General features: G+C 69.3%; 227 protein-coding genes, 1 tRNA gene and 2 pseudogenes (2 of these 230 running past the window's edge). 97 read left to right on the top strand and 133 right to left on the bottom strand.

Annotation, left to right across the window (positions count from 1 at the left end):
- From ASF96_RS04495 to uxaC, 3 genes are all read right to left on the bottom strand, one after another.
- On the bottom strand, positions 1–218 hold the start of the coding sequence (locus tag ASF96_RS04495) for an ABC transporter substrate-binding protein (RefSeq protein WP_162239400.1). The gene continues 1,333 nt to the left of window position 1, outside the view; the window shows 218 of its 1,551 coding nt (coding positions 1–218); it begins with the start codon at positions 216–218; the stop codon falls past the left edge of the window.
- Between the two features lie 139 nt (positions 219–357).
- On the bottom strand, positions 358–1,710 hold the full coding sequence (locus ASF96_RS04490; RefSeq protein ID WP_235560526.1) for a mannitol dehydrogenase family protein: 1,353 nt from the start codon (positions 1,708–1,710) through the stop codon (positions 358–360).
- Complete coding sequence (gene uxaC, locus ASF96_RS04485; RefSeq protein WP_055936325.1) at positions 1,707–3,101, bottom strand: glucuronate isomerase; 1,395 nt, start codon at positions 3,099–3,101, stop codon at positions 1,707–1,709. The genes ASF96_RS04490 and uxaC overlap by 4 nt, the downstream gene beginning before the upstream one ends.
- 195 nt (positions 3,102–3,296) lie before the next feature.
- Here uxaC and manD point away from each other — a divergent pair, with 195 nt between their 5' ends.
- From manD to ASF96_RS04465, 4 genes are read left to right on the top strand one after another with little or no spacing between them, the layout of a single operon-like run.
- Positions 3,297–4,535, top strand: a complete 1,239-nt coding sequence (gene manD, locus ASF96_RS04480; protein WP_055936322.1) for a D-mannonate dehydratase ManD — start codon at positions 3,297–3,299, stop codon at positions 4,533–4,535.
- Positions 4,532–5,044 carry a gluconokinase gene (locus ASF96_RS04475; protein ID WP_235560525.1) on the top strand — a complete coding sequence of 171 codons (513 nt, stop codon included), beginning with the start codon at positions 4,532–4,534 and terminating at the stop codon, positions 5,042–5,044. The genes manD and ASF96_RS04475 overlap by 4 nt, the downstream gene beginning before the upstream one ends.
- Positions 5,045–5,084: 40 nt before the next feature.
- Positions 5,085–6,134 carry an SDR family NAD(P)-dependent oxidoreductase gene (locus ASF96_RS04470; RefSeq protein WP_442922472.1) on the top strand — a complete coding sequence of 350 codons (1,050 nt, stop codon included), beginning with the start codon at positions 5,085–5,087 and terminating at the stop codon, positions 6,132–6,134.
- The gene (locus tag ASF96_RS04465; RefSeq protein ID WP_200934067.1) at positions 6,131–7,714 is read left to right on the top strand and encodes a GH35 family beta-galactosidase; all 1,584 of its coding nucleotides are present in this window, start codon (positions 6,131–6,133) and stop codon (positions 7,712–7,714) included. Before ASF96_RS04470 ends, ASF96_RS04465 begins: the two co-directional genes overlap by 4 nt.
- Here ASF96_RS04465 and ASF96_RS04460 read toward each other — a convergent pair.
- Positions 7,698–8,309, bottom strand: coding sequence for a TetR/AcrR family transcriptional regulator (locus ASF96_RS04460; protein ID WP_055936314.1), 612 nt, complete (start codon positions 8,307–8,309; stop codon positions 7,698–7,700). The two genes, ASF96_RS04465 and ASF96_RS04460, sit on opposite strands and share 17 nt — an antisense overlap.
- A 161-nt stretch (positions 8,310–8,470) precedes the next feature.
- On the opposite strand from ASF96_RS04460, the gene ASF96_RS04455 reads away from it, so the two are divergent.
- The 6 genes from ASF96_RS04455 (at position 8,471) to ASF96_RS04430 (ending at position 18,133) form a co-directional block, all read left to right on the top strand.
- Positions 8,471–9,826, top strand: a complete 1,356-nt coding sequence (locus tag ASF96_RS04455; protein ID WP_055936311.1) for an MFS transporter — start codon at positions 8,471–8,473, stop codon at positions 9,824–9,826.
- Positions 9,823–12,555 (top strand): family 78 glycoside hydrolase catalytic domain, encoded by a 2,733-nt coding sequence (locus tag ASF96_RS04450; RefSeq protein ID WP_162239399.1) that lies wholly within the window; start codon positions 9,823–9,825, stop codon positions 12,553–12,555. Before ASF96_RS04455 ends, ASF96_RS04450 begins: the two co-directional genes overlap by 4 nt.
- Complete coding sequence (locus tag ASF96_RS04445) at positions 12,552–13,793, top strand: glycoside hydrolase family 1 protein (protein WP_055937678.1); 1,242 nt, start codon at positions 12,552–12,554, stop codon at positions 13,791–13,793. Before ASF96_RS04450 ends, ASF96_RS04445 begins: the two co-directional genes overlap by 4 nt.
- Positions 13,790–14,602 (top strand): SDR family NAD(P)-dependent oxidoreductase, encoded by an 813-nt coding sequence (locus ASF96_RS04440; protein ID WP_055936308.1) that lies wholly within the window; start codon positions 13,790–13,792, stop codon positions 14,600–14,602. The genes ASF96_RS04445 and ASF96_RS04440 overlap by 4 nt, the downstream gene beginning before the upstream one ends.
- A 12-nt stretch (positions 14,603–14,614) precedes the next feature.
- Positions 14,615–16,405, top strand: a complete 1,791-nt coding sequence (locus tag ASF96_RS04435; protein WP_055936305.1) for a family 43 glycosylhydrolase — start codon at positions 14,615–14,617, stop codon at positions 16,403–16,405.
- 168 nt (positions 16,406–16,573) lie between these two features.
- Complete coding sequence (locus ASF96_RS04430; protein WP_235560524.1) at positions 16,574–18,133, top strand: hypothetical protein; 1,560 nt, start codon at positions 16,574–16,576, stop codon at positions 18,131–18,133.
- Between the two features lie 713 nt (positions 18,134–18,846).
- Here the strand turns inward: ASF96_RS04430 and ASF96_RS04425 are convergent.
- Both ASF96_RS04425 and ASF96_RS04420 read right to left on the bottom strand, forming a co-directional pair.
- Positions 18,847–19,851 carry an SMP-30/gluconolactonase/LRE family protein gene (locus ASF96_RS04425; protein WP_055936302.1) on the bottom strand — a complete coding sequence of 335 codons (1,005 nt, stop codon included), beginning with the start codon at positions 19,849–19,851 and terminating at the stop codon, positions 18,847–18,849.
- The gene (locus ASF96_RS04420) at positions 19,848–21,662 is read right to left on the bottom strand and encodes a flavin-containing monooxygenase (protein ID WP_055936299.1); all 1,815 of its coding nucleotides are present in this window, start codon (positions 21,660–21,662) and stop codon (positions 19,848–19,850) included. Before ASF96_RS04420 ends, ASF96_RS04425 begins: the two co-directional genes overlap by 4 nt.
- 171 nt (positions 21,663–21,833) lie before the next feature.
- Between ASF96_RS04420 and ASF96_RS04415 the strand changes: the two genes are divergently transcribed.
- Complete coding sequence (locus ASF96_RS04415; RefSeq protein ID WP_055936296.1) at positions 21,834–22,280, top strand: MarR family winged helix-turn-helix transcriptional regulator; 447 nt, start codon at positions 21,834–21,836, stop codon at positions 22,278–22,280.
- Between the two features lie 40 nt (positions 22,281–22,320).
- Here the strand turns inward: ASF96_RS04415 and ASF96_RS04410 are convergent, their stop codons facing one another.
- Positions 22,321–23,790, bottom strand: coding sequence for an MFS transporter (locus ASF96_RS04410; RefSeq protein WP_055936293.1), 1,470 nt, complete (start codon positions 23,788–23,790; stop codon positions 22,321–22,323).
- Between the two features lie 81 nt (positions 23,791–23,871).
- Between ASF96_RS04410 and ASF96_RS04405 the strand changes: the two genes are divergently transcribed.
- The 3 genes and pseudogenes from ASF96_RS04405 (at position 23,872) to ASF96_RS04395 (ending at position 25,632) form a co-directional block, all read left to right on the top strand.
- A complete protein-coding gene (locus ASF96_RS04405) occupies positions 23,872–24,459 on the top strand; it encodes a TetR family transcriptional regulator (protein ID WP_082509278.1) in 588 nt (195 codons plus the stop codon).
- A 31-nt stretch (positions 24,460–24,490) separates the two neighbouring features.
- A pseudogene (locus ASF96_RS04400) lies at positions 24,491–24,920 on the top strand (MFS transporter); the annotation flags it as partial.
- Between the two features lie 79 nt (positions 24,921–24,999).
- A complete protein-coding gene (locus ASF96_RS04395) occupies positions 25,000–25,632 on the top strand; it encodes a LysE family translocator (RefSeq protein ID WP_055834121.1) in 633 nt (210 codons plus the stop codon).
- 81 nt (positions 25,633–25,713) lie between these two features.
- Here ASF96_RS04395 and ASF96_RS04390 read toward each other — a convergent pair whose 3' ends face one another.
- A complete protein-coding gene (locus ASF96_RS04390) occupies positions 25,714–27,201 on the bottom strand; it encodes an FAD-dependent oxidoreductase (RefSeq protein ID WP_055936285.1) in 1,488 nt (495 codons plus the stop codon).
- A gap of 189 nt (positions 27,202–27,390) precedes the next feature.
- Between ASF96_RS04390 and ASF96_RS04385 the strand changes: the two genes are divergently transcribed.
- From ASF96_RS04385 to ASF96_RS04365, 5 genes are all read left to right on the top strand, one after another.
- The gene (locus ASF96_RS04385; RefSeq protein ID WP_156458721.1) at positions 27,391–29,199 is read left to right on the top strand and encodes a S8 family serine peptidase; all 1,809 of its coding nucleotides are present in this window, start codon (positions 27,391–27,393) and stop codon (positions 29,197–29,199) included.
- 25 nt (positions 29,200–29,224) lie between these two features.
- Positions 29,225–29,893: a TetR/AcrR family transcriptional regulator gene (locus ASF96_RS04380; protein ID WP_055936279.1), complete on the top strand. Its 669-nt coding sequence runs from the start codon at positions 29,225–29,227 to the stop codon at positions 29,891–29,893.
- Positions 29,894–30,029: 136 nt separating this feature from the next.
- Positions 30,030–31,277 carry an acyl-CoA dehydrogenase family protein gene (locus tag ASF96_RS04375; protein WP_055936276.1) on the top strand — a complete coding sequence of 416 codons (1,248 nt, stop codon included), beginning with the start codon at positions 30,030–30,032 and terminating at the stop codon, positions 31,275–31,277.
- A 178-nt stretch (positions 31,278–31,455) separates the two neighbouring features.
- The gene (locus ASF96_RS04370; protein WP_055834105.1) at positions 31,456–32,634 is read left to right on the top strand and encodes an AI-2E family transporter; all 1,179 of its coding nucleotides are present in this window, start codon (positions 31,456–31,458) and stop codon (positions 32,632–32,634) included.
- A 3-nt stretch (positions 32,635–32,637) separates the two neighbouring features.
- Complete coding sequence (locus ASF96_RS04365) at positions 32,638–33,681, top strand: ATP-dependent DNA ligase (protein WP_055936273.1); 1,044 nt, start codon at positions 32,638–32,640, stop codon at positions 33,679–33,681.
- Between the two features lie 117 nt (positions 33,682–33,798).
- Here the strand turns inward: ASF96_RS04365 and ASF96_RS16750 are convergent, their stop codons facing one another.
- Positions 33,799–34,119 (bottom strand): hypothetical protein, encoded by a 321-nt coding sequence (locus tag ASF96_RS16750; RefSeq protein ID WP_156458720.1) that lies wholly within the window; start codon positions 34,117–34,119, stop codon positions 33,799–33,801.
- Between the two features lie 106 nt (positions 34,120–34,225).
- Between ASF96_RS16750 and ASF96_RS04360 the strand changes: the two genes are divergently transcribed.
- Positions 34,226–36,478: a S8 family serine peptidase gene (locus ASF96_RS04360; protein WP_055936270.1), complete on the top strand. Its 2,253-nt coding sequence runs from the start codon at positions 34,226–34,228 to the stop codon at positions 36,476–36,478.
- Between the two features lie 24 nt (positions 36,479–36,502).
- Here ASF96_RS04360 and ligD (ASF96_RS04355) read toward each other — a convergent pair whose 3' ends face one another.
- On the bottom strand, positions 36,503–37,534 hold the full coding sequence (ligD, locus tag ASF96_RS04355; RefSeq protein ID WP_055936267.1) for a non-homologous end-joining DNA ligase: 1,032 nt from the start codon (positions 37,532–37,534) through the stop codon (positions 36,503–36,505).
- Between the two features lie 111 nt (positions 37,535–37,645).
- Here ligD (ASF96_RS04355) and ASF96_RS04350 point away from each other — a divergent pair, with 111 nt between their 5' ends.
- On the top strand, positions 37,646–38,272 hold the full coding sequence (locus ASF96_RS04350) for a DUF1684 domain-containing protein (protein ID WP_055936264.1): 627 nt from the start codon (positions 37,646–37,648) through the stop codon (positions 38,270–38,272).
- A 170-nt stretch (positions 38,273–38,442) separates the two neighbouring features.
- On the opposite strand, the gene ASF96_RS04345 is transcribed toward ASF96_RS04350, so the two are convergent.
- From ASF96_RS04345 to ASF96_RS04335, 3 genes are all read right to left on the bottom strand, one after another.
- Positions 38,443–39,525, bottom strand: coding sequence for an SseB family protein (locus tag ASF96_RS04345; RefSeq protein WP_055834091.1), 1,083 nt, complete (start codon positions 39,523–39,525; stop codon positions 38,443–38,445).
- Between the two features lie 107 nt (positions 39,526–39,632).
- Positions 39,633–42,077, bottom strand: coding sequence for an ATP-dependent helicase (locus ASF96_RS04340; protein WP_055936261.1), 2,445 nt, complete (start codon positions 42,075–42,077; stop codon positions 39,633–39,635).
- A 93-nt stretch (positions 42,078–42,170) separates the two neighbouring features.
- Entirely contained in the window at positions 42,171–42,647 is a 477-nt protein-coding gene (locus ASF96_RS04335; RefSeq protein ID WP_055936257.1) for a general stress protein, read from the bottom strand.
- Positions 42,648–42,791: 144 nt separating this feature from the next.
- On the opposite strand from ASF96_RS04335, the gene ASF96_RS04330 reads away from it, so the two are divergent.
- Positions 42,792–43,187: a YccF domain-containing protein gene (locus tag ASF96_RS04330; protein ID WP_055936254.1), complete on the top strand. Its 396-nt coding sequence runs from the start codon at positions 42,792–42,794 to the stop codon at positions 43,185–43,187.
- A gap of 41 nt (positions 43,188–43,228) precedes the next feature.
- Here ASF96_RS04330 and ASF96_RS04325 read toward each other — a convergent pair whose 3' ends face one another.
- Both ASF96_RS04325 and ASF96_RS04320 read right to left on the bottom strand, forming a co-directional pair.
- Complete coding sequence (locus ASF96_RS04325; protein WP_055936251.1) at positions 43,229–44,167, bottom strand: hypothetical protein; 939 nt, start codon at positions 44,165–44,167, stop codon at positions 43,229–43,231.
- Between the two features lie 106 nt (positions 44,168–44,273).
- Positions 44,274–44,642: a VOC family protein gene (locus ASF96_RS04320; protein WP_055936249.1), complete on the bottom strand. Its 369-nt coding sequence runs from the start codon at positions 44,640–44,642 to the stop codon at positions 44,274–44,276.
- 54 nt (positions 44,643–44,696) lie between these two features.
- On the opposite strand from ASF96_RS04320, the gene ASF96_RS04315 reads away from it, so the two are divergent.
- The 8 genes from ASF96_RS04315 to ASF96_RS04285 all read left to right on the top strand — a co-directional run bounded on the left by ASF96_RS04315 (position 44,697) and on the right by ASF96_RS04285 (position 49,959).
- Positions 44,697–45,134, top strand: coding sequence for a MarR family winged helix-turn-helix transcriptional regulator (locus tag ASF96_RS04315; RefSeq protein ID WP_055936246.1), 438 nt, complete (start codon positions 44,697–44,699; stop codon positions 45,132–45,134).
- Between the two features lie 156 nt (positions 45,135–45,290).
- The gene (locus ASF96_RS04310; RefSeq protein ID WP_055936243.1) at positions 45,291–46,196 is read left to right on the top strand and encodes a DMT family transporter; all 906 of its coding nucleotides are present in this window, start codon (positions 45,291–45,293) and stop codon (positions 46,194–46,196) included.
- Entirely contained in the window at positions 46,177–46,905 is a 729-nt protein-coding gene (locus ASF96_RS04305) for a GntR family transcriptional regulator (RefSeq protein WP_082509277.1), read from the top strand. The genes ASF96_RS04310 and ASF96_RS04305 overlap by 20 nt, the downstream gene beginning before the upstream one ends.
- A gap of 92 nt (positions 46,906–46,997) precedes the next feature.
- Positions 46,998–47,073, top strand: a tRNA-Met gene (locus tag ASF96_RS16745).
- 481 nt (positions 47,074–47,554) lie between these two features.
- Positions 47,555–48,124, top strand: coding sequence for a hypothetical protein (locus ASF96_RS04300; protein WP_235560522.1), 570 nt, complete (start codon positions 47,555–47,557; stop codon positions 48,122–48,124).
- A gap of 30 nt (positions 48,125–48,154) precedes the next feature.
- On the top strand, positions 48,155–49,492 hold the full coding sequence (locus ASF96_RS04295; RefSeq protein WP_200934065.1) for a hypothetical protein: 1,338 nt from the start codon (positions 48,155–48,157) through the stop codon (positions 49,490–49,492).
- Complete coding sequence (locus ASF96_RS04290) at positions 49,489–49,719, top strand: hypothetical protein (RefSeq protein WP_055936237.1); 231 nt, start codon at positions 49,489–49,491, stop codon at positions 49,717–49,719. Before ASF96_RS04295 ends, ASF96_RS04290 begins: the two co-directional genes overlap by 4 nt.
- Positions 49,720–49,734: 15 nt before the next feature.
- Positions 49,735–49,959: an RNA-binding S4 domain-containing protein gene (locus ASF96_RS04285; RefSeq protein ID WP_055936234.1), complete on the top strand. Its 225-nt coding sequence runs from the start codon at positions 49,735–49,737 to the stop codon at positions 49,957–49,959.
- 284 nt (positions 49,960–50,243) lie between these two features.
- Here ASF96_RS04285 and ASF96_RS04280 read toward each other — a convergent pair whose 3' ends face one another.
- The 4 genes from ASF96_RS04280 to ykgO form a co-directional block, all read right to left on the bottom strand.
- The gene (locus ASF96_RS04280; protein ID WP_055936231.1) at positions 50,244–50,540 is read right to left on the bottom strand and encodes a hypothetical protein; all 297 of its coding nucleotides are present in this window, start codon (positions 50,538–50,540) and stop codon (positions 50,244–50,246) included.
- Complete coding sequence (locus ASF96_RS04275; RefSeq protein WP_055936228.1) at positions 50,537–50,854, bottom strand: ArsR/SmtB family transcription factor; 318 nt, start codon at positions 50,852–50,854, stop codon at positions 50,537–50,539. The genes ASF96_RS04280 and ASF96_RS04275 overlap by 4 nt, the downstream gene beginning before the upstream one ends.
- Before the next feature lie 75 nt (positions 50,855–50,929).
- Positions 50,930–51,118 (bottom strand): hypothetical protein, encoded by a 189-nt coding sequence (locus ASF96_RS04270; RefSeq protein WP_055936225.1) that lies wholly within the window; start codon positions 51,116–51,118, stop codon positions 50,930–50,932.
- A 20-nt stretch (positions 51,119–51,138) separates the two neighbouring features.
- Positions 51,139–51,261 carry a type B 50S ribosomal protein L36 gene (gene ykgO, locus ASF96_RS04265; RefSeq protein ID WP_055834032.1) on the bottom strand — a complete coding sequence of 41 codons (123 nt, stop codon included), beginning with the start codon at positions 51,259–51,261 and terminating at the stop codon, positions 51,139–51,141.
- An 80-nt stretch (positions 51,262–51,341) separates the two neighbouring features.
- Between ykgO and ASF96_RS04260 the strand changes: the two genes are divergently transcribed.
- Both ASF96_RS04260 and ASF96_RS04255 read left to right on the top strand, forming a co-directional pair.
- A complete protein-coding gene (locus tag ASF96_RS04260; protein ID WP_055937669.1) occupies positions 51,342–52,337 on the top strand; it encodes a GTP-binding protein in 996 nt (331 codons plus the stop codon).
- 54 nt (positions 52,338–52,391) lie between these two features.
- Positions 52,392–52,598 carry a hypothetical protein gene (locus tag ASF96_RS04255; RefSeq protein WP_055936222.1) on the top strand — a complete coding sequence of 69 codons (207 nt, stop codon included), beginning with the start codon at positions 52,392–52,394 and terminating at the stop codon, positions 52,596–52,598.
- 113 nt (positions 52,599–52,711) lie between these two features.
- On the opposite strand, the gene ASF96_RS04250 is transcribed toward ASF96_RS04255, so the two are convergent.
- The 4 genes from ASF96_RS04250 to ASF96_RS04235 form a co-directional block, all read right to left on the bottom strand.
- Positions 52,712–53,797 (bottom strand): ABC transporter permease, encoded by a 1,086-nt coding sequence (locus tag ASF96_RS04250; protein WP_055936219.1) that lies wholly within the window; start codon positions 53,795–53,797, stop codon positions 52,712–52,714.
- Complete coding sequence (locus ASF96_RS04245) at positions 53,794–54,819, bottom strand: ABC transporter ATP-binding protein (RefSeq protein WP_082509276.1); 1,026 nt, start codon at positions 54,817–54,819, stop codon at positions 53,794–53,796. The genes ASF96_RS04250 and ASF96_RS04245 overlap by 4 nt, the downstream gene beginning before the upstream one ends.
- Before the next feature lie 60 nt (positions 54,820–54,879).
- Complete coding sequence (locus ASF96_RS04240) at positions 54,880–55,809, bottom strand: NAD(P)/FAD-dependent oxidoreductase (RefSeq protein WP_055936216.1); 930 nt, start codon at positions 55,807–55,809, stop codon at positions 54,880–54,882.
- A 239-nt stretch (positions 55,810–56,048) separates the two neighbouring features.
- A complete protein-coding gene (locus ASF96_RS04235) occupies positions 56,049–57,029 on the bottom strand; it encodes a glycerophosphodiester phosphodiesterase family protein (RefSeq protein WP_055936212.1) in 981 nt (326 codons plus the stop codon).
- Between the two features lie 142 nt (positions 57,030–57,171).
- On the opposite strand from ASF96_RS04235, the gene ASF96_RS04230 reads away from it, so the two are divergent.
- Together ASF96_RS04230 and ligD (ASF96_RS04225) are read left to right on the top strand one after the other, a co-directional pair.
- Positions 57,172–58,041, top strand: a complete 870-nt coding sequence (locus ASF96_RS04230) for a Bax inhibitor-1/YccA family protein (RefSeq protein WP_055834018.1) — start codon at positions 57,172–57,174, stop codon at positions 58,039–58,041.
- Between the two features lie 190 nt (positions 58,042–58,231).
- Entirely contained in the window at positions 58,232–59,461 is a 1,230-nt protein-coding gene (gene ligD, locus ASF96_RS04225; RefSeq protein WP_055936209.1) for a non-homologous end-joining DNA ligase, read from the top strand.
- Here the strand turns inward: ligD (ASF96_RS04225) and ASF96_RS04220 are convergent.
- Positions 59,428–59,985 carry a TetR/AcrR family transcriptional regulator gene (locus ASF96_RS04220; protein WP_055936206.1) on the bottom strand — a complete coding sequence of 186 codons (558 nt, stop codon included), beginning with the start codon at positions 59,983–59,985 and terminating at the stop codon, positions 59,428–59,430. The genes ligD (ASF96_RS04225) and ASF96_RS04220 overlap by 34 nt on opposite strands.
- A gap of 68 nt (positions 59,986–60,053) precedes the next feature.
- Between ASF96_RS04220 and ASF96_RS04215 the strand changes: the two genes are divergently transcribed.
- Entirely contained in the window at positions 60,054–60,767 is a 714-nt protein-coding gene (locus tag ASF96_RS04215) for an MBL fold metallo-hydrolase (protein ID WP_055936202.1), read from the top strand.
- Between the two features lie 104 nt (positions 60,768–60,871).
- On the opposite strand, the gene ASF96_RS04210 is transcribed toward ASF96_RS04215, so the two are convergent.
- The 7 genes from ASF96_RS04210 to guaB all read right to left on the bottom strand — a co-directional run bounded on the left by ASF96_RS04210 (position 60,872) and on the right by guaB (position 68,690).
- Positions 60,872–62,239, bottom strand: a complete 1,368-nt coding sequence (locus ASF96_RS04210) for a glycosyltransferase (protein ID WP_055936199.1) — start codon at positions 62,237–62,239, stop codon at positions 60,872–60,874.
- 71 nt (positions 62,240–62,310) lie between these two features.
- Complete coding sequence (gene guaA / locus ASF96_RS04205) at positions 62,311–63,891, bottom strand: glutamine-hydrolyzing GMP synthase (protein ID WP_055936197.1); 1,581 nt, start codon at positions 63,889–63,891, stop codon at positions 62,311–62,313.
- Entirely contained in the window at positions 63,888–64,409 is a 522-nt protein-coding gene (locus ASF96_RS04200; protein WP_055834000.1) for a DUF3817 domain-containing protein, read from the bottom strand. Before ASF96_RS04200 ends, guaA begins: the two co-directional genes overlap by 4 nt.
- 10 nt (positions 64,410–64,419) lie before the next feature.
- A complete protein-coding gene (locus tag ASF96_RS04195; protein ID WP_055936194.1) occupies positions 64,420–65,289 on the bottom strand; it encodes an SURF1 family protein in 870 nt (289 codons plus the stop codon).
- Positions 65,290–65,301: 12 nt separating this feature from the next.
- Positions 65,302–66,417: a GuaB3 family IMP dehydrogenase-related protein gene (locus ASF96_RS04190; protein ID WP_055833994.1), complete on the bottom strand. Its 1,116-nt coding sequence runs from the start codon at positions 66,415–66,417 to the stop codon at positions 65,302–65,304.
- A 15-nt stretch (positions 66,418–66,432) separates the two neighbouring features.
- Complete coding sequence (locus ASF96_RS04185; protein WP_055835854.1) at positions 66,433–67,113, bottom strand: TMEM175 family protein; 681 nt, start codon at positions 67,111–67,113, stop codon at positions 66,433–66,435.
- Between the two features lie 74 nt (positions 67,114–67,187).
- Positions 67,188–68,690 (bottom strand): IMP dehydrogenase, encoded by a 1,503-nt coding sequence (gene guaB / locus ASF96_RS04180; RefSeq protein WP_055833991.1) that lies wholly within the window; start codon positions 68,688–68,690, stop codon positions 67,188–67,190.
- A gap of 300 nt (positions 68,691–68,990) precedes the next feature.
- Here guaB and ASF96_RS04175 point away from each other — a divergent pair, with 300 nt between their 5' ends.
- The 5 genes from ASF96_RS04175 (at position 68,991) to ASF96_RS04155 (ending at position 73,830) form a co-directional block, all read left to right on the top strand.
- Positions 68,991–70,289 (top strand): branched-chain amino acid ABC transporter permease, encoded by a 1,299-nt coding sequence (locus ASF96_RS04175; RefSeq protein ID WP_055936192.1) that lies wholly within the window; start codon positions 68,991–68,993, stop codon positions 70,287–70,289.
- 11 nt (positions 70,290–70,300) lie between these two features.
- Complete coding sequence (locus ASF96_RS04170; protein ID WP_055936190.1) at positions 70,301–71,281, top strand: branched-chain amino acid ABC transporter permease; 981 nt, start codon at positions 70,301–70,303, stop codon at positions 71,279–71,281.
- Positions 71,274–72,206, top strand: a complete 933-nt coding sequence (locus tag ASF96_RS04165) for an ABC transporter ATP-binding protein (RefSeq protein WP_055833982.1) — start codon at positions 71,274–71,276, stop codon at positions 72,204–72,206. Before ASF96_RS04170 ends, ASF96_RS04165 begins: the two co-directional genes overlap by 8 nt.
- The gene (locus ASF96_RS04160) at positions 72,206–72,988 is read left to right on the top strand and encodes an ABC transporter ATP-binding protein (RefSeq protein ID WP_055833979.1); all 783 of its coding nucleotides are present in this window, start codon (positions 72,206–72,208) and stop codon (positions 72,986–72,988) included. Before ASF96_RS04165 ends, ASF96_RS04160 begins: the two co-directional genes overlap by 1 nt.
- 104 nt (positions 72,989–73,092) lie before the next feature.
- Positions 73,093–73,830, top strand: a complete 738-nt coding sequence (locus ASF96_RS04155; protein WP_156458718.1) for a hypothetical protein — start codon at positions 73,093–73,095, stop codon at positions 73,828–73,830.
- A 168-nt stretch (positions 73,831–73,998) separates the two neighbouring features.
- On the opposite strand, the gene ASF96_RS04150 is transcribed toward ASF96_RS04155, so the two are convergent.
- The 3 genes from ASF96_RS04150 to groES form a co-directional block, all read right to left on the bottom strand.
- Complete coding sequence (locus ASF96_RS04150; RefSeq protein WP_055936183.1) at positions 73,999–75,282, bottom strand: ABC transporter substrate-binding protein; 1,284 nt, start codon at positions 75,280–75,282, stop codon at positions 73,999–74,001.
- Between the two features lie 205 nt (positions 75,283–75,487).
- Positions 75,488–76,429, bottom strand: coding sequence for an EamA family transporter RarD (gene rarD, locus ASF96_RS04145; protein ID WP_055936180.1), 942 nt, complete (start codon positions 76,427–76,429; stop codon positions 75,488–75,490).
- Between the two features lie 140 nt (positions 76,430–76,569).
- A complete protein-coding gene (gene groES, locus ASF96_RS04140; protein WP_039394204.1) occupies positions 76,570–76,866 on the bottom strand; it encodes a co-chaperone GroES in 297 nt (98 codons plus the stop codon).
- A 129-nt stretch (positions 76,867–76,995) separates the two neighbouring features.
- Here groES and ASF96_RS04135 point away from each other — a divergent pair, with 129 nt between their 5' ends.
- Positions 76,996–78,183: a class I SAM-dependent methyltransferase gene (locus tag ASF96_RS04135; protein ID WP_055936178.1), complete on the top strand. Its 1,188-nt coding sequence runs from the start codon at positions 76,996–76,998 to the stop codon at positions 78,181–78,183.
- Between the two features lie 9 nt (positions 78,184–78,192).
- On the opposite strand, the gene ASF96_RS04130 is transcribed toward ASF96_RS04135, so the two are convergent.
- Genes ASF96_RS04130 through tsaB form a run of 4 tightly spaced genes read right to left on the bottom strand, consistent with a single transcriptional unit; the run spans position 78,193 to position 80,961 of the window.
- Positions 78,193–78,639, bottom strand: coding sequence for a hypothetical protein (locus ASF96_RS04130; RefSeq protein WP_055936175.1), 447 nt, complete (start codon positions 78,637–78,639; stop codon positions 78,193–78,195).
- Positions 78,636–79,736 carry a tRNA (adenosine(37)-N6)-threonylcarbamoyltransferase complex transferase subunit TsaD gene (gene tsaD / locus ASF96_RS04125; RefSeq protein ID WP_055936172.1) on the bottom strand — a complete coding sequence of 367 codons (1,101 nt, stop codon included), beginning with the start codon at positions 79,734–79,736 and terminating at the stop codon, positions 78,636–78,638. Before tsaD ends, ASF96_RS04130 begins: the two co-directional genes overlap by 4 nt.
- Positions 79,736–80,329, bottom strand: coding sequence for a ribosomal protein S18-alanine N-acetyltransferase (gene rimI / locus ASF96_RS04120; protein ID WP_055936169.1), 594 nt, complete (start codon positions 80,327–80,329; stop codon positions 79,736–79,738). Before rimI ends, tsaD begins: the two co-directional genes overlap by 1 nt.
- Entirely contained in the window at positions 80,329–80,961 is a 633-nt protein-coding gene (gene tsaB, locus ASF96_RS04115) for a tRNA (adenosine(37)-N6)-threonylcarbamoyltransferase complex dimerization subunit type 1 TsaB (protein ID WP_055936166.1), read from the bottom strand. Before tsaB ends, rimI begins: the two co-directional genes overlap by 1 nt.
- A 65-nt stretch (positions 80,962–81,026) precedes the next feature.
- Between tsaB and ASF96_RS04110 the strand changes: the two genes are divergently transcribed.
- Positions 81,027–81,947: an alpha/beta fold hydrolase gene (locus ASF96_RS04110; RefSeq protein ID WP_055936163.1), complete on the top strand. Its 921-nt coding sequence runs from the start codon at positions 81,027–81,029 to the stop codon at positions 81,945–81,947.
- 36 nt (positions 81,948–81,983) lie between these two features.
- Here ASF96_RS04110 and ASF96_RS04105 read toward each other — a convergent pair whose 3' ends face one another.
- From ASF96_RS04105 to coaA, 14 genes and pseudogenes are all read right to left on the bottom strand, one after another.
- Positions 81,984–82,904, bottom strand: coding sequence for a sensor histidine kinase (locus ASF96_RS04105; RefSeq protein WP_055936160.1), 921 nt, complete (start codon positions 82,902–82,904; stop codon positions 81,984–81,986).
- On the bottom strand, positions 82,901–83,620 hold the full coding sequence (locus tag ASF96_RS04100; RefSeq protein ID WP_055936157.1) for a response regulator transcription factor: 720 nt from the start codon (positions 83,618–83,620) through the stop codon (positions 82,901–82,903). Before ASF96_RS04100 ends, ASF96_RS04105 begins: the two co-directional genes overlap by 4 nt.
- A complete protein-coding gene (locus tag ASF96_RS04095) occupies positions 83,617–83,895 on the bottom strand; it encodes a DUF4190 domain-containing protein (protein WP_055936153.1) in 279 nt (92 codons plus the stop codon). Before ASF96_RS04095 ends, ASF96_RS04100 begins: the two co-directional genes overlap by 4 nt.
- Entirely contained in the window at positions 83,892–84,422 is a 531-nt protein-coding gene (locus ASF96_RS04090) for a DUF3060 domain-containing protein (protein ID WP_055936150.1), read from the bottom strand. Before ASF96_RS04090 ends, ASF96_RS04095 begins: the two co-directional genes overlap by 4 nt.
- Positions 84,423–84,424: 2 nt before the next feature.
- The gene (locus ASF96_RS17340) at positions 84,425–85,657 is read right to left on the bottom strand and encodes an OmpA family protein (RefSeq protein ID WP_082509275.1); all 1,233 of its coding nucleotides are present in this window, start codon (positions 85,655–85,657) and stop codon (positions 84,425–84,427) included.
- Between the two features lie 80 nt (positions 85,658–85,737).
- Positions 85,738–86,241 (bottom strand): tRNA (adenosine(37)-N6)-threonylcarbamoyltransferase complex ATPase subunit type 1 TsaE, encoded by a 504-nt coding sequence (tsaE, locus tag ASF96_RS04080; RefSeq protein WP_055833937.1) that lies wholly within the window; start codon positions 86,239–86,241, stop codon positions 85,738–85,740.
- Positions 86,238–87,359, bottom strand: a complete 1,122-nt coding sequence (gene alr, locus ASF96_RS04075) for an alanine racemase (protein ID WP_055833933.1) — start codon at positions 87,357–87,359, stop codon at positions 86,238–86,240. The genes tsaE and alr overlap by 4 nt, the downstream gene beginning before the upstream one ends.
- A gap of 128 nt (positions 87,360–87,487) precedes the next feature.
- A pseudogene (locus tag ASF96_RS04070) lies at positions 87,488–87,835 on the bottom strand (holo-ACP synthase); the annotation flags it as partial.
- 239 nt (positions 87,836–88,074) lie between these two features.
- Positions 88,075–89,925 (bottom strand): glutamine--fructose-6-phosphate transaminase (isomerizing), encoded by a 1,851-nt coding sequence (gene glmS, locus ASF96_RS04065; protein WP_055936147.1) that lies wholly within the window; start codon positions 89,923–89,925, stop codon positions 88,075–88,077.
- A gap of 10 nt (positions 89,926–89,935) precedes the next feature.
- Entirely contained in the window at positions 89,936–90,949 is a 1,014-nt protein-coding gene (locus ASF96_RS04060) for an HTTM domain-containing protein (protein ID WP_162239398.1), read from the bottom strand.
- Between the two features lie 5 nt (positions 90,950–90,954).
- Positions 90,955–91,767, bottom strand: coding sequence for a DUF5819 family protein (locus tag ASF96_RS04055; RefSeq protein ID WP_156458717.1), 813 nt, complete (start codon positions 91,765–91,767; stop codon positions 90,955–90,957).
- On the bottom strand, positions 91,760–93,025 hold the full coding sequence (locus ASF96_RS17335) for a hypothetical protein (protein ID WP_235560521.1): 1,266 nt from the start codon (positions 93,023–93,025) through the stop codon (positions 91,760–91,762). The genes ASF96_RS04055 and ASF96_RS17335 overlap by 8 nt, the downstream gene beginning before the upstream one ends.
- A 1,368-nt stretch (positions 93,026–94,393) precedes the next feature.
- On the bottom strand, positions 94,394–97,989 hold a 3,596-nt coding region (locus ASF96_RS17610; protein ID WP_442922467.1), incomplete at its 3' end, for a choice-of-anchor G family protein.
- 272 nt (positions 97,990–98,261) lie between these two features.
- Positions 98,262–99,215 (bottom strand): type I pantothenate kinase, encoded by a 954-nt coding sequence (gene coaA, locus ASF96_RS04035; RefSeq protein WP_055833914.1) that lies wholly within the window; start codon positions 99,213–99,215, stop codon positions 98,262–98,264.
- Between the two features lie 74 nt (positions 99,216–99,289).
- Here coaA and ASF96_RS04030 point away from each other — a divergent pair, with 74 nt between their 5' ends.
- Positions 99,290–100,219 carry a Ppx/GppA phosphatase family protein gene (locus tag ASF96_RS04030; protein ID WP_055833911.1) on the top strand — a complete coding sequence of 310 codons (930 nt, stop codon included), beginning with the start codon at positions 99,290–99,292 and terminating at the stop codon, positions 100,217–100,219.
- 64 nt (positions 100,220–100,283) lie between these two features.
- Here ASF96_RS04030 and glmM read toward each other — a convergent pair whose 3' ends face one another.
- The 5 genes from glmM to ASF96_RS04005 all read right to left on the bottom strand — a co-directional run bounded on the left by glmM (position 100,284) and on the right by ASF96_RS04005 (position 104,568).
- Positions 100,284–101,639, bottom strand: a complete 1,356-nt coding sequence (gene glmM, locus ASF96_RS04025) for a phosphoglucosamine mutase (RefSeq protein ID WP_055936134.1) — start codon at positions 101,637–101,639, stop codon at positions 100,284–100,286.
- Positions 101,640–101,653: 14 nt separating this feature from the next.
- On the bottom strand, positions 101,654–102,124 hold the full coding sequence (gene rpsI, locus ASF96_RS04020) for a 30S ribosomal protein S9 (protein ID WP_055833907.1): 471 nt from the start codon (positions 102,122–102,124) through the stop codon (positions 101,654–101,656).
- A gap of 24 nt (positions 102,125–102,148) precedes the next feature.
- Positions 102,149–102,595, bottom strand: a complete 447-nt coding sequence (gene rplM, locus ASF96_RS04015; protein WP_055833904.1) for a 50S ribosomal protein L13 — start codon at positions 102,593–102,595, stop codon at positions 102,149–102,151.
- A 187-nt stretch (positions 102,596–102,782) separates the two neighbouring features.
- A complete protein-coding gene (locus ASF96_RS04010) occupies positions 102,783–103,541 on the bottom strand; it encodes a CPBP family glutamic-type intramembrane protease (RefSeq protein WP_055936131.1) in 759 nt (252 codons plus the stop codon).
- A 190-nt stretch (positions 103,542–103,731) separates the two neighbouring features.
- Positions 103,732–104,568 carry an alpha/beta fold hydrolase gene (locus ASF96_RS04005; protein WP_055835851.1) on the bottom strand — a complete coding sequence of 279 codons (837 nt, stop codon included), beginning with the start codon at positions 104,566–104,568 and terminating at the stop codon, positions 103,732–103,734.
- Between the two features lie 140 nt (positions 104,569–104,708).
- Here ASF96_RS04005 and ASF96_RS04000 point away from each other — a divergent pair, with 140 nt between their 5' ends.
- The 6 genes from ASF96_RS04000 to ASF96_RS03975 all read left to right on the top strand — a co-directional run bounded on the left by ASF96_RS04000 (position 104,709) and on the right by ASF96_RS03975 (position 109,672).
- Positions 104,709–105,209, top strand: coding sequence for a PepSY domain-containing protein (locus tag ASF96_RS04000; RefSeq protein WP_055936128.1), 501 nt, complete (start codon positions 104,709–104,711; stop codon positions 105,207–105,209).
- Positions 105,210–105,372: 163 nt separating this feature from the next.
- Positions 105,373–106,677 (top strand): hemolysin family protein, encoded by a 1,305-nt coding sequence (locus ASF96_RS03995; protein ID WP_055936125.1) that lies wholly within the window; start codon positions 105,373–105,375, stop codon positions 106,675–106,677.
- 100 nt (positions 106,678–106,777) lie between these two features.
- Entirely contained in the window at positions 106,778–107,257 is a 480-nt protein-coding gene (locus ASF96_RS03990; protein ID WP_055833893.1) for a MarR family winged helix-turn-helix transcriptional regulator, read from the top strand.
- 47 nt (positions 107,258–107,304) lie between these two features.
- Complete coding sequence (locus ASF96_RS03985; RefSeq protein ID WP_055833891.1) at positions 107,305–107,724, top strand: organic hydroperoxide resistance protein; 420 nt, start codon at positions 107,305–107,307, stop codon at positions 107,722–107,724.
- Positions 107,725–107,897: 173 nt separating this feature from the next.
- Entirely contained in the window at positions 107,898–108,545 is a 648-nt protein-coding gene (locus ASF96_RS03980; RefSeq protein WP_055833888.1) for a response regulator, read from the top strand.
- On the top strand, positions 108,542–109,672 hold the full coding sequence (locus tag ASF96_RS03975; protein WP_055936122.1) for a sensor histidine kinase: 1,131 nt from the start codon (positions 108,542–108,544) through the stop codon (positions 109,670–109,672). The genes ASF96_RS03980 and ASF96_RS03975 overlap by 4 nt, the downstream gene beginning before the upstream one ends.
- A gap of 7 nt (positions 109,673–109,679) precedes the next feature.
- On the opposite strand, the gene ASF96_RS03970 is transcribed toward ASF96_RS03975, so the two are convergent.
- Positions 109,680–110,765, bottom strand: a complete 1,086-nt coding sequence (locus tag ASF96_RS03970; RefSeq protein ID WP_055936119.1) for a PIG-L family deacetylase — start codon at positions 110,763–110,765, stop codon at positions 109,680–109,682.
- A gap of 238 nt (positions 110,766–111,003) precedes the next feature.
- Between ASF96_RS03970 and ASF96_RS03965 the strand changes: the two genes are divergently transcribed.
- The 3 genes from ASF96_RS03965 to ASF96_RS03955 all read left to right on the top strand — a co-directional run bounded on the left by ASF96_RS03965 (position 111,004) and on the right by ASF96_RS03955 (position 112,117).
- On the top strand, positions 111,004–111,285 hold the full coding sequence (locus tag ASF96_RS03965; RefSeq protein ID WP_156458716.1) for a hypothetical protein: 282 nt from the start codon (positions 111,004–111,006) through the stop codon (positions 111,283–111,285).
- A gap of 79 nt (positions 111,286–111,364) precedes the next feature.
- Positions 111,365–111,889 carry a YbhB/YbcL family Raf kinase inhibitor-like protein gene (locus ASF96_RS03960; RefSeq protein WP_055936116.1) on the top strand — a complete coding sequence of 175 codons (525 nt, stop codon included), beginning with the start codon at positions 111,365–111,367 and terminating at the stop codon, positions 111,887–111,889.
- Between the two features lie 9 nt (positions 111,890–111,898).
- On the top strand, positions 111,899–112,117 hold the full coding sequence (locus ASF96_RS03955) for a three-helix bundle dimerization domain-containing protein (RefSeq protein ID WP_055833876.1): 219 nt from the start codon (positions 111,899–111,901) through the stop codon (positions 112,115–112,117).
- An 11-nt stretch (positions 112,118–112,128) separates the two neighbouring features.
- Here the strand turns inward: ASF96_RS03955 and ASF96_RS03950 are convergent, their stop codons facing one another.
- Entirely contained in the window at positions 112,129–113,223 is a 1,095-nt protein-coding gene (locus ASF96_RS03950; protein WP_055936114.1) for a PIG-L family deacetylase, read from the bottom strand.
- 261 nt (positions 113,224–113,484) lie between these two features.
- On the opposite strand from ASF96_RS03950, the gene ASF96_RS03945 reads away from it, so the two are divergent.
- The 7 genes from ASF96_RS03945 (at position 113,485) to ASF96_RS17605 (ending at position 119,960) form a co-directional block, all read left to right on the top strand.
- The gene (locus ASF96_RS03945; RefSeq protein WP_082509271.1) at positions 113,485–115,023 is read left to right on the top strand and encodes a sugar transferase; all 1,539 of its coding nucleotides are present in this window, start codon (positions 113,485–113,487) and stop codon (positions 115,021–115,023) included.
- A gap of 77 nt (positions 115,024–115,100) precedes the next feature.
- On the top strand, positions 115,101–116,426 hold the full coding sequence (locus ASF96_RS03940; RefSeq protein WP_055833870.1) for a UDP-glucose dehydrogenase family protein: 1,326 nt from the start codon (positions 115,101–115,103) through the stop codon (positions 116,424–116,426).
- Between the two features lie 137 nt (positions 116,427–116,563).
- Positions 116,564–116,845, top strand: a complete 282-nt coding sequence (locus ASF96_RS03935; RefSeq protein ID WP_235560520.1) for a hypothetical protein — start codon at positions 116,564–116,566, stop codon at positions 116,843–116,845.
- A gap of 156 nt (positions 116,846–117,001) precedes the next feature.
- Positions 117,002–117,181 (top strand): hypothetical protein, encoded by a 180-nt coding sequence (locus ASF96_RS17120; protein WP_055936111.1) that lies wholly within the window; start codon positions 117,002–117,004, stop codon positions 117,179–117,181.
- 20 nt (positions 117,182–117,201) lie between these two features.
- Positions 117,202–119,208 carry an ABC1 kinase family protein gene (locus ASF96_RS03925; RefSeq protein WP_055936108.1) on the top strand — a complete coding sequence of 669 codons (2,007 nt, stop codon included), beginning with the start codon at positions 117,202–117,204 and terminating at the stop codon, positions 119,206–119,208.
- A 97-nt stretch (positions 119,209–119,305) separates the two neighbouring features.
- A complete protein-coding gene (locus tag ASF96_RS16735; protein ID WP_156458714.1) occupies positions 119,306–119,470 on the top strand; it encodes a hypothetical protein in 165 nt (54 codons plus the stop codon).
- Positions 119,471–119,525: 55 nt separating this feature from the next.
- A complete protein-coding gene (locus ASF96_RS17605; protein ID WP_055936106.1) occupies positions 119,526–119,960 on the top strand; it encodes a VanZ family protein in 435 nt (144 codons plus the stop codon).
- Between the two features lie 286 nt (positions 119,961–120,246).
- Here ASF96_RS17605 and ASF96_RS03915 read toward each other — a convergent pair whose 3' ends face one another.
- Positions 120,247–120,912 carry an arsenate reductase/protein-tyrosine-phosphatase family protein gene (locus ASF96_RS03915; protein WP_055936104.1) on the bottom strand — a complete coding sequence of 222 codons (666 nt, stop codon included), beginning with the start codon at positions 120,910–120,912 and terminating at the stop codon, positions 120,247–120,249.
- A 223-nt stretch (positions 120,913–121,135) separates the two neighbouring features.
- Between ASF96_RS03915 and ASF96_RS03910 the strand changes: the two genes are divergently transcribed.
- Both ASF96_RS03910 and tatC read left to right on the top strand, forming a co-directional pair.
- A complete protein-coding gene (locus ASF96_RS03910; protein WP_055833857.1) occupies positions 121,136–121,381 on the top strand; it encodes a twin-arginine translocase TatA/TatE family subunit in 246 nt (81 codons plus the stop codon).
- A gap of 41 nt (positions 121,382–121,422) precedes the next feature.
- Positions 121,423–122,154 carry a twin-arginine translocase subunit TatC gene (tatC, locus tag ASF96_RS03905; RefSeq protein ID WP_055936102.1) on the top strand — a complete coding sequence of 244 codons (732 nt, stop codon included), beginning with the start codon at positions 121,423–121,425 and terminating at the stop codon, positions 122,152–122,154.
- Here tatC and ASF96_RS16730 read toward each other — a convergent pair.
- Positions 122,143–122,319, bottom strand: a complete 177-nt coding sequence (locus tag ASF96_RS16730; protein WP_156458713.1) for a hypothetical protein — start codon at positions 122,317–122,319, stop codon at positions 122,143–122,145. The two genes, tatC and ASF96_RS16730, sit on opposite strands and share 12 nt — an antisense overlap.
- 271 nt (positions 122,320–122,590) lie before the next feature.
- Positions 122,591–122,866 (bottom strand): helix-turn-helix domain-containing protein, encoded by a 276-nt coding sequence (locus ASF96_RS03900; RefSeq protein WP_055833847.1) that lies wholly within the window; start codon positions 122,864–122,866, stop codon positions 122,591–122,593.
- A gap of 342 nt (positions 122,867–123,208) precedes the next feature.
- Between ASF96_RS03900 and ASF96_RS03895 the strand changes: the two genes are divergently transcribed.
- Positions 123,209–124,684, top strand: coding sequence for a sugar transferase (locus ASF96_RS03895; protein ID WP_055936100.1), 1,476 nt, complete (start codon positions 123,209–123,211; stop codon positions 124,682–124,684).
- A gap of 64 nt (positions 124,685–124,748) precedes the next feature.
- Here the strand turns inward: ASF96_RS03895 and ASF96_RS03890 are convergent, their stop codons facing one another.
- On the bottom strand, positions 124,749–126,371 hold the full coding sequence (locus tag ASF96_RS03890) for a polysaccharide biosynthesis tyrosine autokinase (RefSeq protein ID WP_055833842.1): 1,623 nt from the start codon (positions 126,369–126,371) through the stop codon (positions 124,749–124,751).
- Between the two features lie 343 nt (positions 126,372–126,714).
- Between ASF96_RS03890 and ASF96_RS03885 the strand changes: the two genes are divergently transcribed.
- Positions 126,715–129,189 (top strand): LuxR C-terminal-related transcriptional regulator, encoded by a 2,475-nt coding sequence (locus ASF96_RS03885; RefSeq protein WP_055936097.1) that lies wholly within the window; start codon positions 126,715–126,717, stop codon positions 129,187–129,189.
- Here the strand turns inward: ASF96_RS03885 and ASF96_RS16725 are convergent, their stop codons facing one another.
- Positions 129,190–129,375: a hypothetical protein gene (locus tag ASF96_RS16725; protein ID WP_156458711.1), complete on the bottom strand. Its 186-nt coding sequence runs from the start codon at positions 129,373–129,375 to the stop codon at positions 129,190–129,192.
- Between the two features lie 44 nt (positions 129,376–129,419).
- Positions 129,420–130,115, bottom strand: a complete 696-nt coding sequence (locus ASF96_RS03880; protein ID WP_055833836.1) for a DUF998 domain-containing protein — start codon at positions 130,113–130,115, stop codon at positions 129,420–129,422.
- Positions 130,116–130,686: 571 nt separating this feature from the next.
- Between ASF96_RS03880 and ASF96_RS03875 the strand changes: the two genes are divergently transcribed.
- Both ASF96_RS03875 and ASF96_RS03870 read left to right on the top strand, forming a co-directional pair.
- On the top strand, positions 130,687–132,030 hold the full coding sequence (locus ASF96_RS03875; protein ID WP_181015993.1) for a cell division initiation protein: 1,344 nt from the start codon (positions 130,687–130,689) through the stop codon (positions 132,028–132,030).
- 48 nt (positions 132,031–132,078) lie between these two features.
- Complete coding sequence (locus ASF96_RS03870) at positions 132,079–133,014, top strand: aldo/keto reductase (protein WP_055833833.1); 936 nt, start codon at positions 132,079–132,081, stop codon at positions 133,012–133,014.
- Between the two features lie 10 nt (positions 133,015–133,024).
- On the opposite strand, the gene ASF96_RS03865 is transcribed toward ASF96_RS03870, so the two are convergent.
- On the bottom strand, positions 133,025–133,615 hold the full coding sequence (locus ASF96_RS03865) for a hypothetical protein (protein ID WP_055936094.1): 591 nt from the start codon (positions 133,613–133,615) through the stop codon (positions 133,025–133,027).
- A 146-nt stretch (positions 133,616–133,761) separates the two neighbouring features.
- On the opposite strand from ASF96_RS03865, the gene ASF96_RS03860 reads away from it, so the two are divergent.
- On the top strand, positions 133,762–133,989 hold the full coding sequence (locus ASF96_RS03860; RefSeq protein WP_156458710.1) for a hypothetical protein: 228 nt from the start codon (positions 133,762–133,764) through the stop codon (positions 133,987–133,989).
- A 200-nt stretch (positions 133,990–134,189) separates the two neighbouring features.
- On the opposite strand, the gene ASF96_RS03855 is transcribed toward ASF96_RS03860, so the two are convergent.
- Positions 134,190–134,567 carry a DUF7882 family protein gene (locus tag ASF96_RS03855; protein WP_055833824.1) on the bottom strand — a complete coding sequence of 126 codons (378 nt, stop codon included), beginning with the start codon at positions 134,565–134,567 and terminating at the stop codon, positions 134,190–134,192.
- A gap of 81 nt (positions 134,568–134,648) precedes the next feature.
- On the opposite strand from ASF96_RS03855, the gene ASF96_RS03850 reads away from it, so the two are divergent.
- The 3 genes from ASF96_RS03850 to ASF96_RS03840 are packed head-to-tail and all read left to right on the top strand — an operon-like array spanning position 134,649 to position 137,929.
- On the top strand, positions 134,649–135,236 hold the full coding sequence (locus ASF96_RS03850; RefSeq protein ID WP_082509266.1) for a MarR family winged helix-turn-helix transcriptional regulator: 588 nt from the start codon (positions 134,649–134,651) through the stop codon (positions 135,234–135,236).
- Complete coding sequence (locus ASF96_RS03845) at positions 135,233–136,024, top strand: transglutaminase-like domain-containing protein (RefSeq protein WP_055936088.1); 792 nt, start codon at positions 135,233–135,235, stop codon at positions 136,022–136,024. Before ASF96_RS03850 ends, ASF96_RS03845 begins: the two co-directional genes overlap by 4 nt.
- Before the next feature lie 51 nt (positions 136,025–136,075).
- Complete coding sequence (locus tag ASF96_RS03840) at positions 136,076–137,929, top strand: DUF2207 domain-containing protein (protein ID WP_055936086.1); 1,854 nt, start codon at positions 136,076–136,078, stop codon at positions 137,927–137,929.
- A 51-nt stretch (positions 137,930–137,980) separates the two neighbouring features.
- Here ASF96_RS03840 and ASF96_RS03835 read toward each other — a convergent pair whose 3' ends face one another.
- Positions 137,981–138,664, bottom strand: coding sequence for an esterase/lipase family protein (locus ASF96_RS03835; protein WP_055936083.1), 684 nt, complete (start codon positions 138,662–138,664; stop codon positions 137,981–137,983).
- 123 nt (positions 138,665–138,787) lie between these two features.
- On the opposite strand from ASF96_RS03835, the gene ASF96_RS03830 reads away from it, so the two are divergent.
- Complete coding sequence (locus ASF96_RS03830; protein ID WP_055833812.1) at positions 138,788–139,036, top strand: hypothetical protein; 249 nt, start codon at positions 138,788–138,790, stop codon at positions 139,034–139,036.
- On the top strand, positions 139,033–140,472 hold the full coding sequence (locus ASF96_RS03825) for a glycosyltransferase (protein WP_055936081.1): 1,440 nt from the start codon (positions 139,033–139,035) through the stop codon (positions 140,470–140,472). The genes ASF96_RS03830 and ASF96_RS03825 overlap by 4 nt, the downstream gene beginning before the upstream one ends.
- 149 nt (positions 140,473–140,621) lie before the next feature.
- Here ASF96_RS03825 and ASF96_RS03820 read toward each other — a convergent pair whose 3' ends face one another.
- Positions 140,622–140,807, bottom strand: a complete 186-nt coding sequence (locus ASF96_RS03820) for a hypothetical protein (protein ID WP_055833809.1) — start codon at positions 140,805–140,807, stop codon at positions 140,622–140,624.
- Positions 140,808–140,897: 90 nt separating this feature from the next.
- Positions 140,898–143,555: an MMPL family transporter gene (locus ASF96_RS03815; RefSeq protein ID WP_055936078.1), complete on the bottom strand. Its 2,658-nt coding sequence runs from the start codon at positions 143,553–143,555 to the stop codon at positions 140,898–140,900.
- Positions 143,556–143,674: 119 nt separating this feature from the next.
- Here ASF96_RS03815 and ASF96_RS03810 point away from each other — a divergent pair, with 119 nt between their 5' ends.
- From ASF96_RS03810 to ASF96_RS03800, 3 genes are all read left to right on the top strand, one after another.
- The gene (locus tag ASF96_RS03810; protein WP_055833802.1) at positions 143,675–144,238 is read left to right on the top strand and encodes a TetR/AcrR family transcriptional regulator; all 564 of its coding nucleotides are present in this window, start codon (positions 143,675–143,677) and stop codon (positions 144,236–144,238) included.
- A gap of 230 nt (positions 144,239–144,468) precedes the next feature.
- Positions 144,469–145,491: a TerC family protein gene (locus tag ASF96_RS03805; RefSeq protein WP_055833798.1), complete on the top strand. Its 1,023-nt coding sequence runs from the start codon at positions 144,469–144,471 to the stop codon at positions 145,489–145,491.
- A 108-nt stretch (positions 145,492–145,599) separates the two neighbouring features.
- Positions 145,600–146,565 carry an LLM class F420-dependent oxidoreductase gene (locus ASF96_RS03800; RefSeq protein WP_055833795.1) on the top strand — a complete coding sequence of 322 codons (966 nt, stop codon included), beginning with the start codon at positions 145,600–145,602 and terminating at the stop codon, positions 146,563–146,565.
- Positions 146,566–146,611: 46 nt separating this feature from the next.
- Here ASF96_RS03800 and ASF96_RS16375 read toward each other — a convergent pair whose 3' ends face one another.
- From ASF96_RS16375 to ASF96_RS03775, 6 genes are all read right to left on the bottom strand, one after another.
- A complete protein-coding gene (locus ASF96_RS16375; RefSeq protein WP_162239395.1) occupies positions 146,612–147,514 on the bottom strand; it encodes a helix-turn-helix domain-containing protein in 903 nt (300 codons plus the stop codon).
- A 5-nt stretch (positions 147,515–147,519) separates the two neighbouring features.
- Positions 147,520–147,741, bottom strand: a complete 222-nt coding sequence (locus tag ASF96_RS16370; protein WP_082509264.1) for a hypothetical protein — start codon at positions 147,739–147,741, stop codon at positions 147,520–147,522.
- 248 nt (positions 147,742–147,989) lie between these two features.
- Positions 147,990–148,481, bottom strand: a complete 492-nt coding sequence (locus ASF96_RS03790; RefSeq protein ID WP_055936074.1) for an FBP domain-containing protein — start codon at positions 148,479–148,481, stop codon at positions 147,990–147,992.
- Between the two features lie 272 nt (positions 148,482–148,753).
- Positions 148,754–149,131, bottom strand: a complete 378-nt coding sequence (locus tag ASF96_RS03785; RefSeq protein WP_082509263.1) for a PPOX class F420-dependent oxidoreductase — start codon at positions 149,129–149,131, stop codon at positions 148,754–148,756.
- Between the two features lie 17 nt (positions 149,132–149,148).
- Positions 149,149–149,667: a 2'-5' RNA ligase family protein gene (locus ASF96_RS03780; protein ID WP_055936070.1), complete on the bottom strand. Its 519-nt coding sequence runs from the start codon at positions 149,665–149,667 to the stop codon at positions 149,149–149,151.
- A 7-nt stretch (positions 149,668–149,674) separates the two neighbouring features.
- Positions 149,675–150,052 (bottom strand): DoxX family protein, encoded by a 378-nt coding sequence (locus tag ASF96_RS03775; protein ID WP_055936067.1) that lies wholly within the window; start codon positions 150,050–150,052, stop codon positions 149,675–149,677.
- Positions 150,053–150,218: 166 nt separating this feature from the next.
- On the opposite strand from ASF96_RS03775, the gene ASF96_RS03770 reads away from it, so the two are divergent.
- Both ASF96_RS03770 and ASF96_RS03765 read left to right on the top strand, forming a co-directional pair.
- Positions 150,219–150,512, top strand: coding sequence for a hypothetical protein (locus tag ASF96_RS03770; protein WP_156458709.1), 294 nt, complete (start codon positions 150,219–150,221; stop codon positions 150,510–150,512).
- 317 nt (positions 150,513–150,829) lie between these two features.
- Positions 150,830–151,282: a MarR family winged helix-turn-helix transcriptional regulator gene (locus tag ASF96_RS03765; RefSeq protein ID WP_055833777.1), complete on the top strand. Its 453-nt coding sequence runs from the start codon at positions 150,830–150,832 to the stop codon at positions 151,280–151,282.
- 7 nt (positions 151,283–151,289) lie between these two features.
- On the opposite strand, the gene ASF96_RS03760 is transcribed toward ASF96_RS03765, so the two are convergent.
- On the bottom strand, positions 151,290–151,607 hold the full coding sequence (locus tag ASF96_RS03760; protein ID WP_055936064.1) for a DUF7882 family protein: 318 nt from the start codon (positions 151,605–151,607) through the stop codon (positions 151,290–151,292).
- 74 nt (positions 151,608–151,681) lie between these two features.
- On the opposite strand from ASF96_RS03760, the gene ASF96_RS03755 reads away from it, so the two are divergent.
- Complete coding sequence (locus ASF96_RS03755) at positions 151,682–152,707, top strand: glycoside hydrolase family 6 protein (RefSeq protein ID WP_235560518.1); 1,026 nt, start codon at positions 151,682–151,684, stop codon at positions 152,705–152,707.
- A 133-nt stretch (positions 152,708–152,840) separates the two neighbouring features.
- Positions 152,841–153,785: a response regulator transcription factor gene (locus ASF96_RS03750; RefSeq protein WP_181015995.1), complete on the top strand. Its 945-nt coding sequence runs from the start codon at positions 152,841–152,843 to the stop codon at positions 153,783–153,785.
- Positions 153,786–153,883: 98 nt separating this feature from the next.
- Here the strand turns inward: ASF96_RS03750 and ASF96_RS03745 are convergent, their stop codons facing one another.
- Positions 153,884–155,362 (bottom strand): glycosyltransferase family 2 protein, encoded by a 1,479-nt coding sequence (locus tag ASF96_RS03745; RefSeq protein ID WP_055833768.1) that lies wholly within the window; start codon positions 155,360–155,362, stop codon positions 153,884–153,886.
- A 145-nt stretch (positions 155,363–155,507) separates the two neighbouring features.
- Between ASF96_RS03745 and ASF96_RS03740 the strand changes: the two genes are divergently transcribed.
- Positions 155,508–156,566 carry a hypothetical protein gene (locus ASF96_RS03740; RefSeq protein ID WP_055936059.1) on the top strand — a complete coding sequence of 353 codons (1,059 nt, stop codon included), beginning with the start codon at positions 155,508–155,510 and terminating at the stop codon, positions 156,564–156,566.
- A 44-nt stretch (positions 156,567–156,610) separates the two neighbouring features.
- Here ASF96_RS03740 and ASF96_RS03735 read toward each other — a convergent pair whose 3' ends face one another.
- A complete protein-coding gene (locus ASF96_RS03735) occupies positions 156,611–157,411 on the bottom strand; it encodes a hypothetical protein (RefSeq protein ID WP_055936055.1) in 801 nt (266 codons plus the stop codon).
- Positions 157,412–157,588: 177 nt separating this feature from the next.
- Here ASF96_RS03735 and ASF96_RS03730 point away from each other — a divergent pair, with 177 nt between their 5' ends.
- Positions 157,589–159,256, top strand: coding sequence for a sensor histidine kinase (locus ASF96_RS03730; protein ID WP_156458707.1), 1,668 nt, complete (start codon positions 157,589–157,591; stop codon positions 159,254–159,256).
- Positions 159,253–160,371, top strand: coding sequence for a diguanylate cyclase (locus ASF96_RS03725; protein WP_055833757.1), 1,119 nt, complete (start codon positions 159,253–159,255; stop codon positions 160,369–160,371). Before ASF96_RS03730 ends, ASF96_RS03725 begins: the two co-directional genes overlap by 4 nt.
- Here the strand turns inward: ASF96_RS03725 and ASF96_RS03720 are convergent, their stop codons facing one another.
- Positions 160,372–161,010, bottom strand: a complete 639-nt coding sequence (locus ASF96_RS03720) for a hypothetical protein (protein ID WP_055833754.1) — start codon at positions 161,008–161,010, stop codon at positions 160,372–160,374. It abuts the gene before it with no gap.
- 88 nt (positions 161,011–161,098) lie between these two features.
- Here ASF96_RS03720 and ASF96_RS03715 point away from each other — a divergent pair, with 88 nt between their 5' ends.
- Together ASF96_RS03715 and ASF96_RS03710 are read left to right on the top strand one after the other, a co-directional pair.
- A complete protein-coding gene (locus ASF96_RS03715; RefSeq protein WP_055936049.1) occupies positions 161,099–162,871 on the top strand; it encodes a DUF4012 domain-containing protein in 1,773 nt (590 codons plus the stop codon).
- A 183-nt stretch (positions 162,872–163,054) separates the two neighbouring features.
- Complete coding sequence (locus tag ASF96_RS03710; RefSeq protein ID WP_156458706.1) at positions 163,055–163,609, top strand: hypothetical protein; 555 nt, start codon at positions 163,055–163,057, stop codon at positions 163,607–163,609.
- A gap of 46 nt (positions 163,610–163,655) precedes the next feature.
- Here ASF96_RS03710 and ASF96_RS03705 read toward each other — a convergent pair whose 3' ends face one another.
- The 33 genes from ASF96_RS03705 to ASF96_RS03545 form a co-directional block, all read right to left on the bottom strand.
- Positions 163,656–164,369, bottom strand: a complete 714-nt coding sequence (locus tag ASF96_RS03705; RefSeq protein WP_055835835.1) for an endonuclease/exonuclease/phosphatase family protein — start codon at positions 164,367–164,369, stop codon at positions 163,656–163,658.
- 81 nt (positions 164,370–164,450) lie between these two features.
- Entirely contained in the window at positions 164,451–165,296 is an 846-nt protein-coding gene (truA, locus tag ASF96_RS03700) for a tRNA pseudouridine(38-40) synthase TruA (RefSeq protein ID WP_055936042.1), read from the bottom strand.
- Positions 165,297–165,415: 119 nt separating this feature from the next.
- Positions 165,416–165,973 (bottom strand): 50S ribosomal protein L17, encoded by a 558-nt coding sequence (gene rplQ / locus ASF96_RS03695; RefSeq protein WP_055833743.1) that lies wholly within the window; start codon positions 165,971–165,973, stop codon positions 165,416–165,418.
- A gap of 42 nt (positions 165,974–166,015) precedes the next feature.
- Positions 166,016–167,005: a DNA-directed RNA polymerase subunit alpha gene (locus ASF96_RS03690; RefSeq protein WP_055833740.1), complete on the bottom strand. Its 990-nt coding sequence runs from the start codon at positions 167,003–167,005 to the stop codon at positions 166,016–166,018.
- 188 nt (positions 167,006–167,193) lie between these two features.
- Positions 167,194–167,592 (bottom strand): 30S ribosomal protein S11, encoded by a 399-nt coding sequence (gene rpsK / locus ASF96_RS03685; RefSeq protein ID WP_013583990.1) that lies wholly within the window; start codon positions 167,590–167,592, stop codon positions 167,194–167,196.
- Positions 167,593–167,626: 34 nt separating this feature from the next.
- Positions 167,627–168,001 (bottom strand): 30S ribosomal protein S13, encoded by a 375-nt coding sequence (rpsM, locus tag ASF96_RS03680; protein ID WP_055833737.1) that lies wholly within the window; start codon positions 167,999–168,001, stop codon positions 167,627–167,629.
- A gap of 145 nt (positions 168,002–168,146) precedes the next feature.
- The gene (gene rpmJ, locus ASF96_RS03675; protein WP_005050492.1) at positions 168,147–168,263 is read right to left on the bottom strand and encodes a 50S ribosomal protein L36; all 117 of its coding nucleotides are present in this window, start codon (positions 168,261–168,263) and stop codon (positions 168,147–168,149) included.
- Positions 168,264–168,322: 59 nt separating this feature from the next.
- Positions 168,323–168,544, bottom strand: coding sequence for a translation initiation factor IF-1 (gene infA, locus ASF96_RS03670; protein WP_013583992.1), 222 nt, complete (start codon positions 168,542–168,544; stop codon positions 168,323–168,325).
- Positions 168,545–168,684: 140 nt separating this feature from the next.
- Entirely contained in the window at positions 168,685–169,389 is a 705-nt protein-coding gene (locus ASF96_RS03665; RefSeq protein WP_156458705.1) for a DsbA family protein, read from the bottom strand.
- Positions 169,389–170,228, bottom strand: a complete 840-nt coding sequence (gene map, locus ASF96_RS03660) for a type I methionyl aminopeptidase (protein WP_082509262.1) — start codon at positions 170,226–170,228, stop codon at positions 169,389–169,391. Before map ends, ASF96_RS03665 begins: the two co-directional genes overlap by 1 nt.
- A 1-nt stretch (position 170,229) precedes the next feature.
- A complete protein-coding gene (locus ASF96_RS03655) occupies positions 170,230–170,823 on the bottom strand; it encodes an adenylate kinase (RefSeq protein ID WP_055936036.1) in 594 nt (197 codons plus the stop codon).
- Positions 170,820–172,142, bottom strand: coding sequence for a preprotein translocase subunit SecY (secY, locus tag ASF96_RS03650; protein WP_055833728.1), 1,323 nt, complete (start codon positions 172,140–172,142; stop codon positions 170,820–170,822). Before secY ends, ASF96_RS03655 begins: the two co-directional genes overlap by 4 nt.
- A gap of 108 nt (positions 172,143–172,250) precedes the next feature.
- A complete protein-coding gene (rplO, locus tag ASF96_RS03645; protein ID WP_070408570.1) occupies positions 172,251–172,784 on the bottom strand; it encodes a 50S ribosomal protein L15 in 534 nt (177 codons plus the stop codon).
- Positions 172,784–172,969: a 50S ribosomal protein L30 gene (rpmD, locus tag ASF96_RS03640; protein ID WP_013583998.1), complete on the bottom strand. Its 186-nt coding sequence runs from the start codon at positions 172,967–172,969 to the stop codon at positions 172,784–172,786. The genes rplO and rpmD overlap by 1 nt, the downstream gene beginning before the upstream one ends.
- Positions 172,969–173,649: a 30S ribosomal protein S5 gene (gene rpsE, locus ASF96_RS03635; protein WP_070408571.1), complete on the bottom strand. Its 681-nt coding sequence runs from the start codon at positions 173,647–173,649 to the stop codon at positions 172,969–172,971. Before rpsE ends, rpmD begins: the two co-directional genes overlap by 1 nt.
- Positions 173,646–174,005 carry a 50S ribosomal protein L18 gene (rplR, locus tag ASF96_RS03630; protein ID WP_055833725.1) on the bottom strand — a complete coding sequence of 120 codons (360 nt, stop codon included), beginning with the start codon at positions 174,003–174,005 and terminating at the stop codon, positions 173,646–173,648. The genes rpsE and rplR overlap by 4 nt, the downstream gene beginning before the upstream one ends.
- A 2-nt stretch (positions 174,006–174,007) precedes the next feature.
- Complete coding sequence (gene rplF / locus ASF96_RS03625) at positions 174,008–174,544, bottom strand: 50S ribosomal protein L6 (RefSeq protein WP_055833722.1); 537 nt, start codon at positions 174,542–174,544, stop codon at positions 174,008–174,010.
- 7 nt (positions 174,545–174,551) lie between these two features.
- The gene (rpsH, locus tag ASF96_RS03620) at positions 174,552–174,950 is read right to left on the bottom strand and encodes a 30S ribosomal protein S8 (protein WP_055833719.1); all 399 of its coding nucleotides are present in this window, start codon (positions 174,948–174,950) and stop codon (positions 174,552–174,554) included.
- 90 nt (positions 174,951–175,040) lie between these two features.
- The gene (gene rplE / locus ASF96_RS03615) at positions 175,041–175,631 is read right to left on the bottom strand and encodes a 50S ribosomal protein L5 (protein WP_055833716.1); all 591 of its coding nucleotides are present in this window, start codon (positions 175,629–175,631) and stop codon (positions 175,041–175,043) included.
- 2 nt (positions 175,632–175,633) lie between these two features.
- The gene (gene rplX / locus ASF96_RS03610; protein ID WP_055833711.1) at positions 175,634–175,993 is read right to left on the bottom strand and encodes a 50S ribosomal protein L24; all 360 of its coding nucleotides are present in this window, start codon (positions 175,991–175,993) and stop codon (positions 175,634–175,636) included.
- A 2-nt stretch (positions 175,994–175,995) separates the two neighbouring features.
- Positions 175,996–176,364, bottom strand: coding sequence for a 50S ribosomal protein L14 (gene rplN, locus ASF96_RS03605; RefSeq protein WP_055833708.1), 369 nt, complete (start codon positions 176,362–176,364; stop codon positions 175,996–175,998).
- 34 nt (positions 176,365–176,398) lie between these two features.
- Positions 176,399–176,731 (bottom strand): 30S ribosomal protein S17, encoded by a 333-nt coding sequence (gene rpsQ / locus ASF96_RS03600; protein WP_070408572.1) that lies wholly within the window; start codon positions 176,729–176,731, stop codon positions 176,399–176,401.
- Positions 176,731–177,042, bottom strand: coding sequence for a 50S ribosomal protein L29 (gene rpmC, locus ASF96_RS17325; RefSeq protein ID WP_013584007.1), 312 nt, complete (start codon positions 177,040–177,042; stop codon positions 176,731–176,733). Before rpmC ends, rpsQ begins: the two co-directional genes overlap by 1 nt.
- Entirely contained in the window at positions 177,042–177,461 is a 420-nt protein-coding gene (rplP, locus tag ASF96_RS03590) for a 50S ribosomal protein L16 (RefSeq protein ID WP_055833705.1), read from the bottom strand. Before rplP ends, rpmC begins: the two co-directional genes overlap by 1 nt.
- Positions 177,461–178,219, bottom strand: a complete 759-nt coding sequence (gene rpsC, locus ASF96_RS03585; protein WP_055833702.1) for a 30S ribosomal protein S3 — start codon at positions 178,217–178,219, stop codon at positions 177,461–177,463. Before rpsC ends, rplP begins: the two co-directional genes overlap by 1 nt.
- Positions 178,219–178,617 carry a 50S ribosomal protein L22 gene (gene rplV / locus ASF96_RS03580; RefSeq protein ID WP_055833699.1) on the bottom strand — a complete coding sequence of 133 codons (399 nt, stop codon included), beginning with the start codon at positions 178,615–178,617 and terminating at the stop codon, positions 178,219–178,221. The genes rpsC and rplV overlap by 1 nt, the downstream gene beginning before the upstream one ends.
- Before the next feature lie 25 nt (positions 178,618–178,642).
- A complete protein-coding gene (gene rpsS, locus ASF96_RS03575; protein ID WP_013584011.1) occupies positions 178,643–178,924 on the bottom strand; it encodes a 30S ribosomal protein S19 in 282 nt (93 codons plus the stop codon).
- 12 nt (positions 178,925–178,936) lie between these two features.
- Positions 178,937–179,776, bottom strand: coding sequence for a 50S ribosomal protein L2 (gene rplB / locus ASF96_RS03570; RefSeq protein WP_055833696.1), 840 nt, complete (start codon positions 179,774–179,776; stop codon positions 178,937–178,939).
- Positions 179,777–179,800: 24 nt separating this feature from the next.
- The gene (gene rplW / locus ASF96_RS03565; protein ID WP_055833695.1) at positions 179,801–180,100 is read right to left on the bottom strand and encodes a 50S ribosomal protein L23; all 300 of its coding nucleotides are present in this window, start codon (positions 180,098–180,100) and stop codon (positions 179,801–179,803) included.
- On the bottom strand, positions 180,097–180,759 hold the full coding sequence (gene rplD / locus ASF96_RS03560; protein ID WP_055833692.1) for a 50S ribosomal protein L4: 663 nt from the start codon (positions 180,757–180,759) through the stop codon (positions 180,097–180,099). The genes rplW and rplD overlap by 4 nt, the downstream gene beginning before the upstream one ends.
- A 2-nt stretch (positions 180,760–180,761) precedes the next feature.
- Positions 180,762–181,421 carry a 50S ribosomal protein L3 gene (gene rplC / locus ASF96_RS03555; protein ID WP_055833690.1) on the bottom strand — a complete coding sequence of 220 codons (660 nt, stop codon included), beginning with the start codon at positions 181,419–181,421 and terminating at the stop codon, positions 180,762–180,764.
- An 8-nt stretch (positions 181,422–181,429) separates the two neighbouring features.
- Positions 181,430–181,738, bottom strand: a complete 309-nt coding sequence (rpsJ, locus tag ASF96_RS03550) for a 30S ribosomal protein S10 (RefSeq protein WP_013584016.1) — start codon at positions 181,736–181,738, stop codon at positions 181,430–181,432.
- Between the two features lie 435 nt (positions 181,739–182,173).
- Positions 182,174–182,392, bottom strand: a complete 219-nt coding sequence (locus tag ASF96_RS03545) for a hypothetical protein (protein ID WP_055936033.1) — start codon at positions 182,390–182,392, stop codon at positions 182,174–182,176.
- 373 nt (positions 182,393–182,765) lie between these two features.
- Between ASF96_RS03545 and ASF96_RS16720 the strand changes: the two genes are divergently transcribed.
- The 3 genes from ASF96_RS16720 to ASF96_RS16365 all read left to right on the top strand — a co-directional run bounded on the left by ASF96_RS16720 (position 182,766) and on the right by ASF96_RS16365 (position 186,384).
- Positions 182,766–183,023, top strand: coding sequence for a DUF732 domain-containing protein (locus tag ASF96_RS16720; protein ID WP_162239394.1), 258 nt, complete (start codon positions 182,766–182,768; stop codon positions 183,021–183,023).
- A gap of 171 nt (positions 183,024–183,194) precedes the next feature.
- Positions 183,195–185,297, top strand: a complete 2,103-nt coding sequence (locus ASF96_RS03540; protein ID WP_156458703.1) for a hypothetical protein — start codon at positions 183,195–183,197, stop codon at positions 185,295–185,297.
- Between the two features lie 31 nt (positions 185,298–185,328).
- A complete protein-coding gene (locus ASF96_RS16365; RefSeq protein WP_156458702.1) occupies positions 185,329–186,384 on the top strand; it encodes a glycosyltransferase in 1,056 nt (351 codons plus the stop codon).
- On the opposite strand, the gene ASF96_RS03530 is transcribed toward ASF96_RS16365, so the two are convergent.
- The 5 genes from ASF96_RS03530 to ASF96_RS03515 all read right to left on the bottom strand — a co-directional run bounded on the left by ASF96_RS03530 (position 186,374) and on the right by ASF96_RS03515 (position 192,617).
- A complete protein-coding gene (locus ASF96_RS03530) occupies positions 186,374–187,426 on the bottom strand; it encodes a hypothetical protein (RefSeq protein WP_055936026.1) in 1,053 nt (350 codons plus the stop codon). The genes ASF96_RS16365 and ASF96_RS03530 overlap by 11 nt on opposite strands.
- Positions 187,423–188,328 carry a glycosyltransferase family 2 protein gene (locus ASF96_RS16360; protein ID WP_162239393.1) on the bottom strand — a complete coding sequence of 302 codons (906 nt, stop codon included), beginning with the start codon at positions 188,326–188,328 and terminating at the stop codon, positions 187,423–187,425. The genes ASF96_RS03530 and ASF96_RS16360 overlap by 4 nt, the downstream gene beginning before the upstream one ends.
- Positions 188,315–189,112: a glycosyltransferase gene (locus tag ASF96_RS03525; RefSeq protein WP_200934062.1), complete on the bottom strand. Its 798-nt coding sequence runs from the start codon at positions 189,110–189,112 to the stop codon at positions 188,315–188,317. Before ASF96_RS03525 ends, ASF96_RS16360 begins: the two co-directional genes overlap by 14 nt.
- A 314-nt stretch (positions 189,113–189,426) precedes the next feature.
- Positions 189,427–190,548, bottom strand: coding sequence for a glycosyltransferase (locus ASF96_RS03520; RefSeq protein WP_055936024.1), 1,122 nt, complete (start codon positions 190,546–190,548; stop codon positions 189,427–189,429).
- Positions 190,545–192,617: a glycosyltransferase gene (locus tag ASF96_RS03515; protein ID WP_162239392.1), complete on the bottom strand. Its 2,073-nt coding sequence runs from the start codon at positions 192,615–192,617 to the stop codon at positions 190,545–190,547. Before ASF96_RS03515 ends, ASF96_RS03520 begins: the two co-directional genes overlap by 4 nt.
- Before the next feature lie 308 nt (positions 192,618–192,925).
- Between ASF96_RS03515 and ASF96_RS03510 the strand changes: the two genes are divergently transcribed.
- The 3 genes from ASF96_RS03510 (at position 192,926) to ASF96_RS16715 (ending at position 197,836) form a co-directional block, all read left to right on the top strand.
- Complete coding sequence (locus ASF96_RS03510; protein WP_055936018.1) at positions 192,926–194,203, top strand: O-antigen ligase family protein; 1,278 nt, start codon at positions 192,926–192,928, stop codon at positions 194,201–194,203.
- A gap of 28 nt (positions 194,204–194,231) precedes the next feature.
- Positions 194,232–195,677: a lipopolysaccharide biosynthesis protein gene (locus ASF96_RS03505; RefSeq protein WP_055936014.1), complete on the top strand. Its 1,446-nt coding sequence runs from the start codon at positions 194,232–194,234 to the stop codon at positions 195,675–195,677.
- 500 nt (positions 195,678–196,177) lie between these two features.
- A complete protein-coding gene (locus ASF96_RS16715; protein ID WP_162239390.1) occupies positions 196,178–197,836 on the top strand; it encodes a hypothetical protein in 1,659 nt (552 codons plus the stop codon).
- A gap of 11 nt (positions 197,837–197,847) precedes the next feature.
- Here ASF96_RS16715 and ASF96_RS03495 read toward each other — a convergent pair whose 3' ends face one another.
- The 3 genes from ASF96_RS03495 to ASF96_RS03485 all read right to left on the bottom strand — a co-directional run bounded on the left by ASF96_RS03495 (position 197,848) and on the right by ASF96_RS03485 (position 202,156).
- Positions 197,848–198,789, bottom strand: a complete 942-nt coding sequence (locus tag ASF96_RS03495) for a nitroreductase family protein (protein WP_162239389.1) — start codon at positions 198,787–198,789, stop codon at positions 197,848–197,850.
- A 110-nt stretch (positions 198,790–198,899) separates the two neighbouring features.
- On the bottom strand, positions 198,900–200,720 hold the full coding sequence (locus ASF96_RS03490; protein ID WP_156458699.1) for a DUF4012 domain-containing protein: 1,821 nt from the start codon (positions 200,718–200,720) through the stop codon (positions 198,900–198,902).
- 56 nt (positions 200,721–200,776) lie between these two features.
- A complete protein-coding gene (locus ASF96_RS03485; RefSeq protein ID WP_156458698.1) occupies positions 200,777–202,156 on the bottom strand; it encodes a hypothetical protein in 1,380 nt (459 codons plus the stop codon).
- Positions 202,157–202,317: 161 nt separating this feature from the next.
- Between ASF96_RS03485 and ASF96_RS03480 the strand changes: the two genes are divergently transcribed.
- The gene (locus tag ASF96_RS03480) at positions 202,318–203,742 is read left to right on the top strand and encodes a polysaccharide biosynthesis tyrosine autokinase (RefSeq protein WP_055935998.1); all 1,425 of its coding nucleotides are present in this window, start codon (positions 202,318–202,320) and stop codon (positions 203,740–203,742) included.
- Positions 203,739–204,344, top strand: coding sequence for an arsenate reductase/protein-tyrosine-phosphatase family protein (locus ASF96_RS03475; RefSeq protein WP_055935995.1), 606 nt, complete (start codon positions 203,739–203,741; stop codon positions 204,342–204,344). The genes ASF96_RS03480 and ASF96_RS03475 overlap by 4 nt, the downstream gene beginning before the upstream one ends.
- A 39-nt stretch (positions 204,345–204,383) precedes the next feature.
- On the opposite strand, the gene ASF96_RS03470 is transcribed toward ASF96_RS03475, so the two are convergent.
- Genes ASF96_RS03470 through ASF96_RS03460 form a run of 3 tightly spaced genes read right to left on the bottom strand, consistent with a single transcriptional unit; the run spans position 204,384 to position 207,176 of the window.
- On the bottom strand, positions 204,384–205,922 hold the full coding sequence (locus ASF96_RS03470; RefSeq protein WP_055935992.1) for a hypothetical protein: 1,539 nt from the start codon (positions 205,920–205,922) through the stop codon (positions 204,384–204,386).
- Entirely contained in the window at positions 205,919–206,395 is a 477-nt protein-coding gene (locus ASF96_RS03465) for a VanZ family protein (RefSeq protein WP_055935989.1), read from the bottom strand. The genes ASF96_RS03470 and ASF96_RS03465 overlap by 4 nt, the downstream gene beginning before the upstream one ends.
- 1 nt (position 206,396) lies before the next feature.
- Positions 206,397–207,176: a glycosyltransferase family 2 protein gene (locus tag ASF96_RS03460; protein WP_055935987.1), complete on the bottom strand. Its 780-nt coding sequence runs from the start codon at positions 207,174–207,176 to the stop codon at positions 206,397–206,399.
- A gap of 62 nt (positions 207,177–207,238) precedes the next feature.
- Between ASF96_RS03460 and ASF96_RS03455 the strand changes: the two genes are divergently transcribed.
- Together ASF96_RS03455 and ASF96_RS03450 are read left to right on the top strand one after the other, a co-directional pair.
- Positions 207,239–207,721: a GtrA family protein gene (locus ASF96_RS03455; RefSeq protein WP_055935984.1), complete on the top strand. Its 483-nt coding sequence runs from the start codon at positions 207,239–207,241 to the stop codon at positions 207,719–207,721.
- Entirely contained in the window at positions 207,718–208,002 is a 285-nt protein-coding gene (locus tag ASF96_RS03450) for a hypothetical protein (protein ID WP_055935979.1), read from the top strand. The genes ASF96_RS03455 and ASF96_RS03450 overlap by 4 nt, the downstream gene beginning before the upstream one ends.
- 52 nt (positions 208,003–208,054) lie before the next feature.
- Here the strand turns inward: ASF96_RS03450 and ASF96_RS03445 are convergent, their stop codons facing one another.
- Positions 208,055–209,710 carry a DUF4012 domain-containing protein gene (locus ASF96_RS03445; RefSeq protein ID WP_162239388.1) on the bottom strand — a complete coding sequence of 552 codons (1,656 nt, stop codon included), beginning with the start codon at positions 209,708–209,710 and terminating at the stop codon, positions 208,055–208,057.
- 484 nt (positions 209,711–210,194) lie between these two features.
- Here ASF96_RS03445 and ASF96_RS17320 point away from each other — a divergent pair, with 484 nt between their 5' ends.
- The 4 genes from ASF96_RS17320 to ASF96_RS03425 are packed head-to-tail and all read left to right on the top strand — an operon-like array spanning position 210,195 to position 214,624.
- Positions 210,195–210,896, top strand: coding sequence for an acyltransferase (locus ASF96_RS17320; protein WP_055935974.1), 702 nt, complete (start codon positions 210,195–210,197; stop codon positions 210,894–210,896).
- A 17-nt stretch (positions 210,897–210,913) separates the two neighbouring features.
- Positions 210,914–211,987 carry a glycosyltransferase family 4 protein gene (locus ASF96_RS03435; protein ID WP_055935971.1) on the top strand — a complete coding sequence of 358 codons (1,074 nt, stop codon included), beginning with the start codon at positions 210,914–210,916 and terminating at the stop codon, positions 211,985–211,987.
- The gene (locus ASF96_RS03430; RefSeq protein WP_055935966.1) at positions 211,984–213,414 is read left to right on the top strand and encodes an O-antigen ligase family protein; all 1,431 of its coding nucleotides are present in this window, start codon (positions 211,984–211,986) and stop codon (positions 213,412–213,414) included. The genes ASF96_RS03435 and ASF96_RS03430 overlap by 4 nt, the downstream gene beginning before the upstream one ends.
- Positions 213,395–214,624 carry a hypothetical protein gene (locus tag ASF96_RS03425; protein ID WP_156458697.1) on the top strand — a complete coding sequence of 410 codons (1,230 nt, stop codon included), beginning with the start codon at positions 213,395–213,397 and terminating at the stop codon, positions 214,622–214,624. Before ASF96_RS03430 ends, ASF96_RS03425 begins: the two co-directional genes overlap by 20 nt.
- 4 nt (positions 214,625–214,628) lie before the next feature.
- On the opposite strand, the gene ASF96_RS03420 is transcribed toward ASF96_RS03425, so the two are convergent.
- The 8 genes from ASF96_RS03420 to ASF96_RS03385 all read right to left on the bottom strand — a co-directional run.
- Positions 214,629–215,459, bottom strand: a complete 831-nt coding sequence (locus tag ASF96_RS03420; RefSeq protein WP_055935959.1) for a hypothetical protein — start codon at positions 215,457–215,459, stop codon at positions 214,629–214,631.
- A 195-nt stretch (positions 215,460–215,654) separates the two neighbouring features.
- A complete protein-coding gene (gene tuf, locus ASF96_RS03415; RefSeq protein ID WP_055833601.1) occupies positions 215,655–216,848 on the bottom strand; it encodes an elongation factor Tu in 1,194 nt (397 codons plus the stop codon).
- Positions 216,849–217,009: 161 nt separating this feature from the next.
- Entirely contained in the window at positions 217,010–219,124 is a 2,115-nt protein-coding gene (gene fusA / locus ASF96_RS03410) for an elongation factor G (protein WP_055833598.1), read from the bottom strand.
- A 92-nt stretch (positions 219,125–219,216) separates the two neighbouring features.
- Entirely contained in the window at positions 219,217–219,687 is a 471-nt protein-coding gene (rpsG, locus tag ASF96_RS03405) for a 30S ribosomal protein S7 (protein WP_055833595.1), read from the bottom strand.
- Between the two features lie 5 nt (positions 219,688–219,692).
- On the bottom strand, positions 219,693–220,061 hold the full coding sequence (gene rpsL, locus ASF96_RS03400; protein ID WP_017201609.1) for a 30S ribosomal protein S12: 369 nt from the start codon (positions 220,059–220,061) through the stop codon (positions 219,693–219,695).
- Between the two features lie 354 nt (positions 220,062–220,415).
- Positions 220,416–221,543 carry a hypothetical protein gene (locus ASF96_RS03395; RefSeq protein WP_055935956.1) on the bottom strand — a complete coding sequence of 376 codons (1,128 nt, stop codon included), beginning with the start codon at positions 221,541–221,543 and terminating at the stop codon, positions 220,416–220,418.
- A complete protein-coding gene (locus ASF96_RS03390; RefSeq protein WP_055935953.1) occupies positions 221,540–223,285 on the bottom strand; it encodes a DUF5684 domain-containing protein in 1,746 nt (581 codons plus the stop codon). Before ASF96_RS03390 ends, ASF96_RS03395 begins: the two co-directional genes overlap by 4 nt.
- Positions 223,282–224,813 carry the 3' portion of a transglutaminaseTgpA domain-containing protein gene (locus ASF96_RS03385; protein ID WP_082509254.1) on the bottom strand. It continues 982 nt past the right edge of the window, so the window shows 1,532 of its 2,514 coding nt (coding positions 983–2,514); its start codon lies off the right edge, out of view; it ends in the stop codon at positions 223,282–223,284. The genes ASF96_RS03390 and ASF96_RS03385 overlap by 4 nt, the downstream gene beginning before the upstream one ends.

Here is a 224,813-nt window from a genome sequence, read left to right as displayed (position 1 = left end):
GAGCCCCAGACCAGCATCTGCTGACCGTCGACCAGCTGCGCCGGATCTAGGGAGTTCGGAGCCGAGACAGCGGCGACCTTGAGGTCGGGGGCAGCGGCGGCCTCGCCGCTGGCGGAGGGCGCGGCGTCGTCGCTCGTGCAGCCGGTAAGGACCAGGGCGCTTGCTGCGAGAAGCGCGAGGGCGGCGGCACCTCGGCGGCGGGGCAGTGGGATAGGCATGGTGTTCATACTCCTTTGGATGAGCGGGTAGGACACCGATTGCGCCAAGGCGGTGATCAGTGGCCGTTTGGCTAGTAAAGCAGGGGTGATACCATTTGACAATCGATTGCCAGATTGGTGGGGAAGTGTGGTCGATTCGTTACGCGGGGAAAGCCGAGGCGGCCTGCTCGACCCGCTCGAGGGCGTCGCCGTCGACGAGCGCGGACGAGGAGCCCTGGATGAGCGCTCGTGCTGAGAGGTCCGCCGGGCTGCCGCCGATGAGCCCGCGCCGCAGGGCGGCGAGGCACGCGCCGAGTGCGGTGATGCTCCCCTCGGCGCGGCCGCCGGCGGCGAGCACGAGTTCGGCGATCGGCACGATCCGCAGGCGGAGCTTGGTCTCGGCGTCCTGCCCGATCTGCTGCAGCCGGTGCTCGATCCGCGGGTTCGAGAAGCGCTTGAGGAGCGCCTCCCGATATTCCGGGATCCCGAGCTCGGCGGGGAGCAGGGTGGCCGCGTCGTCCCAGAGGGCGCTCACCGCGACGCGGCAGACCGGGTCCGCGACGGCCGCGGCGACGGTCTCGTGACCGCGCAGTCGCCCGAGGGCTGCGAGCAGGGTGTGCGCGCCGTTGAGGAGCCAGAGCTTGCGGGACTCCCAGGGGTCGAGGTCGTCGACGAAGCGTGCGCCGGCGCTTTCCCAGGCCGGCCGGCCGGCCGGGAAGCGGCCGCTGAGCACCCAGTCGCGGAACGGCTCGGCGACCACCGGGGCCTCGTCCCCGTAGCGGGCGCGGAGTACGGCCTCCTCCTCGGTGGAGATCCGCGGGGTGATGCGGTCGATCGAGGTGGAGACGAAGGAGGCGTTCATGGCGACCCAGGCGGCGAGCTCGGGAGCGATCCCCTCGACCCAGGCCGCGACGCCGCGGGCGAGGCGGTCGCCGTTGTCGGGGAGATTGTCGCAGGAGACGATGGCGATCGGCCCGCCCTCTGCTCGGCGCCGGGACTCGAGCCCGAGCAGCAGTCGGCCAAGGGCTGTTTCCGGTGCCGCGTCCTGCGGCTCCAGCCGGCCGGCTGCGACAGCGGCGAGCTCGTTGCGATCGCGCCGAACCAGCGGGTCGTCGATGTCTGGGCCGCCGTCCGCGCCGAGCCGGTAGCCGATCTCGGTGATGGTCAGTGTGACCACGGCTGTGTCGGTGGCGGAGAGATCGCGCAGCAGGCTCGGTAGGTCGTCTCCGGCGTGTGCGCGGACGACGCTGCTGACCACGTCGGCGCGGTCGCCGTCCTCCGCGCGCTCCACGAGCGTGTAGAGCCCGTCCTGGCGCATGAGGCGGTCGGCGAGGTCGCGGCTGCGGCCGGTGTAGGCGGCGATCCCCCAGTGGGCGCCGTCTTCGCTCGCCTGGGTGTACCAGGCGGTGTGCGAGCGGCTGAAGGCGCCGAGGCCGAGGTGGACGATGCGGACGGGCGGCGCGGGTTTCGCTCGGGTGAGGTGAGGTGCGCCGATGGTCGTGGTGGTGCTCACAGCTTGAAGACCCTTCTGGGCTGGTCCCCGACACCGTCGAGGATGGTGCGCTCGGCGGCGCGCGGGCTCAGGCGTCCCTCCGCGACCAGCCGCGCGAGGAAGGCCGCGTCGGCGCGTCGCGCGGTGTCGTGCCGGGCGGGGATGGAGAGGAACGCTCGGGTGTCGTCGATGAAGCCTGATCCGCGGGAGAAGCCGGCGGTCTCGGTGACCGCCGAGCGGAACCGGCCGATCGCGTCAGGCGCGTCGAGGAACCACCACGGGGCGCCAATGTAGACCGACGGGTAAAAGCCGGCCAGTGGGGCGATCTCGCGAGAGTAGACGGTCTCGTCGACTGCGAAGAGCACGAGGTGGAAGTCGCGCTCGAGGCCGAAGCGCTCGAGCAGCGGTCGCAGTCCCCGCACGTACTCGGTCGCGACGGGGAGGTCGTGCCCGGTGTCCGGGCCGAAGCGGCGCCGGGTCGCACTGCTGTGGTTGCGCAGCACGCCGGCGTGCACGGTCATCACCAAGCCGTCCTCGACGCTCATCCGGGCCATCTGAAGCAGCATGTGCGCACGGAAGAGCGCTCGCTCCTCCCGAGATGCGGCGCCGGCGAGGACGGTGGCGAACAGCACTTCTGCCTCGGCGGCGTCGAGGTCAGCGGTGAGCGGCTGCTCGACGCCGTGGTCGGCCGAGACGGCGCCGTGGGCGCGGAAGTGCGCGCGCCGCTCCTCGAGGGCGCCCAGGTAGCCGGCGAAGGTCGTCGGCTTGCCGGTGCTGCCCAGCAGCTTCTCGACGTCGTCGCGGAAGCACTCGGCGTCAGGGTCGAGGTAGCGGTCGGGCCGGAAGGTCGGCAGGACCCGGCCCGGGAGCGTCCCGACGAGTGCTGCATGCACGGCGAGGTCATCCAGCGGGTCGTCCGTTGTGGCAAGGACCTCGATGCCGAAGCGCTCGAAGAGCGCGCGGGGACGGAAGCCGGGCGCGGCCAGGCGCTCGCTGATCGCGTCGTAGAGGCCGTCCGCCGAGTCCACGTCGAGCTGACTGTCGACGCCGAGCACCTGCGACAGCTCCTCCTCAAGCCAGTAGCCGGAGGCGGTGCCCGCGAAGAGGTGCCAGTGCGCGCCGAGGATCCGCCAGACCTCCCGCGGGTCGGCTCGGTGCCCGCCGAGTCCGAGCGCGGCGTAGTCGACACCGGCCGCGTGCAGGAGACGGGTCACGTAGTGGTCCTTAGCGACCAGCAACGCCACCGGGTCCTCGAAGGCGAGGTCATCGCGGAGCAGCTCCACGGGCACGTGACCGTGCGGGGAGATGATCGGGGCCTGCGCGACGGCCTCGTAGAGGCTGCGGGCGATCTCGCGGGTTCGCGGATCGGCCGGGAGCAGCCGGTCGGGATCACGACGTTGTGGGGAGAGCATGCCGACAGTCTGTGGACGGGGTTACCAGTTGTCAACCGATTGCAGCATTTGTGCCATGTCGCGCCGTCGCTGACCAGTTTCTGATGATGGAACCGCTTGCCAAGTTGTGGATTGATCTGTTTCACTGGCCGTGCCCGCGCCGTCGCTGCACGCCTGCGACGTGTTCCCCGCGGGCCTGACCGGAGAGACCGCCGCATGCGCATCGACAGAGCCGACGTCATCGTCACCAGTCCCGACCGCAACTTCGTCACCTTGAAGCTGACCACCGATGACGGGCTGACCGGCCTGGGCGATGCGACGCTCAACGGCCGCGAGCTCGCTGTCGTCGCGTATCTGCGTGAGCACGTCGTGCCGCTTCTGATCGGGCGCGATGCGTCGACCATCGAGGACACCTGGCAGTTCCTCTACCGCTCCGCGTACTGGCGCCGCGGCCCGGTGACGATGGCCGCGATCGCCGCCGTTGACATGGCGCTCTGGGACATCAAGGGCAAGGCCGCCGGCATGCCGGTGTACCAGCTGCTCGGCGGCGCCTCGCGCACCGGGCTGATGGCCTACGGCCACGCCTCGGGCAAGACGAACAGCGAGCTGTTCGACAGCATCCGCTCGCATCAAGAGCAGGGCTACCGCTCGATCCGCGTGCAGACGGCGGTGCCGGGTCTGAAGTCGATCTACGGCATCGCCTCGAACATCACGGCCGAGGCGAACAAGGGCGTCCGCTACGACCACGAGCCCGCCCAGCGCGGCGGCCTGCCGGCCGAGGAGGACTGGGACACCCGCTCCTACCTCCGCCACCTGCCCACCGTGTTCGAGGCGGTGCGCAACGAGTTCGGCCCCGAGCTGCCGCTGCTGCACGACGGCCACCACCGGATGACGCCGATCCAGGCCGCGAAGCTCGGCAAGTTGCTCGAGCCCTACGACCTCTTCTGGCTCGAGGACTGCACGCCCGCGGAGAACCAGGAGGCGCTGCGCCTGGTCCGCCAGCACACCACCACACCGCTCGCCATCGGCGAGATCTTCAACACCGTGTGGGATTTCAAGGACCTCATCCGCGAGCAGCTCATCGACTACGTCCGCGGCGCCGTCACGCACATGGGCGGCATCACCGCGCTGAAGAAGACCCTCGAGTACGCGGCCCAGTACCAGATCAAATCCGGCATGCACGGACCCACCGACATCTCACCCGTCGGCATGGCCGCCGCGATGCACTTGGGCCTCGCGATCCACAACTTCGGCATCCAGGAGTACATGCAGCACGGCGAGAAGACGAACGCGACGTTCCGGCAGTCCTTCACCTGGACGGACGGATACCTGCACCCCGGGGACGAGCCCGGTCTCGGTGTCGAGCTCGACACCGACGAGGCGGGCAAGTACCCGTACGTGCAGGCCTACCTGCCCTACAACCGTCTCGCCGACGGCACGGTCCACGACTGGTGAGCGCCTCGGAGCACCGGATGTCGGTCGTGGTGATGGGTGTCTCCGGATGCGGGAAGAGCACCATCGGAGCGCTTCTCGCGGCCGAGCTGGGCGCGGTGTTCGTCGACGGCGACTCGCTGCATCCGCTGGAGAACGTTCAGAAGATGGCGGCGGGAACACCGCTCGACGACGCCGACCGAGGGCCGTGGCTCGTCGCGGTCGCGGAGCGGCTCGTCGACGGGGATGTCGTCGTCGCCTGTTCGGCACTGAAACGCGCGTACCGCGAGGCGATCCTTGCGACCGCGCCGGGAGCTGTGTTCGTCCACCTCGACGGCGCCCCGGAGGTCCTCGCCGCTCGGATGCGCGGTCGCAAGGACCACTTCATGCCCGCATCGCTCCTGGAGTCTCAACTCGCGACGCTGCAGCGCCTCGAGTCGGATGAACCGGGCTTCGCCGTCGACATCGACGCACCAGTGAACGTCGTCGTCGCAGACGCGCTGGCGCGACTATCAGCCCGGAACGCTGCGTGAGGCCCACCTCCCTCCTATCCGCCGTCGGCACCGTGCACGAGTGACCGTCGTCCCCTCGACCAGAGAAGAGAACACCGTGACCCAGACAGCCCCCGTCACCGCCGGCAGCACGATCGGCGAGTGGCTCGCCCACCCAAAGGGCGGGCCGCTCGTGCGCGCGCTGCTCGAGCAGAGCGGGACGCAGGAGGAGATGCTCGCCCCGCTGCGCGGACTCCCCCTGCAGCAGCTCGTCGCTGTCAGCAACGGGCAGATGCCGCAGTCGGTGATCGACGAGCTGGTGCTCGCCGCGAACGACGGAGTACTTCCCGCCGAGGCCGAGCCCTCCGGCTGGTCCGAGCGGGTGACGCCCGGACGCTTCACCGGCCGCACGGTCGTCGTGACCGGTGCCGCTTCCGGCATCGGCCGGGCGACCGCCTCCCGCATCGCCCGGGAGGGTGGCCGCGTCATCGCCGTCGACGTCTCGGCGCAGCGGCTCGACGAGCTCGTGGCGAGCCACCCCGGTCTCGGGGTCGTCGCGGTGCGCGCCGACATCACGGCGCAGGACGACGTCGACGCGATCGTCGCCGCGGCGGACGGCCGGATCGACGCCCTCGCGAACGTCGCCGGCATCAACGACGACTTCTCCCCCGCGCACGAGACCAGCGACGCCGTCTGGGACCGCGTCATCGGCATCAACCTGACCGGTCCGTTCAAGGTGCTCCGCGCGGTGCTGCCGACGATGCTCGCCGCCGGGACGGGCTCGGTCGTCAATGTCGCCAGCGAGGCGGCGCTGCGCGGAAACAGCTCCGGCAACGCTTACACCGTCTCCAAGCACGGTGTCCTCGGCCTGACCCGGTCGGCGGCCTTCATGTACGGTCCGCAGGGAATCCGGGTGAACGCCGTCGCTCCCGGCGGGGTCGCCACCGGCATCCCGATGCCACCGACGATGTCCGAGCAGGGCTCGGCCCGGCTGCAGCCGTTCCAGGCGATGATCCCGACGATCGCGACCGCCGAGCATCTCGCCGCGTCGATCTGCTTCCTGCTCTCGGACGACGGCGTGAACATCAATGGCGCCGTGCTCGCCTCCGACGGCGGATGGTCCGTCCAGTGAGCGCCGAGCGTCCCTTCCCTCGGATCGAACGCCGCGGCTCCGGCTCCCGGCTAATCGTCGACGGCGAGCCCTTCCTCGCCCTCGGCGGTGAGCTGCACAACTCCAGCCCCTCGAGCCCCGACTATCTCGCTCCCGTCTGGGACCGCCTGGCCACGGCCGGCGTGCGCTCCGTGATCGGCGCGGCGAGCTGGCAGCTCGTCGAGCCGAAGGAGGGGGAGTTCGACTTCCTCGCCGTCGACGACCAGATCATCCAGGCGCGAGCGCGCGGCATCCGCCTGATCCTGATCTGGTTCGGCTCGTACAAAAACGCCGAGTCCTCCTACGCGCCTAGCTGGGTGCGCCGCGACGAGGAGCGCTTTCCGCGGGCCGAGCGCGACGAGGAGAACCTGCTGACAGGCCGCTTCAGCCTCGACGGGCCGATCCTCAGCGTCTTCGGCGAGGAGCTGCTCCGCGCCGACGCCCGCGCCTTCACCGCACTGATGGCGCACCTACGCGAGGTCGACCCCGAGCACACCGTCATCGCCGTCCAGGTGCAGAACGAGGTCGGCCTGCTCGGCGACAGCCGCGACCGCAGCCCCCTCGCCGAAGCGGCCTGGCACGCTCCGGTACCCACAGCCCTGCTCGACGCACTCGCCGAGCGCGGCGACACCTTGCAGCCGTGGCTCCGCGAGCTCTGGCGCTCACACGGCGCGCGCTCCGCCGGCAGCTGGGCGGAGGTGTTCGGCGAGGGTCCGGAGGCGGACGAGGTCTTCATGGCCTGGGCGTTCAGCCACTTCGTGAACCACGTGGCGCGAGCGGGAGAGCGCGAGCACCCTTTGCCGCTCTTCACCAACGCGTGGCTCGGGCCTCAGCCGAACGCGGCACAGCCCGGTCAGTACCCCAGCGGCGGACCCGTGGCGAGGATGATCGACGTCTGGCAGATCGGAGCACCGACGCTCGCGCTCCTGGCACCGGACATCTACAGCGAGGACTTCGCCGGGGCGGTCGCCTCGTTCGACGTCGCCGACAACGCGATCCTCGTCCCGGAGGCGCGCCCCGAGCCGGGACTGGCGAGCGTGGCCGTCGGCGCGCACGGGGCACTCGGCTTCCACGTCTTCGGGGTCGAGGACGTCCTGGACCATGAGGAGCTCTTCCGTGAGTTCGAGGTCCTGCAGTCGCTGTCGTCTCTGATCGCCGACGCCCAGATCGACGACCGGATCCACGGCTTCCGGCTCGTGACCGGTGCGAGCGAGACGGTCGAGCTGGGCGGTTACTCCGCCACCGCCTCCGGCCCGATCGACACCCGCGGCATGTTCGGGGAGGGCACAGGCGACTCCGCCGCGGTCGTCACCGGGTACGGCGTCGTGATCCACCTCGGCGGGGACGAGTTCCTCGTCGCCGCCCGGGGTGCCTCCGTCCGCTTCTCCCGACCCGGCGAGCTCGTCGAGTGGGACACGCTGATAGAGGGAGCCTTCGTCGACGGGCAGTGGCGGCCCGGCCGCACGCTGAACGGTGACGAGCGCTACTTCATGTTCCCCACGCACGACGTCCGAGTTGTACGGATCGAGCTCCTGCGTCGTCCGATCAGGGCGAGGCGATGAGCCGTAGGAACACATCGAGCAGCGGCAGCGCTCGGCGCCCGGGATCGAGCAGCGACTGGATCCGCAGGCCGTCGATCATCGCCAGGACGAGCGTGATCTTCTCGTCCGCGGTGACCTCCTCGCCGTCCCCCGCCGCCGCCAGCCGGGTGGTGGAGAAGTAGCCGCGCACGCGGTCACGACGCTGCACGAAGAAGTCGTGCGCGGGGTGCCCGGGATCCGTCGCGGCGATCGTGATCGCGAGCCAGTTGCGCTGCTCCTCCGGATGCGCGAACTCCTCCGCGAAGACACTCGAGAGCACCTGCTCCGGCGAGTGCTCGGAGGCGAGGATCCGCTCGGCGAGAGCGATGTCATCGGCATCACGCTGCCGCAGAGCCTCCAACAGCAGCTCGTCCTTCGTGGCGAAATGGCGCAGCAGCGCGGCGTGAGTGAGGCCCGCGCGGGAAGCGATGTCGCGCAGCGAGGCCCGCTCGAAGCCGTGCTCGGCGAAGCTCGCGGACGCGGCGCGCACGATCTCCGCCTTCCGGGCCGGCGTCGACGCGTACGGGCCGCGCGGGCCACGGATCGTCGCGCCCGCATCGTCCGCATCGGTCGTCATGCGGTCCTCCTCCACTGCCTGGGATCCGCTCCCCTCGCGCTTGTCAATGCTAACCACACTGGTTACAGTACGAATGGTGACCACAGTGGTCACATTTCACGGGAGCACTGCCGCTCCACGCCCGCACCGCAGCGGGCACGCCACCTGATGAAGGAGTCCCGGTGACCACGCACGATCCCGATGTCCACGTCCCCGCCGGCGCCGGGATCTCTCCCGCCGCTCCGGCCGCCGAGCCCGGGGCGGTGCCGCCGATCGACGCGGCGAGCCCCGTTGTGGCCGAGGCGCAGAAGCCGGTCAGCCGCAGCTACATCCTCTGGCTGATGCTCGCCAGCTTCGGCGGCTCGATGGCGATGATGGTGCCGCTCTCCTACGGCATCGCGCTGCGCATCTCGGAGCTCGCGCCCGGGCAGGAGCAGCTGCTCGGCGTCATCACCGGCATCGCCCAGGTCGTCTACCTCCTGATCAGCCCGCTCGTCGGCCTGTGGAGCGACCGGACCCGCTCACGCTGGGGCCGCCGTACGCCGTTCCTCTTCCTCGGCGCGGGCCTCGGCCTCACCGGCCTGCTCCTGATGGGCTTCGCGCCCAACCTGCTCCTGGTCGGCTGCGGCTGGGTGCTCGGCATGGCCGGCTGGTCGATCTCCGGTGCCGCCGTGCAGACGCTGCAGGCGGACAAGCTCCCCGACTCGCAGCGCGGGAAGGTCTCGGCGCTGACCAACCTGATGAACCAGGTCGCTCCCATCCTCGGTATCGGCATCGCCTACGCCGTCTCCTCCAGCACGCTCCTCGTCTTCGCGATCCCCGGTCTGATCGGCGCGATCCTCATCGCCGTCTTCCCCTTCGTCAAGCCGGAGGGCAGCTCGAAGGCCCTGCCCGCCGGCGCCGCCGTCACGCTCGGCTCCGTGGTGCGCAGCTACGGCTTCGACGTCCGCCGCTACCCCGACTTCTCCTGGAACTGGCTCGGCCGCTTCATCTTCTTCATCGGCCTCTACTTCAACACCACCTTCGGCACCTTCTTCTACGCGCAGCGGCTCGACCTGCCCGTCCGCGAGGTCGCCGGAGTCGTCGCCAGCATCGGCATGCTCGGCGTCGTCGCCGCGACCGGCGGGGCGCTGCTCGGCGGCTTCCTCTCCGACCGGCTCAAGCGCCGCCGGCTCTTCGTCGCCATCTCGGCCGTCGTCTTCGTCGGCGGAGCCGTCACGGAGGCGTTCGCCTGGTCCCTGCCCCAGCTGATCATCGGCGCGGTGCTCATGCAGCTGGCGATCGCCATCTTCGCGACCGTCGATCAGGCGATCATCTTCGCGATCCTCCCCGACCGGAGCGAGGCCGGCCGCTACATGGCCGTCGTCGCCTTCGCCCAGAAGATCCCGAGCGCCGTCGCCCCGCTGATCGCGGCGGCGATCATCAGCATCGGCGCGATCGGCGCCGAGAAGAACTACACCCTGCTCTACCTGATCGGCGCGTCCTTCGCCCTGGTCGGCGGTCTAATGATCGTTTCGAAGGTCAAGGCCGTCCGATGAGCGCGCACGAGCTCGTCACGCCCGCAACCGCGCCCTTCGCCCTGACGGTCGACAGCGGCGGCGACCGCATCCCGACCACGGGCGGCTCCCCCCGGCTCTCCTGGAAGGCGCCCGTCGGCGGCGCCGCCGACCGCTACGAGATCGACGCGGTCGTCGACGACCGGCTGCTGCCCCTCGCCGAGGTTTCGTCATCGGCGTTCGTGGAGTGGCCGTGGGCCGCCCTGGCGAGCCGCAGCCGGGTGGAGTGGCGGGTCCGCGCGGCCCGGCCGGGCGCGACATGGTCACGCTGGGCAGCGTTCGAGGTGGGGCTGCTCGCTGAGGATTGGACCGCGTCTTGGATCTCCCCCGCCCCGCCCGCCACCGACGACGACGGCACCGCCGGCCGACGGCCCGCGCACCTGCTCTCCGTCGACGTCGAACTCGACCAGGAGGTCCGCAGCGCGCGTCTCTACTCGACCGCTCTGGGCCTCTACACGGCCACGATCAACGGCAGCCGCGTCGGTGCCGTGGAGCTCTCCCCCGGCTCCACCTCCTACGACCGCACGCTCTACGCGCAGGCGGCCGATGTGACCGACGCCCTCCGCGTGGGCGTGAACCGCGTCGAGGTCGAGCTCTCCGACGGCTGGTACCGCGGCGAGGTCGGCGCCTTCCGGGTCCCCGCCGAGTGGGGCACGACCCTCGGCTTCCGCGCCGAGCTGCATCTCGAGCTCGCCGACGGCAGCCACCGGGTGATCGGCACCGGCGACTCCTGGATCAGCGCGCTCTCCCGCATCACCGGCGCCGGCCTCATGGACGGGCAGACCCTCGACCTCACGGCGGCCGAGGCGCCCCCGCGACCTGTCCTGGTCGATGTCGTCGACGCCCCACCGATCGAGTGGTCGCCCGCTCCCCCGGTCCGGGTGATCGAGGTCCGCGAGCCCGTCGGCGCGTGGGAGATCCGCCCGGGGGTCTGGGTGCTCGACTTCGGGCAGAACGCCTCCGGCCGGCTCCGGCTCGAGGAGCTCGGCCCCGAGGGCACCCGCACCGTCATCGAGCTCGGCGAGCACTGCGGCCCCGACGGCGACCTCTCCACCGCCCATCTCGACTCCCACCGCCCCGGCGAGCCGGCCACGCTCTTCGTTCAGCGCGACGAGGTCGTCGCCGGCCCCACTCCCGCATCGTTCGAGCCGCGGCACACCGTGCACGGCTTCCAGTACGCCCGCATCACCCGCCACGGCGCGACGTTCGATCCGTCGACCGTCTCGATGCGAATCATGCAGACGGAACTCGAGCGCGCCGGCACCTTCGAGTGCAGCGACCCCGACCTCGTGCGCCTGCACGAGATCGCCGAGTGGAGCTTCCGTGGCAACGCCGTCGACGTGCCGACCGACTGCCCGACCCGGGAACGGCTCGCCTGGAGCGGCGACTACCAGGTGTTCATCTCGACGGCGACGCGCCTCTTCAACGTGCACGGCTTCACCCGCAAGTGGCTCCGCTCCGTCCGCGACGACCAGCTCGAGGACGGCCGGATCACCAACTTCTCCCCCGACGGCCGTCGCATCAAGCACCACGTCGACCAGCAGTTCGCGCAGATGACCGGCTCCGCCGGCTGGGGCGACGCGATCGTCGCTGTCCCCTGGGAGCTCTACCGCGACAGCGGCGACCGGCTGGTCCTCAAGGAGAACGTCGAGGCGATGACCCGCTGGGTCGAGTGGGCGCTGGAGCAGGCCCGTACGAAGCGCCACCACGTCCGGGTGCAGCGCTCCCCCGAGCCGGAGTGGTTCGAGGAGTTCCTCTGGGACGGCACCTTCCACTGGGGCGAGTGGATCGAGCCGCGCCAGCACGACGCCGACGGCCGGCCGATCGACCCGGTCCAGGCGGATCCGATGGCCTGGTTCACCGCCGACAAGGGCGAGGTGGGCACCGCCTACCTGCACCGCTCGACCGCCACCCTCGCCCGCATCACCGGTCTGCTCGGCCGCACCGCCGACGCCAATCGCTACGCCGCGCTGGCCGAGCACATCCGCGAGGCCTGGCAGGCGGCCTACCTCCGCGAGAACGGGATCACCTCCGTCGACTCGCAGGCCTCCTACGTCCGCGCGCTCTCCTTCGGACTCGTGCCCGAGCAGCTGCGGGCCGCGGCCGCCGATCGACTCGTCGAGCTCATCCATGCCGCCGACGACCATCTCGGCACCGGCTTCCTCTCCACCGGCGACCTGCTTCCGGTGCTGGCCGAGATGGGGCACACCGATACCGCCTACTCGCTCCTGCGCCGACGCACCGCGCCGTCGTGGCTGCACATGCTCGACCGCGGCGCCACCACGGTCTGGGAGGACTGGGAGGGGATCGACGACGCCGGCCAGGCCCACGAGTCGCTGAACCACTACAGCAAGGGCGCCGTCGTCCGCTTCCTGCACACCCACCTGCTCGGGCTGCGCCAGGACGAGGACTCGATCGGCTGGCGCTCCGTCATCATCGCGCCCGTCCCCGGACCCGATCTCGAGTGGGCCCGCGGCAGCCACGAGTCACCGCAGGGCACGCTCCGCGTCGAGTGGCGCCGCGAGGGCGACGAGCTCGTCGTCGACGTCGATCTGCCCGAGGGCACCACCGGACGACTGCTCTTCCCCGACGGATACGAGCTGCACGTGCGAGCAGGCGCCACGCGTGCGGCGCGGCCGCTGCCCGCCACTGCCCCGACGACCGACCACGACGCCGCCCTCGCGACGGCGCAGACCGAAGGACGATCATGACTGAATTCCCGAACGGCTTCCTCTGGGGCTCCGCCACCGCCGGCCACCAGATCGAGGGCAACAACACGAACAGCGACTGGTGGGCGCGCGAGCAGATGATGCCCGGCATGGAGCTCTCCGGCGACGCCTGCGACAGCTACCACCGCTACCACGAGGACATCTCCCTGCTCGCCGACGCCGGCCTCACCGCCTACCGTTTCAGCCTCGAGTGGTCGCGTATCGAGCCCGTGCGCGGGCACTTCTCCCGCGCAGAGCTCGCCCACTACCGCCGGATGATCGAGTTCTGCTTCGAGCGCGGAGTCACTCCGGTCGTCACCCTGCAGCACTTCACCACCCCGCAGTGGTTCGCCGAGAACGGCGGCTGGATCGCTGAGGACGCCTCAGAGCTGTTCGAGCGCTTCGTCACCGAGGCGACGACCATCCTCGACGGCGTCGAGTGGGTCGTGACCATGAACGAGCCGAACATGCAGGCCGCCATCATGACGGCGATGCGGCGCCTCAGCGAGGCGGGCAGCGGCGAGTGGCAGAGCCCGACCGTCGAGGCCGCCGACGACGGAGACGGAGAGAAGAAGTCCCACGGCGACTTCCTCACCTACGCCGATCCCGAGCTCGGCCGGATGTTCGCCCGGATCCACCACGCCGCCCGCGCCATTGTGCGCGAGCGCACCTCGGCGAAGGTCGGCTGGACCATCGCCGCCGGCGCACTGACCGCGGCCCCCGGCGGCGAGGAGAAGCTGCTCGAGATCCGCCTCGGCAAGGAGGACGTCTACTGGGAGGGCAGCCGCGGCGACGACTTCGTGGGCGTCCAGGCCTACTCCAGCCAGGAGGTGGACGCGCGCGGCCTCGTCCCGCACCCGCCGCACCCCGACAACACCCTCGTCGGCACCGCCTACCGCCCCGACGCGCTCGCCATGGCGGTACGCCATGCCTGGGAGGTGACGCAGGGCGTCCCCGTCCTCGTCACCGAGAACGGCATCGCGACCGCGGACGACACCCAGCGCATCCGCTACACCGATGAGGCGCTGCAGGGCCTCGCCCACACGATCGACGAGGGGATCGACGTGCGCGGCTACCTGCACTGGTCGCTCCTCGACAACTTCGAGTGGGGCCACTGGGAGCCGACCTTCGGCCTGATCGCCGTCGACCGCCAGACCTTCGTCCGCTCGCCCAAGCCGAGCCTCGCCTGGCTCGGCCGGGTCGCGGCCAAGAACGCGCTGGTCGCAGAGGTCGCCCGATGACCACCGCGTTCCTCGACGCGACAGCCGTCCCCGTCGCGCAGCTGCTCGACCTGACCGGCCGCCGCGCGGTCGTCACCGGCGGCGCTCAGGGTCTGGGGCGGGCCATCGCCGCCCGACTCGCCGAGGCTGGAGCCGATGTCGCGGTCGCCGACCTCGACCTGGGCCGGGCCGCGGCCACGGCAGCAGGACTGCCCGCCGGTTCGCGCACTCTCGGGGTCCGGATGGACGTGACCGACTCCGCTTCGGTCGCCGAGGCAGCCGCTCACGTCGAGGCGGAACTCGGCGGGATCGACATCTGGGTCAACAACGCCGGCATCTTCCCCGCGGTCCCGGTCGCACAGATGCCCGACGAGACCTGGGAGCAGGTCTTCGCCGTCAACACGCGCGGCGTCTTCCACGGCTCCCGCGAGGCCGCGCAGCGGATGGACGGCGGTGGGGTGATCGTCAACATTGTCTCGACCGCCGGTTTCCGCGGCACCGCGCCAGGACTCGCGGCCTACGTGGGGTCCAAGCACGCCGTCCGGGGCATGACCAAGCAGATGGCGCTCGAGTTCGCCCCGCTGGGGATCCGCGTGCTCGGCGTCGCGCCCACCTTCGTCCCCACCGAGGGCAATCTCGCCGCCGCCGCCGCAGGAGCCGCCGCTCTGGGCGATCGACCCGCTCCGGACATGCCGGTCATGACCAGCAGCCTCATCGGCCGGATCGGGACTCCGGACGACATCGCGCGCGTCGTCCTCTTCGCGGCGAGCGACCTCGCCTCGATCATGACGGGCAGCACCCTTCTGGCCGACGCCGGCCAGACGATCTGAGAAGGAGGAGAAGTGAGCACTTCGCGCACTTCCCGTCTGATCTGCAATCCCCTCGATCTCGAGTACCGGTACCAGGACGTTCGCTTCAGCGGATCCGTCGGCGGTATCGTGATCGGCGAGCCCCGTCGCAGCGTGCACCGGGAAGCTGCCGATCCCTCGATCGTGCGCTATCGAGGGCGCTACTACCTGTTCGCCTCGATGTCGCGGGGCTTCTGGCACTCCGTGGACCTCGCCCAGTGGACCTATCAAGCGACGGAGAAGCTCCCGCCCTACGACTACGCGCCGGATGTGCGCGTGGTCGATGACGCGCTGATCGTCTGCGCCTCGCGGAAGTCAGGGACCTCGCCGTTCTTCCGCAGCGTCTCACCCCTTGACGACGACTTCGAGGAGGTCGCCCCGGGGACCTTCGCCTTCTGGGATCCGAACATCTTCCAGGACGATGACGGCCGGGTCTATCTCTACTGGGGCTGCGGCAGTACTGAGCCGATCCGAGGGGTCGAGGTCGACGCGGACTTCACGCCGATCGGCGAACCCGTCGACCTCGTCGCCGCCGACGCTCGACGCCGCGGCTGGGAGCGCAACGGGGAGGACCATCGCATCCCGGAGCCGACCACCGAGCGCGAGCGTCGCGCGGCCGCATTCCTCAGCTCCGATCCTTACATCGAGGGAGCCTGGATGACCCGACGTGGGGAGACCTACTACCTGCAGTACGCGGCGCCAGGAACGCAGTACAACACCTATGCCGACGGCTATCTCACGTCGAACAGCCCGCTGGGGCCCTTCCTGCACTCAGAGGAGAGCCCGTTCTCGCTCAAGGCCGGCGGCTTCATCACGGGCGCCGGACACGGCAGCACCGTCCAGGACGAGTACGGCAACTGGTGGCATGCCGCCACCATGCGCATCAGCGTCAACGACATCTTCGAGCGGCGGATCGGGATCTTCCCGGCCGCCTTCGACGCGGACGGCGTCCTGCAGTGCGAGCAGGGTTTCGCCGACTACCCCATGACGGTGCCGGACGGCCCGTTGCCCCTCGCCTCGCACGCAGAGCCGGAGTGGATGCTCCTCTCCGGAGGTGCCACGGCACGGGCGTCTTCGAGTGCCGCCGGACATGAGCCGCTGCTCGCGACGACCGAGGACGTCCGGACGTGGTGGGTGTCGGACGGACCCGGTCGCGACGAGTGGCTCGAGGTCGACCTCGGCGAGCCGAAGGACGTCAGAGCGGTGCAGGTCAATCTCGCCGATCACCGGCTCGCCGATTTCGCGTCGGAGCTCACGGAGGGCCACGACCAGGGACACACCTGGCGGAGCATCTACGCCACTCATCAGGAGGCCGAGTACACGTTCGAGGCGTCGACGGACGGCCGAAGCTGGACGGTACTCCACGACGGAGTCGCGACCCCGCACGCGCTGATCCAGGTAGTGGAGCGCGAGCACCTGCGATACCTGCGCCTGCGCGCTCATCGACTCCCGTTCGACGGACCTCTCGCTGTCAGCGGAGTGCGCGTCTTCGGCGTGGGCTCGACCGAGGCGCCAGAGGTCGCGGCCGCCGACTGCCGGAGGATCGACCCGCTGACAGCAGAGGTCGAATGGACACCTGCTGAGCGCGCGCAGCGCTATGTCGTCCGCTACGGAACGCGACCAGAGCGTCTCACTCGCAGCCGCACCGTCCTGAACGGCACGAGCGTCGAGCTCGCAGGGCTGAATGCCGGCACCGACCTCTGGATCCGCGTTGACGCGGTCAACGAGGGGGGCGTGACGCAGGGAACGCTCGTCGGTCCGGCGGCGCATCTTCCCCAGTCGTAGCCCCGCAGGACGCGGTGTCCCCTTCCTCTGTCCGAGGAAGGGGACACCGTGCAGCGAGCCGGGGCGGCCCACTTCCCTCTTGCAACTCCCCGCGACGCTGGCGAGCCGTGAGCGCGTCTTCTGTACTCGGGATCGATTGCGGCGTCGACTTCGCGAGTGCAGTGCTTCGTGTTCTCGACGAAGAGACTCTCTTCCCATGCGCTTTCTCGACCACGTCATGCGCTCGGCCGGGACGAGACTGCTGCTCCGATAGACCTTCCACTCGCCGCCGACCGCATCGTCCACAGGAGCACTCCCATGAACCCTTCCCCTACCGCCGCCGCGCTCACCGAGCGAGCGTGGCCCCTCGAGGACGGCGACGAGGCCCTCTCCGCGCCCTTCATCGACGTCGACGAGTGGCGGGAGACACCAGTGCGCCACAGGTACGTCCGTGGCGGCTTCGCGGGAACCGACACCCTGTTCTCCTTCTACTTCCCAGAGCCGGAGACCTACGAGGGCCGATTCTTCCAGCACGTCACACCGGTGCCCCAGAGTGAGAACCTGGGCCCTGCCGATACCGGCGCCTACAACAAGATCGCTTTCTCGATCGACAGCGGCGCCTACTTCGTGGAGACCAATGGCGGCGGTCCGAGAGCTGCCGATCGGTCCTCCGGGTTGGACCCGCCCAACGGCGCGTACCGCGCGTCGGCCGCCGCCGCGCGTTTCTCCCGGAGCGTGGCCAGTGTCGTCTACCGTCGCGACCACCGACCCTTCGGCTATCTCTACGGCGGATCCGGCGGGGCTTACCGGACCCTCGGGTCGTCCGAGAGCACCCGGGGCGTCTGGGACGGATTCGCGCCTTACGTCCCCGGCAGCGATATGTCCATCCCGAACGTCTTCAGCGTCCGCATGCACGCGATGCGGATCCTCCGCGACGTCCTGCCCCAGATCGTCGAGGCTTACGACGTCGGCGGCGATCCAGCGACTCTCACGCTCACCACCGAGCAGTCGGCAGCGCTCGACGAAGTCACCAGAATGGGGTTTCCTCCCCGATCCTGCTTCGGGTGGAAGACGATGGGGATGCACGGGTTCAGCGTCCTCTACCCTGCCGTCATGGCCGCCGACCCCACGTTCGCGACCGACTTCTGGAGCGGCCAGGGATATCTCGGCGCCGATCCCCACTCCTCTGTCCATCGTGATCCCGTCACGCTCGACACCACGATCGCCGAGCTGCTCGAGGACGCCGGCGCCAGTGAACGCGATCGTGTCGCCGGCGGCGTCGACGAGTCCTTCTTGCAGCAGAACGGGAAGGTCGCGTCCACCGTCCGTCTCGACGACGCGCGGACGGGATGGATCCTCGGCGCGCAGCTCCTGGTGAGCTCGGGGGCCGCCGCTGGATCCGTGCTGCGCCTGTCCGGCGTGGACGGCGACCTCGCACACCTCGAACCGGGTCAAGACCACGTCGTGCACGCACTTCTTCCCGGCGACGCGGTCACGCTCGACAACTCGAGCTTCCTCGCCGCGCAGACCTACCATCGTCACCAGGTCCCGGGCCCCGAGTACACAGCATGGGATCAGTTCCGCGGCACGAAGGGCAGGCCGACCTTCCCGCAACGGCCGATGCTGCTGGGCCCTCTCTTCACGCGGGGCACCGCCGGGACCGTTCCGACCGGGGCCATCTCGGGGAAGATGATCATGGTTGCGTGTCTTCTCGATCGAGAGGCATACCCCTGGCAGGCGGACTGGTAGCGCGATCGTGTCCAGCAGCACCTCGGAGCAGAGACGGACGGCCGTTTCCGACTGTGGTATATCGACAACGCACTCCACGGCGATGACGACGAGCAGGAGTTTCCCGACAGGTCCGTCGCCTACGTCGGCGCCATCGAGGCAGCGCTGCAGCAGCTGTCCGCCTGGGTCGAGGACGGCGTCGAACCGGCACCGGACTCCCGCTACACCGTCCGCGACGCGCAGGTCCTCCTTCCCGACACTGCCCACGACCGCGGTGGTGTCCAGCCCGTCGCCACGCTCACCGTCAACGGAGAATCTGCAACGGCTGTCGCATCGGGCACTCCTGTCCGCATCCGCCTGGAGGTCCACGCTCCGACACCCGGCGTCGTCGTCGAGGTCCGTCCCGATTTCTCAGCATCCGGCGGACTCGGCGATCCCGCGGAGATCACTCCCGGCGCATTCGTCGCTCTCGATGCGGAAGAGAGCTTCGCGGCACCGGGAACCTACTACCTGTCGGCTCGAGTGTCCTCGCAGACCGCTGGCTTGCCCGCATCTGCGCACACCCGCGTTCAGAACATCGTCCGCGCCCGGGTGACCGTCACCTGAGACGAACGCCGTCGGTGACGGAGCTCTGGATCGAGTGCATGGAGATGGTCCCCCTCTGACGAAGGATCGGGAGGTCCGCGCTACCGAGGAGCGACGCGGACCTCGAGGGACGTCGTCTCGTCGTGTCCTCAGCCGCCGGTGGACTGGGGAATGCCGGCGGCCTGCGCCTCGAACGAGTACAGGAAGCCGCCGTCGGGACCGCTGACGGTGGCGTATGCCACAGACGTACCAGGCTGGATCGCGACATTCGTCGCGGAGCTCACGCCCTCACCGGTCATCGTCACCGTCTGCAGCAGGGCGCCCGAGGTGTCGTAAACAAGGATCTCCGGTCGGCTGTGCAGGCCCACGTAGAGGTTGCCGTCCGCGTCGACCGCGATCGAGTCGAGCTGGCCGATGCCGGGTGAGGCGTGGATCGCTGGGAACGCGGTCGCGACCTCGGCGCCGCCCTCGGCGAGGGTGAGTCGATCGATGCGGTTGCCGGTGTTCAGGCTGACCCACAGCTCGCCGTGATCGGGCGAGAAGGCGATGCCGTTGGGCGAGGGCAGCTCGCTCGCCAGCACGGTCGGCGCCCCGGTCGACGGGTCGACGCGGACGATACGGCCCGTCGCCTCCCAGTACGGATCCTGGGCACCGGCCGCGTCGGTGACGTAGAGAGCGCCGTCCTCGCCGAACGCGATGTCGTCCGGCTGCATCGGGATGCCGTCGATCGGGCCGGTGACGACGTCGCGCACGTCCTGGCCCTCGGCGGTCATGCTCCGGATCGATCCGCTGAGGAAGTCGGTGACGTAGAGCCGCCCGTCGTCAGAATGGAACTGCGCCGAGGTGAGCGCGGAGGAGTCGTCCGTCCAGACCTGCTCGACGCTCTCCTCGTCGAGGTCGATCCGAAGCACCTTGCCCGCACCGGGTGGGGCGGTGACGTCGACGACGTAGAGGCTGCCGTCGGGGCCGAACGTCGGGCCCTCGAGCAAGGTCATGCCGGTGGCCTCGTGCACTTCCGTGACCTGCAGCACCCGCTTGGCGGTGACGCCCGACGCAGTCGCGGTCGAGGGCACCGACGAGAGGTCGCCCGCCTCGGTGCAGCCAGCGAGCACTCCCGCGAGCAGCACGGGCACGGCGATCGCGCGCCGCTTCACCGCGAGGCTCCGACGCTCGCGCCGACGAGCATGTCGCCCATCCCGTCCTCGCGCCACTCGCGCAGCAGGCGGTGGAACGCGATCGGTCCGGGGCTGTAGGTGGCGCCGCCGATGGAACGGGTGCCCTCGCCGTTGTAGTAGCCGGGCGTGCACTCCGCCTGGAACGCGCGGGTGTCGGCGGCGGTCTCGTGGACGCTGCGCACCCACGCCTCCTCGGCCTCGGCGGACGGCTCGAGGTAGCGGGCGCCGACCTCGCGGCCGCGGGCAATGACGGCGGCGATGTGCTCGGCCTGCTCGAGCAGGATGTGGGCGAAGTTCACGGAGTTGGCGTTCTGGATGCCGCTGAGGTGGAAGAGGTTCGGGAAGCCGTGCGAGGAGAAGCCGTGCAGCGTCCGCGGGCCACGCGCCCACGCCTCCAGCAGTGTCCGCCCGCCACGGCCGACGACCGGCAGCGTGCCGGACATGACGCCGGAGATGCCGACCTCGAAGCCGGTGGCGAAGATCACGCAGTCGACCTCGTAGACGGTGTGGCCGACGACGACCTCGGTCTCGGTCATCCGGGTGATGCCGCCGGTGTCCGCCGTGTCCACGAGGCGCACGTTCGGGCGGTTGAAGGTGGGCAGGTAGGTGTCGCTGAAGCCGGGGCGCTTGCACATGTAGCGGTACCAGGGCTTGAGTGCCGCGGCGGTCGCGGGGTCCTCGACGACCTGGTCGACGCGGGCGCGGAGGCGGTCCATGGTGTCGAGGTCGGCCAGCTCGTCGCGAAGCTCGCGCTCCTCGAGCGGGAGCGACGTGTCGACGGCGCCCGAGAGGATCTGCCGCTGCAGCTCGACGGTCTTCGTCCATCCGTCCTGCACGAGTGACTCATCCACCGGCTCGCCGGCGAGGACGGCGAGGAAGTTCTCCATCCGCTCGCGCTGCCAACCCGGGCGCAGCGACGCGACCCACTCGGGGTCCGTCGGCCGATTGTCACGGACATCGACGGTCGAGGGCGTGCGCTGGAACACGATCAGCTCGCGCGCGTCCTCGCCGACGTGCGGGATCACCTGCAGGCCGGTCGCACCGGTGCCGACGACGGCGACGCGCTTGTCCGCGAGGCCGACAAGGCCGCCGCCGGGCGTGCCGCCGGTGTACCCGTAGTCCCAGCGGCTGGTGTGGAAGGTGTGGCCGCGAAAGGTCTCGATCCCCGGGATGCCCGGCAGCTTCGGCTGGGTCAGGGTGCCGGAGGAGGTCACGACAAAGCGGGCGCGGAAGGCGTCGCCGCGGTCGGTCTCGACGAGCCACTCCTCCGCGTCCTCGTCCCAGGCCAGCGCGGTGGCGCGGGTCTGGAAGAGCGTGTCGCGGTAGAGGTCGTAGTACTCCGCGATCGCGACCGCGTGCCGACGGATCTCCTCGCCCGGCGCATACCGTTCGGACGGGATCGTGCCGACCTCCTCCAGTAGCGGGAGGTAGACCGACGACTCGACATCGCAGCGCACCCCCGGGTAGCGGTTCCAGTACCAGGTGCCGCCCACGTCGCCCGCCTCGTCCATCAAGCGCAGCGACTCGACGCCCGCCTCGCGCAACCGCGACGCGGTGAGCAGCCCGCCGAAGCCAGCCCCGATCACGAGAGCCTCGACCCGGTCGGTCACCGGCTCGCGCTCTACGCGCTCGGTGTAGGGGTCTTTCGCGTAGTAGCCGAACTCCCCCACCACACGGCGGTACTGCGACGCGGCATCCGGCCGCGCGCGTCGGTCGCGCTCGGCGCGGTACCTCCGGCGTGCGGCATCGAGGCGGTGCTCGTCTGCGGTGGTGAGGATGCTGTCGGTCATGCGTGCTCGCTCTCGTCACGCGCATCGGCGCGATGACGGAGCCCGGGATGGGACGTCGGCGGGATTCCCCCGCGGGCGCCGACACGACTCCGGATCGGTTCTTGCTCGCCAAAAGGTTAGCCCAGAACTAAGTAATTGTCCTGGGGATACGCCGAGTCCTACGGTGGTCGTATGGACCCCCGCGCCCGCGCCCTCTCGGACATCGAGCGCCTGTCGATCGCGATCACCATCCGGTCGATCCCCCGCGTGCTGGCACCACTGCTGACCACCGACCTCACGATCCAGCAGCTGAAAGCCCTCTCGGTCATTGTTACGACCGAGGAAGGAGCGACGGGCGCGGGCCTCGCGCAGAGCTTCGCCGTCTCGATGCCGTCGATGTCGAAGCTCATCGACCGCCTCACCGCCAGCGGCCTGGTCCTCCGTGAAACCGACCGGGCCGACCAGCGCGTCCGCCGCATCCACGCCACCGATCTCGGCCGCGCCGTCGTCCGCGAGCTGATGGCCGCCCGCCCCGAACTCGGCGAAGACGTGCTCTCACGGCTCTCCCTTGACGAACTCCAGGCCCTCGAGACCGGACTGCGCGCCATCAGCCGCGAGTTGCGTACGACCCACGACTGACCGGGCGCACCGTCGTATCAGTGAGGTCTCAGCTCCAGGTTCAGCGAGCCGCGGTCACCTTCGGCGTCACCGCATCAGGCAGCGCCGGTTCTTCACCCACAACGGTCCGAGGGCTGGGAATGAACACGGCGATGGCTGCGCAGAGCACAGCAGCGGCGAGTCCGAAGAGCAAGGCGAGGGCAAAGCCCGACTCGGAGGGCACGGAACCGCCGGCTCTGCTGACGGCCGAGTTCGCGAGCACAGCGGCGACAGCGGCCGAGGCGATGCTCGTGCCGAGGGCACGCATCAGCGTGTTCAGCCCGTTCGCCGCGCCGCTCTCGGTCACCGGGACCGCGCGCATGATCAGGGTCGGCATGGCCGCGTAGCCCAGGCCGATCCCGATGCCGATCACGACATTGATCACGAGCACGAGCCAGACGGTCGGCTCGAGCACCACAGCGGCGAGGTAGGCGAGAGCGATGATGACGGCCCCAGCGACCAGAAGTGGCTTCGGTCCGACCCGCTTCTCCACCCGGCCGGCGACAGGCGACATCGCGAGCATCGCCAGACCCGAGGGCATCAGGATCAGGCTCGCCTCGAGCAGAGGTAGCCCGAGACCGCCTGTGCTCTCGGGGAGCTGGAGCAGCTGCGGGAACACGATGCTGGAGGAGAACAGGGCGAATCCCATCGCGACGGACGCGAGGTTCGTCATCAGAACGGGCCCGCGAGCGCTCACCCGCAGGTCGACCAGCGGATTACTGCGGCGCAGCTCGTACCAACCCCACACCAGCAGGGCCACGACTCCGATACCAGCGCTGATCAGAGTGGGAGCGCTCGTCCATCCCCACTCGTTGCCGCGGGACACGGCGAGGAGGAGGCCGACGAGGCCGATCGCGAGCCCGACAGCGCCACCGAGGTCGAACCTCCCATGCGCGTTCGAGACGCCTGCGGGAATGACGAGGACGAAGAGCGCGAGGGCGACCGCACCGATGGCGGCGGCGACCCAGAAGAGGACGTGCCAGTCGAAGTTCTCAGTGACGAGGGCGCTGATCGGTAGGCCGAGCGCTCCGCCGACCCCGAGGGTCGCGCTGACCAGGGCGATGGCCGAGCCCAGACGCTCCTTGGGTAGGACGTCGCGGAGGATCGAGATGCCCAGCGGGATCACGCCCATCCCGGTGCCCTGCAGACCTCGGCCGATGATCAGCGGCACGACCGTCGGCGAGAGCGCGCTGATCACGGATCCCGCGATCAGGAGGAAGAGCAGAACGATAGCGACGCGGCGCTTGCCGTACATGTCGCCGAGCTTCCCCGAGACGGGAGTGCAGATCGCCGACACCAAGAGCGTGACCGTGATCACCCATGCCGTGTCGTCTCGGCTCGCGTCGAGCAGTTGGGGAAGCTGCGCCTGAATCGGGATCAGGATCGTTTGCATGAACGACGCACCCATCCCCGCGAAGGCGAGGACGGCAATCACGAGATTTGGACGAGGCTCTCGTCCTGTGGCATGGGATCTGGCAGCGGTCGTAGACATCGGCTCTCCTGATTCAAACGGTCACTGAATTGATACCGCGTATCTACACTGATACCGCGTCTCACATCCTATGCTCGAACCATGGCTGCAGGGGTACGAGATCGAACGCGAGATCTCCTGCGTGCCCAGTTCGCTGCGACGGTTCTCAAGGTGTTCCTCGAGCGCGGCTACTCGAGCGTCACGGTCGAGGACGCAGCGAGGGAGGCGGGCATGTCCCGGGCGACCTTCTTCCGCTACTTCGGCAGCAAGGAAGACGTGGTCGTCGCCGCGGTCGAGAGCAACAGCATCGACTACGCGACGGCCCTCCGAGCCCTGCCCGCCGACGCTCGCCTGTCCAACTGGCAGCTGGTGCGGCTTGCAATCGAACCCGTCATCGTCGTCGCGGAGGAGGACCCCGACGGCTACCGAGCTCGACTGCGTCTCATCATGAGCGAGCCGGCACTAACCTCCCGGCTGCGAGAGCGTCGGGCTGAGAGTGCCGTCATCCTCGCGGACGCTCTCGGCGAGCGCGTTCCTGACGCCTTCGCCGCTCGGGTCCTTGCGCACGCCGCACTCGCGGCAGTCGACATCGCCTGGGAATACTGGGCAGTTAAGGACAGCGCTGACCTCCGCGCGCTCGTCGATGCAGCCCTCGGGCACCTCAGCTCAGCCGCCTACTCAGCTGACTGAGCCGGTCTGGCTAGGAATCAACCTCCGCATCGGCCTCGCCATCGCGGTGTCGAACGCCGCAACTCCGTTTGGCGTCCTGCTGCTCATCGCCGCCTTCGCCGGCTTCGGCGGCGGCAACTTCGCCAGCTAGATGTCGAACATCACGTTCTTCTATCCGGCCGCGCAGAAGGGGTACGCCCTCGGACTCAACGCCGCGGGCGGCAACCTCGGCGCCTCGGTCGCGCAGTTCGTCGTGCCGATCGTCATCACCATCGGCGCCGCGGCCACCCTCAACCTCCCCCTCGCGGGCCTCATCTGGGTGCCGCTCATCCTGGTGGCGATGGTCGGCGCGTACTTCCGCATGGACAACCTCAGCGCCGCCAAGGCCGACGTCGCGGCATCCTTCGCCGCTCTGAACGAGCCGCACCTGTGGATCCTCGCGACCCCTCTACATCGGCACCTTCGGCTCGTTCATCGGCTTCACGGTCCCTCGCGCACACGGAAAATCGCCCGGAGCGGCCGCGACGTCTGCCCGTAACGCGGCCGCACTACCCTTCACTCATGCCTCCGCTCGAGAACCTCGTGGCCTTCGTCGCCGCGTCGGTCGTGATCATCGTCATCCCCGGCCCGAGCGTGTTGTTCGTCATCGGCCGCTCGATCGCCCTGGGTCGTCGGGCGGGCGTGCTGAGCGTCGTCGGCAACGCCCTCGGCACGGTGCCCGCGGTGCTCGCGGTGTCGTTCGGGGTCGGAGCGATCGTGGCGTCGTCGGTGGTCGCCTTCACCGTGCTCAAGGTCGTCGGGGCGATCTACCTCGTGTGGCTCGGCATCCAGGCCATCCGTCATCGCCGCGACCACGTCGCCGGCGCGTCCCGCGCCCCCGCCTCGTCGTGGATGCTGCTACGCCAGGGCTTCGTCGTGGGGATCACGAACCCCAAGACCATCGCCTTCTTCGTCGCCGTGCTGCCGCAGTTCGTCGCCCCGCAGGCCGGCGCCGTGTGGCTGCAGCTGCTGCTGCTCGGCTTGGTCTTCCAGGTGCTCGCGCTCACGTGCGACAGCGCCTGGGCCCTGGCCGCCGGCACCGCGCGCGCGTGGTTCGCCCGCTCGCCGCAGCGCATTTCGACGCTCTCGGCGACGGGTGGCGTCATGATGATCGGCCTGGGCGGCGCCCTCGCGTTCACCGGCGCGAAGAGCTGAGGCGTCGCACTCCTCCTGCGTAGGCACCGGCGAGGCCGCCGTGTCTCGCGTGCAGCGCCGGTGTGCGCGGCGCGCGCGACCTCAGCCCACCGCACCCCGCACGTCGAGATCCGCCGACGCCGCACCCTCGAGCCGCGTGCCGTCCGGCGCGAAGCGCGAGCCGTCGACGGGGCTGTCCCACGACCGCTCCGCGTCGTTCCAGGTGAGCGGAACCGGGGCGACGACCGCGCGGGTACGCCCCTCGACGGTCGACACCGCCGCCGTGCGAAGGCCCTGGCGCGCCACGACACCGGCCCCTTCGGCGGGGCGCTTCGCCGGGGCGGAGACGGCCGAGGTCAGGGCCCCCGCCACTACGCCGACGCGCCGGCTCGCCTCGCCGATCCCCCGACCGAGGTCGGCGGGCACCGTCATGCGCGTGCCGATCGTGCGCATCCAGTGCGGCCGATCGGCGCGCGAGACACCGCGGATCTCGTCGCTCAATCGCATCGCGGCGGCGGGGGCGTTCGTGAGGCCCCACCCCGCGTAGCCGGTGGCGAAACGCAGGCGGCCGAGGCCGCGCGGCATCCCCCCGACGAACGGCACGAGGTTGTGCGACTGGTAGTCCTGGCCCGACCAGCGGGCGATCTCGGCCCCGACCGGCAGGGTGCGTCGGGCCCAGGCGGCCAGTTCTTCGGCGAGCGCGACCTCCGACCGCGCCGAGCCGACCGGATGCCGTGCCCCGGTGACGATGAGCGCCGGACGCCCGAGCGACGACGGTGCGGCCACGACGCTGCGCCCGTCGACGCCGACCTCGCTCCACATGCCGCCGGGGGCCGCGGCATCCCCCTCCAGCTCGAAGGCGATCGCCCATGAGCGCAGCGCCCGCGTCTTGAGGTCGTACAACCCGCGGCGGGTGATGGGGGTGCCGGTGGCGAGCACGACGGTGTCGCCGAGGAGCGGGCCGTGGGCGGTGTCGACGCGTCCGGCGGGGAGCGCGTGCACGTCGGTGACGCGCGCCCCGGTGTGCAGGGTCGCCCCGGCGTCGACGGCCGCGCGGGCCAGCGAATCGACGAGCTGCACGGGGTCGAGGGCGAGCTGGTCGTCGAGGGCGAGGGCGCGCACGGGAGTGCGCCCGCCGAGCTCGTCGGGCGCGTCCTCGCGCACGTCGAGGCCCGCCTCGCGCGCGGCGTCGCGGACGGCGTCGAGCGCGGTGTCGGTGGCGAGACCGCGGCCGAAGGTGAACGCCGTGCGCCGGTCGGCCGCAGCACCCACCCGCTCGGCGAGCCACTCCTGGCCCGCGCGGTTGGACTCGACGTAGGCGCGCACGAGGCTCGCGGGGTGGTGCTGGCGCAGGGTCGCGAGCGTCGTGCCCTGCAGCAGCGACGCCATTCCGACCGACGCCCCGGTCGCGCCCCCGCCCACGTCGCCGGAGTCCACCACGGCGACGTCGACGCCGGCCTCCGCGAGCAGCACGGCGGTGGAGAGGCCCGTGATCCCGGCGCCGACGACGATCACGTCGTGGTGCGTCCCGGGCTCGATCGAGGTCGTGTCGGCGGGCGTGCGGTCTCGGGTCCACAGCGGGGAGGTCATGGTCCCATCGAACTCTCGGTGACGGCCTCCGCGCAGCGGGTTGCCGACGCCGGTCCCGTCGTCTACGTGGGAGGGTCCACGAAGGCTGTGATCGCGCTGAGTGCGGCCCCTAGGATGAAGCTCGTCGGCTCCCTGAGCCACCGCCGAGCTGACCAGTCGACGGCGTCACCGACCCTGGGAGTCGTTCGCGTGCGGACCTCAGTGGGCTTCGCCCTCGCTTTCATCCTTGTCACCGCCGGTATCGCCCCGGCCGCGTGGGCGGCCCCGACCGATGCGACGGATTCCTGCCGGTCGATCCCGGTCGACGCCGACGCCCCGCTCAAGGCCGACCTCGCGCGGGAGCGCTTCGGCGTCGACGGCACGGGGGTCACCGTCGGCGTGCTCTCGGATTCGTTCGGCCTGACCTCCGCCGAGGGCGCCACCGTGGCCGACGACATCGCCCACGGTCTGCTGCCGGGCCCCGGCAACCCCTGCGGGCGCACCACCCCCGTCGACGTCGTCCACGAGACGACCGGGGGCAAGGACGAGGGACGCGCGATGCTGCAGCTCGTGCACGGCATCGCCCCGGGCGCGACGCTGATGTTCGCGGGAGTGGATGCCGATCGCGCGGCCTCCTTGCGCGAATCCATCGACCTGTTGGTCGCCGCGGGCGCCGACGTCATCGTCGACGACATCGGCATGGAAGACGACTCGATCTTCCAGCGCTCCCTCTCGGGCGAGGCGATCGTGCGCGCGACCGCGGCCGGCGTCGCCTACTTCACGGCCGCGGGCAACGGCAACAAGATCGCCGTCGCCCCACGGCCGGGTCAGTCGAAGGCGCCGGTCAACGGCTGGGAGACGACCGCGTACCGGCCGACCGCCTGCCCCGACGGGGTGACCACGGCGGTTCTCGCGCAGGGACGCACCGCTCCCCTCGACTGCCTCGACGTCGACCCCGCAGAGGGCACCGACACGACCCTGAACTACGTGATCGGGGTGAAGGACGAGGGCGAGGTGATCTTCCAGTGGGGTGAGCCGGCCGACCGCGTGAGCGGCCTCTTCGTGCCCGTCGTCACGATCGACGGGGAGCCTCTGTCGACCGCCCCCACACCGCTGCAGGACGCCACCCCCGGCTTCACCGTCGCCCTGCCCGCCCGCGACAAACCGTTCGAGATCGACATCACCGTCGCGCGCCTCGCGATCCCGGATGCCGCGACCTCACTGCCCCTGCCGCCGGTCTTCGTCTCGTTCGACCAGGGCGTGCAGGTCGGGTCCGCCGAGTACTGGCGCTCAAGCGGCGACGACACCGTGGGCCGCACGATCATGGGCCACAACGGCGATCCGGCGGCGATCTCGGTCGCCGCCGCTCCCGCCGCCACCCCGCTGCAGGTCGAGGACTTCAGCAGCATCGGACCGGTCACCTGGGCGTTCGGCTCGCGCGTCGCGGCCGATCCGTCGGCGGTGCTCGACCCTCGCCCGGTGGTGTCGGAACCCGATCTGCTCTCGGTCGACGGCGTTCGCACCTCGGTGCTCGGCGCCGACACCGACGACCCCGGGGTCAAGATCTTCTCGGGCACGTCGGCGGCCGCCCCCAACGCCGCCGCCGTCGCCGCACTGATCCGCTCCCTGGCCCCCGACACCGACCAGGAGCAGATCCGCGCCCTGCTCACCTCGACGGCGACCCGCGCTCCCTCCCCCTGGGATTCGGTCCCCGCCGAGAACATCGTGGGCGCCGGCCTGATCGACGCCGAAGCGGCCTTGGCCGCCCTGCCTCCCCGCCCCGGCCCGACGCCCGAGCCGACGCCGGAACCCACGCCGACGCCTTCGCCGACGGCGACGGCGGGCCCGAGCGCCTCACCCAGCGCGTCTCCGGCTCCGGCCGCCGCCCCCGACGGGGGTCGCCTCGCGTCGACGGGAATGGATGCCACCGCCCTCGCACCCCTCGCGATCGTCGCGGGGCTGGTCGTGATCGGCGGCGTGATCCTGCTGGTGGTACGGGCACGCGCGCGGCGGCGGTGAGCGGCGCCCCGGTTAGGCTTCCCGTGTGAGCGACACCCCTGCCCCCTCGAGCCGCACGGCGGTCGTGGCGGCCGCGATCGACCTGTTCGCCGCACACGGGTACGACCAGACGTCGGTGGAGCAGATCGCCCAGGCCGCCGGGGTCTCGCGCTCGACGTTCTTCCGCCAGTTCGGCGGCAAAGAAGACGTCGTCTTCGCCGACCACGAGGTGCTGATCGGCGAGACCCGCGCGTACCTCGCGCAGCCGCACGCCGACCCGTGGGCGGCCGTGTGCGACGCATCGATGCGCGTGTTCCGCCACTTCGCCGCCGACCCCGAGCTGGCCCGCCGGCGCTACGCGATCGTGCGCGAGATCCCGGGGCTGCGCGACCGCGAGATCGTCACCGTCTTCCGGTACGAACGCCTCTTCGACGAGTACCTGCGCGACGCCCTCCCGGGCCTCGATCCGCTGGATGCCGTCGGCTTCGCCGCCCTCGTCACCGCCGTGCACAACCACGTGCTGCGTCGACTCATGCGCGGCGCCCGGGTTCCGGCATCCACTCTGCGCCGCGCGCTCGACGACGTGCTGCGTCGGTACGGCGTGCATCCCGACGGGGAGGACCCGGCCGGCGACGACGTGATCGTCGCCGCGTTCCCCCGGCGTATGCCCACCGCCGAGATGTCGCGCCGCCTGCGCGCATCGCTCGAGGACTGAGCGCGGGCGACGCACCCACCTCGTTGAGTGTCCCGAACACGCCGCTCCTGCGCAGGGAGTGCGGCGTGTCTAGGACACTCAACGCTCTGCCCGCACACCATGACACCCAGTCCCAAGATGGGCGATACTGGGAACCATGACCATCGACGCCGATGCCGAGACCCCCACGCTCCCCGGTGAGCGGATCGCCCGCTACGACCTGCTCGGGCGCCGCGACACCGATTACTACGCCGTCTTCGCCGACATCCCCGAGGCCGACCGCGCCGCGTGGGAGCGCGCGAAGCAGTTCGCCGACGAGGTCGGCACGCGCATGCAGGGCGAATGGGATGCCGCGACCTACCCCATCGAGCTCGTCCGCCGCATGGGCGAACTCGAACTCTTCACCGACGGCATCGAGCACCCCGACCTTCCCGCGACCTCTCCCCTGGCCGCGGGCCTGGTGAACATGGAGATCTCGCGGCACGACGGGTCGCTGGCCACCGCCCTCGCCGTGCAGGGCGGACTCGCGCTGCGCACCCTGGCGCTCTTCGGTTCCCCGGCACAGCAGCAGCGCTGGCTGCAGCCCCTCGCCGACGGGTCGGTGCTGGGCGCCTTCGCGCTGACCGAGCCCGACCACGGGTCCGACTCCGTCTCGCTCGAGACCACCGCCACCCGCACGGCCGAGGGATGGTCGCTCCGCGGCACGAAGAAGTGGATCGGCAACGGCGCATCGGGCGGCATCACGTTCGTGTGGGCGCGGGTCGAGAACGAGGGCGGCGACGACCACGGGGCCGTGCGCTGCTTCCTCGTGGAGCAGGACACCCCGGGGTACACCGGCACGGTCATCACCGGAAAGGTGTCGCTGCGCGGCATCCATCAGGCCCACATCGCGCTCGAAGACGTCCGCCTGCCCGCGGATGCCGTGCTCCCGGGCACGCACACGTTCAAGGACGCATCGATCGTGCTCTTCGCGACCCGCTCGGGTGTCGCCTGGTCGGCGCTGGGTCACGCCACCGCCTGTTACGAGATCGCCCGGACGTATGCCACGGAGCGCATGCAGTTCGGCAAGCCCCTCGCGAAGTTCCAGATGGTGCAGGAACGCCTGGCGCAGATGCTCGACGAGGTCACCGCCATGCAGCTCTACTGCCGCCGCCTGGCCGACCTCGAAACCACCGGCGGCCTACGCCCCACGCAGGCGTCGCTGGCGAAGTACCACAACACCCGCGCCGCCCGTCGGGTGGCCTCGGTCGCCCGCGACCTGCTCGGCGGCAACGGCATCCTGCTCGAGAACGGCGTCATGCAGCACCTGGCCGACATCGAGGCGATCCACACGTACGAGGGCACCGAGAGCGTTCAAGCCCTCCTGCTCGGCCGCGACATCACCGGGATGAGCGCGTTCGTCTGACCCCGGATGCCACGCCCCGGCGCCCTCTTCGGCGCCGGGGCCGCGGTCACCGGCCTTCGACGACCGCCGGGGACCCGCAGAACGCCCCGGTTTTCCGGCATCCCGACGGCCCTATCCGGCACTACGACACCGCGCAACCCGCGCCTGCCATGTCGGAGGCCCCCGCTACCTTGTGAGCATGGGCCTGTTCTCTCGTCATCCCGCGCCACGCGACGCGATCACCTCCGTCGCTCAGGCGGTCCAGACGCCTCCGAAGAGCCTCTGGGCCGACGGGTTCGGGCGCCTCGCGGTCCGTGCGCTGCAGATCATCGTCGTGGTCATCCTGGTCGCCGGTCTCATCTGGGGCATCCAGCAGGTGACGCTCGTCATCATCCCGCTGATCCTCGCGCTCATCTTCGCCTCGGCATTCGGCCCGGTGACGATGTGGATGAGGCGCAAGGGAGTGCCGGCGGTCCTGGCGACCCTTCTCACGCTGCTCGCCGTCGTCGTCGTGTTGGGCGCCCTCGGCTGGCTGGTCGTCAACGCCGTCGTCGACCAGTGGCCGAAGCTCAGTTCGCAAGCCGTGCAGGGCTTCCAGCAGGCACAGGACTGGTACCACACGCTGCCCTTCGCGATCTCGCAGGACCAGGTCAACGGCCTCATCCAGGGCGTTCAGGACTTCGTCACCAGCTCGCAGTTCGGCAGCGGCGCCCTGGCGGGGGTCAGCGCCGTGGCGTCGTTCGTCACCGGCTTCGTGCTCATGGTCGTCATCCTGTTCTTCTTCCTCAAAGACGGCCCGCGCATGTGGGAGTTCGTCCTGCGCCCGTTCCGCGGCGACCACTACGACCGCGCCCGCCGCATCGGCGACAAGACGGTGACGGTGCTCGGGTCGTACATGCGCGGCACCGCCTCGGTCGCCGCCGTCGATGCGATCGGCATCTACATCGGTCTGCTCATCCTGCAGGTGCCGCTCGCGCTGCCCCTCGCCGTGCTCGTCTTCCTGCTCGCCTTCATCCCGATCGTCGGTGCGGTCACCGCCGGCATCCTGGCGGCCCTCGTCGCCCTCGTCACGAACGGCCCCATCGTGGCGCTGATCGTGGTCGGCGTCGTCGTGCTCGTCAACCAGCTCGAGGGCAACTTCCTGCAGCCGGTGCTCATGGGCCGCACCATGAAGCTGCACTCCTTCGTCGTGCTGGTGGTGCTGGCCGGCGGCACCGCGATCGGCGGCATCCTCGGCACCCTGCTGGCCGTGCCTCTCACCGCCGTGGTCTGGGGCATCGTCAGCGTCTGGAACGGCACCGACCGGCCCGCCGAGTGGGCGCGTCGCAAGAAGCGCAAGAACCCCGTGCCGCTCGCCGGGGGCGAGAGCGAAGGCTGAGCCATGGCCTACGACATCCCGGCACCGATGCTGGCGAAGTCCGTTCCCGCGGTGCCCGAGCACGCGAAGGTCGAGGGAGGGTTCAGCTACGAACCCAAGTGGGACGGATTTCGCGCGCTCGTGTCGTGGGACGGCACCGATGTCGAGATCGGCAGCCGCGGAGCGAAGCCCCTCACCCGCTACTTCCCCGAGCTGGTCGCGGCGTTCGCCGAGATCCTGCCCGAGCCCTGCCTCATCGACGGTGAGGTCGTCGTCGCGCGCGGGCAGCGCGGTGACCAGCGACTCGACTGGGAGGCCCTGTCGCAGCGCATCCACCCCGCCGCGTCGCGCGTGACGATGCTGTCGAACGAGACGCCGGCGATGTTCATCGCGTTCGACCTGCTCGCGCGCGGTGACCGCGACCTGCAAGCCGAGCCCTTCTCGGAACGCCGCGCCCAGCTCGAGAACCTGCTCGGCGCCGTGCCGCACCCCGTTCACGTCACCCGCACCACCGACGACCCCGACCTCGCGCGTCGGTGGCTCGCCGAGTTCGAGGGCGCCGGCCTCGACGGCGTGATAGCCAAACCCCTCGCCCAGCCGTACGCGCCGAACAAGCGCACGATGTTCAAGATCAAGCACGCCCGCACCGCCGACGTCGTGGCCCTCGGGTACCGCATCCACAAGTCGGGCGAGGGCGTCGGTTCGCTGCTCGTCGGCCTCTACGACGACGAGGGCACCCTGCACGGCGTCGGCGGGGTATCGGCGTGGACCGACGCCCGCCGCCGCGAACTCATCGACGAGCTCGCGCCGCTCGTCGAGCGCAACGCCGAAGGAGAAGCGGTCGTCGGAGAGACCGACCGTTCGCGCTTCTCGGCATCCAAAGACGTGTCGTTCGTGCGCCTGCGCCCCGAGCGCGTGCTGGAGGTGCGCTACGACCAGCTCGAGGGCATGCGCTTCCGCCACACCGTGCAGTTCGACCGGTGGCGCCCCGACCGCGACGCCCGCTCGTGCGCCTTCGCGCAGCTCGAGACGGTGACGTCGTACGACCTGGGCGACGTGCTGGACTGAGGGGTGGTCTTCCTGCCCTCGATGTCGAGCACGACGGAGCGTCGCCCCCGGGCTGCCCACCTCGGTCGTCCACTCGTTCCGCCCGCGCGAAGAGAGACCGACCGGTCGGGGCCGCAGCTATGCGAGTTCTCGTACGAAATCCTGAGTAAGCGTCGCCAGGAACGCATGGTGGTCGAGGCCGGGTGTCGGTGACACGTTCGGAGGCAGCGAACTGAGGAAATCGAGATGGCCGACACCGGGGTAGGTTCGCACGCTGATGGTGGCGGGGGCAGCGCGCAGGACATCCACGGTTGACGGAGGCGTCACCCTGTCTGCCGCTCCCGTCATGACGACGACCGGAACACGGAGTCGATCGAGCGCACCCGGCGCGCGGAACCAGCCGAGCGTGGGGGCTAACGCGATCACCCTCGAGACGCGAGGTTCGACGGCGATGATCACGACAGGAGCGTAGCTTCTGGCCGCGAAATCGGGGGCTGCTATTGTGAGCCCGGCTCTGCTCGGGGCCGCTGGCTCTTGGGGGATAAGCGTGCACCGTCTGGGCAGAATGACCGTTGTCAGCGCCGTGATCACTGGCTCGCTGGTCACCACCCTTCTCGCAGGTACCGCGGCATCGGCGGCACCGGGACCGGACGACGATGGGTCCGACACGCTCTCGGGACGCCTGCTGCAGGTCACTCAGCTCGACCTGTCGGACGACCCCGCAGAAGCATCGCGGCAGATCGACGAGCAGTCGGTAACCCTCGGCACCGTCGACGGCGGGCCGGCGAGTCTGCAGGTCTCCCCCGGCGGTATCGCCGTGACGATCTATTACACGACACCGCCCACGGACGGCGATCTCGCTGCCATCCGCGAGCTCGGCACCGTCGACGACGTGGCGGCGAAGTACCTCGTCGTCGACGCGACGATCCCGGCCGCAGCGCTGGCGACGGTCGCCGCCCTTCCGAACATCGCCTATGTCCTCGAGAACATCGCCCCGACGACATCGGGGGTGAGCCGCGACATCGTGGGCGCCCGAGCAGAAACGACCTCGGCCTCGCGTCCGACCGACTCCTGCCGCACCATCGAAGCCAACCTGGCCGAGCCCCTGAACGTTCCCTTCGCGCGCGAGCTTTACGGCGTCGACGGCACGGGGGTGAAGATCGGGATCATCTCGGACTCCTACGCGACACGGACAGACCCCCTGAGCACGCCGGAACAGGACATCGCCGCCGGGCTCCTTCCCGGTGACAGCAACCCGTGCGGTTACGCACAGCCGGTGCAGGTCGTCAAAGAGAGCCGTCAGGCCGGATCCGACGAGGGGCGTGCCATGGCCCAGCTCGTGCACAGCATCGCGCCGGGGTCGACCCTTCTGTTCGCCAGCGGATCCGGTGGGCAGGCGGGGTTCGTCGACGCCGTGGACGCGTTGACACACGCAGGCGCCGACGTCATCGTCGATGACCTCGGGTACTCGGGCGAACTGATGTTCCAAGACGGCCCGGCCTCGAACGCCCTCTCAGACGCCGTTGCCGACGGCATCCCCTTCTTCACCGCCGCCGGCAATGACACGTCGTTCGCCAGTGTGGGACCGAGTACCGGTCACGTCATCTCGTCGTGGGAGACACCTGAGTACCGTCCCACAGACTGCCCCCCGTCCGTGGCGGCCTACCTTCGCGACAATGAGATGACCGGGGACTGCCTCGACTTCAGCCCCTCCGAACAGGCAGACCCGACCGACACCCTGACGTACCCGAACCTGCATAACCAGGCGAACCCGTCGGCGACCATCATGCTGCAGTGGGCGCAGGCCATCAGGGCGTCCGACACCCAGTTGATGGCAGCCGTGCTCGATTCCGACGGGAAGATCCTTCGCATCACTCCGTCGCAGCCTCTCGGACTGCCCCTGCAGACGCTGGCTTTCGAACCCGATCAGGGCGACCTCCGCACCGGGGGCGAATACGACTTCGTCGTCGTTCGCAACACCACCGACGGCATCCCTGCATCTCTTCCGCGTGTGAAGGCCATCTTCACCGGAAGCTACCTTCGCGGCGCCGAGTACTTCGAGAACACGGGGGGAGACATCGTCGGCCCCTCCATCTACGGGCACGCGGGCACGCCGTCGGGCGTCAGCGTGGTCGCGGCCAACGCCGCCGACCCCTCCGTCATCGAGCCTTTCAGCGGCACCGGGCCGCTGACCCTGTACTTCGAGCCCTTCCCCAGCACGAAGGCCCTGCCGCAGCCGATCGCCGGGGCGCCCACCCTGACGGGCCTCGATGGTGTCTGGACCAACTTCTTCGGCACTCCGGTGCCGGACGAGCCGGGAACCTACTCCTTCACCGGTACCTCAGCGGCGGCTCCGTCCGCCGCGGCAGTCGCGGCCCTGGGGCTGCAGAAGAACCCCGACCTCACCCCCGCTCAGGTGACCGCGGCCCTCACCTCGACCTCTCGAGAAGTTCCGTTCATCTTTCCGGGTGTCGAGCGCAAAGACGTGACGGGATCCGGTCTCGTGGATGCCGCGGGGTTCCTTTCCGTGCTCCCCGCGCCGACTCCCACTCCCACCCCGGTTCCCCCGACGCCCGTCCCCCCGACACCGGTACCGACACCGACACCTGTACCGACACCCACCGACACGCCCCTCCCCCAGCCCACGTCGACGGCCGTTCCCGTGCCGAACGACGCCGGGGGAACACGCGAACTCGGACGCACCGGCACGTCGGCAGACGGCGCCCTCACCGGCGGCGTTCTCGGCGCGCTGCTCGTCGTCGGCGGGCTCGGGGTGGTTCTCCTGCGTCGGGGCCGCACGGGCCGTCCCCGTCTGTGACGCCCCTCGCGTCGGTCGGGTCGCTCAGCCGTCCGACGCGGGGTTCTTCGCACGAGACGGCTGCACGCGCGGCGGCTCCCCCGGCATCTTGGGGAACTCCGGCGGGAAGGGCAGTTCGCCGAGGCCGTCGTCGAGGTCGCGCTGCCACCACTCCAGCAGCGTGTCGATGCGCCCGGGCTTCTCGGCGAACCCGGCCCACGGATCGCCGACGGATGCCAACCGCTCGGGGATGCTGCGCACGGTGAACGCGAGCGGGTCGAGGCCGTCGAGCTCGTCCCACTCGACCGGTGTGGACACGGTGGCCGTCGGCAGAGCGCGGGGCGAGTAGGCGCCGGCCATCGTGCGATCGCGGTTCGCCTGGTTGAAGTCGACGAAGATGCGCTGGCCGCGCTCCTCTTTCCACCAGCTCGTGGTCACGGCATCCGGCATCCGTCGCTCGAGTTCCCGGGCCGCGGCGATGACCGCGTGTCGCACGTCGAGGAACTCGTGCGTGGGCTCGATCGGGCAGAACACGTGCAGACCCCGGTTGCCGCTCGTCTTGATCCACGCCTCGAGCCCCGCCTCGCGCAGCACCGTGCGCAGCTCGTGCGCGGCGACGACCGCTTCGGCGATCCCCGTCCCCGGCTGCGGGTCGAGGTCGATGCGCAGTTCGACGGGATGGTCGGCGTCGCTCGCGAGCGAGGCCCACGGATGGAACACGATCGTGTTCATCTGCGCCGCCCAGACGGCCGAGCCGATCTCACCGAGGAAGAGCTGCGGATGCCGCCGCCCGCTGTTGTAGGTCACCGTCACGGCCTCGACGAACGCCGGCGCCCCCTTGGGCGGGTTCTTCGAGAAGAACGCCTCGCCCCCGACGCCCTCGGGAAAGCGTTCGAGCGACACCGGCCGATGCCCGTTCGCCGCGATGAAGGGGTCGGCGACGGCGATGAGGTACTCGGCGAGTTCCCTCTTGGTGATGCCCACCTCGGGCCAGAGCACGCGATCGGGGTTCGAGATGCCGATCTCGCGGTCGCCCTCGGGACCCGGCACGGTCAGCGTGATGCGGGGGGATGCCATGCCCCGACGTTAGTGCGCCGGAGCCGTCGGCGTCTCCCCGGTTGCGCTGAGCGTGAGGGGCCCGTGTCCAGCCCGGGGTCCCGGCATCCGGCCTGCGTTTACGCTCGGACCATGACTTCCGCCGCCGCCCGTAAGGCCCTCGACATCGCCGACTGGCGCCGCCGCGTGTTCGCTCTGTACGACGCCGTGCGGCAAGCCGAAGATCCTGAAGAGGCGCACGAGCTCTGGCGCATCGAGCGCGACGCGCTGTTGGCCGATCACCCCGCCACTCCCCTGCTACCGGAGCAGCGCGAGGGCTTCGTCGGCCTGCCGATCGCCCCGTACGACGCCGCCTGGCGGTTCGAGGTTCCGCTGCGCGACGCCGATGAGGCGTCGTTCGTCGCCACGACCGGCACCGATGGCGAGGTCGAGTTCGAGCGCATCGGCCGCGTCGAGCTGCCCGACACCGGCTCTCTCGACGTGTGGCGGCTGACTTCGTACGCCGGAGGGCTGTTCATCCCCGTCCGCGACGGCTCCGCCGGGCGCCCGGGCGGCACATACGGCGGCGGTCGCTACCTGCTCGACACCGTCAAGGGCGCCGACCTCGGCCAAGGCTCCGCGCCCGACAGCCTCGTCATCGACTTCAACTTCGCGTACAACCCCTCGTGCGCCTACGACCCGATGTGGGCCTGTCCTCTGGCCCCAGCGGGCAACGTGCTCCCGGTCGCCGTGCCGGTGGGCGAGCTGTACGGGGTCTGAGCCGGGCCGGCGCGATCCCCGGTGGCCGCGCAGGGTCCCTCGGCCATCGCGGGACGGATGCCAGAGCCCGGCGCCGCTGAAGCAATAGGCGGTCCACTGCACCAGGGAACCCCGACAGCAACGACGACGGGCCGCCTCCGAAAAGGAAGCGGCCCGTCGTCGTTGAGAGATCAGGAGGTCGGCGCGGTGTCTTCCGCCGCCAGGGCGATCACGGGAGCGAGCTCGTCGCGCGTGAGGCGGATCCAGGGGCCGGCCGGGTCGATCAGCACGCCGGTGAGCTCCGCGTCGCCGGCGAGGGCCTTCGCCAACTGCAGCGGCTTGACCGGCAGGGGCTGGTCGCCGCGGCCGAGCGCGAGCAGCTCGAGCGGGTGCGTGAACACCTCGAGATAGCGCTCGCCACCGGCTGAACGCGACTCGGCGACACCGACGGGTCCGCCCTCTTCGGTCTGGGCGACGGCGATCCACATCGGCGCCTCGGCCACCATGGCGTCGACGATCGTGGATGCCGTGGTCTCATCGCGCGTCTCGCACAGGGCCGTCTTGATCCGCAGTTCAGGGTCGACCTCGGCGACCATGCGCTCGAGCAGCGCCTTGGGCAGCACGGCACGGTTGTCGCCCGAGGCCGGGTCGAGCACGATGCCGGCGTACGAGCCGCCGAGCACGTGCTGCAGCAGCGCCATCACGGGCTGACCCATCGCCGAGGTGTCGTGGTCGCCGTCGGCCTCGACGCTCGCGCGCAGGGCCATACCACCGCTGTAGGCGAGCACGAGCTGCTCGTCGCCGCGATTGGCGACGGCCAACGGAAGGTCTTTGCCCTCGGCGAGCAGGGCGCGCGCGTCACCCTTCACGCGCAGGAAGACGTGCCCCTGCAGGAGCTGACGGGCGACGTTGAGCAGCTGCGCGGGCTCGGGCTGGTCCTTGATCTCGGCGAGGGCGATCCCCAGCAGAGCGTTGTCGCGCAGACCCTGCACCGTCTCGGGAGCCTCGGGGGCTTCCATCGGTCCGGGCTGGCGGGCGGACGGCCGCGCCGAGAGAGGAGGCGCCGAGGGGTTTTCGGGACCGGCACCCACACCCCGGAACGACGACATCGAAATGCCGACCGTGGGGGCGGCGGGGGCCTGCTCGGCGGCGGGGGCGGCGTCGCTCGGACCGGCGGGATCGACGGGCTGCTCGCCCGGTTCGATGGTGCTGTCGGGCCGGTCGGCCGATGCGTCGTCGGAATCGGACTTGTTGCGGCGCGAGAAGAGGGCCATTGTTCCAGCCTATCCGGGCGGTCCCTGTCGCGGGCCCGGCCGGCCCGACCGCGACCTCGCCCCGTGGTGGTCTGAGATGGCGCGGCGTGGTCCGACGCCGCGCCGGTTCACGCCTTCGCGATCGGCGCGATCTTCACCAGCAGCTTCTTCGGTCCCACCGTGTCGAAGCGCACGTGCGCCACGCGCTTCGCACCCTCGCCGGTGACGGCGTCGACACGCCCCTCGCCGAAGTCGTCGTGACGGATGCGATCTCCCGCGGCCAGCACCAGGTCGCCGTTGTCGCGCACCTTCGCCGGAATGCGGTTGGGGAACTTGCTCGGGTCGGCCGGCGCACGCTTGGGCAGCGGTACGAGGTCGTCGCCGTAGCGGTTGCCGCCCGAGCCGCCCTGACCGGCCCATCGGCCGCCGCGGGCGTTGAGCGCGCGCGACTGCGAGCCACCTCGACCGTTGACGTCGCCCGGCGACTGACGCCAGTCGATGAGGTCGGCCGGGATCTCTTGCAGGAACCGGCTCGGCATGGCCACGGTGACCTCGCCGAACTGGGCGCGGGTCATCGCGAGCGAGACGTGCAGGCGCTTGCGGGCGCGGGTGATGCCGACGTAGAAGAGGCGGCGTTCCTCTTGCGGACCGCCCGGCTCGTTGGCCGAGATGCGGTGCGGCAACAGGTCTTCTTCGACACCGGTGAGGAACACCGCGTCGTACTCGAGGCCCTTCGCGGTGTGCAGGGTCATGAGCGAGACCGAGCCCGACGCGTCGTCGAGGTCATCGGCATCCGCCACCAGGGTGACCTCGGTGAGGAAATCGATGATCGTGCCCTCGGGGTTGTTGCGGGCGAACTCGCGCGTCACCGCGACGAGCTCGTCGAGGTTCTCGAGGCGCGCTTCGTCTTGCGGGTCGCGGCTGGCGCGCAGGGCGTCGAAGTAGCCGCTCTTGTTGAGGAGCAGCGTGAGTCCCTCGGTGACCGACGTGGAGGGGGCGAGCTCTCCCGATGCCGGCAGCATGATCGCCGTGGCCTCGGTGAGCACCGCATCGAGCTGGTCGATGGCCTTCTGCAGCTTGGGTCCGACGCCGATCTGCGCCGAGTTGGCCAGCGCATCGCGGAAGGTGATGCCGTGCTCGGCGGCATAGCGGGCGATCGCGGTCTCGGTGACATCTCCGATGCCGCGGCGCGGACGGTTGAGGATTCGGCGCACGGCCATGCCGTCGGCGGGGTTGGCGACGGCGACGAGGTACGCGAGGGCGTCCTTGATCTCGGCGCGCTCGTAGAACTTGGTGCCGCCCATGATCTTGTACGGCACGGCTGAGCGGATGAAGATCTCTTCCAGCGCACGCGACTGCGAGTTGGTGCGGTAGAACACCGCGACACCGGAGTAGTCGACGCCCTTCTTGTGCAGGGACTCGATCTCGTCGGCGACGAACTGCGCCTCGTCGTGCTGCGAGTACCCGGTGAAGCCGATGATGGGATCGCCCGCGCCGACGTCGGTCCAGAGTTTCTTCTCTTTGCGGTCGAAGTTGTTCGAGATGACCGCGTTGGCCGCCGACAGGATGTTCTGCGTCGAGCGATAGTTCTGCTCGAGCAACACCACCTTGGCGCCCGGGTAGTCGCGCTCGAACTCGCTGATGTTGCGGATGTCGGCGCCGCGGAAGGCGTAGATCGACTGATCGGAGTCACCGACGACGGTGAGGGACGCCGCATCTTCGCCGACGGGTTCGGCCTCGAAGATCATCATTCCGCCGCCGGCCGACATCGGCTCGGCGTCGGATCCCGGGGGCCGCGTCAGTTCGTGGATGAGGGCGTACTGCGCGTGGTTGGTGTCTTGGTACTCGTCGACCAGGATGTGCCGGAACCGCTTGCGGTACACGTCGGCGACCTGCGGGAAGGCGCGGAAGAGGTAGACCGTCTGCGCGATGAGGTCGTCGAAGTCGAAGGCGTTGGACCGCTGCAGTTCGCGCTGGTACGAGCCGAAGATCTCGACGAAGACGCGCTCGGCCGGGTCGCTCATGTTGGCCGAGCGGGCGTACGACTCGGCGTCGGCGAGCTCATTCTTGAGCTTCGAGATACGGCTCTGCGTACCCGCGGGAGTCAGACCGAACGAGTCGCCTTCGTGCTCTTTGACCAGTCGCTTGATGAGAGCGCGCGAGTCGCCCGAGTCGTAGATAGTGAAGGCCTTGGTGAAGCCGAACTGCTCGGCCTCGCGCCGCAGGATGCGCACGCAGGCCGAGTGGAACGTCGAGATCCACATGCCGTCGGACTTCTGCCCGATGAGCTGGTGCACGCGCTCGCGCATCTCGCCCGCAGCCTTGTTCGTGAACGTGATGGCGAGGATCTGGCTCGGATACGCCTCGCGCGTGCGCAGCAGCGAGGCGATGCGCCGGGTGAGCACGCTGGTCTTGCCCGATCCGGCGCCGGCGACGATGAGCAGCGCCTGACCCCGGTAGGTGACGGCATCGCGCTGGGGACCGTTGAGTCCCTCGAGCAGGTCGGCGTCGGGGCGGGCGTCCGACGGCGCGGACCCGCCGACGATGAGGGGCGTGGTGGAGGCGTCGGTCATGGCGGGTCAAGTCTAGGCGGGGCCTCCGACATCGGCCCTCCGCGCTGGCCGCGGGGCTCCCGCGATGTCGCGAGCCCCCGCCCCGGCGAAACGTTACGCCCGCGCCTCGCCCGCCGCCCCCGACGACAGCAGCGACTGCGCGCGCGAGTAGTGCTCGGCATCCACCGTCACGTCCCACCGCTCGGCCTCGAACCCCTGCACCGACGAGAAGTCGCGGCGGCCGCCGGTGAACGCGTGACCGGCGAAGCCGAACACCGCACCCCAGACGGCACCCAGGACGAGGCCCCAGACCAGCAGGCCGAGGAATCCTCCGGGGGTCAGCAGCCCCAGCAGCACGCCGATCATCAGGCCGAACCAGGCACCGGAGGCTGCGCCGAGACCCGCCGCGCGTCCGCGGGTCAGGCGGCCGGTCACCTGCTCGACGATGCGCACGCCGTGTCCGACGATCGCGGTGTGCTCGACGGGGAAGCCGGCGTCGGAGAGGCGGTCGACGGCCGCCTGCGCTCCGGTGTAGTCGCTGAAGCTCGAGAGCGTGCGGCGCTCGGGGGTGGCACGGGTGACGTCGGTCATGGGGGTTCCTCTCCCTCGGATGGGCCTCACGCTAGCCCTCCGCGTCTCGACAGGCGGGGCGCTTGCGCGTCGTCCTGCGCCTGGATAGGCCCGGGGCTGTCAAACCCCGGATGCCACACAGCCCGGCCGGTCATGATGGGGGGCATGCGCCTCATCCTCAACGTCCTCTGGCTTGTGCTCTCGGGCTTCTGGCTCTTCCTGGGCTACTTCGCCGCGGGGATCGTGCTGTGCATCTTCATCGTGACGATCCCGTGGGGCATCGCGGCGTTCCGGATCGGCCTGTACGCACTGTGGCCGTTCGGCCGCGAGATCGTGTCCAAGCCCACCGCCGGTGTGGGCTCGTTCCTGGGCAACGTCGTGTGGGTCATCCTCGCCGGGTGGTGGCTGGCGCTGGAGCACGTCGTCACCGGCCTGCTGCTCTGCGTCACGATCATCGGCATCCCGCTCGGGATCGCCAACTTCAAGCTCGTGCCGGTCTCGCTCATGCCCCTCGGCAAAGAGGTGCGCGAGCTCCGTCGCGGGGGTCCGTTCGACCGGTGATCCGGTCCTAGGGCGGCGCGCACGGCGCTCACCCCGGCGCGTCAGCGTGCGGTGCGCTCGTACACCCGTCGGGGAAGGGCGAGCAGGATGCCGACGAGCGTGACGATCGCCCCGATCACCGCGGTGGTGATGACGAGCTCGACCGGGAAGGCTCCGTCCCGTGCGCCGGCGAAGCGCGCGAGGTCCCAGGGAAGCACTCCGACCTGCTCGTTCCACGACCGCAGCGCAGCGCCCGCTCCCATGAACGCCACCGTGACCGCGGGGACCGCGCATCCCACGCCCATGCCGGCCAGGGCGATACCGGTCGCGCGACGGCGTCCGAGCTGGGGGCGGAGCGACCACCCGGCGGCGACGAACACCCAGGCGAGCAGGGCGAACGCCCCCGTCAGATAGAGCACCCGCACCGCGGGGATGGTCCACAACCCCGACCAGATGCCCTCGGAGCCCGACAGCGCCACCGCCGTCAGGGCGACGACGCAGCGCAGCACGAGCGCGCCGCCGACGGCCGCGATGATGGGCCACGGCGAGCGCTTGCCGAGCAGCAGCCGCACGACGATCGCGAAGACGAGCCAGCTGGCGATGGCCACGGCCGCGCCCCATAGGCCGTCGCGGGGCGTCTGCACGATGCGGGTCGCCACGAGCAGGCCGCCCGGAATGAGGATCATCAACCACCGGTCGAGCGGCAGCAGTCCGAGGCTGGACTCGCGGGCCCGCCAGGGTCGCGTCGACGCGATCCACGTCGCGCGCGCGGCGGCCGCGCCGGGGCGGCGCACCAGGCTGGTGCGGGCGGCGACCATGCCGATGACGACCCAGACGACCCCGAGCAGCAGCAGACCGCGGCCGAACCATTCGGTCGTCGCGTCCACGACGACGGGAGCGCGGGTGAAGGGATCGACCACGAACGACAGGATGAGGCCGAGCACGAGGAGTCCGCCGGCGGTGCTCAGCGCCAGAACGCCTCGCCCCGTCGTCGTCGCCATGCACCTACGTTAGCGGGCACACCCGCGCGCTCCGACCGCGAAGACCGGACCACCCGGGCCTCCCCTCGCGACCGCGGCGCGCGAGCGCGGCCGGGCGGACCGACGGTCAGGCCCGGTCGTGCAGAGTGACGTGGTATCCGTCGGGATCGGCGAAAGTGAACGTGCGGCCGAAGGGTCCGTCGATGGGGTCCATGACGATGCGGTGACCGTCGGCGACGAGTGCGTCGTGGATCTGCTGCACCTCGGTGGCGTGCAGCCAGACGGCCGCGCCGATCCCGGGCTGCGCCACACCGGTCAGGTCTGTCCCCGGCGCGAGGTCGCGCAGGGCGAAGGCGATCGGCGTCGTGGTGAAGACCACGGCGTGCGGGGGGCCTGCGGGTGAGCGCTCGAGTCCGAGGTACCGCGCGTAGAAGGCGTGCGAGGCGTCGAGATCGCGCACCTGGAGGGAAAGGAAGTCGGGGCCGGTGACGGGCATGGAATCTCCTCGTGTGTCAGTTATCTGACATCCACTGTATGTCAGAATACTGACATGACGCGAGAGCGCATCGATCTGGACACCTCGCTGGGGTACCTGCTCAAAGAGGCGGCGAGCGCGCTGCGCTCCGCGATGGAGGACGCCCTGCGCCCCCTCGGCATGACGATCACGCACTACTCCTGCCTCGAGCTCCTCGCCCAGCGTCCGGGGTTGTCGAACTCCGACCTCGCGCGCGGGGCATTCGTCACGCGGCAGTCGATGAACGTGCTGCTCCAGACACTGGAGCGCGACGGCATCGTCGAGCGCCCGGATGCCGCTCCCGTCGGCAAGGCGCTGCCCACGCGTCTCACCGCGCGCGGCCTCCGTTCGCTCGAGGCGGCGAGCGCTGCCGTGCGCTCGGTGGAACGTCGCATGCTCAGCGGAATGTCCGACGTCGAGCAGGAGACGGCCTTGCACGCCCTCCGTTCGATGGCGCACGCGCTGCGCGGTTGATCCCCGTCCAACTCGGGCGCCGCCTCGCACAACGGCGGGGCAGGTCGCCGACACGCCGGCACGGCCCGTTCGGGCTCGGCGCGTCCTCTTCGTTGTCCGCCGTTGCGCGCCGCGTCCGCCAGCACCCTGGGTCGCAGATTGTGTAACAATTCACCCATGTTGCCCGCCCTCGCCGTTCTCGCGGCGGCCCTGTGTTTCTCGACCACCGGCACGGCGCAGGCGTTGGCGGGCGTCGACGCCTCCCCCGTCGCGGTCGGTGCCGCGCGGATCGTCGTGGGCGGCGGCATCCTGGGTCTCGTCGCCCTTCTGCGTCGCGCGCCGACTCCCCCGCTGCGGGTGATGCGCGGATCCGTCAGCGGACTCGTCGCCCTCGCCGCAATCGGCGTGCTCGCCTACCAACCCCTCTTCTTCCTCGGCACGCGAGAGAACGGCGTGGCCATCGGCACGGTCGTCGCGCTGGGTTCCGCGCCGATCGCAACCGGAATCGTGGATGCCGTGCGCCTGCGTCGCGCCCCCTCGCCGCGCTGGATGCTCGCCACCGCCATCGCCCTCGCCGGTGTCGTGCTGGTGTCGGGAGTCACCGGCGGCTCGATCGCGCTCGCTCCGAGCGGCCTCCTCGCCTCGGCGGGCGCGGGAATGTCGTATGCCCTCTATACGGTGTGCGGCAAGGCGCTGATCGAGAGGGGGTGGGACTCCACCCGCGTTATGGGCACGGTCTTCGGCGTCGCCGCGGTGGCCAGCCTGCCGGTGCTGCTGCTAGCCGGGTCCTCTTGGCTGCTCACTCCCAACGGCCTCGCGCTCGCGCTCTGGCTCGGAGTGATCACGACGACGATCGCCTACCTGCTGTTCGGCTGGGGGCTCGCACGGCTGACCGCCGTCACGGTCTCGACCCTCACACTCGCCGAGCCCCTCGCGGCGACGCTGCTCGGGCTGTTCGTGCTGCACGAGCAGCTCACCCCGATGGGAGCCGTCGGCCTCGCGCTCATCGCCGTGGGCCTCGCCGTGGTGTCCGTTCCGTCACGTCGTCGCGAGGAGGTTCCGGATGCCACGGCCCGCGCGTGACGCCTCCGCCCGCGCCGCGGCTGGACACGGTGGTGCCGGGCGGGACACCCGCACCTCGGCGGCACCCGGCCGCGCCATCGCGGACTCCCCCGGCCCCCGCGCCGCCGACCTCGTCGCCGACGCCGTGCGCTCCGGCATCCTGTCGGGCCAGCTCGCCCCCGGAACCCCGCTGCGCGAAGAGGAGCTGAGCGCGACGCACGGCGTCTCGCGTCACACCGCTCGCACCGCACTCACCCGCTTGGCCGGCGAACGCCTCGTCACCGCCGAGCCCTACCGAGGCGTGCGGGTCTCGCTGCTCGACGACGACGCACTCATCGCGTTGCAGCAACTGCGCTGCGCCCTCGAGACCGAGGCGTTGCGGATCGTGCGGGATCGCGGCATCCATCCGTCCGACGTCGACGCGGCGCTCGATTCCCTCGCCGACGCCGAGGCCTCGGGTGACTGGCCGGCCACCCTCGACGCGCACGCCCGTGTGCACCTCGCCCTGGTCGATGCCGCGGGCAGCCCGCGAATCGCCGAGGAGTACAGGCGCCTCGACTCCGAGATGCACCTGCTGCTCACCCATGTGCGCCCGGCGTATGCGCCGGGGACACTGACGGCCGAGCATCGCGCCTACGTGCGGGCGGCGCTGGACGAGCCCGAGCGGGCCGTGCGCGCGCACCTCGCCCACTCGACGCGAGCGATCATCGACGGGCGGCGCGCGCGCTGACACGGGGTCGAGCGCCACACGGCGACATCTGTCGTCACTTCTCGCAACGCCCGCACCGCGCGTCCGCGGTCGGGGTTAGCGTGAGGGCACATCGCGGCGATCCGGGCGGTCCCGGGCCTCGGCTCATAACCGAAGGCGTGGCGGGTTCGACTCCCGCCGTCGCGTCCACTTCGCCCTCGATGCCCCTGCCGCATCGATCCGATCCGCCATCGTCGCCCCTACGTCTTCGTGCCCGCAGGATCCCCGGCGAGCGCGAGCACCCGCCGTCCGGCGGACTTTGTCGGCTCCTCCAGCTCGACGGCGAAGGTCCCATCGCTGCCGAATGCGAAGTACCCGACATCGCCTGGCCTCGACGCTCCCGACGGTGATCTGCAACCCCCTCCAGCACACGAGGACGTCTCCTGCGACCGTCCCAGCTCATGCCGGGGAATCTCCGTGTCGGCGGCGCCGAGACCGTCGCCGCGAACGCCGGCGCCTGAGGGACGGAAAGCCGCTAAGTTCGCACCATTGCACTGCCGCTCGAATCTGGGGGGATTCGCCGAATGACTACCATGCCCGCGCTTATGAAACTCTTAGCCGAGGGGGCGTCGTGAGGTTCCTTCGCCGCCCCGTCCCTCTGTGGTCCCACTTGGCTACCTTGGGCATCGTCGTGCTCGTGCTCGGCGGACTTGCGGTCGGCATCGCCGCGGGCTTGCTGACGCCGCCCTGGTTAGCGTCGGCGTTGGGATCGCGGAGCATCGTCCGCAACGAGCAGGTCGTGACCTTCATCACGAAGGAGGAGCAGACGGTGCTGCTCACTCTCGGCGTGGAGGGGATCTCTGAGGCCGAAGGTGTACCGCCCCAGGTCCTCAAGGATGTGCCGTTCTCGAAGAAGGTCCGGCTCGTGCAGTACAGCATGAAGGCCAAGCTCGGAGTCGACGCCGTGACCATCGACGCCACGGGCGACCATCAGTTCGTGGTGACGGTCCCGCCGTTCATCTGGATTGGCGAGACCGACCGAAAAATCGAGCGGGTGATTAGCGATGACGGGGTACTCAGCGCGTTCACCGAGCAGAAGACGGAGTCGGAGCAGCTTAATGGACTCGTCGATGACGAATTGAAAGCGAAGTACCTCGAGAACAACGGCGAAGCCCTCCAAAATCAAGCGGAGTTTCACTTCACCAAACTTGCCCGGAGCATCGACCCCGATGCGGAACTCTCGTTCGAGTTCGCTGGCTGACACACTCGATCTCTACGGAAGCGAAAGACCATGAATCCGGACGCGGAACCCACTGTCGAAGAAATCCCGCCTCGATCGAGCGACGAGAGCCCTGAGTCGTTCGGCGTCGGCGACGATCTCGAGTTGATCACCGATGGCGAGGGGCTGGTCGTCCTAGGGGATCCCGCGGCGGTCGCGGAGTTCACGTTGTCGGCGGGTGTGCCATCGATCTCGCTGGACTTCGACCGGCTGACGGCTCGGACCGGCAGCACCCTTCAGGCCGCGTCTGCGATTTCGGCCAACGCGGGTCGGTGGATGAAACTCACCGAAGAGTCCGCCCGTGCCGCCCACGGTGCGACGTTCGTTCAGCGCTCCGGTGGGGTGTTCGTACAGGCCACCACCCGCGGCGCGAACGGGCAATTCATCAAGAACCTCCAGTTCGTCGCGAAGCCTGGTGCACTGCTCACCAACCCCGCGGTCCTCTCCGGCGTGGGTGGCCTGATGGCCCAATACGCCATGCAGAAGCAGATGGAGGAGATCACTGACTACCTGGCGAAGATTGACGCCAAGGTCGACGACGTACTCCGTTCCCAGAAGGACGCCGTCCTTGCAGACATGATCGGCGTTGAGATGATGCTGGATGAGGCGATGGTCGTCCGCGCAGAGGTGGGGCGCGTGTCCGAGGTCACGTGGTCGAAGATCCAGGGCTCGGCCGCGACCGTCGCGCGCACTCAGGCTTACGCCTTGCGTCAGCTTCAGGGCCTCGCGGACAAGCTCGAACGCGAAGCGAAGATCAGCGAACTGGCCGATCTGTCGAAGTCCGCGCAGACCGAAGTAGGCGAATGGCTCGCGGTTCTCGCGCGATGCTTCCAGTTGCAGGAAGGAATGAGCATTCTTGAACTGGACCGAGTGCTCGACTCCTCTACAGAAGATCTCGACCGGCATCGAACCGCACTCCAAACTGCGCGCCAGCGCCGACGGGACCTCATCGGATCGACCACCGCCCACCTCGTGGCGCGAATGGATGCGGCGGCCAGTCGCGCCAACGCCAAGGTTCTGCTCAATCCCAAGTCGACCAAGGTCGTGGTCGGAGCACGCAACAGCGTCGCGTCGAGTGTCGGTGACCTCCACGCTGCTCTGGGTCTCACCAGCGATCGTGCGGCGTTGCAAGCGCGGCGCTGGTCCGCGGCTGCTGCTGACGTTCGCGATGACGTCCTCGACGCGGGTAAGGGCGGTCTCGAGAATTTGGGGCGTCTCGGAGGCGAAACGATTGAGAACGCCCGGTTGTCGACGGGCCGGCTCGCCGAGAAGATCGCTCATCGTCTGCAGCGGTCCGGAGACACGGTGCCCCCAGCTGAGCCCCGCACGGAGGAAGAGCCCAGGGCATGAACCCCCTCACCCAAGCCACGTGGGAGCGCGACGTGCTCGACACGTTCGCCGAGCTGCTCGACTGGCAGCCCGTGCGTAGAGGCGATCGCGCCCGGAAGCTTGACGACGCGCCGCCCGCCGCGGTGATGTCGGGGCCGAGCTCGGCGGCCAGGTCTCTCGGCACGCGGACCGCGCGAACGCGCACGTCGCGAACCTACACGAGCGACTTCGTCGCCTCGTCCGACTGAAATGGAGCAGACCAGATGACCTCCCCCACACCCCAGGACGTCCTCATCGGGACCGAGAGCATCCGCCTCGGCCCGTTCCTGAAGTTCGCGGGCATCCTCGACTCCGGCGGAGACGTGAAAGAGGCGATCATCGACGGCTACGTCCAGGTCAACGGCGAGGTCGACCGCCGACGCGGCCGGCAGTTGCAGGTCGGCGATGTCGTAACGTTCGAGGGTCATTCCTTCCGCGTCCAGGTCTGACCCGACCTCAAGGGGACCCGAGTGCAAACGGACGATTCTCGGCTTGGCTTCAGGCGCCGCTGAAGAAGTCTTCGTCCACCTTCACAAGGTCGAATGTCGAGGCCACCTGCACGCCCACTCGGTGACGCATCACGAGCGAGGTCAAACGGTCGCCTCCCTCTGCCCGCGGTGCCGCGTTTCCTACCCAAAGCGAGCGAAAAGCCCGCTCCCCCCGAAGGAGAAGCGGGCCCGGCAGGCGAGATCCCGCGCTCGTGACACGGGATGCCGCTCGGCTCAGCGGCGGATCAGTGCTCGTCGTAGTGGTCGGTGTGCAGCGAGTGGCGGTGACCGTCGTGCACGTAGTCGGCGTGGCCGTCGTGCTCGATCTTCTCGTGGCCGCAGTCGTCGCCGTGACGGTGCTCGTCGACGGTGTGCTCGGCCTTCGACTCGTGCTCGTCGTAGTGGTCGCCGTGCAGGGCGTGGTGGTGCGTGCCGTGCACGTAGTCGATGTGGTCGCCGTGCTCGATCTTCTGGTGGCCGCAGTCGTCGCCGTGGGCGTGCTCGTCGACGGAGTGCTCGGCGTGGGTTTCGGTGGTGCTCATTGTTCGTTCCCCTGGTCGTTCGGTTCCTGGACGTGGGCGATCGCATCGAGCACGACGTGCGCGACATGCTGGTCGGCGAGGGCGTATCGAATCTCTTTCCCCTCGCGCTCCGAGCTCACCAAGCCCGCCTGGCGCAAGGTCCGCAGGTGTTGCGACACCAACGGCTGCGACAGGCCCGCCTGCTCGGCGAGCACGCTGACCGTGAGCTGTTCGCGGCTCAGGAGCCACACGAGCGCGAGACGCGACTCGTTGCCCAGAACCTTGAACAGTTCCGCGGCTTCGTCGAGTCCCGCGATCTTGTCCACGGGATCCATTCGACCATACACATGCACGAATTGCAATGTGTTCAGGCTATTGGGAGCGATTCTCGTTCGCGTGCCGACGGCACGTCACGGCAGGTCGTCGCGGCCTCCGCTCGACCGACCCTCGCCGAACGCGGCCCGCATCCACGCCGTTTCGGCCGCCGCGCGAATGTCATCGTCGTCGCGTCGCCGTTGGGCGCGGCGCCCGATGCCGAGCCCCGCGCCCGCCACCGCGACACCGATGGCGATCCCCACAGCGAGCGCCCCGAGTTCCATGGGGCGATTCTACGAAGGCGTCACCCCTGACGCCCCTTGAAGCGCGGGTTCTGCTTGTTGATCACGAACACCCGACCGCGGCGGCGAACGACCTGCGCACCGGGCTGTTTCTTGAGTGACGCGAGCGAAGCGCGAACTTTCATGGGGATCCTCCTTGTTGATAACCGTTCTCACTAACACGGTAGGGTGTCGGGAGCCCCCTGACAAACGAGAGGTGGATGCCATGCCCCGCACGATCGCCATCCTCGGCGTCTGCGCACCGGAACGCCGGGCCTACGCCGAACGCACCGCTGTCGCGCTCGATCGCCCGCTGCACCTGCTGCGTTTCGCCGACCTCCGGTCCTCCCACGCCCTGCCTCACCCGCGGTCACGCCCGAGCACCGCGCACGCCGTCGTCGACCTGGGCACCGACGTCGACCTCATCCACGCGATCGCCTCGCGCGGCGGCGCCGAGGTCGAAGCGGTCTGCGTCGTCGACGCTCGGCACATGGTGGGCGATCTGCTCGACGAGGCGCCCCTCGTGGCATCCGCTCGTCCCGGCGACACCCGCGCCGACGTCGGTGCACGCGCGCGGCAGGCGGCCTTGGCCCTGGAGCTGGCGACACGCATCGTCTGGATCAACTGGGAGCAGGTGCCCACCGCGGCCCTCTCCGTGCAGATGGCCCTCGCTTCGCACCTGAATCCCACCGCCGTGGTGCGCCTGTCGCGCGATCCGCTCAGCGACCTGCACTCAAAAGCTCCCCGCGACGGCGAGATCCTCGAGCGAGCGGGCTGGGTGCACGCCCTCAACGCCGAGCACGACCCCTACATGCGCGACAACCGCGTCATGACGGTGCGCTACGAGCAGCTGCGGCCGTTCCATCCGGCCCGCCTGTCGGCCGCGCTCGACCGGCTCGACGACGGCGCCGCCGGACGCCTCGTGCGTTCCGCCGGATTCTGTCGCCTGGCCTCACGCCCCGGCATCCTGGCGCGGTGGGAGCACGTCGGCTCGGCGATGTGGCTCGAACCGATCGGTGCCGACGACGGCCTCATGGGCATGGGCCAAGAGATCGCCTTCACCGGCCTCGACCTCTCGGCGCCGAAGCTCGCGCACGTGCTCGACCGGGCCGCGCTCACCGACGACGAGCTCGCCAGCGGCCCCGCGGCCTGGGCGCTGTTCGACGACCCGCTGCCGGCCTGGCCCGCGGTGGAGTCGTCGATCCCCGATGCCACCGACTGAGGACGACCTGTCAAGCCGGTTCACCGTGGCGGCGGCGTGGGGCAACGTGGCGGCATGAGCACTCCTGAGATCCCCTCCCGCCACTCCGACGACGCCCACGCCGACTCCGCCGCCCCCACCGACGCCGTGACCGACGAGGTGCGCGAAGACGCCGCCGAGTCCGAGGAAAACGTCGAGCTCGACAACCACACGGGCGACGCGCTCGACGGCGACGCCCCGGCGGACGACCCCGGGTTCCCCGCCGCCGAGGGTCACGCCTGAACCCGCGGTGATCGGAGCGCCCGGCGAGCACCTGCCCGGGCGCTCCTCCTGCACCGACCGGTGATGCCCGTCCCGTCGACGGCAGCGGCTTCGGAGCGGGTTCCGCTTAGCCGTTACGCGATCCGCGTCCCCGGCGGCAGGCGCTTCGCCGGCGTCCGGGTGCGCGAGATTCCCCACCACAGCAGCCCACCGGCGACCACCGCCTGCAGCAGCAGCCCCACGAACCAGCTCGGCGCGGTGCCCGCAAGCTGCTCCTCGGTGGTCGGGTAGTCGTATGCGCTGCCCGCGGGGTCGGCGCAGGCGTCGTAGCGCGGCGCCGGGTCGGGCTCGATCTGCGCGAGGCGCACACCCGAGGCGATCTGCGAGAACAGGTCGGACGGGTAGCCGTCGCGATATGTCGGAGGCGTGGCATCCGCGAGGATCACGAAGGGGTTGGCCGCGAGCAGCCACCATACGCGGTCGAAGCGCGGGGTCTCGCCGTACGACCTCGACTCGACGCACTCGAGCTCGTCGTAGGTGGGGCACCCCGCCCCGGGACTCGGCGCGCCCGGGTCGCAGCCGGTGGGCACCGCGTTCCAGTCGACGTCGCGACTCACCGTCACCTGCGGCGTGCGCAGTGCGGCGCCGCCCAATCCGAAGGCGAGCAGCGTGCCGATGGTGAGCGCGGCGACCACCAGATACGTGCTGGCCACCGAGAAGATGGGTCGCGCGACCACCGCGCTGAAACCCACCCCGATCGCCGCGACGATGCCCACCTCGAGGATCAGGATGCCGAGCGAGCTCACGATCACGCCCGGATTCAGCGCCCCGGCGAACGTCGACACGATGAGGAAGGGCACGGCCACGACGAGGAAGGCGAGACCGGAGATCCAGGCGGCCAGGAACTTGCCGATCACGATCTCGGTTGTCGTGGCGAGCGTCACCTGCACGGGAGCAAGGGTCGCGCCGTCGCGGTCGCCGTTGACCGCGCTGCCGCTGAGCGTGGGCGACACCAACAGCACGAGCAGGAGCACGAGCATGATGACGAGCGAGAAGAACCACTCGTTGCCGCCGCTCCAGAGCGAGAACGCGGCGAGCGAGAGCACCATGACACCGAGCAGGATCGCGGCGAAGATCCCGAGCAGCACGTACCAGCCCACCGAGCGGACGCGCTGACGCAGCTCGATGCCGATGATCGTGCGCAGGCGGTGCGGGTTCATGCGCGGCTCCCCTCGTCGTCGCGGTCATCGGGCACGGCGGGCGCCGTCGGCCCCTGTGCGGGGGCACCCGGCGGAGGCGGAGGCGGCGCCGACTCGGACCGCAGGTCGAGGAAGGCGTGCTCGAGATCACCCACGGCGGGAGCGAACTCCACCACCGGCAGGCCCGCGCCGACGAGAGCGCGCAGCCCTGCGACGGCACCCGCGTCGTCGGCGAACGGCACGAGAGCATCGCGCCGGTCGAGACCAATCTCGTCGCCGGAGCGGCCGAGGGCCGCCGCGATATCTCCGCGCGCCGCCTCGACCGACCTCGAGGAGTCGGTCGCCAGTCGCACGCGCCACACCCGCACGCGCGTCGCCGCCGCCGCGATGCGGTCGCCCGCGACGGTGCGTCCGTCGACCAGGAACACGGCGTCGTCGACGACCTCTTCGAGCTCGGACAGCACGTGACTCGACATCAGGATCGTGCGTCCCTCGGCGGCCAGGCGTCGCAACAGCACGCGCAGCGCGATGCGCGCCTGCGGATCGAGGCCCGAGGCCGGCTCGTCGAGCAACAGCACGCGCGGGTCGTGCACGAGCGCGCGGGCCAGAGCGAGACGCTGCTTCTGTCCACGCGACAAGACGCGGGCAGGTGCCGCGGCGAGCGCGGTCAGGTCGACGAGCTCGAGAAGTTCGTCGGCGCGGGAACGCGCGGCGTCACGCGACAGGTCGTAGAGCTGCGCGGTCGCCACCAGCACCTCTCGCGCCGTCAGGCTCGGCCACGCGCCCAGGGAGTCCGGCATCCATCCGAGCACGCGTCGCACACCGGCCGGGTCGGCGACCGGGTCGATGCCGCCGATGCGCAGCTCACCGTCGTCGGGCCGCAGCAGAGACGCCAGCATGAGCATGAGCGTGGTCTTGCCCGAGCCGTTCGGTCCGACCAGTCCCGTGACGCGGCCCGCGGCGGCGGTGAACGTCACCTGCCGCACGGCCTGCACCGAACCGAACGACCGTCTCACTCCCGCGACTTCGATACCGGCGTCCATGGCCCCACCCTAGAGGGGGGCTCCGACGTGGCTCGTCTCGCGATTCGCGGATGCCAGGACTCAGGATGCCGCCAGCGCCCGGCCGAGAGCGTCGCCCGACGCCCACGCGGTGCGCACCGCCGCACTCTCTCCCCACGCATCACCGCAGGCCGAGAGCCCGGGCGAGCGGAAGAACGGCTCCCCGGTCGCCTCGACGGGTCGGGCGAAGGTCCAGCGGTGGGCGCGCGCGGCGACGGGATCGGCATCGATCCGCAGAAGTCGACGGGTCGCCGCGACGACGGACGCGATCGCCGCGTCGGGGTCGTCGAGGTGCCGTCGGGCGAGGTCGGCGGTGGTGTGCACCACGAGCACGGGAGCACCGTCGCCGCGACGATCGCCGTCGTCGGCGAGGAACGACACGTCGGCGTCGCCGTCGGCGAAGGCACCGTGCAGGTCGGCGTCCCACTGCCTGTCGTCCCACCGGAGCACCACGGCGATGACCGGCTCCCAGTCCTGAGCGCCACCCGGAGCCTCGCCCGTCAACCGCGCAGCCTGAGGCGCAGGCATCGCGAGCACCACCTCGCCGGCGTCGCGACCGTCGACGCGGTACGGCTCGACGCGCTCGACGACGTGCTCCGACACCACGTCGAGCCCCTCGGCCAGGTCGAGCGTCAGCGAACGCGAGCCCAGCGGAGCCGCCCATCTCATCGGACCGGGCTTGGGCGTCTGCCCGCCGTCGGCGTCGATGACGGCGAAGGTGTCGGTCCAGGGACGGGCGAGTCCCCGTTCCTCCCAGTCGGCGACGAGATGGCCGAAGCGCTCCGCCTCGCCCACGACGAAGTACGACGCGCCGAGGTCGACCGCGCGCCCGTCGATCGTGCGGCTCGCCAAGCGCCCACCCACGCGGCGCCCCCGATCGAGCACGCGCACCGACCTCCCGGCATCCTGCACCGCTCGCGCGCACGCGAGCCCGGAGATCCCGCCGCCGACGACCGTCACATCCACTGTCATGCGGTCATCCTCCCGCGCCACGCGGGGCCGAGGGGCGGGGTTGCGTTGGGACGCCCCCGGACTCGCGACCGCCGAGGGGCCGGCCCGAACTCCTGAGGCACCTCGGCACGGCCGACGAGCACCGCCGACGACGATGCCCGCCGACCGAGACCTCAGGAGTTTCGCCCACGCGTACGCGGGCGCACGCGCCGATCCCGCTCCGCAGGGCGCTCGGCCGCCATCCCGCACACGGGCGCAGCTCAGCTCCGGAAGAACTCGACCCCCAGGTCGGGATGATCCACGAACACCCCGTCGAGCCCCGCGTCGCGCAGCACCGACCATTCCGCGCGGTGGTCGCCGAACGCCGCGGCGCCGCCGGGCCGCCGATACGCGCGCAGCAGGAACATATTCTCGGGACGGCATGTCCAGGTGAAGACGCGCAGACCGCGTTCCTGCGCCTCGGCCACGAGCGGAGCCGGGCCGCGCGCGCGGCCCCAGCGGTCGGGGGCGAGGATGAGGCGCTTGTCGGGGCTGATGCCGTCGACGTCGGCGGCGAGCCCGTCGAGCCCCCGGGGGGTCAGCATCGCGGCGTACCCCGCGGCGTCGGCGCCGTCGCGTTCCCGCAGGTCCCACGGCGCGCCGTCGGCCTCGATCAGCTGCACCAGCGGAACGCGGATGCCGAGGTCACGCAGCCGCGTAAGCACCAGCGGCTCGAACGACTCGATGACGAGGGAGTCGACGGCATCCGTCCATCCCGCCGTGCGCAGCTCGTCGCGTACGAGCTCGGCCATGTCGAAGCCGAGGCGGGCGAACGCGGCCGCGTGCTTGATCTCGAGCACCACCCCGACTCCCCCCTCGCGGGCGAGGTCGAGCACGTCGCGCAGGCGCAGCACGGGCTCGGTGTCGTCGTGGGCCGCGCTGGCGGGACGGATCGCGGGGATGCGCTCCCGGCACCGGAGGGTCTGCAGCTCCGCCCAGGTGAAGTCCTCGGTGAACCACCCCTCGAGCCGCTCGCCGTCGATCGTCTTCGACGTGCGCCGGTCGGCGAACTCGCGACGCGTCGCGACATCGGTCGTGGCACTGATCTCGTTCTCGTGACGCACGACCAGCACGCCGTCTTTCGAGGGGACGACGTCGGGCTCGACGGCATCCACTCCCGCGGCGATCGCTCGCGCGTACGAGCTGCGGGAGTGCTCGGGGAGGTACCCGGGGGCGCCGCGATGGCCGATCACGAGGGGCATTCCGTCACGCTAACGACGCCGGGTGAACAACAGGTCCGCTCAAAGCAGAATCCCAGTCAGCACAAGGAATCCCGCGGCCCCCTCGGCTAGTGTTGTCTGACAGCACGGTGCTGTGATCACCATCTTTGGAGTGTGAGTTCCCGTGGCCCTCAACAACCCGGCATTCAGCAACCCGGCGTTCCAGGACCCTCGAGCCGGTGGCGCCCAGACGCGCTACAGCCCGCCCCCGGCCGTCGATCCCGCCGCAGACGCGTCGATCGAAGGGGCGTACGCCGCCCCCGCGGCGAGCGCAGCCCAGACCGGTCGCATGACCGTCGAAGACACCGTCTTCAAGACCCTGGCCCTCTTCGGCATCCTCGTCGTCACCGCCGTCGTCGGCTGGATCTGGACGATGAGCGGCGTCAGCGTCGCCAACCCCAACCCGAGCGTTGCTCCGATGATCATCGGCGGCCTGGGCGGCTTCGTGCTCGCCATGGTCGCGATCTTCAAGAAGAAGCCGTCGGTCCCCGTGTTCATCGCGTACGCGGCGTTCGAGGGTCTGTTCATCGGCGGAATCTCGGCGTTCTTCGAGTTCATGCTGCCCGGCATCGTCGTGCAGGCGACCCTCGCGACCCTCTCGGTCGTCGGCGTGACCCTCGCCCTCTTCGCCAGCGGCAAGATCCGCGCCTCGAAGCGTGCCACCAAGATCTTCATGATCGCGATGGTCGGCTACCTCGTCTTCAGCCTGCTGAACGTCGGCCTCATGCTCTTCGGCGTGCTGCCCGACGGAATGGCGTTCGGCCTGCGCAGCGCCACCATCGCCGGCATCCCGATCGGTCTGATCCTCGGTGTGCTCGTGGTCATCATGGCCGCGTACTCGCTGGTGCTCGACTTCGACCAGATCCAGCGCGGCGTCCGCAACGGCGCCCCGCGCGTCTACGCGTGGGTCGGCGCCTTCGGCATCATGGTCACCGTCGTGTGGCTGTACGTCGAGATCCTGCGCATGATCGCGATCATCCGCGGCAACAACTGACGCACCGATTCACGCGGAGGGCCGTCCCGTTCGGGGCGGCCCTTCGTCGTCGCCGCTCCTCTTTCCCGTTGAGTGTCCAGGACACGCCGCGCGACCAGGCCGACGTACGGCGTGTCCTGGACACTCAACGCCGGGGCGGAGCGCCCGCAAGGGGTGCCGCGGCTGAGCGTCCCGACGCTAGCGTCGCGTCATGAGCCCCGCGAAGACGCCCGCCGAGATCCTCGACATCGACGGACACGAGGTGCGCGTCACCAGTCCCGATCGCGTCGTGTTCGCCGAGCCCGGCATCACCAAGCTCGACCTCGTGCGGTACTACCTCGCCGTCGCCGAGGGGGCGCTCCGGGGCGCCGGTGGGCGACCGATGGTACTCAAGCGCTTCTCGAAGGGCCTCGACCAGGAGCCGTTCTTCCAGAAACGCGTGCCCGAGAACCACCCCGCCTTCATCGACACCGCGACCCTGCGCTACGCCTCGGGCACGTCAGCGGAAGAGACGGTGATCCGGGATGCCGCGGGGCTGGCGTGGGTCGTCAACCTCGGCTGCCTCGACCTCAACCCGCATCCCGTGCGAGCCGAAGACCTCGATCATCCCGACGAGCTGCGCGTGGACCTCGACCCGATGCCGGGGGTCGACTGGTCGCAGATCGTCGACGTGGCCTTCATCGTCCGCGACGTCCTGCAAGACCACGGCCTCGTCGGCTGGCCCAAGACCTCGGGGTCGCGCGGGCTGCACATCCTCGTGCGCCTCCGCCCCGAGTGGAACTTCGCCGACGTGCGTCTCGCGGCCGAGACCCTGGCCCGCGAGGTCGAGAATCGCGCGCCCGGGCTCGCCACCGCCCGCTGGTGGAAGGAGGAGCGGGGCGAGAGCGTCTTCGTGGACTTCAACCAGAACGCCAAGGACCGCACGGTCGCGTCGGCCTACTCCGTGCGCGCCCTCCCCGACGCGCGCGTCTCGACACCGCTGACCTGGGACGAGGTGCGAAGCCGCCGCCCCGACGAGTTCACCGTGCTCACCGTGCCCGAGCGCTTCGCGACACTCGGTGACCCGCACGCCGGGATCGACGACGCGGCGGGGTCTCTCGACGCGCTCCTCGCCCTCGCGAAAGAGCTCGGTCCGGCCGAGAAGCCCCCGCGCGGCGGCGACGGTTCGGGCCGGCGAGCGTCGACCATGCCGCTCATCGAGGTCGCGCGCACCAAGACCAAGCCCGAGGCGCTGGAGGCACTCGAGACGTGGAAGCAGCGGCATCCCGACGCCACCTCCGCCCTGCACCCGGCCGACGTGCTCGTCGACGGCATGCGCGGCTCGAGCTCGCTCTGGTACCGCGTGCGGGTGAACCTGCAGCACGTTCCGGATGCCGAGCGCCCGGCGCAGGAAGGCCTGATCGCCGACTACGACCCCTGGGCCGGCCGATCCCCGTCGTGAGCGTTCGAGAGCGAGGCGACGAGGTGGGCGCGACCGTAGTCGTACGCCTGATCGAGGTCGCCGCCGAGCCGGAAGGCCCCGCCGAGCTCCATGGTCACGAAGCCCGTGGCCCAGGCCGTCAGCAGTCGCGCGGCGTCGAGCGCGTGCTTCTCGCCCACCGCCGACGTGGTCGCCCGCAGCACCGGCGCGCTCGTGGCCGCGAGGCGGTCGGCATCCACCACCGTCGTGAAGAGCAGACGGAACGCCTCGGGACGATCGTGGCCGAAGCGACGGAACGCGATCAGCAGGGCGTTGAGGTCGTCGGATGCCGCCGTCAGCCGAGCGGTGAGCTCGTCGGCGGCCCGTTCCCCGACGCGCGCGAGCAGGGTCTCGCGGTCGCGCACCCTCTTGTAGAGCGAGGGCGCTTTCACCCCCACCGCCTGGGCGACGGCCTGCATCGTGACGGCGCTCGGCCCGCCCTCGTCGAGCAGTCGCGCTGCCGCATCGACGATCTCATCGAGGCTCGTTCTCTCCGGAGTCGGCATGATTCCTCCCATGGCTACGGATATAAGCTATCATGGCTAATGTTCGTAGCCATCCAGGAAGGCCCCTCATGAGACTCGCCCCGTCGCTCCACCGCATCGGCAACGACATCGTCGCCTCGTACCTCATCGTCACCCCCGAGGGCATCACCCTCGTCGACGCCGGACTCCCCGGCATGCACGCCGATCTGCTTCGAGAACTGGATGCCATCGGCCGCACCCCTGACGACATCCGCGGCGTCGTGCTCACCCACGGCGACAGCGACCACGTGGGCTTCGCCGAGCGCCTGCGCCGCGAGAACGGCGTCCCCGTCTTCGTGCACTCCGCCGACGCCGACCGCGCCCGAGGGGGCTCCAAGCCCAAAACAGCCATGGGCCCGATGCGTCTCGGCCCGCTGCTGAGCTTCGCCGCCTACGGGATCCGCAAGGGCGTGCGCCCTCAGTGGCTGACCGAGGTGAACGAGGTGTCCGACGGCGACGTGCTCGAGCTTCCGGGCAGCCCCCGCGTGGTCGGCATGCCGGGGCACTCCCCGGGGAGCATCGCCGTGCACTCCCCCGCCGTGCGCGCGGTGTTCGTCGGCGATGCGCTCACCACGCGCCACGTGCTCACCGGTCGCATGGGCGCCGCCCCCGCACCGTTCACCGACGACCCCGCCGAGGCGATGGCCTCCCTCGACCGCATCGCCGGACTGGATGCCGAATGGGTCCTGCCCGGGCACGGTCCCGCCTTCCACGGCTCACCGGCCGCCGCCGCCGCCGCCGTGAGGGCTGCCGCGCGCGGCTGAGCGGGGCCCGCGGGGTTCGCGCGCGATGGTGGCTCCGCCCCCGCCGGGGCTGAGGGTCCGAGCGAGGGACGCCGCCCCGCCGCAGCGCCCCGCCCCCGCCGGGCTCAGCGCCGCCGATCGCGCGACAGCGCCTCTGCGCACGCCGCGGCCAGCGTCTGCATCGCCCGCGCGGGACTCAGCGTCGTCGCCGCATCGAGGGCCTCGGTCGAGAGGCGTTCGCGGAGCGCGGCATCCGTCAGCACGCGCCGCAGCGCGTCGACGAGCGCGTCTTCGTCGCCGTCGGGCACCAGGATGCCGCCTCCCCCGGCCAGCATGTCGCGCGGGCCGTAGCGGATGTCGTAGGCGACCACCGGGGTGCCGTGCGCGAGGGCCTCGGCCAGCGCCAGCCCTTGGCCCTCGAAGGCCGAGGTCGTGAGGTACACCGCGGCCCGATCGAGCACCGCGCCGGGATCGGTGGTGAGCCCGGGGAGCGTCACGACCTGGTCGAGGCCGAGCTCGGCGACGAGGGCTTCGAGGTCGGCGCGCTGCGCCCCTTCTCCCCACAGTTCCAGACGCGCACCGGGCACCTCGGCCGAGACGCGCGCGAATGCGCGGATCGCGCGCCCGAGCCGCTTACCGGGCGCGAGGCGACCGAGCACGACCACCCGGCCCGCGTCGCGATCGGCCGAGGGGACGCTGACCTCAGGACCCATCACGGCGTGCGGGGCGACGAGGTCGTGGGACAACGGGCCGAAGCGGTCGCGCACGTCGCACCGCTGGTAGTCCGTCGGCCAGAGCACCGCGTCGAAGCGCGGGGCGACGCGGAACCATCGCGTCCACAGCGCGTTGAGGTCGGAGTCCTCCCGGTACGGCGGTTCGAGATGGATGGTGTGCACGGTGTGCACGATCCGCGCGCGGTCGTCGCCCCAGCCCACGATGAGCTCGCCGAGCTGACGCGACTCGCAGATGACGACGATGGGGCGGTCGTTCTCGGCGCGCAGGCCCGACGCGAGCGAGGTCAGCCACGCGCGGTACAGGGCGCCGAATCCGTCGATGACCCCGACGGGCTCGCCCGCGGCATCCCGGATCACGATGGGTGCGGTGGTGAGGTGCCAATCGGGGTCGGCGACCTGGGGCAGCTCGATGGCTCCCCCGGCGACGCTCCGGTACTCGAACGCCGGGTCGGCCTCACCCTGGCGTGCCGCCTGCCGCACCCACGCGGCCGCTCCTCCGTCGGGTGCCACGGCCTCGTCGAAGAGGTTCCGGAACATGCCCGATGCCGCCGCCACCCCGCGCTCGACGAAGGTCGCCCGATGCGCCGCGTGCGCGTCGGCCGTGCCGGGGTCGACCGTCAGCAGCAGCGGAGCTGCTCCCGCCTCGGCCATCTGCCCCGCGCGCGCGAGGGTGGAGATCGTGTACCCCCCGTCGAGATCGGGGATGAGCCGACTCGACAGGATGAGGTACCACGCGTCGGGGAAGTCACCGAAAGTCACGCCCCCATCCTCCCCCACGCGCCGCCGATTCCCCGGCCGGCACCGCAGCGGGGTCAGGAGTCAGCCTAAGCTCACTCCCACTCGATCGTCCCCGGCGGCTTCGACGTCACGTCGAGCACGACACGGTTGACGTCGCGCACCTCGTTGGTGATGCGGTTGCTGATCTTCGACAGCACGTCGTACGGCAGCCGCGTCCAGTCGGCGGTCATGGCGTCTTCGCTCGAGACGGGCCGCAGCACGATCGGGTGACCGTAGGTGCGACCGTCGCCCTGCACGCCGACCGAGCGCACGTCGGCGAGGAGCACGACGGGGCACTGCCAGATCTCGTCGTCGAGACCGGCCTTGGTCAGCTCGGCGCGGGCGATGGCGTCGGCCGCACGCAGGATCTCGAGACGGTCAGCGGTGACCTCGCCCACGATGCGGATGCCAAGACCGGGCCCCGGAAAGGGTTGACGGCCGACGATGGCCTCGGGAAGCCCGAGTTCGCGGCCGATCGCGCGCACCTCGTCTTTGAACAGGGTGCGCAGCGGCTCGACGAGCTCGAACTGCAGGTCTTCGGGAAGACCGCCGACGTTGTGGTGGCTCTTGATGTTGGCCGTGCCCGCACCGCCGCCCGACTCCACGACGTCGGGGTAGAGCGTTCCCTGCACGAGGAAGCGCACCTGCTCCCCCTCGGCCGCGGCTTCGGCGACGAGGTCGGCCTGCACCTTCTCGAACGCGCGGATGAACTCGCGGCCGATGATCTTGCGCTTCTGCTCGGGGTCGCTGACACCGGCGAGGGCGTCGAGGAACGTCTCGCGCGCGTCGACGGTGATGAGGCGGACGCCGGTCGAGGCGACGTAGTCGTTCTCGACCTGCTCGCGCTCACCCTGGCGGAGGAGTCCGTGGTCGACGAACACGGCGATGAGCTGGTCGCCGACGGCCTCGTGCACGAGGGCGGTCGAGACGGCCGAGTCGACGCCGCCGGAGAGGGCCGAGATGACGCGGCCGGTGCCGACCTGCTGGCGGATGCGCTCCACCTGCTCGGCGATGACGTTGCCGCTGTTCCAGTCCGCGGGGAGTCCCGCGGCCTTGTGCAGGAAGTTCTCGATCACGCGCTGTCCGTGGTCGGAGTGCTTGACCTCGGGGTGCCACTGCACGCCGTACATGCGACGGGCGTCGTTCGCGAAGGCCGCGACGGGGGTGTGCGCGGTGCGGGCGAGCACCTCGAAGCCCTCGGGTGCGCGCGAGACCTGGTCGCCGTGGCTCATCCAGACGTTCTGCTCGGCGGGCTGCCCCTCGAGCAGCGTGCCCTCGGTCACGACGGTGGCGTCGGTCGCGCCGTACTCCCGGAGCCCGGTGTTGGCGACCTCGCCGCCGAGGGCTTTCGCCATGACCTGGAAGCCGTAGCAGATACCCAGCGTCGGCACGTCGAGGTCGAAGACGTCCTCGTCGAGGCGGGGGGCGCCTTCTTCGTACACCGACGACGGGCCACCCGACAGGATGATGCCGACGGGATTCTTCGCGGCGATGTCGGCGGCGGTCGCGGTGTGCGGCACGATCTCGCTGTACACGCCCGCTTCGCGGACGCGACGGGCGATGAGCTGCGCGTACTGGGCGCCGAAGTCGACGACGAGGACGGGGCGCTGGGACGTTTCGGTCTGTTCGGTCACCGCTGGCCTTCCGGGGCAGAGACGGGAGCGGATGCCAGGGCGGCCTCGCGCTCGGCGAGATAGGCGCGCACGCCGTGGGCGGTGCGCACCTCGAGGATGAAGGAGAGGAACGGCACCACGCCACCGAGGGCGAGGAACACGAACCGACGGAACGGCCAGCGCATGAGGCTCCACACGCGGAAGCACGAGATCAGGTACACGACGTAGAACCAGCCGTGCGCGACGAGGATCGCGAGAGAGACGTTGACGCCGTCACCCGTGGAGAGGATGCTGCACTCGTTGGTCCAGGGCACGAAGAGCGAGAACCACTGGCAATCGGGGCCGGGGATGGCATCCGCGAACCACAGGAAGCCACCCGATCCGCCGAGGAACAGCTCCATGTGCAGGGGCGTGTACTTCAGGATCATCTCGGCGACCAGCAGCAGCAGGCCGATACCGGTGATGACCGAGCAGATCTGGTAGAACTTCAGGGCTCCGCGAATCGCCGGGAACGAGGCGAGCTTCGGGGCACGGGGCATGGATGCCAGTCTAGTCGCGGGTTGCCGAGGCCCCCGCCGTGAGCGCGTCGGCGTACTCGTCTTCGAGGTCTTCGACCTCTTTCTCCCACGCGTCACGTGCGAGGCGGTACCAGAGGTACAGCGCGAAGCCGGCGAAGATCGCCCACTCCGCCGCGTAGAAGATGTTCAGCCAGTTCACTCTCGAACCCTCGTCGGGCGCCGGTGACGAGATCGGCTCGAGGGGCCCGATGACGCTCTGCGAGGCGATGTACTGGCGGTACACCCGCAGGTCGTCGACGTCGTGCCACCGGCCGAGGAGCATCGCCGGGGACATGCGGGTGAGGGTCTGGGTGTCAGCCCCCCGGGGCGGAACGGACGGGCCTTCGTCGGAGATGAGACGACCCGTGACCTCGACGGTCGCGGTGGGGTCGGCGTCGACGGCGGCCTGGAGCTCCTCGACAGCGGCGTCGGCCTGCTCGCGCGAGGCGGTCCAGCCCGTGGCGACGGCGACCGACGTGGGCTCAGCGGTACCCGTGATGCGCAGCTGGCCCGTGACCCAGTACCCCTCGACGTCGTCGTTGAAACGAGACGACACGACGATGAAGTCGGATGCCACCCACTGGCCGCTCACCTCGACGCGCTGCCCGACCTGCGGCTCGGGCAGGTACGCGCCGGGCTGCACGACGTCGGCGAGCGGCTGGACGTTCTCGGTCAGGCCGGGCTCGGGCGGCGAGGTATCGATCGCGCGGCCCAGCTGCCACTGCCCCAGCCACGCGAGGGCACCGGCGACGACGAGCGAGAACGCCAGCAGCGCGATCCACCGGGGTCGCAGCATGACTTCCCGCAGGGTGGGCGGGAAGATCTGCGGCGGCTCCGGTCGGGTCGCGGGGGTGACGGTCACTCGGTCTCCGTATCAGTGCCCGTAGGGGGCGACGACGACCTCGACCCGCTGGAACTCCTTGAGGTCGGAGTACCCGGTGGTCGCCATCGACTTCTTCAGGGCTCCGATGAGGTTCGCGGTGCCGTCGGCGACGGGCGCCGGCCCGAAGAGCACCTGCTCGAGCGGTCCGACGCGGTCGACCGCAACGCGGTGGCCGCGCGGCAGCTTGGGGTGGTGCGCTTCGGGACCCCAGTGGAATCCGCGGCCCGGGGCGTCGGTGGCGCGGGCGAGCGCCACGCCGAGCATGACCGCATCGGCACCCATGGCGAGGGCCTTCACGATGTCGCCCGAGGTGCCCACGCCTCCGTCGGCGATGACGTGCACGTAGCGTCCGCCCGACTCGTCGAGGTAGTCGCGGCGGGCGCCGGCGACGTCGGCGACGGCGGTGGCCATCGGCGCGTGCAGGCCGAGCGTGGCGCGGGTGGTCGAGGCGGCACCGCCGCCGAAGCCGACGAGGACGCCCGCGGCGCCCGTGCGCATGAGGTGCAGCGCCGCCGTGTAGGTGGCCGCTCCGCCGACGATGACGGGGACGTCGAGGTCGTAGATGAACTTCTTGAGGTTCAGCGGCTCGACGCCGCTCGAGACGTGCTCGGCCGAGACCGTGGTGCCGCGGATGACGAACAGGTCGACGCCCGCGGCGACGACGGTCTCGTACAGGTCGTGCGTGCGCTGCGGGGTGAGGGCGCCGGCGACGGTGACCCCCGCGGCGCGCACCTCGGCGAGGCGGTCGCGCACCAGCTCGGGCTTGATGGGCTCGGCGTACAGCTGCTGCATGCGCCGGGTGGCGTCGGCATCGGCCAGCGTCGCGATCTCGGCCAGCAGGGGCTCGGGGTCGTCGTAGCGCGTCCAGAGGCCTTCGAGGTCGAGCACGCCGAGGCCGCCGAGACGACCGAGCTCGATGGCGGTGCGCGGGCTCACCACGGAGTCCATCGGCGCACCGAGCACGGGGATCTCGAACGGGAACGCGTCGATGGTCCACGCCGTCGAGACGTCTTCGGGGTTGCGCGTGCGCCGCGACGGCACGACGGCGATGTCGTCGAAGGTGTAGGCGCGGCGGGCGCGCTTGGCGCGGCCGAGGTCGATCTCCATGGTCACCCCTCCAGCCTACCCGCGCCCTTCGACATCGCCGCCGGGGTCGGGAGCGCGGGCGGCATCGGCGGGCGCGGCGAGGTCGTTGCCACCGCGGAGGATTCGCGTGAGGAGTCCGTCGAAGAGGAACACCAGGAACGCCATCGACCCGATCACCGGGCTCAGCGCCATCGCGACGAGACCCAGCACCACGGCGCTGAATCCCGCACGCCCCATGCGACGGGCGTCGTCGCGCGAGAGGTCGGGGATCGCACCGGACCGCGCCGCCCACACCCACTGGATCCAGCCGAGCAGGATCGCGAGGAAGAAGTTGACGGGCAGCAGCACGCGCCCCAGGAGCAGATCGTCGTAGGTGGTGTTGAGCGACGAGGTGAAAGGCACCAGGACCACGAGCAGCAGGCGGAAGCTGTTGATCCACATGCCGAGCGCGTCGATCCGCGCGATGTACTCGAACTGCCGCACGTGCGTCATCCACATGAGGCACAGGAGCAGAAAACTGATGACGAACGAGAAGACGGGGTGCGCGAGACCCACGAGACCGGCCGCGAGGTCGTCGTTCGTACGGATCGTCCCCAGCGACTGATCGGTGAGGCCCAGCACGAGCAGGGTCGCGGCGATCGCGAACACGCCATCGGTGAACGCCTCGGTCCGCCGCGCCGAGAGCGACGCCTCGGGGTGGCTCCTGCGTCGGATCATGCGCACAGCGTAGTCGCGGGAGCGGAACGACGAGGGGCCGGGCAGTCGCCTGCCCGGCCCCTCGTCAAGCCGCGTTACTTCTTGTAGTTCGGCGCCTCGACGACGATCTGCACGTCGTGCGGGTGCGATTCCTTCAGACCCGCCGACGTGATGCGCACGAAGCGTCCCTTGCTCTTGAGCTCCTCGACGGTGCGGGCGCCGACGTAGAACATCGACTGACGCAGGCCGCCGATGAGCTGGTACGCCACCGCGGCGACGGGGCCGCGGTAGGGGACCTGGCCCTCGATGCCCTCGGGGATGAGCTTGTCGTCGCTGGGCACGTCGGCCTGGAAGTAGCGGTCTTTCGAGTACGACGTCTTCTTGCCGCGGGTCTGCAGCGCACCGAGCGAGCCCATGCCGCGGTACTGCTTGAACTGCTTGCCGCCCTGGAAGACGATCTCGCCCGGCGACTCGTCGGTGCCGGCGAGGAGCGAACCGAGCATGACCGTGTCGGCACCGGCGACGAGCGCCTTGGCGATGTCACCCGAGTACTGCAGACCACCGTCGGCGATGACCGGCACGCCCGCGGGGATCGCGGCCTGTGCGGCCTCGTAGATCGCGGTGACCTGCGGCACGCCCACGCCGGCCACGACGCGGGTGGTGCAGATCGACCCCGGTCCGACGCCGACCTTCACGGCATCCACTCCCGCGTCGATGAGCGCCTGAGCACCCTCGCGCGTCGCGACGTTCCCGCCGATGACGTCGATGTGGGCGAACGACGCGTCGGCCTTGAGGCGCGTGACGATGTCGATGACGCCGGCCGACTGGCCGTTGGCGGTGTCGACGACGAGGACGTCGACACCGGCGTCGCGCAGCGCCTCGGCGCGCTGCCAGGCGTCGCCGAAGAAACCGATGGCGGCGCCGACGCGCAGCCGACCCTGGTCGTCCTTGGTGGCGAGGGGGTACTTCTCGCTCTTGTCGAAGTCCTTGATGGTGATGAGGCCGGCGAGCTTTCCGTCTTCGTCGACGAGGGGGAGCTTCTCGACCCGGTGCTTCGCGAAGGTCGCGATGACGTCGTTGGCGTGGATGCCGACGTGGCCCGTGATGAGCCCGTCTTTGGTCATCACGTCCTTCACCAGCGTCGTCTGACGCTCGAAGCCGGAGACGAAACGCATATCGCGGTTGGTGATGATGCCCACGAGCACGCCGTCGGGGTCGACCACGGGCAGACCCGAGATGCGGTACTGGGCGCACATCGCGTCGACCTCGGCCACCGTGGCATCCGGGGTCGTGGTGATGGGGTTCGAGACCATGCCCGACTCGCTGCGCTTGACCTGGTCGACGATCGACGACTGGTCCTCGATCGAGAGGTTGCGGTGCACGATGCCGATGCCGCCCTGCCGGGCGATCGCGATGGCCATGCGGGCCTCGGTGACGGTGTCCATCGCACTGGAGAGCAGAGGCGTCGCCACGGTGATGCGACGGGTGAGACGCGACGACGTATCGGCCTCGCTCGGGATGACGTCGGTGTGCCCGGGAAGGAGCAACACGTCGTCATAGGTCAGTCCGATGAAACCGAAGGGGTCGTGCTGCTCCATGGATCCTCCTGCGCGCGCGGCGCCTGTTCGAAAAAAGGACGACGTCGGCCGGGGCGCGCGAGGCGCTCCGCCCGTAATTCTAAGCGTCGGGACCCTGGGAATTGTTCCCGTGCAGGTGGCCGCGACGCGCAATCCTCATGACACGGTTCGCTAACGACGCGGTCGGCGAAACACCCTCGACACATTACGCTCGTAGCGTCGACCGTCGAAGCTGACGGACGACTTCGTCAGCGCTGCCGAACTGGAGACTCCGTGGGTCATTCCTCCCCCACCGCGACACGATCGCGATCCCTATCCCGCATGGCTGCCGTCGTCTCGCTCCTCGCGAGTGCGATAGCCGTCCTGAGCCTGCTCTTCGCGTCACCTGCGAGCGCAGCCGTCACCACCGCACCAACACCCGCCGCCACGACCGGAACGGGCGACGTCTCATCGCAGTACACGATCGGCGGCATCATCCGCGCCGAGGATGAACCGCTCGAGGGCGTCGAGATCTCGGTCGAGGGCTCCGGCTTCTCGGAGGTCGGTACGACCGGTGCCGACGGTCGCTGGTCGGTCGCGGTTCCCGGGCCCGGCAGCTACACCGCCGAGCTCCAGGTCGACACGCTGCCCGACGGTGTCGCACCCCGCGACCCCGACAACGTCACGCGTGACGTCACGGTGGGAACGACGAACACGGTCAACGTGCTCTTCCCCACCGGTGAGGGAACGGCGGCGAGCGGCTCGATCTGGGACACGTTGTTCTCGCGCTTCTTCTACGGCCTCAACTTCGGCCTGCTGCTCGCCCTGGCCGCCATCGGCATCTCGCTGATCTTCGGCACGACAGGCGTCAACAACTTCGCGCACGGCGAGATGCTCACCTTCGGCGCGATCATCTTCTACATGTTCACGGCCATGGGCTGGAACATCATCCTGGCGGTGCTGCTCACCGTGGCGCTCTCGGTCGCGCTGGGCTGGACACAGGATGCCGTCCTGTTCAAACCTCTGCGCAAACGAGGGGTGGGGCTGGTCCAAGTGCTGATCGTCACGATCGGTCTGTCGATCGTGCTGCGCTACCTGTACCTCTACTTCTTCGACGGCGGCACGCGCAACATCGACACCGGCATCACCGACAACGTCACGATCGGCCCGGTGACGGTCACGCTCACCTCGATCATCAGCATGGGCGTCAGCGTCGTCATGCTCGGCGCGGTGGCCTACTTCCTGACCCGCACCCGCATCGGCAAGGCCACCCGCGCCGTCAGCGACAACGCGTCGCTCGCCGCGGCGTCCGGCATCAACGTCGACCGCGTCATCCGCATCGTCTGGATGCTGGCCGGTGGCCTGACGGGCCTCTCGGGCGTCCTCTACGGCCTGTACCGCGGCGTCACCTGGGACATGGGCTTCGCGATCCTGCTGCTGCTGTTCGCCGCCGTCACCCTCGGCGGCCTGGGCAGTGCCTTCGGCGCCCTGGTCGGTTCGCTGATCATCGGCATCATCACGGAACTGTCCACCATCGTCATCCCACCCGACCTCCGGTACGCGGTGGCCCTGGTCGTGCTCATCGGCGTGCTGCTCTTCCGGCCGCAAGGTGTGCTCGGTCGTAAAGAGCGGATCGGTTGAGGAACGACGACATGGACTGGCTTTCAATCTTCAACAACGCCGCAGGCGAGCTCATCAGCCCGACCACCGCGGCCTACGCCCTCGCCGCGATCGGCCTGAGCGTCCACTTCGGCTACGCAGGTCTGCTGAACTTCGGACAGGCGGGCTTCATGGCCGTCGGCGCGTACGCCTTCGCGATCGCGACGCTGTCGTTCTCGGCCCCCGTGTGGCTCGCGATCCTGGTCGCGATCGTCGCGTCGGTGCTGTTCGCGTTCCTTCTCGGCATCCCGACCCTGCGACTGCGCGCCGACTATCTCGCGATCGTCACCATCGCGGCCGCCGAAATCGTGCGCTACGTCGTCTCGACCGTCGGCCTGACCAACGTCACGGGCGGCTCGCAGGGCCTCAACGGGTACAACCGCGAGTTCCAGGCGCTGAACCCGCTGCCGGCCGGTACCTACGGCATCGGGCCGTGGACCTACTCGGCGAACGACTGGTGGGTCCGCATCTTCGGCTGGGGACTCGTCATCATCGCGACCCTGCTCGTCTACGTGCTCATGCGCAGCCCCTGGGGCCGTGTGGTCAAGGGCATCCGTGAAGACGAAGACGCCGTGCGCAGCCTCGGCAAGAACGTCTACTCGTACAAGATGCAGGCGCTGGTGCTCGGCGGTGTCATGGGCGGCCTCGCGGGAGTGATCTTCATCCTCCCCCGCGCCGTGCAGCCCGGAAACTACGGCACCGCGCTCACCTTCTTCGTCTGGACCGCACTGCTGCTCGGTGGCGCCGCCACCCTGCTCGGACCGATCGTGGGAGCAGCCCTGTTCTGGGTGCTGCTGTCGCTGTCGAACGGCATCATCGTGGGGCTCCGCGATGTCGGCATCCTGGGCTTCATGTCCACCACCCAGGCGGGCCAGGTGCGCTTCATCCTCGTCGGCATCGGGCTGATGCTCCTCGTGATCTTCCGACCACAGGGCATCTTCGGCAACAAGAAGGAGCTGTCGTTCAATGTCTGACACCACCGTCACCCATCCGCTCGTCAAGGGCGAGGTCGGACCCGGCTGCGCCAAGGTCGACCCGATCGTCGTCGCCGACGGCGTCACCCGCCAGTTCGGCGGCCTGAAAGCCGTCGACGTCGAGCACCTCGAGATCCCCCGCGGGCAGATCACCGCGCTGATCGGCCCCAACGGTGCCGGCAAGACCACTCTGTTCAACCTGCTGACGGGCTTCGACAAGCCCAACACCGGCCGGTGGAGCTTCGAGGGGTCGAACCTGGCCGGGGTGCCCGCGTTCAAGGTCTCGCGGCAGGGCATGGTGCGCACGTTCCAGCTCACCAAGTCGCTCGGGCGCCTCTCGGTGCTGCAGAACATGCTGCTGGGCGCCCGTGGGCAGAAGGGCGAGAACATCTTCCGCGCCCTGATCCCCTCGATCTGGCGCTCGCAAGAGAAGGCCAACACCGAACGGGCCGACGACCTGCTGCGCCGCTTCAAGCTCGACGCCAAGCGCGAGGACTTCGCCGCGTCGCTCTCGGGCGGCCAGCGCAAGCTCCTCGAGATGGCCCGCGCGCTCATGAGCGACCCCAAGCTCGTCATGCTCGACGAGCCCATGGCGGGCGTCAACCCGGCGCTCACGCAGAGCCTGCTGGGCCACATCCTCAACCTCAAGAGCGAGGGGATGAGCGTGCTGTTCGTCGAGCACGACATGCACATGGTGCGTCACATCTCGGACTGGGTCATCGTCATGGCGGAGGGTCGCGTGGTGGCCGAGGGGCCGCCCGAGACCGTCATGACCGACCAGGCCGTCATCGACGCCTACCTGGGCGCGCACCACGACACCGATCTCGGCGACATGACCACGTCGCAGCTCGAGACCATCCAAGCCGAAGCCGCCGCCGAGGCGGAGGCGGAGCTCATCGCCGACGAGAAGGACGGGAAGCTCTGATGTCCGACACCGCAACTGCCACGCGCACCGCGGTGCTGCGCACCGACGACCTGGTCGCCGGGTACCTGCCCGGGGTCAACATCCTCAACGGCTGCACGGTCGACGCCTACCAGGGCGACCTGATCGGCATCATCGGCCCGAACGGCGCCGGCAAGTCGACGCTGCTGAAGGCCATCTTCGGCCAGGTGAAGATCCGTGGCGGCTCCGTGCTGCTGAACGGCGAAGACATCACCACGCTGAAGGCCGACAAGCTCGTGGGCAAGGGCGTCGGGATGGTGCCGCAGAACAACAACGTGTTCCCGAGCCTGTCGATCGAAGAGAACCTGCAGATGGGTCTCTTCCAACGTCCCAAGGCCTTCGCGGAGCGCTTCGAATTCGTCACGGGGCTCTTCCCCGAACTCGGCAAGCGTCGCCGCCAGCGGGCGGGGTCGCTGTCGGGCGGTGAGCGGCAGATGGTCGCCATGGGCCGCGCGCTCATGATGGACCCGTCGGTGCTGCTGCTCGACGAGCCCTCGGCAGGCCTGTCGCCCGTGCGTCAGGACGAGACGTTCCTGCGCGTCGCCGAGATCAACCGCGCCGGCGTGACCATCATCATGGTCGAGCAGAACGCCCGCCGCTGCCTGCAGATCTGCCACCGGGCCTACGTGCTCGACCAGGGCAAGGACGCGTACACCGGCACCGGCCGCGAGCTGCTCACCGATCCCCGCGTCATCGAGCTGTACCTCGGAACGCTGGCCGCCGACGAGGACGCCAAGCGCGACCACCAGGAGCCCCCGGCCTGATCCCACGTCGATACACCGCGAGCGCGGCGCTCACCCTGGTGGGCGTCGCGCTCGCGGCATGCGCGGGCGCACCTCCCGCGCCTCCCCCGCTATCTGTCACGCTCGTGCAGCAGCGGGGCGACATCGTCTCGGGGCGCGTGCAGCTCCGCGTCACGAACACCTCGGATGCCGCGGTCACCGTGACCTCGGCGGTGCTGCGCTCGCCCCTGCTCGCCGCGACGGGCGGCGGAGACACGAAACGCCCCGAGACGCTGCAGCCGGGGCGCACGATCGATCTTCCCGTCGCACTCCCCGATTCGCGCTGCGATCCGGAGGCCGCCGACGCCGGCCCGCGAGCCGTGCTCGGCGTGAGCGACGACCGGGGAACGCTCGAGCAGACCGTGGCGGTCGACGACGCCCTCGGGGTGCTCCCCCGCCTGAGCGCGACGCAATGCGACCGCGAGGCCTTGGCATCCGTCGCCCGCGTCTCGGCCACCGCGGTGTCGGTGTCCGGCGACGGGACCGCCGCTCTGCTGCTGTCGATCGAGCCGACCCCGGATGCCACGGCGGGCAGCGTCGAGCTCGTCTCCCTGCGCGGGACCCCGCTGCTGCGCTTCCCGCAGGGCACGGAGGCGCCTCTCGGCCTCACCGTCGCCGCCGGCGACGCCCCCACCACCATCGCGGTGCCGGTCACGCCGATCCGCTGCGACGCCCACGCCATCGCCGAAGACAAGGTGGGCACCCTGTTCGACCTCGTCGCGCGGGTCGACGGCCGGGACGTCGTCGTTCCGCTCGACCGGCCGCAGGCGGTCGCCGATGCCCTGCTCGCCTTCACCGCCTCCGTCTGCGGCCTGACCCCCTGACGCCGGGGCCGAGGCCGCGGAGGGCTGCCGCCGGCCGCGCCGAGCCCTCCGAGGCCCCGAGAGCCTGTGGCACGCCGGGACGCGGATGCCGGCGCGGCACCGATCCAGCCCGCACGAACGCCGAAGGGCCCGGATCCTGGCGGATCCGGGCCCTCGTGCGGTGTCAGGTCACTCGTTGAGCGAGCCGAACTCCGTGTTCAGCAGGGTGTACTTGTTGTCGGCACCGTACTGGTAGATGCCGATGTACGCCTCGGTCGGGTCACCGTTCTCGTCGAAGGTGATCGGGCCGGAGACGCCGTCGTAGTCGACGTCCGTGCCCTCGTTGATGAGCGCGAGGCAGTCGGCGAACGTCGTGCACTTCTCGCCCCCCTCGGAGACGGACTGCATGTTGTCGCGGATGGCCGTACCCGAGTCGTCCTTCGCCTGCGCCGCAGCGAGGGCGGCGACGATGACGGCGTCGTAGGACTCCGGCGCGTAGCTGAAGTCGGTGAGGGCGGGGTCGACCTCTTTCAGGCGCGACTGGAACGACGTGTCGGCCGGGTTGCCGGGGAGCGTTCCCTTGGCGCCCTGCAGCGTGCCGGCGGCGAACTCGTACGAGTTCGACAGGTTGCCGTCGACGAAGTAGACCTTCGACGCCGGGAAGCCCTGCGTGCTGACGAGCTGCGGGATGATCGACGACGTCTCTTCGAACGCGATGATCGCGACGGCGTCGGGCTGCGACGCGAGCACCTGGTCGACCTGCGACGTGAAGACCGTGTCACCCGGGTTGTAGGGAACTGCGACCGAGACCTCGCCACCGGCGGCCTCGATGGCCTTGGTCGCGTTGTCCTTGAGGCCGATGCCGTAGGGGTCGTTGATGTAGATGACGCCGACGTTGGCCGCGCCGTCACCGACCATCAGGTTGCCGAGCACGCGGCCCTGCAGCACGTCGGACGGGGCGGTACGCCAGTAGTACCCGTCGTCGGCGTAGGTGGTGAAGTCCGGCGAGGTGTTCGCCGGCGAGATCTGCACGACGCCCGCGTCGACCAGCTGGTCGACGAAGGTGAAGGACACGCCCGACGAAGCCGCACCGATGACGACATCGGCGCCGGCGTCGACGAGCTCGGTGGCCGACTGGGTCGCGATGTCGGTCGTGGTGTCACCCGAGTCGCGCTCGGTCAGTTCGGTCGTGAACGGGAACGCGTCGCCGGTGGCTTCGATGTCCTGGATCGCGAGCTTGACACCCGCGACCTCGGGCGGGCCGAGGAAGGCGAGGTTACCCGTGGCCGGGAGGATGGTGCCGACGTGGAAAGTCCCGTCTTTGGTGGACACGGCGCCGCCGCCGGATGATGCACTGGGGGCAGCGGCGTCGTTGCCGCCACCGGCGCAACCGGCGAGGACGAGCGCGCTGGCACCGATCAGGGCGATGCCGCCGATGACCTTGCCAGTGCGCGTACGTGTGATGACGCTCATAGTGCTCCTTGCTGTGAATGAACGTTGGGCAGCCCACGAGGACCGCCTGGTGTCCTAAACCTAAGCCGCCGCGCGTTTTCTGCGTGTTGCCGTTCGTTAACGATGTGAGTCGTCGCGATCACGGCCGCATAACGGTTTCACACGGCGTCGTCACGGTGCACTAGGAGATATGTCGGCAGGGACGACAAACGCATGATCTGGCCGGTCAGACGGGCTCCGCCACGTCGACGACGACGCGGCGCTGTCGGCGCGACGCGACGACCGAATCGACGCTCAGCATGATCAACGCCACCCAGACCAGGGCGAAACCGATCCACCGCTCGAGGGTCATGGCCTCGCCGAGCACCCACACCCCGATTGCGAACTGGATGATCGGCGCCACGAACTGCAGCAACCCGATGACCGTGAGGGGCACGCGACGGGCGCCCGAGGCGAACAGCAGCAGCGGCACGGCCGTGACCGCCCCCGCAGCCAACAGCAGCACCGTGTGCAGCGTGCCCGCCGTGCCGAGGGTGAGACCGCCGAACGCCGCGACGACGGCCAGCTGCACACCGGCGACGGGCAGCAGCCACATCGACTCCAGCGTCAGGCCGCTCACCGCATCGACCGAGGGCCCGATCTGCTTCTTGACCAGACCGTAGAAGCCGAACGAGAAGGCCAGCGTCAGCGCGATCCACGGGAAGGTGCCGTAGCCCACCACGATGACGACGACCGCGGCGACGGCGATGCCGATCGCGATCCACGGCAGCACCCGCAGTCGCTCGCGCAGCACCAGCACCCCCAGTAACACCGTCACGATCGGGTTGATGAAGTAGCCGAGGCTCGTCTCGATGACGTGGTTCGTGAGGGCACCGTAGAGGTACGTCTGCCAGTTGACGTAGATGAGCACGCCGGCCACCGCGGTGAGCGCCATGAGCCGCGGTTGCCGCACGATCGCCAGGAACGGGCGCCAGGCGCGCAGCACGGTGAGCAGCACCAGGCAGAAGACGAAGGCGAGAAGGATCCGCCACGCCACGACCTCGAACGGGCCGGTGGGCTTGAGCTGCAGGAAGTAGAGCGGCAGGACGCCCCACAACAGGTAGGCACCGAGGGCGTAGAGGGCACCGCGGGTACTGCCGCCGGAGACAGGAGGGGCGGCGGGGGTCACCGATTCAGCCTACGCGCGGGGCGACGCCGCGGGCCGCCGTTCCCCACCACTTTCCTGCCACCTCGCGACGCCGGGGGGTGAGGGAACGACGAAGGCCCCGGATGCCGGAGCATGCGGGGCCTTCGTGCAGGACTGCGCGATCAGCGGACGACGACCGCCAGCACGTCGCGAGCCGAGAGCACCAGGTACTCGTCGGCGCCGAACTTGACCTCGGTGCCGCCGTACTTGCTGTAGAGCACGCGGTCGCCGACGGCGACGTCGAGGGGGACGCGGTTGCCGTTGTCGTCGATACGGCCGGGTCCGACGGCGACGACCTCGCCCTCCTGCGGCTTCTCTTTGGCGGTGTCAGGGATGACGAGACCACTCGCGGTGGTCTGCTCAGCCTCGACCTGCTTGATGACGATGCGGTCCTCGAGCGGCTTGATGGAAACCGACACGGTCTACCTCTTTCTCGTTACAGAAGACTTGTCAGCACTCACACGGGGAGAGTGCTAATTCGAGTCTAGGGAAGCACTGGCACTCACGCAACGCGAGTGCCAACACAATCGCCCGCTTAGGCTGAATCGGTGGATACCCGCGAGCTCACCGCCCTGCTGACGCCCGACGGCCTCCGCCTGCTCGACGAGGTGGGCGGCATCGAGTCCACCGACGACGCGGCCCGAGCCGTCTCTCGACTCCGCGCGGCCGGGCACTCCCCCGATCTCGTGTCGGCCGTCGTCGGTCAGGCACGTCTGCGGGTGCGCGGAGCGGCCAAGTTCGGCCCGTTCGCCGAGCGCATGCTCTTCACCCGCGCCGGCCTCGAGCAGGCGACGCGCCTGTCGATCGCCGCCCGCCACGCCGGACGCTTCCGCGCCGCCGGTCTCGACCGCGTCGCCGACCTCGGCTGCGGCATCGGCGGCGACGCCCTCGGACTGGCGGGGCTCGGCATCCGGGTGCACGCCGTCGACGCCGACGAGGTGACGGCCGCGATCGCCGCGTACAACCTCGCCCCCTTCGGTGAGACCGTGACCGTCGCGCACGGCCGCGCCGAAGACACCGACCTCGATCAGACGGATGCCGTCTGGCTCGACCCGGCGCGCCGCACGGCCGGGCACTCCGAAACGCGGCAGGTGTCGTCGAGCGAATGGTCGCCCTCGCTCGAGTGGGTCTTCGCTCTGCTCGAGAGCACGCCCGGGGGTGTGAAGCTCGGCCCGGGCTTCGATCGCGGGCGGATTCCCGACGACGTCGAAGCGCAGTGGATCAGCGCCGACGGGTCGACCATCGAACTGGTGCTGTGGTCGGGAGTGCTGGCCCGCGAGAACGTGCGTCGTGCGGCCCTCGTCGTGCGCGGCACCGACGCCTGGGAGCTCACCGCCCCCGCCGACTCCCCCGACGTCGAGCAGCGCGAGCTGGGTGCCTTCGTGCACGAACCCGACGGGGCGATCATCCGCGCCCGGCTGATCGGCGAGGTCGCCCGCGCGCTGCAGGCGGGCATGCTCGCGCCCGGCATCGCCTACCTCACGTCGGACGCCGCCCTCACGAGTCCGTTCGTATCGTCGTTCCGCGTGCGGGAAGAACTCCCGGCCGACCCGAAGAAGCTCGCCCAGGCCCTGCGTGCGCGCGGCATCGGCACCCTGGAGATCAAGAAGCGCGGCGTCGACGTCGACCCCGCCGTGCTGCGCAAGAAGCTGTCGCTGCGCGGCGACGAGTCGGCGACCCTGCTGCTCACCCGCATCGGCTCGAAGCGCCTCGCGCTGCTGGCCGATCGGGTGTGAGCCCGGTCGTCACACGACGGCGAGCTGCGAGAACCCCCAGATCAACCACCCGGCGCTGAACGCCACCGACGTCAGCGCGAGCGCGAGCGCCCACGCGGCGACGCGACGACTGTCGTGCGCGCGGCGCAACGACACGATGGCGATGATCGCCGCGAGCGCTCCGAGAGGGAGGAGCCAGCCGGTGAACAGAGCCGCCCCGAGGGCGAGGATCGAGACGCCGAGGGACCACGGCGCCAGGGACCGCGGGGTGGGCGGCGCCGGCGGGACGTAGGGGATGACGTGATCGCCGAAGGCAGCCATCTCGAGCTGCGCCGTGGGCAGGCGCTCCGGGTCGCCGTCGTCGTCGCGCCGAGCGGACGCCGCCGCCTGGGTGATGGCGGCGCGCAGGTCGTCGGCGGGCTCGACGCTCTCGGCGACCTTGCGCGCGCGCCGCGTCGGCGGAGCCGCCTCGCTCATGCGACGCGTCCGGAGTCCGGCCCGGGGGCCTCGGCATCGGGATCCTCGGCGACCTGAATCTCGGTCACCGGCAGGGTGGAGTCGGCGCCGAACGCCAGGGTCGAGGGCCGGCGCCCCGACGAGATGAGCTCTGCGGCGAGGGCGGCGATCATCGCGCCGTTGTCGGTGCACAGGCTCAGCGGCGGGATGCGCACGGCCACACCCGCCGCCGCCGCGCGCTCGAGGGCGACGTCGCGCAGGCGCTTGTTGGCGATGACCCCGCCGCCCAGCAGCAGGCGCGGGACGTCGTGGCGCGCACACGCGTCGAGGGCCTTGGTCACGAGCACGTCGACGACGGCTTCGCGGAACGACGCCGCGACGTCGGCGACGGGCACCGGCTGCCCCGCTGCCTCGTGCTGCTCGACCCAGCGGGCAACGGCGGTCTTGAGGCCCGAGAACGAGAAGTCGTAGCGGTGGGATGCCATGTCGGAGGCGCGCGACATGCCCCGCGGGAACCGGATCGCGGTGGGATCGCCCGAGGCTGCCGCCCTGTCGATCTCGGGGCCGCCGGGGTAGGGCAGCTTCAGCAGTCGGGCGACCTTGTCGAACGCCTCGCCCGCGGCGTCGTCCATGGTCTCGCCGAGCAGTTCGACGTCGCCGGTGAGGTCGCGCACGAGCAGCAGCGAGGTGTGCCCCCCGCTGACGAGCAGGGCGACGGTGGGGTATTCGAGTTCGGCGGCGTCGTCGTCGAGGATGTCGGCAGCGATGTGACCGACCAGGTGGTTCACGGCGTAGAGCGGCTTGTCGAGGGCGACGGCGAGGCCCTTCGCGGCCCCCACCCCGACCATCAGCGCACCCGCGAGGCCGGGACCGCTCGTGACGGCGATGGCGTCGAGCTCGGCGAGCGTCACGCCCGCCTCGGCGAGCGCGGCGTCGATCGAGGGCTGCAGTGCCTCGAGGTGCGCGCGGGCGGCGACCTCGGGGACGACGCCGCCGTAGCGGGCGTGCTCGTCCATGCTCGAGGCGATGGTGTTGCTCAGCAGCGTGCGACCGCGGACGATGCCGATGCCGGTCTCGTCGCAGCTGGTCTCGATGCCGAGTACGAGGGGCGCGTCCATCAGCACCAGCCCTTTCCGGTGGCGGGGGGAGCGGGGGTTCCGGCTCCGTCGGCGGGCTCGGGCGCCGGGGTGGCCGAGACGGCGGCGGATCGACCGGACCCTCCGTCGGGCTCACCGCCGCCGGTCTCGGCGCGGCGGGCGGCCCACCCGCGCAGATCGAGCTGCATCACGAGGGCGTCGACGTCGTCGGGCTGGTAGTAGCGCGGACGCCGGCCGACCTCGGCGAAACCCTCCGAGGCGTACAGGGTCTGGGCGACGGGGTTGTCGGCGCGCACCTCGAGGAACACCTCGTGCACGTCCCGCCGCACGGCCTCGTCGAGCAGCGCCGTCAACAGGGCCCGGCCGCGACCTCGGCCCCGCGCCGTCTCGGCGATCGTGATGGTCTGGATATCGGCATCCCGCGCGCCCCGCGCGGCGCGCAGACCGGCGTAGCCGACGAGCCGACCGGCCTCTTCGACGACGACGTACCACCCGTGCGGCGAGACGAGCTCCTCGCGCATCATGGCGGGACTCCACGCGTCGGTGGGGAACGACGCGTGCTCCAGCGCCATGATCGCGTCGAGGTCGGCCGGGGTGGCGGCGCGGGTGGGCATCAGCTCACCCGCTTGGGCGCGTGGGCGGCGACGACGTCGGGGCTGCGCAGGTACAGCGGCTCGCCGTCGGCGAGGGTGCGGCCGGCATCGAGCGCCCGCGCGGCGGCGAGCGCGATCATGGCGGCCGACACCGCGGTGGCGTCGTAACGGCGCGCGCCGGCGGCGGCGAGGCGTTCGTCGAGCCCGGCGCGCGGGCTGAGAGCGGCATCCGTGACGCGCACCGGCAGCCCGTCGTCGTCGAGGCCGTCGTAGATGCTGAAGGCGAACTCCTTGCGGCGCGCGTCGGTCACCACGGCGAAGCGGCCGGTGTCGGTGCCCGTGAGGGCGTCGGTCAGCAGAACGCCCAGCGCGACGCCGTCGTGGCTGGGGACGGGGACGGCGGGGATCCCGCGCCCCAACGCATACGTCCGCGCGGTCGCGATGCCCACGCGCAAGCCCGTGAAGGGGCCGGGACCCATGCCGATGGCGACGTGCGTCGGCGCGGGGGCGACCGCACTGGCCCGCCGTAAGAGGTCGCCGATGACCTCGGCGTGTCCGAGCGGATTGCTGCTCTGCTCGTCGACGAGCACCTCGCCGTCGCGCGAGATCGCGGCCACGGCGGTGCCGAGCGAGGTGTCGATGCCGAGAATCACCGTTCCAGCGTATCCGGCACCTCCCCTGTGCCATCCGACTTCGTGGTCTGCTCCGAAGAGAGGGCATGGATGCCATCGGCCTCGGCCTGCGCCGCGTCGTCGTCCCCACGGGGGTGGGGCCGATCGTGGCGCACGCCGGGCGTGGTTCGGGCAGTCCGGTCGCGACCGTGCTGCTGCACGGTGCCGCCGGATCGTGGCGCAACTGGGAGCCGATGATCGCGGCCTCCGATGCTCTCGGACTCCCGCTGTCGGATATCGTCGCGCTCGACCTGCCCGGCTGGGGCGAGTCACCGGGGCCCGTCCCCGACCCGGCCGAGTTGGCGGTCGCCATCGCGGCGGTGGCCCGCGCGCTGGGGTATCCCCGTTGGCGGGTGGTCGGGCACTCGCTCGGCGGGGTGATCGCCCTCGACATCGCCGCACGCTTCCCGCGCGAGACGGTGGCCGTCGGTGTCGTGTCGCCCAGCGGGGCGGGCGCACGCGCGGTGACGCGGCGCCCCGTCTCCGGCGCCGTCCGGCTCCCCTGGCTGGCCGGCATGGTGGTCGCGATGCGGGTGCTGCGAGGTCTCGGGCCGCTCGCTGGGCCCCTGCTGCGCCTGCTCCGCCGCACGGGGGCGCTGCGAACGCTGTCGCGGCCGCTGTTCCGGCATCCGGAGCACGTCGACCGCGAAGTCACCGATGCCCTGGCGACCGAGATCCGCCCCGCGGCCTTCCTCGCCGCCGCGCGCCTGTCGCGCACCCACGACGACGGGGTGTGGCGCCGCATCGCGTGCCCCGTGAGGTCGGTGCGCGGATCGCACGACGTCTTCGTCGCCGCGCGCGATGCGCGCACCTGGGGGCGACTGATGCGCGACTACGACGACCGTGTGCTCGATGACAGCGGGCACTTCGCCCACGTCGAGCAGCCCGTCCTCACCCTGCGCGCCCTGCGCGAGGTGTGGGCCGCCGACCGCGCTCCGGCGCGACGCCGCTCCGACGCGCGCGCCTGAGCCTGGTCGGCGGATGGGCGAGGGGTCGCACCGCCGCTATCGCGCGATCGGCAATCGCAGCGTGACGACGGTTCCGGCTCCCTCTCGCGAGCGCAGGTCGACATCGCCCCCGTGACGGCGCAGGATCGTGCGCACCAGCGACAGGCCGATCCCCGATCCGGCGACGTCGCGGGCGTTGGCCGCCCGGGCGAGGTCGTCGAAGACGTGCTCCTGCGCGTCGGCCGGGATTCCGCGACCCGTGTCGGCCACCTCGACCACCACCGCGCCGGCGTCTTCGCGCAGGCGGACCTCGATCGGTCCGTCGGTCGAGAACTTCACGGCATTGGCGAGCACGTTGTCGAACGCGAGGGCGAGAAGGTCGGGATCGGCCGGCAGGGGCGGCACGGCCCACGGCACCCGCTCGGCGACGATGCGGATGCGCCCCCGCGTCTCGAGACGCTGGTCGTGCACGGCGTCGACGGCATCGCGCACGAGCATCTCGAGGTCGACCGGCTCGGTCTCGAGCGGGCGGGTCTCGATCTCGGCCAGTTTGCGCAGATCGCCGACGAGGGCCGCGAGTCGCCGCGCCTGCCCGTCGATCACGGCCACGTGAGCGGGCGCGGTGGCGGGATCGACGCCGGCGAGGGTGGCGCGGATGGCCGTGATGGGGTTCTTCAGCTCGTGGTCGAGGCGGGCGAGGAACCGGCGGTGCTCCTCACGCTCGGTGGCCCGGCCCGCCGCCCACGCCTCGGCGCTCTGACGCGCGCGCGACGCGGCGACGCGCCGACGCCGCGCGCCGATGAGCAGCACGACACCGATCACGGCCGAGACCACGACACCGAGCAGCAGGACCACCGCCGGAAGGGCGGTCGCCACCGTCACGACCCGTCGCTCACCCGCCCAGGCCATCACTCCCGCGGTGAGGGCAGCGAGGAGCACGGGCGCGCAGACGGCACCGATCCGCACCGCGCGGCTCACGGGGTCACCACCGCGTGCACGAAGCGGTACCCCGCGTTCTGCACCGTCTCGATGAAGCGCGGAGCGCCGGGGTCGTCGTCGAGCACGCGGCGCAACTCGGCGACCCGGTGGTCGACGGCGCGCGTGCTCGTGGCGACCTCGAACCCCCACAACGCCGAGAGCAGCCGGTCGCGCGTGTGCACCTCGCCGGGGTGGGTCATGAGGTAGTCCAGCAGCATCACGGCCTTGGGGGTGAGCGAGAGCTCCGCCCCGCCCAACCACACCCGCCGAGCGGACCGGTCGAGATCGAGCGCACCCGCGCGCACCCGCGACGACGCGCTCAGGGGACGCTCGCCGGGAACCGTGCGCCGCAGCACGGCGCGCACGCGCGAGAGCAGCTCCTGGGGATCGAAGGGCTTGTTGAGGTAGTCGTCGGCCCCCTCGTCGAGGGCGGCGCTGCGCTCGTACGACTCCCCCACCTGCGTCAGCAGGATGATCGGCAGCCAGCGCCCCTCGGCACGAACGCGTCGCACGAACGCGCGTCCGTCGACCCGCGGCATGATGACATCGCACACCGCGAGCGAGACATCGGCATCCGCCAGCAGGTCCAGCGCCTCCTGCCCGTCGGCGGCGACGATCACCCGGTACCCGCTGCGTTCGAGGAACGCGCCCAGGCCCGCGCGGATGGTCTCGTCATCGTCGACGAGCAGGATGCCGGGACGCTCGTCGCCCGTCATGAGGTACGCGTCGCCAGCAGAGGGATGCCGACCGACACGGCGACGACGAAGACGACGCCGATCACCGCGGCGGCGATGGCCAGGTACCCCAGCACGAGTCCCGCGATCGCGAGGGCATCGCCGCCGTCGCCGGTGCGGCGGATCTGCGACAGCGCGATGTGGCCGAAGATCACCGGCAGCAGACCGAAGCCGCAGAGGCCCAGCACGAGGGCGGCGATCGCCAGGCCGTTCGTGCGACGCGCGGGCGGCGCCCATGCGGCCTGCGGGGCGCTCATCGCTCGTCCCGCAGCACGGTCGTCGCGACGCCGGTGTCGTCGACCCGCGGCGCGCTGCCGCGCCAGACGACCGTGTTCACGTCTCCGCTGACGGAGAGGTCGGTCAGGGCCTTCGCGTACACGACCAACCCGTCACCCGTGACGGTGAGCGTCGACACGTCGTCGAGGATCACGACCGCCGCGAAGCCCGACACGGTGACGTCGTCGCAGGCCCCCTCGACCCGCACGACCCTGCCGTCGTCGGGGATGACGAGACCGGGAGTGCACGCGATGGTCGAGTCGGCCAGGGCGATCGCTTCGTCGCGGGTGCGCAGGTTCGAGGTGGTGTCGACGCCGGCGCTCGGGGCCGTCGACGTCGGGGCGGCGGGCTGTGCCGTGGGAGCGGGCGCCGCGGGCGCGGCGGAGGTCGCCGTCGGCACGGGCGTCGAGGTCACGGCATCCTGGCCCTCGTCGACGCGGATAGAGCAGCCGGCGAGCATCCCGGCGACGAGCCCCGCGGCGAGCAGGGAGAGGGCGGTTCTGCGCATGTTCAGCCTCCGAATGAGGGGACGAGGATCTCGACCCGGCGATTGAGTTGCCGACCCGCGGGGTTGTCGACCCCGTCGAGCTCGTTGGCGGCGACCGGACGCGTCTCACCGTAGCCCTCGGCCGTCCAGGCCACGGGCGTGGCGCGTTCGGTCAAGGCGGCGACGACTGCTTGCGCGCGCCGCTCCGACAGGTCCTGGTTCTCGGCGTCGGTGCCGATGGCATCCGTGTACCCCGAGACGGTCGCCGCCGGCACCCGGCCGTCGATCAGCACGGCCGCGAGCGCGTCGAGCACGGCGGCGGCATCGGCGCGCAACTCGGCCGAGTCGAAGTCGAACAGCACGGCGTCCGAGAGCGTCAGGGTCGTGCCGCAGCTCGCGACCGGGGCGAGGGCCGCCAGAGGCGGGAACACACCCAACCGCGGCACCGGGGGCAGCGGGTCGACCGTCACGGGCTCACCGTCGACGCGGCCGGTGCCGTCGCCGAAGTTCTGCACCGTGAGGGTGCCGTCGGTGTACGTCCCCGCCCCGTCGCCGAAGTTCTGGATCGCGACCTCGCCCGACCGGTACGTCCCCGACCCGTCGCCGAAGTTCTGGATGCTCTCGTCGCCGTGCGTGGACGTTCCTGACCCGTCGCCGAAGATCTGCACCTGGCGCGACGCGTCGACGTACGTGCCCGAACCGTCGCCGAAGTTCTGGATCGCGACCTCGCCCGACCGGTACGTCCCCGACCCGTCACCGAAGTTCTGGATCTCGACACCGTCGATCGTCGTGGTCCCCGAGCCGTCGCCGAAGTTCTGGACGGTTCCGTCGGCGCCGGTGTACGAGCCGGAACCGTCGCCGTAGAACAAGGCCGTGCCGGCCGACGTGGACACCTGGCCGGGGGTCCCGCACGCCGCGGAGGCCACCGTCACCCCCGGCGCACTCGACAGCGTCGACGCCGCCGAGATCGTGAACGCCGACGCCGAGCCGCTCAGCAGCGAAAGGTCGGGCAGCACGAACAGGGGCACGGGCGGGATCTCGCCGACGTCGTAGCCGGGCACGCGAGCGGCTGAGGCCGCGGCCGCCGTCGGCGTGGGCACGGGGGCGTCGGCGGCCGCCGACGACCTCGCGGTCGAGGGCACCGGCTCCGAGACGCAGCCGGCCAGGCTCATCACGACGACGGAGGCCGAGACGACCGCGGCCAGGCGAACCGCCGTGGGGCGGAGCACGGCGGGGCGGCGAGGGGATCGACTCATGGCATCCACCGTATTGAAGCGCCGCGCCGCCGTGGTCGCGGGGGTGTCGCAACCGTGTCGCGATTCCGCGACACGTCCCGTCAGGGTCGGCGCGAGATGGTCACCGTGCGCGGGGCGTCGGCGTCGAGCTCGACGGTGTGCACCGCGATCTCACCGCAGGCGTTGTCGACGCCGCGGCCGCCGGTCTGACGGTCGATCTCGATCTCCCACCACGTGTCGGCGAGGTACTCGGCCACCCCGCTCCCCCACTCGACGACGACGGCGGAACCCGCCACGTCGATGTCGAGGTCGTCCAGCTCGACCGCGGCCCCCAGGCGATAGGCGTCCACGTGCACGAGCGGCGTGCCGCCCCCGAGCGAGGGATGCGTGCGCGCGATCACGAACGTCGGGCTCTGCACCGGACCCCGGATGCCGAGTCCCTCACCGATCCCGCGGGTGAGGGTCGTCTTGCCGGCGCCGAGCGGGCCGGTCAGCACCACGACGTCGCCGGGAGCGAGCGCGCGCCCGACGGCGCGGCCCAGGTCCTCCATGTCGGCCGGCCCCGCGACCTCGCGCACGCCCAGCAGCTCGTGGGGAACGCTCACGCGCCCACCTCCCGCCGGGGGACCCGGACCCCCACGCGCGTGACGATCTCGTAGTCGATGGTGTCGGCGGCATCCGCCCAGTCCCGCGCCGACGGCACGCCCAGCGTCGGGTCGCCGAACAGCACGACCTCGTCGCCCACCGTGACCGGGTGATCGCCGACGTCGACGACGAACTGGTCCATCGCGATGCGGCCGGCCACCGTGAAGCGGCGCCCGTTGATCGACACCGATCCCCGACCCGACGCCTGGCGGGGCACGCCGTCGGCGTAGCCGAGCGGAACGAGCGCCAGCGTCGTGTCGCTCTCGGTGCGGTAGTCGTAGCCGTACGACACCCCGGTGCCCGCGGGCACGCGCCGCACCGCCGCGACGGCGCCGCGCAGTGTCATCGCCGGGCGCAGCCCCAGGTCGGCGGGCGTCCGGTCGTCGAACGGCGAGACCCCGTAGAGACCGATGCCGATGCGCACGCATCCGAGTCGCGCCTCGGGCAGGGCGATGGCGGCATTCGTCGCCGCGATGTGGCGAAGCGGCGGGTGAAGACCGGCGGATGCCGCCAGGATGACGCCCTCCTCGAACCGGGCGAGCGCGGCACGGTCGTCGGCCTCGCTCGTGTTGGACAGGTGCGAGAACAACCCCACGACGCGCAGCCGCCCGATGCGCTCCAGACGGGCGGCCTCGGAGAACACCACGCGCCAGTCGGCCGGCGCGATGCCGTTGCGCGACAGGCCCGTCTCGATCTTGAGGTGCACCGCCGCCGGGCGATCGCCCTGCGCCGCCTCGCCCGCGCGCAGAAGCTGATCGATGTCGGAGATGCCGAGCTCGATGTCGTTTCGCACGGCCTCGCCGAACGCCGCGCCGGGCGCGTGGAGCCACGCGAACAGCGGAGCGCGGATGCCCGCTCGCCGCAGCGCCAGCGCCTCGTCGATGTCGGAGACGCCGATGCGGGCCGCTCCCCCGCGGAGCGCCGCGACCGCGGCACGGTAGGCGCCGTGGCCGTACCCCTCGGCCTTGACGACCGCGATGATCTCGGAGTCGGTGAGCTTTCGCAGGTGACGCACGTTCTCGGTGATCGCGTCGACATCGATGAGCGCTTCGCGCAGCACGCCGGGTGCCATTCTCATGCGGTGTCCTCTCGGGTGGTCTCGGGGGCGGATGCCGGGGGCCCGTCGATCGCGACAGGCTCGACGCCCGCGCTCGTCGGCGCGGGCTGCCGGGCCGCGATCGCACCGGGCGCCGGAGCGACCTCGCTCGCTTCGGCGATGACGTACGCCGTCGCGAGGCCCGCATCGTGCGACATCGACAGGTGCAACGCGGTGATCCCCCGCTCGGCGACCGTCGCGGCGGTCTCACCGCGGAGCGCGAACACGGGCCGACCCGAGGGCTCGGACGCCACCTCGATGTCGGTCCAGTGCACGCCGTCGGACCCGCCGAGCGCCTTGATCAGGGCCTCCTTCGCGGCGTACCGGGCGGCGAGCGATCGCGGCTTCAGCACGCGCTCGGCCGGGGCGAACAGGCGGGGAAGAAGGCGCGGGGTGCGCGCGAGCGTCGCGGCGAACCGCGGAACGTCGACCACGTCGACGCCGATTCCGACGATCATGCGCCCTCCCCTCGTGGCATCCTCTCCATTCTGCCGGTGCCGGCCGACATCGGCCGCGGCGGGCCGATCCGACGCGGGCCGAACTCCGGAGAAAAGGCATCCAGGGCCGCTCCCGAGGTCGCTTCACCCTCAATCGAGCGAGAACCCAGGAGTTCGGCCCGGCTCGATCGGCGCTCCGCGATGCGAGGAACGACGAAGGGGCCGGATGCCACGGCATCCGGCCCCTTCGCACGAGACGACTACTCGACCGTCACCGACTTCGCCAGGTTGCGCGGCTGGTCGACGTCGAGACCCTTGGCCTCGGCCAGGCTCATCGCGAAGATGTGCAGCGGCACGACCGCCAGCAGCGGCTCGAAGAGCGGGGCCGCCAGCGGAATGCGCAGCACCTCGTCGGCCGCGGGCAGCACGGCGACGTCGCCCTCTTCGGCGATCGCGATGACGCGGGCGCCGCGGGCGCGGATCTCCTGGATGTTCGAGACGACCTTCTTGTGCATCTCGCCCGAGCCGCGCGGCGAGGGCACGACGACGAAGACGGGCTGGCCGGGCTCGATCAGCGCGATGGGGCCGTGCTTGAGCTCACCGGCAGCGAAGCCCTCGGCGTGGATGTACGCCAGCTCTTTGAGCTTGAGAGCACCCTCGAGCGCGATGGGGTACCCCACATTGCGACCGAGGAACAGCACCGAGCGGGTGTCGGCCATCCAGTGCGCCAGCTGCTCGATGCGCGCCTGCTCGGTCTCGAGCACGCGGGCGATCTTGCCCGGAACGGCCTCGAGCTCGGTGACGGCCTCGACGGCGACGACCGGGTCGATGGCTCCGCGGACACGACCCACGTGCAGGGCGAGAAGGTACAGCGCGGTGATCTGCGCGACGAAGGCCTTCGTCGAGGCCACGGCGACCTCGGGTCCCGCGTGCGTGTAGACGATGGCATCCGACTCCCGCGGGATGGTGGCACCCTGCGTGTTGCAGATCGACAGCGTCTTGGCCCCCCGCGAGCGGGCGTACTTCACGGCCATGAGCGTGTCCATCGTCTCGCCCGACTGGCTGATCGAGACGACCAGCGTGCGCGCGGACAGCACCGGGTCGCGGTAGCGGAACTCGTGGGCGAGCTCGACGTCGACGGGAACGCGGGTCCACGTCTCGAGCGCGTACTTGCCGACCATGCCGGCGTAGGCGGCCGTTCCGCACGCGATCACGAGGATGCGGTCGATGTCGGCGAGGAAGTCGTCGAGCCCCTCGAGCTCGGGGATCTCGACGCGGCCCTCGTGGATGCGACCGCGGATGGTGTTCGCGACGGCCTCGGGCTCCTCCGAGACCTCCTTGGCCATGAACGACGACCAGCCGCCCTTCTCGGCGGCCGACGCGTCCCACGTGACCTCGAAGGCCTCGACCTCGACGGGCGCGCCCGAGAAGTCGGTGACCTCGACGCCGTCGGGCGTGATCGCGACGATCTCGTCCTGACCGATGGCGAGCGCGTTGCGGGTGTGCTCGACGAAGGCGGCGACGTCGGAGCCGAGGAAGTTCTCTCCCTCACCGAGCCCGATGACCAGGGGCGAGTTGCGGCGCGCGCCGACGACCAGGCCCGGGTGATCCTCGTGCATGGCGAGCAGCGTGTACGCGCCCTCGAGACGCGAGACGACGGCGCGGAACGCCTGCACCAGGTCTTTGGTACGGGCGTACTCGCGGCCGATCATGACCGCGGCGACCTCGGTGTCGGTCTCGCTGCGGAAGGCGAAGCCCTCGCCGACGAGCTCGCTCTTCAGCTCGGCGAAGTTCTCGATGATGCCGTTGTGGATGACGGCGAGCTTGTCGTCGTCGGCCAGATGGGGGTGGGCGTTGGCGTCGGTCGGACCGCCGTGCGTCGCCCATCGCGTGTGGCCGATCCCGGTGGTGCCGTTGGGCATGGGCGAGGACTCGAGGTCGTCGCGCAGCACCGCGAGCTTGCCCGCTCGCTTGCGCATGCCGAGCCCGCCCTGACCGTCGATGACGGCGATCCCAGCGGAGTCGTAACCCCGGTATTCCAGCCGCGACAGACCCGCCAGAAGAATGTCCTGGCTCTGCCGGGGACCCACGTAACCGATGATTCCGCACATGGGTCCGAGTCTACGTGGCGGGACTGAGCGAACCCCGTCGAAGCCCTCGCGCGCGCGCGGCGAGCCGCTCCCATGAGCCGTCGCGAACGAGCAGCAGGTCGAGCGCGATCATCGTCAGCGAAAACGGCCACAGGCCCAGCAGCACTGCGATGCTCAGATGCATGCCCGTGATGAGCACGACCGCGGCGTAACGCGTGGGCTTCCAAAGGATCAGCACGGGGAACAGCAGCTGCACCCAGAGCGCCAGCCCGGTCGCCAGCGCCACCACGGGCGCCGACTGCCACGCCAGTTGGCTGAGCGCCGGCAGCACGTGGAACTGCTCGATGCTCAGGGCGTAGTAGATGGCGGTGCCGTTCAGCCACTCCTCCCCCTCGAGCTTCAGCACGCTCGAGACGAGGTAGACGAGCAGGATCTGGAAGACGCAGAGGATCAGGACCGTGTTGTGCAGCCAGGGCCCGATCCAGGTCGGCATCCGGGCCGGTCGACGCGAAGCCCAGCGCGAGACCCGATCGCCCCGGCGTCGACGCAGCCACGCGTCGACCGAGAAATGACGACTCAGGTCGGCGAAGACCGCGAACAGCAGCACGATGCGCATCAACGTGTCGCCGCCGTTGCCGAGCAGCGTCGTGTTCGTCGACAGGCCCACCCACAGCACCAGCACGACGGGCGTCACCCACCGGGTCTTCCAGCCCGCGATGAACAGCACGGCGAGGACGATCAGCAGGTGGAAGGAGATCTCGAAGACGACCGCGTTGTCCTTCGGGAAGAACACGCGCAGCGGCTCCCACCATCCGCGTCGACTCGCCTCGGGGTCGACCCACCACGCCCCGGCTCCCCAGAGGTAGCGCCGGTCGGCGTAGCTCGGGACCAGCACGATGAGCATCGACACGCCCAGCAGGATGCGCAGGATCGAGAACCCGATCGTCGCGTGCGGACGTTCGGTGAGCCACCCGACGAAGCGCGACCACAGGCGCGACGGCGCCAAGCGCTCGCGCACGGCGGCCGGGCGGGAAAGGGATGCCAACACGCTCATCGTCCCGTGTACCTCTCGATGACCTCGTCGTAGATGGCGACGACCTCGTCGGTCGGCGCGGTGCCCGGTTGCCGCCACCCGAACGTCGTGTACGACAGCTCGGTCTGGCGCTCCTCATCGAAACGGTGCAGGAAGTCGTTCGGGCGGTCGTGCTGCAGGCGCCACCGCACGCGTTCGACATCACGGTCGAAGTAGGCGGTGCCGAAGGCGGCGGCGAAGCGCACGAGCATGTAGTCGTAGCGCAGGTACCGCACCGCCGCGGCGCGGCTGCCGCCGACCTCGTCGAGCTCCTCGAGCAGTTCGTCGACGCCGATGGGCGAATACGATCCCCCGCCGAGACCCCGGATGAAGGTGTCGCGCACACGCTCGCGCTGCGCGTCATCCAGAGCCTGGTATCTCGTCAAGAAGGCCTGCGCGGCGTTGAAACTGTTCTTCGAGATGCGCGAGGGCATCGGGATGCCGCGAGCCGAGGTGAATTCGAGGTCGGTGACGTCGACCCACTCGCTGCGCACCAGTTCGTCCCCCTCGCGCCACTGCACCTGAATCTGCAGATTGCGGTTGACCTTCATGATGTTCGGCGCGAACACGTTCCACCGCTGCGAGAAGTACGGAGAGAACGCCTCCGACACGATCGGGCGGGTCGGACTGGTCGGCACCGTGAAGGATCCGGCGACGAAGGCGTAGCCCGCGACGATCGCGAGGGTCACGATGGCGGCGACCGCCGCGGCCCTGCTCGACCGCACGGCGGGAGGACGCCCCTCTCCCAGCCCCGCTGCGGGGGCGTCCTCCACCAGAGTCGTCTCACTCACCGTCGTCCACCTTCACGACCTCGCGGCGACGCAGTGCCCACAGGCCCGCTCCGAGGAAGAGCAGGATCGCCGCTCCTCCCGCCATCAGCGGCGCTTGGACCTCGACACCCGTGCGGGCCAGCCCGCCATTGCCGCCGCTGTTTCCGTTGCCGGCCGGCCCGCTCCGCTCGGAGTCCACCACCACGAAGTCGGTGTTCTCACGCTCGGCCGGCAGATCACCGGTGATCGATCCGCGCACATCGACCCGGTGAGCACCGAGTTCGAAGTCGGGACCGACCGCGAACGACATCCGCGCCATTCCGGTTGCGTCGGCGGTGACCGGCGTCAGCTCGAAGGGCGTCGAGTTGACCGTCGCGAAGACGGTCTCGCCGGGCTGGAAGCCCGAGACGACGACGTTCTGTCGAGCATCGGGTCCGCGAACGATCCGCTCGACCACCACGTCGGCCCGGGCGGTGTCCGTCGGGTCGGCGTCGGTCGCGTCCGCGTCGGCGACGTCCGCGTCGGCAACGTCCGCGTCAGTCGCGTCGGCATCTGCCACGTCGGCATCGGCGTCGGTCGCGTCCGCGTCAGCCACGTCGGCGTCAGCGTCAGCGTCGGCATCCGCAGCGTCGGCGTCGGCGTCAGCCACATCGGCGTCAGCTGCGTCAGCGTCAGCGACGTCGGTGTCAGCAGCATCGGCATCTACGTCGGCCGCGTCAGCGTCAGCCACATCAGCGTCAGCGTCAGCAACGTCGGCGTCGGCGTCGGCGTCAGCAGCATCGGCATCCACGTCGGCCGCGTCAGCGTCAGCAACGTCGGCGTCGGCGTCGGCAACATCGGCGTCAGCTGCGTCGGCGTCAGCGTCAGCGTCAGCGTCAGCGTCAGCGTCAGCGTCAGCGTCAGCAACATCGGCATCCGCGTCGGCCACATCGGCGTCAGCGTCAGCAACATCGGCGTCAGCAGCGTCAGCGTCAGCGACGTCGGCGTCAGCCGCATCGGCATCGGCATCCGCATCGGCTACGTCGGCGTCCACGGCGTCGGCGTCAGCCACGTCAGCGTCAGCAGCATCCGCGTCGGCCACATCGGCGTCAGCGTCAGCAACATCGGCGTCAGCAGCGTCAGCGTCAGCGACGTCGGCGTCGGCGTCGGCAACATCGGCGTCAGCAGCGTCGGCGTCAGCGACGTCGGCGTCAGCCGCATCGGCATCGGCATCGGCATCCGCATCCGCATCCGCATCCGCGTCGGCTACGTCGGCGTCCACGGCGTCGGCGTCAGCCACGTCACGAGGGTGAGATGAGGCCGAGCGTGTCGGGGGTNGTCGGCGTCAGCCACGTCAGCGTCAGCAGCATCCGCGTCGGCCACATCGGCGTCAGAGTCGGCAACATCGGCGTCAGCTGTGTCGGCGTCGGCATCCGCGTCGGCTACGTCAGCGTCAGCAACATCGGCGTCAGCAGCGTCAGCGTCAGCGACGTCGGCGTCAGCGTCAGCAACATCGGCGTCAGCAGCGTCGGCGTCAGCGACGTCGGCGTCAGCCGCATCGGCATCGGCATCGGCATCCGCATCCGCATCCGCATCCGCGTCGGCTNGGCGTCGGCGTCGGCGTCAGCAGCATCGGCATCCACGTCGGCCGCGTCAGCGTCAGCAACGTCGGCGTCGGCGTCGGCAACATCGGCGTCAGCAGCGTCGGCGTCAGCGACGTCGGCGTCAGCCGCATCGGCATCGGCATCGGCATCCGCATCCGCATCCGCATCCGCGTCGGCTACGTCGGCGTCCACGGCGTCGGCGTCAGCCACGTCAGCGTCAGCAGCATCCGCGTCGGCCACATCGGCGTCAGAGTCGGCAACATCGGCGTCAGCTGTGTCGGCGTCGGCATCCGCNGTCGGCGTCAGCCACGTCAGCGTCAGCAGCATCCGCGTCGGCCACATCGGCGTCAGAGTCGGCAACATCGGCGTCAGCTGTGTCGGCGTCGGCATCCGCATCGGCTACGTCGGCGTCCACAGCGTCAGCGTCAGCCACGTCAGCGTCAGCCACGTCAGCGTCAGCCACGTCGGCGTCAACGTCCGCCACCTCCGCGTCTGCACCGTCGGCGTCGATGTCGAGCACGTCCGCGTCGGCGTCGAGCAGGTCGATGTCCAACGCGTCGGCATCGAGCACGTCGACGTCGAGACCATCAGCGTCCGCATCGATGTCGAGCACGTCCGCATCCGCGTCCAACACGTCGACGTCCGCGTCGATGTCGAGAGCGTCGAGCAGGTCGGTCACGTCGATATCGAGGACGTCCAACGCCTCCGCGTCCGCACCATCCGCGTCCGCGTCCGCGTCCGCATCAACATCGGCCACATCGACATCCACATCCGCGGCATCGGCATCGGCATCGGCATCGGCATCGGCATCGGCATCGGCATCGGCGATATCAGCGTCAGCACCATCCGCGTCTGTCACTTCCGCGTCCGCGCCGTCAGCATCCACGACCTCCGCGTCCGCGCCATCCGCGTCGATGTCGAGCACGTCCGCGTCAGCGTCGAGCACGTCGACGTCCAATACGTCCGCGTCCAGCACGTCCACGTCGAGACCATCAGCATCCGCATCGATGTCGAGCACATCCGCATCGGCATCGAGAACGTCCGCATCTGCGTCGACATCGAGNGCGTCCAGCACGTCCACGTCGAGACCATCAGCATCCGCATCGATGTCGAGCACATCCGCATCGGCATCGAGAACGTCCGCATCTGCGTCGACATCGAGAGCGTCGAGCACGTCAGGCACGTCCACGTCGAGAACATCCAACGCCTCCGCATCCGCACCATCCGCATCCGCATCCGCATCCGCATCGGCATCCGCATCGGCATCGGCATCGGCATCGGCATCCACGACCTCCGCGTCCGCGCCATCCGCGTCGACGTCGAGCACGTCCGCGTCAGCGTCGAGCACATCGACGTCCAACGCGTCGGCGTCCAGCACGTCCACGTCGAGACCATCAGCATCCGCATCGATGTCGAGCACATCCGCATCGGCATCGAGAACGTCCGCATCTGCGTCGACATCGAGAGCCGCGTCCAGCACGTCCACGTCGAGACCATCAGCATCCGCATCGATGTCGAGCACATCCGCATCGGCATCGAGAACGTCCGCATCTGCGTCGACATCGAGAGCATCGAGCACGTCAGGCACATCGACGTCGAGAACATCCAACGCCTCCGCGTCCGCACCATCGGCATCGGCATCGGCATCGGCATCCGCATCGGCATCCGCATCCGCGTCCGCATCCGCGCCATCCGCGTCGATGTCGAGCACGTCCGCGTCAGCGTCGAGCACATCGATGTCCAACGCATCGGCGTCCAGCACGTCGACGTCGAGACCATCAGCATCCGCATCGATGTCCAGCACATCCGCATCCGCATCCAGCACGTCCACGTCCGCGTCGACATCGAGGGCATCGAGCACGTCAGGCACATCGACGTCAAGAACATCCAACGCCTCCGCATCCGCACCATCCGCATCCGCATCCGCATCCGCGTCGACGTCCGCGTCGACCGCATCCGCGTCCGTCACGTCGACATCGACGTCGAGGGCGTCGAGGTCGAGCACGTCCACGTCGACGTCGACGAGGTCGAGAACGTCGGCCTCGGCGTCGGCCACCTGGGCCGCCACCGCGAAGGTGACGATGTCGGTGCTGAGATCGATGTCCTGCGTCGCCGACACCGTGTAGGAACCGACGGGCAGGGCCGGGAAGGTCACCGTCCAGATACCCGACGGCGGCACCGTCGCCGTCCGCGACGTGCCCAGCGCGACCTGCACCTGCACCTCGGCGCCGGCTTGACCGGTTCCCGTGATGGTGACGGCACGCGTCGCGTCGGGTCCGGCGACGAGCAGCTCATCGCCGTTGGCCGGGCTCGTGATGTCGACCGGGGTCGCGAGCACGACCTCGAAGGTCACCGAATCGGTGGACTGGTCGGCATCCTGGGTCGCCGTCGCGGTGTACTCGGCGATGCCGAGCCCCACGAACTCGACGTTCCACGCTCCGTCGGCCGCCGCCACCGTGTCCTGCGTGGCTCCGGTGTTCAGGGTCACGGTCACGGCGGCGTTCGGCGCGGCGGAGCCCGAGACGCCCACGGTGGTCGTCGGTGTCAGGCCTCCCACGGCGAACTCGGCGCCCGGACCGGGCTGGCCGATCACGACGTCGGGGGTTTCCGCGACCGTGAAGCTCACCGTGTCGCTCGAGTCGTCGAAGTCCTGACTGGCGGTGGCGGTGTACGAGCCGACGCCGATTCCGGTGAAGGTCGCGGTCCAGTTGCCGGCCCCGTCGACCGGGACCGTCTGGGTCTGCCCGGCGAGTCCGACGGTGATGTCCGAGCCGACGTAGCCGGTACCCGACACCGTCACCGGGGTGAGGTCACCCGCGTCGGCGACGACGATGATCTGGCCCGTGGTGGGGGCGGCGATGGCGACGTCCGGTGCCGCGGCCACGACGAAGGTCACCGTGTCGGTCGACCCGTCGGCGGCCTGCGTCACCGTCGCCGTGTAACTTCCCGGCGCCAGCCCGGTGAACGGGGCAGTCCAGGTCCCTTCCGGGGTGATCGTGGGTGTCTGATCGGGCTGACCGGCGATGGCGACGGTGACGGTCTCGCCGGGTTCTCCGGTGCCCTCGACGTTCACCGTGGTGGTGTCGGTGGGGCCCGGGACGACGAACTCCTGACCGTCGGTCGGAGCGGTGATCGCCACGTCGGCGTTGTCGTCGACGACGTTCGGGCCGACCGTCGCGTTCGCGAGTTCGAGGGTGACGCCACCCGACAGCGGCGGCAGCACCGTGACGATCGCGGCGGTGATCGAGAAGATTCCGGATGCCGTGAACTCGGCCTCACTGCTGCGGTTGTTGACGGTGATGCTCGCCACCGACGGCACGATCGCGTCGATGGCGGGGCTGACCAGGTTGTTCACCGGCGTGATCAGGGCATCGACCGATCCGCCGATGTTCGTCACCAGTCCGCGCAGAGGCGTCGCCAGTGCGCCGACGATGGCACCCACGCCGCCCGGTACCGAGATACCCGCGACCGTGACGTTGCTGACGTTGCCGTCCAGGATCGCGCCGACCGTGGTGTTCAGCGTCACCACGTTCAGCTGGCCCAGTCGCGCACCACCGGTGACGCTCAGTCCGCGCACGGCCTCCGTCAGGGTGGTGGTGACGCGGTCGAGCAGACCGTCGACCAGCGCGACGACCGCGGCTTGGATGGCGTCGACGGTGGCGCCGCTGAGCACCTCGGTGCCCGGCGCCTGGCCGTTCAGCGGCTGGATCTGATCGAGGTCGACGAGGATCGAGCCGGTGCTGAGATCGATCGCGACGCCGGGGTACTGGGGAGAGGTGAGTTGCTCGGTGAGAAGCCCGCTGACGGCCCCGGTGAGGCTCGTCGTGCCGACCTGCACGTTGGCCGCGATGAGCAGGTTGACGGGGCCGAGCAGCGACTGCAGAGCAGAGGTGATACCGGTGTCGACGTTGTCGACGGTGGTCTGCAGGCCCCCCACCGTGGTGTTGATCGTCCCGGTCAGGTTCTGCAGCGTCTGGCTCTGGATCACGAGCCGTCCGCCGGCGATCGTGTAAGTACCCGCGGGGCCACCCGATGCGGCGGCCAGCTCGGCGCGGGAGCTCGAGACCCCGAGGGTGAGATCGAGGTTGCCGATCTCGTTGGTCAGGGTACTGCCGACGGTCGGCGCCAGCGCGTCGACGGCCGTGCCGAGGTTCAGGGTCAGGGGCCCGGCGGCGGGGGCTCCGGTGCCGATGATGCCGCCCGAGCCGACCGCACCCGACGCTCCGATCGACGACGCATCCGGGCTCGCGCTCGCGTACTGCCCGACCACGCCCAGCGAGCCGAGGTTCAGGGGGATCTGCACGCCGGGGCTCACGGTGACGTTGACCGTTCCGAGCGCGGTCAGGTCGAGGGTGTTGTAGCTGGCGACGGTTTCCTGCACACCGTTGTTCTCGGCGGCAGCGCCGTTGATCTGCGCGATCGCGTCGAGGTCGAGCGAGGTGAGGATGCTCCCGCCGAGGAACGTCCCGGTCGCGCGTGCCTCGTCGCCCGCCGCCGCCTGGGCGGCTGTCACGCCGCCGAACAAGCTCAGTGAAGCCGCGCCGACGGCCGCGACCGTCTTGACGGCCGTTCGTCCGAGTCGACTGCCGGTCCACAGCCCACGTCTTCTCGTCACCCCGCCGGGTTCGACGCCCGGCGCTCCCCGCTGCACGCGATCCATGAAGCACTCCCCTTGGTACCCGGATGCCGTGGCGGCACCCATCACGGCCGCCGGAGACAGCCGTGGGGTCAGCTAAGTCGCCTGTGAGGAATCTGTGAACGGCGTCGGCTACCGGTTCGCGTCGGGAACCCGGTAATGCGTAGTGCCTCTGCGCAGCCCTAGGTAGTCGATCGGTAGCGCGCAGCGCGCACCTCGCCAGCGCGCGTGTGAGACGACCCCGTAGTACCGGGACGCCGCGCGCTGCACCCCGCCATCGGGATGACGACGCCGGCTCAGAGCTTGCGCAGCAGCACCGACTCGACGGTGTGGTCGGCGCCCTTCTGCAGCACGAGCTTCGCGCGGTGGCGCGTGGGGAGCACGTTCTCTTCGAGGTTCGGCAGGTTGATCTCGCGCCAGTACCCCAGGGCCCGCTCGACGGCCTCGTCGTCGCTGATGTCGGCGAAGACCCGGAAGAACGACGTGGGGTTGGTGAACGCGTTGTCGCGCAACGCCAGGAAGCGGTCGACGTACCAGCGCTCGATGTGTGCCGCGTCGGCATCCACGTAGATCGAGAAGTCGAACAGGTCGCTGACGGCGACCTCGTTGGGCGACGGCGGCGGTTGCAGAACGTTGAGCCCCTCGACGATGACGACGTCGGGGCGGTGCACGCTCACATGGGCGTCGGGCATGATGTCGTACCGCACGTGCGAGTAGAACGGTGCCCGGGCCTCGCCGGCGCCCGACTTCACCTCGCTGAGGAACTCCACCAGCGCCCGCCGGTCGTACGACTCGGGAAAGCCCTTGCGGTCCATCAACCCGCGTCGCTCGAGCTCGGCGTTGGGATAGAGGAAGCCGTCGGTCGTCACGAGCTCCACGCGGGGAGTGTCGGGCCAGCGGCTCATGAGTTCGCGCAGCAGGCGCGCGATGGTCGATTTGCCCACCGCCACCGACCCCGCCACACCGATGACGAAGGGGGTCGTGGCATCGGGCTCGCCCAGGAACTCGCTCGTGTCGGCGCCGAGTCGGCGGGTCGCCCGCGCGTACAGGCTCAGCAGACGACTGAGCGGCAGGTACACCTCGGCCACCTCGCGCGGATCGAGGCGGTCACCGATGCCCCGCAGCTGCACGATCTCGTTGTCGGTGAGCGGCTGCGCGATCCCCCCGGCCATGCGGGCCCAGTCGTCACGATCGATCTGGCGGTAGGGGCTCAGCGACGGCGCGGGAGCGGCGGTCTCGGCGGCGGACACCCGCCCATGCTACCGGCGTCGCCTTCCTCCCCCGCGGATCACCCCGTCACCGCGTGCCCCACTACGCTCGGACCGTGCGCCTGGGAGTCCTCGACATCGGTTCGAACACCGTCCATCTGCTCGTCGCGAACGCCCGGGCCGGAGGTCGTCCCACCGCGACGACCTCGCACCGCTCGGTCCTGCGCCTCATGCGGTATCTGCAGCCCGACGGGTCCATCTCGCCCGAGGGTGTGAAGGGCCTCGTGGATGCCGTGACCGCGGCCTGCGCGACGGCCAAGGCCGAGGGCGTCGACGAGTTGCTCGCGACCGCGACGTCGGCCGTTCGCGATGCGACCAACGGCGAGGCCGTCATCGCGCTGATCGAGGAGGCCCTGGGCCAGCCCCTGCAGGTGCTCGGGGGCGAGACCGAGGCGCGCTTCACCTACCTCGCGGTGCGGCGGTGGTTCGGCTGGTCGGCCGGGCAGATCCTGTTGTTCGACATCGGCGGCGGGTCGCTCGAGATCGCCGGCGGTGCCGACGAGCTGCCCGATCTCGCCGAGTCGGTGCCCCTGGGCGCGGGCCGTTCGACCGTGCAGTTCCTCCCGCACGATCCGCCGAGCGCCGACGAGATCGACGCGCTGCGCCAGCACGCCATGACGGTGCTCGCGCCGGTGGCCGAGCGCTTCGCCGCGCTCCCCCGTCCCGACCACGTCGTGGGCTCGTCGAAGGCGATCCGCTCGCTCGCGAAGCTCGCAGGCTACCCGGTGCCGGGGTGGTCGGGCATCGACCGCATGGTCCTGCCCCGCCGGGAATTGAAGGACTGGATCCCGCGGCTGGCACGCATCCCCGCCGACGCCCGCGAGGCCCTTCCCGGCATCACCGCCGATCGCACGTTCCAGATCGTCGCCGCCGCGATCGTGGTGGAGCGGGCGATGAAGGCCCTCGACGTCGAGGAGCTCGAGGTCTCCCCCTGGGCGCTCCGCGAGGGCGTCCTGCTGCGCTACATCGAGTCGCTCGAGTACTGACACCGCGCCGTCGACGGCTCAGCCACCTCACGCGAAGGTCGGTGAGCCCGTCGACGGGCCGGTGTCAGAGCGCCAAACGCTCCCGCACGACCTCGGCGAGACGGTCCGCGTGCGCGCGGGCGTCTTCTTCGGACGCGGCTTCGACCATGACGCGCACGAGCTGCTCGGTGCCCGAGGCGCGCAGCAGCACGCGGCCCGAGTCGCCCAGTTCGGCGGTGGACGCGGCGACAGCCTCCTGCACCGCGTGGTCGTGCACGCCGTCGCGATCGACGCCGCGCACGTTCACGAGCACCTGCGGGTACACCGTCATGATCGAGGCGAGCTCACCGAGCGTCTTGCCCTGTCGCGCCATCTCGGCGACGAGGTGCAGCCCGGTGAGCAGGCCATCACCCGTCGTCGCGAAGCGGCTCATGATGACGTGGCCCGACTGCTCGCCACCGAGGGAGTAGCCGCCCTCGTTCATGGCCTCGAGCACGTAACGGTCGCCGACGCCGGTCTGCAGGACCCGGATGCCATGGGCCTCCATCGCGCGGTGCAGGCCGAGGTTGCTCATGACCGTCGCAACGAGCGTGTCGTCGACGAGCGCACCACGCTGCTTCATCGCCACCGCGAGGATGGCCATGATCTGGTCGCCGTCGACGATGTTGCCCTGCGCGTCGACGGCCAGACAGCGGTCCGCGTCGCCGTCGTGGGCGATGCCGACGTCGGCGCCGAGGCGAACGACGGCTTCGGCGAGCACGTCGAGGTGCGTCGAGCCCACGCCGTCGTTGATGTTCAGACCATCGGGTTCGGCGCCGATGACGGTGACCGTCGCGCCGGCGTCCTTAAACGTCTCGGGCGACACGCCGGCCGCGGCGCCGTGGGCGCAGTCGAGCACGACGTGGATGCCGTCGAGGCGGTGCGGCAGCGAGCCCAGCAGGTGCAGGACGTAGCGGTCCTCCGCGTCGGCAAACCGACGGATGCGACCGACGCCGGCCCCGGTGGGCTGCAGTCGTTCGCCCTCGAGCGCCTGCTCGATGCGCTGCTCGACCTCGTCGGGGAGCTTGGTGCCCCCGCGGGCGAAGATCTTGATCCCGTTGTCGGGAGCGGGGTTGTGCGACGCCGAGACCATCACACCGAAGTCGGCGTCATGGTCGGCAATGAGGAACGCGGTGGCGGGGGTGGGAATGACCCCGGCGTCGAGCACGTCGACGCCCGACGAAGCGAGTCCCGCAGCGACCGCGGCCGCGAGGAACTCCCCCGAGACGCGCGGGTCGCGCGCGACGACGGCGGTGAGGCGGCGGCCTTCGGCCTTCCGCGCCTCCGCCGAACGGCCCTGGCCCAGGACGACAGCAGTCGCCTGGGCCAGGTGCAGCGCGAGTTCGGCGGTGAGGAGGCCGTTGGCCAGCCCCCGCACCCCGTCCGTGCCGAAAAGAGGCATCCGGAGTTTCGAACTCAGCGCTTGGAGTACTGAGGCGCCTTGCGGGCCTTCTTGAGTCCGGCCTTCTTGCGCTCCTTGACGCGAGCGTCGCGCGAGAGGAAGCCGGCCTTCTTCAGGGTGGGGCGGTTGTTCTCTTCGTCGATGCCGTTCAGCGAACGGGCGATGCCGAGACGCAGCGCGCCGGCCTGACCCGAGGGGCCGCCACCGGAGATGCGCGCGATCACGTCGTACGAGCCCGCGAGCTCGAGCACCGTGAACGGGTCGTTGATCAGCTGCTGGTGCAGCTTGTTCGGGAAGTAGTCCTCGATCGTGCGGCCGTTGACCGTGATCGTGCCCGAGCCGGGAACCAGACGCACGCGGGCGATGGCCTGCTTGCGACGGCCGACGGCTGCGCCGGGAACCGAGAGAACGGGGCGCTCGGCCGCGACGACGGACTGCTCGGCCGGCGTCTCGGTGCTGTAGTTGCTGGGGTCGATGTTCGACACTGTTTCGTCCTTATCCGGCGGCGCTTACTGGGCGACCTGGTCGAAGGTGTAGGCCGTGGGCAGCTGAGCACCGTGGGGGTGCTCGGCGCCGCGGTACACCTTGAGCTTCTTGAGCTGCGCCGCGCCGAGGCTGTTCTTGGGCAGCATGCCGCGGATGGCCTTCTCGACCGCGCGGACGGGGTTCTTGTCGAGGAGTTCCTCGTACGTGACCGACTTGAGGCCGCCCGGGTAGCCCGAGTGGCGGTAGGCCTTCTTCTTCTGGAGCTTCTGACCCGTGAGCGCCACCTTTTCGGCGTTGATCACGATGACGAAGTCGCCCGAGTCGATGTGGTTGGCGAAGGTGGCCTTGTGCTTGCCGCGGAGGAGGACCGCCGCGTGCGAGGCCAGACGGCCGAGGACGACGTCGGTGGCGTCGATAACGACCCACTCGCGCGTGACCTCAGCGGCCTTGGGGGTGAAAGTGCGCGTCACAGTAGTGCTGCTTTCTTGTTCGAACGGAGGAGTTCGTGAATCCCGCTCCGGTGGTCCGTTCCCCGCCGATGACGGGGGAACAGGGCCGGTGGAGGGCTCACGTTCGGGCAACCCGCTCGCAGAGAGGCGGGCACCAAAGAGCAAGACTACGGCATCCGGATGCCAGCACCAAACGTCGCCGGCCCGCTCAGGCCGACAGGGTCCCCACCGCGATCAGGGCGTACCCCGTCGCGTTGAAGACGATATGCGTGAAAAGCGCGCCGCCCAGACGTCCCGAGCCGAGGACGAGGGCGCTGGCGACCAGTCCCAGGATGCCGAGGGTCGGCGCATCGACCGAGCCGGGCGCCGCGACCAGCAGGTGCGCGCCGACGAACGAGCCGGTCGACAGGGCCGCCGCGGCCACGCCGGCCGCAACCGGGCCGCTGAATCGTCGCAGCACCGTATAGACGGACACGAGCACGACGCCGCGGAAGAAGAACTCCTCCGCCGCGGACGACACGATCGTGCCGGCGACGGCGTCGAAGACGAAAGACGTGGGCAGCGCGCCGTCGGCCGAGAACGTCGTCGGCCAGGGGGCCGGCTCTCCCCCGGCTCCGGCGATCGCCCCCTGGGCCAGGCGCACGAGGACGCCGAACACGACCCCGTAGAGCAGGTCCACCGTTCGGAACACGAGCAGACCGCGAGGACGGGAACGACCGAGAGCGAACACGACGGGCACCGCGAAGGCGAGCCAGATCACCGCCTGCGCCGACGCCGCGCGGGTCTCGACGGGCAGCATCTCCGACGCGGCGCGCGACGCGAGCGCCCCCGCGCCTAGCGCGAGCACGGCCCAGCCGAGCATCTCGACGTCCCAGCGCGCGGTCGTGGAGCCGCCCTCGCGCCACCGGCGGGGCCGACGACGCCGGGCACGCCGGGCGGGGCTCGGGACGGCGGATTCGTCGCTCATGCGCGTCAGGCTAGGGCTGCAGGTCGCCGTCGACCCGGTCACCCCGCGCCTCCCCCGCGTCGACTCACCCGTTGGATCGCGCGTTCTCACCCGCACGCACGAACGCCCCGCCACCGGTGAGGTGACGGGGCGTCCGTGATGTCGTGTGCGCGTCCTCCGCGGATGCGGGCGAGAGAGGGACGCGGACCGATCAGCGCTGCAGGAAGTCGATCAGCACGCGGTTGAACTCGTCGGCGTGGCTGACGTTCACGCCGTGCGGGGCCCCGGCGACCACGTGCAGCTCGCTGCCCGCGATGGCCTCGTGCGTGCGCTTGCCCGACCCCTCGAAGGGCACCGTGGCGTCGCTGTCCCCGTGGATGACGAGGGTCGGAACGGTCACGTTCGGCAGATCCTCGCGGAAGTCGGTCGTGGCGAACGCCTCCATCGACTTCAGTGCCGCGTGGTGGTCGGCCTGGTTCGCGAGGCGTTCGGCTTCGACCTGCTCGGCTGCGGGCACGGCGAGCGCGCCGTCGACCGAGAAGAAGTCCGTCGTGAACTGGTGGTAGAACGCCTTCTCGTCGCCCTTCAGGCCCTGCTTCATGCCGTCGGCGGTCTCGTCGTCGAGGGGGCCCTCGGGGTTGTCCTCGGTCTTCGCGAGGTACGGGGGCACGGCTGCCGCGAAGACGACGCTGTGCACACGACCCGATCCGTGACGCGTCAGGTAGCGGGCGACCTCGCCGCCGCCCATCGAGAAGCCGACGAGCGTGACGTCGCGCAGGTCGAGGGCGGTGAGGACGGCCTCGAGGTCGTCGGCGAACGTGTCGTAGTCGTACCCGGTGCGGGGCTTGTCGCTCCGGCCGAAGCCGCGACGGTCGTACGTCACCACGCGGTGGCCGGCCGCCTCGAGGGCGGGCACCTGATGGGCCCAGGATTCGCCCGAGAGGGGCCATCCGTGGATCAGCACGACGGGGCGACCCGTGCCGCCCGTGTCGTCGACGTGCAGGTCGATGTCGGTCAGAAGTCCATGGTGTGCGGTGATCTCGCTCATGACCGCCATGGTTCGACTCCCACCTGTACGCGGGCCTGCCGTTGACGTTCCACCCGCGGCTTGCTAAAGCACCACTCGCACAGCGGTCGCCCGGATGCAACGACCGCCGCGCGCGCGAGCGGGCTGGCTAACCTGCCGCTATGGATTCGACCCGCATCCCCGGCATCACCCTGCTCGCCGTCGTCAGCGCTCTCGCCCTCAGCTCCTGCACCCCGGCACCCGGAGGCGCGAACACGTCCGCCACCGACGAGACCGCGATCAGGGCGGCGAACACCGCCGAGGCCGATGCCGGTGGACGCGCGTTCGCCCTCGACCGCGGCGACGACGACTCCTGGGAGGTCCACGTCGCCGTCGGCGATCGCGAGGTCGAGGTGCACCTCGCGTCCGACGGGGCGACCGTGCAGTCCCGGAGCGACGACGACGGGATCGACGCCGACGAGCGCGCCGCCCTCGATGCGGCGGTGACGACGTTGGCCGACGCCGTCCGCATCGCCGCCGCCCAGAACCCGGGCGGCGACCGCATCGACGAGGTGCAGCTCGACGACGACGGAGGGGACTGGTCGTGGACGATCGAGATGCAGAGCGGTGCCGTCGTCCGCATCTCCGCCGGCGACGGCGCGGTCGTCAGCACCGGCCGCTGAAGCAGAACGGGCGTGACCACGCAAGCCCGGACGGGAAGCTGCCCGCCCCGGGCCCGCCTGAATACGATTCCGTCATGAGCCACGCTGCCGACTCCGACGGTCACAGTCCGAGCGCCCGGGTGACCCCGGGTGCCGTCCTTCGCGGATCGGAGGAGGGAAGGCGATGAACGATCTCGTCCTCAACATCGTTCTCGTCGTCGTGTTCGTCCTCGTCGGCGGAGTCTTCGCCGCGACCGAGATGGCCCTCGTCACGCTGCGCGACAGTCAGGTGAACGCCCTGGCCGCCCGAGGCAAGCGCGGACAGAAGGTCGCCGAGCTCGCCCGGAACCCGAATACCTTCCTGTCGGCGGTGCAGATCGGCGTGACCGTGGCGGGCTTCGCGTCGGCCGCCTACGGCGCCTCCTCCATCGCCCCCTCGGTCACCCCGCTGTTCGAGGGTCTCGGTCTCGAGCCGGGCCTCGCGGCCACGGTCTCGACCATCGCGCTCACCCTGGTGATCGCCTACCTCTCGCTCGTTCTGGGCGAGCTCGTGCCCAAGCGCCTCGCCATCCAGCGCAACGCCGCGTTCGCGTACGCGGCGGCACCGGTGCTGAACGGGTTCGCGAAGCTGATGCGACCGGTCATCTGGCTGCTGTCGCTGTCGACGAACCTGCTGGTGCGTCTCCTGGGCGGCGACCCCAACAAGACCGGTGAGGAGCTCACCGAAGAAGAACTTCGCGACATCGTGTCGAGCCACGAGGGGCTTCCGGCTGACGAACGGCGCATCCTCGACGACGTCCTGTCCCTCCGTGACCGCCACGTGAGCGAGGTCATGCGCCCGCGACCGGAGGTCGTGACCCTGGATGCCGGCGGCACCATCGCCGAAGCCATGGATCAGGTGCGCGACCTCCCGTTCTCGCGGTACCCGGTGGCCGAGCAGACCATCGACGACGTCGTGGGCTTCGTCCACGTGCGCGACCTCTACGAAGACCCGGAGCGGCCCCTGGCCGCCGTGATGCGCGCCATCCGGTACTTCCCGTCGACGGCTCGGGTGCTGCCCACGCTCACCGCGATGCGCGCCGAGGGCAGCCACATCGCCGTCGTCGTCGACGAGTACGGCGGAACCGACGGCATCGTGACGCTCGAAGACCTGGTCGAAGAGGTCGTCGGCGAGATCTTCGACGAGTACGACACCGACGCCGAGCAACCCCTCGCCGAGGGCGAGCACGGCACCGTCGAGGGTCGGCTGAACCTGCAGGACTTCGAGGAGGCGACGGGGGTCAGCCTCCCCCGCGGCGCCTCCGACACGGTCGCCGGTTTCGTGGTCGAGCGCCTGGGCCGGCTGGCCCGTGTCGGCGACACGGTCGAGGTCGACGGCGCCACGCTCCAGGTCAAGGCCGTGGATCGACGACGCGTGGCGGAACTGCTGGTGACGCGGCATCCCCTCGACGATGAGACTCCCGACACCGAGGCGTCCAGCCCGGTGTGACCCCAGTGCGCGGGGTCCGGTCCGGACCCCGCGCACTGGCTGTCGATGAGGCGCATCCAACAAAGTTGTGCACAACCGAGTTGTGTGCAATGCTTCTGTCATGCCCGCCGTCGACGACCTCGTCTGCTTCGCGCTCTACGCCGCGAACCGCACGACCACCCAGGCCTACCGGGTGCTGCTCGAGCCGTGGAACCTCACGTATCCGCAGTACATCGCCCTGGTGACGCTGTGGGTCGACGGGGACCAGACCGTGAGCAGCCTGGGCGACGCCCTCCAGCTCGACTCCGGAACTCTGTCGCCGATGCTCGCGCGCATGGAGACCGCCGGCTACCTCACCCGATCGCGCCGATCCGACGACGAGCGCGTCGTCACCGTGGCGCTGACCGATCGCGGGCACGAGATGCGACAGGAACTCGCGCACGTCCCCCGATGCATCGCCGCAGGCTCCGGCTTGACCGACGAAGACAGCGCGCGTGAGCTGATCGACGCCCTGCACCAGCTCACCGACGCGATGCGCGACCTGCGCGACCGCCCCGACACCGTGCTCGCCGCCGCCGGAGTGCCGCGGCCGCCCGCGTGAGCCCCACTCGACTCCTCCTCCCCACCCGCCCCTCGAAAGGAACACCCATGGACGTTCTCTACACCGCCGAAGCCGTCTCCACCGGTCAGGGCCGCACCGGCCACGTCACCGCCGGCCCCTACATCGACCTCGAGGTCGCCCCTCCCACCGAGCTGGGCGGCTCGGGCAAGGGCACCAACCCCGAGCAGCTCTTCGCCGCCGGGTACGCCGCGTGCTTCCACAGCGCACTGCACGCCGTCGCCCGCGCGCACAAGGTGAAGATCGACGACTCCTCGGTCGGCGGCCGCGTCCACCTCGGCCCGAACGGCCAGGGCGGCTACCAGCTCGCCGTCCTGCTCGAGGTGGTCCTGCCCGGTATCGAGCACGACCTCGCCCAGCAGCTCGCCGACGACGCCCACCAGGTGTGCCCGTACTCCAACGCCACCCGCGGCAACATCGAGGTCACCGTCACCGTCTCCGAGGACTGACCTCTCCCCGACCCCGGGGCGGGGTGCTGAGCCCCACGTATCGCACCCCGTTCCGGACTTCGCCCCGCGAAGAACCCCGACGCCGCCCGCTCCCCGCGGGCGGCGTCGTTCTGTCGCCCGCCTGCACCCGGGCGGAGCCCCGCGCGTGGAGCCCCGCGCGTACAGTGACTGTCGTGATCCGCGTGGTTGTCGTCGACGATGAGGCGCTCGTGCGCTCCGGCTTCGAGATGATCCTCGGCGCCTCCCCTGACATCGACGTGGTCGCGGCGGTCGACGGCGACGTCGCGGTCGAGGTGATCCGCCGCGAGAAGCCCGACGTGGCGCTGCTCGACATCCGCATGCCCGGCCGCAGCGGGCTCGAGATCCTGACGGAACTCGCCGCCGACGCGGACCGCCCCGTCATCGGCATCCTCACGACGTTCGACACCGACGAGTACATCGCGCGCGCCCTGCACGAGGGCGCCGCGGGGTTCCTCGTCAAAGACACGGCTCCCGAGCACCTGGCCGCGATGGTGCGCACGCTCGCGGCCGGCGGGGTCGTGCTCTCGCCCCAGGTCTCGCGCACCCTCGTCGAGGGGTACGCGGGGGCGACCGACCGCGAGGCGTCTCGACGGGTCGCGCTGCTGACCGATCGAGAACGCGACGTGCTGGCCTGCCTGCCGACGGGCGAGTCGAACGCCGAGATCGGCAAGCGGCTGCATCTCAGCGGGGCCACCGTGAAAGACCACGTGAGCGCCATCCTCGGCAAGATGTCGGTCTCGTCGCGGTTGGAGGCGGCGCTCATCGCCGAACGCGCGGGGCGTCGCGGCGGGCGCGGATGATCTCGGCGATCCGGGCGCGATGGGCGGCGTTCGCCGGGAGCCGGGTCTTCGACGCGACGATCGATGTCGCCCTGGCCGCCGCGGCCCTGCTCGACGTGGCCGTGTCGCTGCCGGGGTGGTCCCCGATCGAGTCGGCGTGGGCGCTGCTCGCCGTGGCGGGGCTCCTGGTGCGCCGGCGCCTGCCCTGGGTGGCTTTCGCCCTCGTCCTCCCGGGGCTGGTGGTGGATGCCATGACCGTCGCCGCTCCCATCGCCCTGTACTCCGTGGCGGTGCGCGTGCGGCGGATCCCGCTGCTGGTGGGCGCGGGCGCAGTCACGTTCGCCTGCTTCCTGCTCCCCGACTGGCAGCTGCCCCCGCTCGACTATCTGGCGCCCTCGCTCCTGTACGCCCTCATGTACGCCGCGACCCCGATCGCGCTCGGCGCCCTCGTGCGCACGCGCCTCGAGCTGTCCGCCCGGGTCGCCGAGCTGTCGGCCGCACGAGAGAGCGAGCGCCGCCGCGATGAGCAGGACGTCCTGCGGCGGGAGCGGGCCCGCATCTCGCGCGAGATGCACGACGTCGTGTCGCACCAGGTGAGCCTGACGGCCGTGCAGGCCGGTGCGCTCCAGGTCGCCTCGCCCGATCCCGAAGCGCGGCGCGTGGCCGGCATCATCCGCACGCTCTCGGTACGCACCCTCGACGAGCTGCGGCAGATGGTGAGCGTGCTGCGCGCCGACGGAGCGACCACCGACTCCCCCGCCCCGCAGCCCACCCTCGCCGACCTCCCCCGGCTGATCGCCGACAGCGGACTCGATGCCCGGCTCGAGGCCGACCTCCCCTCCGACCTCACCCCCGCGGTGCAGCGCGCGGTGTACCGCACGGTGCAGGAGGGGCTGACCAATGCGCGCAAGCACGCACCGGGAGCCCTCGTTCGCGTGACCGCGACGGCCTCCACCTCGAGCATCGACGTGGTCGTGCAGAACGACGCCGCCCGGGCGGCCCGCCTGCGCCTCCCCTCCAGCGGCACGGGGCTGCGGGGGCTGCGCGAACGGGCCGAACTCCTCGGCGGCCGCCTGCACGCGGCCGAGGGTGTCGACGGCGGCTTCCGCTTGGCCGTGTCGGTGCCCCGGCGCGAGACCGAGAGCTGAGCGGGCGTCAAGTGAGCCGGAGCTCGTCGTCGCTCTTGGCGTACGACCGCCGCAGCCATTGCCCGAAGCCCGGTTGGGCGAGACAGGCCGAGGCGTTCTCGCACGTGACCACCGGGTCGTGAGCGGCGTAGGTCTCGTAGATGTCGACCTTGTCGTCGAGGAGGGCCCCCGTGACGTTCGCCGGCTCGCGCTTCGAGGGGTACCCGACGAAGTACGACACCGCTGCGGCCGGAATGCCGACGGTCGGCACGATCGCACGCATCAGCGACCCCACGGCGGAGTGGTCGGGGTGGTCGCCGTGCGCGTAGGCGCTGCCGTGCGGCACGTTCGTCGATACGCGCTGGGGCCGGGCCGCATCGGCGAGCTCGGCGAGGGTCGCCGTCAGCATGGCGAGCGTGTACTCGGGTGCACCGTCGATCGGATGCAGGGTCGACGTCGTCCCGTTGATGAGCTGCGTCAGGCCGGCACTCCCCGTCGAGGGGAACCCCTTGGCATCCAGGTTTCCATCGGCCAGACGCAGCACGGTGATCGAGAGCCGAGGATCGTCCGAAGGGACGAAGCGGGTCACCCGCGCACCGCTGTGCAGCTCGATCTGCGTGGTCGCCCAGGGCGCGGTGCTTCCGCGCATGCAGTCGTACGCGGCGCGGATGCCGGCCTCGCGCTTCTCGGCGTAGGCGAGGCCCCGCCCGGCGTCGCCGGCGGTGACGTAGACGGCGCGCACGGTCCCGCCGCTGCGGATGGCCCCGGCGAGCGCGGGGTTGGCGAAGATGATGTCGTCGTCGGCGTGGGCCCACACCGCGAGCGTGGTGTCGAGGCCGGGGGGCTCGGCGGCAGGCGAGGTCGGTACCGCAGACGGCAGCGGTCCGGGCACGATGGGAGCCAGCGGCACCCACGCCCCGTCGGGGCCGTCCGAGCGCCGCGCCTGACGATAGAGCAGCGCCCCTCCGCCCAGCCCGAGAAGCGTGAGACCTCCGGCGATGGCCACCCGTCGAGTCACCACGACACGGCGCGCCCGGGCGAACGCCGCGTCAGCGTCGCGCGAGGGCTCGCCGTCCCGGGATTCGTCGGGGGACGGCGGCTGTGCGTCGCTCACGGTGGCTCCGTTCTTCTTCGTGCCGTGCCGCTCTGCACTCGGGTCGTCGCGGCGGCATCACCGTCTCGACGGTATCGCGCACGCCCACCCCTTCGCTGGCTCGACCCGCACACCCCCGCCGCGCGGCGGGGACGGTGTGGCCATCCGGCGGAGATCGCTCTCTCCGGGGCGCGGCGCACGCACCCCACACATCGAAGACACCCAGCCGGCACCTAAGACCACTGGGGACACTCGCCCCATGCAGACGTCTTCGAAGCCGCGGTCATTGTCGCCCGCCGCCCTGCGCGTACGCGCCGTCCTCAACCAGTGGGACCCGATCGGCGTGCATCACATCGGCCACGGCTGGCCCGATGACGAATACGACGACCTGATCCTCCCGATCCTGGCGGCGCTCTCCTCCCGCCCGTCCGTCGAGCAGTTGGCCGACGACCTCAGAACGGTCGTCGAGGTCGATTACGGTCTGCCCGCCCCCGACGGATGCCGCGAAGCCGCACGATCGCTGCTCGCGCTGGCGCGGTGAGTTCCGGCATCCGTTACCTCTCCGTTCCCGCCTCGGCAACCCCTCGGGGGGCCACGACCGCCGTGTTTAGAGTTCCGTCATGACCGACCTCACGCGTGCGCAGTCGCCCGACCCGTATCCGCTCCTCCCCTCCGTGGCGGCGTTCGACGTGGTCAGTGATGATGTGCGCGAGGGGCAGCCGCTCTCCGACGCCCAGGTCGCCGATAAAGGCAACACCTCCCCGCACCTACGTTGGTCGAACGTCCCCGAGGGGACGAAGTCGTTCACGATCACCTGTTTCGACCCCGATGCCCCGACGCCGAGCGGCTTCTGGCACTGGGTCCTCGTCGATCTCCCCGCCGACCTGACCGAGATCCCGGCCGGATTCGCGGGCGGCGAGCTCCCCGCCGGTGCGTTCCACGTCCGCAACGACGGAGGTCAAGCCGGCTTCCTGGGCGCCGCTCCCCCCAAGGGCGATCAGCCCCACCGTTACTTCTTCGTCGTCCACGCGGTGGGCGCCGACTCCCTCGGGGCGGATCCGGATGCCACTCCCGCCGCCGTCTCGTTCGGTCTGGCCTTCTCGACCCTCGGACGCGCGATCGTCCACGGCACCTACCAGCACTGAGGACGACCGATGACGCAGCGCAGCGAAGGCTTCGACAAGGACGCGACCGTCTCCGGCGTCGAGGAACGTCTCCACGACCGTTTCCCCGAGGCCGAGCCCGACGTGGTCCACCACGAAGCGGTGGTCGCGGTCGAGAAGTTCGCCGACGCACCGGTGAAGGACTTCGTCGACATCATCGCCGAGCGCGAAGCCCGCGCCCGCGTCGAGCAGGAGCTGCAGGCCGACTGAACCCTCGGGGCTCAGCCCATCTGCAGCTCGGCCTCGCTCTTCGGGTACGACCGCTGCAGCCACTCGCCGAACCGCCGGGTACCGAGGCAGGCCGACCGATCGGCGCACCGGATGACCTCGTCCTGTTGCGTGTAGACGCGGTACGTCTCGATCTTGGCGTCCAGTTGTTCGCCGTCGAGGTTGCTCGGCAGCTTCTCCGACGGGTACCCCACGAGGTACCGGATGCCGGGTGCCACCGCGGGGAGGGACCCGAGGGCGTCACGCACGAGGGTGCCGGTGACCGAGTGATCGGGGTGGTCTCCCGCCGCGAAGGCGCTGCCACGCGGGATGTGGGTGAGAACGGTACTCGGCTGCCACGCCTCGGCGAGTTCGATGAGGCTGTCCGACAGCTGAGCGAGCGTCACATCGGGGCAGTCATCGGTCGGCGACAACGTGGAGATCGTCCCGTCGAGCAGCTTGCTGAGCGTCGCGTGGCCGGTCGAGGCGAATCCCCCGTCGGTGATGTTGCCGTCGGGGAGGCGCACGAACACGACCGACAGACGTGGATCGTTCTGCGGAGTGAGACGGGTCACGTGCATCCCCGTGTCGAGCACGATCTCGTCGGTGTCCCACAATCCGCTCACCCCGCGCATGGAGTTGTACGCGCGCAGGATGCCGAGCTCCCGCGACGACGTGTATCCCCGCCCCTTGCCCGCGTCGCCGGCGGTGAGGAAGACGGTCCGCGCACAGTCGCCGGCCGAGATGGCGTCGGAGATGGCCGGGTTGCCGAAGATGATGTCGTCGTCGGGATGCGCCCACACGCTCATGAGGGTCGGACGACCGTCGCAGGACTGCGCCGCCGGCGACAGGGGCGCCGGTGCGGGGGGCGGGGTCGGCGTCGGCGTCGGCGTGGGGGTCACCGAGGGAGACGGCGTGGCGGAGGGAGTCGGCGTGCCCGTGGCCGACGGTGTCGCGGATGCCACGACGTCGGCCGCGCGGCCGAGCGAGAAGGCGACGGTCGCCGCGACCGCGACGAGCACGACGGCGGCGACGACGATGGCCGCGATCAGTCCGGCGGATCGGCGCCGACGGCGAGAACGTCGCGAGGGCGTCGAGACGCGGGACATCTGTGTTCCTTCGGGCGGGCGGTGCGACACCTCGCTCGGCGGGTGCGTGTGCAGGTCCGGCGAGAGGGCCGACCCGCTGCCCGAGTGTAGGGGACGCTCCCCGTCGGGCCCAAGATTCACCCTCTGGGTGATGCCGCCCCGGTTTCCGGCATTTGACGGCGAGATGACAGGAAACGCTAGGTGACTTGTCGGGTGAATCTTCCCTGTTATTGTTCACGAGGTGAAACCGACGAGCTCGACCCGGGGGGAGGAGCTACACACGTGACGTTCGACCTCAGGGAAAGCGCGACACCGTCGTTCGACGCGGAGTTCCCCGTCACCCCTCGTGCTGAGCGGATCTCCCAGCCCGCCTCCAGCCGACACGTTCCGTGGCGCCGTCGCTATCGACGCAATCTCGCCCTCACCGACCTGTTCTCCCTGACGTGGGTCGTGTACGGAACCCAGCTGCTGTGGTTCGGTCTCGGCAACGCTCAGGTCGCCGCGGGGCGCGACTCCCGCATCTCCGACCTGTCGTACTGGGTGTTCTCGGCCCTCCTCATCCTCACGTGGATGTGGGCCCTGGCCTTCGTCGACTCCCGCAGCGACCGGGTCATCGGAACCGGCTCGCAAGAGTACGTGCGCATCGCCGACGCCAGCTTCCGACTCTTCGGCACCGTCGCGATCATCGCCTTCCTCACCCAGATCGACGTCGCCCGCGGGTACCTCCTGATCAGCCTCCCCCTCGGCATTCTGGTGCTCATCTTCACCCGCTGGATGTGGCGTCGTTGGCTCATCGTCCAGCGCTCGACCGGCAAGTACTCGGCAAACGTGCTCCTCGTCGGTTCGCTCGCGTCGGTGACGCAGCTCGCTCGCGAATTCGCCCGCACGCCGAGCGCCGGCTACCGCGTGGTCGGCGCCTGCGTGCCGAACGGCAAGATCGCCGACGTCATCCCCGGTACCGACATCCCCGTGATGGGACACGTCGGAGATGTGACGAGCGCCCTCGATGCCACCGGCGCCGACACCGTCGCGATCACGAGCGCCGACGATCTGCCGGCCGACAAGGTCAAGCAGATCTCCTGGAGTCTCGAAGCGGGCAAGCAGCACCTCGTGCTCGCCCCCAGCATCATCGACATCGCCGGTCCCCGTCTGCACACGCGGCCGGTGGCGGGGCTGCCGCTCATCCACGTGGAGACGCCCAAGTTCTCGCGCGGCCAGAGCTTCCTCAAGCGCAGCGTCGACCTCGTGTCCGCCTCCATCGGCGTCGTCCTGCTCAGCCCCCTCCTGCTCTTCCTCATGATCACCGTGCGCCTCACCAGCGACGGGCCCGTCTTCTTCCGGCAGACACGCGTCGGATTCCGCGGCCGCGAGTTCACGATGATCAAGTTCCGCAGCATGGTCGTCAACGCCGAAGAGCTCCTGCAGGAGCTCGCCGCGCAGCAGCGCGATGCGGGCAACGAGGTGCTGTTCAAGATGAAGAACGATCCGCGCGTGACACGCATCGGCCGCATCATGCGCAAGTTCAGCCTCGACGAGCTCCCCCAGCTGTTCAACGTCATCGGCGGCTCGATGTCGCTCGTCGGCCCGCGTCCGCCTCTGCCGTCCGAGGTCGCGTTGTACGCCGACCACGTGCACCGTCGCTTCCTCGCCAAGCCCGGCATCACGGGTCTCTGGCAGGTCAGCGGCCGCTCGTCACTGTCCTGGGAGGAGTCGGTACGCCTCGACCTCTCCTACGTCGAGAACTGGACCCTTCTCGGCGACTTCGTCATTCTCGGCAGAACCGCCCGCGCCGCCCTGGCGCCGGGCGAGACGGCCGCGTGAAATCCCCGCGCTCCCTCGCGGGTCCGCGACCCGGTGTCACCGGGTCGCGTCGTCAGGAATCTGGAAGGCTCTGAATCGTGCGCTTGTCTGTAGTGGGTTGCGGGTACCTGGGAGCCGTTCACGCGGCCGCGATGGCCTCCATCGGTCACGACGTCGTCGGTATCGATGTCGACGAACGGAAGATCGCCACCCTGTCCAAGGGGGAGGCCCCCTTCTTCGAGCCCGGCCTGCAGGAGATCCTGACCGAGGGCATCGAGTCGGGCCGCCTGACCTTCACCACCGACATGTCTGCCGCCCAGGGCGCCAAGGTGCACTTCGTCGGCGTCGGAACGCCGCAGCAGGCGGGAAGCCACGCCGCCGACCTCACCTACGTGAACGCCGCGATCGAGGGCCTCCTGCCGTTCCTCAGCGAGGGTGACATCGTCGCCGGCAAGTCGACCGTCCCGGTCGGCACCGCCGCGCGGCTCGCGCCGAGCGTGGCCGAGCGCGGCGCGACCCTGGTGTGGAACCCCGAGTTCCTCCGCGAGGGCTGGGCCGTCCAGGACACGATCGACCCCGATCGCCTCGTCGCCGGTGTGCCCACCGAGAACGGCGCCCCCTCGGCCGAAGGAGAGCGCACTGCTCAGGTGCTCCGCGAGGTCTACCACCCCTCCATCGCCAAGGGCACGCCCTTCATCGTCACCGACTACGCCACCGCGGAACTCGTGAAGGTGTCGGCCAACGCGTTCCTGGCGACCAAGATCAGCTTCATCAACGCGATCGCCGAGATCGCCGAGGTCACGGGTGCCGACGTCACGACGTTGGCGGATGCCATCGGCCACGACGCCCGTATCGGTCGGCGCTTCCTGGGTGCGGGCATCGGCTTCGGCGGCGGTTGCCTCCCGAAGGACATCCGCGCCTTCTCGGCTCGTGCCGAGGAGCTCGGGCGGGGCGAGTCCGTCGCCTTCCTGCGGGAGATCGACGCGATCAACCTCCGCCGACGCGACCGGGCCGTCGAGCTCACCACCGAGGCCCTGGGCGGCAGCGTCTTCGAGAAGAAGATCGCCGTGCTCGGCGCGGCCTTCAAGCCCCACAGCGACGACATCCGCGACTCCCCCGCGCTCGACGTCGCCGTGCGTCTGCACGGTCTGGGCGCGAAGGTCACTCTCACCGACCCGGCCGCGATCGATAACGCCCGCCGCATCCACCCGCAGCTGACGTACGAGCGCGACCTCGACGAGACCCTGCGCGACGCCGACGCCGTCATCGTCGTCACCGAGTGGGACGAGTACCGTCGCGAGCTCTCCCCCGAGCACGCCGCCTCGCTCGCGCGGGGACGCGTCGTCGTCGACGGCCGCAACTGCCTCGACCCGGCCGCATGGCGAGCCGCCGGCTGGACCTACTTCGGCATGGGTCGCCCCTGATCCCTGCCCGACGAAAGACGCCCCGGCCGCTCGGTCGGGGCGTCTTCCGCATTCCGGCGAGCGCACCGCGACGATGAGATCCGCGACCCGGGTTCGGCCGCGGGCGTGACGAATCGGTGTCCCGATACGTCTCCATCGTGAGCGGGTCTTCGTGGCCTCTCGCCACGGAGCACATCGAAGAGGAAGAGGATGCCATGCGCAACAAGGTCATCGCGGTCGGCGCGATCGTGTTCATCGCCTACGTCATCGGCGCGCGGGCATCGCGTGTACAGGTCAAGAACCGGGAGTCGGTCGGTCACCAGGTGGTGCGCCTGTGGAACGACCCTCGTGCACGCAAGCGTCGCCACAAGGCGGCAAAGAAGGCCGCCGCCGCCGCCGAGAAGCGCGCGAAGAAGACGATGCGCCAGCTGCGTAAGTGAGCATGACCCCGGGCCGCACCTCCTCGGTGCGGCCCGGGAACGTCTTCTGCGGACGTCGTGCCCGCGTCGCCCCGAGGGCGGATGCTCCCCTGTGGATGACGCCACCCTCTTCGCGCATGCGCATGCAAAGATGCTGCACAACCCGAAGGAGACCCCGTGACTTCTGCGCCACGCCTCGCCGCACACGCCGCCTCGCACGACGCCGGCGACGACCTCGACCTCCTCGGCGGGTTCGCACCGACCTGCCGGCGCTGTCTCGCCACGACCACGCCCGAGAGCGGGCTGCGCGGCGTCTGGTGGCGCTGCCCCGAGTGCGCTCTGCCGCAGATCGGCTGACGGCCGGATACGCTGACCCCGTGATCGCCAGCATCCTCATCTCGATCTCCGCCATCGTTTCGGCGGTCCTGGTCGGGTTCGTGGCGCGCCGCATTCTCGGGACCGCCGTCGGCTGGCCCCGCAGCATCGTGGTCGGGCTCCTCGTCTTCTTCCTCGGCGTCCCCTCCGCCGAATGGACGTTGCGCCAGACCGGTCTTCCCGAGGGAACGACCGTGATCCCCGCGCAGGACGTCTGGCTATGGATCGGCCTGATCGCCCTGTCCCTGGCGTGGGTGTTCGCCCTCGGGGTGGCCACCCTCGTCGCCATCGAGGCGATCTTCCCGACCCGGCCACTTCCCAACCCGGTCGACCTCGTGCGGGCGGCCCTGCGTCAGCGCAAACGCACTCGGCGCTACCTCGAGATCCTCACGATCGCCTCCCGCCACGGCGTCGGCTGGCTCTTCCACGGCGGCGGCTCCCGCGTCGAGGCCGAGCTCAGCACCTCGGAGGAACGCGCGAAGGCCATCGTCGCCACCATCAACGATGCCGGAGTCAGCTTCGTCAAGCTGGGCCAGGTGCTCTCCACCCGCCGCGACCTCATCCCCGAGCCGTATCTCAGCGCGCTCGCATCTCTGCAGACGAGCGCCACCACTCTTCCCTGGGACACCGTCCGCGCCGTCATCGAAGACGATCTGGGCGCCTCCATCGACGAGGTCTACGCCGACGTCGACCCTGTTCCCCTCGCCGCGGCCTCGGTCGCGCAGGTACACCGCGCCCACCTCCTCGACGGCACCCCCGTCGTGGTGAAGGTCCAGCGCCCCGCGGCACGCGCGCAGGTGGAGGCGGATGCCGACATCATCGGCCGGCTCGCGCATCGCGCCGAGGCGCGCACGCGGGTGGGTCGGGATCTGCGCATCGAGTCCGTTGCCCGCGGATTCACCGCCACCCTCGTCGAAGAGCTCGACTACCGCATCGAAGCGCGCAACACGCGCATGATCCACTCGACCCTCGATCTCATCGATCGCGCCGAGCCCGAGCGGCGCGGTGTGGTCACCGTGCCCGAGGTGTTCGCCGCCGCGTCCGGGCAGCGTGTCCTCACGATGGAGCTCGTCGACGGCATCGCGCTCAGCGATTCCGCGGATCACCTCGCCGCCCTCGACGCCGCACAACGCGACCGGCTGGCCCAGGTGCTGATGTCCACCGTGATCGAGCAGATCCTCGTCTACGGCGTCTTCCACGCCGACCTGCACCCCGGCAACGTCCTCCTGAAAGAAGACGGCACTCTCGGGCTCATCGACTTCGGCGCGGTCGGGATCATCGAGCGCAGCCGCAGACAGCACATGACCGCTCTGCTCCTCGCCGCCCTCAGCGAGAACGACGTCGCAGCGACCGACGCGCTTCTGCTCATCGTGGACGCCCCGGCCGACGTCGACCTCGAGGCTTTCCGTCATGACGTCGGGATCGTGTTGACCACGGAGCATCTGCGCACCGGCGGCCAGGGATCGATCTTCACGCGCATGGTCGACGTCATCCGTCAGCACCGCATCGCTCTCCCGGGCGAGCTGGCCTCCGCGTTCCGCAGCTTCGCCACCCTCGAGGGCTGCCTGCGCGTGATCGTCGACGACTTCGACATGGTCGGGCGCGCGCTCCCGCTCATGCCGACGCTGCTGCGCCGCACGGTGTCTCTCAAGCGCATGGCGACCGACCTCCAAGCGCAGAGCGTCATCACGATGGCGCGGTTGGAGAACATCCCGCGCCGCCTCGACGCTCTGCTGACCGGTGTGGAGAAGGGGTCGATCGGCATCACGCTGCGCAGTGACGACGGCGACGACGTCAGCGGCATCCTCGGGCGGGTCACCGCCGAGGTGGCCTCCACCCTCGTCTCGATCGCCGCCGTCGTGATCGCGGTGGTCCTGATCCTCGCGGGAGGCGGTCCGGTCCTCGGCGGCGACGTCACTCTCTTCGCCGTGCTCGGAGCCGTCGTCGGTCTCTTCGGATTCCTCGGCTTGCTCCGCATCGTGCGCAGGACCTTCGGTCGCAAGGGCTGACGACACGCCCGCACCAGTGCGACCCCGGGCCCGATCGACCGCTACTTTGAGCACAACCACCGTTCGGTGGCCGCTCGGACTCCGAAGGAGAAGTCCCATGGTCGCTCTTGCCGTCATCCTCATCGCCGCAGCCGTCTGGGCGACGATCTCGCTCGCCGCAGGAATCGGGCTCGGCCGCGTCATGGCGCGCGCCGACGCCGAAGAATCCAGAACGGTGCTGAGCCGCTCGTCGGACCCGCTCCTCGTCCCCGCGCGCCTCTGACCTCACCCGCTCCCGCGGAGCCCCACCGCGGTGGGCGCGTTTCGTACGGTGAGGCGTGCTCTCCGTACGTATCGCGTCACTCGCTCGTCGCCGTGGAGCCGTCGCGGCGGCCCTGTACCTGGCGGCCCTCGGGGTGATCGTGTTCTGGCCGGTGCACCTCGAGCGCCGCGTCGACTTCCTCTACGACTGCCTGTACGCCGTCGTGCCCGCTGCCAGGTCGGTCGACCTCGACGTCATCGCGAACGTCGTCTTCCTCATCCCCTTCGGCGTCCTGCTCGCGCGACTCCTGCCCGGTCGCCCCTGGCTGCTCCTGGGCATCGCGTGGACGGTCCCGCTGCTGGTCGAGATCGCTCAGGGCGTCTTCCTCCCCGGCCGGACGAGCAGTGCGATCGACGTCGCCGCGAACACCCTCGGCGGGGTGATGGGCGCCATCGGGGTGGGGATCCGACGCCGATACGTCACCCGGCGAGACACCCGCCGCATGTCCTGACTTCGCCCGGTCGCGGTCCGCTTCGAGCGCCTGCTGGGTCGCCGCGTCGGTGAGGTCTCGAATGATCCGCTTCGGGTGCAACAGGCGGGGGTCGTACTCGCGCCAGTCGGGGGCCAGCTCATTCAGGTCGTCCACGACCTGGGACTTGCCCTGCAGATAGAGCGCGTGCATGCGACCCACCGCGCGCGGCAGGGAGTGCCGCCATTCACGCAACCGCTCCGGGCCGATGATCAACCCGACGATGACGCCCACGAAGATCAGCTTGTCCATCCCCATGTCGAACACCTCAGCTCCTCCAGCCCGCGGGCGGCGCGGCCGGGGGTTCCGCCAGCTGCATTCCCCTGTATTCCCGCCGCGTGGCGGGGATGAAGCCTTGCGCGGCGGCCTCCGCATCGATGCGGGGAAGCGAGGCGATCGACGCGAGGATGGTCGACACCGCCCACGTGGCCTCCCGTTCGAACGCCAGCCACACGTCAGCCGGTCGGCCGACCGGGTCGACGATGTCGTCGTCGAGCCCGCGTCGCTCGACGGAACGAGCCCGAGCGGCCGCCTGCACGAGCGCGGGCCAGTTGCCGGCCCCGCCCGCGGTCGTCACGGTCTCGACCGAGCGGGCGAACTCTCGCACCGTGAACACCGACGAGATGAGATCGGGGCGAAGGTCCAGCACCGCACGGCGGTGGGCGCGTTCCGCGCACAGCACGGTGTCGCCGGTCTGCAGCACACCCTCGTCGAGCCGCCGAGTGCGATGCTCGTCCAGCGAGAGGCCGTAGGTACGCCCCATCTCGATCACGCCGTCGGCCGCCGCGTCCCCCGGGCGGGCCGCCGTGCCGGCGCTCGAGATATCCAGCACCGCGCCCGGGCCGGAGGCCAGACGCGTGCGCAGGAGCGCGGCGACGAAGGGGGATCGGATCATGTTGGCCGTGCAGACCACCAGCACGCGGTTGGTGATCATCGGTCGCATCGGCGCATCGCACGTCTCCCTCTGCGCGACACCTGCCACGCGGCGCCAGTCAACCGGAGTGCCAGGCGGGGGTGAACCGGAACGGACGCACACCCCACGAGCGCAGGGCTGGTGAAGTGCGGCAGCAGATCGGGCGATGTTGCCCCCGCGCCGCGGGCTGAGTCACGACCCCCGTCGAGCATGGAAGAACCGTCCGGCTATCGAAAGGTCCCCCATGGGTATTTTTGGGAACGCATTCTCGGGGTGGCACCTCATCCTGATCCTCGCCGTCATCCTCCTTCTGTTCGGCGCAGCCAAACTCCCGGGGCTCGCCAAGAGCGTCGGAGAGTCGGTCCGCATCCTGCGCAGCGAATCCGGCGGTGACAAGAAGGCCAAGGCCGAAGACGAACCGGTCGCCACCGGCGCGGCACAGGACGAACTCCCCCACCGTTCCGAGTCGGGCCCGTCATCGCCCGCGTGAAGTCACCGCGCTCGCGACGCACGAGTGGCAAGAAAGGGGCCATGCCCCTCCTCTCCCACTTCGCGGAACTCCGTCGGCGGATCGCCATCTCGGCCGCAGCCGTCGTGGTCGCCGGAATCGCCGGCTTCGCCCTCTCCGACGTCGTCATCGAAGCCGCTGCTGCCCCGCTCACGCACATTCAGGGGCCGTCGCTGACCGGTTTGAACTTCACACGTCTGGGCGAGGCGTTCGACCTGCGCTTCAAGATCGCGATGACCCTCGGCATCGTTCTGTCCGCGCCCGTCTGGCTCTACCAGGTCTGGGCGTTCCTCGTTCCCGGCCTGACCTCGCGCGAACGGCGGATCGGCATCGTCTTCGTCGGCACCGCAGTCCCGCTTTTTCTTGCTGGAGCCTGGTTCGGGTGGATCGTCGTCCCCCAGATCGTTACCCTGCTCGCCGGCTTCGCCCCCGTCGGCTCCTCGACGATGCTCACCGCGAGCCAGTACTTCGACTTCCTCCTCAAACTGATCGTCGGGGTCGGGATCTCTTTCGTCTCCCCCCTCGGAATCATCGCGCTGAACGCGGTCGGGGTGCTGAGCGCGCGATCCATCATTCGCGGATGGCGTGTCGCTCTGGTCGTCATCATCATCTTCTCGGCGACGGTCACCCCTCCCTCCGACATGATGAGCATGGCCCTCATCGCCCTGCCGCTGTGCCTGCTGTACATCGGCGCCGCGGCGTGGGCGTGGATGCACGACCGTCGAGCCGCGCGCCGCGCCCTCTCAGCCGGCTGAGCCCGGAGCGGCGGATACCGCCCTGACGTCGCCGTCGTCGAGAAGTCGACGCGCAAGGGTCTGCGCAGCCTCGGGCGACAACGCGAGCGAGGTGCCGATACCGGTCTCGATGACGATCCACGCCGCGGCGTCATCGGTGCGACGGAGCACGCCGACCTCGAGCACGGTTACGATTCCCGGCCCGCTCCCTCGGCCGTCGCGAACGCGGCCGGGCCACCCGCACCCCTCGCTGCGGTGATCCTCATCGTCGGGGTGCACCGTCGCACCGTGATCCGTCGTGCACCACTCGAACGCGCACCTCGCTCGCCGTTCGACGTCTTCGGCAGCTACTCGCCGTTCCATGCCTGACACCTCTCTCGTGGAGCCGCCGGCGACACCGGCGACCCGAACATCGGCGGGCACGAAAGAAGTAAATCGCACACCTCCGACACCGCCCTCAGCGGCCGGGAGCGAGGCCTTCGGGAGGGGTGGGCAGAAGGTCCCGCAGCGGAACCTCCAGCACCTCGGCGAGGGCTACCAGAGTGCGAAGCCGCGGATTCGCCGCGGTGCCCGGGTTGGACTCGCCCTTCTCGAGCTTGCGGTACGTGAAGGTCGCCAGCCCCGCGGCGTGCGCCACTTGCTCCTGCGACATCCGTTTGTCTGCCCGGGCACGGAGAAGCCGCACTCCCAACTCGCGGACGAAGTCGTTCCAGGGATCGGGCGCGTCGGTCATGCTCCCAGCTTGCTCGGGGACTCACGCTCACATACACATGCAAACATGCCGTGATCGCGAGGAAGCTCTTGGCCGCAGCCTCACCGCGTCGAGGTGACGCCCAGAAGCCGTCGGGTGACGCGCCAGGCGATCCGAGACGGGAACTCGCCGCCGGTGCCCGCCCACGCGACGAGCGGGCGGCCTGCCGCACCGGCACGAGGGGCTCTCTTCACCCGCGCCCACACAGCCGGCGCTCTGCCCTCCGCACTCCGACGCGATGAGAGAGTCCCCGCGCCCACGGCCGCTTCCATCCCGGCGCGGCTCTCCAGTGAATGTCCCCCGGGCCCGGACTGCGGAGCACCCATGAATCCTGCCGTCTCACTCACCGAGTCACCCGCGCGGCTGGCGCGGCTCACCCCGCTCGAGTCGCCCCGACGCAGTACCTGGCAGCGTCGATACGCCCGACTCGTCGTCGTCGTCGACGCCCTCGTCGTCGTCATCGCCGTGGTCGGCACCCAGCTGCTCTGGCTGGGGCCGCACCCCGTCGACGTGGCTTCGGTCGCCGTCGACTACACGACGGTGTCGGTCGGCCTCTGCCTGGCGTGGCTGCTCGCCCTCGGCCTCTGGGGGAGCCGACACCCCCGCGTGGTGGGCTACGGCGTCACGGAGTACCGGCTCGTGCTCGCCGCCTCCACCCAGGTCTTCGGGATCGTCGCCATCGCCGCCTACTTGACCAGCGCCGACCTCTCGCGCGGGTACTTCCTCCTCAGTCTCCCCGTCGGCTCCGCGGCCCTGCTCGGTGGGCGGGTCCTCTGCCGCCGATGGCTCGCCGGCAAGCGACGGTCCGGAGCCATGGGGGCACGGGTCGTGCTGGTCGGCGCAGACGAAGAGAACGAGCGCGTGGCCGCCGAGCTGGCCCGCCAGCCCGCCGCGGGACTCCATGTGGTCGGGATACGCCCCCTGGCGCGCGTGTCGTCGGGGCCGACGTGGACGGAGCGGCAGGCCGATCTCCTGCGCGAGCAACTTCGCGTGCTCGATGCCGACAGCGTCCTCGTCTCGGGCGGCGCTCTGCTCGACTCTCACGACATCCGCCGGATCGGTTGGAGCCTCGACCCCGGCCGCCAGCACCTGATCGTCGCCGTGAACCTGACCGACGTCGCCGGGCCCCGCCTGCACACCCGCCCCGTCGCCGGGCTCCCCCTCGTGCACATCGAGACGCCCCAGTACTCCGCCAGACAACGGGTGCTCAAGCGCGCCTTCGACATCGTCGGCGCCGGCACCCTGGTTCTTCTCCTGTCTCCGATACTGCTCGTGCTGGCCGGGCTCGTCCGCGCGTCGGGACCGGGACCGATTCTGTATCGCCAGGAGCGCGTCGGCCAGGGGGGCTCGCACTTCGGCATGCTCAAGTTCCGCTCGATGGTCGACGGGGCGGATGCCCGCCTGCACGGCCTTCTGGCCGCACAGGGGCGCGACGGAACGCCCTTGTTCAAGATCGACAACGACCCGCGGATCACCCCTGTCGGTCGCTGGCTGCGGAAGTACTCCCTCGATGAGCTCCCGCAGCTTTTCAACGTCCTGGGCGGGCAGATGAGTCTCGTCGGACCGCGCCCGCAGCGCGACGCCGAAGTCGAGTTCTACGACGACGATGCGCACCGGCGCTTGATCGTCCGGCCCGGTATGAGCGGCCTCTGGCAGGTCAGCGGACGCTCGGCCCTCGCGTGGGACGACGCCATCCGGCTCGACCTCTTCTACGTCGAGAACTGGTCGTTCATCGGAGACCTCGTGATCCTCGCCCGCACCTTCAAGGCGGTGGTCGCGCCCGGGTCCACCGCGCACTGACACGGAAACGACGAAGGCGCCCACCCGGACGGGTCGGCGCCTTCGTCGTGTCTGCGAGGAAGCGTCAGGGGGTCGTGCGTCGTCGGCGCGGGGCGCCCGCGTCGACCGGCGGCTCAGACGTGCGCACCACCTCAACTTCACTCGTAGCTTCACCCGCGTCCCGATCCTTTGTCCTCCGATGAGACAGGGGGCGGAGGGCGCTGACGTTCTCGGCGGGAAGGTCGGCCGACGTGCGCCGCTTGCCGTGTTCCTCGGCCGCGCCGGGCTCGGTCGACGACTTCCGCAGCACCCGCCGCCACCACGTGCTCTTCTCGGTGCGACCGATTCCGTAGCCGTAGTAGCCGCCGTACTGCATCCCGTAATAGCCCGAATCCGCCCCACGGAGCGGCGCGCGGTTCAGCACGACTCCGAGCAGGTGCCCTCGAGTCTTCGCGATGTTCGCGGTCGCCCGCGTCAGCATGTCGTCGGTGGTGCGCCCGGCCGTCACCACGAGGACGGTCCCGTCGGCCCAGCTCGCGATCACCGCGGCGTCGGCGACGGCGAGCGTCGGAGGCGAATCGACGATGACGACCAGATCCTCGGCGAGCTTCCGCGACAGCGCCTGCATGCGCTTCGACCCGACCATCTCGCTCGGGTTGGGCGGGGTTCGCCCCGCGGCCACGACGAAGAGCCGTCCGTGTTCGTCGACCTGATGGGCGACCTGTTCGATCTGCGCGCGGCCGGCGAGGACGTCGGAGAGGCCCACGTCGTCCGAGAACCCGAACATGCCGCCCAGAACAGGGCGACGGAGATCGGCGTCGACGAGGATGACCGACTGCCCGGTCGCCGCGATGCTCACCGCCAGGTTCGCGGCGGTGGTGGACTTGCCGTCGCCGGGGAGCGGGCTGGTGACCACCATGATGCGCGCCGGGCGGTCGACGTCGACGTACTGGAGGTTCGTGCGCAGTTCGCGCATGGCCTCCTTGTGGGCGAACGACCCGCGCCCGTCGCGGATGTCGTCGAACGAGAAGACGGCGCGCCCCGCCGCCAACTCCTTGTCCACCGGGAGCACACCGACCACCGACGCATCGACGGCATCGGTGATGTCGCTGGCCGACCGCAACCGTCGGTCGAAGGTGCGTCGCACCAGCGCGAACACGACACCGGCGACGAGGCCGAGAAGCGCACCGATCATCACGTCCAGTCGTACGTTCGGTGAGGACGGCGAGGTCGGCAGTCGCGCCGAGTCGCCGGCGACGAGTCGCACCGCGCCCTGACCACTGCCCCCCGACTCGAGCTCGTCCACTTGCGTCGTCATCGCGCGGATCCACGCCTCGGCGAGATCGCGGGCCGATTCCGGGGTCGCCCCGGTGGCGTCGACGCGGACGTTCACGGTGTCGACCGGGTTGGAGACGCGGATGCGCTCCACGAGAGCCTCGGGACTGTCGGAGAGGCCGAGCTGCTGTCGAGCCGTATCGGCGACGCTGCGCCAGTACCCCATGTCGATGAACGATTTGACCTTGGACAGCGCCAACTGGTCGCCGGCAAGGGCGGCACCCGTCGAACCGTCCGACGCCACGGCCGCCACGTACCCGCTCGCGTCGGCGGAGTACACCCGCGCCTGCGTGGCGCTCCACCCGAGTCCGGCCAGCCCTCCCAGGACCGTCATCACGACGATCGCCTTCCAGTAGGCGCGCAAGATGCGCATCACTCGCTGAATGTCCACTCTGTGTCCGCCTTTCGCATGACGCGACGGCGAGACCGTCGGGTCGCCCGCAGCATAGGCACAGGCGCGAGGACGCTTCTCTCGGCACGGACGGCCGGGGTGGCGGGCGAGACACTCACGACACGAACCGCAGGGGATGCCGGTCGGCAGTCGAGAAGAGGGTGATGCGGATGGGGTGATGCCGGGGTGACGAGGGGGATGAAAGACCTGTTCTCCGCCGAGTTCGCCCGGTCCTCACCCTCAGGATCAGCACCAAGCGGCCGAGACGTGCCGCGCCGAGAACTCCCACCCTTCGGGGGGAGGCCCCGCCCTAGTGGAGATGACGATGCTGATCGATGTGGACACCCTTCCGGCCGGAGCGCGCGTGACCCGGCGGACGAGCCGTTTCTGGGCACCGCGCGAGGGGCCGATCTCTCATCTGCGCGAGGCCCTCGCGAGCGACATCGTGCTGCTGCGCGGACCCACCGGGGTCGGGAAGACCTCCCTGCTGCGCCAGTTCGCGCTCACCCTGCAAGACGACACCGAGATCGGTGTGCAGCTCATCGACGGCAACCTCACGCCGCCCGAGAGCATCGACCGCATCGCCGAGGGCTTCGCCAGCGGGCCGTCGCGGCATGTGCTGCTGATCGACAATCACGTCGAGGGCGTCGGCGTCTCCTCCGAGCACCTCCTGCAGATGCTTCACGCCGATTCCGAGCTGCGAATCGTCGTGGGCACCCGGTACGCCACCGGTCTGGAGAGCCCACTCGTGGCTCTCGAGTTCGACGTCCATGTCGTGCCGGCCGCTCGCCTGCGGATGACACGTGACGAGCTCGCACTCGTCCTGGCGCTGAACGGGGTTGAGACCACCGAGGCCGCCACTGACGAACTCGCCGAGCGCACCCACGGATGGCCCGCGCTCGGCCAGCTCGCAAGCGCCCGGCTCCGTCTGGAGGGCCTGCCGCTGAGAACGCGCGAAGAGGCGATCGCCGTCGCCGACTATGCGGGCGCGGCTCTGACCTCCGACATGGAGCAACGGCTCGATATCCCGATCACCGACGAGGTTCGCCTGCTCGCGGTCGCCCCCTTCATCAACGCGGCACTCGCGGAGGCGATGGGCATCGACTCCACGACGGGTTCGACGGCGGAACTCCTCGTGCACCTGCAACACGCGGGTCTGGTCTGGCCGAGCTCGACACGGCTCGTCCTCGCCGAGCCCATCCGCGAGCAATGGTTGCGCGACATCTCGGCACGTACGCCGGGGGTGGTGACGACCGCCCGTCTGAGCCTGCTGAATCATCTCGTCGAAGCGGGCGAACCCTTGCTCGCCGCGCAGATCGCGGCGGACGCCGAACAGTGGCAGACGCTGGCATCGGTGCTGCGAGATTCCGCTCCGGAGATCTGGGCTCGCGACGCGGACAGCTTCGCTCACCTGGTGGGGCGCTTGCGCGACAGCGCGCCGACCGACCCCCTCTCGATCGACGTGCTCCTCGCGCTCGACCCCGATACGGCGCTGTCACCCGAGACTCCCGGGCTCGCCGTCTCCGCACTGGGCCGCCTCCCCGATGCGAAGACGGCCGCGGCGGCGAGCAACCTCGAGGCTCTGACTCTGCGCATCAGTCTCCTGAGGGCGGCCGGGCGCTTCGCTCTCGCCACGGAGTCGGCGTCTCTCCTCGTCGACGGCCTCCGCCGCCACCGCGATGCGGAGCCGGAGGCTTCCGCCGAGGGGTGGTACCAAGCGGGCATGACCGCGTTCGCGATGGGGCGACTGCGCGACGCGGCGCAGTCCCTCCGTCAATCGGAACGCGTCGCCTCACCCGCCGGCCGATCACGCGTGAGAGGGGCGCTCGCGGTCATCGCGCTCCTCGACGGCGACGTCCGGGGAGCGTCGGGCATCGTGAGCCAGAACCGAGACGACAACTGGACGGCGTCCCCCTGGGGAGAAGGGCTCCGCGTCGCGACGGCATGGCTGCAGTTGGAGGGAGGGGATCCGGCGTCGGCTCGGGCGCTGCTGGACCAGATCCCGTCGACCCGGGGAGCGCGTGAGCTCTGGCCGTACGCCGCGTCGATCCACGCCCTCGCCTTCCTGCTCTCGGGAGCGGCATCCGACTCCCTGGGTCTGCTCCGGGTCTGGGCCGTTCGCGCGCGCAGCACCCCGCCCTCGCACTACCAGTCGACCCAGCTGCTCACCGCACGGGCGAAAGTCCTGATCGCGCTGCGACAGGCGCGCAAGGCGCTCGCCCTCTTCGAAGGGCCGTTCTCTCTTTCTCCGGCCACCGCGCCGGCGATCGCGCTGTCGCAGTTGTACGCGGGGCGGACGCACGAAGCGTTCGTCATGAGCGTCAAGTGGGGTCTGCACCACGAACCCGCTCCGCGCGCTGCTCTCGAGAGTCTCGTCGTCAGCGTGGTGGCCGACGTCCGCCTCAACGGGGTGAGCGCACATCGCACCGCCGCGCAACGCGCGGAGTCGTTGAGCATCCAGCACGATCTGTGGAGTCCGTGGAGCGCCGTCGCACCGGAGGACCGCGCGCTGGTCCTTCAGATGCTGACGCCCGCTGCGCGAGAGCGGGTGAGCGAACGGCGCTCGTTCTTCGCATCATCCGTCAGCGTGCCGCACCTCACCAAGCGCGAGCAGGTCGTGCTCGCCCACCTGACGCCCACCTCGACGATCGCCGACATCGCACGGGTCCTCGTCGTGTCGCCGAACACGGTCAAGACCCAGCTGCAGAGCCTGTACCGCAAGCTCGAGGTGTCCGACCGCTCCAGCGCGATCCGCGCGGCCCACGCGTGGGGCCTCATCGAGATCGAGACGGAGGCCTGATCACTTGGGCCGGCGCCGACGCAGTCGACCGACGACGACGCGAGCCACGACCAGCAGCACCAGGACGACGATCACCCCGGGCACCGACAGGGGAACCCCGGCACCGCGCAGGACCGCGACGACGACGATCAGCGCCGCCAGCGGAGCCAGCAACATCACGATCTGCCATACACGTCGTCGAGTCACGGCGACAACGCTAACCTCTCGCCCGCAGGGCTCGCCCCGCGACCTCAGGAGACCGGTCGGGTGGACCGACGCCCCGGAGCCGCCCGCTCATCGGCCGCCACCTGCAGGCCGAAGACGCCGAACCAGGCGATCGCCAGCGTCGCGGCAGTGAATTCCAGGTTGCCTCCGAGCACCGTGTCCCCGCCGAAGAGCGAGAGCATGGCGCCGGTGAACGACGTCACCCCGACGGCCACGAGGGTCATGACGCTCGCCGCGCGCATCCACGGCCGTCGTCGCAGAGCCGCTACCTGGCCCATCGCCACGATGGCGAGGACGAACCCCAGCACGGCGAACGAGATGTGAAAGAGGTCTTGCACCTGTGCGCCCGGGGTGAACGGAACCGGGCAGCCCGGGGAGCACGTGATGACCGAGGCCACGGCGAAGCAGAGCCCGCACACCAGCAGGGTCGTGGCGACCGGCCATCCGACGACGTATCCCCCGCCTCGACCGACGAGGGCGCGATCGACGAGCACCGCCGCGATGGCGAGCAGAAGCAGCGCGAGATTGAACAGCGGCGCCGTGGGCATGCCGGTCGCACCGAGCTGGCTGACGTACTGCACGCTCGGGTCCACACCCCGGCAGACCCAGATGAGCGCGGCACTGACGAAAGCGGCCGATCCCCCCACGGTCGCGAGCGTGGCGGGTCGAGGCGGTCTCACCCGTGATCGTGCGGGCGCGGACTGGTCGACGGTGTCGATCATCGACTCCTCCTGGGGGACAACGGGGCTCGGCCACATTATCGCTTCACCCCGGGCTGTCCGACGCTGAGGTGATCTGTCGATCCAGCGGGGTGAATTCCCCACGCCCGGGTCCGCCTGCTCGCGCGGCGCACCCGATGCTGGATCCGCGGGCAGAGCGAGCACGTCGCCTGCGAGCCGGGGGGCCGCATTGCTGAATGTCTCGCTCTGCCCGCACCTCCCCCTACCGCGATACCTCTCGTCGACAACCCGGTCGCGACGGGCGCCGGCGTGCCCATTCACCGGAGCGCTCCGGGTGGGGCGAGCGCCGGGGTGAAAAAGGGGGGATCTACACACCCCCCGGGTCGGATCGATGCAATCGTCGAGATCGAGCGATCGTCGAGTTGTTCTCCCCCAAGATTCGAACTCTTCCACCGCGATCGCTCACTCTCGGATGCGCGGTCTCGCCGCCTCGGCACCCGGCCGCGAGACCGCGCATCCCCTTAGAGCCTCCTCCGAACGCCCGACGCCCGCACGCCGATGGGGTTGAATCAAAGGGCGCCCGGATCGGACGCGACACCCCGAGGAGGACCCCGTGACCGACGACCGCGCCGACCACGAGACCGGCCTGGATGCCCTTCTTCAGGCGTCCGAGAACGGCGACGAAGGGGCGCCCATCTTCCCCGTCGGCTTCCGCGGCTACGATCGCGACGTCGTCGACGAAGCCGTTCGTGAACTCGGTGAACGTCTGCGAAGGGCGGCGGACGACGCGCACGACGCGAAGATGCGCGCCGAAGCGATGTTCGCCCAGCAGCGCGCGGAGCATGATGACGAGCTCGAGCAGGCTGCGCGGCGGCACAGCGAAGAGAACGGCGAGCTGCAGGAACGTCTGCGCGAAGCGGCGGCGCGTGCCGCCGAGGCCGAGACACGGGCATCGGCGCTGTCCGGCGAGTTCGCCGCCCGGCTCGGAGAGGACATCGATCCCGAACAGGGGCGACAGCAGTTCGATGCGATCCTGCGCGTCGCCGAAGAACAGGCGACCGTGCTCGTGCAGAACGCCGTCGGGCAGGCGGAGCGCCTGCTGACGAGCGCTCACGACGAAGCCGCCTCCATCCGCGAGGACGCCGTCGCCGAGCAGTCCCGCCTCCGTGCCGAAGCCCAGCACGACGCCGACCAGATCCGCCTCCGCATCGAGACGGAGGCGACGGCGCACGCCGCGCGTCTCGAGCGCGAAGGCGCGCACGCCGCCGAACGGGTGTCGCAGGCGGAACGCGAGGCCGTGGCGGTGCGCACCGAAGCCGAGAAGGGCGCGGCCGCCCTGCGTTCGATGGTGTCTCGCGAGACGGGGGATCTTCGCGCGAAGGCGGAGCGCGACGTCCGCGAGATGACCGCGCGAGTGCTGGAGTTCGAAGAATCCCTCACGCGGCGGCAAGACGATGCGCAGCAGGAGTTCCTCGTGCTGCACAACCAAGCGGTCGCCCACGCCGAGCGGATCACCTCCGATGCGAGCGATCAGGTGGCGGCGGCACTCGAGCACGCGCGCCGGATCAGCGCCCGGGCCGACGACTACGAGCGGCTGGCCCGCGCCCAGGCGCAGCAGGTCGAGGCCGACACGCACGTGCGCGCGCGCGACATCCTCGACGGATCCCGCGAGAAAGCACAGCGCATCGCCGACACGATCACGACGCACGCGGCGTCGGTCCTCCGAGACGCCGAGGACCGAACCCGTGATCTGCGGTGGCAGCAGCAGCAGCTGAGCAGCTTCATGGCCGAGATGAACGAGCTTCTGCGCGCGGTGCCCCGCGGTGGGTCGACGGGTCTCGACCTCGAAGACGACGCACCGACTTCGAGTACCGAACACGACGAGAAGCACACCGAGGTGGAACGAGACGTCACGGTCGGCGCGCACGAGGACGACGAGGTCGATCCTCCCAGCTGACGTTCGGCGCGCATGCTCTCCCGGAGCTCCCCGGCTAACGTGGGAAGCATGCGCACCGTCCCCCTCGGCCCCTCCGGCACTCGAGTCCCCCACGTCGTCGCCGGAATGATGCGGATCGACGGGAAGAGCGACGAGGACGTCCGCCGGCTCTACCGCGCCGCGCGCGACGCGGGAATCGATTTCTTCGACCACGCCGACATCTACGCGGCCGAACTGCACTCCGCCGAACGCCGGTTCGCCGAAGCCCTGTCGCTCGACTCGGCCGAACGGTCGGAGATCCGCCTGCAGACCAAAGCGGGGATCGTTCGGGAGGGGCCGTACTTCGACTTCTCGTACGACCACCTGGTGTCATCGGTCGAAGAATCCCTGCGGGCTCTGCGCACCGACTACGTCGATGTGCTTCTTCTCCACCGCCCCGATGCCCTCGTCGAGCCCGACGAAGTGGCTCGGGCTTTCGACCACCTCGAGTCCGCGGGCAAGGTGCGGGCGTTCGGCGTCTCGAATCACACACCGCGTCAGATCGACCTGCTGCGCACGGCCGTACGCCAGCCTCTCGTGGCCAACCAGGTGCAACTGTCCATCGCCCACGCGCCTCTGCTCACCCAGGGGCTCGCGGCGAACATGGAGGGCACGGCGCAGTCGGCCGTGCTCGACGGGGGCGGCCTGATCGAGTACTGCCGCATCGAGGGCATCACCTTGCAGGCCTGGTCTCCGCTGCAGGGATCGCGGGGTGGTGGGGTCTTCCTCGACAACCCGGCCTACGCCGAGCTCAACACGGTCATCGGCGAGCTCGCCGCGCGCTACGGGGTGACGCCCCTCGCGATCGCGGTCGCGTGGATCACCCGACACCCGGCCGGAATACAGGTGGTGCTCGGCACCACCACGCCCGAGCGCCTCACCGAGGCTGCGGCGGGTTCCGACATCGACCTCACCCGCGCCGAGTGGTACGCGCTCGTGCGCGCCGCGGGCTACGTCGTCCCCTGACCGGTGTGTCTCAGTCGCCGCGACGCCCCCGGCGACTGCGGGAGATCACGACGATGAGGCCGACTCCGACGATGACGGCGGCGATCAGCGGAACGAGGACGAACGCGAGTCGACCTGTCTCCGCCTCGGCGTCGGGTTCCGCCTGAGCGGAATCCTCCCCCGCCGAGGGGGAGGCGGACGACTCGGGTGCCGACGAGGGCGCCGAGGTCGCCGGAACCGGCTCCGCCGTCGCCGCGGTGACGGTGACCGTCGCCTGCGCCAACGTCGACTCCCCCGTGCCGACCGCGACCACGATCTCACCGGCGCGCGTCGGGATGAGTTCGACGGTCGCTGATCCGTCGACCACCGCGACGCGGGCGGTCGTCCCGCCCGCGTCGACACCGTCTCCGTCGAAGGCCGCGGCGTCGGTGGCATCCATCCCGAAGGTGGCCGTCTCGAGGCCCCCGAGACCTGTCGCCGTGACGGTGGTGGTCTCGCCGATCGCCACGGCCGCCGGGTCGATGGTCACCGCCGGTCCCGTCGTGGCCTGTGCCGCCGCGGGAGCGAGGGCCAGCGAGGCGAAAAGTACGGAGATGGCCAGAACGGCCGGTCGGAGGCGCACGGGGATTCCCTTCGTCGGTCCGCGTAACGGTACCCACCGCGGCGACCGACCGCGCGGTGGTGGACGCGGACGCCGGGGAGCGCTAGGGATCGCCGCCCGACCCGCTTCGCTAGGCTGTGCTCGACATCCACGAGGAGGGGAAGCTCATGACGTCGATCCGACCGTTTGCGGGAGTCTTCCTCTGCGGCATCGCGGCTCTCGTCTTCGCCGCCCCGACGCTTTTTCTCGCCGCGGACTCGCCGACGGGACCCAAGGTCGCGTTCCTGGTGGTCGGGACGATCATCCTCGCCCTGGGAGCGCTGCGCATCCGCCGGGAAGGCGCCGCGAGCGAGCGGGCGACGGACGAGCCCACGAAGCGCGTCAGCGGGGAGTGACCGCTTCCCGGTCTTCGATCAAGACGACCGAGATCGGTTCGGTGGGCAGGTCCCAGGCGGCGACGGGGTTCATGAGCTTCTCTCTTGCGACGGACGTGAGGTGAGGTTCTGCGCTGTGTCACGCATCGCCACCGCGAGATCGGCGTCGATGCGCGTGCGGGCCGGCGGTGCGGCAGTCGGGGCCCCCGGCGGGCCCCCGATCAAGCGACGCGGGCGAGCGAGCGCGTCGCGTTCGCGGATCGGGGCGCCGGACGCGCCGGGGCCTCGGCCGCCGGAGCTGCGTCGAGCATTCCGTCGAGGCTGAGTCCGCGCGAGGAGTTCGCGTCGTTGGCCATGCGCTTGAGGATGTTCTGGTCGAGGGACTCGGGCTGCTCGGAGTCGAAGACGAACCGCAGGGGGATCGACGGCTGCAGCCAGATCGTCGAGCGTCCGGCCGGTTCGTTCGGGCCGTGCACCCACGACAGGGTGAAGCTCTCGCCACGACGGAGCTTGGTCGCCACGACGACCTTCACGTGTGCCAGCAGTCGGTCCTCGATGATGATCGGCTCGACGGTCGTGCCGTAGAAAAGCTTGGCCATGGTGTACCCCTCTGCTCGTTGCTTGTTTGAGAACTTACTAGTTAGACTAGCGAATAGGCAAACAAGATATTAGGGGACCGGATGACGACCGAAAGCAGCACGCCTCCGTCGTACTGGTACAGCGAAAGCGCCGACGACGAACGGGGATCCCGGGTCATGGAGGCACTGCGTGCGTATCGCAGCGCCGAGATGGCCATGCGCCGTCGCACCCAGGACTCGATGGCGATGGGCGAGAACGAGCTGCTCGTTCTGCGCTATCTGACGCGGGCGGCGGGGTCGGGTCAGGACGTCACTCCGATCCACCTGGCGCGCCATCTCGGCGTGTCGACGGCATCCATCACCGCGCTGCTCGACCGTCTCGAGAAGAGTGCCCACGTGCGGAGGAGTCCGCACCCGACGGATCGCCGGAAGGTGCTGGTGTCTGCGACGATCCACGCCGACGACGAGATGCGCGACACGTTGGCGGCGATGCATCGACGCATGATGCAGGCCACCCGCGGAATGACCGAAGCCGAGACGACGGCGGTCACCGCCTTCCTCGGGCGCATGCGGTGCGCCGTGACGAACGCCTGCGCCTCGACGGGAGAACCGTGTTGCGCGATCGCGGGGGTCCCCGCCGTCTCCCCCTCGGCCGTCGTTCCCGAGACCGTCCCGGACGTGGCGGCGTGAGAGCGCGAGTCACCGCGGCCATCGAGCTCCAGGTCGACAGCGACGCCGACGTCGTCCTCTCGATCGCGGCCGCCTCGGGGTGGACGGATGACGAGCGACTCCAGGTGCGCACCACCGCCGGGGTGCTGCCCGTCACCGAGAGCGTCGACCACCACGGCGGACGCCTGCATCGCGTGACGCTGCCGGTCGGCCATGTTCGGATCGACTACGACGCCGATGTCACGAGCCCGACCGCCCCCGATCCCTCGGATGAGCTCGACGCGGTGCGCTACCTCCGGCCCAGCCGTTACGTCCCCTCCGACGCCCTGGGTGACGGCATCCCGAACTTCGGCGGGGCCGCACCCCGCGAATTGGTCTCGCTCGTGCCGCAGTGGGTCGCGGATGCGCTGTCTTATGTGAGCGGGTCCAGTGGGCCCACCGATACCGCTCTCGACACCCTCCGCAGCCGCGAAGGGGTCTGTCGCGACTACGCCCACGTGACGATCGCGCTTCTGCGCGCCCTGGGCGTTCCCGCCCGACTCGTCTCCGTCTACGCCCCCGGCCTGTCCCCCATGGACTTCCACGCCGTCGTCGAGGCCTTCGTCGACGGACGGTGGGAGGTGGTGGATGCCACCCGCTTGGCGCCGCGCCCCCACTTCGTCCGCATCGCGACGGGGCGGGACGCTGCCGACACGGCCTTCCTCACCACGCTGTCGGGAACGATGACGTTGTCTTCCGTCGAGGTCAGCGCCGTCGCCATCGGCGCCTTCACCACCGACGACCATCGCGGCGCGGTGCTCCTACCCTGAGTCCCCCTCGCGGGGGATCCCCGCCGGAACCCCGCGCGGTAACGTCGCAGCATGGACGTCTTCCCCCCGCCGTCTCGAGCCCTTCGCCGCGCCGCTGCCCTCGTGGCGGTGTTCGCACTGGCGGTTCTGCTCGTCGCCATCCCCCGCCCGGCCGCGGCCGACACCGACGACTTCACGTTCGACTCCTTCGACGCCGACATGAGCTTGTCGCGCACCTCGGACGGGCACGCCGAGCTCGCCGTCGTCGAGACCATCGTGGCGCGCTTCCCCGACGAGGATCAGAACCGCGGCATCGTGCGGGCGATCCCCGACGATTACGACGGAGTGCCGTTGCAGACCCGTGTCGTGTCGGTCACCGACGCGTCGGGCGCCGACGTGCCCTACGAGATCGAGGAGGGGCGCCGTGAGGTGCGGGTGCTCACGGGCGACGACGATTATGTGCGCGGCGTGCAGACCTACGTCATCTCCTACACGCAGCGCGACACCATCCGGTCGTTCGCCGACACCGACACCGACGAGTTCTACCGGGACATCAACGGCACCGACTGGGAACAGCCGTTCGGTGAGGTCTCGGTCCGACTCAGCGTCGACCCGTCGCTCTCGTCGACGGCGATCGACGGGGCGGCCGCGTGCTACGTCGGAGAGCAGGGCTCCGACGCCCGGTGCGACATCACCCGCACCTCGGACGCAACGGGGTCGCTCGTCTGGACCGCCGGGGCACGGGACCTCGACGCGGGCGAGAACGTCACGGTCGCGGTGGGCTTCTCACCCGGCACCTTCGTCCCGGGCGAAGTCGTCCGCACCCCCATGGAGCAGTTCTCCGTCGACGCGGCGCCCGCTCTGGCGGGGCTCTCCCTCGGCGCGGTGGGCCTGGCGGTGGCCGGAATCGGGACCGCCGTCGTCGCGCGCCGGCGCGGACGGGATGCCGCCGGGCGCGGTGTCATCGTGCCCGAGTACGCCCCACCGTCCGACGTCGACGTCCTGCAGGGCGCTGAACTCGTGCAGCGCGGGGGCGCCGGCATCCCCGCCGCTCTGCTCGACGCGGCGATCGCGGGCCATCTGCGCATCGTCGAGTCAGCGGACGACGTACAGACCCTCATGCTCGAACTCGTGCGCACCGACGACGCGAGCCCCCTGCACGCCGCGGTGCTCACGGCCGTCTTCGGCTCGGGAGCCCGGCCCGGTGCCCGCGTCGTGCTGGGGCCCGACCGGCAAGACGTGGCGAAGGCGTTGCAGGCGCTTCCCCCCGGCGCCTCCGCAGAACTGCGGGCGCGGGGATGGACCCACCCGCAGCGTCACGGCCTCTCGATCGGCGCCGGCATCACCGCGGTGGCGGCATTCGTCGTCGCGGTGGGAGCCCTCATCTTCGCGGCGATGGGAACGGCCCCCACGTGGTGGCAGATCGCCGCGATTCCCGCGACCGTGGTCCTCGGCATCCTGGCGTTCGTCCTGCTGCGCTACCGCGACCGCGTCACCGACGCCGGCGCTCCCGCCCGCGATCACCTTCGGGGCCTGCGCGACTATCTGCAGCTCGCGGAGGCCGACCGCCTGCGCGTTCTGCAGAGTCCCGAGGGGGCCGAGCGGCGCCCCGTCGACACGGCGGACTCGGCGCACGTGCTGCACCTGTACGAGCGCCTTCTGCCGTGGGCCGTGGTGTGGGGAGTCGAGCGCGAATGGGCGCAGGTCCTCGACACGCGTGTGCGCGAGAACGGCGGCGAGCTGGGCTGGTACGCCGGCTCGAACGGCTTCTCGTCGACGGCCTTCCTCGCCACGATGGGATCGATGCGCACCGCCAGCGCCCCGGCGACGGCCACGACGAGCGGATCCGGGAGCTTCTCGGGCGGGTCGTTCGGCGGGGGCTTCTCGGGCGGCGGAATGGGCGGAGGCGGCGGCGGCGGTCGGTGACGCCGTCGGGGCCGCAGCTCGAGACCGTGGCGGGACGACGTCCGCGAGGCGTCACTCCGCGACGCGGATGACCTCCGCGATCACCCGCGGGTCGGCCAATACGCGGAAGTGCCCGCCACCGGCGAGCCGGACGTTGCGCGCCCCCGCCAGCTCGCTCCCCTCGGGGATGTGCGGGTCGAACGGACCGTAGACCGAGACGATCCGCACGTTCGCTTCGGCCGCAGCGGCGAGCGCGCGCACGGTCGCGTCGCCCGAGGCGAAAGCCCGCAACGACGGGGTGGGCATGAGCCGGCTGTAGCGCGAGCCGCCGAAGGGCGTGGCCACGGCCACCATGGCGCGCACCCTCTCGCCCTCCGGATGGAAGGCCATGACGTGCTTGCCGATCAGCCCGCCCTTGCTGTGGGCCACGAGCACGACGTCGTCGAGCCCCCGCGCGACGAGCAGCGCGGCGACGCGATCGGCGGCGTCGGCCACGGGCCGAAGATTGCCGCCCAGCTCGGTGACGACGTGCACCGGGTGCCCGCGGTCGTGCAGGGCCTTCGCGAGGGGTTCCATGAAGCGCCAGGTCTCGTAGATCCCGGGCAGCAGCACGATCGGGGTCCCGCTCCCCTCGGCGAGCGCATCGGGGGCGTCCCGACCGGTGAGCGCCCGCACTTGACCGCGCACGGCGTAGACGTAGTCGCGCACCCACCACCCGAGGTCGCGGATACCGGTGCGGAGCTTCGCGATCACCATGTCCCCATCCTCGTCGAGGCTCCTCCGCGCGGGCGTCGGGTTGCGCCGACGGGCCTCGCCGCACACCCGCGCGGTGCGCGCAACCCGCGTCTCGGTGTCTGCGGCCCGTCGTAATCTGTCGCCATGGACACCTCGGATATCCGCTGGAACGAGCCCGCCCGCCAGAAGATCCTCGACGACGCCGACGCGGTGTTGCGCGAGGCCGTCGTCGCCATCGCCCGCGAGAGCGACGGCATCTCCTCCGACGAGGCGTTCGCGCAGATCAACGCCCGCATCAAGGACCGCTTCATCGATTACGAGCCGGGTCCCGACATCCGCACGTACGCCGACGCGATCGCCGCCGGGGAGATCTCCCCCGACGACGCCGGATGACGCGCGGCCCCTCTCTTCCCCGCGGTCGGCAGTTCGTCCTCACGTGGGGCATACCCGCTGAGTACGGCGGCCTCACCGCCGCCCTCCTGCAGCGGTCGCGCGCCTTCGCCGACCACGGCTCCCCCGTGCACGTGCTGACGTGCGACGACCGCGACGATCGGGTCGCCGTGTCGGCGCAGCTCGAGCGTCGGGGCGCCCTCGCCTCGGGCGTGCACCTCACCAACCTGTGGGATTGGCTTCGCGAGAACACGTTGCGAGGCCGTCCGGTCGCCGCCGGCGCGGGATTCTCGCCCCTGCCGGCCTCGGCCACCGCCGAGTACACCGGGGGCATCCTGGTGCGGCGGATACGGACGGATGCCGCGGGGGCGGTGCAGCAGATCGATCACCTGCGCGCCGACGGGACGCTCGCCGTCAGCGACCGCCGCGATGTCGCCCACGGCTCCGGCCGTACCCGGCGCGTCATCGTCGCCTGCGATGAGAGCGGCGCTCCCCGCGCCGCGTGGCGCGGGGTGAGGGAGCTGTACACCGCGTGGCTCGACCGGCTGACCGGCGGCGCCCGGTCGTTCCTGCTCGTCGACAGCAAGGCCATGGCACGGTTCGCGGCCGGGTATCGCCGAGCCGGCGTGGTCGTGCTGCACGTGGTGCACGGCTCCCACCTGACCGACGACGGCAGCGCCATCCGCGCCTCCCGCGCGGAGGTGTTCTCGCGGCTCAGCGCCTTCGACGCCGTCGTGTTCTGCACGCCACGGCAGGTGGCCGACGTGCGGCGCGAGGTCGGGCCCATCCCCCTGCTGACCGCGGTACCGCATCCGGTCGACGTGCCCGACACCGATACTCGTGCACCGCGCGACGGCACGGTGGTGGTGGCCCGTCTCGAGCCGATCAAGCGCGTCGAGGACGCGGTCGACGCCATCGGGCTGGCACGGTCGCGCGGCGCGCAGGTGCACCTCGACGTGTACGGCGACGGTCCCTCCCGCGCCGCTCTGGAGCGACGGGCCGGCGACGGCGTCGTGTTCCACGGCTTCGATCCCGCCGCGCGCGATGCCCTCCGGCGCGCCTCGACGCTCCTGCTGACGAGTCGTTCCGAGGCCTTCTCGCTCGTGGTGGCCGAGGCGATGGCCGCCGGCTGTCTGCCCATCGCCTACGACGTGCCCTACGGCCCCCGCGAGCTCATCGCCGACGGACGCACCGGGTGGCTCATGGCGCCCGGTGATGTCGCCGCGCTGAGTGAGGCGCTCGTGCACGCGGCATCCGCGAGCCCGGCGACCCTCGCCCGCATGCGCCGTGCCGCCGTCGAGAGGGCACGCGCGTACGACGAGGCCGCGGTCCTGCGTCTGTGGGGGCGCGCGCTCTCTCGGGCTCGACGGAGACACCGGCTCCGGGGGACCACCTGGCGCACCCGCGAGATGTTGCGGCGCCGCCTTCGGATCGGCTGAGATCCGGACCTATCCGGCCCTCGCGGGCGTAACGTTCCTCTCACCACCCCGGCATCGCCGGCGCGGAAGGCACCGATCTCGGTGCCACCGACGACTCCCGTCCGTCGAGCCCTCCCCCACGCGGCTCCGGACGGGAGTCGCCGCCGTTCTCAGCGGTCTTCGCCGTAGCCGCGGATGCTGCGCAGGTCGTCTTTCAGGTCCTCGTTCGACACGTCGTCGTTCACCTGGGCGTCGGCGGCGCGCTGCTCCTGCTCGCCCTGCTTCTTCTCTTCGACGCCGGCGTCGGTCGCACCGTCCATCACGGGGGCGTCCTGGGTCTCTTCGCGGTCAGTCATCGTCGTCCTCCTCGGAAAGGGTGGTGACTGGCATCCTGACCCCCTTCGTCGCGAGCCGACCGGGGCTTGCGCCGACCTGGCCCGAGATGCTCACGCGTCGTGATGCGCCGGGTGACGACGCTCGAGCGCCGAGCCCTCGACGTCGACGTTCGGCACGATGCGGTCGAGCCATCGCGGCAGCCACCAGGCCGACCCTCCGAGAACGTGCATGATCGCGGGGATGAGGAGCATGCGCACGATGAACGCGTCGAAGAGCACGCCGAGCGCGAGGCCGAGACCCATCGACTTGATGATCACCGCGTCCGACGCGATGAAGCCCGAGAACACCGCGATCATGATGATCGCCGCGGCCGTCACGACGGTGCGTCCGGCGCGGAACCCCTGCGCCACCGCCAGTCGGGGCGCGGCCCCGTGCGCCCACGCCTCGCGCATGCCGGTGGCGAGGAACAACTGGTAGTCCATCGCGAGACCGAACAGGATGCCGACGAGGATCACCGGCAGGAAGCTGAGGATCGGGCCGGGGTTGTGCACGCCCAGGATGCCGCCCAGCCAGCCCCACTGGAAGACCGCGGTGACCGCGCCGTAGGTCGCGAACAACGACAGCACGAAGCCCACCGTCGCGATCAACGGCACCAGCAGCGAGCGGAAGACCATGATCATGATGAGGAACGACAACCCCACGACCACCACGAGGTAGATCGGCAGCACGTCGGCGAGACCCTCGGAGATGTCGATGTTGATCGCGGCGGCGCCCGCGACCCCCAGCTCGATGTCGCCGTCGACCGCGGGGAGGGACCGTAGATCGCGCACGAGCTGTTCGGTGGACACCGCGTTCGGGCCCTCCTTCGGGATGACCTGGAACGCCGCGAGCGTCCGGTCGTCCGACACCGCGACCGGGGCCACCGCGGCCACATCGTCCTGCGCGAACAGCTCGCGCGCGACGTCGAGCTGGATACCCTGCACGTCGGCCTCGGCGGTGCCGGCGGGCAGCGTCGCGGTCACGAGCAGGGGGGCGTTCGCCCCGGCGCCGAACGCCTGGTCGGTCCAGGTGAACGCCTGGTACGCGGTGGAGTCCTCGGCCTCCGACCCGCCGTCGGGCAGGCCCAGCCGCATCGACAGGGCGGGGATCGCCACGACCAGCAGCGCCAGGGTCGCGATCACCATGGTGAGCACGGCACGCAGCGTCGACATCGGCTTCACCGCGGAGACCGTCGCGATCGACCCCGTGCGGGCGGCGCGACGCGGGTGCTCGGCGGAGGCGACGGGAGGCTCGGCGGACCGGGCTGCACGACGCGGATGCTCGGCGGAGTCGACGGGAGCCGGGGCCGAGCCCGCGGCCCGGCGCGGGCGCTCCATCGCGTCCGCGGCGGCTGTCGCCCTGGCGCGGGCCTTGCGGGTGAGGATCCGTGGACCGGCCAGCCCCAGCAGCGCGGGGATGAGCGACACCGCGATGAGCACGGCGACCAGCACGCTCACCGCCCCCGCCGTTCCCATCAGGCCGAGGAAGGGGATGCCGGTGATGTTGAGCGCCAGCAGGGCCACGATCACGGTCGTCCCGGCGAAGACGACGGCGTTCCCGGCCGTTCCGTTGGCGAGGCCGATGGATTCGACCACCTCGGCGCCCTGCAGCAGCTGGCGCCGATGGCGGTAGAGGATGAACAGCGCGTAGTCGATGCCGACCGCGAGGCCGAGCATCACGCCGAGGATCGGGGTGACGGATGCCATCTGCACCACGCCCGAGAACGACAGCGTGGCCATGGCCCCGATGGCGACGCCGACGAGCGCGGTGACGATGGGGAACGCGGCTGCGAGCACCGAGCCCAGAACGACGACGAGCACGATGGCGGCGATCGCGACGCCGATGGCCTCGCCGACGCCGAGGATCTCGGGCACACCCTGAGCGATCTCGGTGTTGAACGCCACATCGACGCCCGGCACCGGCTCGGCCGTGAAGTGCTCGACGACGGCGTCTTTCGAGGCCTCCGACAGCTCCAGCCGCGGCTCGCTGAAACCGACGTTGACGATCGCGGTGGACGCGTCGTCGGACACCAGACGGATGGCATCCGCGAACGACAGCAACTCGGCTCCGTCGGCGAGCTGGGTCTCCTGCGCGGAGATCTGCGCGAGGCCGTCGGTCACCTGCGTCTGCTGCTGCGCGAGCGCCGCGCGCTGCTGGTCGAGCTGCGCCTGCTGCTGGTCGAGGGCCTCGAGCTGCGCCTGCTTCTGTGCGGTGGGCAGCGGCGCGGCCTCGAGCTGCGCGCGGGCGGCATCGAGCTGCTGCTGGCCCGCGTCGAGCTGCGCCGTCCCCGCGTCGAGCTGCTGCGCGCCCGACTCGGCCCGCGCGCGGGCGTCGGCGAGCTGCTGGCGGCCGTCGACCACCTGCTGTCGCTGATCGTCGAGCTGCTGCTGCGTCGAAAAGGGATCGGTGACGCGCGCCACGTCGGGCAGATCGCCTGCCGAGGCGACCAGCCCCGAGATCCCGCTCTTCTGCTCATCGGTCAGCGCCGAGCCGTCGGCGGTGCGGAACACCACCGCTCCCGAGGCGCCGCTGAAGTCGGGCAGCTCCTCCTGCAGCTTCGCGATGACGTCCCCGGATGCCGTGCCCGGGATGTCGAAGCTCGAGCTGAGGCCCTTGGAGCCCAGCAGGAAGCCGCCCACCACTACGCCGAGGATCACGGCCCACGCGACGATCACCGTCCACGCGCGGCGCGCCGCGAAGGTTCCGAGACGGTGCAGCAGTTCAGCCATGCGGGATGTTCCTCTCGTGCGGTGCGCGCGGAGGAGCACCGTCGGCTCCGACCAGTCCGTCGAAGATAACACGCACCGTCTCGTCTCGATTCGGCTCGAGGTCGTCCAGAATGTGTGTCATGGCTCTTCCGCGCAGTGGACCCGTTCGCAGCGAGGCGGCGCGCCTCGCGATCATCGATGCGGCCGTCGCCCTCTTCGTGGAGCGCGGCTACGACCACCTCACGATGGAGGGCATCGCCCGGCGCGCCGGCGTCGGCAAGCAGACCATCTATCGCTGGTGGCCGAGCAAGGGAGACGTCATCGCCGAGGCGATCCTCGAGGGCCGCCTGCTCGGCGGCCGGCGCGACCTCCCCGACACCGGAGACGCGCGCATCGACCTGGCCGACTGGCTCGACGAACTCTTCACCCTGCGCGCCAGCCCCGAGGGCGAGGGCATGCTGCACTCGCTCGTCGCCGCGGCCGCCGGAAGTGCCGAGACCGGCCGACGACTGCGCACCGAGATCCTCGCGGCGCCTCTCATGGCGCGATTGTCCGAAGCGCTGGGAGGAGCCACCGGGCCCCGTCTCGACGCCGCCGCCGACGCCCTGGTCGGAGCAGTGATCCTGCGTGCCCTGAGTCGCGAGGCCTTCCATCGCGACGACATGCTCGCTCTCGTCGACGCGATCGTGGGTGCTCGCACCTGACCCGGCGGCGGCCGCAGGACTCAGGATCGAATAGCACATCGCTCGAAACGGCGTCCAGCCCACCCACGCACATCTTCATCCCGTAGAATCGTGCGCAGCAAGGGGAGTACTCCCACGCGACGATCTCGTCAATACGGCCACGCCATCGTGGACCCGGGACGTCGGCCCGCTTCGCCGGGTGGAAGAGACCTTGGTGTTCTGGCGTACACCTATTCTCCCTGGAGGCCGTCTTGGGCGTCACACCCCTGGTCTGGATCATCACCATCGCGATCACGATCGCGTTCTTCGTCTTCGAGTTCTTCGCGCACGTGCGAAAGCCCCACGAGCCCACGATCGCCGAGTCCGCTCGATGGTCGGCGTTCTACATCGGCTTGGCCCTGCTCTTCGGCGTCGGTATCGGCGCCGTCTCGGGGTGGACCTACGGCGGCGAGTACTTCGCCGGCTACCTGACCGAGAAGGCGTTGTCGATCGACAACCTCTTCGTGTTCCTGATCATCATGACCGGGTTCGCCGTGCCGAAGATCTATCAGCAGAAGGTGCTGATGATCGGCATCGTGATCGCGCTGATCATGCGTGGCGCATTCATCGCCGTCGGTGCCGCGCTGATCGAGAACTTCTCGTGGATCTTCTACATCTTCGGCGCCCTGCTGCTCTTCCTCGCCTACCGCCAGGCGTTCTCGCACGGCGACAGCGACCCTGCGAACGGCAAGTTCATGCAGTTCGTCCGCCGCGTCCTCCCCGTGAGCGAGGAGTACAACGACGACAAGCTGACCGTGAAGAAGGACGGCAAGCGCTTCGTCACCCCGATGCTGCTCGTCATCATCGCGATCGGCTTCATCGACCTCGTCTTCGCGGTCGACTCGATTCCCGCAATCTACGGTCTGACCAACGAGGCGTACATCGTCTTCACCGCCAACGCCTTCGCGTTGATGGGCCTGCGTCAGCTCTACTTCCTCATCGGCGGACTGCTCGAGCGCCTCGTGTACCTCGCGCAGGGACTGGCCGTCATCCTGGCGTTCATCGGTGTGAAGCTCGTCTTCCACGCCCTGCACGTCAACGAGCTGCCCTTCATCAACGGCGGCGAGCCGCTGCTGTGGGTGCCCGAGATCCCGATCTGGTTCTCGCTGCTGTTCATCGCGGCGACCGTGGCTGTGGCGACGTTCCTCAGCCTGCGCAAGACCCGCAACGACGACCAGAAGAAGGAACGCGAGACGTTCGACGGCGAGAAGGTCATCCACGCACCCGAGGACTGACCCCGCACGACGACGGGCCCGCGGCGATCGCCGTGGGCCCGCTGCCGTATCCGGGCGTCGTGCGCAACCCCGGCGGACGCGTCCCTCGGCGGTCCTACCGTGGCGGTCATGACGCGATTCGGCTACACCCTCATGACCGAGCAGAGCGGCCCCCGGGCGCTCGTCGACTACGCCGTCGGCGCCGAGCGCGCCGGCTACGACTTCCTCGTCTCGAGCGACCACTACTCGCCCTGGCTCACCAGCCAGGGTCACGCGCCCTACGCGTGGACCGTGCTCGGTGCCGTCGCGCAGGCGACGACCGACGTCGAGCTCATGACGTACGTGACGTGCCCGACGGTTCGCTACCACCCCGCCGTCGTCGCACAGAAGGCGGCAACCCTTCAGCTGCTGTCGGAGGGGCGGTTCACTCTCGGCCTCGGCTCGGGCGAGAACCTCAACGAGCACGTCGTCGGTGAGGGTTGGCCGGCGGTCCACGCCCGCCAGGACATGCTGGTCGAGGCCATCGAGATCATCCGCGCCCTGCACACGGGCGACCTCGTCACCTACGACGGCGAATACTTCCGTGTCGACTCCGCGCGCGTGTGGGATGCGCCCGACGGCGGCGTGCCGATCGGTGTGGCGGTGTCGGGCGAGCACTCGATCGCGCGTTTCGCTCCCCTGGGCGACCACCTCATCACCACCGAGCCCGATGCCGAGATCGTCCAGGGCTGGGACGAGCACCACGAGGGCGCGTCGCGCAAGATCGGTCAGATCCCGATCAGCTGGGACCCCGACAAGGATGCCGCCATCGCACGCGCCCACGACCAGTTCCGCTGGTTCGCCGGAGGCTGGGCCGTCAACGCCGACCTCCCGACCCCCGCGGGCTTCGCGGGCGCATCGCAGTTCGTGCGGCCCGAAGACGTCGCCGAGTCGATCGCCTGCGGCCCCGACCTCGATGAGCTGGCCGAGAGCGTGCGTCCGTTCATCGACGCCGGTTTCACCGACATCGCCATCGTGCAGGTCGGCGACGAGCAGCAGCAGCGCTTCGTCGACGAGATCGCCGCTCCCCTGCTCGACAAGCTCCGCGCCCTGTGAGCCGAGGTCCGGGGCGCGTCGGCGACGACGCCCCGGGCTCTCGGGCTCAGCGCGGTGAGGCGCCGGTCTCGGCGATCCACCTCTCGAGGCGCCACGAGGGCAGGCGGAAGACACGGGCGACGACCGAGACCGGATGCCGGGCCTCGACGACCGCGGCGACGGCGAACTCGCGCAGCGAGCGGAACTCGCGGTCTGCCAGCACTCCTTCGCGCAGTTCGGTGAAGGTGCGGGGCTGCCGACGCGGCGCCGGGGCACGCTCGACGCCGGTCATGACCGAGCCGGCGACGGGCTGAGGTCGCGAGGCGACGACCCCGGTCGCCGGCGGGGCCGGGCGGGACGCCGTCTCGCTGGGCGCGGGTGCGTGCATCGCAGACCACGCGGCTTCCGGCGGGCGTATCGGCGCCTCGTGGCGCACCCACGGCGCGGGCGGCAGCGGCCCGCCCCACGTCTGCTCCGTCGGAGGATAGACCGTCGACTCGGGCCGGACGGGCGCGAGGGCCGGCTCGGGCATGGTCGGCGCGGCCACCGCAGAACTCCAGGGCGCGGCGGGGAGCTCCCCACCCCACACCACCTCGCTCGGCACCACGTACGGGCTGACCTTCGCTGCGGGCGCGCTCATCCAGGGCGCCGGGGGAAGGTCGCCTCCCCACACGACCTCGCTCGGCACCACGTATTCGCTGCGCGTCGCCTCGTCGCCCGACGCCGTGCGCGTGACGCCGCCGAAGAGCTCGGCGATCTCGATCTCGAAGGTCTCGGCGAGGGCGACGAGCGTCGCCAGCGACGCCGTCGCGCGTCCCGACTCGATCGCGCGGACGCGTGACTCCGAAATGCCGGCCTCGAAAGCCAACCCGGCGACCGAGAAGTCCCGCACCCTTCGCAGGGCCCGCACCCGGTCGGCGAGGCCACGCAGAACACCGTCGAGTCGATCGTCCACCGTCACGTCCGTCATCCGTGTCATCCCCGCCTCACCCGAGGCGCGGCGGCGGCCTCATCGACCCACTTTTGCAGACGCCACTGCTGGATGCGGAACAGACGCGCGATGGTCGACACCGAGTATCCGCCCTCGAGGACCGCGGCGACGGCGAAGTCCTGCAACGACGCGAACGTGCGCCCCTCGAGCACCCCGGTGCGGAGGTCCGCGAAAGAACGGGGACGACCGGACGACGGGCGCCCCACCTGCGCGGGACCCGCCGGTCGGGGTCTGCCCGCACGCTCGGCGGGCGTGCCGGGGCGCGTCCCCCTCGCCGACCATGATCCGGGGCCGCGTCCCGCACGGGATGCTTCCTCCGACCCGTCGTCGGTCGGAGGTTGCGGCTTCCCCGCGATCGGGGGGTCAGCGGATGCCGGGATCCCCGCGTCGAGTATCGCAGCAGAGCGGACCGCCGAGGGCCTCGCCGCGACGAGTCCGTTCCCGCGCCGCGCGGTCAGACCCCGTCGCGCAGGTCGCGGAAGAACGCGTCGACGTGCGATCGCAGAGACGCCACGCGACGATCGCGCGCCGCCGCAGCGTCATGACCGAGGTACGCGGGCGGATCGAGCCGACGCACGTTGCGCGAGCACTCGAATCCCGCGCAGAGCAGGGTACCGACGGTGTTCCCCGCCCGGCCCGCTTTGCCCGTCCGTCGCGCGGAGAACAGCACGACGTCGTTCGGCAGCGTCACGTCGGTGCACCACGAGCACTGTGCGCGAGTGCGGGTGCGCTGTTCGGTCTGGCGCAACTGCAGACCGACCGGCGTGCCGTCGATCTCGGCGACGACGAACCCGAGCAGGGGCGACTTGGCGTCGCGCCATCCGACGTAGTCGAGGCGGTCCCACGGCGAAGCCTCGATGTCGGTGGGCACCGTGAGGGCGCTGCGCTCACGGGTGGAGACGTTGACGAAGGCGGAACGGAGGGTGGAGGCGGAGAGAGCGTGCATGGAGGTATCCCGAAGAGAGGGTCCGCCCGCGCGGGCGGAACGAAGACGTGCGTGCGAGAAGGAGCGCACGCGCGAAGGTCATCGACCGGTCGAGAGGACGACACGGGATCGAGGTGGTCGCTCGCACACCGGCGAGCGGGCCCCGTCGGTCAGACGGCGGGGGAAGCGGCGCGCACGACGCCTGTGCCGCCGGCGCTCCGCGCGCCGACGACCCCCTCACGCCCGGAGGGCACCGAAGGAGTGACGAAGGACATACCTCCAGGGTACGCCCGTCAGGCCCGGAACGCCGCCGAACCCAGCGTGCGCTCGACCGTCATCTCGAGCACGACGCGCTCCGGGTTCTCACGGGGCTGCCGGTACCGCGCGGCGTACAGCTCCACTGCGCGGGCCACGGCCTCCGGATCATCGGTGACCTGCGCCGACCCTTCGAAGCTGATCCACTGCGCCCCGGCGACCGAGCACACCGAGGCGCGGCCGCTGCGCGCGGCGTTCACGAACTTCTGGGTGCCGCGCGAGCCGATGACGCGCACGATGCCGTCTTCGTACGTGAAGCCCACGGGAACGGAGTGCACCCGACCCGAACGGCCGACGGTCGAGAGGGTGGCCAGGTGGTACTCGCGCAAGAAGGCGAAGGCGTCATCGGTCAGCACTCCTCCAGGGTGCCACGTCACGCGATGTCCGAGACCGTTCTCGTGGCGGCATCCCAGCGACGGATCGACGTCGCCCGCCCCGCGAGGTCCGCCCCGCCTCCTCGTGCCAACGCCGAGAGCGCCTCGCCGATCCGGTCCACCGGCACGCGTCGCGCCAGGGTGACGTGCGGCGTCCACGAACCCGGACGCGTGTGGTCGGCGTCGTCGCCGGCACCCGCGCGCTCGTGCACGCGCGCGTGCAGGTCGAGCAGGGCCGATGTAAGAACGACCGAGCGGGCGATGACGCGGGTGCGACCGACGCCGAACAGCAGCGGCGCCCCGAGCGTGAGCGGCAGCGGGAGAGACGAAGCCAGCCCCGTGGCATCCATCTCGTCGAGGGTCCCGCGCACGAGCAAGGTCAGATGCGGGCGGTTGCTCCCGCCCGTATGCCGCGCCTGGCTCGGGAGGTCCGCCGCGACGAGAAGATCCCACTCACGTCGGACGGCCGCGTCGGTGTCGTCGTCGAAGAGCAGTTCCAGGCTGGTGACGTCGCTCATCGCGCGGTCATCGCGTCGACCACCAGGCCGCCGTGACGAGAGCCGGCTGGAAGAACAGGCGAACGAGGCGCTTGCGGTCGGTGTCCAGACCGAACGCCGAACGGCGCTTGCGCCACTGATCGATGTTGCCCGGGAAGATCGCGACGAAGAAGGCCGCGAGGGCGGCCCCCACCCGGCGACGTTCTTTGGGCAGCACCAGCAGGGCCAGGCCGAAACCCGCTTCGACGACCCCGGATGCCACGACCACGGCGTCGCGATCGAGGGGCCCCCGTTCGACCAGGGCATCCGGCACCTGCGCCTGGAAATCGCGGCGCGCGAAGGTCAGATGCGACACACCGGCGAACAGCATTGCCAGGGCGAGCGCCCACCGTACGACAGATCTCATGCGACCACGGTACGAGCCGCGAGACGTGGATCCGGTGGGCTTGACGACGACGCGCGCGTTCTGCGCGACGGATCGCGGCGACTACGCCACCCGGCCGGATCGCGCAAGCCCCGTGTCCTCGAGGCGCTGCGCGGTTGACTGACGATACGCGACGAAGGGGGTGACCATGACGATGACCGAGACAGCATCTACAGCGAGTGAGGACGCCGACGTGGACGCTCTGCTCGTCCGCGCCGCTAGTGGCGACTGCGACGCCTTCGTCGCGTTCTACGACGCCACCGCCCCGCGCGTATACGCGGTGCTGCTCTCCCTCACCGGCGTCGCCGCCTCCGCCGACGCCCTTCTCGAGGGCATCTACGTCGAGGCGTGGGAGCGCATGCGCGGCCGTTCGGCGCCGCCGTGTCCGGGGATGCAGTGGATGTCGGTCATCGCTCACCGACACGCCGCCGGCCAACGCTGAGCGGACGCGTCAGGCGGGCGCTGTGAGCGACGTCGAGGTCGGTGCGCTCCGGGGTCGAGAATGACCCCGCCCGACGGGTCGGGGAAAGAGATGGGCTGTACGGACGACCCGGAGTACGGAAGGCCCAGGAACGTCTCCCTCGGGAGATATTTCGCACTCATATTTTACTAGGCCGCCTAACTATCGGCCAGGAAAACCCGACAATATGCGGCCGCAGAGGTGAATTATCGGACGCCGCCCAAGACGTATCGACCGCCTGGAATCTCGTTAACCTAACTAGACTGTCGGTCACCTCGCCCGGATCCGACAGGAGGCGTATGACGATCGCGACGGACGAACCCGCCACGAGCGCAGCCCGCGCCGTCGAACGACTCCGCTTGGCGGAGGCCCGGCTCTCCCGCCGCCGGCAGACCGACTGCGGCCCGAGCGAGAACGCGCGCGCGGCGATGCGACTCATCCTCGAGCGCACCGACGACGGCCATCACGTGACCCCGACCGAGATCGCCCAGGCGCTGGGCATCTCGACGGCATCCGTCACCGGGATGCTCGACCGCCTTCACGCGGGCCGGCTCATCACCTTCGTGGCGAACCCCGCGGACCGACGCAGCAAGTTCGTCGTCCCGTTCGACCGGGATCAGGATCCGGATGCCATCGACCCGGTGACCGCCCGCATCCGCGAGTTCGCCCTCGACCTCCCGGCCGACACCGCCGATCAGATCGTGTCGTTCCTCGACCGCGTCCGCGAGGTCGTCGACGCCGAGTGCGGCTGACGCCGGATCACACGACCGCCACGGCTCCGTCGGGTTCCGGTTCGATGCCGACCGCGAGGCCGTTGGGTGAACTGGCCGCGTTCATCATGTCGTCGATCCAGCGCCGATTCAGCTGGGGGGCTCGGCTGCCGTAGAAGTGGAAGACCAGCGGGATCGAGGGGTGGATCCACAGACTCCGCGTACCACTGCCGTCGCCGTGGGCGTAATGGAACATGAACGGCTCCGCGCGACGCAGTTTGTTCATGAACACCAGTCGCAGATGCGACAGGGTCCGGTCTTCGATGTCGAACGAGTGCCCGAGCGTGTTGTAAACCAATTTTCCCACCGATACAGCCTATATCGGCACCTCGGTTAGCTAACGCGGCCCCGACCGACGAACGCTCGACTAGAGTCCTGATCGTGGTGAGAACACACCGCCCGAACCGGCCCCGCCGCCGCGTTCCCCGGGCCGTCCTGGCGATCGGCGCGGTCGTCGTGATCGCTGCGCTCATCGCGGTGATCGCCGTCGTGGGAAGTCTCGTCACCACCCTCTTCCAGACTCTGTCGGCTCGACCTCCCGCGGTCGACACGCGCATCGTGGCGCCCGACGAGTCCAAGGCCGCGCAGGCAGCGAGCGCCGCCGCCGGCAGCGCCGACGAGAACGACGCCGCCAGCTGGCTCTCGACCCAACCGACGACCTACTGGCTCACCCCCGAGATCGACCCGATCGACGAGGTCTGGGACCGCGTCGCGCACCTGGCCGCCGAGGCGCGGGATCAGGATGCCGCGCTGTCGATCGCCGTCTACGGTCTGCCCGATCGCGACTGCGGCAACCACTCCGCCGGCGGCCTCGATCCCGACGCCTATCGCGAGTGGACCGCCCGGATCGGCGATGCGCTGGGCAATGCGTCGGACATCCAGAAGATCGTCGTGCTCGAACCCGACAGCATCGCACTGTCTTCTTCCTGCGGCTCGTTCTCCGACCGGGCGTCCTACCTGCGCGGAGCCGTCGACAACATCCGCGGAACGAACACCTGGATCTACATCGACGGCGGCCACTCCGCGTGGCATCCCGTCACCGAGATGGCCGATCTCCTTCGCTCGACGGGCGTGCTCTCCGACGTCCGCGGCGTGGCCCTGAACGTCTCGAACTACCAGGACACCGCCGCGGAGTTCGCCTACGCCCACGCGCTGTCCGAACAGCTCGGCGGCACTCACGCCGTCATCGACACGTCGCGCAACGGCGCGGGACCCGCGGGCGCGGAGTGGTGCAACCCCTCGGGCCGACTGGTGGGCAGCGCGGGGGGATCGTACGGCGACGACGTCGTCGACACGAACCTCTGGATCAAGCCGCCGGGCGAGAGCGACGGCGAATGCAACGGCGGCCCGGTGGCCGGAACCTGGTGGCCCGCTGCGGCCGCCGAACTGGCGCGCGAGCGGGGCTGAGGCCCGTCGCATCCCGCGCAATCGGGCCGGGATGGGCCGAATATGTGCCAGGATTGCGCTCGTCGCTCTGCGACACCGCGGCTCGGGGGAGAACGTGGGCACGCCAGCGTGCGAAGCCGGAAGAGTGGGTGACATGAGCGACAGCACTGAAATGCTGAAGACCGCGGTGATCGTCGAGGACGATCCCGATATCCGACACCTGTTGGTCGAGGTCCTCGAGGCGGCGGGTTTCTCCACCGTCTCCGTCGGCAACGGCATCGACGGCGTCCGCGCGGTGATCGCCTACCAGCCCCTCATCACCACGCTCGATGTCAACATGCCCGGCATCGACGGGTTCGAGGCCGCCCGTCGCATCCGGCAGCAGAGCGATACCTACATCATCATGCTCACCGGCCTCGAAGAAGAGGCCGACGTCGTGCTGGGCCTGGGAGCCGGAGCCGACGAGTACGTCGTGAAGCCGTTCCGCCCTCGCGAACTGCGCGCGCGGATCGAGGCGCTGCTGCGCCGCCCGCGCGGCGGCGGGCCCGCCGTGTCGTCGGCCCCGCGCCAAGACAATGTCGGGCCGTCCTTCCCCACTCCTCGCACCGAGACGCCGCCCCCCGTGGCGACCCCGAGCGCTCCCGTCGTGGTGCCCTCCTCGCAGGGCCCCGACCCCCGCTCCGCACCCGCGGGTGCCGAGATCGTCCCGCGCCCCGCCGCGGGCGCGATGGCCACGAACGACCTCACCCCCACCGGCGCCCAGTGGGTGGTCCACCGCGATCTGCAGCTCGACCCCGACAGCCGCCTCGTGCGGGTGGGCGGCGACGAGCTCGAACTCACGCGCACCGAGTTCGACCTGCTCGCGACCCTCATGGAGTCCAAGCGCCGGGTGCGGAGCAAGGCCGACCTGACGCTCGTGCTCCGCGGGGAGTCCTACGTCACCAGCTACTTCGTCGGCGAGGCCGACAAGCGGGCGATCGAGGCCCACATGACGAACCTGCGACGCAAACTCGGTGACAATCCCGCGAACCCGCGGTACATCGAGACCGTACGCGGTGTCGGATACCGCCTCACGTCGGAGCTGCTCGCTCCCACCTGATTCGCGCGAACCCCGCGGACAGCACGGATGCCTCGACCCTCCCCAGGGCCGAGGCATCCGTCTTTCTGATGCATTCGGGCGATCAGACCGTGGGTCCGTCAGACCTTGAAGCCGTGGTGGCGACGGACGAGCTTGGTGAACATCATGACGGTCTGGAGCACGGTGACCACACCGACGATGGGCCAGCCGATCCAGAGGATCGAGGACTGCACCATCGGTCCGACCATGATCCAGATGACGGCGAGGGCGATGGCGACAGCCACCAGCACGACCAGCGGCGTCCAGTGGCCGAGTCCGCCACCGCGCTCGGCCTTGGCCTGCATGGCCCAGTTGTCGACCTTCTTGCGCGACAGGAATCGGGTCCAGGAGCGCACGAAGTGGCTGATGCGGATCCACATGAAGATCTCCGCCGGGAAGAAGAGGATGGCGAAGAGGATGTCCGAGCGGTCCACCGACTTGATGGTGCGTGCGATGCGCAGGTTCAGCAGCATCGCGATGACGGGCGGGATCAGCCACAGCGGCGAGAAGACGAAGGCGTTGAGGGTCAGCGAGCCGGCGAGCAGCGTGAGGAACGCCACGCGCACGAACAGGTTGGTCAGCATGCCGAAGTTCTCGAACCACCGCAGACGGAGGTTCGGGTGGAACGGCTGCCCCTTGGTGTCGCCGCGCTGGCCGGGCCACATGAGCTCGATGGCGCCGTAGGTCCACTTCACCTGCTGGGCGTCGTAGCCCGACAGCGTCGTCATGCCGCCCACGTCGGCGCGGGCGTAGGGGCTGATCTTCGTCAGGTACCCGGCGCTCTTGATCTGCAGCGAGAGGAGCGAGTCCTCGACCTCGGAGTCCTTCACCCACGGCGTGACCTGGTGATTCTGCTTCATCGCCTCGCGCAGCGCGTTGGTCGAGAAGATCGAGAACTGCCCACCGAGCACCGCCATGTTTCGACCGCGCAGCATGTTCTGCAGGTTGAACGCGGCGAACTGCGTGCGCTGACCCGCGGTGAGGAATCGCGCCACGAGGCCCTTGATGGGCTTGTCGTCGATCGTGAAGATGGCGGAGATGCCGCCGATGCGCGAGTCGGAGACGGCCTCGGTCTCGAGATACTCGACGGCCTTCGAATCGGCGATCGTGTCGCCGTCCACACCCAGAAGGTAGTCGTATCCCTCGACCAGCGAGTACCCGTAATTCAGGGCGCCCACCTTCTTGTCGGGGTTCTTGCCGATGTCGTGCACGAACACCTCGGTGAACTGCTCGCCGAGCTCGGTGGTGATCTCGTGCGGGCCGCTGTACTCCGAGGCGATCTTGACGGTCGCGTCCGAGGTGTTGTTCACCACCACGTGGATGACGTCCGGCACACGCGTCTGCGACAGAAGTGCCTCGATGACGTCGGCGATCGACTCTTCCTCGTTGTACGCGGGAATGACGCACCCGATGGTGGAGCGGTGCACCGTGGTGTTCTCGAGCACGGCGGAGAAGTCGTCGGCGAAGCCGTGGTTCTCCTCGACAGCCCCCGTCGTCAGCTCGCCCGCGGTGTGGGAGAACTCCCGGGAGGGGGAGGAGAAGCTGCGCGCATCGGTCATGACGGTGGTCTTCCTGTGGGAGCGGTGGCGGATCGGCCAAGACCCACTCTGGTAGGTTCGCCGCAAGACGGCCAGGACACACGTCGTTCTTCCCCGCAAGATTTGCTCAAGATTGCGCCGGCCCCCCGAAGGAGGCGAGAGTTCCGTGATCTTCCTCGCCCTCCTCGCCGCGATTCTCGCCGCGGGTCTCGCTCTCGCCACGATCGTCCTCACGCACGGTCGCGCCCGCGACGATCGCGGCGGAGCCCGGGCAGACCTCGTGCGGTACTGCAACCTGTCGGCCGTGTCGGCGCTGCTCTGCGGAGCGATGAACCTGTTCGAGGCGGCCGGAGGCGGAACCACCGCTGCAGCGGCGGGGAACGCCACGAACGTGGTGGCCGTCGGTCTGCTCTGGGCCGGAGCACGGCGCTTGAACGCCCGATCGGCGATCGGTGCGATCAGCGTCGGTGCCGGCGGCATCCTGATGTTCGGACTCACCTTCCTCGTCCCCCTCGACGATGCGACGCTGGTGAAGACCGCCGGCCTCGCGGTGTTCGCCGCGCTCGGAGCCCTCGAGATGGCGCGCCGCCCGCTCGCGGACCTGTCCGGCGCCCGGCTGATGACGTGGACCCTCGGCCTGTACGGCGTCTACAACATCGCCCGGTTGGCCGTGGTGGCGGTCGCCGGCCTCGATCCCCTCCTCGGACGCGGACTCGTCTCGGCCGAGACCACGGCCGCCGTCAGCGCCGTCGCCATCGCGCTGGTCTCGCTCGCGGCCGTGCGCATCGGTCGCCACCTCGACGACGCTCCGATTCCGGGAACACGGGAGCACGATCGCGGATCACTGCGCGCCGCGGCGGCGGCGTTGCTCGCCGACGCCGCGGCGGCCCAGGTCACCGTCATCCGCGTGCCCGAGCTCGACCTCATCCGCACCGCGCACAGTTCCGAGCGCGCCGAGACGATGATGCGACAGCTGCTCGACGCCGCCAACGACGCAATCCCCCGCGCCGCGACCGGCATCCCCGCACGCGACACCGTCTTCGTCGTGGCGCCCGTGGCGTCGGACGGCGACGCGCAAGAGGTCGCCGTCCGGCGCGCGTTCGCCTCCCGCATGCCGGGTATCGGGTACGACGACGTCCCCGACCTGGCCTTCCAGCACGTCGTGATCACCGAGGTCGGTGAGCTCTCCCACCTGCTCGAGAGCCGCCGTCTCCGTCGTCGCTGAGCCGCCGCGCCCGGTGGGCCGCCGCGGCGGGCGACCGGTCCGGCTCAGCCCTGGCTGTCGGACTGCCCCCACCCGGGAGCACGACCGCTGCTGGGCGCGGTGGTGGAACCCGACGAGGCCGACCCCTGGTCGCTGTCGGCGAAGATCGCGATCGGCAGGTACTGGTACACCGTCTGCTGCCCGAACGACGTCTCGGTGTTGGCCGAGCCCTCGACCGCGACGTTGAGGGCGAACTCGAGCGTGATGCCATAGGTGTCACCGGGCAGCTGGCGGATCGAGGTGGTGGGGACCAGCAGGCCGCCCTGGAAGCTGTTGAGCAAGAGGCCGCGGTCGGAACGGAGCGTGTCCGAGGGGACGAGCGTGCGCGGGTCGGCGCTGAACTGGAACGGGCTCGACACCTGACCGCTGGTCTGCGCGGTCTGCGACGTGACCGACAGCGATGAGACGTAGACGCGACGCTTCTGAGCGAGCACGGCCTTCTCGTCGACGCGGTGGTCGACGACGTTGACCGCGAAGCCCAACTGCTTGTCGTTGGTCGGCGTCCACTCCATCGTGCGCTTGGGGTTGACCGCCCACACGTCGAGGCGCACCTCGAGGCCGTCGGCGACCTCGGTCGAGAGCGACACCGAGCCGTCGTACGTGAACTGCGAGTCGAACGGCTTGTCGGCGGACGCCGACGGCGCGGGGGTCGGGACGACGGCCGCCTGGTTGCCACCCTGCCCCGGGAAGGCACCGATGACGTCGCTGATCTGGCCGCAGCCGGTCAGCGCGACCGGCCCGGCGAAAGCCAGAACGAGGGCGAGGGCGCTCGCGCGCAGGGCGCGACGGCGGAGGGGCGTGCTCACAGGTGTCTCCTGAGGTAACGGCGCAAGGCGCGCAGAGGTCGAGAATCGACCATCACGCTGCGGGATGCAGGCCTCAGGGGGAGTCTGACCGGGCACCGCGCCCCAGAAGGGCACGTGCGGCGAGCAGAGACAGGATGGCGCGCAGAAGACTACACCACTCTCTATACACTCGATCTCATGGCATCCATGAGGAGCGTGCCGCCGGCGGTTCCTCCCGTGAGCGCACAGGACGACGACGGCACCGGACCCAGCAGTTACACACGCTCCGTGTGGCTGTTGCAGCTCGTCCTCGGGGCGAGCGTGGTCATCACGGTGCTGCTCGTGCAGGCACTCGAACCGGCCCTGTTCCTCCTGTGGCCGTTCTCGTCGGGCGTCGGTGTGATCATCGCCCTGACGGCCGTCGCGATCGTCGTGCCCTGGCACCGCCTCCCGCGTGCGGCGGTCGCCGCGATCCCCTTCGCCGACATCGTCGGCATCGGGTTGTTGAGCTTCGGGACCGATCTGCGGTTCGGCTTCTTCTGGGTCTTCCCGATCATCTGGATCGCCACCCACTTCAGCCTCGCGTACATGATCTCGGCGCTCGCCACGGTGGGCTTCATCATCGTGGTGGATGCCGCGGTCAACGCGGCGGGACCCGTCACCGCTCTGCGACTCATCGTCGTGCTGCTCTCGCTCACGTTCATCGCCATCACGTCGTTCCTCTCGGCCCGGCAGACGCGGGCGTTCAAGCAACTGCTCAGACGGCAGGCCAGCCGCCTGCAGGGCACCCTGCAGCGCGTGTCGGGGCAGGAGCGCCGCGTCTCGCAGATGCTGAACGGGCTCGACACCGGCATCGCCCGGCTGTCGGCCGACGGCGAGGTGCTGGCGCTGAACGACACCTACGTCGACCTGTACGGCATCGAGCGTGACGAGTCCCAGCGTCCGGGGGGAGCCGTCGAGTACGCCACTCTTCGCGGCGACCCGCTGCCCGAAGCGGAGCGCCCGTTCACCCGCGCGGCACGCGGCGAGCAGTTCGACGACGAACGCACGTGGCTCTTCGACACCCACGGCGAGTGGCACGCGCTGTCGGTGTCGACGCGGCGCCTCATCTCTTCGGACGAACCCGAGAGCACGCTGCTCATCGTGCACGACATCACGGCTCTGATCGAGTCCGAGCGCGCGCGCGAGCGTCTGGCCGCGACCGTCTCACACGAGCTGCGCAACCCGCTCACCGCCATCATCGGCCACGCCGATCTCGCGTTGGACGACCCGGGCCTCACCCCCAAGGTGCGCGACCAGCTCGAGGTGATCGCCGGCGCCGGCGAGCGCATGCAGAAGCTGATCTCCGAGATCCTCGCGAACTCGCGCGGGGTCTTCCGCGAGCAGAACACCCCCTCGGTCGCCGACGCCACCCGCATCATCGCGTCGTCGTTGGAGTCCTTCCGCCCGGCGGCGGCCTCCCGGCGCGTCAGCGTGGTCGACGACCTGCCCGAGACAGCCGCCGTCGTCGGCGACGCCTTCCGGCTGCGTCAGGCGTTCGACAACATCCTCAGCAACGCCATCAAGTACACCCCGGCCGGCGGCTCGATCCTCATCTCGGGCGAGCTCACCCCCGAGGACGTCATCCTCCGCTTCGTCGACACGGGTATCGGCATCCATCCCTCCGATCTGGCGCGTGTCTTCGACCCGTACTTCCGCGCGCAGTCCGTGCGCGAGAGCTCGACTCCGGGAACCGGGCTCGGCATGGGCATCATCCGCAGCATCATCGAAGACGAGGGCGGCTCCCTCCTCATCGAGAGCGAGCTCGGCACCGGCACCACGGTGACCGTCGTGCTGCCCGCGCACACCCCCGCCGAGTCGTCGTGATCCCCGCCGACGCCCTCTCCAACCTGGGTCTCGCCCAGGCCACCGTCGCCACGGTGGGTACCGTGATGCTCATCGGGTTGGGCTTCCTGCACCGCCCCTCGCGGTCGGCGTTGCTCTGGTCGCTGGCGTTCGTGCTGGCGATGACGAGCACCTGGGTCTCGGTAGCCGGATCGATCGTCGAAGACGAAGCGATCCGGCGCGCGGGGCTCGGACTCATGCTCGGCGCCCCCGCGCTGGTCTGGTCGGGCTTCCGAGCCCGACGCGGCGTGCGGGCCCTGCCCTGGGTCGGCGCCGCGCAGGCGGTCGCGACGGCCGCCGTATTCGTGGTGGTCCCCGATCTCTCGGCCTACGGCTTCGCCTTCCGTGTCGCGTTCCTCGGCGCCGCCGTCTTCGCGGGCCTGACGAACCTCGAGCTGCTCCGGGCGGCCGATCGGCTCGAACGCCTCGCCCTTCCTCTGGCCATCGTCTCAGCGACGTTCGTGGCGCTCGGGGCGGCGGTGATGGTCGCGGGCGTCGCCGCCCCCGCCGAGATGGGCGACCTCACGCTCCCCCGCGTCCTCAACGGTCTCGCCATGCTGGTGTACCTCGTCTGCGCGACGGTGTCCCTGCTGTACTTCACCTCGGTCTCCCCCACGGGGACTCGTTCCGCCTCGTCGTGGCCCCACTTCGTCGCCACGGCATCCGATCGCCTCGCTCGCGCACGGCGCGCTCGTGAGCAGTCGTGGGCGGTTCTCACCGTTCGTCTCGACGACCCCGCTCAGTTGCGCAGCGCCGCGGGCGAGAGCAGCTGGGGCCGGCTCGTCACGGAGTTCGAGGGGATCGTCGCCGACTCCTTCCCCGCCGAAGCCGACCTCGGCCGCGAGACACGGGGACGGGTCGTGGTGGTCCTCGCCCGCCCGGACACCGTCCTGCGCGAGCACGTCAGGGACACCCTCCGCCGCATCACCGAGGTGGACGTCTCGGGCCATATCGACGTCCAGCTCTCCGCGAGCGTGGGATGGGTCCCCGCCGAGGCGGCCGACTTCGACCTCCGCGCTCTCATCGCCGCGGCCGACGATGCCGCCGCCACGGCCACGCGTCAGGGCGGCGACCGCTGGGAGCGCGTGCGCGGCTGATCAGCTCGCGGGTGTGGCCTGGCCGCCCCCGGCGATCGCGACGGTCAGGGTGTCGGTCGCGGTCTGCTTCGCGAACTCGCTCGAGTTCGGGGTGGTCTGGACGAGGAACTCGAAGGTGAACTGAAGGGTGACAAACGTGGAGTCATCGGGGACCTCGCCGACGTTGAAGGTCTGCGAGTAGCTGTACGGGGCGAGCACCAGATATCCCGGCGCATCCGTCTGATCGCTCTGGGCCGTCAGGGGGGCGAACGACTGCGAGGCGTTGCCGGGAACCGCGGTCATGGTCGCGCGCTGCAGGTACACCTTCTGACCGTCGTCGGGCGTGACCGTTGTCACCATCGAGATGCTGACGGGTTTGAGAGCGGTAGGCGTCCAGCGGTCCATCGACAGCGTCGACCAGTAGTCGACCGTTGCGCCGACTGCTCCCGCGGTCAGCGTCCTCTTGGTGGAGCCGCTCGAGAGATCGTTGCGCACCGGTTGCGGTGCGGCACTGTTCGCGGCCGTGGGAGACGCCGACGACGACGCCTGCGCGCCGCCCTGGGCCCACGGAGGGGCTCCGCACCCGGTCAACGCCACGAGCGTCGCCCCCATCAGGGTCACCCCGATGATCGCCTTGCTTCTGCGCGCTGCGAGCCTCATGTACTCTCCCCCGGATCCTCTGCCCAGTGTAAGACGCCCGCGGCGACCCGGTCGCGCCACCACCGAAGGCCCCGTCTAGGGTGTTCGCGTGATCGACACCCCTCGCCGTCCGGCCGACGTGGCCGCACGCGTCTTCTCGTGGACCGTGGCGCTGCTCCTGGTCGCGGGCCTCGGCGGCGCCACGTGGATCGGGGTGCGAGCGGGGCTGGCCGCCGACCACCTTCGCTCCGCGCAGGCGACGGTCGCCGCCGCCACCGCGGTCGACGATCCCTCGGCCGCGATGGCGTCCCTCGCCACGATCGGCGACGACACCGCGGCGGCCGCGGCCCTCACGGGCGATCCGGTCTGGCGGGCGGCCACCCACCTGCCGTGGGTCGGCCCTCAGCTCGCCGCCGTCTCACGCTCCGCGGCGGCCCTGGACGACGTCGCCGCGCACGCCTTCGCCCCGCTGGCCGCGTCGGCGTCCGACCTGAGCCCGGCGGCGCTGACCCCCGTCGACGGCACCATCGACGTCGCGCGGATCGCCGCCGTCGAACCCGCCGCGGCCCTCGCGGCGGCGGCGCTGCGTCGCGCGGCCGATGATCTGTCCGGAATCGATCGGGCACCCCTTCTCGGCGATCTCGCCCGCACCGTAGAACAGTCGACGGCCCTGCTGATCCGCGCCGCCGACAGCGCCGATTCGCTGCACCGGGCGACCGAGATCGTGCCGACCATGTTCGGCGCCGACGGACCGCGCTCGTACCTGGTGCTCTTCCAGAACAACGCCGAGTGGCGCTCCCTCGGCGGAGTCGTGGGCGCCGTGGCCCAGGTCGACACGGCGGGCGGCCGCATCTCGCTCGTGTCGCAGGCGTCGTCGAGCGACTTCACCGACGTCGCCGAGGCGGGTCCCGTCCTCCCCCTCACCGACGAAGACCGCGCGCTCTTCGACACGCGCCCGGCCCGTTTCGTGCAGAACTCGACGCAGATCCCCGATTTCTCCGTCGGCGCGCCCCTGGCGCGCGAGATGTGGCGGCGCCTGCACGGTGTCTCGGTCGACGGGGTGGTCACGCTCGACCCGGTCACGCTGTCGTACCTGCTGCGCGCCACCGGCCCGGTCGCACTGCCCTCGGGCGAGGAATTGACCGCCGACAACGCGGTCTCGCTGCTGCTCGACGAGGTCTACCGCCGCTACGACGATCCCGACGTGCAAGACGCCTTCTTCCAGAGCGCCGCGACGGCGGTGTTCCAGTCGCTCGCCGCAGGGCGCGCCGATCCGACGGCTCTCATCTCGGCGGTGACGCGAGCGGGTGAGGAGCGACGCCTGCTGGTGTGGAACGCGGATGCCGAGACCCAGGCCATTCTCGACGGCACCCCGTTGCAGGGTGCGCTGCCCGCCACCGACGCGACGCGCAGCATGTTCGGGGTGTACCTGAACGACGGCACGGGCTCGAAGATGGACTACTACCTGCACCCCGAGGTCGAGACGGCCTGGTGCGGCCCCGACCGCGCGTCGCTGCACGTCGAGCTGCGCAGCGACGCACCCGACCCCGCGTCGCTCCCGGCGTACGTCACCGGAGGCGGCGAGTACGGCGTACCCGTCGGCGACGCCCTGACGGGGGTCTACGTCTACCTCCCCGAGGGGGCGCGGCTCCTCGATCGTCAGACCGGCGGCGACACCGCCGCCGCTCCCGGTTTCGCCGGGGGGACCGCGCACGGGCGGGAGGTCGTGAAGTGGTCGGTGACCCTCTCACCCGGGCAGCGCGCGCAGCTGGATCTCGAGGTGCAGCTCCCCCGCACCGCCGAGCTCGGCGCTCACGCGACCCCGACGCGCGATCCGTCGGAGATCCCGCGCGGGGGCGAGTGCCGTTTCCCGCGAGGCTGAGTCCGCCCGACGCCCGGGTGAAGTCGGGCACGGCGAGACGTGAAACCTGGCGCAGCGCAAGGGTGCGCGCGCGACGGTTCCCCGAGACTCTGACGAGGAGTCGCCTTCCCTCATCTCAGGGGAGCGAGCACCACTTCGAACTCAGCACACCGGCTCGACTACGCCAAGCAGATGGGGCACATCATGAAGACCACGATCATCCGGGCCGTCGCCGCCCTCTCACTCGCCGCGGCCGCTTTGATGGCGCCGACGGCCGCCAACGCGTACACCGACCCCGCCGCCGTCTCGGTGTCGCCGTCGACGGTTATCCCGGGCGGCTCCGCGACGTTCACCACCTCGACGGCCCCCTTCCAGACCGACGAGCAGGTGGCGATCTCGATCACGGGAGCCAACGCGAGCGCCGTCACGCTCGGGTCGGTCGCGGTGCAGACGAACAACTCACTGAGCACGACCGCCGCGTTCGGAAAGCTCAACGTCGCGATCAAGCTCCCCTCGAACGCGACGGGCACGTACTACCTCACCTTCACCGGCCTCTCGAGCAAGGTCGTGCTGCACTCGAGCGTCGTCGTCACCGCGCCCACCTCCGACAACACCTCGAAGGGCGGGCTCGCCGTCACGGGCTTCGACGCGAACAGCACCACGGGCTTCTGGGTCGCCGGCGCAGCGCTGGTCGCTGCCGGTGGCGCCGTCGCCGTGGGCGCCGCGGTACGCCGTCGCCGTCAGGCGGCCTCCGCCTGAGTCACCGCCGCGAACGCGGAAGGGGGCCGTCTTCGGGCGGCCCCCTTCAGCGTTGTTCGTCCATGTGGGCCTCGAGGCTCGCCGGACGGGAGTTCGTCACCTCGGCGGTGATGAGGATCGGCAGGTGGTCGCTCAGGCCCTGCGGCAGCGTCTTGATGTGCGCGATGTCGAAGCCGATCGACGTCGCGAAGTCGTAGTGCCCGCGGAAGAAGCGGTACCGGGTGTACGTGCGGGTATCGCTGAGGGTCAGTTCATACCCCTGGTCGCGCACCTTCTGCCCCAGGTTCTCTTTGAAGACCGGGTAGTTGTAGTCCCCCACCATGAGGGCGGGAAGCCCCGGTCCGAGGTTCTGCAGCTCGGTGAGAGCGGTGCGGATCTGGTGGCGCCGCAACGAGTTCAGCGCCGTCAGTGGAGCCGCGTGGAACGAGGCCACGATGATGTCGCGACCGCTGTCGATGTCGCGCAGTCGCACGCCCAGCATGCGCTCCTCGGCGGGTTTCAGAACGTAGTCGTGCAGGGACTTCTTCAGGCTGATCGCCCGGACGTCCTCGGCGCGGTAGGCGTTCTCGCGGTAGTACAGCGCGAGCCCGAGCCTGTTGCGCTGCGTCGCGTCGGCGAGCCGAAGCCCACCGATGCGCTCCGGGATGTCTGTGCTGTCGCACTCTTGCAGGCACAGCACGTCGACCTCGTGCTTCTCGACGAGAGCGACGAGTTCACCGGCGGCCCGGTGCTTGTTGAGGTTGTACGAGATGACCTTCATGGCGATCACAGCATACGACCGAGCGATCTGCACGAGCGGTGGGGTTGCACCCGTTCCGCCCGAGGGGATCAGGATGCCGCGTCACTCGTCGTCGCGCCGCCGACGGGTCTGCTCCGCGCGGGCGGCGAGCAGGTCGTCGGCCGGGTATCCGACCTCGGCCAGCACCAATCCTCGGGCCGCCAGCACCTTCGTCTCCGGGATGCGCATCCTCGCGTCACGGATGGCGACGACATCGTCGACCTCGATACGCCCCTCGCCCACCGCCACGCACGCACCGACCAACGCGCGCACCATGCTGTGGCAGAACGCGTCGGCGCGAACGTTCGCCACGAGCACGCCGTCGTCGGCACGGCGCCAGTCGTACTCCAGCAACGTGCGGATCGTCGTCGCCTCTTCTCGCGCTTTGCAGTACGCCGCGAAGTCGTGCAGGCCGATCAACCGCTGCGCCGCGGCATCCATCGCCGCGAGGTCGAGGGTGCTGAGCACCGCGGTCGTGCGCAGGCGATCGAGGGGGTCGTAGCCCGTCGTGGCGTCGGCGAGGCGGTACGAGTAGCGCCTCCAGACCGCCGAGAATCGCGCGTCGAAGCCCTCAGGAGCCACGGTCGTCGAGCGCACCGTCACGTCGGCATACGAGCCCAGAACGCCGCGCAGACGGCCCGCCAGGGCCGTCACGGCATCCGCTTCGTCGTTGTCACGCCGCCGGCGCGGAAGGCGCGCGATCTGCCCCGCGTCGAGGTCGATGTGCGCGACCTGCCCCGAGGCGTGCACGCCCGCGTCGGTGCGGCCGGCGACGACGAGGCGCGGGTCTCCGCCGAGAATGCGCTCGAGCGCCTCTTCGATCTCGCCCTGCACCGTCCGCAGACCCGGCTGACGCGCCCATCCGCGGAAATTCGTTCCGTCATAGGCGATGTCGAGACGAATGCGCACCCGATCAGCCTACGCGGGGTGATCTCCCACCCCTCCCCCGCGCACCCTGCCGAAGGACCCCGGTGGAACGACGATGCCCCCACCCGGAAGGGTGGGGGCATCGTACCGAGAGGGAGAACTCAGGCCTTGGCGTCGTCCTGGACGGCGTCCTCGGCTGCGGCCTCGGCCGCTGCGCCCTCTTCGTGCGACTCGGCGCCGGCGTCGGCGGCCTCGTCGGTGGTGGATTCTTCGGCGGGGGCCTCGTCAGCGACGGGCTCCTCGGCGACCGGGGCTGCGGCGGCGGGAGCCGCGGCGGCCTTGTTCGACGCCTTCTTCGCGACGGGCTCGAGGACGAGCTCGATCACGGCCATGGGGGCGTTGTCGCCCTTGCGGTTTCCGACCTTCGTGATGCGGGTGTAGCCACCCTCACGGTCGGCGACCAGCGGCGCGATCTCGGTGAAGAGGGTGTGCACGACACCCTTGTCACCGATCACGGACAGCACGCGACGACGAGCGTGCAGGTCGCCGCGCTTGGCGAAGGTGATCAGTCGCTCGGCGAGCGGACGAAGACGCTTGGCCTTGGTCTCGGTCGTCTTGATCGACTTGTGCGTGTACAGCGCTGCGGCGAGGTTCGCGAGAAGCAGACGCTCGTGGGCCGGGCCGCCTCCGAGGCGGGGACCCTTCGTGGGCTTAGGCATGTCGTATTACTCCAGTAGAAGGTTCGGTCGGGTCCGACAGGGTCAGACGGTTTCTTCGTCGTAGCCGCTGTAGAACTGGGCGCCGTCGAAACCGGGCACCGAGTCTTTGAGCGACAGTCCGAGCGAGGTGAGCTTGTCGCGCACCTCGTCGACCGACTTCTGACCGAAGTTGCGGATGTTCATCAGCTGCGTCTCCGAAAGGGCGACCAGCTCCGAAACGGTGTTGATGCCCTCACGCTTGAGGCAGTTGTACGAGCGCACCGACAGATCGAGGTCCTCGATCGGCATCGACAGCTCGTTCGAGAGAACGGTCTCGACGGGGGCGGGTCCGATCTCGATACCCTCGGCCTCGACGTTCAGCTCGCGGGCGAGACCGAACAGCTCGGTGAGGGTGCGACCGGCAGACGCCACGGCGTCGCGCGGCGCGATGGACGCTTTCGACTCGACGTCGAGGACGAGCTTGTCGAAGTCGGTACGCTCTCCGGCGCGCGTGGCGTCGACGCGGTAGCTGACCTTGAGCACCGGCGAGTAGATCGAGTCGATCGGGATCTGACCGGCCTCGGCGTACTCGTTGCGGTTCTGCGTAGCCGAGACGTAGCCGCGGCCGCGCTCGATGGTGAGCTCGAGCTCGAACTTGGCCGTGTCGTTCAACGTGGCGATGACCAGCTCGGGGTTGTGCACCTCGACACCCGCCGGGGCGGAGATGTCGGCGGCGGTGACCTCGCCCGAACCCGTCTTGCGCAGGTACGCCGTGATGGGCTCGTCGCGCTCGCTCGAAACGACGAGCTGCTTGATGTTCAGGATGATCTCGGTGACGTCTTCCTTCACGCCCGGGATGGTGCTGAACTCGTGCAGAACGCCGTCGATGCGGATGCTCGTGACGGCCGCGCCGGGGATCGACGACAGAAGGCTGCGACGCAGCGCGTTGCCGATCGTGTAACCGAAACCGGGCTCCAGCGGCTCGATGATGAAACGGCTGCGGAACTCCCCGATCTTCTCCTCGGTCAGAGTGGGACGCTGTGCGATGAGCACTATGTGTTCCTTTCGATCACGTGCCCGCTATATGACACGTGTAATGGGGTGAGGTGTTGAGTTGTACTCGCTGGATGCCGAGTCACCTGAGCGATGCGCCGAGGGTGAGCCGTGGCATCCGGAAGTCTGAGTCGCGCGTAAGCGCGGCGTTCCCGGGGAGCGACGAGCACTCCCCGGGAACGGACGCGTCAGACGCGGCGGCGCTTGGGCGGACGGCAGCCGTTGTGAGCCTGGGGCGTCACGTCCTGGATCGAGCCGACCTCGAGGCCGGCGGCCGTGAGCGAACGGATCGCGGTCTCACGACCCGAACCCGGTCCCTTCACGAAGACGTCGACCTTCTTGACGCCGTGCTCCTGCGCCTGGCGAGCGGCCGACTCCGCGGCCATGCCGGCGGCGTACGGCGTCGACTTGCGCGAGCCCTTGAACCCGACACCGCCGGACGAAGCCCAGCTGATGACGGCACCCGAGGGGTCGGTGATCGAAACGATGGTGTTGTTGAACGTCGACTTGATGTGGGCCTGACCCACGGCGATGTTCTTCTTCTCCTTGCGGCGCGGCTTGCGCGCTGCGGACTTGGCCTGTGCCATGTGCGGTTCTCCTGAATCCTGCGCCGGCGGAGGCCTAGCGCGCCTTCTTCTTGCCGGCGACGGTGCGCTTGGGTCCCTTGCGGGTGCGAGCGTTCGTCTTCGTACGCTGACCGCGCACCGGGAGGCCGCGACGGTGGCGGATGCCCTCGTAGGAACCGATCTCGACCTTGCGGCGGATGTCGGCGGCGACCTCGCGACGGAGGTCACCCTCCACCTTGTAGGTGCCTTCGATGTAGTCGCGAAGCGCGACCAACTGGTCGTCGGTGAGGTCCTTCACGCGGATGTCGTGGCTGATATCCGTTGCCGTGAGAATCTCGACGGAGCGGGTGCGACCCACGCCGTAGATGTAAGTAAGTGCGATCACCACGCGCTTGTCGCGCGGGATGTCGACGCCGGCGAGACGTGCCATGCGGCTCTCCTCAGAGTGTCGTGGAGGTGTGAAGCAGGATCGGTGCTCGGGCCTCCGCCCCGAGGTGTCCCCCGCCCGCTGACGCGGGCGAGATCTGATCCTGCCGGTGTGTATTCAGTTGAAAAGTGTCGAGCTCTGAGCGAACTCAGCCCTGGCGCTGCTTGTGACGCGGGTTGCTCTTGCAGATCACCATCACGCGCCCGTGACGACGGATCACCTTGCAGTGATCGCAGATGGGCTTGACGGAGGGATTGACCTTCATGATGTTCCTGTTTCGCTGTCTTCGATCCGCGGATGCGGATCGTTACTTCTCAGCCGGGCTCAGCGGTAGCGGTAGACGATACGACCACGAGTGAGGTCGTACGGGCTCAGCTCGACGACGACGCGGTCCTCGGGGATGATACGGATGTAGTTCTGTCGCATCTTGCCCGAGATGGTCGCGAGCACTTTGTGCCCGTTCGTCAACTCGACACGGAACATCGCGTTGGGCAGTGCTTCGGACACCGTGCCCTCGATCTCGATGACACCGTCTTTCTTCGCCATATACTCGCTCACGCTCTGGACAGACCGGCTGGTCTGCGGTGGATGGGGATTCGGTGCCTCGACACGCCAATGAAGGCGCAACGCACCAAAGATCAAGCATACGTGGTATCACGTGACCCGGCAACTCGCCCGGGCCGCGGTCACCCGTTGAGGCGCGCGACGATGTCCTTCTGCGGATCGCCCGACAGATCGGTCTGGTTGGTCAGTACCGTGCCGTCGACCGCGATGGTCGGGGTCGAGATTCCCGCGGCGCCCTGCTGAAGGGGCGTCTCGCGCGTCATCGCGGTGACGAACTTCGTGTACGTGCCATCCGAGATGCAGGAGGCCACGGCATCCGATGCTCCAGCCGTCGTCGCGATCGAGGCGAGGGTGGCGTCGTCGAGACCGGCCGTTCCCTCCGAGGGCTGCTGCGCGTACAGGGCCTTCACGAAGGCCGGCACGTTCGCGGCATCGTCGACGGCCACGCAGTACGCGGCCGACGCCGCTCGAGTGGAGTACTGCGTTCCCTGCGACTGCCTGTCGAGGATCGAGATCGGGTGGATGTTCAGCGTGATCTCACCGCTCTGCACGAGCTGGTCGAGCGTGGGCCCGTAGCTCTGCTCGAACTGGTTGCAGATGGGGCACATGAAGTCGACGTAGGTGTCGACCGTCTTGGGGCCCGAGCCGACGGCGATGGCGCCCGTGTCGGTGTTCACCGCCGACGCCTGCGGCAGGGTGCCGGCCGAGGTCGCCTGGCTGTTGGCGAACCACACCACCCCGCCCACGATCAGCACGACCACGAGGGCGGCGGCGGTGACGCCGATCGCGAACCAGTTCGTGGACTTGCGTGCAGCCGCCATCATCATCAATCGATCTCCTTCGGCACCACACCGAACGGCGCCAGTTTTTCGGCACCGCCGTCATGCGCGGTGAGAACCCAGATGCCCCCATCATGCACGGCGACACTATGTTCCCAGTGGGAGCCGGCCGTGCCGTCGACGGTCGAGACGGTCCACCCGTCGTCTTCGGTGAAGGTCTGCTGGTCGCCGATGACGACCATGGGCTCGATCGCCACCGCGAGACCGGGGCGCACCTCGGGTCCGCGATCCGCCACGGCGTAGTTGAAGATGCTCGGCGACTCGTGCATCTTGCGCCCGATGCCGTGCCCGACGTAGTCGCGCAAAATGCCGTACCCGCCCTCGGGGGCATTGTCGGCGATGTACTGCTCGATCGCCGCTCCCACCTCGCCGAGGTGGGTGGCCCGACTGAGCGCCGCGATCCCGGCCCACAGCGACCCCTCGGTCACCTCGGACAGCCGGCGACGCGGTGAGACGACCTCTTCGGGGGCATCCCCGGGCACGATGACGGTGAACGCCGAGTCGCCGTTCCACCCGCGGAACTGCGCTCCGGCATCGATCGAGAGGATGTCGCCCGCCTGCAGCGGCCGGTCGTTCGGGATGCCGTGCACGACCTCCTGGTTCACCGAGGCGCAGATCGTGTGACGGTAGCCGCGCACCATCTGGAAGTTCGATTCCGCTCCGCGCGATGTGATCACGCGCGATGCCTCGGCGTCGAGCTCGAGGGTCGTCACCCCGGGCGCGACCCGTGCGCGCACGGCATCCAGAGCATCAGCCGTGATGAGACCCGGCTCGATCATCGACCGCAGCTGGGCGGGCTTCTTGTAGATGGAGGAACGCAGCGCCACGTCAGACAGCCGACGGGGCGATTCCGCGCGCCTCGAGGGCGGCGAAGATGCGTGCCGTGACCTCGTCGAGCCCGCCGACACCGTCGATCTCGTCGACGATGCCGCGCGTGCCGTAGACGTCGAGGATCGGCGCGGTCTCGCGCTCGTAGATGCCCAGACGCGTGGCGATGGCCTCTTCGGTGTCGTCGGCGCGGCCCTGCTCGGCCGCACGGGCCGTCAAGCGCGCGAGCGACTCGTCGCGGGGCACCACGAGGGCGATGACCGCGTCGAGACGTTCGTCGCGTCCGCCCAGGAACTCGTCGAGGTGCATGACCTGGGCGAGGTTTCGCGGATACCCGTCGAGGAGGAAGCCCTCGGCGGCGTCGGCCTGCGAGAGGCGGTCGCGCACGACCGCGCTCGTCAGTTCATCGGGGACGAGGTCTCCCCCGTCGATGATCGACTTCACCTGCAGACCGAGGTCTGTTCCCTCGGCGACGTTCGAACGGAAGACGTCGCCCGTCGAGACGACCGGGATGCCGAGGGCGTCGCCGACGCGGACGCCCTGCGTCCCCTTGCCCGAGCCCTGGGGCCCCACGATCAGAAGACGCGCGGTCATCGCAGCAGCCCTTCGTAGTGACGCTGCTGGAGTTGCGCGTCGATCTGCTTCACCGTCTCGAGACCGACACCCACGATGATGAGGATCGATGCTCCGCCGAACGGGAAGTTCTGGTTCGCCCCGACCGTCGCCAGCGCCACGAGCGGCAGCAGGGCGATCAGACCGAGGTAAATGGACCCCGGCAGGGTGATGCGCGTCAGCACGTAGTCGAGGTACTCGGCCGTCGGACGACCCGCACGGATGCCGGGGATGAACCCGCCGTACTTCTTCATGTTGTCGGCGACATCGACCGGGTTGAAGGTGATGGCCACGTAGAAGTACGTGAAGCCGACGATCAGCAGGAAGTACACGAGCATGTAGAGCGGGTGGTCACCGCGCGTGAGGTACTGCGAGATCCAGGTCACCCAACCGGCCGGCTCCTGGCCCGCCTGCGGCTGGTTGAACTGCGCGATGAGGGCAGGGATGTACAGCAGCGACGAGGCGAAGATGACGGGCACGACGCCGGCCATGTTCACCTTGATCGGGATGTAGGTGTTCGTACCGCCGTAGGTGCGACGCCCGACCATCCGCTTCGCGTACTGCACGGGGATGCGGCGCTGGGACTGCTCGACGAAGACGACCAGTGCGACGATCACGATGCTCACGGCGAGGACGAGGAGGAAGACCTCCACGCCGCGCGAGGTGAGGATCGACAGCATGGCGCCGGGGAACGTCGCCGCGATCGAGGTGAAGATCAGGATCGACATGCCGTTGCCGACACCGCGCTCGGTGACCAGCTCGGCGAACCACATGACCAGGCCGGTGCCGGCGGTCAGGGTGATGATCATGAGCAGCTGCGCCCACCAGATGTCGTTGGTGAGCAGCTGCTGGCACTCGGGGATGCCGGCCGAGCCGAACAGCTGTCCCGAGCGGGCAACGGTGACGAGGGTCGTCGACTGCAGGAGAGCGAGAGCGATCGTCAGGTAACGCGTGTACTGGGTGAGCTTGGCCTGCCCCGCCTGGCCCTCTTTGTAGAGGGTCTCGAAGTGCGGGATCACAACGCGCAGGAGCTGCACGATGATGGTGGCCGTGATGTAGGGCATGACGCCGAGCGCGAAGATCGACAGCTGCAGCAGAGCGCCGCCCGAGAAGAGGTTGACCAGCGACAGCAGCCCCTCGGTGCCGCCCGACTGGTTCAGACACTGCTGGACGTTGGGGAAGTCGACGAAGGGCGTGGGGACGTGGGCACCCAGCCGGTAGATGGCGATGATGCCCAGCGTGAAGGCGATCTTCCGCCTCAGGTCGGGCGTGCGGAAAACCCGCGCGATGGCGCTGAACAAGGGGATTCCTCCAGAACGATCTCGGCACGCCGCAGGGCGCACACCAAATCAGACTAACCCAGAAGGGGCCGACGGCCGTAAGGCCGCCGGCCCCTCAGGGGTCGTGCGTCAGTTGACGGAACCGCCGGCGGCGACGATCTTCTGCTCAGCGGAGCCGGAGACCTTGTCGACCGAGACGGTCAGCGCGACCGAGATGTCGCCGGTGCCGAGCACCTTGACCTTCTCGTTCTTGCGGACGGCACCCTTGGCCACGAGGCCGGCGACGGTCACGTCGCCACCCTGCGGGTAGAGCTCGGCGAGCTTGTCCAGGTTCACGACCTGGTACTCGACGCGGAACGGGTTCTTGAAGCCACGGAGCTTCGGGGTGCGCATGTGCAGCGGCATCTGCCCACCCTCGAAGCCGACCCGGACCTGGTAGCGGGCCTTGGTTCCCTTGGTACCGCGACCGGCGGTCTTACCCTTCGAGCCCTCACCGCGACCCACGCGGGTCTTGGCCTTGTGGGCTCCCGGGACGGGACGCAGGTGGTGGACCTTCAGCACGCCGGGGCGCGCCGCGGGGGCTTCCTTCTTCTCAGCCGTCTTACGGGCCGAGGCCTTCTTCGGGGCGGCGACCGTTGCGGTCTCGTCCTTCTTGTCAGCCATTAGTCGATCTCCTCAACCTTGACGAGGTGGGCGACGGTCTTGACGTAACCGCGCGTCTGCGCGTCGTCGGGACGGACGACCGAGTCGCCGATCCGCTTGAGACCGAGCGAACGCAGCGTGTCACGCTGGTTCTGCTTCTCGCTCACCTTGGACTTGATCTGCGTGACCTTCAGACGCTCGGCCATCAGGCACCTACCTTCTGGGCGGCGGCCTCGGCGCGCACGAGGCGGGCCGGGGCGACCTGGTCGAACTCCAGGCCACGGCGGGCTGCCACGGCGCGGGGCTCTTCGAGCTGCTTCAGGGCTGCGACGGTCGCGTGCACGATGTTGATCGTGTTCGACGAGCCGAGCGACTTCGACAGGACATCGTGGATGCCGGCGCACTCGAGGACGGCGCGGACGGGACCACCGGCGATAACACCGGTACCGGCAGCGGCGGGGCGCAGGAGCACCACACCGGCGGCAGCCTCACCCTGGACGGGGTGGGGAATGGTCGAACCCGAACGCGGGACGCGGAAGAAGTTGCGCTTGGCCTCTTCGACACCCTTGGAGATGGCGAGGGGGACTTCGCGGGCCTTGCCGTAACCGACACCCACGACACCGTTGCCGTCACCCACGACGACGAGCGCCGTGAAGCTGAAGCGACGACCACCCTTGACCACCTTCGAGACGCGGTTGATCGTCACGACGCGCTCGAGGAACTGGCTCTCGTTGCGGTCGCGCGAACCACGGTCGCGCTGGTTGGTGTTGCGCTCGCGACCACCGCGACGCGGCTCGCGCTCACGCTCGGCGGGGGCCGTGGCCGCAGCCGCACCCTCTACCGGTGCAGTCTGCTCGGTCACTTCGGTCTCCTTGTTGTCACTCACAGGTTCAGCCCTCCTTCGCGAGCTCCGTCGGCGATCGCGGCGACACGGCCGGCGTAGCGGTTACCGCCACGGTCGAACACGACGTCGGCGACGCCCACGGCCTTGGCACGCTCGGCGACGAGTTCGCCGACCTTGCGGGCCTTGGCGGTCTTGTCACCGTCGAACCCGCGCAGGTCGGTCTCGAGGGTGGAGGCAGAGGCCACGGTGTGGCCCTTGCTGTCGTCCACGACCTGGACGAACACGTGGCGCGCCGAGCGCGTCACGACGAGACGGGGACGCAGCTCGGTGCCGACGACCTTCTTGCGAAGGCGCGCGTGGCGACGGGCACGGGCGACGGACTTTGTCTTGACAGCCATGGCTACTTACCACTCTTTCCGGCCTTGCGGCGCACAACCTCGCCCGCGTACCGCACACCCTTGCCCTTGTACGGCTCGGGCTTGCGGATCTTGCGGATGTTGGCGGCGGCCTCGCCGACGGCCTGCTTGTCGATGCCGCTCACGGTGACCTTGTTGTTGCCTTCGACCGTGAGGGTGATACCTGCGGGCGGCTCGATCAGGACGGGGTGCGAGAAGCCGAGGGCGAACTCGATCGAGCTGCCCTTCTGCGCCACGCGGTAACCCGTACCGACGACCTCGAGGCCCTTGGTGTAGCCCTGGGTGACACCGATGATGTTGTTGTTGATGAGCGTGCGGGTCAGGCCGTGGAGGGACCGCGACTCGCGCTCATCGTCGGGGCGGGTGACGAGAACCTGGTTCTCTTCGACCGACACCTCGAGGGGCTGGGCAATGGTGAGCTCGAGCTCGCCCTTGGGGCCCTTGACGGCGACCTCCCGGCCGTTCACCGAAACGGTGACGCCAGCGGGGATGTCGATGGGAAGACGTCCGATACGCGACATTCTCAGATCACCACACGTAGGCGAGGACTTCCCCGCCGACGCCCTTCTGCTCGGCCTGACGGTCGGTGAGGAGACCGGAGGAGGTGGACAGGATGGCGACGCCGAGCCCGCCGAGGACCGTGGGGACCTCGGTCGACTTCGCGTACACGCGGAGGCCGGGCTTGGAGACGCGCTTGATGCCGGCGATCGACCGCTCGCGGTTCGGGCCGTACTTCAGCGTCATGTTGAGGGTCTGGCCGACACGGGCGTCTTCGACGGTCCAGTCGGCGATGTAACCCTCCTGCTTGAGGATCTGGGCGATGTTCGTCTTCAGCTTCGAGTTCGGCATCGACACGGAGTCGTGGTGAGCCGAGTTCGCGTTGCGCAGACGGGTCAGCATGTCTGCGACCGGGTCTGTCATCGTCATGTGTTGCTTCTTTCGTTCATGAGGTTTCGACTGCCGTTACGCGACAGCCGACCTTCGATGAGGGGCCCCCGGAAACCCGGGGGCCCGAGTTCAGGCCTGAGCGTCGGCCGACTGGAAGGGGAAGCCGAGCTGACGCAGCAGCGAGCGGCCTTCCTCGTCCGTCTTCGCGGTGGTGACGATGGTGATGTCGAATCCACGCACGCGGTCGATGCGGTCCTGATCGATCTCGTGGAACACGGACTGCTCCTGGAGACCGAAGGTGTAGTTGCCGTTGCCGTCGAACTGCTTGGCCGAGAGACCGCGGAAGTCGCGGATACGGGGCAGGGCGAGGTTGACGAGACGGTCCACGAACTCCCACGCGCGGTCACCGCGGAGGGTGACGTGCGCGCCGATCGCCTGACCCTCGCGCAGCTTGAACTGCGCGATGGACTTGCGAGCCTTGGTGACGACGGGCTTCTGACCGGTGATCTTGGTGAGGTCGTCGACCGCACCATCGATCACCTTGCTGTCGCGAGCGGCCTCGCCGACACCGGTGTTCACGACGACCTTGACCAGTCCGGGGATCTGCATGACGTTCGGGTAACCGAACTCCTCCTGCAGAGCCTTCTTGATCTCGGCGTTGTACTTCTGCTTCAGGCGGGGCTGGATCTTGCCAGTCTCCGCGGCAGTCACGGTGCTCATGTTCAGAGGTCCTTGCCTGACTTCTTCGCGAAGCGCACGCGGACGGTGCGCTTGACGCCGTCCTTCACCTGCTCCTCGACCCGGCGGCCGACGCGGGTCGGCTTCTTGGTCGAGGGGTCGACGAGCGCGACGTTGGAGATGTGGATCGGGGCTTCGAACGTCTCGATGCCACCGGTCTTGGTGCCGCGCTGGGACTGGCCCACGCGGTTGTGCTTGGTGACGTAGTTCACGCCTTCGACGATGACGCGGTTCTGCTCGGTCAGGATCTCGAGGACCTTGCCCTGCTTGCCGCGGTCGCCGCCACGCTCGGGCTTGGCGCCCGTGATGACCTGAACCAGGTCACCCTTCTTGATTTTCGCCATGATCAGATGACCTCCGGGGCGAGCGAGACGATCTTCATGAACTTCTTGTCACGAAGCTCACGACCGACGGGTCCGAAGATGCGGGTGCCGCGGGGCTCCCCGTCGCTCTTCAGGATCACGGCGGCGTTCTCGTCGAACTTGATGTATGAGCCGTCGGGACGGCGGGTCTGCTTCACGACACGGACGACGACGGCCTTGACCACGTCGCCCTTCTTGACGTTTCCACCGGGGATCGCGTCCTTGACCGTGGCGACGATGACGTCACCGAGGCCCGCGTAACGACGGTTGGAGCCGCCGAGCACGCGGATGGTGAGCAGCTCCTTGGCGCCGGTGTTGTCGGCGACCTTCAGCCGGGATTCGTTCTGAATCACTTTTTACTCCTTGGATTCCAAGTAAGCGCGAGGCTTACTTGGCCTTCTCGAGGATCTCGACCAGGCGCCAGCGCTTGGTGGCGCTCAGCGGACGGGTCTCGTTGATGACGACCAGGTCGCCGATGCCCGCCGAGTTGGTCTCGTCGTGCGCCTTGACCTTGGAGGTGCGGCGGATGACCTTGCCGTAGAGCGGGTGCTTCACGCGGTCTTCGACCTCGACGACGATGGTCTTGTCCATCTTGTCGCTGACGACGTAGCCACGACGCGCCTTGCGGTAACCGCGGGCGTTCTCGTCGCGCACATCGTTCTCGGAGTGCTCGTGACCGACGACCTGCGCCTCGGCCTCTGCCTTCTTCGCGGTAGCCATTACTCCGCCTCTTCCTTCGCGGCGTCGTCAGCGGCGTCCGCCTTCTTCGCCTTGCTCTTCTTCGCCTTCGTCGCCTCGACCGGGGCCGGGGTGGCGCGGATGCCGAGCTCGCGCTCACGGATCACGGTGTACAGACGCGCGATGTCGCGCTTGACTGCACGGATGCGACCGTGGCTTTCGAGCTGGCCAGTGGCCGACTGGAAGCGCAGGTTGAACAGCTCTTCCTTGGCCTTACGCAGCTCCTCGACGAGGCGCTGGTCTTCGAACGTGTCGAGCTCGCTCGGGGCGAGCTGCTTGGTGCCGATCGCCATTACGCGTCGCCCTCCTCGCGCTTGATGATGCGTGCCTTCAGGGGCAGCTTGTGAATGGCTCGGGTCAGTGCTTCACGAGCGAGCTGCTCGTCGACACCCGCGACCTCGAAGAGGACGCGGCCGGGCTTGACGTTCGCGACCCACCACTCGGGCGAACCCTTACCGGAACCCATGCGGGTTTCGGCCGGCTTCTTGGTGAGGGGGCGGTCGGGGTAGATGTTGATCCACACCTTTCCGCCACGCTTGATGTGACGCGTCATGGCGATACGAGCGGACTCGATCTGACGGTTGGTCACGTAAGCGGGGGTCAGCGCCTGAATACCGTACTCACCGAACGACACCTGCGTGCCACCGGTGGCCTGGCCGGAACGGCCGGGGTGGTGCTGCTTGCGGTACTTGACCTTGCGGGGGATGAGCATTACGCCGACGCTCCTTCTGCCACGGGGGCCTCGTTGCGCGGGCCACGACGACGGTCGCCACCGCGGTCGTCACGACCGCGGGACTTGGGCGCGTTGGCCTGCTCGCGGGCGAGCTCCTTGTTGGTGAGGTCGCCCTTGTAGATCCAGACCTTCACGCCGATGCGGCCGAAGGTGGTCTTGGCCTCGTAGAAGCCGTAGTCGATGTTCGCGCGCAGGGTGTGCAGGGGCACACGGCCTTCGCGGTAGAACTCCGAGCGGCTCATCTCGGCGCCGCCGAGGCGACCCGACACCTGGATGCGGACACCCTTGGCGCCGGCACGCTGCGCGCCCTGCAGGCCCTTGCGCATCGCGCGGCGGAACGCCACACGAGCGGTGAGCTGCTCGGCGACACCCTGCGCGACGAGCTGAGCATCGGCCTCGGGGTTCTTGACCTCGAGGATGTTCAGCTGGATCTGCTTGCTGGTGAGCTTCTCGAGGTCGGCACGGATGCGCTCGGCCTCGGCGCCGCGGCGACCGATCACGATGCCCGGACGGGCGGTGTGGATGTCGACGCGGACGCGGTCACGCGTGCGCTCGATCTCGATGTTGCTGACACCGGCGCGGTCAAGCGAGGTGGTCAGCAGGCGACGGATCTTGATGTCCTCGGCGAGGTAGTCGGCGTAACGCTGACCGGCCTTCGTCGAGTCCGAGAACCACCGCGACACGTGGTCGGTGGTGATGCCGAGGCGGAAGCCGTACGGGTTGACCTTCTGTCCCATTACTTGCTCGCCTTCTTGTTGGCGCGCGCCGGGGCCGCAGCAGCGTCTTCCGGCGTCGCGAGCACGACCGTGATGTGGCTCGTGCGCTTCTTGATCTGGAAGGCGCGACCCTGTGCACGGGGACGGAAACGCTTGAGCGTCGTGCCCTCGTCGACGTACGCGTTCTTCACGTACAGGTCGGCGTCATCCAGGTATTCGTTCGTCTTGTCAGCGGTGACGCGAGCGTTCGCGATCGCCGAGGCGACGAGCTTGTAGATCGGCTCGCTCGCGCCCTGGGGCGCGAACTTCAGGATGGCGAGGGCCTCTTCGGCCTGCTTGCCCTTGATGAGCGCGACGACACGACGAGCCTTCTGAGGGGTCACGCGGATGTGTCGCACGCGTGCGATGGACTCCACCATTTCTCTCTCCTCTAGCGCCACCGCGTCAGCGGCGGCGGCCCTTCTTGTCGTCCTTCACGTGGCCGCGGAAGGTGCGGGTGGGCGAGAACTCGCCCAGTTTGTGACCGACCATGGTCTCGGTCACGAACACGGGGATGTGCTTGCGACCGTCGTGCACGGCGATGGTGTGTCCCAGCATGGCGGGGATGATCATCGAACGGCGCGACCAGGTCTTGATGACGTTCTTGGAACCGGCTTCGTTCTGCGAGACGACCTTGCGAAGCAGGTGCTCGTCGACGAAGGGGCCCTTCTTAAGGCTGCGAGGCATCTTCCTCTACTCCTACTTACGCTTCTTGCCGGCGGTGCGACGGCGGACGATCAGCTTGTCGCTTTCCTTGTTCGCGTGACGGGTGCGGCCTTCGGCCTTACCCCACGGCGAAACGGGGTGACGACCACCGGAGGTCTTACCCTCACCACCACCGTGCGGGTGGTCGACCGGGTTCATGGCGACACCACGCACGGTCGGGCGGACGCCCAGCCAGCGCTTGCGGCCGGCCTTGCCCCAGTTGATGTTCGACTGCTCGGCGTTACCGACCTCGCCGATCGTGGCGCGGCAGCGCACGTCGACGTTGCGGATCTCACCCGAGGGCAGACGCAGCTGCGCGTAGGGGCCGTCCTTGGCGACGAGGCGCACGGAGACGCCCGCCGAACGGGCCATCTTCGCGCCGCCACCGGGACGCAGCTCGATCGCGTGGATCACGGTACCGGTGGGGATGTTGCGCAGCGGCAGGTTGTTGCCGGGCTTGATGTCAGCGCCGGCACCCGACTCGACGACATCGCCCTGCGACAGCTTGTTCGGCGCGATGATGTAGCGCTTCTCGCCGTCCGCGTAGTGCAGCAGCGCGATGCGCGCGGTGCGGTTGGGGTCGTACTCGATGTGAGCGACCTTGGCGTCGATGCCGTCCTTGTCGTTACGACGGAAGTCGATCAGACGGTACTGACGCTTGTGTCCACCACCGATGTGACGCGTGGTGATGCGGCCCTGGTTGTTGCGGCCACCGGTCTTCGACAGGGGGCGCAGCAGCGACTTCTCAGGCGTCGATCGGGTGATCTCGGCGAAGTCGGCCACCGACGAGCCGCGGCGACCGGGGGTCGTGGGCTTGTACTTGCGAATAGCCATTGTTCTTGTCCTCTATCCCGACCGTCAGCCGACAGACGTGAAGATGTCGATGGTGCCCGACTTGAGCGACACGATGGCGCGCTTGGTGTCCTTGCGCTTGCCGGTGCCGAAGCGGGTGCGACGGGCCTTGCCGACGCGGTTGATCGTGTTAACCGAGGCCACCTTGACGCCGAAGATCTTCTCGATGGCGAGCTTGATCTCGGTCTTCGAGGAGCGCGGGTCCACCAGGAAGGTGTACTTGCCCTCGTCGATGAGCGAGTAGCTCTTCTCGGAGACGACCGGCTTCAGGATGATGTCGCGCGGGTCTTTGTTGACGGCGGTCATGCCGAGACCTCCTCGGTGGCAGCGGACTTCGACGCGACGAACGCGTCGTAAGCGGCCTTGGTGAAGACGATGTCGTCGGAGACGATCACGTCGTAGGTGTTCAGCTGGCCGACGGTCAGCACGTGGACGTACGCGAGGTTGCGGACGCTCTTCACCGTCAGCTCGTCGTCGCGGTCGATGACCACGAGGACGTTCTTGACGGCGCCGAAGGCCTTCAGCGCGGCAGCGGCAGCCTTGGTCGAGGGGGCACCCTCGATGGCGAAGCTGTCGACGATGTGCAGACGCTGCCCGCGAGCACGGTCGCTGAGCGCACCCAGCAGGGCGGCGGCGATCATCTTCTTGGGCGTGCGCTGGCTGTAGTCACGCGGCTTGGGGCCGTGGACGATGCCACCACCGGTCATGTGCGGCGCGCGGATCGAGCCCTGACGGGCGTTACCGGTGCCCTTCTGCTTGAAGGGCTTGCGGCCGGCACCCGAGACTTCGCCACGACGCTTGGTCGAGTGCGTGCCCTGGCGTGCCGCGGCGCGCTGCGCCACGACGACCTGGTGGATGAGGGGAATGTTCGTCTTGACGTCGAAGAGCGCGGCGGGCAGCTCGACGGAGCCTGCCTTCTTGCCGTCGGCCTTCACGACGTCGAGCGCGAGAGTCGAGTCAGCCATGATCAGGCACCCTTCACTGCGTTGCGGACGTAGACGATGCGGCCACGAGCACCGGGGACAGCGCCCTTGACGAGCATCAGGCCCTTCTCGGCGTCGACGGCGTGCACCGTGAGGTTGAGGACGGTCACGCGCTCGCCACCCATACGGCCGGCCATGCGCATGCCCTTGAAGACGCGGCTCGGGGTCGACGATGCGCCGATGGAGCCGGGCTTGCGGTGGTTGCGGTGCGAACCGTGCGAAGCGGACACACCCTTGAAGTTGTGACGCTTCATGACACCCGCGGTGCCCTTGCCCTTGCTGGTGCCGACGACGTCGACGCGCTGGCCGGCTTCGAAGAGACCGTCAACGGTCAGCTCCTGGCCGAGCGAGTAGTCGGCGGCATCCGCCGTGCGCACCTCGGTGAGGTGGCGACGCGGGGTCACGCCGGCGGCGTCAAAGTGAGCCGTGAGGGGCTTGTTCACCTTGCGGGGGTCGATCTGGCCGTAGCCGATCTGAACGGCGTTGTAGCCGTCCTTCTCGAGCGAGCGCAGCTGGGTCACGACGTTCGGAGCGACCTCGATGACGGTGACGGGAACGAGCTTGCCGTTCTCGTCCCACACCTGGGTCATGCCGAGCTTGGTGCCGAGGAGGCCCTTGGAGATCTTGGAGTTGATGTCAGACATGTCGAACCTCAGAGCTTGATCTCGATGTTGACATCGGCCGGGAGGTCGAGGCGCATCAGCGAGTCGACGGCCTTGGGCGTCGGGTCGATGATGTCGATGAGGCGCTTGTGGGTGCGCATCTCGAAGTGCTCGCGGCTGTCCTTGTACTTGTGGGGCGACCGGATGACGCACACGACGTTCTTCTCGGTCGGAAGGGGAACCGGGCCCACCACGGTGGCACCGGCACGGGTCACGGTGTCGACGATCTTGCGCGCCGACGAGTCCAGCCCGGCGTGATCGTACGACTTCAGGCGAATGCGGATCTTCTGTCCCGCCATTGTCTGCTCTCTCTCTTTCTCGCGTCTTACCCGACCTGGGGCATTGGACGCACGGTGGTGCTCTCGCACCCTGGCACTTCCCCTCGCTCACGCGAGAGATGCTGCACCGCTGTTCAGCTGTCAAACCGGATGCCATGGCATCCGGCCCACCCCGCACGCACGCGTGCGAATCCGATGAAGGAAGGGGCTCGGTGTCTGTTCTGCTGCCGGCGGCCCAGGACCCTGCGCTTTCGCGCCGCCTGTGCACTGCCCTGACAGTGATCCTGGCGCGCGCCGAGCGCACGCCGGAATGTGGAACTGCATTAGTCTACGTAGCCCCGAAGCGAGTCGCAAACCCGGGCGTGTCGCGCCCGGCGGATACCCAGGATCGCCGGCCCCGAACGCGACGACGCCGCCCCCGGTTCGCGGGAGCGGCGTCGATGCAGAGCTGCGACGTCAGGCGTTGCCGATGTGCTTGTCGACGCTGGCCCGCGTCTCGTCGACCTTCGCGTGATGCTCGGTCGGCACGACCTTCTTGATGGCCTCGGCAGCGCCGTCGAGGACCTTGTCGCTGACCTCTTCGGCCTTCTCGCTCTTCAGCGCCTCTTCGATCTTGTCGCGGTTCTCGTCGAGGAGCTTCTTGCCCTTCGCGATGATGTCGTCCACGCCACCCATGTGCGTCTCCCTCGGTGCCGGTGCCGGCGGGATGCCGGCGTGTCGACCTTCATTCTCGACGAACGACCGATGATGCACACCACCCAGCGTGAACCCCGCAACAGCTGGATAGGGCATCGGAGCTCGGACTCGGTCGCGAGAGCAGGTTTACATTCGCCTCCGCGCTTATCGCCCGCGTAAAGTTCAGCCTATGAGGGGGATTAAGGCAGCTGTTTGTGCGCTCATTGTTGCGACGGTGTGCGCCGGGTGCACTGTCGAGGGCGCGAGTTCCAGCACGCCCGTGGAAGACGCAACTTCACCGCGGGTTCCTCAATCCTCACCCACGGAGTCGACGAGCTCGGCTGATCCAGACCTGCCGAACGAAGCGCAGCCGGTGAGTCCCGAGGCCGATGAGGAACTCGCCATCGGCCCCGAGGAGGCCTTCCTAGACGCGGCGAGAAACGGCTGGCAAGGACAAGAGGCATCTGAGTCGACGTGGATCGAATTAGGAAACAACGCCTGTTCAGAGCTTGAGACAGGTAAACCCCTTGAAGAGATCTACATCGTCGGCGAGGACTCGGATGCAGCACGTTCCAACAACAGTCTGATCGTCACGGAAGCACAGAAGAACTTGTGTCCACAATTCGGGTGACGCCCCGACGGACCACCTTCCTTTCTTTTCTCGCGCGGGAAGCATCTCGCGACACAGCCGCACACAAGAGGACGATCAATGACTGTCTCCCCATCGCCAGATTCGAATGACGCGTCCCATTCCCGCCGGCGGCTGCTCGCCGCGGGGATGGCAGCAGCCGGGGGTCTCAGCGTGGGCGCGCTCACGTTCCCCACTCGCGCAAGAGCCGATAGCGGGTCAGTCTCGTCCATAAACGGGAAAGCCGGACGGGTAGCCCTCACCGCAGCAGATCTGGCGGCGGTCGAGGCCGAGACGGTAGATCAGATTGCAGTCGTCGCGACTCCGGAACGATTTCCGGGCCTAGACCCGAGCGGTGCCGGGGACTCCGCTCCCGCCCTCAAGGCCGCGATCGCGGCTTGCCCGGACGGCGGCACCGTGATCGTACCCGCGGGAACGTACCGCCTCGCATCGACTCTCTCGAACGAGGGTAAAAGCATCAGCCTCATCGGTCACGAGGCGACCTTGGTTCGTGCGCACCCGACCTCATCTGCCGTGCTTCTCACGGGCGTCTACGACGACCCGATTCGCGTGACCTCAATCTCGCCGGTCTCCGTGGAGCTCGGCGGTGGCCAACAGCCCGGAGTGCAGTTGGCGATGTCGTCCGCTACTGGATGGTCGCGTGGAGACGTCGTCAAAGTCTTTGCCGACGATGAGATCCCTGAGGTGAGACAGGACTCGAGCAACAAGTCGCGCGTAGGCGACTTCATGGTCGTTGATCGCACCTCGGGGAACTCGGCCATCCTGGTGGGTACTCCGAACGGCAAGTTCACTTCGAACATTCGGGCTGCTCGGCTACGGGACGTCCCCGTCCGTTTCGAAGGTTTTCGTGTCGACACCGACGCCAGTGGCGTCAACGCTGGCTGGGGCGGGACAACGATCGTGTTGTCCGCGCTCATGCGACCCGCGGTGCGCGACATTCACGTGCGAGTTTCGACGGCGACGGCCATTCTCATGCGCGGGTGCTACGCCTACGACATAGAGAACGTCCAGATTGATCGTGCGGTCGACAATCCGTCCGCCGGCCAGTTCGGATACGGAATCCTGGACAACTCGAGTGCGTACGGGGTGGTCCGAAATCTGCATGCTCGGCGGGTGCGCCACGCATATTCCGATGACACACCGCGGATCGCCGCAAACTCGTCCGTTGTCCTCTACGGCGCGACATACGGAACCCGCGTCATCGACTCGGTCTGCCACGGCGCATCCGCCGCAGCCTTCGATACTCACTCGTGCTCCGAGTTCGTGACCTTCGACAACTGTATCGCCGTCGACAGCCGTGAAGGGTTCTCGCTCCGCGGGCGCAAACATGTGGTCAAGAGCTGCGCGGCCGTTCGATGCACGACGGGCGCCCAGGTTATTACCGAGTCGAGCGGCGCTGACGCCTCATGGGGACACCGGATCACGGACTTCCACGGCGACGGTCTGACCGGCACCGGGATCCGGATCATCCCCCGGACATCGTCGTCACATTCGCAATACAACCGTCGCGAGACAAGGGATGTGCTTCTGCGAAACATCACCCTCCGCGGTTCCGCAATGCCATTTCTCCAGGCGAACAACATCGTCCTCGACGTCGACGGGTTCCACGCGACGGCCCGCGAGCAGGTGGACGACGTCGCGAATGGAGCAATCCTGAGCAACAGTATTGTGCGCGCGCGAGATTGGACAATCGATCTGCAGAACGTCACTTCGGGATCATCTCTGCGAGGCTTCCAGAGTCGTCAGTCCGGCGAGATGGTGGCCGACGGGATTGAATTGCGATGGCGGGACGGCGACGCCGCGCGGGTCCAGGGCGTGGCGGTGGGAGAGTCCTCCGTGACGGTGACCGTGAGAAACGTCCGTCTGAGCGAGCCTCTCGCGACGCCATCGGTCGGGTTCGCGCGAGGGTCGACCATCGATTGGACGGCGAAGACTCAAGCGTCGCGATTGATTACGCGCCGGCAGGATGAGGTCAGCAACAGCGAGACGGTTCGACTCATCTATCGTGCCGGTGATCCGCAGATCATTCTTCTGTGCACCGTAACCGATGGGCGCACCGTGCCTGCCCTCGTGGCGAGCGCCGTTCCGGGTCAGATCTTGTACGTCGTCAATTCGGGCGAGAGCTCGGCGACGGTGACCGTCCGACACGGTGCCGCTTATTTGACGAGCCTCCGAGGTGGGGCCAACCGCCGCATGACTCCGAATTCCATGATGTCGCTCGTCTGGACAGGCAGGATATGGCAGCAGCTCGCCTGAGATGGAAGCCACGGGTCGTTAAAGTGGTGTGGTGAAGAGTACGCATCAGGAAGATTACCGGCCATCTGTCGACGTCCTCATGCGCCCGTCGAAGGGTACCAATCCACGCGCGCCGATCTACGCGCTGGTCGATGCGCTGCCCGACGACATCAACGTCGTCAAGTTCTCTTGGAGGCGTGCCCTGATAGGCAAGTGGGACGTCATACATCTGCATTGGCCCGAATCGGCGATTCGCGCCTCCACGCGCACGCGCCGCTGGCTGAAGTACGTTCTCTTCGCGCTATTGCTGCTTCGGATTCAGTTCGGACGGAAGCCCGCAGTGTGGACCGTACATAATGAATCTCCGCACGAGCGCGGGAAGCATCTTGAATCCCTTCTGCTGAGATGGTGGGAACGGGCTACGGCTCGACGGGTCTACCTCTACCCATCGGTCACCCCCGACGAACGAGGGGCGGCCTTCATTCCGTTCGGCGATTACAGCCAGGTCGCTGATCGACTTATGGGCGACGTGCAGGTGGAACGCGACCCACACCGCATGCTCCTGTTCGGCCTTCTACGCCCGTATAAGGGCATCGAGCAACTCCTCGACGCGTTCGATGCCCTCCGCCATGTGGACGAGCGCGTACGCCTTGCGGTTATGGGACGCCCGGTGGACCCCGAGTATGGACGCGCAGTCGACGAGCGCGTGGGCGCAAGCGCGACAGGGGTGGAGTTCCGTGGCGAACTGCTCGAGTACGAAGAGCTCGTGGCTCAGATCCGTGAGAGTGGGTTCGTCGTGCTGCCGTATCGGCGCATGTACAACTCCGGCGCCGCGTTGCTCTCCTTGAGCTGCGGAACTCCCATCCTCGTACCCTCGTCAGCAACCATGAACGACCTCATGGCCGAGTCCGGACCGCAATGGGTGCAGACCTATGACGGCGATCTGACCCCCGCGATCCTGAGTGCGGCCGTGGAGCAGTTCGCGTCCTCCGCGCCCCTTCGCGAAGGGGCGCGCGCGCTCCGAGGCCGGTCCTGGTCGGCCGTAGGGGAACAGTATGCGTCCCTGTATCGGAGTCTCGTCCCCAAGAGCCGGCCCGCTACCGGGTGACGAGCGCGGCGCGTACCCTCTGGCCGAGCTCCTCAAGGCGAAGCCGAGCGTTCGCTGCCGCCGAAATCAATTCCTCGCCACGATCGACGGTGGCCAGCCCACGCCTCACGATCGCGTTCGCGTCAAGATCGCGATAGTCGAAGGAGACATCGTAAATCCCGGCGGCAGCGAAAGTACGGTCAAGCTTTTCGGACGAACCGCTCGTGGTACCGATGGGTATCGCTCCCTCGGTCAGCCCGATCACAAGGGCGTGCAGTCGGTCGCTCATCACGACTGCGGCGCGCGCATAGACGTCCCGGATGACGCGCTCGAATTCTCGATGCGGACCGCCGGACCAGGGAGCGATGAACTCCACACCCAGCGCGTCGGCGATCGCAGTCGATCGTGCCTTGTCCCTCACAACCTGATTAATCACGACGGGACGCAGGCCCTTGGCCTGGGCGAGAGCCGTCACCGACTCGAGGAATGCCGGTGTTGGTTCAGGGCGGTCGCCGCGCATGGTCACGACGAGGAGGTCTCTCCTCACGGAGGCCTCGCCCGATCCCTTCAGGGCGAACGCCCAGTCCGGTGTCACTTCGCCGGTTCCCCCAAAGTCGCGGCTCGGTAGATCCCGCCACGTCGCGATCTTGCTGAGCCGCGAGACGACCGCTATCTGCCAGGGAAAGGAACCGCGTGGCTCGCGGAAGGCCATACCGGTCTGGATGGGCACTCCCCCGCGCACGCGCACAATGGCCGCGGTAGGGATGTCAACGACAGCAATCTTGGTGCGTCTCCTGTTGAGCTGGACCTCTCCCGCGTTGGTGACAAAACCAACCCGGCTCGACACGCCTGCGGAGAGAGCTGCCCGCTGCCAACTCCCCCTGGACTCGTACACTTCGTCGCCGTCGATCAGGCCTAGGCCCGCCGCATAGTCGCCCACGCTCTGGCCGACGAGTACGTGGCGCTTGATTCCAGGGTGGATGAACACGTCGAGCATCGCCCGACGCAGTACCGAATCGCCCAGATTGTCCGCCTGCCCGTGGGCGGCGATGAATGCCTTCATGATTGATCTCCTTGCGGGCGTCGGTACTCGATCACCACGCGTCCCCGCGCCGCATCGAGAACACCCCATCCCCGCATCCACGTATTGAGTGAGGCACTGTGGACGGGAACTCGTCGAACCCGATCCGCTGACATTCGCAGGAATCCAACTGCCAGCCGTGCGGAGCCTTCGATCCACGCTCTGAGACGATGACCGTCTTCCACCAGAAGTCGACCTCGCACGTTTCCCGTGCGCCGGGCGCGCTGACGCAGCCAAGCGACGCTCATGCGACTGAGAGGAACGTCTTCGTAGACGATCGCCTCGTCGCACCACACGATCTTGCCGCCCTTGTTATGGATGCGGTGAAAGAGATGGGAGTCACTGCCACCGCTCGCCGAGAACCGTTCATCGAACCGAGGGAGCTCTAGTTGCTCCACCGCCGTCCGACGAACAAGCACGTTATTCGTCGCGGCTTGATCGAAAACGGTGCCCGTCGGGTATCTCGACCTGCTGAAGAACCCGCCTTCGTGAACCCACTCCGGGGTCTCGGCCGGGAAAACGGACACCACCGGACCCCAGACCGCATCCGCGTCGCTGGAGTCCATACAAGCCCGGAGAGTAGCCAACCAGGAGGCATCTGGATACTCGTCATCATCGATGAAGGCGAGGAGCGGCTCCGTGGAGTTCATCAGCGCCGCGTTTCGAGCCGCCACGATGCCGGGGGTGGGCTCTTGCAGATAGACCACGTCAAGAATCGACTCGCTCGCTACCCGCTCTGCGGTCCCAGCCGCGTCGTTGTCGACCACGTACACGCGAAACGGCCCCGGAGCGATGAGGTCTTGGAGTGATTCGAGGAGAGTGCGCAATTGTTCGGGTCGCTGATATGTCGCGACGCAAATCGCGACGGGCTCAGGAGTGCTCAACGCCGAGCCGATCGAGAAGAGAGACGGCCTTGCAGCGCCATGTGGTTCCTGAAGGAATCGTTGTCGTCTCGCGCGGAACGCGGGCGCCGCCTGCGATCAAGGTAGCGAAGACAGCTTCCTGCGAATCCCTGTCAGCGACGCGCACACCCGTCAAACCGCGGTCATTGGCCCCGAGCACGGGCGTCGTCACGACAGGCAGTCCCGCAGCCCTGTACTCGTAGGTCTTGATGACGTCTCCGCCGACCTCGCCCTCACCTACGCGGTGCGGCACCCATCCGACGTCGAAAGTCTGGAGCAGCGCGGGAACTCGGTCATAATGCACGTCGCCCAGCAAACGAATGTTGCTTTGCGAGCGGAGAGGCGCCTCGTACTCCCTATCGAGAATCGGACCCGCAAAGGTGAACGAGATTTGCGGGAATGCCGCCGCTACGCGAAGGACCAAATCGAGGTCGACACGCTTTCCGATCTTGCCAACATAACCGACCGTTGTCGGGCCCTTGGCAAGCGACTCTGTCGGGAATCGCTCTGGGTCGCAGCCGTTAGTAACCAGTTGCGCGTCGGACCTACCGAACGCTTGTGCGGTCGCCAAGGTGGCCTCGGAGTTCGCGGTAACCACGTCAACGCGGTCGAACAGTCGTTGATACGCAAGCCGGACCTCGCCTTCGATGGCCTTGAAGGCGTAGTGATCAGTCCAGTCATCGAGCATGTCGAAGGCGACCTTACGGTTCTCGTCAGCGACAACGTTCCATACATTCGACACGCTGACGAAGGGATTCCAGATCACGACGGGAGCAGATCCGCCCAAGCCCTGTGCGCTGTACGAATTGCGAGAGGTCCACCACCACCTCTGTCGCGGGCCCCTCGCAGGAACGCGCCAACTCCAACTGTCGACGGCGAAAGTGTTGTCCGCGAGTGCGCCCGCGCGATAAGCGGGGCGGAGAACCTGCGGCTCCGGCCGCGACCGGACCGCGACGGGGCCTTGACCTGAAAGGAGGCGACCGAACCACTCGATGAAGTGGCCGTCTCTCGTGCGATAACCCTCGTTGGACAATTTGCGCTGCCCATGCATGGGGAACGTCGCAATGCTCTGATCCATGATCACTTCCGCCTCACACGATCGAGTTCGGCTTCGTACGAAGCGCTCACTAGCTCCCACGAGTACATTTCAGCGGCCCGCGCCGCCACGACGCCCGATAGACGAGCCCGCTCGCCGGGGTTGTCCATGAGCGCGTTTACGGTGTCGGCGATCGCCTGTGGCTGGGGTTGGACGAACTCGCCGCCCGAGGGCGAGAGTACTTCTCGATTGAAAACGGTGTCGCGGGCCACCACCGACGCTCCGCAGGCCATCGCCTGTACGAGCGCGGGATTGGTGCCCCCGACGCTGTGCCCATGAAAGTACACCCCGCTGTGCTGCCACAGCGCGAGGAGAAGGGTGTCATCGCGGACATGGCCGAGCCACGTTACGTTTGCGTGTGACTCAGCCAGCGCTTTGGCACGCTGGTCGAAATCTCCCCCGTAGCCCGACGACCCGACGATAACGACGGGATGCCGGCGGGCGATCAGGGGGACGGCGTCGAAGAACTCATTGATTGTATTCTCAGGAACGAATCGCGCGACCGCGAGAACGTACCGTGTGCTTTCCATGTCCAGTGGCACAGGGAGCGGCCCGGGGATGTCACCCCCGTAGGGGATGAAAACGCCGCTCTTGTTGAACTCCTTCGCCCAATAGTCGCCTATCGCGACGGCGTCGAAAACCAGCGAATCAGCCCAGCGCGCGGTCGCAGCGGCACCGGTTCTGAATACAGTCTTAGCGACACGCCCCCACTTGTCCCGCTCCCACTCGATGCCGTCGACGTTGACGACCGTCGGGATTCCCCTTGCCTTGAGCAACGGCAGCCAGTACCCGTTCGCGACGTTCATGACAAGAGCGACGTCTGGACGACGCCTCATCGCATCGAGGGACGAAGTGAATCCGTAGGACAGAGTGCTGAGGGACTTGGTCTCGATCCCTCGCGTCGCCCGCGACGTAACACGGGGATCGACAGCAAAGTCAGGAGCGACCGTCCCTCCGGGACGACCGTAGACGGTCACGTCCCAGTCATTCTCCGCGAGATAGGGCGCCAGAACACGGACGGCGGTCTCGAAACCGCCGTAGAAACTTGGATACCCACGGGTCCCCAGAATGGCGACGCTACGACGCTTCGATGAATTGCGACTCACTTGCCCGCGCCCTCCAGCTCAATCCACGCCCGTCTTACGGATCGTTCCTCCAGGTACTTCTTCGGCGAGTAGTTGATCAAGGCCATGGCCAGGTACATGTACTTCGTCAAGGGGTTCTTCGCGAGGTGGTACCGGATCCGGAAGTAGGACAGGCGAAGATGACGCCTGTCGCGAGCACGGAGATGTACTGAATGCTTGGCCATATAGGTTTTCGTCCCGGCAGCCCTGCGCTCGGTGTTCCCTGTCAGCTGCCCGGTACCGTGCTTCACCTGGAGCGCCAAACGATCCGACACCGACACATAAGTATGTCCTGCGAGCAGGAACCTGAAGAAAAAGTCCGTGTCGTTCTTGACGGGGATCGACTCATCGAAACCGCCTGAGCGATCGAACGCCCGGCGCGTGAGCACCATATTGCTCCCGGTCGTCCCCAGACTCACCGCGACGACATCCTGAGCGGACTTATTGGGTTCGAGGGTGGGCGCTTCGACACGCGTATCCCCCTTGACCATCCAGCGCGCCACGACGGCCATGTCCGTCCGGGCTGCGGACCCCGCCTGGATCGCGGCGAGAAGGTAGCCAGGCTCCCAAGAGTCGTCATCGTCCAGGAATGCGAGGACATCTCCTTGAGCAACCTTCGCTCCACCGTTCCTCGAAGCAGAGGCCCCACCGACAGTCTCCGGGTCGTGGACGTAGTGGATGGGGACGTCTGTCGTCGCCGCCAAGTCGGCGACGGCCTTCTCCGTGTCCTCGTCAGCCACGTCACTGCAGACGATGATCTCTACGGGCGGTCGCGATTGCGCCAGAACAGACCCGATGGACGCGGGGAGGAACGACGCCCGCCTGTGCGTGGGAACGATCACCGACACCCGGGACGTCTCATTGATGTGATCCGGGTCGCCGACCGGGGCTCGCTCCGATCGCCTTCCGATCAGCCCTTCGAAGTTCTGCATCGACAGCGAGCTGGCGAGGGGCAAGCGCTCAGCAATCCGATGACCCATCGAATGGAGAAGAGGAGAATCCGCGATGCGCTCAGCGATGACGTTCCCCAGACCGGAGTCGGCCGCGACCGCGATCTCAGGACATTCGAAAAGCTCGCCCAGACCCTCGACTTTGCCCTGGGTCGAGATGATGAATGCTGGCTTTCCCATTGACAAGGCCATGATGCCGAGGTGCATCCGACCGGTGACGACAACGTCCGTCAGCGACAGAAGAGCCCGGATCTGCGCCGGTCGCAGGAGTTCCTCGACCACGTACCACGGAGCGTCGGGAGTGGCCGCAACGACATCCTGAACAGCCTTCATGTCACCGCCGGGACCCCGGTGGACGTGAGGCAAGAGAACGGGAAGATAACCGCTGTCGCGTAGGGCATTCAGAACGACCTGATACTCCCGGGGCTGGTCCACACGCTTCGACACGAGCGCGCTGGCATTCACGAGCGCAATGCGCTCGCCGCCTTCTCGAGCCTGGCTAAGAAGGCGGTAGACGTCGGTGTCTCGATCTTGCTGACCCAGCGCGAAGACCGTGTCGCTAGCTTCGTAGGTCGGACCGATCGAGGCCTTCGCCATGCGGGCTCGACTGAGAGGGTCGCGAACATAGAGCCGGACCCCTGCGCGAGCAGCCCTGGCAGCCGCGTGGGAGACCGGGCGAGACGCGCGACCATTCCAACTGAAGCCAAGTATTCGGGTCTGCAGACCACCCCGCTGAGCGGCCAGCGCAAGTCTCCACCGGAACAAGCTCGCGAACGAGTTGTAGCCGCCGTCCATGATGTCCGCGCCCGTCACCGACAAGCTGGAGGCGCCCCGCAGCAGCCGCGCGAGGCGGGCGAATGCGGCGACGAAAGTGAGCGGATTGCGGGACATCAGTCCTTCGATCACGACCCCACGCCGGGAACCCTCGCCATACTGCGGGACGATTACGGCATCGGGCTTGACCAGGAGCACGCGGACGTCGCCGACGACCTGCTCGCAAAATACGTCAGCCATCGCCTGGTCGCCGATGTTTCCTCCGCCGGGAGCTGCGAACAGAACGTGGTACCGACCCTGCCGGCGGCCGAGGAGCGCACCGTGCACGGATGCATTCAACGCGGCTGCTCGAACCCGCTCCGCCGCGGACACCATTAGTTTTCTCGGGTTCACCATCGCCTCGAAGCCCCCATCTCTGTCAACGACGCACAATCTGGCACACGACGCGATCGTGTTTCATTCTAGACGAGCGCAAAGAAAGCCACCCGCCACCGGCATCCTCACGCCGCGAACCGGCCGACGGATGGGTAGTGCGCGCGCGCAGGTTCTCCGTGACCTACGATCGTCGTGGACGCGCGTGACCGTGACGAGTGGGAGGGATCATCGTGCCGACTCTCCTTCTCGGATTATTAACAGTGGTCGTTTTCATCGTGATGCTGGGGACGCTGCGCTGGTGGGCGACGGCGTTGATCGGGGTCGTCTTCGCGATGACACTCGTGCCGCGCTCTCTTGGCATCGAGATCTTCGGGGTGCCGGCCCAGACATACGACGTTGCCATTCTGGCAGTGCTGGTTGTGGGCTTTGTCGCGAGCGGCCGCCCCAACTTCCTGCTCTTCGTGCCGTTCGTCACGTTGCTCACCATCGGCGTGATCTTCGAGTGGGAACACAGTCCGCAACTCGCGACGAACGTTGTCTATCTCCTGGTCGGCGTCGCCGCGTGGGCGATCGGCCACTACTTCGCCAAGCATTACGTCCCTGGCACACGTCAGGAGACTGTGCTGATTCTGGCGCTGACCGCCGTGATCTTGTTCCAGGTAGTCGTGACTGTGCTGCAGGCGAGTGGTGTGCCGATCTTCGCGCTCGAGGGTCGGACGGCGGAACTCGAGGGTGGCCGCGCGAGCGGAACCTTCAGTCACCCGGGGACCGTGGGCAAGGTCATGATCCTTTTCATGGCGATCCTCCTCCCACTCACGACCGCGACGACCCGTCGAACTCGAAGGCTCGCATACTTCGCAGTTCTGATAGCGCTCGTCCCAGTGGGGCTCTCGGAGAGCAGGGCCAACTTCGTCGGCTACCTCCTTGCACTCCTCGTGTGGTTCATCATCATGCCCGCCCGCTCTGCGCGCGCATCCCGATTCGTCGTACCTGCAGTCGTCCTGGCCGGGGCTCTGATCTTCTCCGGCACCATCATCGACCGCTTCACAGGCGATCCTGAGGGTGGCGCACGTCAGCACTTCACTGACGTGGCTCTGGAGGCCATCTCGAAGAACCCTTGGCTGGGCGTCGGTCCCGGGAATTACATTCCCGTTGTCGGCCAAACTGATAACTTGACCGCGCAAGGATGGCGTGTGCACAACGTCTTCCTGCTCGAGACCACCGAGCTCGGCATACCGACCACACTCTTCTTCTTCTTGCCCGCCATCTGTCTCCTTGTCCTCAGCCTCCGGCAAATGCGACGCCTAGACGAAAGAGGGGCTTGGGGCCGCGGCGCGATCGCCGCAGCCGCAGGCACCCTCGTCACTGCCGTCACCGGATGGGGCCTGATGAACGGGTCGATCTTCATGATCTGGTTCCTGTGCATGGGGTTCAGTTTTGGGATGCTCCGGCGACAGAACGTTTCTGGTATCGGCGGCGCCCCGTTCGTTTCCAGCCAATCCGCCGGCGCCCCCGGTGCACGGGCGGTAGTGGCATGACCTACAAGCCAGGAATGACCCTCGTCGCATGACCTCGCTCGCAGGTGCCGCTGCTCGAGGCGCCGCGCAATCACTGCTGGCTCAGTTCTTGAGGTTCGCCATCCAGTTCGGCGCGCTGATGATCCTCGCCAGGCTCTTGACCCCCGGGGATTACGGAACTGTTGCCCTCGTCACCGCCATCACGGGGCTCGCCCTCCTGCTGGCAGACTTCGGGCTCTCGTCTGCGGCGATCCAGGCGCGAGAGATATCCCACCAGCAGAAATCGAACCTGTTCTGGCTGAACACCGCCGTAGGCCTCGTGGTGTCTGTGGTGGTGTTCTTCGCCGCCTACCCCATCTCCTGGTTCTACGGCCGGCCGGAACTGGTCCCCGTGGCCCAGGTTCTTTCTGTCGTGTTCCTGCTCTACGCGGTGACCGCTCAGTTCCGAGCCGAAGCGTCGAAGGCGCTCAGATTCAAAGCTATGGCCATCGCCGACGTCGTGGCTCAACTTCTTTCCTTCAGCGCAGCGATCGTGGCCGCCCTACTGGGGTCAACATACTGGGCCCTGGTTCTCCAGCAGGTTCTGTCGGCCTTCCTGCTCCTCGTGATGTTGTGGGTGGCCTCGCGATGGACGCCGACCTGGCCCTCAAGGAAGGCCAGCATCCGACCTCTCGTGAGTTTCGGCGTGAACAACCTCGGTGTGCAGCTCATCACCTACGCGAGCAACAACATCGACTCCGTGCTCATCGGCCGGTTCTGGGGCGTCGAACAGCTGGGCCTCTACAGTCGGGCCTATCAGCTGTACCGATTGCCCCTGCAGCAGCTCGCCGCGCCGATGACGAGGGTCGCATTTCCCGTGCTCTCGAAGATCGAAGACGACGCCACCTTCCAGCGATACGTCCGTCAAGCACAACTCCTGCAGATGTATGTCATCGGCGGAGTGTTCTTCGCGGCCACGGCTTTGTGCTCCCCACTCGTCGAGATCGTTCTCGGGCCGGATTGGGACGAGACGAAGGGCCTGTTCGCGGTACTCGCCATTGGTGGCGTCTTTCAAACTCTCGGCTACGTCTACTTTTGGGTGTTCTTGTCCAGGGCACTCACCGGTATGCAGCTGAGGTACACGCTCCTGTCCCGAAGCTTCATGATCGCACTCATGTTCGCCGGGGTTCCTTGGGGTGCATTCGGGGTTGCGATCGGTATGACAGCGGGACTGCTCCTCAACTGGGTGATTCTGACGTTCCGAGCGATGCCTAAGGCGGGTCTCGCGCCGCGGCCACTCGTGGTGGCGGCGATTCGTCCCATGACTCTGTACACAGCAATGCTGCTGATCGCTGCGCCCGTCATCTGGTTGACGTGGAACCTCGAGCCCTGGTGGCAGATTCTCGCCATCGTGCCGACAATGGGCGCCGTCCTCGTCCTTGCATACATCGCCATCCCGAGCATCAGACGAGACGTCGCGGACGTGCTCCGAATGGCCAAGCGGGTCCGGCGGTGACATCGCGGGCGGGTGGCGAATCGGGCCATCTTGACCCTCGCCCCGCCTCCCCGAGCCGCCGTGAGCTCCTGGCTGGCGGGGTGGTCGCGGCTGGCGGTGCTGTCCTCCTCGACCGCACCATCCGAGAGAATCTGGCGGCCCGGCCACCCATTCCCACCCCGGGGTCCGGCTCAGCCGGTAATTCCGTTCTCATATCTTCCGACAGCCATCCGGGAATCGATCCGACCGGACGGCGAGAATGCGGGCGAGCCCTCACCGAGGCTCTCAGTTCCGTTCCGCCCGGATGGGAGGCGGTCATCGCCCCCGGCTCTTACCTGCTGAGCAGCCCTATTACTGCGGACACCGAGTCCTTCCGGCTCTCGGGGTACGGGGTCACTCTCATTCAGACGGGGGCGTCACCGGTGATTTCGGTGAAGGCGGGCTGGCCGACGCCGCTGACCGTCACATCTTTCGGTACGACTGCGAGGAGCGACGGCGCGGCCGGACCAACCTCCAAGATCGTGGTCGACGGTAGCGTCAGTTGGGCGCCGGGCACGCTCATCAAAGTCTTTTCCAACGACTCGATACCCGGATCTCGTACTCCCTCCGACGGTCGCTCCTCGCGGATGGGCGAGTACGCGATCGTCGCGTCAAGCGGAGGAAACGAGATCACGACGACTGCGCCTCTTCGTGGGAAGTATTCTGACAACGCGAGGGTCGTCGAAACCAGCCGTCGAACGGCACAAATCAGAGGATTCACGCTGGAGGGTAGATCCCCCTCAGCAAAGGTCGTCGGTGCGTCGATGATGTACCTGGCGGGGCTCCTCGCACCGCTCGTAGAAGACATCCGATGCGTTAGCGCACACGGACCAGTCGTCCATCTGAAGAGTTGCTACGCGTTCAACGTCGCACGGCTCGATGTGTCTTTCGCGGAAGACGACGCACCCCACCGGCTCGGGTACGGAGTCCTCGATAACTGCAGCGAGTTCGGCACGGTACAGGACAGTACCGTTCGGCACGCCCGGCACGCCTACACGGATGACACTCCAGCGATCCCCCGGAATAGCACGAATCCTCACGGGTACGGCAGTTCGTACGGCAACACGATTGTTGATTGCAACGCCGTGGCGCCCTCGCGTGCGGGGTTCGACACTCACCACGCAAGTGAAGCGACCACGTTCTCGGGCTGCACTGCGAGCGCCGGCGGCGATGACGTTGCCGCATTTTCTCTGCGCGGACGAAATCACCGTGTCATCGGGTGCTCGGCCCAGAACATCGGCATGGGTGTCCGCGCCTTCACCGAGGCCAAGCGCGGAGGACAATCTTTCGGTCATGTGGTGCAGGCGTTCACCGCGCGGTCAATCCGCGGAGCCGCCGTGGCAGCCGATATCCATCCGACCGGTCATCCGAATGCTGGGGAGTTGGAAATGCGCCCCGTGCTTACTGTGACCGGCGTCACGGTCGACGGAGCACGCAACGGGGTCCGCGCGAGGAACGCCACCATTGTCATGACGGGGGCGACCATCCTCGTGAGTGGCGACAAAGAGGGATCCAGTTTCGTGCAGAACGAAGCCTCAGACGTGCAGATCGAGAACTGCGTTCTCCGCGCGGATGTCTCCGCGAAGTGGTCACCGGTGGCGTCAACGACTGGTACCGATCGAAACGCACAGATCGTTCTGCGAAATGTATCGGTGACGATGAGCGCGTCCGCTCTCGCGCAGGCGGAAACGATCTTCACCGGCTCCCCTCCAACAGTCGGTCTGCAGGCGGTCTCTTTCTCCGGCCTGCCCCGGAGCGGACTCGGAGCGGTCGATGACCGCAGCGCACTCCAGTGGGAAACTCAACCGGCCAGCCCCACTACGCCCGTCGAATCGTCGGCGGCGTACAGCTTTAGAGGTGACCTGAGCGCCCAGATGCCACAGCTGTGGAGAGCGACGGATCCTCATCTGTTGGTGGAGCTTCAGTCCGACAACCGTGCACCGATGTCCGTCGTAATGGGACGCCCCAGACGCAATTCTCAGCTAGTGACGCTCATGTGCTCTGCCGAGAGCGGGGTACTGCGTCTGAGCGACGACACATCATCCCGCCTTGTCCTCACGGACGAGTCGGAACGAATCCTCCAACCTGGTCGGTCGGTCACGCTTGCGTGGACCACCGGAGGCTGGGTTCGCGCGAGCTAGGCCTGCTGCCGCTAGCCAGCCCGCCGTTCCTCGATCACTGCGGAGACGTCACGCCGTGGGGATCGGGCTCGGCGGTGACCTTCGCTGCCGTATCCGATCGCGACCATCATGATGATCAGTTCCGATTGATCCGCACCGAGGTGGCGCCGCAAAGCATCGGCTTTGGCGGTGGGCACGCTCATGTTGAGCATGCACGAGTCCAAGCCGAGTGCGTGCAGAGCCCACACGAATGACATGGCGAAGATCCCGCCGTCGATCCATCCTTGATTACGCTCTTTCGCACCAGCGAATGCGCGTGCGTCTACCGTGATCACGGCGACGGAGGGAACGATGTCGCGAAAACCTGCACTGCCATTCTGGAACCCGAGTACTTCGTGGGCCTGCTCCCCGTGGCGGATATGGATGCGCCAACTCTGCCGATTGCAGACCGAGGGTGAGTAGAGCGCAAGCTCGACGGCGCGTTCGAGCACGGCCGGTTCTACGACGCGTGAGGAGAAATCTCGCACGCTGTGGCGTGTGGCGAAGAAAGACGCGGGGTCGGGGAGCGGCGGCGCAAGCGACGTGTCTCGGACGGGGCTGATCTCGTCCGCAACCCCTCCACCGGTGTTCCAGTCTTGAAGAGCGGCGAGCGCGCTTCGCGCATGCTGAACGAACGGCGCGGTCTGATCCGCCAATGGAATCAGCCGCTCCAGTCGCCTCTGCACCTCAACGCCGAACGGGCGGCGCGGAGACTGGAGCGCGAGCCCCTTCTCGATGCGGTGGTAATCCTTTGTGATCTGCGCTTCCAGATTCATACCTGAAAGAGTTGCGCCGACGGATTTGTCATCGGGAAGCATTGAGGCCAGGTACCTTCGCCGATCCGAAGCGAACTCCCGGCGAACATCGAGACGCACCTTGAGTTGCTTCAACGATCGGCGCAACGCACGCGGCGCGATTTTCTTCAACGAAGGCATGTCTTCCTTACATTTCAATGAGGAGCTGTCGCGCATAAGAACGACCAGCCGCACCCGACGACTCCGACCACCATACGCGCTGGCATCCCGGCGGCACGGACGATAGCTGGTCAGCTCGCGAAACCCGCCAGGAACGGGTCGCACGACGCGTCGACCGTCACCGGTGTATCACTCGCCGTCGGCGTGTGACGAAGGTCGAGCGGGCCGAGCGGTCCGCCCGGGAGCTGCACCGTGTACGACACGGTGCGCGTCTCGTTCTGGCCGAGCGTCACCATCCGGCTCTCACCGGTGTTGCCGTTCTCGGTGCCGCTGCGCGACAGCGACGGGATGTCACCGTCGGAGGGGTCCATCGCGGTGATGGTGGCTCCCGGGGGCGCGAAGAACAGGGTGTCGAGCATCATCGTCGTCCGCGGCAGGCCGTAGGTGCCGTTACGCGCACCCAGCGTGTAGGCGTTCGTGATGTCATCCGTGATGCTGTTGCGCAGGTTCATCGAGACGTTGACGGTGCGATCCGCGGCATTGCAGCTCGCGAACACCTCGGTGGCGAGGTGGTACTCGAGCTTGCCGACAGAGAAGTCGTTCAGATAGATGCCCACCTGCGTCGATGCGGCATTGTCCGTGCGCAGACCGCCGTCGAGACCGACCTCCGTCACGAGGGCCTGTGCCTGCTCGTCGGTGAACCACAGGTTGATGCGCTGCTCCTGGGCGCTGCGCGTGAGCTGGTCGAACATCGCGATGGGATTCCACTGTCCCCCCGACAGGCGGGAGAAAACAGTCGACGACACCGAGGCGAAGAACTCGTCGGACGAGCGCCCGTTGTCACCCGCGTCGCCGTAACGCTGATACGCGTCGCTGAGCACGAGCTTGACCGCGTTCTCGGCCGTGATCTGCTCGCCGGTGGGCAGGTCGACGGGGCCGAGCACCTCGAGCATGTGTGAGAGCACGACGGGGTCGATCGAGATCACACCGTCGAACTGCGAGCCGTCGGTGCGATCCCACAGCGATTCGAACAGACGCGCGGTCGTCGGGAAATCGGGCGTGAACGTGAAGTCCTGCGAGTAGCGCGTGAAGGTGTCGGGGTACAACGCCAGCGTGCTCTCGGGAAGGTCGAGCGCCGAGCGCCCCGCCTGCCCTGCCGCGTAGAACGCCATCGAGTCGGACTGTTCTTTGAGCTCGATGCGTCCGTTGTCGACGACCATCACGCTCGACGCCGCGGGGTTTCCGCCGGTGGCGCGGATCTCGGCGTTGTTCTGGAACAACACGAGGTACGTCTTGGGTCCGTCGCCGCCCGCCGCAGCCAGAAGGGACGGCAGGTACTTCTGCACGAGAGTGAGCGACGGTGCCGCCTGGTCGACGATCTGGGCGACCTGATCGAGGGGTTCGGTGACGATCGGGAGCAGATTGGTGCGGTCGATGCCGTCGGTGACGACCTTGGCGTCGGTGAACGCCGCGGTGATCTCGGGAAGCGCACCCTCGGCCTGGCGGAACGGTTCGAGGTTGATGCCACCGCCCTCGACCGCGAGCGACGAGAAGTCCGACGCCGACAGCAGGGCGACCGTCGGCGGAAGAGCGCGCCCGGTCAGTTCACGGGTCATGGCGGTGAGGCTCTGCACCGCCTCGGTGTTGTCTTTGACGAGGGGAATCGAGGATGCCAGGTCCCACAGCGGGCCGGAGGAGTTGGCATCCGCGCGGTTCGTCTGCTCGAGCACTTCGTTCGAGACCTGGTTAAGGCCCGCGATGTCGCGATTCGCGACGATCTGCGGGACGAACGAGAGCTTGGCCTGGGCGCCGAGAAGGTCGGTGCGCACGACACCTGCTTGATGCGCGAAGGCGAGGGCGACCGCGGCGGTCGCGCAGACGGCGAAGCCGAGGGCCCCGAGAGTCCAGCCCGCGATGGCCGCCGCCACACGTCCGCGTCCGGAAGGCGCCACTTCGGGCTCCACGTCGGCGCGGCGCTGACGCCTCGACGGCGTTTCGTGTGCGCCCGTCACGAGGTGGCACCCGGGACGGTGCCGGACGGGGCGGGCTCAGGATCGATGATGACGGGGGGCTCTTCCGACTCCGTCGGGTCGGGAGCCGGCTCCGGATCCGGATCCGGAGCCGGCTGAGACGGCGCCGGGTCGGGATTGGTACCCGTGTCCGGGGAACCGCCCTGGTTCCCGCCACCCGTGTTCGAACCGCCACCCGAGTTTGTTCCGCCACCGGTGTTCGAGCCGCTTCCGGGGTTGCGGGGAGTCGTGGGCGCCGCGTCCCTCTCCGCCTGCTCGAGGGCCACGATGCGCGCATTCTCGGTGCGGAGCGCGTCGAGCGCCGCCGCGTAGACCGGCATCTCCGCCAGTCCGTCGCCGCCGGCCTGCTGCGCCGCCTTGACACGCGCCGCTGCGTCGGTGACCGCGGCACGGAAGCTCTGTGATGCGGAGTCGTTGATCGTCACGGCTTTCGCAGCCTCGGACTCGATGGCTGAGCCGAGGTTGGACAGTTCACCACGGAACGCCGTGAGCGCGGCGGTCACCGTGGATCGAGCCTCCCGCGCTTGCGTCACCAGAGGGGGCAGTGACTCGCGAGAGAGCCGCACGCCATCGATCGCCTCTCCGACGTCCGCGAGGTCCTTCTCATCGATGGAGCCGCGCTGATAGGTCGGCATCGACACCGGCTGTGCCGCTGTTGCCACCTGAACCAGATTCAGTCGCGAGGCCTCCGCCGTCGCGAGGGACGCCGCGTCCACACGCCCTTGCAGCGAGATGAAGACGGACGCACTGGCCTGACCGAGGTTGGCCGCCTCCGAAACGGATGCGTTGAACAAATCAGCCGCCGTCTGCAACGTCTTGGTCTCATTCGCGAGCTCCGCCTCGCGCTCCCGGAGACTCACCATCGCGTCATCGGCCGGATTCGCCGTCGCTCGCTGAATGACGGCGAACGACGCCGTGCCCACGAGGGCGACGATTGCAATCACTGCGGCAGCAACGCTCAGGTAGTTGACGGCGCCCGCTTTGCGACGGCCACCGAACATCGGGCGCTTACCGACCTGCGCAAGCTCCGGCGCCTGCCAGCCTGCCCCTTCGGCGGCGACGCCCCCCGAGCCCACGAGAGAGGAAAGGTCCGTCTTGATGGACGGCCGCGCCGCCGCACGAGTCCCTCCTACAAGTGCGGCCAACTCCGACGCCATGCTCTCGTCGCGCGGCGCCTCAGAATCGCCCACCAATGCCCTCAGACCTATGGATCGGTCGTTCAACGGCGACTGCGCCGCCGCCGTCGGCGCTCCAACCAATGCACGAAGCGACGCCGTGTCGGTGGATGTTTCCCCCGCCGGTCGAGCGTTTCGTTCGGAGTCCGCGTCGGGCCCGAAGAGCGTTCTGAGATCGTTCATGGCGTCTCCCGGGCGCCATCTCCGGCGCCGTTCTGCGAATGTCGTAGGGTAGTCGAGGGGGCGCCGGATACGGCGCGGATTGCTCCGGGACAGAATAGCCCGAGAATCCGTGCGTATCCTCCGGGCACCCGCTCATCTCCCCACCGGCGAATGGACGAGGCTTGGAACTGCGCGACTATCTCAGAATCCTTCACCGCAACTGGATTCTCATCCTTGCACTGACAATTCTCGGAGGAGCCGGAGCCTTCGGGTACTCGCTGCTTCAGACGCCCTCGTACGAAGCGAACACCCAGCTCTATGTATCGGTGCGCTCGGACAGCTCTGGGGTCAGTGAGCTGGCGCAAGGAACGAACTTCGCGCGTCAAGCCGTGGTGAGCTTCGTCGACGTCGTGGATAGCGCCGTCGTGTTGGATCGAGTCGTCGACGACCTCAACCTCGACACGACGCCTCAGCAGCTCGCCCGATCGGTCGAGGCGTCTTCACCTCTCAACTCGGTCATCATCTCGGTGAAGGTGACCAACACCGACGCTGAGCTCGCCGCCGCCATCGCAAATTCGGTCGGCACGAACTTCGCGAACGTGGTGGTCAATCAGCTAGAGAAGCCGGAAGGCGAAGCCACGAGCCTTGTTCGTGTCGAGACAATCGAACCGGCTCTCGTCCCGACGTCGCCGGCTGCGCCCCACACCGCGCTCAACATTGCCGTGGGTGTGGTTCTCGGCCTGGCCCTCGGCCTCGGCGTGGCCCTCTTGCGATCGGTCCTCGACACCCGCATCCACTCTCTGCATGACATCGAAGCCGCAACGGAAGCCCCGGTTCTCGGAGGTATCGCACTGGACCCGGATGCCAAAAAGCGTCCACTCATCGTCCACGCGGATCCGCGCAACCCTCGTGCGGAGTCTTTCCGCAGCCTCCGTACGAACCTTCAATTCATCGATGTCGACGGAACCTCTCGGTCATTCGTTGTCTCCAGCGCCGGGCCCGGCGAGGGTAAGTCCACGACAACGGCGAACTTGGCAATCGCGCTCGCGGAGACGGGTGCCCGAGTCGTCCTCGTCGACGGCGACCTGCGTCTTCCCCGCGTTGCCGACTACATGGGAATCGAGGGCGGCGTAGGGCTGACCGATGTGCTCATCGGACGCGCCGAGCTGGTGGACGTCCTTCAGCAGTGGGGCACCGGCAAACTCTTCGTCCTTCCCTCGGGCCGGACGCCTCCCAACCCTTCCGAGCTTCTCGGCAGCCAGGCCATGCAGCGGACTCTCGAGACCCTCGCCGATGCATTCGACTACGTCTTGGTCGACGCTCCGCCGCTGCTGCTCGTCACCGACGCCGCCGTCATCTCTCGCTTCACCAGCGGCGTGCTGATGGTCGCCGCGTCGGGCACGACCAAGAAGCCGCAGCTGACGGCGGCGGTCGATAAGTTGCAGGCGATCGGAAGTCGTCTCTTCGGCGTCATCGTCACCATGCTGCCGTCGAAGGGTCCGGACAGCTACGGATACGGTGCGTACTCGTACAGCGCGCCCGATGAGACTGCCGCGTCGGTGAAGGGCGAACGCAGGTCGCGCCGGAATCAGGCGGACGAGAAGTGACCTTCTCGATCCTGTCGGTGTGCACCGGCAATATCTGCCGATCCCCGGTCGCTGAGCTGCTTCTCGCACACGCCCTGTCACCTATCGCCGCCGTCCGCGTCGAAAGTGCGGGCACCGGTGCGCTGGTCGGGAGCGGCGTCCCCGAGCAGGCACAGCGACTTGCGGCAGCCGGGGGCGTGGATGCGTCGTCTCACCGCGCGCGTCAGATCGACGCCGGCATGATCCGCGGGACAGACCTCGTCGTGGCCATGTCGCGTGAACACCGACGCATCATCGTCGAGTCGGTGCCCGCCGCAATGCGTCGAGCCTTCACATTGCGTGAGTTGGCGCGGATCGCAGACGCCCTCGAGCCCCGCCTCGCGCAGGCGGTCGCGGATGCGGGGGCTACGACCGCCGAGGATGGAATGCGGGCCGGCGTGGCTCTGGCAGCGGCCCTGCGCGGAACAGTGCAGCCGCCGGCGAGCCCCGACGAGTTCGACATCGTCGACCCTTACCGACGGTCAGACGAGACGTACGCACGCTCTTATGCGGAACTCGCGCCGGCAGCGGCACGCGTGGCGTCCTACCTCACCGCCGCCGCGCACGCAGCAACCTCGCGCTGAGCGCCGCAACGCAGATTGACCCGGGCCTCGTGGCTCGGGTCAATCTGTGTTGCGGCGCCAGAAACGGAACCCGGCGATATCGCCTTCCAGCGTGTATGACGAAGCGACGAACGGAGCCAGTCCCGTGAATTTGGCCTCGTCCTGCACGCACTCGATGGATATCCCGCACGAGCTCGGCGACTCAACGATGAGTGCCGGCGGGAACGACATCACGTCGGACAGGTATTGCGCGGGGAGCCCACCGTACCCCTGCTCCACCGGGAGCGAATAGGTGATGGCGGTGGGCGACAGTCGTTCTGTGGCCGCCAGAATCCAGGTCTCGGCGCCGTGGACCAGTACCCGATCGTCCGGGCTCGTCTCGGCCTTCACCCGCTCGACGAGCTGCGCCTGGTAGGAACCGGCGACGAACACTCCCGCACCGGTGACCACGCGCGCGCCCTGCAGCGTCGCGGCCGAGGAACTCGCCAAGACCAGCAGAACGACTCCTGCGGCGATCACCGTCCGCCAGACACCCGGCAGGCGGTGCCGAACAAGCGTGGATCGCAGGATGGCGAGGGGAGCGAGATGCGAACCGGCCACCACGACGACGACCGCGAAGCCGGCGATGGCGACGACGAGGTAGTGCGGGTAGGGCCGACCAGACAGCATCTGCGACAGCGCGTCCGCTCCGCCGACTGCCACGAACAGGGCGACGACGAAGACGCCCGGTCGGGACTCGGCATCCGTTCCCCGTCGACGGACAAACCACGCACCGACGATCACGAGCGCCGTCGTCACGACGGCTCCCGAAACGAGCATCTGCGCCAGCGTTCCGAACGCCGACAGCCGGTCGCCGCCACCCGCGCCCCCCGAGTAGAAAAAGTTGTAACGCACGTACTGGTCGACACCGGCGCGAAGGGCGTCGCCCGTCCATAACCAGAGCGTGAGGCAGGCACCGACGAGCGAGATGACGGCGACGATGATCGCCACGAAGACGAGACGACGCCGCAAGAGCAAAGCACCGGCCACGACAACGAGTACCAGCCCCACGACGTTGTTCATGCGAGTGAAGAGGCCGACGGCCAGGGCCGAACCGAGCAGGAGGCCGACCAAGGCGGTGGCACGCGACGAAGCGTCCCGTCCAGACCGGAGTGCGACGTAAGCGGCCGCCGTGTACGCGACGAGCTGGAAGGGGAACAGCCACGTCTCGGTGAAGTTGCCGCCCTCGAACACACCGAGGTAGGTGAGACCGGTGATGAGCACGACCGGAGCTGCCGCGAATCCGACAATTCGCGACCACAGGATGCCGGCGAACGCCAGTCCCAGGAAGAGCAGCACTCCCTCGAGAATCGGAGCGCCGACGATCCCTCCACCCAGTCGCCAGGCCACGGCTTCGATGGCCGCGAGCAACGGGCCCTTGTGATCCCAGGAGTCTGCGTATGGCATTCCCCCGCGCGAGACGACCATTCCCGTATAGAGGAAGACCCCGGAGTCGCGCGTGATGTGCCCGCTGAGGACCATCGGCATGTACGCGACGATGCTGACGAGCAGAGCGGATGCCGCGGCGAGGAGGCCTGGGCGCGAGATGAACCGGGTCACGCGACCGGTCCTCGTGCGCCGATCACATTCTGTTCCCGCCACGCTCGGATGATCCGACGGTCACGGACGTGGACAGCGACGACGACGATCGCGGCACCGGCGACACCGAGCCAGCCCCCCAGCGAGTTCGCGATGACGTCGTTGACGGTCGCGAAGCGTGCGGGCAGAACGAAATACTGCGCCAGCTCGAGCGAGCCCGACAGTGCCGGGATGACCGGAACCGACAACCAGAGGAATCGGGTGGGGAACACGAGAGCAAGAAAGAACCCCACTGGCACGAAGATCAGCACATTCGCCGAGAACTCGAACCAGCGGTACCCGAACCACCCCGGCACGCCGTTGCGATGCAGAACCGAGAGCACTCGCTCAATGGCCGACTCGTAACCTTGGTCGATGGGGGTGGGCGACAAGGTCGCCATGAGGACCACGGCGAGACACAACCCCAGGCCCGTAGCGGCGATCAGCAACCGCATGTCAACCGCGGACCGACGTGGAAGGCTGAGAGATTCGACGGGAGCCGACGATATCGATGCGCCAGAGCTCGGCGAGGGCCCGTCCGGCGAAACGCACGAGCCGGCGAGGAGGAAGTATCGCACGCGCACGTCCGGCTCCCCACATGGTCCCCTGCGCGACCGCGCCTCGGCGGGGGATGCTGGCAACGGCGACATAGCCCACGCGGAGCCGGTCCCGCGCTTCCGCGATGGAGAAGTGCACGTGCGGGACGAGAGCGTCAGCGGGAACGCCGTCGACCAGCCGCGCGAGGATGTCGGGGTGGTAAGCCCGCAGCGGGGTGTTGACGTCGGGGACGGAACGACCGCAGAGGATGAGGACGGCGAAACGCACGAGGGCACTCAGGCAGCGGCGGAACCAGGGGTCGGTGCGTCCTCGCCGCACTCCGTGGACGACGTCATGCCGCGAACGGTCGAGAGCCGTCGCGACGCGCGCGATGTCGTCGCCATAAAACTGACCGTCGCCGTCGACGTGCACGATCACCCCGGCGCCGCTGCGCAGGCCCTCGCCGTAGGCGGCGAGGGCGGTCGGCCCGTGGCCGCGGTTGATGGGAGAACGAACGACGTCGGCGAAGGCAGATCCAGCCTCGCTCGTGTCATCGGTCGATGCGTCGTCCACGACGATCAGCGTGACAGAACGGCCGACGGCCGCGAACGAGGCGCGGATCTCTGCGAGGAAGGCCGAAAGCGCCTCGGCCTCGTTGAACGCCGGTATCACGACCGCGACGTGATCTTGCGCCTGCACCCTGGCATCCCCGCATTCCTCCGGGATGAATTCACCCGGCTACTCCCCCGAACATGTAGCGTATGACACTCGTGGGGCGCACCAAGAATCTTCGGCGCGCGGGCGCTCTGTCCGTGCGGTTCCTGATCGTGGGCGCCATCAGCACCGGGATCGAGATCGCAGCGTTCAATCTGCTGCTGCTCGCGGGTGTCGGTCCCGTGGCCGCGAAGGTCATCGCCTCTCTCATCGCCCTCGTCAACGCCTACGTGGGCAACCGGGAGTGGGCTTTCCGTTCCCGTTCCCGCACCGGGGCCGGGCGTCAGATGGTGCGCTTCCTCCTCGTGAACGCCGTCTGCACGGGTCTCGGCGCAGCAGCGGTGTGGGCTGGAGCGCAGGCGTTGGAGGCGATCTACGGAGATGCCGGTCCGATCGGGCTCAACCTCGTCAACCTCGTCTCGATCGCCGGGGTCACCGTCGTCCGCTTCGTCCTCTACCACTTCGTGGTCTTCCCGCCCGCCCGCACGATTCCGGTCGCGGAAGAGCCCTCAGGTAGGCTCGGCGCGTGAAGACCGCCCCCCGAGTGCTCGGAACCCTGTCGCTGCTCGCCGCCCTCGCCTCGATCGGCGTGCAGCTGGCGGTGGTGGCGCGCCTCTGGGCGGCCTTCGTCGAAACGATCCCGCTGACCAGCACACTTGCGCTGAGCGCGGCGGGTGCTGTGCTGGGGCTGGTGCTCGCCGTGGTCGCCGTCATCCTCCGCCGTGGATCGCCCGGTGTACTCGCGCCGATCGGTGGCCTGATGAACCTCGGCCTGCTCGCGGGATACGCGTACCTCTTCGCGGCACTCTGAGGCAGACGAAGCGCGACAACGGGGACAGGCGCCCCCGAACCACGTGACGCGCTCAGCCGCAGGGGACCTCCACGATACGGGTGCTCACGGGGTTCACCATCGGAGTGTGGACGAGTGCCACGTCGGAGGTACTCGCGTCTCCGGGACTTCCTTCGAACTTCACCGCGAGGGTGTGTTGAGAACCCATGGGATTCACGATCCACATGCGTCCCACAGGCCGGCCCAAGTGCTCGCCTGTTGTGATCGAGACATCCACCCCGTCGAGAGCAGCGTTGACGAACCGCGCTCCATTTGGTCCGTAGAACTGCACGTCTGTGCCTATGGTTCCCTTGTCGTATCTGCTCGCCGTGTCGACGTAGGGAACCAGCCCGTCCGCCGTCGCTTGGTCGAGCGTGTTCGCGAAAGTGATCACAGTGGTGAAGCTGGGCGTCGAGGAACAGCGATCCACCTGAACCTCGGCCGCCATCGACGTGTAGAAGTTCAACTTCGATTGAGTCAGATCGTTCACGAAGACTCCGAGCGTCGTACCCGTGCCTGGCCCGTCGGTGGGCAGAGGCCCGAGCAGACGTGAGCCGGAGAAGGCGTCCCTCGTCGCCGCGTCGAACGAGTAGAAGTACACGCGATTCTCGTCGACCGCCTGCACAATCGCCTGTGCGAAGGCGACCGGCTTGAAATCGCCCGACGAGACAGCGTCGAAGATCTCAACCGCAGCGGAGGCGAAAAACTCGTCCTGGTCGGCATTCTTCGGATACCTGGCGTAAACGTCGCTCAGCAGAGTCTGAACAGCATTCGCTTTCGTGAGCTCGTCGCCAGTTTGAAGCTTGACCGGTCCTGTCGCGCCGAGAACGTACGACAGGGCGACAGGGTCGATAGACATAACCCCGTCCACCTGGGTCCCGAAGGACTCGGCCCAATAAGCCTCGGCAAGTTTGGCCGACAGGGCGAAGTCTGGTGTTGAGGTCATGTCCTGCGACCAGCGTCCGACCTTGTCGTCGAAGAGTTTCACGACCTCGTCGTCAAGCGGGACAATGGGGGTCTCGCGCTTGTTCGTGAAACTCCGACTCGTCGCCTGCTGGACGATGTCCATCTTCCCGCCGTCGAATCGAAGTTGAACGATGGAGGCCGGAATTCCTCCCGTTCCGCGAGCCTCAGCATTGTTCTGCACGAGCAGCAGATAGTTCTTCGCGCCGTCCTCGCCCATGATCGACGGCAGATGCGGCATCAGGGCATTCGCGCGAGAGAGCGCCGGCTGCAGCGCCCCCACGGCGCCGGTGAGCTGCGAGAGCGGGCCGCGGAGCATCCCAGGGGTGTTCGCGAGATCAATGCCCGAAAGAGCATTGGCCGCGAGCTCGCCTGAGTCGGCGGCCTGCGAAACGGGGCCGGCGAGCGCGGACAGGGCGGCGACGTCGAATGCGCCACCCGCCGGCCGGAGGAGTGCCGGATCGACGTCGATCAGAGCGGGCAGCACGCCTTGGGCGAGCTCGTCCACGGCTACCGTCGACTCGCGTATGGCGTGCAGTGAGGGCCCGATGAAAGGGGCCTGCTCGGCGACCCACCACAGCGGGGTGTCAGCGGCACCTCGCGCGGCCGCAGCGTGCCCCTGCACCTCGTTCATCGACGTGGCGAGCCCCGCCCGGTCGTCAGAACCGAACTGATCCTGCATCTTCGAAACGATGGGTACGGCCGCACGCAGCTCTTTCTGCGCCACGAAACCACCGAATGACACCGCCGCGGCGAGAGCGACAAGAACCGCGCTGAGCGCACCGAGAAAAATCCAAGCGACCGTACGGGGTCGAAGACGGCGAGTGGCAAGACGTGACATTTCCATCCGATCACGCCGCGAGTCGGTCATCCGGCGTCGGGCGCGACGGGCACCTGTCGCGCGATCGGTATGCTACCTGAGTTGGGTTGCAGCCTTACCAGGAACGACGACCGGCCATTGCCCGGAGACGTCGAGCCAGCCCGGGAAATGACGGGGGACGCGTGCGGAACTTCACGCATGGGGTGACCCCCGGGAACGAGCCGCCTCTCGGTAAGATCCCAGACTCCCGTTGCAGTTGCAGCAATACTGCACAGGGGGCTCGGAAGCGGGCAAGAGGTACCGAGTCCGGCGTTACGTGGGAACGCGACGTGTTTCTCGACATCCGGACGCCCTCCGTCATCGACCGTCTCGCAATAGGACTCGCTGAATAATGGGATTTCTTCACAAGATCGTCGGCGAACAGCGCGAGCGGCTGAGTAGCGCCGGCAGCGACCGCTGGAGGATCGTCAGCGCTCAGCTCGCTGGCAAGGTCGGCCCGATGGCGGCGCGCGGCGCGCTTCTGCGTCCACGCCTCGGGACGGCACGCGGCCTCCCCCTGGTCGGCCGCGGGGTTCGTGTGCGCAACCCCCACCTCGTGCACGTCGGCTCGGACCTCATCGTCGAGGACTTCGCCGAGATCCAAGGGCTCAGCCGCGACGGAATCCGGCTCGGTGACCGCGTCTCGATCGGCACGGGCACGCTGATCCGTCCCAGCAGCTACTACTCACGCGCCATCGGCGTAGGGCTCGTCATGGGCGATGGGAGCAGTCTTTCTCCCGGTTGCTACATCGGGTGCTCGGGAGGGGTGATCATCGGCGAGAAGACGATGCTCGGTCCCGGCGTCCGGGTCTTCGCCGAAGACCACGTGATGAGCGACCCGTCGCTCGATGTGAAGTCGCAAGGCGTGGAATGGGCTCCGATCACCATCGGTTCGGGCTGCTGGATCGCCAGCGGCGTGACGATCACGTCTGGCGTGACGATCGGCGACGGCGCTGTCGTGGCCGCCGGGGCCGTCGTGACCCGCGACGTTCCGCCCGGGGCCGTTTTCGGTGGCATCCCCGCCCGGGAGCTCAAGAGCCGGAGCAGCCAGTGAGTCGCGGTCGCGCAATCGTGGTTCACCCGTCCGACGAGATGTACGGCGCCGATCGGGTTCTCCTCGAGGTGCTGCGCACCGTCCCCGATGATCTGGATCTCGAGGTCTGGCTGCCGACCGACATCGACTATCCCGAGCGCGAGCTCTCGCGGACGCTCGAGGAACATGGCGTCCAGGTGCGACACCTCCCGCTCCCGATCATGCGTCGCGCATACCTCCGCCCGACTCGCCTGCTCGGCCTGGCCGGACGGGCGGTGAGCACCGGGCTCCGCCTGCTCGCCGCACGCCCCTCACTGGTCTACGTCAACACCGCGGCCTCTGCGCTGGTGGCGCCGCCGGCACGCCTCGCCGGTGCGCGGGTGGTGCTGCACCTGCACGAGCACATCGACGCCCGTTCCCGCTCCGTCATCCCGTTCCTGCGCTACGCGCACCACATCATCGCCGTCAGCTCCGCTGTCGCGCGGGCGCTGCCCTCCCACCTTCGTGGACGAACGACCGTCGTGCACAACGGCTTCGACACGGCACCGCCGACCGATCTCCCGCCGTTCACGGGTGGCATCCGCGTGGTCATCGCAAGCCGATGGAACGCGTGGAAGGGACACCGTGTGTTCCTCGACGCATTCAGCCGCATGAAGCGCACAGATATGACGCTCGAGATCCTCGGTGACGCCCCGCCCATCGGGGAGGCTGTCGACGTGCCCGAGCTCGTCAGGGAGTCTCCGCGGCGCTCGCAGATCACCGTTGTCGGTCGGACGGCCGATGTGCGCTCGCACCTCGACGCCGCACACGTCGTGGTCGTCCCGAGTGTGCTGCCCGATCCCCTGCCGACCATCGCGATCGAGGCGCTCGGGGCAGGGCGCGCGTTGCTGGTCAGCGACGCCGGCGGTCTCCGCGAGATCGTGGGAGAGAGCCCCTTGCTGGTGACACCGGGCGATGCCCAAGCCTGGGCGGATGCCCTCGACGCTCTCGACGAGACGAGTATCCGAGTCGCCGCCGCGGCAGCCCGCGAGCGGTTCGAACGACTCTTCGCTCGCGACACCTTCGACCGCCGTATTCGTGCGGAACTCTGGGATCTGGTCCCCCGCTCATGACCTTCTCCCCCGCCCTCGCCTACGCCCGTCCGAGCCTCAGCGCTCGGACGCGACTCATCACGCTCATCCTCATCGGCGCGGTCGTCGTGAGCTCGTTCCTCGGACGCTACGACGCCGAGATCGTCGGGTTCCGCGTACGCGTGGAGCAGGTCGTTCCGCTGGCGCTCGCGGCGTGGATGCTGGTGCACCCGATGCTGCGCGGAGCGTTCCTCCGCGCACTCCGTCACCCCGTGCCGCTCGTGTACGCCGCGTTCGTGGCGTGGAACGTCGTGACGACGCTCGTGTTCTCGCCGAGCCTGACGTGGAGCGCGTCGATCCTCATCTGGCTCGTCATCGACCTGCTGCTGCTCGTCTCGATGATGGCTCTCGCCGAGGGCGCGGACCTCGCGGCACGTCTCGGACGCATATCGGTGGCACCGTGGGCTCTCGTCGGCTTCGCCGCCTACGTCGTCGCCAACGTCACCCGCGGGCAGATCGCCCTCGGCACCGACTTCGACTGGTTGTACGAGGTCTACGTCTCGCGCCTCACGGCCATCGAGGCGAACATCTACGCCTCGATCCTGATCTTCTGGACCCTGCTGACGATCACCCGACGCGGGATCGGCCGGTGGGAGACCGCGGCCATCGCGATCGCCGTGCCGCTCGGCCTCGTCGCCTCGCAGACGCGCACCGCCGTGTTCAGCCTGGTGCTGGGTCTGGGCGTCTTCGTCCTGTTCACGGTGTTCTCGCTCCGCTCAGCCTGGCGCGAGCGCCTCACCCGCGTGCTCCCCGCCGGGGTGCTGGTCGTGACGCTGGTCGTCACGTACGGCATCATCGCGGCCCTCGGCGGCACCGAGCCCGCCGACCGCACTCTGCCTCCGTCGGCGAGCCCCACGGCATCCGTCTCCGCGACGCCGGTCGACGAGGTGACCCCCTCTCCCGCGCCCACGCGCGAACCCGACCCCACGAACCCCGAACAGCAGAACAAGATCGGCGACGTCGACTTCCAGGGCGGCACGATCGGCTTCCGCCTCGAGGTCGCCCGACTCGCGGCGCAGGAGATGCACGGCGTCAACCTGTGGCTCGGAAACGGCACGAACACCTTCGGGCTGAGGCACGAGCAGCCGGGTACCCCGGGCATCAGCGGGCACATCATCATGCTGCCCGTGCAGGTGCTCTACGACGGCGGGATCGTGGGCCTGGGCCTGCTGGTCGCCCTCTTCGTCACCGTGTTCGTCTGCGTCCCCCGCGAACGCAAACCCGTGGCCGCGGGCCTTTTGGCGTCGTATCTGCTGTCGGCGACGCTCACGAGCATGTTCTGGTTCGCGATCACCTGGATCCTCATCGCGGTGATCCTGCGCCCCCTCGGTGACGACGAGCGCAACGACTCACGTGACAGTGGGCGCGGAGACGCGCGCGAACCCGGCCGTGTCTTCGGCCGCGCCTGAGGCGCAGCGGCCCCACCGGGCCCGCAGCGTCGCCCTGCTGACGGCCGTGTCGGCGCTGTCGGCGATCTCGCCCCTCATCGCCCTCCCGCTCATCACACGCGCCGCCGGCCCCACCGGCTTCGCTGAGATCGCCATCGGGCAGGCCCTGGGGACGCTCGCGGCCACCCTCATCACCTTCGGGTGGGCCGTGCGCGGCCCGGTCGAGGCGGCGCGGTCCGCGCACCCCTCGCGGGTCTTCCGCGCGAGCATCGTCGTGCGCGGGGCGAACAGCCTCGTCGTTCTGCCCCTCGTCGCCGTCGTCGCCGCCCTGGCCAGCCACGCCGACGATCACGCGCTCGCGATCGTCTCGGCACTGGCGTTCTCGCTGCAGGGTCTGTCGCTCAGCTGGTACGCCGTCGGGGTCGGTCGACCGCTCCTGGCGCTCGTGTTCGACGCGGTCCCCCGGATCGTGCTCAACCTCGCCGGAGCGATCGCGGCGCTGGCCACCGGCATCCCTCTGCTCTACCCGGCGGTACTGCTCGTCGGCACGCTCGCGGCGTTCCTCGTCGCCACGTGGCTCATCGGACTGCGTGAACGCTTCTCGACGCGTGCGGCGATCGCCGACGCGCGAGCGGCCTACCGTGGGGGCTGGCGCACGGCGTTGGCCGCCGGGCTGCTGACGTTCTCTGAGACGGCGCCCCTCTCGACGCTCGGTATCGCCGGCGCGCCCGCGGCCATCGGTTTCGCCCCCTTCGACCGCGTGCTGAAGTACGGCTACATCGGCGTCTACATGATCACCGGCTCGTTCCAGGGGTGGGTCTCGTCGGCCACCGGCGAGGCGGGGCTCCGCCGCATGCGCCGCGCCGTCGGCCTGCACGCCCTGCTCGCGATCGCGCTCGGCGCCGGCTTCGCCCTCGTCGTCCCGTGGGCCACGCCCATCGTGCTGGGCCCGGGATTCGAGATCTCGTCACTCACCGCCCTCTTCGGCGGGATCGCGTTGGCGGCGATGACGATCGCCACGGCGCTCGGCATGTGCGTCGTGCTGCCCGCGGGGCGCGACGGCGCCTACCTCGCCGCGGTGTGCGTCGGCGCGGTGCTGATCGTGCCCGCGGTGCTCATCGGCGCCTCGACGCTCGGCGTGGCGGGCGCGGCCGCGGGTGTCGCGGCGGTGCAGCTCGCCGTGCTGGGTGCGCTGTCGGTCACCGCCGTGCCGGTGCTCCGCGGACGCTGAGCCCTCAGGCCAGCAGGTAGCCGGCGACCGAGAGCGCGACCCAGACCATCGGGAAGACGAGGCTCAGCAGCAGCGGCCCCCAGAAGCGCAGCGAGAGCCCCACGAAGACGGATGCCGCGATGCCGAGGCCCACGAACAGCGCAGTCGGCATGCCCGACACGGTGCCCGAGAAGACCAGCGGGATGATCGCGAATGCGAGGGCGGACACGACGCCGGCCACCACGCGAGCGATGGTCGGGGTGAAGCGCGTCGACGCATAGCTCAGAGCCGCCGGGAAGACGAAGCCGATGGCGAAGAAGGCCAGCATGGCGGTGACGACGAACGGCGCCACGACACCCAGGAGCAGCCACCGTGGCGACAGTGCCGCGAACGCCGGCCACCCGAGGGACCCCGCCGCGATGCCGGTGACGAAGGGCAGAATCGCGCCGAGCACGAGTGCCCAGAGCACGTCGAGGCCCCGCAGCGAGAAGAATCCGGCGGGCCGCGTGCGGGCCATCAGCCCGAGGCCGGTCCCCCCGACGACGACGGATGCCAGCACACTGCCGACGCTGCGACCCGCGGCTCCGTTGAAGGCGACTCCGGCCAACAGCCCGACGACGATGGCGACGACGAGCGCGGCGGCAGCGGCCGCCAGGGGCTTCCAGGTGCCGAAGAAACCGGATGCCGGGCGTCCAGCCGGACGATCGTTCGAGGCACGCGGGCGCTCGGCGGGACGGTCGGACGCGCCACGGTCATCGTGGCCGACGCTCAGCGAGGGCTCGGAGGGGGCGGTGTCGACCTCCGCCCGCGCCTCGCGACGGGAGCGTCGGCTCGGCTCGAAAGGGGTGTCACTCACCCGTTCAGCTTACGGGTTTCACCCGCGAGGCCCGATTCGCGAAGAGCACGGCCTCGCGTCGCCCTGCCCGCCATCACGCAGAACGGGTGGGTGCACGGCATCCGGAGTCCGTGACAGCTGCGACGATGCCTCGCGCAGGAACGACAAAGGCCGGGCCCGAAGGCCCGGCCTGTGCCGAGTGAAGTCGAAAGAGACTTACTTGACGATCTTGGTCACCGTACCGGCGCCGACGGTGCGGCCACCCTCACGGATCGCGTAGCCGAGGCCCTCTTCCATGGCGATCGGCTGGATGAGCTCGACCGACATTTCGGTGGTGTCACCGGGCATGACCATCTCGGTGCCCTCGGGCAGCGTGATGACGCCGGTGACGTCGGTGGTGCGGAAGTAGAACTGCGGGCGGTAGTTCGTGAAGAACGGGTTGTGGCGGCCGCCCTCTTCCTTGGACAGGATGTACGCCGTGCCCTCGAAGTTGGTGTGCGGGGTGACCGAACCGGGCTTCACGATGACCTGGCCACGCTCGACGTCGTCACGCTTGGTGCCGCGGAGGAGCAGACCACAGTTCTCGCCGGCCCAGGCCTCGTCGAGCTGCTTGTGGAACATCTCGATACCCGTGACCGTGGTCTTCTGCGTCGGGCGGATGCCGACGATCTCGATCTCGGAGTTGATCGCGAGGGTACCGCGCTCGGCGCGACCCGTGACGACCGTGCCACGGCCCGTGATGGTGAAGACGTCCTCGATGGGCATGAGGAACGGCTTGTCCTTGTCACGCACCGGGTCGGGGATCGACTCGTCGACGGCTTCCATGAGCTCGACGATGGCGTTGACCCACTGCTCGTCGCCCTCGAGAGCCTTGAGGCCCGAGACGCGGACGACGGGGGCGTTGTCGCCGTCGAAGTCCTGCGACGAGAGGAGCTCGCGAACCTCGAGCTCGACGAGCTCCAGGATCTCCTCGTCGTCGACCATGTCCGACTTGTTCAGCGCGACGAGCAGGTAGGGAACGCCGACCTGCTTGGCGAGCAGCACGTGCTCACGCGTCTGAGCCATCGGGCCGTCGGTGGCGGCGACCACGAGGATCGCGCCGTCCATCTGCGCGGCACCGGTGATCATGTTCTTGATGTAGTCGGCGTGGCCGGGCGCGTCGACGTGCGCGTAGTGGCGCTTGGGGGTCTCGTACTCGACGTGCGAGATGTTGATCGTGATACCACGCTGACGCTCTTCCGGCGCCGAGTCGATCGACGCGAAGTCACGCTGAACGTTGGTGGCCGACGGGAACTTGTCGGCGAGCACCTTCGAGATGGCAGCGGTGAGCGTGGTCTTGCCGTGGTCGACGTGACCGATCGTTCCGATGTTCACGTGCGGCTTGGTCCGCTCGAACTTGGCCTTAGCCACTGGGTCCTCCTCAGGACGTTGGTTGCGAGGTCTCGGGCACTGGATTGCGACCGGTTCTTCGCGGGGGTTGTTCTCAGATTACTAGAGAGTCGGTATTCAGTTTGAGTGGATGCCGGGAACCCGTGCCGAAGCAGGGGCTCCCGGCATCCGCGAGGGAGGTGTTACTCGCCCTTGTTCTTCTGGACGATCTCGTCAGCAACGGCGCGAGGAACCTCGGCGTAGCTGTCGAACTCCATCGAGTACACGGCACGGCCCGAGGTCTTCGAGCGCAGGTCACCGATGTAGCCGAACATCTCGGACAGCGGAACGAGCGCCCGCACGACCTTGACGCCCTGGGCATCTTCCATCGACTGGATCTGTCCGCGACGCGAGTTGAGGTCACCGATGACGTCGCCCATGTACTCCTCGGGAGTACGCACCTCGACCGACATGAGCGGCTCGAGGATGACGGGGTTGGCCTTGCGGATCGCTTCCTTGAAGCCCATGGAGCCGGCGATCTTGAACGCCATCTCCGAGGAGTCGACGTCGTGCGACGCGCCGTCGAGCAGGATCGCCTTGACGCCCACCATGGGGTAGCCGGCGAGCACGCCGACGTTCATGGCGTCCTGGAAGCCCTGGTCGGTGGGTCCGATGTACTCGCGGGGGATACGACCACCGCTGACCTTGTTCTCGAACTCGTAGATCTTCTCGGCCGTGACCTCGAGGGGCTCGAGCGCGAACTGGATCTTGGCGAACTGACCCGAACCACCGGTCTGCTTCTTGTGCGTGTAGTCGTGACGCTCGACGGTCTTCTTGATCGTCTCGCGGTACGCGACCTGCGGCTTGCCGACGTTGGCCTCGACCTTGAACTCGCGCTTCATGCGGTCCACGAGGATGTCGAGGTGCAGCTCGCCCATGCCCTTGATGACCGTCTGGCCGGTGTCGTTGTTCTGCTCGACACGGAACGTGGGGTCTTCTTCGGCGAGCTTCTGGATCGCGAGACCCAGCTTCTCCTGGTCGGCCTTGGTCTTCGGCTCGATCGCGACCTCGATGACGGGCTCGGGGAACGTCATCGACTCGAGGACGACCTGGTTCTGCGCGTCGCAGAGGGTGTCGCCGGTCGTGGTGTCCTTGAGGCCGATGACCGCGTAGATGTGGCCGGCGGTGACCGAGGGAACCGGGTTCTCCTTGTTGGCGTACATCTGGAAGATCTTCCCGATGCGCTCCTTCTTGGACTTCGTCGAGTTGACGATCTGCGCGCCCGAGTCGAGGTGACCGGAGTACACGCGGATGTAGGTCAGACGACCGAAGAAGGGGTGCGTGACGATCTTGAACGCCAGCGCGGTGAAGGGCTCTTCACGATCGGCGTGCCGCTCGATGATCGTCTCTTCGTTCTTCGGGTCGTGCGCCTCGATGGCCGGCACGTCGAGGGGCGACGGCAGGTAGTCGATGACGGCGTCCAGCATGGGCTGCACACCGCGGTTCTTGAACGCCGAGCCGCAGAGCACCGGGTAGATCTCGGAGTTGACCGTCAGCTTGCGGATCGCGGCCTTGATCTCGGCGACGGTGAGCTCTTCGCCACCGAAGTGCTTCTCGAGGAGCTCTTCGTCGGTCTCGGCGACGGTCTCGAGGAGCTCTTCGCGGTACTTCGCGACGACGTCGGCCATGTCGGCCGGGATCTCCTGGATGTCGTACTTGGCGCCCATGGTGACATCACCCTTGGCGTCGCCCGCCCAGACGAGTGCGCGCATCTCGACGAGGTCGACGACACCGATGAAGTCGTTCTCGACGCCGATGGGCAGCTGGATGACCAGCGGCTTCGCCTTGAGCTTGTTGATGATGGTGTCGACGGTGAAGTAGAAGTCCGCGCCGAGCTTGTCCATCTTGTTGACGAAGCAGATGCGGGGGACGTTGTACTTGTCGGCCTGACGCCACACGGTCTCCGACTGGGGCTCGACGCCCTCTTTGCCGTCGAAGACGGCGACGGCGCCATCGAGCACGCGGAGCGAACGCTCCACCTCGACGGTGAAGTCGACGTGCCCGGGGGTGTCGATGATGTTGATCTGGTTCTTGTCCCAGAAGCACGTCACAGCAGCGGAGGTGATCGTGATGCCACGCTCCTGCTCCTGCTCCATCCAGTCGGTCGTCGAAGCGCCGTCGTGCGTCTCGCCGATCTTGTGGTTGGTTCCCGTGTAGTACAGGATGCGCTCGGTCGTCGTCGTCTTGCCGGCATCGATGTGCGCCATGATGCCGATGTTGCGGACCTTGGTGAGGTCGGTGAGCACGTCTTGTGCCACGGGGTGTCCTTACGTGTGGTGGCGGATGTCGTGGGTTCTTCGACGGGCTCGCGGGCCGGGTCGGCCGCCCGAGCCCGTCGAAGAAGGAGCTGTTACCAGCGGTAGTGCGCGAAGGCGCGGTTCGACTCGGCCATCTTGTGGGTGTCTTCGCGGCGCTTGACCGCGGCACCGAGGCCGTTCGAGGCGTCGAGGATCTCGTTCTGCAGACGCTCGGTCATCGTCTTCTCACGACGACCCTTCGCGTAGCTCACGAGCCAGCGCAGCGCGAGGGTGTTCGCGCGGTGCGGCTTGACTTCGACGGGCACCTGGTAGGTCGAGCCACCGACGCGGCGGCTCTTGACCTCGAGGGTGGGACGGACGTTGTCGAGCGCCTTCTTCAGCGTGGCGACGGCGTCCTGGCTGTTCTTCGCCTCGACACCCTTGAGGGCGGTGTAGACGATCGACTCTGCGATCGACTTCTTACCGTCGACGAGGATCTTGTTGACCAGCTGGCTGACGATCGGAGCACCGTAGACCGGGTCGTTGACGACCGGACGCTTGGTGACGGGACCTTTACGAGGCATCTGACTCAGCCCTTCTTCGCACCGTAGCGGCTGCGAGCCTGCTTACGGTTTTTGACGGCCTGGGTGTCGAGTGCACCGCGGACGATCTTGTAACGGACACCGGGGAGGTCCTTGACGCGACCGCCGCGGACGAGCACGAGCGAGTGCTCCTGCAGGTTGTGGCCCTCGCCGGGGATGTAGGCGGTGACCTCGGTGCCGTTGCGCAGCTTCACGCGGGCGACCTTGCGCATGGCCGAGTTCGGCTTCTTGGGGGTCGTCGTGTACACGCGGGTGCACACGCCGGCCTGCTGGGGGTTCGACTTCAGCGCGGGAGCCTTGGTCTTTGTGACCTTCGGCGAGCGGCCCTTGCGAACCAACTGCTGAATGGTTGGCACGTTCTCTCCTTGATTGTGCTGCGCGGTTCCTTGCGGTTCTGCGCAGGGTGCTGCACGGTGACAGCGTCGTGTCTCCCCCGAAACGTCGTGGATCTTGCGATTCGTGACGTGTCGGGCTCACGTGGAATCCGCCACGCGCCAGAATGATCGGACGCGGTCGTGGTGGATATGCCGTGGGGGTGACCTGTTCGCAGGCCAATCCCTGAGATGGTGCGAGCGTTGATCCGAACGACCTGCCCGGAGGCATGACGCACGGCGCGCGTGAACGCACACCCGGTCAATGATACGCGCTCCCCGGGAGCGGGGCAAACGTGTGCAGTCCCTCGGGCTGGGAGTGTGCCGGGTGCCGGTCGCTCAGCCGAGCAGCAGCACCGCGGCGGCGACCGCGACACCCAGCAGCACGACGATCACGCCCGCGAGGATCAGTGCGCGGAGCGCACCGCGACGACCCGTGCGGCGACGGCTGGCGGGGACGTCGGTCTCGGAACGGACCGCGGATGCCGATGGGCGGCGTTCCACCCGCACCGGTTCGTCCGTGCGCGGGGCGTAGGCCTGCTGCTCCCCCGCGATCGGGATGTGCGCGGCGCGGACCGTGCCGGGCACCTCCCGGTCGGGCGCGACTCGGTCGGGCGCGATGCGAGCGGGCGCCTCGCGGTCGGGCGCCTCGCGGTCGGGCGCCTCGCGGTCGGGTGCCTCGCGGTCGGGTGCCGCGGCGCCGCCTGCCGCGCCGTCGGCCGCGCGCGCCGCGCGGCGACGAGCGCCCGAGGCGGTCTGGTCGTCGAGGTCGGGAGCGGGTGGCGTCGTGGGGGACGCGGCGTCGGGAGTGGCGGAACGTGCTCGCACGCCCGGTGCGGTGGTGTCGTCGAGGTCGGGGTCGACCGCGACGTGTCGGCGGCGGGTCGCCTCGTCGACGTCGGGGGGCGGGGCGGGGGTCGCGGCCGGAGCCGGACGGCGGCGCGTGACCTCGTCCATATCGGGGGCCGGGGCAGGGCGACGCCGTGTCGCCTCGTCGACGTCGGGGACCGACGCGGGACGGCGACGAGTCACCTCGTCGACATCGGGCACCGGCGCCGGGCGACGCCGTGTCACCTCATCGACGTCGGGGATCGACGCGAGCGGGCGGCGCGGAGCGGTCGTGGTCGAGGCGTCCGCCGGGTCATCGGCATCCACGGGGTCGACATCCGTCGGCGCCGCGCCCGGGTCGATGCGCGCGCTTCGCGGTACGACCGTGTCGTCGTCGAGGAAGGCAGGAGCCGACCGGAGCGTGTCATCGTCGACCTCGGGTCGCGCCGAACGCACCGTGTCGTCGTGGGCGAGGCGACCCGACACCACGGTGTCGTCGTCGAGGTCGGTCCCACCCGAGCGCACCGTCTCGTCGTCGACGTCTCCCTCGGGGACCGGGGCCGCCGGCCAGGGCCGCAGCCGACCGGACCAGATGGTGACCTCGTCGGGATCGTCGGGGCGGTCGTAGGGGCCGCTCACACGTCCCTCCGCGACAGACGCACCTCCGCGTCGCCGAGGAAGAAGCGTTCGCCGGCCTCGATCTCCTCCCCCGGAGGGGCCTCGACCTCGGTCCCCATGAGGGTGGCGAAGAGCACCCCGTTGGTCGAGTCGAGATCCGTCACGAACCAGGTGTCGCCGCGCAGCTCGAGGCGCGCGTGCGTCTTGGACACCGTGCGGGTGTCATCCGAGATCGGTACAAGCTGCGCGTCCGGGCGTGACGGGTCGAGGGCCGGGCGACGCCCCAGGATGACGACGGACGAGGTGAGGTCGACGGGGGCACCACCCGGCGGGATCAGTGCCCACGGGATGCGCTTGCGCCGCGTCACGACGGTGCGATCGAGCTCGTCGAAGTCGTCGTCGGCCTGATCGGACGGCACCTCCGGCTGGGTGTACAAGGCCGAGACCGAAGTGCGCGCCGATCGCGGCGACCCGGCATTCGGGGCCTCCGAGACCGCAGACACGGCCTCGGACAGCTCGGGGAAGTCGTCGGGAACGGCGCTGACCGCTGCGCGCGGCGCGGGGACGGGCTCGGGCGCCGGACGCGTGAGCGGAGTGCCCGACGCGGGCGTCGCGCCGTCGGCATCCGGTCGCGGCGTGCGCCGCGGCGGGTTCGCCCACGGAGCTGCCTCGGAACCGTCGGAGTCTTCGTCGACGCCGGCCGCCGACGCGGCATCGGGGAACGTCGCGGGAGGGGTCCACGCCGGGGCCGCGTCGCCGCGCGCCGGTGCGCCGGCAAGCGGGCGGTCGCTGACCGGGGAGAAGCCGTCGTCGCGAACGCGAGAGGCGTCGTCGTCGGTCTCGCGCGAGTCCGGTCGCACCTCACCGCGTGCCGAGGGGGCGGCCGCGGGCTCGCGCGGAAGAGAGGTCTCCCCGGTGGCGGGAGCCTCGTCGCGCAGGGCGTCGAGCACGTCGAAGACCGACGTCGGTACCGGCGGGGTCGGGGCGACGCGAGTCGGGGCGACGGGGGCGGGCTCGACGGCGGGCGACGCGGGCTGCGCGTCGGCCTCTGGGGTCGCGGTCGACGGGACGTCGGCGGCGGGCGGGAACCCGCTCGCGCGGCGCGGACCGTCGAAGTTCGCGGGGCGGAGGTCGGCGGGCGGGGCCCAGTCGCTCGGCGACGGGGCGGCGTCGGAGAGCGATCCGGAGGGGGCCGCGAACGGCACCGCGACCGGCGCCGTGCCCGGCACAGCGGCGGGCACGGACTCGGCCGGGCCCTCGGCATCCTGTTCACGGGCGGAGTCCGCGGGGTCGGGCGTCCAGCCACCGATCAGCGGCACGTACGGCCCGTCGAAGTCACGACCGCGGCGCGCTGGGGCGGAATCCTCGTCGACGGCCGAGCGGGGGGCGGCCGCGTCGTCGCCCTCCCAGCGCGCCGAGCCGAAGCCGAGGATGCTCGCCCAGATCACGGGGAACAGCGCACCCACGACGGTCATGCCCGCGCCGGCACCGAAGCCGACCGAGATCCGGTGCACCGCGACGATGCAGACGACGATGAAAGCGATCCCGCCGAAGATCGGAACGATGTTGAGCAGCACGAGCCACGGCGAGAAGCCGCCCAGCTTCAGCACCGTCGCGACGTTCAGGACGGGGATCCAGGCCTTCCACGTGGGCTCCCCGATCTTGCGGAAGACCGCGGCGAGCGCGAGCGCGAGCCAGAGGTAGAGGATGACGGCGAGCGCGAGCGAAGCCGCACCGAGGATCCAGCCGGTGGAATCGGTCATGTCGTGTCGCGTCCCGCCGGGGCGGTGGGACGCTTCCCCCTCTCGTCGCGATGCGGCGACCCCCGCCGCGGACGGCGTGGGGCGAGGAACCGCAGGAACGATCTCAACGATACGGCCGCGCGGACGCGCCGCCAGAAACCCCGCTGACGCAGCAGCACGCGGCGATCCGCGTCGACGATGCGCCAGAAGGCCGCGACCTCGTCGGCGCTCACCGCGGTGGGGGCGAACACCGCCCGATCGGCGTCTTCGGCCAGACGGGTCGCGGACGGGGTGGCGAAGGCTCGAGCCAGTTCGCTGCGGGTCGGCGCGAGGGGTACGGTCCGGCCGGCGTCGATGGCCGCGTCGACGTACTCGTCCCACCCGCCCGCGATGGCGGCACGCGGGTCGGGGTCGCGGCGGCGCCCGCGCCGGCGCAGCACCTTCGCGATGACGACGGCGAGGAACGGGCCGAAGAGCACCAGCAGCGCCAGCGCGGTGATCCCCGCCACCCGCAGCACGGGCCAGAGCCAGGCGAGATCGAGGCCGTCGTCGGCGGGGACGTCGTCGTCGAGCGCATTGTCTTCCTGCACGGGCGCCGGGGGCACCACTTCTTCGACGGTGTCCGGACGCACCTCGGTGACGTTCTCGGGGTCCTGCTGCTGCGTCACCTCGAGACTCGGCGACTGCTCCCACTGCGGCGTGACGTCGATGGCGGCCCACCGCCCGTCGACGCCCTGCACCTCGGTCCACGCGCTCAGATCACGGGCGCGGCACTCGCCGGCCGCGCACGTGGACAGCTCGGCGTCGGCCGAGACGAGGCGCGTGCCCACCACGACCCGCGCGGGGAATCCCAGCTCGTGCGCGATGAGGGCGGTCGCGACGGCGAACTGCTCGTCGTCGCCGACGGCGGCGACGAAGTTGCCCGAGGTTTCGGCCCGCGGATCTTCTTCCCGCTCCAGCAGTCGCTCGAACATCGCGTCGATGCGGGCCAGCGAGTGCCCGGAGGCGCTCGGCTGCACCTGGTACCCGGGAAGCTCGGCCGCCCAGGCCGGGGTCGCCGAGCCCTGCGGCGCGAGACTGTGACTCAGGTATCCGCGCGCGCGGAGCATCTGCACCAGCGACTGCAGGGCGGCCCCGTCGGAGCCGGCGGCGTGCTCCTGCACCCAGCGCCGAAGGTTGTCTCCGCCCGACACCCCGTCGGCCACGCCCGGCGGGGTCAGGCTCGCGAGGTCGACGGCCTCCGGTTCGACGGCCGACAGCCGGTAGCGGTCGCCCTCGCTCAGGCCTCCGTCGGCGGTCTGGACGCCGGCTTCGGCGGCGGCGCTGTAGTAGAACCGGTCGGCGAGCAGGGTGCGCCGGTCCCCCTCGAACGTCACCGAGGCGAGGCTCCCGGCGGTCGGCATCCAGATTCCGTCGCCGTCGACGATCTCGACGTCGGCGTCGACGGAGCGTCCCTCCCCCGCGTCGCGCACCGACGGCAGGCGAAGGAAGCCCCCGCCCGTGTCGCCGGAGGCGCGGAAGATCTCACCGTCGTACGTGTCGAGCGTCG

This window comes from Microbacterium sp. Leaf179 (assembly GCF_001423785.1).
Classification (GTDB): Bacteria; Actinomycetota; Actinomycetes; order Actinomycetales; family Microbacteriaceae; genus Microbacterium.
Note: the sequence above shows the minus strand (reverse complement) of the source record. Positions and strands in the feature narration are given on the sequence as shown.

Excerpts from the sequence above, each read along its gene's own strand:
- ASF96_RS03820 (WP_055833809.1), bottom strand. The coding sequence starts at position 140,807 with ATGACTGACCGCGAAGAGACCCAGGACGCCCCCGTGATGGACGGTGCG.
- rpmC (WP_013584007.1), bottom strand. The coding sequence starts at position 177,042 with ATGGCGATCGGCACCAAGCAGCTCGCCCCGAGCGAGCTCGACACGTTC.
- ASF96_RS04345 (WP_055834091.1), bottom strand. The coding sequence starts at position 39,525 with ATGGCCCTCTTCTCGCGCCGCAACAAGTCCGATTCCGACGACGCATCG.
- rplQ (WP_055833743.1), bottom strand. The coding sequence starts at position 165,973 with ATGCCTAAGCCCACGAAGGGTCCCCGCCTCGGAGGCGGCCCGGCCCAC.
- ASF96_RS03860 (WP_156458710.1), top strand. The coding sequence starts at position 133,762 with ATGACGTCGATCCGACCGTTTGCGGGAGTCTTCCTCTGCGGCATCGCG.
- ASF96_RS04235 (WP_055936212.1), bottom strand. The coding sequence starts at position 57,029 with ATGCCCCTCGTGATCGGCCATCGCGGCGCCCCCGGGTACCTCCCCGAG.
- ASF96_RS03895 (WP_055936100.1), top strand. The coding sequence starts at position 123,209 with ATGAATCCTGCCGTCTCACTCACCGAGTCACCCGCGCGGCTGGCGCGG.
- ASF96_RS03720 (WP_055833754.1), bottom strand. The coding sequence starts at position 161,010 with ATGAGGCTCGCAGCGCGCAGAAGCAAGGCGATCATCGGGGTGACCCTG.
- rpsH (WP_055833719.1), bottom strand. The coding sequence starts at position 174,950 with ATGACGATGACAGACCCGGTCGCAGACATGCTGACCCGTCTGCGCAAC.
- ASF96_RS04220 (WP_055936206.1), bottom strand. The coding sequence starts at position 59,985 with ATGCCGACTCCGGAGAGAACGAGCCTCGATGAGATCGTCGATGCGGCA.
- rpsM (WP_055833737.1), bottom strand. The coding sequence starts at position 168,001 with ATGGCACGTCTCGCCGGCGTCGACATCCCGCGCGACAAGCGCGTGGTG.
- glmS (WP_055936147.1), bottom strand. The coding sequence starts at position 89,925 with ATGTGCGGAATCATCGGTTACGTGGGTCCCCGGCAGAGCCAGGACATT.
- ASF96_RS04000 (WP_055936128.1), top strand. The coding sequence starts at position 104,709 with ATGGATTCGACCCGCATCCCCGGCATCACCCTGCTCGCCGTCGTCAGC.
- rplX (WP_055833711.1), bottom strand. The coding sequence starts at position 175,993 with ATGGCGAAAATCAAGAAGGGTGACCTGGTTCAGGTCATCACGGGCGCC.
- ASF96_RS04200 (WP_055834000.1), bottom strand. The coding sequence starts at position 64,409 with ATGCCCCGTGCCCCGAAGCTCGCCTCGTTCCCGGCGATTCGCGGAGCC.
- ASF96_RS04310 (WP_055936243.1), top strand. The coding sequence starts at position 45,291 with ATGTTGCCCGCCCTCGCCGTTCTCGCGGCGGCCCTGTGTTTCTCGACC.
- ASF96_RS04245 (WP_082509276.1), bottom strand. The coding sequence starts at position 54,819 with ATGGACGCCGGTATCGAAGTCGCGGGAGTGAGACGGTCGTTCGGTTCG.
- guaB (WP_055833991.1), bottom strand. The coding sequence starts at position 68,690 with ATGGAGCAGCACGACCCCTTCGGTTTCATCGGACTGACCTATGACGAC.
- ASF96_RS03390 (WP_055935953.1), bottom strand. The coding sequence starts at position 223,285 with ATGACCGATTCCACCGGCTGGATCCTCGGTGCGGCTTCGCTCGCGCTC.
- ASF96_RS04305 (WP_082509277.1), top strand. The coding sequence starts at position 46,177 with ATGCCACGGCCCGCGCGTGACGCCTCCGCCCGCGCCGCGGCTGGACAC.
- ASF96_RS03705 (WP_055835835.1), bottom strand. The coding sequence starts at position 164,369 with ATGAAGGTCATCTCGTACAACCTCAACAAGCACCGGGCCGCCGGTGAA.
- ASF96_RS04440 (WP_055936308.1), top strand. The coding sequence starts at position 13,790 with ATGACCACCGCGTTCCTCGACGCGACAGCCGTCCCCGTCGCGCAGCTG.
- ASF96_RS04110 (WP_055936163.1), top strand. The coding sequence starts at position 81,027 with ATGGATGCCATCGGCCTCGGCCTGCGCCGCGTCGTCGTCCCCACGGGG.
- ASF96_RS03870 (WP_055833833.1), top strand. The coding sequence starts at position 132,079 with ATGCGCACCGTCCCCCTCGGCCCCTCCGGCACTCGAGTCCCCCACGTC.
- rplV (WP_055833699.1), bottom strand. The coding sequence starts at position 178,617 with ATGGTGGAGTCCATCGCACGCGTGCGACACATCCGCGTGACCCCTCAG.
- rpsQ (WP_070408572.1), bottom strand. The coding sequence starts at position 176,731 with ATGGCTACCGCGAAGAAGGCAGAGGCCGAGGCGCAGGTCGTCGGTCAC.
- ASF96_RS03850 (WP_082509266.1), top strand. The coding sequence starts at position 134,649 with ATGACGACCGAAAGCAGCACGCCTCCGTCGTACTGGTACAGCGAAAGC.
- ASF96_RS04240 (WP_055936216.1), bottom strand. The coding sequence starts at position 55,809 with ATGACAGTGGATGTGACGGTCGTCGGCGGCGGGATCTCCGGGCTCGCG.
- rplR (WP_055833725.1), bottom strand. The coding sequence starts at position 174,005 with ATGGCTGTCAAGACAAAGTCCGTCGCCCGTGCCCGTCGCCACGCGCGC.
- ASF96_RS04340 (WP_055936261.1), bottom strand. The coding sequence starts at position 42,077 with ATGACCGACGCCTCCACCACGCCCCTCATCGTCGGCGGGTCCGCGCCG.
- ASF96_RS04410 (WP_055936293.1), bottom strand. The coding sequence starts at position 23,790 with ATGTCTACGACCGCTGCCAGATCCCATGCCACAGGACGAGAGCCTCGT.
- ASF96_RS04280 (WP_055936231.1), bottom strand. The coding sequence starts at position 50,540 with ATGAGCACCACCGAAACCCACGCCGAGCACTCCGTCGACGAGCACGCC.
- ASF96_RS03495 (WP_162239389.1), bottom strand. The coding sequence starts at position 198,789 with ATGCCTTCGTTGAAGAAAATCGCGCCGCGTGCGTTGCGCCGATCGTTG.
- ASF96_RS03955 (WP_055833876.1), top strand. The coding sequence starts at position 111,899 with ATGACGCAGCGCAGCGAAGGCTTCGACAAGGACGCGACCGTCTCCGGC.
- ASF96_RS04255 (WP_055936222.1), top strand. The coding sequence starts at position 52,392 with ATGAGCACTCCTGAGATCCCCTCCCGCCACTCCGACGACGCCCACGCC.
- ASF96_RS03750 (WP_181015995.1), top strand. The coding sequence starts at position 152,841 with ATGAGCGACAGCACTGAAATGCTGAAGACCGCGGTGATCGTCGAGGAC.
- rplC (WP_055833690.1), bottom strand. The coding sequence starts at position 181,421 with ATGTCTGACATCAACTCCAAGATCTCCAAGGGCCTCCTCGGCACCAAG.
- ASF96_RS04390 (WP_055936285.1), bottom strand. The coding sequence starts at position 27,201 with ATGACCTCCCCGCTGTGGACCCGAGACCGCACGCCCGCCGACACGACC.
- ASF96_RS04130 (WP_055936175.1), bottom strand. The coding sequence starts at position 78,639 with ATGAGCGAGGCGGCTCCGCCGACGCGGCGCGCGCGCAAGGTCGCCGAG.
- uxaC (WP_055936325.1), bottom strand. The coding sequence starts at position 3,101 with ATGCTCTCCCCACAACGTCGTGATCCCGACCGGCTGCTCCCGGCCGAT.
- ASF96_RS03915 (WP_055936104.1), bottom strand. The coding sequence starts at position 120,912 with ATGATCACCAACCGCGTGCTGGTGGTCTGCACGGCCAACATGATCCGA.
- ASF96_RS04100 (WP_055936157.1), bottom strand. The coding sequence starts at position 83,620 with ATGACGGGCGACGAGCGTCCCGGCATCCTGCTCGTCGACGATGACGAG.
- ASF96_RS04450 (WP_162239399.1), top strand. The coding sequence starts at position 9,823 with ATGAGCGCGCACGAGCTCGTCACGCCCGCAACCGCGCCCTTCGCCCTG.
- alr (WP_055833933.1), bottom strand. The coding sequence starts at position 87,359 with ATGAGAATGGCACCCGGCGTGCTGCGCGAAGCGCTCATCGATGTCGAC.
- rplP (WP_055833705.1), bottom strand. The coding sequence starts at position 177,461 with ATGCTCATCCCCCGCAAGGTCAAGTACCGCAAGCAGCACCACCCCGGC.
- ASF96_RS03780 (WP_055936070.1), bottom strand. The coding sequence starts at position 149,667 with ATGAGCGACGTCACCAGCCTGGAACTGCTCTTCGACGACGACACCGAC.
- ASF96_RS04330 (WP_055936254.1), top strand. The coding sequence starts at position 42,792 with ATGCGCCTCATCCTCAACGTCCTCTGGCTTGTGCTCTCGGGCTTCTGG.
- ASF96_RS16735 (WP_156458714.1), top strand. The coding sequence starts at position 119,306 with ATGGTCGCTCTTGCCGTCATCCTCATCGCCGCAGCCGTCTGGGCGACG.
- ASF96_RS04150 (WP_055936183.1), bottom strand. The coding sequence starts at position 75,282 with ATGAGCGTCATCACACGTACGCGCACTGGCAAGGTCATCGGCGGCATC.
- ASF96_RS04405 (WP_082509278.1), top strand. The coding sequence starts at position 23,872 with ATGGCTGCAGGGGTACGAGATCGAACGCGAGATCTCCTGCGTGCCCAG.
- ASF96_RS04165 (WP_055833982.1), top strand. The coding sequence starts at position 71,274 with ATGTCTGACACCACCGTCACCCATCCGCTCGTCAAGGGCGAGGTCGGA.
- ASF96_RS03855 (WP_055833824.1), bottom strand. The coding sequence starts at position 134,567 with ATGGCCAAGCTTTTCTACGGCACGACCGTCGAGCCGATCATCATCGAG.
- ASF96_RS04460 (WP_055936314.1), bottom strand. The coding sequence starts at position 8,309 with ATGACGACCGATGCGGACGATGCGGGCGCGACGATCCGTGGCCCGCGC.
- rplD (WP_055833692.1), bottom strand. The coding sequence starts at position 180,759 with ATGGCTGACTCGACTCTCGCGCTCGACGTCGTGAAGGCCGACGGCAAG.
- ASF96_RS04370 (WP_055834105.1), top strand. The coding sequence starts at position 31,456 with ATGGGCCTGTTCTCTCGTCATCCCGCGCCACGCGACGCGATCACCTCC.
- ASF96_RS04445 (WP_055937678.1), top strand. The coding sequence starts at position 12,552 with ATGACTGAATTCCCGAACGGCTTCCTCTGGGGCTCCGCCACCGCCGGC.
- ASF96_RS04335 (WP_055936257.1), bottom strand. The coding sequence starts at position 42,647 with ATGACCGACGTCACCCGTGCCACCCCCGAGCGCCGCACGCTCTCGAGC.
- ASF96_RS03815 (WP_055936078.1), bottom strand. The coding sequence starts at position 143,555 with ATGGCTGAACTGCTGCACCGTCTCGGAACCTTCGCGGCGCGCCGCGCG.
- ASF96_RS04315 (WP_055936246.1), top strand. The coding sequence starts at position 44,697 with ATGACGCGAGAGCGCATCGATCTGGACACCTCGCTGGGGTACCTGCTC.
- ASF96_RS04175 (WP_055936192.1), top strand. The coding sequence starts at position 68,991 with ATGGCTGCCGTCGTCTCGCTCCTCGCGAGTGCGATAGCCGTCCTGAGC.
- rpsK (WP_013583990.1), bottom strand. The coding sequence starts at position 167,592 with ATGGCACAGGCCAAGTCCGCAGCGCGCAAGCCGCGCCGCAAGGAGAAG.
- rplE (WP_055833716.1), bottom strand. The coding sequence starts at position 175,631 with ATGAGCACCGTGACTGCCGCGGAGACTGGCAAGATCCAGCCCCGCCTG.
- ASF96_RS04395 (WP_055834121.1), top strand. The coding sequence starts at position 25,000 with ATGCCTCCGCTCGAGAACCTCGTGGCCTTCGTCGCCGCGTCGGTCGTG.
- ASF96_RS04360 (WP_055936270.1), top strand. The coding sequence starts at position 34,226 with ATGACCGTTGTCAGCGCCGTGATCACTGGCTCGCTGGTCACCACCCTT.
- ASF96_RS03665 (WP_156458705.1), bottom strand. The coding sequence starts at position 169,389 with ATGATGATGGCGGCTGCACGCAAGTCCACGAACTGGTTCGCGATCGGC.
- infA (WP_013583992.1), bottom strand. The coding sequence starts at position 168,544 with ATGGCGAAGAAAGACGGTGTCATCGAGATCGAGGGCACGGTGTCCGAA.
- ASF96_RS03960 (WP_055936116.1), top strand. The coding sequence starts at position 111,365 with ATGACCGACCTCACGCGTGCGCAGTCGCCCGACCCGTATCCGCTCCTC.
- ASF96_RS03465 (WP_055935989.1), bottom strand. The coding sequence starts at position 206,395 with ATGCGGTTGCTGATCGCCGCTACGGGCCTGGGGTTGTGTCTCGCCGTG.
- ASF96_RS04250 (WP_055936219.1), bottom strand. The coding sequence starts at position 53,797 with ATGAACCCGCACCGCCTGCGCACGATCATCGGCATCGAGCTGCGTCAG.
- ASF96_RS03995 (WP_055936125.1), top strand. The coding sequence starts at position 105,373 with ATGAACGATCTCGTCCTCAACATCGTTCTCGTCGTCGTGTTCGTCCTC.
- ASF96_RS04275 (WP_055936228.1), bottom strand. The coding sequence starts at position 50,854 with ATGGATCCCGTGGACAAGATCGCGGGACTCGACGAAGCCGCGGAACTG.
- ASF96_RS03840 (WP_055936086.1), top strand. The coding sequence starts at position 136,076 with ATGGACGTCTTCCCCCCGCCGTCTCGAGCCCTTCGCCGCGCCGCTGCC.
- ASF96_RS03775 (WP_055936067.1), bottom strand. The coding sequence starts at position 150,052 with ATGAGATCTGTCGTACGGTGGGCGCTCGCCCTGGCAATGCTGTTCGCC.
- rimI (WP_055936169.1), bottom strand. The coding sequence starts at position 80,329 with ATGCCCACCCGCGCCGCCACCCCGGCCGACCTCGACGCGATCATGGCG.
- ASF96_RS03825 (WP_055936081.1), top strand. The coding sequence starts at position 139,033 with ATGACGCGCGGCCCCTCTCTTCCCCGCGGTCGGCAGTTCGTCCTCACG.
- tsaD (WP_055936172.1), bottom strand. The coding sequence starts at position 79,736 with ATGGACGCGCCCCTCGTACTCGGCATCGAGACCAGCTGCGACGAGACC.
- ASF96_RS04270 (WP_055936225.1), bottom strand. The coding sequence starts at position 51,118 with ATGGAACTCGGGGCGCTCGCTGTGGGGATCGCCATCGGTGTCGCGGTG.
- rplB (WP_055833696.1), bottom strand. The coding sequence starts at position 179,776 with ATGGCTATTCGCAAGTACAAGCCCACGACCCCCGGTCGCCGCGGCTCG.
- ASF96_RS04420 (WP_055936299.1), bottom strand. The coding sequence starts at position 21,662 with ATGACCGACAGCATCCTCACCACCGCAGACGAGCACCGCCTCGATGCC.
- ASF96_RS03890 (WP_055833842.1), bottom strand. The coding sequence starts at position 126,371 with ATGCGCATCTTGCGCGCCTACTGGAAGGCGATCGTCGTGATGACGGTC.
- glmM (WP_055936134.1), bottom strand. The coding sequence starts at position 101,639 with ATGCCTCTTTTCGGCACGGACGGGGTGCGGGGGCTGGCCAACGGCCTC.
- manD (WP_055936322.1), top strand. The coding sequence starts at position 3,297 with ATGCGCATCGACAGAGCCGACGTCATCGTCACCAGTCCCGACCGCAAC.
- rpmD (WP_013583998.1), bottom strand. The coding sequence starts at position 172,969 with ATGGCCGAGCGTCTGAAGGTCACGCAGATCAAGTCCAAGGTGAGCGAG.
- ASF96_RS04365 (WP_055936273.1), top strand. The coding sequence starts at position 32,638 with ATGGCCTACGACATCCCGGCACCGATGCTGGCGAAGTCCGTTCCCGCG.
- ASF96_RS03655 (WP_055936036.1), bottom strand. The coding sequence starts at position 170,823 with ATGACCGCGCGTCTTCTGATCGTGGGGCCCCAGGGCTCGGGCAAGGGG.
- ASF96_RS03910 (WP_055833857.1), top strand. The coding sequence starts at position 121,136 with ATGGGTATTTTTGGGAACGCATTCTCGGGGTGGCACCTCATCCTGATC.
- ASF96_RS04320 (WP_055936249.1), bottom strand. The coding sequence starts at position 44,642 with ATGCCCGTCACCGGCCCCGACTTCCTTTCCCTCCAGGTGCGCGATCTC.
- rplO (WP_070408570.1), bottom strand. The coding sequence starts at position 172,784 with ATGGCTGACAAGAAGGACGAGACCGCAACGGTCGCCGCCCCGAAGAAG.
- rpsG (WP_055833595.1), bottom strand. The coding sequence starts at position 219,687 with ATGCCTCGTAAAGGTCCCGTCACCAAGCGTCCGGTCGTCAACGACCCG.
- ASF96_RS03770 (WP_156458709.1), top strand. The coding sequence starts at position 150,219 with ATGACGATGACCGAGACAGCATCTACAGCGAGTGAGGACGCCGACGTG.
- ligD (WP_055936209.1), top strand. The coding sequence starts at position 58,232 with ATGAGCCCCGCGAAGACGCCCGCCGAGATCCTCGACATCGACGGACAC.
- ASF96_RS04325 (WP_055936251.1), bottom strand. The coding sequence starts at position 44,167 with ATGGCGACGACGACGGGGCGAGGCGTTCTGGCGCTGAGCACCGCCGGC.
- ASF96_RS04185 (WP_055835854.1), bottom strand. The coding sequence starts at position 67,113 with ATGATCCGACGCAGGAGCCACCCCGAGGCGTCGCTCTCGGCGCGGCGG.
- ASF96_RS04285 (WP_055936234.1), top strand. The coding sequence starts at position 49,735 with ATGACCTCCCCCACACCCCAGGACGTCCTCATCGGGACCGAGAGCATC.
- ligD (WP_055936267.1), bottom strand. The coding sequence starts at position 37,534 with ATGGCATCCCCCCGCATCACGCTGACCGTGCCGGGTCCCGAGGGCGAC.
- tatC (WP_055936102.1), top strand. The coding sequence starts at position 121,423 with ATGCCCCTCCTCTCCCACTTCGCGGAACTCCGTCGGCGGATCGCCATC.
- ASF96_RS04415 (WP_055936296.1), top strand. The coding sequence starts at position 21,834 with ATGGACCCCCGCGCCCGCGCCCTCTCGGACATCGAGCGCCTGTCGATC.
- ASF96_RS04290 (WP_055936237.1), top strand. The coding sequence starts at position 49,489 with ATGAACCCCCTCACCCAAGCCACGTGGGAGCGCGACGTGCTCGACACG.
- rpmJ (WP_005050492.1), bottom strand. The coding sequence starts at position 168,263 with ATGAAGGTCAATCCCTCCGTCAAGCCCATCTGCGATCACTGCAAGGTG.
- ASF96_RS03885 (WP_055936097.1), top strand. The coding sequence starts at position 126,715 with ATGCTGATCGATGTGGACACCCTTCCGGCCGGAGCGCGCGTGACCCGG.
- ASF96_RS03730 (WP_156458707.1), top strand. The coding sequence starts at position 157,589 with ATGGCATCCATGAGGAGCGTGCCGCCGGCGGTTCCTCCCGTGAGCGCA.
- ASF96_RS04350 (WP_055936264.1), top strand. The coding sequence starts at position 37,646 with ATGACTTCCGCCGCCGCCCGTAAGGCCCTCGACATCGCCGACTGGCGC.
- ASF96_RS03765 (WP_055833777.1), top strand. The coding sequence starts at position 150,830 with ATGACGATCGCGACGGACGAACCCGCCACGAGCGCAGCCCGCGCCGTC.
- ASF96_RS04375 (WP_055936276.1), top strand. The coding sequence starts at position 30,030 with ATGACCATCGACGCCGATGCCGAGACCCCCACGCTCCCCGGTGAGCGG.
- ASF96_RS03485 (WP_156458698.1), bottom strand. The coding sequence starts at position 202,156 with ATGAACGATCTCAGAACGCTCTTCGGGCCCGACGCGGACTCCGAACGA.
- rpsS (WP_013584011.1), bottom strand. The coding sequence starts at position 178,924 with ATGCCTCGCAGCCTTAAGAAGGGCCCCTTCGTCGACGAGCACCTGCTT.
- ASF96_RS03790 (WP_055936074.1), bottom strand. The coding sequence starts at position 148,481 with ATGCACGCTCTCTCCGCCTCCACCCTCCGTTCCGCCTTCGTCAACGTC.
- ASF96_RS03900 (WP_055833847.1), bottom strand. The coding sequence starts at position 122,866 with ATGACCGACGCGCCCGATCCCTGGAACGACTTCGTCCGCGAGTTGGGA.
- rpsJ (WP_013584016.1), bottom strand. The coding sequence starts at position 181,738 with ATGGCGGGACAGAAGATCCGCATTCGCCTGAAGTCGTACGATCACGCC.
- ASF96_RS04095 (WP_055936153.1), bottom strand. The coding sequence starts at position 83,895 with ATGAGCGCCCCGCAGGCCGCATGGGCGCCGCCCGCGCGTCGCACGAAC.
- ASF96_RS03990 (WP_055833893.1), top strand. The coding sequence starts at position 106,778 with ATGCCCGCCGTCGACGACCTCGTCTGCTTCGCGCTCTACGCCGCGAAC.
- ASF96_RS03975 (WP_055936122.1), top strand. The coding sequence starts at position 108,542 with ATGATCTCGGCGATCCGGGCGCGATGGGCGGCGTTCGCCGGGAGCCGG.
- ASF96_RS03950 (WP_055936114.1), bottom strand. The coding sequence starts at position 113,223 with ATGTCCCGCGTCTCGACGCCCTCGCGACGTTCTCGCCGTCGGCGCCGA.
- ASF96_RS03455 (WP_055935984.1), top strand. The coding sequence starts at position 207,239 with ATGACACTCGTGGGGCGCACCAAGAATCTTCGGCGCGCGGGCGCTCTG.
- rpsC (WP_055833702.1), bottom strand. The coding sequence starts at position 178,219 with ATGGGACAGAAGGTCAACCCGTACGGCTTCCGCCTCGGCATCACCACC.
- rplW (WP_055833695.1), bottom strand. The coding sequence starts at position 180,100 with ATGACCGCCGTCAACAAAGACCCGCGCGACATCATCCTGAAGCCGGTC.
- ASF96_RS04005 (WP_055835851.1), bottom strand. The coding sequence starts at position 104,568 with ATGAGCGAGATCACCGCACACCATGGACTTCTGACCGACATCGACCTG.
- ASF96_RS03505 (WP_055936014.1), top strand. The coding sequence starts at position 194,232 with ATGACCTCGCTCGCAGGTGCCGCTGCTCGAGGCGCCGCGCAATCACTG.
- ASF96_RS04260 (WP_055937669.1), top strand. The coding sequence starts at position 51,342 with ATGCCCCGCACGATCGCCATCCTCGGCGTCTGCGCACCGGAACGCCGG.
- ASF96_RS03830 (WP_055833812.1), top strand. The coding sequence starts at position 138,788 with ATGGACACCTCGGATATCCGCTGGAACGAGCCCGCCCGCCAGAAGATC.
- ASF96_RS03835 (WP_055936083.1), bottom strand. The coding sequence starts at position 138,664 with ATGGTGATCGCGAAGCTCCGCACCGGTATCCGCGACCTCGGGTGGTGG.
- ASF96_RS04170 (WP_055936190.1), top strand. The coding sequence starts at position 70,301 with ATGGACTGGCTTTCAATCTTCAACAACGCCGCAGGCGAGCTCATCAGC.
- ASF96_RS03985 (WP_055833891.1), top strand. The coding sequence starts at position 107,305 with ATGGACGTTCTCTACACCGCCGAAGCCGTCTCCACCGGTCAGGGCCGC.
- ASF96_RS03530 (WP_055936026.1), bottom strand. The coding sequence starts at position 187,426 with ATGAAGGCATTCATCGCCGCCCACGGGCAGGCGGACAATCTGGGCGAT.
- ASF96_RS03745 (WP_055833768.1), bottom strand. The coding sequence starts at position 155,362 with ATGACCGATGCGCGCAGCTTCTCCTCCCCCTCCCGGGAGTTCTCCCAC.
- ASF96_RS03710 (WP_156458706.1), top strand. The coding sequence starts at position 163,055 with ATGAAGACCACGATCATCCGGGCCGTCGCCGCCCTCTCACTCGCCGCG.
- ASF96_RS04190 (WP_055833994.1), bottom strand. The coding sequence starts at position 66,417 with ATGGAGATCGACCTCGGCCGCGCCAAGCGCGCCCGCCGCGCCTACACC.
- ASF96_RS03545 (WP_055936033.1), bottom strand. The coding sequence starts at position 182,392 with ATGGGTGGCGTGGACGACATCATCGCGAAGGGCAAGAAGCTCCTCGAC.
- ykgO (WP_055834032.1), bottom strand. The coding sequence starts at position 51,261 with ATGAAAGTTCGCGCTTCGCTCGCGTCACTCAAGAAACAGCCCGGTGCG.
- ASF96_RS17320 (WP_055935974.1), top strand. The coding sequence starts at position 210,195 with ATGGGATTTCTTCACAAGATCGTCGGCGAACAGCGCGAGCGGCTGAGT.
- ASF96_RS17340 (WP_082509275.1), bottom strand. The coding sequence starts at position 85,657 with ATGAGTCGATCCCCTCGCCGCCCCGCCGTGCTCCGCCCCACGGCGGTT.
- ASF96_RS03965 (WP_156458716.1), top strand. The coding sequence starts at position 111,004 with ATGCAGACGTCTTCGAAGCCGCGGTCATTGTCGCCCGCCGCCCTGCGC.
- ASF96_RS04295 (WP_200934065.1), top strand. The coding sequence starts at position 48,155 with ATGAATCCGGACGCGGAACCCACTGTCGAAGAAATCCCGCCTCGATCG.
- ASF96_RS03800 (WP_055833795.1), top strand. The coding sequence starts at position 145,600 with ATGACGCGATTCGGCTACACCCTCATGACCGAGCAGAGCGGCCCCCGG.
- ASF96_RS03430 (WP_055935966.1), top strand. The coding sequence starts at position 211,984 with ATGACCTTCTCCCCCGCCCTCGCCTACGCCCGTCCGAGCCTCAGCGCT.
- ASF96_RS04160 (WP_055833979.1), top strand. The coding sequence starts at position 72,206 with ATGTCCGACACCGCAACTGCCACGCGCACCGCGGTGCTGCGCACCGAC.
- ASF96_RS03810 (WP_055833802.1), top strand. The coding sequence starts at position 143,675 with ATGGCTCTTCCGCGCAGTGGACCCGTTCGCAGCGAGGCGGCGCGCCTC.
- ASF96_RS04215 (WP_055936202.1), top strand. The coding sequence starts at position 60,054 with ATGAGACTCGCCCCGTCGCTCCACCGCATCGGCAACGACATCGTCGCC.
- ASF96_RS04090 (WP_055936150.1), bottom strand. The coding sequence starts at position 84,422 with ATGCGCAGAACCGCCCTCTCCCTGCTCGCCGCGGGGCTCGTCGCCGGG.
- ASF96_RS04010 (WP_055936131.1), bottom strand. The coding sequence starts at position 103,541 with ATGAGCGACGAATCCGCCGTCCCGAGCCCCGCCCGGCGTGCCCGGCGT.
- rplF (WP_055833722.1), bottom strand. The coding sequence starts at position 174,544 with ATGTCGCGTATCGGACGTCTTCCCATCGACATCCCCGCTGGCGTCACC.
- ASF96_RS03880 (WP_055833836.1), bottom strand. The coding sequence starts at position 130,115 with ATGATCGACACCGTCGACCAGTCCGCGCCCGCACGATCACGGGTGAGA.
- ASF96_RS16375 (WP_162239395.1), bottom strand. The coding sequence starts at position 147,514 with ATGACGGACGTGACGGTGGACGATCGACTCGACGGTGTTCTGCGTGGC.